Raw genomic sequence first — 162500 nt, 5'->3', positions numbered from 1 at the left:
CTGCGGATGGCGTCCATGACCAGCGGCGTGGCGCTGTCCGCAACATCAACCGCGACATCGTTCAGTGCCAGCGCCAGCCTGTCCCGAACCGCGCGAGTCCGCAGGATCGAGGCCAGGACGGCGCCGCCCCTGCTGCCCGACGGATCGGGCGGGACGATCCGGGTGAGTTGGTCGTCGTAGAACCCCCCCGGCTCGGTCAGCCGGGCAAATGCCCGTTCGGTGGATAATTGAAGCAGATGGCGAACCGCGTCCTCAACGGTATACCGCCCGACAGGTGTAGCGCACGCCGCAAGCGGCAGAAGCGCTGCCGCCGTCAACAGGGTGCGCCGATCCACGTCGACCATCTTCGTTGCCATGCCGGACCCTTTCCTCTTTCCCCGGGCGGGATGCGCCAGTCAGGCTTGCCGGAAACTGAACATGGACGGGTAAATGCTAATGTCCAGTGGTCGATGACAGGCTGACGGCCGATGCGCGTCCCCAGCCTCCACCCAGGGCGCGGAACAGCCCCACCTGCGCAAAGGAGAGGGCGCGCACCGCTTCCGCCCTGTCCGCCTCCACGCCCGCCAGCGTCCGTTGCGCGTCGAGCACTGTCAGGAAGTCGATCCGGCCTTCCCGCTGCCGGGCCAGACTGATTCGCGTCGCGCGTTCCGCCTCGCTCCGCGCCTCATCGAGCGTTCGAACGCGGTCGATGGCGTTCGCATAGGCCGAAAGCGCGGTCTCGGTTTCTTCCAGAGCGTGCAGTACCGTGCCGTCAAAAGCGGCGAGTGACGCTGCGCTATCGGCCCGCGCGGTGCCGATGCGCGCCCGGATCGCCTCCTGATTGGGAAAAGCCCAGCTTATGAGCGGACCCAGCAGCCAGTTCAGCGGCCCGCCGCCGAACAGATTGCCGCCGCCCAAGGCCGTCGTGCCAATCGAGCCGCCAAGGGTGATGCGGGGATAGAGGTCTGCGGTGGCAACGCCGACACGCGCGGTGTCCGCCGACAGGCGGCGTTCGGCGGCGCGCACGTCCGGTCGGCGGGCGAGCAGAGCCTGCCCATCGCCGATCGGGATTGGCTGCGAAAGTTGCGGTGTGTGGACAGCGGATCGAACGGCATCGGGGATTTCCTGAGGCGTGCGACCGGTCAGCGTGGCCAGTCGGAACAGCGCGGCGTCCCTGTTCGCGCGCAGGGACGGCAGGATCGCGCGCTGCTGTTCGCGCAGGGAGGTGACGCGCACGATGTCGAGGCGATCCGACCGACCTGCATCGAACCGGGCGGCCGTGATGCGCACGGACTGGTCCAGCAGGTTCACCGTGCGCTCGGCGACCGCAAGCCGCTCCGCCGTGGCGGTCACGTCCAGATAGGCGCGCACCGTGTCGGCGATGACGGCAACGCGAACCGCATCGGCATCCGCCTGCTGCGCGGCGAGATCGCCACGAGCGGCTTCGACCCCGCGCCTGACTCGCCCGAACAGGTCGACCTCATAAGACAGGTCGAGCGCAGCGTCGAACACCCAGTTCTCGCGATCCGCGCCGGGGACAGACCGAGCCTGGGCGGTGCGATTATAGCTTTCCGACGCGGAAAGGCCGGTCTGCGGCAACTGTTCGGATCGTGCCCCGCGCAACGACGCGCGGGCGCGCTCGATCCGCGCCACCGCCACGCGGATGTCTGTGTTGGCGACAAGGGCATCGTTCACCAGTCCGTCGAGCAGCGGATCATCATAGAGGCTCCACCACCTGTCCTGCGCGGCAGCGGTGGAAACGGCGGCATTGTCGGACCCCAGAAACGCGCCCGCGGCGGCGGCTGGCGTCGAGGGAGGCTGGTAATCCGGCCCGGCCGTGCATGCGGTCAGCGCTGCGGCTGCCAACAGGGGCATCAGGAAAGAACGTAACATGATGGGAACCTCATTCAGCGGGCTGAAGCGCCGCGTTATCCGGGCCAGCACGGCGGCGGACGAAGCGGTCGCCCAGCGTGCGGCACACGACGTAGAAGGTGGGCGTGAAGAGCAGGCCGAACGCGGTCACGCCGGTCATGCCGAAGAAGACCGCGGTGCCCAGCGCCTGACGAAGTTCAGCACCCGCCCCGCTCGCGATCACCAGCGGCACCGCGCCGAGGATGAACGCGAAACTGGTCATCAGGATCGGCCGGAGCCGGGTCTGTGCCGCCTGCACCGCAGCCTCGACGGGCGAGAGACCCTGTTCTTCCTCCGCCTGCTTGGCGAATTCGACCACCAGAATCGCGTTCTTCGCGGCAAGTGCGATCAGCACGACGAGGCCGATCTGCGTCAGGATATTATTGTCCATGCCGCGCAAATTGACGCCCAGCATCGCCGCGAACAGGCACATGGGCACAATCAGGATGATCGAAAGCGGCAGCGTCAGGCTTTCATATTGCGCGGCCAGCACCAGAAACACGAAGAACACCGCCATGCCGAAGACCAGTCCGGCGGTATTGCCCGCGATCTTCTGCTGATAGGCGACGCCCGTCCATTCGCTGCCGTATCCGGAGGGCAACGCCTGCGCGAGCTTCTCCATTGTCGTCAGCGACTGGCCGGACGAATATCCCGCTCCCGTGTCGCCATCGATCTCGACAGCAGGCAACAGATTATAGCGCACGACCCGGTAGGGACCGGTTTTGTCCCGGAAGGTCGAGACGGAGCCGATCGGTACCATCTGCCCGCTATTGGACCGCGTCTTGAGATTGGCGATGTCGGCTACGGTCCCGCGGTGGTCGGCATCGGCCTGCGCCGTCACGCGATAGGTCCGGCCGAGCAGGTTGAAGTCGTTGACGAAGGACGAGCCGAGATAGACCTGCATCGCTTCAAAAATGCGTTCGGGTGGGACGCCCAGCAGGTCGGCCTTACGACGGTCCACATCAGCGTAGATGCGCGGCGTGCCGACATCGAAGAGCGTATAGACCATCGACAGGCTGGGTGACTGGTTCGCCTTTGCGATCAGATCCTGCGCCTGCCGGTTGAGTTCGGCATAGCCGCGATCTTCGCGATCCTCCAGCATCAGACGGTAGCCGCCAGCGGAACCGATGCCCTGGATGAGCGGCGGCGGGACCAGCAGGATGCGCGCCTTGTCGTAGCCCGCGACCGCCTTGTTCGCCTGCTCCATGATGCCCGCATAGGTGACGCCTTCCTTCTTCCTTTCGGCAAAGCTGTCGAACGGGAAGTAGATGGCGGCGCTGTTGGGCGCCTGAGTCTGCGAAGGGCCATGGAAACCGGCGAACATCACCGCGCCGCGCAGACCCTTGATCGGCAGGATCTTCTCCGCCACCTCCCGCGTCACCTTGTCCGTGCGCTCAAGGCTCGCGCCTGAAGGCAACTGGACAACCGCCAGGAAATAGCCCTGATCCTGCGCCGGGATGAACCCTCCGGGTGTGACCCAGAACAGCGCGACCGTCGCGGCGATCAGGCCGCCATAGGTGAGCAGCATTTTCTTAGGCCGCGCCACGAGGAAGCGCGTCAGCCGGCCATAGCCCACGCTCATCCGGTCGAAGCCGCGATTAAAGACATCGACGGCCAGGCCAAGCTTTTGCCGCCACAGCGGGTCGCCGCTGCGGTCGCGCGGACCGTGTCTGGCCTTGAGCAACAGGGCAGTTGCCGCTGGCGACAGCGTCAGCGACAGGATCAGGGAAATGATCGTCGCGGTCGAAATGGTGACGGCGAACTGCTGATAGAATGCACCGGAAATACCGGTGATGAAGAGCGTCGGGACGAACACGGCGCACAGCACCAGCACGATCGCGACCAACGCCGTCGACACCTCATCCATGGATGTGCGCGCCGCTTCCAATGGGGTCATGCCGCGCCCGATATTGCGCTCGACATTTTCCACCACGACGATCGCGTCATCGACGACGATGCCGATCGCAAGCACGAGGCCGAAGAGCGACAGATTATTCAGCGAATAGCCCAATCCGGCCAATATCGTCGCCGTGCCGATCAACGACACGGGAATGGCGATGATCGGAATGATCGCGGCGCGCCAGTTCTGAAGGAAGACGAGGATGACGAGGACAACGAGCAGGACAGCTTCGATCAGCGTCCGATACACCGCGTCGATCGACTGGCTGATGAACTCGGTGGGGTTGTAGATGACGCTATATTCAAGCCCGCTGGGGAAACGCCGCGACAGGCTGTCCATCTCCGCCCTGACCTTCTCCGCCGCGTCGAGCGCGTTGGAGCCGGGGCGCTGCATCACAGCGATGACGACGGTCGGCTTGTTCGACAGATAGGTGTTGATGCCATAATCCTGCGCGCCCAGTTCCACCCGCGCGACGTCCGCAACCCGCACCTGATGTCCGTCCGCATCGGAGCGGATCACAATATTGGCGAACTGCTGCGGTTCGGTCAGCCGCCCCTGCATCTCGACACCGAGCTGGAAGGCTTCGCCCCGGTCATAGGGCGGCTGGCCGATGGAGCCTGCGGACACCTGAACATTCTGCGCGCGGAGCGCCTGCACGATCTCGCCCGCCGTCAGGTCGAGCGCTGCGGCGCGATCCGGGTCGATCCCGATGCGCATCGCATAGTCGCGCGACCCGAACAGTTGCACGTCGCCCACGCCGTCCAGCCGCGCCAGCCGGTCGCGCACCTGCGTCAGCGCGTAGTTGGAAAGATAATTGCGGTCGAACTTCCCGTCCGGCGACTGGAGATTGACGACCATCAGGAATTCGGGCGTCGTCTTGCGCGTCACCACGCCAAGGCGCTGCACTTCTTCCGGCAGGCGGGGGATGGCGACCGCGACACGATTTTGCACCAGCACCTGCGCCGCGTCGAGGTCCGTGCCGATCTTGAAGGTGACGGTGATCGTCACCTTGCCGTCGCCCGTCGACTGGCTGCTCTGATAGAGCATGTCGTCGACGCCGTTGATCTCCTGCTCGATGGGCGCGGCAACCGTGGAGGCCACCGTTTCAGCAGACGCGCCGGGATATTGCGCCGTGACCGTAACCGTAGGCGGGACAATGTCGGGATATTGGGAAACCGGCAGGCCCATGAAGGCGAGCGCGCCCACAACGGTAATCACGACGGCGATGACCGCCGCAAAGATCGGCCGGTCGATGAAGAAACGGGAAAAGCGCATCGGATCGTCCTTTGCGAATGCGCGACAGGGAAGCCGTGCGATCCGGCAAAGCCGGATCGCGGGCGCAAGATGGGCGAGAAGCGGGGTGGGCCGTCGCTTTAAGGTGAGAAGGTGGCCTGAGCCGCAGCCGGTTCGATTCTGTCCACAGGGCTGATCCGCGCGGGGGTGGGCCGGATGGCGGCGCGCTTCACAGCAACCTTGGCGCCGGGCATCGCTGCCTGAATATTGGAGACGATTACCCGGTCAGCAGGATCGAGACCGCCGCGCACAATGCGAAGACCGTCCACGATCGGCCCCAGCTCGACCGGCTTTACCCGAACGCTGTTGTCCGCCTGAACCACCAGCACCGTCTTGCGCGCCTGATCGGACTGGATCGCTTCATCGGGCACAAGCAGCGCATTCACCTTGCCACCGTTGGCAAGACGCATGTTGCCGAACAGTCCCGGCGTCAGGAAATTCTGCGGATTGGAAAACACAGCGCGCGCGCGAATGGTGCCCGACCGGGTATCGAGGCCATTGTCCGTAAAGTCCAGCCGCCCCTTCCACCGATAATCCGCTTCATCCTGTAGCCGCACTTCCACGGTGCCGTCATTATGCCGATCGCGGCGGGATTTGAGATACAGCGCTTCGGATGCATCGAAGGTGAAATAGATCGGATCGAGCCTGTTCACCGTCGTCAGCAGGGTCGCATTGCTGCCATCGCCGCCCGAAACGAGGTTGCCGATGTCGATGCGACGGTCCGACACACGGCCGGATATGGGCGCGCGAACCTGCGTGAATTCCAGATCTAGCGCACGCTGCCGTTCGCGCGCCTGCGCCGCCGCGAGAGCGGCCTGCGCGGCCTGAAAGCGAGACCGCAGCGCATCCACTTCGCTTGCTGAAACGGCCTCATCGCCGTTCAGCCGCTGGACGCGCGCATAGTCGTTCTGCGCCAGCAGCAGGGCGCTGCGGGCGGAGGCACTGTTGGCCCTCGCTTCGGCCAGCGCCGCGCGGAAGGGACGCTGGTCGATGGTAAAAAGCAACTGCCCCTGCCGGACAAAATCGCCGTCGTGAAAATGAACAGCCGTAACCGCACCGGATATGCGCGGCCTGATGTCCACCGTCTGGCTGGGCGCGAAGCGGCCGACATACTCATCCCACTGCGTCACTGCGCGCGCCAGCGGAGTCGATATGCCCACCGTCGCCAGCGGGACAGCGGATGCCTGCGCCTCTGGCTGACCGGCATATTTCCACATGGCTCCGCTGGCCGCCAGCACAGCGACCGCTCCCCACAACAGGGGGCGGAGGCGCCGCCGCGACGAGCGCGACTTCGGCTCGGAGAGGGCGACGGCGTCACCCTCGATGCGCGTAATCATGTTCATGCATATTTTCCCATGGTGGCGTGGCGGGCTGCGGTCACCGCAGACAGCAGGGTTTCAAGCTGTCCCTCGCTGAAACCGGCCTTCAGAAATGCGTCGATGGCGGAAGGCCGGACAGCGAAACCCTCGTGCCACGCCTCCACCGCCAGCCTGCGCAGGGCTTCCAGCTTGCCGTCGGCCAGTCGGAAATGCGGCTGCGGTCCGAAAATCAGGGTTTTGAGGCGGGACCAGCGCCCCGGCTCCCGCAACGACGCACGGCCATCGGTCTGCGCAAGGCGCACAATCTGCCATTCGGCCGCGGAAAAGCCCTGGACTGTTTCGCGAAAACGCTCCCGGATGACAGACAACAAGGCTCCATCCCCCGCCGCCGGCAGCGGCTGGGCAAAGTCGATATAAGCCATCGGCTCAGTTCCCTTTTTCTCGCGCAGCGCCTCGGTTCCGCGCCTTTCATCAGGCGCAGGCGATCATGTCCGACCCGCGAAGCAAGACTGCGATAATGACGGTGGCGGTTCCAGAACCGCCCGGTTCAGGATGTTGCGATCCATGCCAAAAGCATGAAGCCCCCTTTCCGGCGCTGCTTCCATTTCATTTCATACTCATCGGTATATAATCGCGGACCAGCCTTGGTCAACCACTTTCTGTACCGCTCAGTAGATTTTTATTTCCGCAGGCGGAAAGGCGAAGCCGCTACTTGGTGGGCCATATCGCGAGAGTGGTCTCGACGATCTGCTCGAGTTGCGCGCGGGTCGTTCCGGCACTGGCCTGAACACCCATGCCCTGCATCACCGCCGAGAGGTAGCTGGCGAGCGCTGCCGGCTCGACTCCGGGCGGCAGTTCGCCTTCTTGCGCCGCTCTCTCCAGCCGTTCGATCAGCGCGCGGTCGGATGAGGCACGGCGCGCCAAAACATCGGCCTTGATCGAGTCCGCTTGCGTAGTACAGGCGACCATGCTGATGACGCCGAGGCAGGCGCGCGGGTCGTCGCCGCCGGTCTGGATGTCGAGCGTTCCGCGCAACAGGCGTTCCGCGACGCCCCGCACCGTCGGCTCCTGCAAGGCCGAACGCATGTAGCAGAGCTTGTCGCGCTCGTAGAGGTCGAGAGCCTTTTGAAACAGGGCTTCCTTGTTGCCGAAGCACGCGTAAAGGCTGGGCTTGGTGATGCCCATAGCCTGCGTCAGTTCGGTGAGCGATGCGCCCTCATAGCCCTTTTCCCAGAAGACCGTGAGCGCGGCCGACAGCGCCTCGTCGGGATCGAATTCCCGAGGACGTCCTCTCGCCACCGTGTCTGCTGCGCTTTTCATACCGGTCGGTATATAGGCGTGCGGCGGCGATTGTCCAGTCGTTGCGCCTGCGGATGATGGCGCCGGGGGATGCGGCCGCCAGCGCGGCGGACCCGACGATGTAACGCATCGTTACGGCCGCAGGGACGGGCTGGTCCGCCGAACGGCTGAAGCGAAAAAGAATCTGGCGGAACTCAACCCATGTGAATCCATAAGAACTTCATATCGCTATCATGGATTGCGGGGGGCTTAACCGGGAACGTCCATGTTAAGCCAAATCGCACCGGACGAGGATCTCGTCTTTTTCAGGCCGCACGAATATCTGGCAAGGGAAAATGAGCCGCCCGCCGGCCTTTATCAGATGCTGGAAGGCTGGGCATGCCGATACAGGCTGCTGCCGGACGGGCGGCGGCAGATCACCGCGCTGTATCTCCCCGGCGACTATTGCGAACCGCAATGGGCGCTGGGCCGAGGGCCAACGCAGCCTGTCGTCGCGCTCACCAACGTTCGTGCCTATCGAAGCGCCTGTCGCGTGCCCTCCGGCGGATCAGGGGATGCGCAGCAGGGATTCTGGAAAAACCTCGTGGACGGTTCGGAACGACAGGCGGGCTGGCTGGTCACTCTGGGGCGGCGCAGTGCGCCCGAGCGGCTGGCGCACCTGCTGCTCGAACTGTTCGAGCGGATGCGGCGCGCGGGGCTTGCCTATGGCCAGCAATGCGCGTTGCCACTGACGCAGATGGATATTGCGGACCTGACCGGCCTGACGCCGGTCCACGTCAACCGCACGCTTCAGACGATGCGGAATGCGGGCCTTGTCGAACTGCAATCCAGATGGCTGCGCATCCCCGATCTTGCGGCGCTACGCGAAGCAGCCGCGATGGCGCCGCAGGATGCGGTCGCCTGACGCCCGGCCAGTCAGCGGCGCCGGGGCGATCCCGGACCAGTGCAACTTCACGGCCTGACCGCATAGAGGCCATGGTGCGACAGGGCATAAAGCGTGCGCCCGTCCTTGCCGCCGAAAAGTAGCTGAAGCGGCCGTTCGGGCACGTCGATCCGACCGAGCGGCTTTCCATCGCGGGCGTAGACGAAGATCTGCCCGTTCGCGACATAGACCCTCCCCTGTGGGTCGCTGGCGACGCTCTCGCCACCCCGTTCGGCGAACAGGCGCAGATCGCTGATCGCGCCGCCCTGTCCCACCGCGCCGCTGTAGGTGCGGTTTTCCGAACCGTTGGTGATGTAGACCCGCTCCCCAACCTTGGCCTGCACGAAGCCGTATGTGTCGAGCGCGTCCGAGAAGCGCAGGCCGCGGTGATCCGCCGGACCCTGCGCGAAGGTGCGATAGGCGGGGAGCGCCAGACTGCCGTCGGGCGACACATATTCGTGAAGCTTCGGTTTGGCCATGTCACGCACGAACATGTCGGCGAGCGTGGGAAACTCATAGGTCTTGGGGTCGATCTGGTCCCTGAACTCGCCGTTGATCCACCAGTTGACCGGCAGCGCCAGCGTCGCGTTCTTCGCCGGGGTCGCGGGAATGACCGCAATCTGGCTGTCGGGCGAGTCAGGCTTCACGCTGTAGACCGTGCCGTTGCGTCCATAAGACGATAGAACAAGCAGGTCGCCCGAACCATCGACGGCAAGATTGACGGGATCGAGCATGGCATCGCGGACCATCTCCAGCCGCCCGTCATCCGACCAGCGCCAGATGCGCTGGAAGAAGCGGTCGATGAAATAGAGCCTGCCCTGCGCATCGACAGCGCCGCCCCCGGCCGAATGAAAACCGTCCGCCAGTTGCTCGACTTTGCTGCCTTGGAAGGTCGAGGGGCTGACAGGATCGGGCTTTGCCGGGATGTCGAGCACGGCAAACTCACGTTCGCGCACGTCGATGCCGTGGGTCACGTCGCGGACCGCATTTTCGAACGGGAATTTGGTGAGCCGCAGGAAAGTCGCGCAGCCATTTTCATCGCAGGTGCCAAGCCCGCTTTCGCCGTTCACATGGACGTTGCGGAAGCGAATGTCGTGCGAATTGTAGAGCGTCACGGCAGCCGGTGCGGCCTTGCGCGTTCGCGTGACGCGATAGCCGTGGAAATTCGCGACGAGGATATTGCGCGAGTTGCGGATTTCCAGAGCGACGGCATCGCCGCTCTCGCCTGCCTCGCCCTCTGTCTGGGGGGCGAGCAATTCCCAATTCGCAACGCGGTTGAGTGCATATTCGGAACGGACATGATGCTCGACCGATGCCTGAATGATCCGGCCCGGCGTCTCCGTGTCCGACACATAAATGCCGGGGTGGCCGAACGTGCTGGGGCTCCAGACATTGGCGAATGTGCCGCCGCCCCCATCCGTGACCCAGAGGCTCGCATATTGCCCGGCCCAGCGGCGCGCGGCGTCCGGGTCACCCGTGGCGTTATTATTATAGGGGACGATGCGCGTGCCGTCGAACCGGTCGGTGCCGTGCCCGCCCTGAAACTTCACATCGTTCACCATTGAGGCCGCGCCCGCCTTCCACAGCAGTGCCGTGGCGCGCGGATTGGTGCCGTTGGTGTCGAGACCGATGCCTGCGACAATGGCGTCCCCGCCCTTTGCGCTTTCGACGAGCGCCTTGGGCGCGCCCACCCCTTGCCAGGCGGGCGCGCCATCAGGCAGCACGATCTGCGTCAGGCTGGGGTGCAGTCCCAGCAGCACCGTATCGGCGCGCAGACGCAGCGTGTCGCTGACGCGATAGAAACCGGCGGGCAGATAGACGACGCGGTGCGTGTCGATCGCCTTCTGGAGGATGGTGGTGTCGTCCGTGCTGTCATCGCCCTTCGCGCCGAGCGCCTTCACGCTGACCCAGTCGGATACGGGCGGGAGCGGGCGGATGGCAGGGGCGGATGGCGCAGGCAATGAGGAGATCGCCGCTGCCTGATAATCGGTGCGATACTCGCCCATGCGGCCCAGGCCCGGCAGGGTCAGGCCATGGGTGAACGCGGAAACTCGGTAGCTTGCGCCCTTGCCCGCGACCGCTTTGCCGCTGTCACGGAAGCGGGCGAAGACGGGCATGTTGACCGCGACGACATTCTGAAAGCCCACCTGCGTGTAGACATTCTTCTCGTTGGAGATGATGACGCCCGCCTTCGACACATTTTCGAAGCGCAGATCCTGCCCCCAGAGCCAGTCGCCATAGCCGCGGTCGATCTCGATACCCACCGGGACGTTGCGGAAGGCGACGTTCACCATAGTGAGACCCGCTTCATGCTCGCGGATCGCCGCGTCGCGCTGCCCCTCGAAGGTAGAATCGACCAGCGCAAAACCCCAGGCCGGAGATGGCTTTTCGGCGAGAATGCCATAGCGACCCCCTCTGAAATGCAGGTCTTCCGCTTCGTTAGCGACATGATAGAGGCCCGCCAGCGCCGTCCCGAGATCGAAATCGACATGGCTGACGAAACTGTGCTGCGCGGAATGGAACCGGATGGCGGTGGCGGCGGGATTGCCGTCCAGTATGCGGAAGTCGATGTTGCCGAGCGCCGAATAGAAGGTGCCCGGATTGGCATCGGCAATGGCTTTGTTGAAGGGCACGCTGCCCGCTGGCGGGAAAGCCGCGGGCGGACTGTCCTTGTCGGTCTGACGCGCGCTGCCGGTGAACATCAGCATGTGCGCGACGCCCTTCTGGAAGCCGGGCGTGCTTCTGCCCAGCAGGATCACGGGACGCTGCGCGCCGACGCCGAAAATGCGGACGCCCGGCCACAGAAAAAGGGTGCGGGTGATGCGGTAGGTGCCCTGCGGAAGGAAGACGATGCCGCCCCCGCCGCGCTCCGCCGCCTTGTCCAGCGCCTGCTGGATCGCCGTGCTGTCGTCCGCGCGCCCGTCGCCTGCGCCCCGGACCGTTACCGCGCGGGGATCGGGCGGGGCGGTGGTATAGACCGACGGCGATGCCAGCGCCTGCTGCCCCACGACACCGGCGAGGATGAACAGGGCGAGGACGCGGATCAGTCGGCCAACCATCAATTGGAACTCCGGCACGAATAAATGTCCCGGCCTTTTACAGCCGGGACGAGGTTGGGGAGGAAGATATGTTCTGCGCCTTTTTTAGAAGTTCAGACGAGCACCGATGCGGTAGATCCGGCCCAGCGTGTCATAGAGCGCCGGGTTGATGTCGAGACCGGTGTTGGTCTGCGGCGAGGCCACAGGGTCCTTGTCGAACAGATTGTCCACCTTGCCGTAGATCGAGATATTGTCGCCGAACTTGAAGCTGGCGCCCAGATCCACGTAGAACGCGCCCTTCATCTTGTTGTAGCTGACAGTCTGGTGATTGCCGGTTGAGGCAGGGCAGCCGGTCTGGCAGACGACATAATTGTTGTTAAACACGCCGTCGCTGATCCAGCGTTCCTGCACAGTGAAACTGAACTTGCCACTGTCGTAGGTCTGGATCGCCAGCCATTTCCAGTCAGGCGTCGCGCCAGTGTTTGCACCGGCATTGTCGATGTCCGCGACTCCCGCAATGCCCGCCTTGACAATGAACTTGCGGACATGGGTGCCGAGCGCCCGAACGGTGAAGCTGCCGGGCAGGCCGAGCGGCTGCTGCCACTGATAGCTTGCTTCGATGTCGAAACCGCTGGTCTTCCACGACGCGAGGTTGAACGGCTGGACGTTGATGTAGTTTAACTGCTGGTTCTGGTTGTCGAGGCTGAAGCCACCGCAGAAGGCCTGGTTGCCCTCGAAGCAGAACCGCACGATCTGGTCGGCTGACAGGGTGGAAACCACGCCCTTCAGCTTGATGTCATAATAGTCGAACGACAGGCTGAGGCCGGGCGCCCAGGATGGCCGCGACAGCACAATGCCCAATTCGGTGTTACGCGCGATTTCAGGACGCAGGTTGGGGTTGCCGACCGTGTTCTGGAAAGCGGAAACGCCGCCGATTGCCGGACCGCCCGGAAAACGGGGGAAGGGGTTGGTGAAGTTGGGCAGCGTGGTCACGGTCGGCGCTGCGAACAGTTCCGACAGGTTGGGCGCGCGCACGTCACGTGAGGTCACGCCGCGCAGGCGCACGCCCTCGATTGGCGTGTCCCAGGTCGCGCCGATCTTCCAGGCCCACACCGTCCCCGACGTGCTGTAATGCGTTCCGCGACCCGCCGCGTTGAGGTTCGCGCGGCCCATCGCATCGCTGTTGATGAGCGGAATGTCGACTTCGAGGAAGCCTTCATACACCTCGTATTTGCCGCGGCCATTCTTGTAGTTGCCCGCAGCCCAGTTGCTGCCGAGCTGCGAATTGAGCAGCGGATCGGCAGGATAGTCCGCGCTGTTGGGGCTAAGCGCCGACACGCCCGCGCCGTAGGGATCGGCGTTCACCCGATAGAATTCGCGCCGGTATTCGCCGCCGAACGCCACCGACACGGGACCGGCCCAGTTCTCGAAAGGATTGCCCGAGAAGTTGGCGCTGGCGACGTCCTGCGTCAGCTTGGTGTGCTGGAACGGGCCGTTGTCATGCGGCGCGACATAAGCGAGCGCCGAAGCGGACGGCGCAAAGTTGCCGAAAACATTGATCGGGACGCAGCCATTGGCGCGCGCCACGGGATCGCGGCACACGACCGCCCCGTTCAGCGTGATCGCATCGCTCGCAGCCAGATATCGGTTGCCGAGCACAATATCGCGCACCTTGATGTCGGAAATGGTGATGCCATGCTCATAATAGGCGTCATAATTCCAGTCGGTTCCGGCCGCGCCAAACGATCCTTTCAGACCGCCGACAAAGCGATACTGCTTGCGGTCGGTATAGACCTGCGGATCGGGGAAGGATGCGTTGCTCGACCCGAAGTTGAACTCGGTGATGCCGGCCGTCGCGCAGCGATCCTTGATCAACTGCGGCAGAAAGGCGTTGGAGCACTGCACGACCATATTGGGGCGGTTATAGCCGGGGCTGGGCTGGTTATGAGTCTTTACCTCGGCGACATTGACCGTGACATAGGCTTCGTTGTTATCGGCAAAGTCGTAGCCAATGCGACCGTAACCGTTCACGCGCTCAAGCGAAGACTTGAGCGATGCGCCTGATCCCGGCGCGCCCGAAAGATCGCCACCGACGCAGAAGCTGTTGCCCGGATAGCAATTGCTGACGCGGCCAGTGCCCAGCGGCTGACCGTTGGAGCCATACCGGAAATTATAGGGTGTGCCGTTGGCGTCGAACGCAATGCCCTGCAACGGACCGTTATTGATGAGGCCGTAGCGCGCATATTGATAGGGCTGCGCATAGTCGGAATAAACCAGTTGCGGCGACCCGTTGTTGGCCTGTCCCGTGTTCAACAGCGTGGTTGCGCGATACCAGTTGCGGCTGCCCGCAAGGTCGGTGCCGAAGTCGCCCGGCCCGACGCCGCCTTCATGGTCATATTCGCCGCTCAGCACAACGTGCAGGCGGTCGTCCGCGAAGGACTTGCCCCATGCGGCCTGGGCGAGACCGGTTTCATCGTCGCCATATTTGGTGATGCTGCCAAGGATGTTGGCCTTGAAACCGGTGAAACGGGTGTCGGTGATGAAGTTGACGACGCCGCCCACCGCGTCCGACCCGTAGGAGGCGGACGCGCCGCCGGTCACGACATCGACGCGCTTCACAAGAAGCTGCGGGAACATCGAAATGTCAGGCACGCCAGTCACGTTGGCGGCAACCACCCGCTGCCCGTCGAGCAGGGTCAGGGTGCGGATCGCGCCGAGACCGCGCAGTGAGAAGGAACTGAGACCCTGCTGACCGCTGGAGGTGGAGAAGGTGCCGGTCGCGGCGCCGGTCGAACCCTGAAGGGAGGGAAGCTGGGCAATGGTGTTGAAGATATTGGGCTGCGCGTTGTTCGCAATCTGCTCCTCACCGATCACCTGCGTCGGCGTCGGCGCGTTGAAGCCGCTGGTGGTGATGCGCGAACCCGTCACGACGATGTTGGCGTCGTCCTGCTGCTGCGGCGCGGTTTCCTGCGCGTGCGCGGCGCCGGTCAGCGCAACCGCCATCACGGCCGCAAGGCTCACGCCGGTCAGATGGGTGGAAATTTTCACTTTCATCGGTCCTTCCCCTTTTGTTGGGCGACCCCTCCCAGAGTCGCCTCGGCCATGACGGCCGTTATTGTCTGACTATCCCCTGCCCTTCTGCGCCGCACTTAAGACATAGGTCGTAGATGCATGGCGCGGCAGGATTTTCACGGTTTCGTAGCGTAAAGCGCGTGATGCGTCAGAATGAACAGCGTCCGCCCGTCCGGGCCGCCGAACAGGATCTGCAAGGGACGGTCAGGCACGTCGATCCGGCCCGCCGCGCTGCCATCGGGATTGTAGATGAAAATCTGGCCGTTCGCGACATAGACCCGCCCGCGTCCGTCCACCGCGACGCTTTCTCCGCCGCGGTTGGCGAAGGGCTTGAGGTCGGTGAGCGCCCCGCCCGCGCCGACCACGCCGCTATAGGTCATGTTTTCCGATCCGTTAGTGACGAAGACGCGTTCGCCCGGCTTGCCGCTGACGAAGCCGTTGGCGTTGAGGCTGTCCGACCAGCGCCAGCCGGTGTGGTCCACCGGTCCTTGCTGCCAGGTGCGGAAGGCGGGCAGGGACAGGCTGCCATCGGGCGACACATATTCGCGGGCCTTGGGCGCACCGGCATCGCGCCTGAACATGTCCGCGAGCGTGGTGAACTCGTAAGTCCTGAAGTCGAGCTGGTCCTTGAACTCGCCATTGTTCCACCAGTTGACCGGCAGCAGCGTGCGCGCGCTGCCGCCCGCCCGCACAGGGGTAGGCTCAATCAGCGTCATCGCGTCCTTGGGACCATTAGGGTCGAAGACATAGACACCGCCCTTGGCGCCCAGCGACGAAAGAACCATCACGCTGCCCGATGCGTCGATGGCAAGATTGACGGGGTCGAGCGCATGGTCGCGCACAATCTCCAGCCCCTTGCCCTCGCTCCACCGGTGAATCCGCTGGAAGCGGCGGTCGATGAAATAGAGCGCGCCATTCGCATCGGTGGCAGCGCCCGAGATGGACCAGAAGCCGTCCTCCAGCTTCTCGACCTTCGGTCCGCCGGGAGCCGTGGCAGGGATCTTGCGGTCGGCAGCGCCAATGTCGAGTTTTGCAAATTCGCGTTCGCGCACGACCAGCTTGCGCGACACATCCTCAATCGCATTGTCGAAGGGATATTTGCTCGCGCGAAGAAAGGTGCCGCAGCCTTCGTCGTCGCAGGTCGCAAAGCCGCTCTCGGCATTCACATGGACGTTGCGGAAACGGATGTCGCTGGAATTGGTGATCTTCACCGCGCTCTTTTCGGGCGCATAGGTTCGGGTGACGCGATAGCCATGATAGTTGGCAAAGAGCAGGTTCTTCGAATTGCGGATGTCGAGCGAGATGGCGTCAGGGCCATCGCCCACTTCCTGCTCCGTTTGCGGCGCGAGGAACTCCCAGTTCTGGACATTGTCGAGAACGAACTCGTTGCGGGCATGATGTTCGACCGACACTTCGTAGATATGGCCCGGCGTCGACGTATCGGTGATGTAGAAGCCCGCCTGCGCGAAGCTGTTGGGACTCCATACGTCGGCGAAGGTGCCACCGCCCCCGTCCGTCACCCAGATGCTGGGATATTGCGCATCGAGCCGTGCGTCGGTGACAGGATCGCCCGTGTGCACCGACAGCGTCCCCAGCATCTTGCCGTCGGCGGTGGGTGTGCCGCCGCCGCCCATGATCTTCACGTCCTCGACGAGGCTTTGCTCGCCGGAACGCCACAGCAAGGCGGAGGCGCGCGGGTTGACGCGGCCGGTGAAGAGGCCGAGGCCCGAGAGGATATTGTCACCGCCCTTCGGGCTTTCGAGGATCGGCAGCACCGGTCCCAGACCTGCATGGGCGGGATTATTGTCCGGAACATATAGCTGCGTAATCGCCGGATGCAGGCCGATGAGGATGCTGTCGGGGCGCAGCGTCAGGCGGTTCGTGACCTTGTAGAAGCCGGTCGGGAAGTAGAGAATCCTGTTGCTGTCGATCGCCTTCTGGATAGCGGCGGTGTCATCGACCTTGCCGTCGCCCACGACGCCAAGGCTGCGGACATTGACCCAATCCGCCATCGTCGGCAGGTCGCGGATGGCGGGCGCGCGCGGCGCCGGCATGGCGGACAGCGCTTCTATCTTCGCTTCGGTTTCATAGTCGCCCATGCGGCCCAGTTCGGGCACCGTCAGGCCATAGGAGAAGGATGAAACCTTGTAGCTCTTGCCCTTCCCCGCGACCGTCCGGCCGCTGTCGCGGAAGCGCGCGAAGACCGGGCTGTTCGACGCCAGCGCATTTTCAAAGCCAACCTGCGTGAAGACATTCTTCTCGTTCGAGACGATGACGGCGGCCTTCGACACATTTTCGAAGCGCACATCCTTGCCCCAGAGGCTGTCGCCGTACCCGCGGTCGATCTCGATCCCCACGGGCGTATTGCGGATCGCGACGTTGACGAGCGTCAGGTCGACTTCATGCTCGCGGATGGCGGCGTCACGCTGCCCGTCGAAGCTGGAGTCGAGCAGGGTGAACTGCCAGGCGGGCGAGGTCTTTTCGGTGACGATACCATAGCGGCCGCCATGGAAGTGCACATTCTCGATGACGTTGCCCGCCTGATAGACGCCCGCAAAGGCAGTGCCGAGCCGAAAGTCCATGTGGCTGAGGAAGGCATGTTGCGCCATGCGGAACCGGACGCCCGCCGCCGCCGGATTGCCGGCGCCGATCTCGATATCGATATTGCTCATCGACGAGTAGAATGTGCCCGAATTGGCGTCGCGCACCACCTTGTCGCGCGGCACTACCGTCGGAACCGGGACAGGCACGTCGCCCACGCGATACTGATCGCCGCCGCCAAAGACGACCATCGTCGAAACGCCCTGCTGGAAGCCGGGCGTATTGGGCGCGAGGAACAGGACGGGACGGGTCGGCCCCACCCCATAGACGCGGACACCCGGTGGCACGACCAGCGTGCGGGCGATGCGGTAGGTGCCGGAGGGCAGGAAGACGATGCCATGCCCGGTGCTGTCGCGCGCCTTGTCGAGCGCCTGCTGGATCGCGGCGCTGTCGTCCGTGCGGCCATCGCCCTTAGCCCTGACAGTGACCGCGCGCGGCTCGTCCGGCACGACCGGGAAGACCGACACGTTTGCAGCGTGAGCGGATGCAGGCGCCGCCAGCGCGGTTGCCGTCAGCAGCGCCGCCATCATGAAGCGATTGACCATGAAAACCTCTCGACCCTCTTTTCCTTGCTGCCCAAGGCTAGGCGTCGCCCCATTTCCTGACACTTGCGACAAAGGTCGTAGTTTTCCGCGCCCTGCCGCTCCCTTTATAGACAGGCGTCACCGGCCGCCGCTTGCGCTGCCGTAGCCAAGGACGCCGATTTGCCCGCCTCCCCCTCTTCCTCGCCGCTGGCCATCATCGTGATGGGGGTGAGCGGCTGCGGTAAATCGACGCTGGGGGCGCTACTGGCCGATGCGCTGGATTGTCCGTTTCTGGAGGGCGACAGCTTCCATTCGGCGCAGGCGGTTGAAAAAATGCGCAGTGGCCAGCCGCTGTCCGACGAGGATCGCTGGCCGTGGCTGGAGCGGCTGGGGCATGCAACTGCGACAGCGATGTGGACAGGTGGCGCGGCAGTTGCGGCCTGTTCCGCTCTGCGCCGCTGCTATCGCGATCAACTGCGGGAAGCGATCGGCGGACAGGTGCGGTTCGTCCTGCTCGACCATGATCGCGATGCCCTGCTGGAGCGGGTGAGCGGCCGTCCGGGCCATTATATGCCTGCCAGCCTCCTCGACAGCCAGTTGGCGACGCTCGAATGGCCCGGCGAGGACGAAGAGGTTATGATCCTGCGCACCGATGCCGCGCCCGAAGAGCTGCGGGACGCGGCGCTGCGCTGGCTGCGCTGACCCGCCGCCTCAGGGCATCAACCGGCGGCGGCCTTCCCACAGATGCCAGCGCATCGCGAGCGCCGCGCCTTCGGGGTCCTGCGCACGGATAGCGCCGACCACCAGTTCATGCTCGCGCAGCATCGTCGCGATGACTTCGGGCGGCCGCGAACGGGAGATGTCGACGCCCGCGCGCATGATCTTCTCAACATCCGGAAACAAGGCCTCGAATGCGATGAGGAAGGCAGGATTGCCCGTCGCAGCCGCGATGCGGCGGTGGAGATCCATGTCCTCGGCATGGGCGGGCGCGCTGGACAGCAGCGCCTCGCGCAACCGGTCCATCCCGTCGTCAATGTCCGCCATTTCCTGCGCCGTGCGCCGCGTGGCGGCCAGACGCGCCGCCTCCGCTTCCAGCACGAAGCGGACTTCGTAACTGCCGAGCGTAGTGGGCAGTTCGGGCGTCGGCACGAACAGCGACAGCCGGTTGGAAGGGCGGCTCTTGACGAAGGAGCCCGATCCACGCCGCGCTTCTGTGATGCCGTCGGAGGCCAGACGCATCAGCGCCTCGCGCACCACTGCGCGGGATATGCCGAACATTTCGGCGAGGCGGGATTCGGACGGCAGCCGCGCGCCCACCTCCATGTCCTGCGTCGTGATGATGTCGACGATGGATACATAGGCGTGGTCGGAAAGCCGCACCTGACTCATGGCCGCACCTGTGTTGACTGCATTGCCCCGGTTCCCCCTCAAAAGATACTGCTCGCCAGCAGCACGAGGAGCAACCCCACCACCGCGACCACAGTTTCCATGATCGACCATGTCTTGAAGGTGCCCGGCATATCCGTGCCGAGATAGCTCTTCACCAGCCAGAAGCCGGGATCGTTGACATGGCTGAAGAACAGCGATCCCGCGCCGATCGCCAGCACCATCCATTCCGGCTCGACACCCGATGCCGCGACCAGTCCCTGCATCACGCCCGCCGTGGTAATGGTGGCGACGGTGGCGGAGCCGGTGGCGAGGCGGATGCAGACCGACACGCCCCATGCCAGCAGCAGCGGCGACACCGCGCCGCCCGCAGACAGGCGCACCAGCATATCGGACAGCCCGGCCGTCACGAGCACCTGCTTCAGCGCGCCCCCCGCGCCGATGGCGAGGATGATGCCGCCCGCGGGCGTCATCGCCTCGGTCCAGATCGCGCTCTGGATCGTGCGGTCGGCGATGCGCCGGCCGAACAGCAGCGGCAGCGCGACCAGCACCGCGACCAGCAGCGCGACGACAGGATCGCTGACATATTCCAGCCAGAGAAACGGCGCGGCGACGGCAGGCGGCAGCATCGCCACCGCCTGCCCGGCCGCGATCAGGACGACGGGGAGGAGAACCGCCGTCAGCGCGCGGCCGACCGAAGGGGTCGCCACGTCGACCTTGACCGGATCGAGCAGCGGAGGGCTGAGTTTCACACCGGGCGCAGTGAAGCGCGCGAGCAGCGGCCCCGCGATGATCGCCGTCGGGATACCGACGAGGAGGCCGTAAAGCAGCGTCCGGCCGAGGCTCGCGCCCAACGCGTCGACCGCGAGCAGCGGTCCGGGATGCGGCGGCACGAGCGCGTGGACGACCGACAGGCCCGCGAGCGCGGGCAGCATCAGCCGCAGCTTGGCCGTGTCGTCATTCTGCCCCTGCGGCAGGGCGGCGGCGGCGGATGCGACGATCGGCAGCAACAGCACAAGCCCGGTTTCGAAGAACAGCGGCAGGCCGATCAGCAGGGCGGTGAAGAGGCTGGCCCAGGGAGCGCCTCTGACTCCAGAAATGCGCAGCGCACCGCGCGCAAGGCCGCCCGCGCCATCCGACAGTTGCAGCATCGCGCCAAGCCCGAGGCCCAGCGCGACGACAAGACCGGTGCCGCCAAGGATCGCGCCAGCGCCCTTTTCGACCGCTTTGGCGGTTTCCTCCATCGGCAGGCCAGCCAGCAGTCCGACAGTGAAAGCGCCGCAGAGCAGGCCGACAAAGGGATGCAGACGGCCGCGAATGATGAGGAAGATGGAAAGCGCGATGCCCGCCACCGCCGCCAGCACGAGGCGATAGTCGGCGGGGGTCACAGGCCGGACTTCCCAAACGCTGCGCGATGCGCCGATGTTAACGTCATCGTTCTTCCTCCCCCTTTTGCGTTACAACCCAACCGAATCGTGGTTATGTCCGGTTGACCTGTTAGACAGGTTATAGTTGCATTTTCGCCTCTATCCAGAGTTTTTGGGCCTTGGTGCATTTTTTTGCTTGAACCTGTCTGACTGCATCCCGTATCGTTATCGCTACCGAATCCTGGAGCGGCAAACGCGGCTGGGGATTGGCCAATCAGGGAGAGGACAATGCACGCCGCCATGGATTTGCACGCTATTCTCGATCGCGATGACGGGGTTGCGCCACGCCCTCAACTGACGCCGACGCAGATGAAGGTGCTGCGCTGCGTGCATTCTGGTCTGCTCAACAAGCAGATCGCCTATGAACTCGGAATGGCCGAAGCCACGGTCAAGGTTCACATGACCGCGCTGATGCGCAAGCTCAACGTCCGAAACCGGACGCAGGCGGCGATAGCGGCGCGCAATCTGGGCTGGCTGCGCCCTGCCATGGGCCACGCGCTGGAAGGCTGAAAAGGACGGAACCGGTCCGTTCAGGCCTGCCGCAGGGCGCGGGCAGGCCGGATCGAGAGCAGTGGCAGCGACCCGGCAAGACCGATGCCGAGCGTCATCACAGCACCGCCAGCCAGCGTTGCAAGCACAACGCCCCAGTCGGGCGACCAGCCGAATTCGAATATCTGCACGATGACGAACCATGCCGCCGCGCTGCCCAGAGCCAGCGCCACTGCGGCAAGGATGGCTGCCAGCAATCCATATTCCAGCGCCTGTCCGCCGAGCAGTTGCGCACGGGTCGCGCCCAGCGTCTTGAGGATGACGCTGTCATAGGCACGCGCCTGCCGTGCGGCGGCAATCGCGCCGACCAGCACGGCGATACCCGCAAGGATCGCGACCGAGGCGGCAACGAGGATCGCCCGCGACATCTGCGTCAGGATGGTGCCGACCTGGTCGATGACGTCACCCACGGCGATCACCGACACGCCCGGCAACGCGGCAAGCAACGCGCGGGTAACGGCAGTGTTGCGACGCGCATCCATGGTGATCGTGGCAGCAAGGCTGTGCGGGGCCGCTTCCAGCGTCGACGGCGGGAAGACAAGGACATAATTGAATCCCATCGTATCCCAGTTGACCCGGCGCAGCGAAGCGATGCGCGCTTCGATCTCCCGCCCCAGGATCGAGACGGTGAGCGTGTCGCCCACGCCGATGCCGAGCGTTTCGGCGGCCTTCGCGTCGAACGATACGAGCGGCGGGCCGCGATAGCCCGGCGGCCACCATTGCCCGGCGAGGAGGTCGCTGCCTTCGGGCAGGGTAGCGCTGTAGGTGACGCCGCGCTCGCCGCGCAGGAACCATGCGCCTTCGGGCAGAGCGGGAAGGTCCGCTACACGCTGTCGGCCATAGGCGGTGATGGTGCCGCGCAGAACGGGCACGATGTTGAGCTGTGCCTCCGGCGCTTCGCGCGTGACGATGGATCGGAAGCGGTCCCGCTGGGGAGAGGGAATGTCGAGCACGATCTGCGCGGGCGCCTTTTTGGGCACGACATTGCGGATTTCGGCGTTGAGGCTTGTTTCGATCCCCGCCAGCGTCACGAAGAGCGTCAGCGCCAGACCCAGCGCCACGATCAGCGCAGCGGTCTGCGATCCGGGGCGATGGAGGTTGGCGATGGCGAGGCGCAGGAGCGGACGCCGCGTGGGCGGCAGACGCCGCGCAATCCACCGCACCAGCGCGCCCAGCCCGAACAGCAGAAGAAGGACGGCGGCTACCGCGCCCAGCACGGCGGCTGCGAACAGCGGCTCGGCAGCGGTCGCCAGCGCCAGCGCGAGGAGCGCCGCGATGAGGATCGCCATCGCCAGCATGGAGCGGCGATCAAGCGCCGGCCGGCTTTCGACCGGGCCGCGAAAGAGGGCGGCGGCAGGCTGGACCCGCGCCAGCGCCAGGGGCGGAACGGTGAAGAGGATCGCGATCAGAACACCGTAGGCCGCGCTGGTGACGAGCGGGACCGTGTGGAGGTGGAAGCCGGGCTGCACCGGTAGCGCGTCGCCCGCCAGCGCCACGACCAGAGGCGGAAGCGCAGCCCCCACCAGCAGTCCCGCCGCCACGCCGAGCAAGGCGACCGCGCCCACCTGCATCCGGTAGATGCGCGCAATGTCCGCGGCAGTCGCCCCCAGCACCTTGAGCGTCGCGATGCCGGCGCGTTTCCCGCCGAGATAGGAGGCGACGCCATTGCTGACGCCGATCCCGGCGATCACCAGCGCGGCAAGCCCGATAAGCGAGAGAAACTGGCCCATCCGTTCGATGAACCGACTCGCGCCCGGCGCTGCCGTCATGCGGTCCTTGAAGGTCCACCCCTCGCCCGCCCGCGCTTTCTCCCAATCCTTGCGGACCGTCGCTGCATCGTAGCGCGGATCGAGGCGAATGCGGTATTTGCTGGAATAGAGGCTGCCCGGCTGGACCAGACCGGTTCGCCGCAGCCCGTCGAGCGATACGATGGCAACCGGTCCGAGCGTGAAGCCTTCGCCCAGCCGGTCCGGCTCGTCGGCGATCACCCCGGTGACCCGAAAATCGACGCTGCCATACTGCAGTCGGTCGCCCGGGTTGATCGCGAGGCGCTCCGCGAGCGCCTCGCTGACGAGGATCTGGCTGTCCTCCAGCGGCCGATAGCGCCCCTCCTTCAATGCCATCGCGCCATAGAGCGGATAGGCGGCATCGACGCCCTTGAGTTCGGTCAGGATCGCAGGCGGCGCGGTAGCGCTTCCCTGCCCCACGCGCTGCGCCATGGCGCGCAGGCGGATGGTCTCGCTGAGCGTGCCGAGCTGACGAAAGGCTTCCCGGTCGCGCGGGCCGGCTTCCCGCTGGGTCATGCCGATTTCGATGTCGCCGCCCAGAATGACGCGCCCCCTGTCCGACAGCTCCTGCGTGATGGCGGCGGTCAGGCTGCCGATGGCGGCCAGAGCGGCGACGCCCAGGAACAGGCAGAGGAAGAGGAGGCGCAGGCCACGGAATCCCACATGCAGATCGCGCCGGGCGATGCGCCAGCCTGCGGCCCAGCCCAGCCCCTTCATGCGGCGCGATCCGCGACGATCTGTCCATCGCGCATCTCGATGATGCGGGCGCAGCGGGCGGCGAGCGCCGGATCATGAGTGATGACGATCAGGGTCGCGCCCGTGGCGGATCGCCGGTCGAACAGCAGGTCCATGATCGCCACGCCTGTCGCGGCATCCAGATTGCCGGTGGGTTCGTCGGCGAAGAGGAGGCCGGGGCGCGGCGCCATGGCGCGGGCGATGGCGACGCGCTGCTGCTCGCCGCCCGAAAGCTGCGCGGGATAATGGTCGAGGCGATGGCCGAGGCCGACCGCGCGCAATTCTTCCGCCGCAGCGGCGAACGGATCGGCCTGCCCCGCGAGTTCGAGTGGGACGGCGACATTTTCGAGCGCGGTCATGGTCGGCAGCAGGTGGAAGCTCTGGAGCACGATGCCGATCCGCCCCCGCCGCGCGCGCGCCAGTTCGTCCTCTCCCAGCGCACCGAAATCGACGCCGCCGACCTCGACGCTGCCCCCGCTGGCGCGCTCCAGCCCCGACAGGATCGCCATCAGCGAGCTTTTGCCCGAACCCGATGCACCCAGGATCGCAACGCTCTCGCCCTGCCCGACGGCAAGGTCGACGCCCTTGAGGATCGGCACCGGCGCATCGCGCGTTCCAAGCCGGAGAGTGACATTGCGCGCGCGGATCGCGATAGTGGCCGCGTCGACAGTCGAAATCATGGAAAAGGAGCGCTCCTTGGCGGGCAGGTTTTTGCAATATGGGGCGCTGACGCTGATTGTCCATCTGGCCGCAGCCTGTTCGGACAAAGCGCCGCCCCCTCCCCCGCCCGAACGGACCGTTGAAGCGAACCCGCCAGCCCGTCCGGACGCTCCGGCAGCGGACGCCAAACTGGTCCTCGCTTTCGGCGACAGCCTTTATGCGGGCTATAATCTCGATCAGGGCAAGGGGCTGGCGCCGATCCTCGAGCGCGCGCTGGTCCGGCGCGGCATCAAGGCGCGGGTGGTGAATGCGGGAGTGTCAGGCGATACCAGCGCGGCGGGGCGCGCGCGGCTGGCCTTCACGCTCGACGGACTGCCGCGCAAGCCCGACCTCATGCTGCTGGGTCTGGGCGGCAACGACATGCTGCGCGGCCTCGAACCGAAGGAGACGCGCGCCAATATGGAAGCGATCCTCACCGAGGCGCAAAAGCGCGGCATCTCCGTGGTGATGACCGGCATGATCGCGTCGCCCAATATGGGGCCGGACTATGCCGCTGCGTTCAACCCCATCTATCCCGAGCTTGCGCGCCGATATGGCGCGACGCTCTATCCGTTCATGCTGGATGGCGTGATCGGCAACCGGGCGCTGCTGCTGCCCGACGGCATCCATCCGAATGACGCAGGCGTCGAGAAGATCGTCGCGCGGCTGGAGCCTGTGGTCGAACGGGCGCTGAAACCCTGACCGGCGCTTATTCCTCCGGCCAGTAGAGACGCATCGGGTTGTCGACCAGCAACTTGCGCTGCAGCGCCTCTGTCGGGGCGATGCGCGGGATCATGTCGACCAGATGGCCGTCATCGGGAATGGCGTCCTGCATATTGGGGTGCGGCCAGTCGGTGCCCCAGAGGACGCGATCCTGATACTCCTCCACCAGCGGCACGACCGCTTCGGCAAAGGCGTTCCATGGATCACCCGTGGGGTCGAGCCGGTCGGGGCAGGTCGCCTTGAACCAGATGTCCGGCCGCGACTGGAGAAACGCACAGAAAGCCTTCATGTCGGCGCCGTCCGGTCCCTGCGTCACATCGGGGCGGCCCATATGGTCGATCACGAGCGGCACGGGAATCGCGTCCATGAAGGGGCGCAGTTCCTCCAAAATGTCCGCCTCGAAATAGATGACGACATGCCAGCCTTCGGGCAGCCGCCGCGCGACTTCGAGGAAGCGGTCCTTCGGCGCGTCATCGACGAGGCGCTTGAGGAAATTGAAGCGGATGCCGCGAATGCCGCCATCGTGGAGCGCGGCGAGATCCGTTTCGGAAATGGCGGGATCGACCACGGCGACGCCCCGCGCCCTGCCGTTCGAGCGGGCGATGGCGTTCAAGGTCGCGGCATTGTCCGTCCCGTGGCAGCTCGCCTGCACGATGACGTTGCGGGCAAAGCCGAGATGGTCCCTCAGCGCGAACAGCATGTCGGGACCGGCATCTTCGGGCAGATATTTGGCCTTCGCGCTGAAGGGGAAATCTGCCATCGGGCCGAAGACATGGCAATGGGCGTCGATTGCGCCTGCGGGCGGGGTGTAGCGCGGACGGGACGGCGCATCGTGCCAGCTTATGATCCGGTCGGTCATGCGAAAATCTCTCCGTCCATGAGTTTGCGCGCGGTACGCAGCATCGCCGCACTGGTGACGGCGCCGCTTTCGTCCAGTTCCATGACGCAGGTCGTCTCGCCGGTCGGATGTTCGACCGAAAGCGTCTTGCGGTTGCCGCCGGGAATCGCGGCGACTTCAGCCGCAGGCGATCCCTCGATGAGACAGGCGGTGGCCACGCTGACCGCGCCAAGCACGCCGATGGACGCATGGGCGCGGTGCGGGATGAAGCTGCGCACCGTCACTGCGCCGCCATGGCGGGGCGGGGCGACGAGCATCATCTTGGGGACAGATTTGTCCGTTACGTCGCCCAGGTTCATGCGTTCGCCCACGGCGAGCCGGATCGCCTCGATTCGCGCCTTGAGCGCGCTGTCCTTGTCGAGCGCGTCGCGATCCTCATAGCCGGTGACGCCGACATCCTGCGCCTTCAGGACGACGCAGGGCATGCCGTTGTCGATCAGTGTGACGCGCACGCCCTCCACTTCGTCACAGGCATTGCCCGTCGGCAGAAGCGCGCCGCAGGAGGAGCCGGCGGTATCGCGAAATTCCAGCGGAACGGGCGCGGCGGTGCCGGGCACGCCGTCAATCGCGGCGTCACCATCATAGTCGACCGATCCGCCGGGGGTCCGGACCGTCGCGATGGCGATCTGCCCCGTATTCTCCATGAAGATGGCGACGCGGGTCTCGTCCCCTGTGGTTTCGACCAGTCCGCGCTCGATGGCGAAGGGGCCGACGCCCGCGAGGATGTTCCCGCAATTCTGCGCGTCGGAAACGACCGCCTTGTCGACGAAGACCTGAAGGAAGAGGTAATCGACATCGACCCCTTCGCGTTCGGACCTGCGGACCACCGCCACCTTGCTGGTCAGCGGGTCCGCGCCGCCCATGCCGTCGATCTGGCGGGGGTCGGGCGATCCCATGATGCGCAGGAGAAAAGCGTCGCGCGCGGCGGTGTCGGCGGGCAGATCATGGGCGAGGAAATAGCCGCCCTTCGACGTGCCGCCGCGCATCCACATGACGCGGGCGCTGCGCTGGCTCTCAGACATATTTCAGGCCCATTTCGGCGAGGCGCGGGCGCATATCGTAGATGTCGAGGCCCAGTTCCCCGGCGGCAAGGCGAATGCGCTTGGCTTCCTCGGCCGCTTCGCGCGCCTGCGCCTTTTCCAGCACCGACACTGCATCGGCGCGGGGCACGATGCACACGCCGTCATCGTCGGCGATCACCACATCGCCCGGATGGACGAGCGCGTTGGCGCAGACCACAGGCACATTGACGCTGCCCAGCGTATTCTTGACCGTGCCCTGCGCGTGAATGGCCTTCGACCATACGGGGAAGTTCATCTGCTGGAGGTCGCGCACGTCGCGCACGCCCGCGTCGATCACGAGGCCGCGGCAGCCGCGTGCCTGCGCGGAGGTGGCCAGCAGGTCGCCGAAATAACCGTCCGTGCACGGGCTGGTCGGCGCGAGGAGGAGGATGTCGCCTTCGCGCAGTTGTTCGATGGCGACATGGACCATCCAGTTGTCGCCCGGCGGCGAAGAGATGGTGACGGCGCTCCCCGCAATCCGTGCGCCCGGATAGATGGGACGCATATAGGGGGCGAGCAGGCCGGTGCGGCCTTGCGCTTCATGGACGGTGGCGACCCCGCAGCGGGCGAGACCGTCGATGACGGACAGATCCGCCCGTTCGATATTCTGGACGACGACGCCGGACATGGCTCTTCTGGCTCCTGCTCCAATGACAAAGACGCCATGGACATGATCCCTTGCGCCCCGCCGCTCAAATCCGAACTGCCTGCGGCCCTATAAGCAATTACGAATTGTGAAGCGCGCCCGGACCCTCCGCCGCGGTGAAGCTGTCGACTGCGCGGCTCAGGCGGGCGATGGCGGCGGCTTCCAGATCGGGCGTGGCGCGGGGCAGGGGGATGGCGACGGCGAAAGCGCCCGCTATCTGCCCGTCGACCGCCACCGCCATGCCCAGACCGACAATGCCTGGCGTATATTCCCCGGCGGTGCGGCCCACGCCGCTTGCGCGGATAACCGAGAGTTGCGCGCGCAATGCCGCAGGATCGGTGATGCTCCGGTCAGTGAAAGGCTGGAGTGGGTTCGCGGTGAAATAGGCGTCCAGTTCCTCGTCCGTCATGGCGGCCAGCATCGCCTTGCCCGCCGCGAGGCAGTGCATCGGGCTTCGCGTGCCCACGCCGATCGAGTAGCGCAGCGACTGTTCGGCGGTTTCGGTAACGATAGCCTCCACCTCCCACCCGCGCCGCACGAAGAAGGATGCGGTTTCGTTCAGTTGCGCGCGCAGGGCGCGGACGAGCGGCTGGACCCGGTCCGCCAGCGACAGCGCGGCGCGCGGCTGGGCGAGGCGGGCCAAAGCGGGGCCGGGAAGGTAGCGGCGGCCCTCACGCGTCAGATAATGCCGCTCGACCAGTGTGGCGAGCAGGTAGGACAGGCTGCTGACAGGGATCGACAGTCCCGCCGCGATCTCCTGCGCCACGACGCCGGACGGGCAGGCGACGACATATTCGATGATGTCGATGGTGCGCATCGCCGATTTGACGGTCGATGGCGACTGGCTGGTCATGGCCCCCATTCCCTATTCAGAAAAGCAGGCTGCCCCGCCGCTCCGCGAACCGCCATCCCTCCCCGGTGAGGATGAAACGGTCGTGGAAGGAACCGACCTTAGGCGCGGGATCGCCGGTGAACAACAGCATTGCGCTCTCGCCCACCGCCTCAACGGGGCTGAGCACGTCTATGACGATGTTCGAGCAGACATGGCGCGTCGCGCGCGGCGGCCGGGCGAGGAAAGCGGCGAGGATGGCGTCGCGTCCTTCGATCCATTCGTCGGGCGCGGTGGGCCGGGCCATCCGCCCTTCCGGCGCGTAGAGCATCGCCACCTCATGCCACCGCGCCGCGTCGTTCCGATTGGCGTAGAGCGCAATGAGGCGGGCGCAATCCTGCTCGATGGCGCGGCGCTGGTCCGGGGTCATCGACTGCCTTTTGAGACAGCGATGTAGACAGCTAAACCGATATTGCATGAGGTGAGTCGGGTCATGGCCTGTCCGAATCCGTTCAAGAGTCGTTTCCGCATATATGAAATCATCATAATTACGAAGCGTCCTTTGCCATGGGCCATGCCATAAAAATTTGCTAACTGCGACACATGCAGGCCGACCAGTTCAACATCCGCTATCTCGCCGCGATGGCTGCCATTGTGGAGCATGGCAGCGTCAGCAAGGGCGCGCGCGCCGTCAACCTGACTCAGCCCGCGGTGACGCAGGGCATCGCCAAGCTGGAGCGTCAACTGGGCGTGGCGCTGTTCGACCGTGTGCCCGGCGGCATGGAGCCGACACCCGCGGCCCGGCTGTTCACTCCGCGCGCCGAGGTGGCGCTCCGCCTCATCGGCAGCAACCGCGTGACAGCCGCACAGGTGCGGGCCTTCGTGGCGCTCGCGCGGACGGGCAGCTATGCGGCGGCGGCGAGCCTGCTGGGCCTGTCCGAACCTTCGCTGCACCGGGCGGTCGCCGATCTGGGGCTGGCGCTCGGCATGCGGCTGAGCGAGCGGCGCGGGCGCGGCGTGGTGCTGACGCAGGGCGGCGCGGCCCTGTCGCGGCGCCTGCGGCTGGCGCTGGCGGAACTGCGGCAGGGGCTGGAGGAACTGGCCGCACTGCGCGGGCAGGAAAGCGGGCGGATCGTCGTCGGCGCAATGCCCCTCAGCCGGGCGCGGCTGCTGCCTGCCTCCATCGCCGCATTTCGACGCGCATACCCTCATATCGACATTTCCGTGATGGAAGGGTCGCATGCCGAACTGGTCGGGCCGCTGCGCGATGGCGACGTGGACTTCATGGTCGGCGCGCTGCGGGGCGAGGCCATCGGGCAGGAATTGACCGAGCAGCCCCTGTTCGAGGATCGCCCGACCATCTTCGCCCGGGCGGGCCATCCGCTGTCGCAGGGATGGACGGCGGACGATCTGCGCGCCTGCCCGTGGATATTGCCGCCCGAAGGGACGCCGTTGCGGCGGCTGTGGGAGGAAATGTTCGCGGCGCTCGGCGGCGCCCTGCCGCGCGTGCCCATCGAATGCGGATCGGTCATGACGGTGCGGCAGTTGCTGCTGGAAGGCGACTATCTCACTCTGCTCTCGGTCGACCAGTTGCAGGTCGAACTCGACGGCGGGGTGGTGGCGGACATCGGGCCTGCGCCGGGCGAAATCAGCCGGACCATCGGCATCACGACACGGGTCGACTGGCGGCCCACCCGGTCGCAGCAGCATTTCATGGCGATGGTCGGACAGGCGGCACGCGACCTCGCTTCGTAAAAATTTATGGGGCCGTTCGGGATTCGATTGGCCTGCGCGGCGGCCTTCCCGCATGTCTCCCGCCATGGAGCAGGACATCGGCCTCATCGGATTCGGCGAAGCTGGATCGACTTTCGCGCGGGCCGGAGACTGGCGTCGGCGCGCCTGTGCGTTCGACATTCTTCTGCCCGATGCCGCGATGCGCTCGGCAATGGACGAGGCAGGCGTGGCGCGCGCTGACGCTCTGACGGAGATCGCGCGCGCGCCGCTGATCCTGTCGCTGGTGACAGCCGATCAGGCGCTGATCGTCGCACGGCAAGCCGCGCGGCATCTTCGGCCCGGCACGCTTTATTGCGACGGCAACAGCGTTGCGCCGCAGACCAAGCAGGCCGCCGCGCAGGCCATCGAAGCGGCAGGCGGCCATTATGTCGACGTCGCGATCATGGCCCCCGTCGATCCTGCGCGGCTCACCGTCCCGCTGCTGCTGAGCGGCGCGCGGGCGGAAGCGGCGAAGGCGCGGCTCGGCGCATTGGGATTCGGCAACAGCCGCATCGTAGGAGACGCCGTTGGCCGCGCATCCTCCATCAAGATGATCCGGTCGGTGATGGTCAAGGGCGTGGAGGCGCTGACGGCAGAATGCGTCATCGCTGCGCGGCAGGCCGACGTGCTCGACGAAGTGCTCGCCTCGCTCGACGCCAGCGAGAAGGCGCGGCCGTGGCACGAGCGCGCCGACTATAATCTCGACCGGATGATGGTGCACGGCCTGCGCCGCGCGGCCGAGATGGAGGAAGCGGTGCGCACGCTCGATGGCCTCGGCACCGGCTCGGTCATGACGCGGGGCACGGTCGAGCGGCAGCGGGCGATCGGGGCCATGGGACACAGGACGCCGCCCGCCGGGCTGGCGGCAAAGCTCGCGGACATCGCGGGCGGCATGCGGGAACACGAAGGGGCGGAGCAGCCATGAGCCTGATTATAGATTGCCACGGCCATTATACGGTCCTGCCCAAGGGGCATGATGCGTGGCGCGAAGAGCAGAAGGCGGCATATAAGGCCGGCACCCCCTGCCCGCCCTATCCCGACATCAGCGACGACGAGATCCGCGAGACGATCGAGGCGAACCAGTTGCGCCTCATCAGGGAACGGGGCGCGGACCTCACCATCTTTTCCCCGCGCGCATCGACCATGGCGCCCCATGTCGGAGACGAGGGCGTGGCGAAGCAATGGGCGATGCGCTGCAACGACCTTATCGCACGGGTCGTCGTGATGTTCCCCGAAACTTTCGCTGGCGTGTGCATGCTGCCCCAGTCGCCCAAAGCGGACATGGCGAACAGCATCGCCGAGCTGGAGCGGTGCGTCACCGAGCTGGGCTTCATCGGCTGTAACCTCAATCCCGATCCGGGCGGCGGGCATTTCACCCATCCGCCGCTGACCGACCGTTACTGGTATCCCTTTTACGAGAAAATGGTCGAGCTGGACGTGCCGGCGATGATCCATGTGTCGGGAAGCTGCAATCCTGCGATGCACGCCACCGGCGGCTATTATATCGCGGCGGACACGGTCGCGTTCATGCAACTGCTCGAAGGCGACCTGTTCGGCGATTTTCCCACGCTACGCTTCATCATTCCGCATGGCGGCGGGGCGGTGCCCTATCATTGGGGGCGCTATCGCGGCCTTGCCGACATGCTGAAGAAGCCGAGCCTGGACCGGCATCTCATGAACAACATCTTCTTCGACACCTGCGTCTATCACCAGCCGGGCGTCGACCTGCTGGCGGACGTGATCGATAACAAGAACATATTGTTCGGATCGGAAATGGTCGGCGCGGTGCGGGGGATCGACCCCACCACCGGCCATTATTTCGACGACACCAAACGCTATGTCGACGCGCTGGAGATCAGCGACGCGGAACGGCACGCCATTTTCGAGGGCAACGCTCGCCGCGTCTTTCCGCGCCTCGACGCAAAACTGAAGGAGAGGGGACTGTGATTACCGAAGACCCCAGGCATCAGGACATTCACGAATATCTTGCCGAGTTCGAGGATATTCCCGGCACCCGCGTCTTTACCGCCAAGCGGGCGCGGCAGGGATACCATATCAACCAGTTCGCGATGAGCCTGATGAAGGCGGAGAATCGCGAGCGCTTCAAGGCGGACGAACGCGCCTACCTCGACGAATGGCCGCTCAGCGAAGAGCAGAAGCAGGCGGTGCTGGCGCGCGACTATAACAAATGCCTCGATCTGGGCGGCAATGTCTATTTTCTCTCGAAGCTGTTTTCGACCGACGGCATCCCCTTCGCCGAAGCGGTCAGCACCATGACCGACATGAGCTTTCCCGAATATCGCGAGATGATGATGAAGGGCGGCCGTTCGCCCGAGGGGCTTCGGTCCATCAAGGAGAAACGATGATGGCGCGGATCACCGCAGGCGTGGCGTCAAGCCATGTGCCGCTGCTGGGCGTGGCGAGCGACTTCGGCAAGGACCGGGACGACTATTTCGGCCCGATTTTCGCCGGATATGACTGGACCCGCGAATGGGAGAAGGCGGAAAAGCCCGATGTCGTGATCCTGGTCTATAACGACCATGCTTCGGCCTTCGACATGAAGATCATCCCGACCTTCGCGATTGGGTGCGGCGAGCGCTACAAGTCGGCGGACGAAGGCTGGGGACCGCGCGCGGTTCCGGACGTGGAGGGGCATCCCGACCTTGCCTGGCATATCGCGCAGAGCCTGATCCTAGACGAATTCGACATGACCATCATCAACGAGATGGATGTCGACCATGGCCTGACCGTGCCGCTCAGCATGATGTTCGGCAAGCCCGAGGCATGGCCGTGCAGGGTCGTGCCGCTCGCCGTCAATGTCGTCACCTATCCGCCGCCCTCGGGCAATCGCTGCTGGGCGCTGGGAGAGGCGATCCGCAAGGCGGTGGAGAGCTTCCCCGAGGATCTCAACGTGCAGGTGTGGGGCACCGGCGGCATGAGCCACCAGTTGCAGGGACCGCGCGCGGGCCTCATCAACCGGGAGTGGGACAACCGCTTCCTCGACGGACTGATCGGCGAGAGCGATCATCTGCGCCGCATCCCGCACATCGAATATCTGCGCGAGACGGGCAGCGAGGGCATCGAAATGGTGATGTGGCTCATCATGCGCGGCGCTTTGGGCAGGAAGACGCGGGCGCTGCACCGCCATTATCATGTGCCCTGTTCCAACACCGCCATCGGCCATCTCGTCCTGCGCCCCGACAATGGCGAGGGGCTGGACATGACCGGCAGCGGCGTGACTGCGGTCGCGGCGGAATAGAGCGAAATAAAGGAGCAGATTCATGCGTATTGCCCTGGCAGGCGCGGGCGCGTTCGGCGAAAAGCATCTCGACGGCCTCGAGAATATCGACGGCGTCACCGTCACCTCGATCGTTGGGCGCGAACTGGAACCGACGAAGAAGGTCGCCGAGAAATATGGCATCGGCCATGTGACGACCGACCTCGACGAAACGCTGGCCCGCGACGATGTCGACGCGGTGATCCTCTGCACGCCCACGCAGATGCACGCGGCGCAGGCCATCGCCTGCATGAACGCTGGCAAGCATGTCGAGGTGGAAATCCCCCTCGCCGATAGCTGGGCCGATGCGCAGGCGGTGCTGGCGAAGCAGAAGGAAACAGGCCTGACCTGCATGGTCGGCCATACCCGCCGCTTCAATCCCTCGCACCAGTTCGTCCACAACCGCATCGCGGCGGGCGAGTTCAACGTGCAGCAGATGGATGTGCAGACCTATTTCTTCCGCCGCAGGAACATCAATGCCAAGGGCGAACCGCGGAGCTGGACGGACCATCTCCTGTGGCATCATGCCGCGCACACCGTCGACCTCTTCGCCTATCAGGCCGGGAAGATCGTCGCCGCGCACGCGATGCAGGGGCCGATCCACCCGGAACTCGGCATCGCGATGGACATGTCGATCCAGTTGAAGAGCGAGACGGGCGCGATCTGCACCCTGTCGCTATCCTTCAACAATGACGGGCCGCTCGGCACATTCTTCCGCTATATCGGCGACAGCGCGACCTATATCGCGCGCTACGACGATCTGGTGAACGGCAAGGAAGAGCCGATCGACCTCACCGGCGTGGCGGTGTCGAACAACGGCATCGAATTGCAGGACCGCGAATTTGTGAGCGCCATCCGCGAAGGCCGTGAACCCAACAGCAGCGTCGCCAAGGTGTTCGACTGCTATCGCGTGCTGGGCGAACTGGAAACGCAGCTTATCTGATCTCTTCCCTTCGGGGTCGCAGGAGGGGCGTGGCCGTCGCAGACGGCTGCGCCCCTTTTTTCATGCCGACAATATGGGATGCGCCATACGCAGGTCGTCGAGCAGCGCTTCGATCAGCGCCACGTCGCGCACGCTGCCGGTCGGCGTCGCGTTCCAGTTGCAATGCGCATGGGTATCGCGGCTGTAGAGCCGCAGGTCGCCGATCGCCCTGCGCCAGTGATGCTTGCTCTTGCCATGGTCGCGCAGCAGCCGCGCGACGAGCAGGTCGGTCATCCGGTCACGCGTCATCGTCGTCCCTTGCCGACCAGTGGCCCGGCAGGTCAAGATAGGCCTCCAGCTCGCGCCAGTGCCGGTCCCAACCCGGCCCGCGCCGTTCGGGCGGAACTTCGCGCTCCACCATGCGCCGGGCGCGCGCGACGACATTGTCGGACGGCGAGTTCAGACGCCCGAGAATGCGGCGGATGGGCGAATCTTCGCTCATGGCGCGGCGGACACGCGGGCGCGGCGGAAAGCGGTGGGCGGCTGCCCCACATGGCGGGCGAAGAAGCGCGAGAAATAGGCCGGGTCGTCGAACCCCACCGCATAGGCGATCTGCGCCACCGACATTTCGGAATAGAGGAGCAGGCGGCGCGCTTCGAGCAGAGCGCGGTCGTCCAGCATCTGTGCGGGGGAACTGCCTGCAACGCGCGCGCAGGCCTGCCGCAGCGCAGTGGGGCTGGCGCCGAGCGCGCGCGCCAGACTGTTCACCGGCTCACGCGCGCGGAAATGCTCTTCGATCCGCTCACGCAGGCGGGCGACGAGAACCGCCTGCCGCGCCGATCCGCGTGGGGGCGCGGTGGCGAGAGAAGCGTGGCGCAGCGCCAGCACCATGAGCGAAAGCCACGCCGCCTCCACCGCCGCGCGCTGGCCGGGACCGGCCCAGCCCAGCTCGCGCGCCATGGCGAGGATCAGAGCCTCGGCCTGTTCGCGATCCTCAGCGGGGATGGGAACGGCGCGGGCCTGCGCGAACAGGGGCGCGAGATCGGCATCCCGGCTGGTCAGATGGCGCAGATATGGCTCGGCGATGGTGGCGACATGGCCGCGCGATTCCCGGTGCCAGTCGAAACCGTGGACGATGCCCGCCGGAATCAGCAGCAGGCAAGGCGCGTCGAACCGCACCTGCGCGGCTTCGGCCTGCATCGCGCCGCCGCCCTCCGCGATCAGGATGATGTGGTTAAGATCGCGATGCACATGCGGGCGGATCGTCCATTCGCTCGGGCGCGAGCGGTCGTCGAGGCTTTCGACATGGACGAAGCCTTCGGCCACGCCGCGCTGCGGTTCGCCGTAGAGATAGAAGCTGGGGACGGGCGTTGCGGGCATGATGGATCGTCCATCCATGCACCCGCGCGGCTTCTGCGGCAAGTCAGGCGGGACGCGGCCTCAGCATCAAAAGCAGCAGCGCCCCGATCAGCGAGCCGAACGCCATGCCGATGGCGACGACCGAAAGGCCGAAGCCCAGCGAAAAGAGCAGCCCTGCGACGATGGGTCCGAGCGCCGCGCCCCCGCGCCCGACGCCGATGACGATGCCGGTCCCTCCCGCGCGCACCGACGGCGGGAAGGACTGGGCGACGAGGGCGTAGATGCCGACGACCGCCGCGTTGGTGCAGAAGCCCGCCGCCGCGGCGACGAGCGCGAGACCCGAGAGCGTCGTCTGCGCCTGACCGAACAGCGTCACCGTCACCGTGGATGCGACCATGGCTCCGATCACCAGCGCCCGCACCGGCATCCGCCAGCTCAGCGCGCTCAGCAGCAGAGCGCCGAGCAGCCCGCCGACATTGGCCCAGACAAGGACGCCGCCCGCCTGCGAGGGCGCAAAGCCCATGTCGACCACGATCTTGGGCACCCATTTGATGATGAAGTAGAAGGTCATGATGTGGCAGAAATAGGCGATGGTCAGCAGCACCGTCGTCCGCGCGAGATCGGGCGCGAACAGTGCGGACAGCGACGGTTGCGGGGCCACCGGATCGGCAGGCGGCAGCGCGTCGGCGGGAGCCTTCCCCATACGCTCAAGGATGCGATTGATCCGGGGCAGCGCATCGGGCGGTCGTTTCGTCAGCAGGAAGCCGATGGATTCGGGCAGCAGCCACAGCGCCAGCGGCAGGACCAGCCCGGTGACGATCGCGCCGAACAGGAAGACGTCGCGCCACCCTCCCGCGACCAGCAGGTGCGAGGCGACGGAGCCGCCCAGGATCGCGCCCGCCGGATAGCCCGCCGCCATGATCGCGACCGCAAGGCTGCGCGCGCGGGCGTTGGCCAGCTCCGCGACCATCGCGTTGGTGCAGGCGAGCATTCCGCCGATACCGATTCCGGTGAGCAGGCGGATGACGGAAAGCGACACGACGTCATGCGCCTGCGTCGCGGCGGCCATACCCGCTGCCATGATGGCGAGGCAGGCGATGATGGTGGGCCGCCGCCCGATCCGGTCCGCGACCGCGCCGAGCGCGACCGACCCGCCCGCCATGCCGATCAGTTCCATCGAAAGGACGAGGCCCAGCGCCTTGCGGTCGATGCCCCATTCCGCCGCGATGCCCGGCGAGGCGAAGCTGATCGCCAGAACGTCAAACCCGTCGAGCGCGTTCAGCAGCACGCAGAGCGCGATGGCCGCGATCTGGAGCCGCCCCATCGGCGCTTCGTCCCAGCGGCTCTTGATGTCGGTGCCTTGCTCCATCGCCCTCTCTCTTTTTTCTAGCCCACCTCGAAGATGTCGAGGCGGACATGATCCTTGTAACGCGCCGCGCTGCACAGGAATATCGTCTTGCCCAGCCATGCGTGCGGACCGTCTCCCGCCACCTCGAACCGCGGGGCTGCGCGGAAATAATAGAGCGCCGGATCGACTGCCTCGCCCGCCGCGATACGCGCCAGCACGGCGGCGGGGCCATGGCGATAACCGGGGTTGGTGATAGAGATGATCGTGCCGTCGCTCGCTTCGATGGCATAGCGGGCGAGGATGTCGGCGGTTCCGTCCGCCCGGATCGACTGCCAGTCCGCACCGCCGGGCAGTATCTTGCCGGTAAGGCGGGGGCCGTCGACCGTGCCGCCGGTGATGGGGATGATGCGCTTGCGCACGCCGTCCACCATGCCCAGTTCCCGCGGCGCGCCGATCAGCACGTGCAGCCGCATGGCGAAGGTGAGCGGTGGCACCGGGAGCGAGACAGGCTCTGCGGCATGGAGGCCGGTCGCGCCCGAAGCCAGCGCGATAGCGGGAACGGCTGTAATCACGCGCCGCCGGTCGAGATCCCTTCCCATATCCGCTCCCTCTTTTTATCGGGCTGCCGTCAGCATCAGCGCGTCGAGCGCGACAGCTCCCCTACCCTCGGGATAGACGATCACCGGATTGAGGTCGATCTCCCGAATGGACGGCTCGGCGAGCAGGACTCGGCCGAGGGTGGCGATGATCCGCGCCACCGCTTCCACATCGAGCGCCGGGGCGCCGCGAAACCCGCGCAGCAGCACCGCCTGCTTCAGCCTGTGGAGTTCCGCAACGATCTGCGGCAGCGGCAGGTCGGGGGTCAGCAGGCGGACGTCCTGAAGGATTTCCGCCGTCACGCCGCCGAAGCCCGCGAGAATGACCGGCCCCCAGTCGGGGTCGCTCTTCGCCCCGATGATGAGTTCGACGCCGCGCTCCCCCATGGCTTCGAGCAGGGCGCCGTCGAGACGGATGGATGCGTCATGGGCGGCGACATTGGCGAAGAGGCGATCCCAGCCCGCGCGCAGTTCGTCCGCGTCTCGCAGGTTCAGGATCACGCCGCCCGCATCGCTCTTGTGGCTCAAATCGGCGGACTGCGCTTTGAGAGCGACGGGGTAGCCCACCGCTTCGGCGGCGGCGAGGGCTTCGTCGATGCCGGTGCAGAATGCGCCCTTCGGGAACGGAATGCCGAGCGGGGCGAGGATCTGCTTGGCGCGATATTCCGGAACGACGCCGCCTTCGGACGGCAGGCCGGGAGCCGGGAGGGGCGCGGCGGCATCTTCGCTGAAATCGCGACGCGCATGATCGTTGAGGCGCTTGAGAGCGCGAAAGGCGCGTTCGGTCGAGGGGAAATAGGGAATGCCGCGCTGGCGCAATTGCGCCAGATCACTGTCCGACACCGGCGCACCTTCGTCGAGTCCTGCGAAGATCAGCGGCTTTGGAGGATGAAGATCGTCCACCGCGCGCAATATGGGGGGCAGCTTGATGCCGACCGTCACCGGATCGGTCTGGATGATGCCCGCGACGATCGCGCCGAAACGGTCGTCGCCAAACAGGGCGGCGAGCGTGCGATAATAGAGGTCTGGATCGACCAGCCCCTGCGCCGTCAGGTCGAGCGGATTGGAGACGCTGACGAAATCGGGCAGCGCCGCGCGCAGGGCAGGCGCGCTGGCGTCATCCACAGGCGGCAGGTCGAGATCGAGCGCTTCGCACAGGTCGAGCGTCAGCGCCTTGAACGCGCCGGACTCGCCGAGCACCGCGACGCCGCCTGCGGGGATGGCCGGGCAGCGCAGCGCGATCTCCGCAATGTCGCCCAGTTCCTCCAGCGTTTCGGCGAAAATGACGCCCGCCCGCTGCACCTTGGCGCGCATGAGCTGATAGTCGCCCGCCATCGCTCCGGTGTGCGTCGCGGCGGATTCGCGCGCGGCGCTCGACTTGCCGGGGTGGAGGAGGACGATGGTCTTGCCCGCTTCGCGCGCGCGGCGGGCGGCGGCAAGGAAGCGGGCGGGTTTGCGAAACTGCTCGACGATCATGGCTATGACGCGGGTGGAGGCGTCCGCGATCAGATAATCGACATAATCCTCGACCCCGCTCGCCGCTTCATTGCCGGTGGAGACGGAGAAAGAGAGGCCAAGGTCTCGGCTGGCGAGCGTGGTCGAAAGGACGCAGGCCATCGCGCCGCTCTGCGACACGATGCCGATGCCCTTGCGGTTGCCGAGCGGCCTCGCGTCGGTTTCCACGAAGGTCAGCGGCACGCGGTCGATGAAGTTCGTCATGCCAAGGCAATTCGGCCCTTCGACCACCATGTTCGCCCGACCGGCGATGCGTGCGATCTCCCGCTGCTCGGCCAGACCCTCCTCGCCCCCTTCGGCGAACCCGGCGGAGAAGATGACCGCCGCTCCGACGCCGCGCTCCGCCAGCGCCCTGACCGCATCGAGCACTGCGACGCGCGGAATGGCGAGCACGGCGGCATCGACGCCCTGGGGCAGCGATTCGACCGAAGGGAGGCAGCGTCGCCCGCCAATCTCCGCCCGCTTGGGGTTGATGAGGTGAATGTCACCTGCAAAACCGTTGCGCAACAGATTGGCGAGCACCGACGCGCCCAGCGCACCGGGCTTGTCGGACGCGCCGACGATGACGACCGAGCGGGGCCGCAGCAGGCGGTCGAGCGGCAGGGCGGCGGCGGCGTCCGCCGGGGGCGGGGTCAGGGTCTCGACGGTCATGCCTGTGTCCGTTTCCCGATCAGGCGCGCTGCTTCGACTTGTCGTAGGCGCCCAGCCCCGGCTTGTAGCTTTTGTCGTCGATGAACTGCTTGATACCTTCCTTGCGGCCTTCATTATCGAAGCTGTTGGCCGCTTCCTGCGCGCGGATCAGATAATCCTCGGCATTGTCGTAGGTCATTTCCCGCACCCGGCGGATCGCGTCCTTGGTCGCCTTGAGCGCCACAGGGTTCTTGGCAAGCAGCGTCCGCGCGACCTCGGCGACCCGGTCCTTGAGCTGCGCCAGCGGCAGCGCCTCGTTGACGAAGCCCCATTCGACCGCCGTGCGCCCGTCGATATTCTCACCCATCAGCGCATGATACATGGCGCGGCGGAAGCTGGTGAGTTCGGTCGCGACCTTGGCCGCGCCGCCGCCGGGCAGGATGCCCCAGTTGATTTCGGACAGGCCGAACTGCGCCTCTTCCGCCGCGAAGGCGAGGTCGCAGGCGAAAAGCGGACCGTAGCCGCCGCCGAAGCACCAGCCGTTGACCATGGCAATGGTCGGCTTCTGATACCAGCGCAGCCGCCGCCACCAGCCATAGCTTTCCCGCTGCGCGCCGCGCGTGCCTTTCAGGCCCAGCGCCTCGGTCTCGCGGAAATATTCCTTGAGGTCCATGCCCGCCGACCAGGCGGTGCCTTCTCCGGTCAGAACCAGCACGCCCACATCGTCGCGATATTCAAGATCGTCGAGCACGCGCATCATCTGGCGGTTGAGGCGGGGCGACATGCAGTTGCGCTTGTCTGCGCGGTTGAAGCTGACCCACGCAACGCCGTTCTCGACGGTGAAGGCGACGGTTTCGAGTTCGGCCTGATCGACCCCCTCGAGATGCAGGATGTTGGTCATGAAAACCTCCGGAAGATGGATTAGATGGGATAATGGCCGGGCTGCGTCTCGATGGTGATCCAGCGCAGTTCGGTGAAGCTGTCGATGCCCGCTCTGCCGCCGAACTTGCCGTAGCCCGAAGCCTTGACGCCGCCGAAGGGCATCTGCGCCTCGTCATGGACGGTGGGGCCGTTGACGTGGCAGATGCCCGACTGGATCTGCCGCGCAACGCGCAGGCCGCGCGCGGTGTCGCGGGTGAAGACCGATGCGGAAAGGCCATATTCGGTGTCGTTGGCCAGCGCGATGGCATGGGCTTCGTCGCGGGCGCGAACGATGCCGACGACCGGGCCGAAGCTCTCGTCGCGGAACAGTTTCATGTCGGGCGTCACCCTGTCGATGACATGGGCGGGCATGAGGACGCCGTCCGCTTCGCCGCCGTTGAGCTGGGTCGCGCCGGATGCCAGCGCATCCTCGATCAGCGAGCGGACATGGGCGACGGTCCCGGCGTCCACCACCGCGCCCAGCGGCGTCTTGCCCTCGCGCGGGTCGCCGACCGGCATGGTGGCGACCTTCGCCCTGAACTTTTCCGCAAAGGCGTCGGCGACAGCATCGACCACGATGATCCGCTCGGTCGACATGCAGATCTGCCCCTGATTCATGAAAGCGCCGAAAGCGGCGGCCTTCACCGCTTCGTCGAGGTCTGCGTCCTCCAGCACGATGAGCGGCGCCTTGCCGCCCAGTTCCAGCAGCACCGGCTTGAGATTGTCGGCGCAGCGCCGCGCGATGATCCGGCCCACGGCGGTCGAACCGGTGAAGTTGACGCGGCGCACCGCGGGATGGTCGATCATCGCGCCCACGACATCGCCTGCATCTTCGGGCGCGTTGGTGACGAGGTTGACGATGCCGCCGCCAAGGCCTGCTTCGACGAACGCCTCGATGATGAGGCCATGGGTGCGTGGGCATTGTTCGGACGCCTTGAGCACCACCGTGTTGCCGCAGGCGAGCGGCACGGCGATGGCGCGGGTGGCAAGGATGATGGGCGCGTTCCATGGCGCCATCGACAGCACGACACCGGCAGGCTCGCGGATCGCCATCGCGATGCAGCCGGGCTTGTCCGACGGGATCACCTCTCCGCTGATCTGCGTGGTGAGGCAGGCGGCTTCGCGCACCATCGAAACGGCAAGCATCAGATTGAACCGCGCCCAGCCCTCGGTCGCTCCGATCTCCCCCATCATGGCGTCAACGAAGTTGCCGGCTCTGGCGTCGAGCGCGTCGGCCGCCTTCATCAGCGCCGCGCGGCGGGCATTGGGACCAAGCGCGGACCATGCGGGGAAGGCGGCCTGCGCCGCATTCACGGCGGCAACGGCATCGTCTGCGCTCGCTGCGGCAGCGCGCGTGGCGATTTCGCCGGTGACGGGATTGCGGCGCTCGAAAGTGCGGGACGCGGCGCGGGATTCGCCGCCGATCACGAGCGCCATATCGGTTTCAGGCATATCCGACTCCTCATTATTGCTATGAGAGATAACAACGTTGATTGCTATAGACAATAGCATTATTGCGAACGCATGGATGCATCGCTCTCGCTCGACAGCCCGCTCTCCGACACGGTCGCGCCGCGCCTCGGCTATATGCTGCGGCGCGCGTCGGCGGTGATGATGGCGGGGCTGGGCGCGGCTCTGGCGGACATGGCCCTGCGCCCGGTCGAAGGGACGATCCTCATTCTGGTGGGCGAAAATCCCGGCTGCATCCAGAGCGACATCGGGCGGACGCTGGGCATCAAGCGGGCCAATATGGCGCCGCTGGTGGCAGGCCTTGCCGCGCGGGGGCTGTTGAGCAAGACGCCGGTCGACGGCCGTTCGCTCGCGCTGACCCTTACATCCGAGGGAGACGCCGCGCGCAGGCAGGTGGAATCGATCATGGACGCGCATGAGGCACGGTTTGAGGCTCTGCTGAACGAAACGGACATGGCCGCTTTGCGCGACGCGCTGCGGATCATCGCGCAACAGGGGGAGTCCGCCCCGGATTAAGCGCCTTTCGCGATACGCGCCGCGCTCAACCCTTGGATTGGGCGGGCGAATGTGGAAGAGCGGCGGGCGCAATGCCTTGGACGACGCGCGACAGGAGCCTGCCTTGCCGACCCGCCCGATGATCCGCCTCCGCCACATCCTGATGGCGCTGGCCCTGACGGTGGCGGGCCGCCCGCTCTACGCCGCCGATCCTGCCCCGTTCGAACTGGCGGGACCGACGCTGCGCATCATAGTGACGCGAGGCGAGCGGACGCTGCCCATCGGCGAGGTGCCGAGCCTTGCCGAAGGCGACCGGCTCAGCATCGCGGCGCAACTGCCGCCCGATCAGGGCGCGCGCTTCATCCTGGTGTCGGCCTTCCTGCGCGGCGCGACCAATCCGCCGCCGAAAGACTGGATCGCCTTTGCCGAAACGTGGGCGAAGAAGGACAGGAAGCGCTCGCTTGAGCTGGCGGTCCCCAAAGGCGCGCGGCAGATGGTGCTGTTCCTCGTGCCCGACACGGGCGGCGCGGAGGGGTCGTTGCAGGACGCGGTGCGCGGCAAGCCCGGCGAGTTCGTCCGCGCGACGCAGGATCTCAATCAGGCCTCGCTCGACCGGTCGCGGCTCGATGCCTTCATGGGCGCGATCAAGGCGCAGGAAAACAGCCATCCCGAATTTCTCCGCACGCTCGCCCCGCCGCTCGCGCGCAGCCTGTCGATGAAGCTCAATGAGGAATGCCTGTCGCGCGTGATCGAGATGCAGGCCGCCTGCCTGCTCGACAATCGCGATTCGCTGGTGTTGGCCGATGTCCACACCAGTTCCATGGCGGAAACGCTGACGGGCGCGCCGACCGACCTCGCCCTGCAACTGAGCGCCACGCGCGAGGCGGGCTATGGCTATTACAGCCCCTATATCGCTGTGGTGCGCGACGTGGCGAAGATCTTCGGCGCGTTCAGCAATCCGTCCTTCGACTATCTGCCGACGCTGACCGTGCGGAAAGGACCGGACATGGCGCTGCTGCTGAACAGCGCGCCGTCCTTCGCCAAGCCCAAGTCGGTCATGGTGGTGGCGATGCCTTCCATCGAGGCGGACTCCCCTCCCCGGCTGCGCAGCGGCGCGGGCGGGCCGATCTGCCTTGCGCGGGCTGGCGGGCTGCTGCCGGTCGAGGGCGCGCCGCTGATCTATTCCACCGGTTATGCGCGCGATATGATGTTGACGGTAAAGGCGTCCTCGGGCGAGAGCATTGAGGTGCCGGTCGTCGCGCGCGCGGACCGGGGCGGCTATGTGCTGGGTCCGCAGGAGTGGCCCACATCCTTTCAGGGCACGATGGATGGACATCTCCATGGCCTGTGGGGCTTCGACCGTTTCGAAGGGCCGGACTTCACCGTGCAGTTGCCCGATGCGCAGGGCTGGCGGATCGAGGGGGATGCGGCTGCGCTCGTGGTAGGGCGCGACAATGGGCTGACGCTGAAGGGCGGCGCGCCTGCCTGCGTCGAGAGCGTGACGCTGCGGCAGGGCAAGGATGCGCCGATGGGCGTCGCATACAAGGTGGCAGGCCGCGATGCGCTGACGCTCACCCTGCCGCTCGCCGACCGCAAGCCCGGAACGCTGAGCATCGAGGTCAGATATGCCGGAATGGCGGAGCCTTCGGTGCTGACGCTGCGCAGCTATGCGCAGGCGAGCCGGCTCGACGCGCTCCAGCTTCACGCGGGCGACCGATCGGCGGTGCTGAGCGGACAGCGGCTGGACGAGGTGCAGGGCGTGGAAGCGGCGGGCCTGACCATGCGGCCAGACGGGCTGACGCGCGAGGGAAGCGTGGACCGGCTGCGCCTGCTGGCGGACGGCGAAGGCGGTGCGTTGCAGGAGGGACAGGAGGGCGTGGCGCGGGTGAAGCTGCGCGACGGGCGGACGGTCAGCCTGCCCTTCGACGTGGGAGCGCCGCGCCCCCAGCTTGCGCTGCTGTCGAAAAGCATCACGCCGCCTGCCGTGACCGGCGGCATCGTTCCGGACCTCAGCGGAGACGATCTGCTGCCCGATCAGGGCCGCATCATCTTTTCGGTCAAGGCGCAGGGCGCGACCCGCTTCGCCGCCAGCGACAGCCTGGAAGTGACGGGCGCCGAGGACGGAGCGCCGGTGATCCGACTGACGATGGGCGACCCCGTTCGGCTGGAAGGGCCGCAGGTCATGGTCGCGACATTGGACCCGAAAGCCGCAGCGCCCAATTTGTTCGGCCCGCTGCGCTTCCGCCTGCGGCAGGGCGAGGTGGCGAGCGACTGGCAGCCGCTGGTGACGCTGGCGCGGTTGCCGCGCATAGAGAGTGTTGCGTGCGACGGCGGACAGGGTTGCACGCTGCGCGGGCGCGACCTGTTCCTGATCGACGCGGTCGGGGCGACGCCTACGCTGGATGGCGCGGCGCAGGTCGCGCACGGCTATACCGGCGCAACGCTCAGGACACCGCCACCGCAGGGGGGCAAGCTCTATCTGCGGCTGCGCGACGCGCCCGGCCATGTGCTGAGCATTCCGGCCGCCTGATCGTCCATGACAGTTGGCGGATCGCATCGCCATTCCCCGGCTGCTGGATAGATAAAGCCGTTCGATCATCCAAATTTAAGGTTGGCGCAGCCATGGCTCGCCGGCAGGAGCGATGGCAGCTTCTCCCCTGAAATCAGTTTGGGAGAGATGCCGTGAAAACCCAGGTCGCGATCATCGGCGCAGGCCCAGCCGGGCTGCTGCTCGGCCATCTGCTGCGCGCGGAAGGGATCGACGCGGTCGTGGTCGAGCGCGCTTCGCCCGATTATGTGCTGGGCCGTATCCGCGCGGGCGTGCTGGAACGCACCACGACCGACCTTATGGACCGGCTGGGCCTTGGCGCGCGGATGCAGGCCGAAGGGCTGCCGCATGACGGTTTTCACCTCGCCGATGGCGAACGGCTGATCCGCATCGACATCGCCGCGCTCACCGGCAGGCAGGTGATGGTCTATGGCCAGACCGAAATCACCCGCGACCTGATGGCTGCCGCGCCCGAGCGGGGGCTGGAAGTGATCTACGACGCCGCCGATGTGGCGCTGCATGACGTGGACCGCGATGCGCCGTGGCTGAGCTTTACGAAAGACGGGTCCGAACATCGCATCGACGCTGCGTTCATCTGTGGGTGCGACGGGTTCCACGGTCCGTCGCGCAAGGCGATTCCCGCTTCGGTCGCGACCGCCTACGAGAAAATCTATCCGTTCGGCTGGCTCGGCATCCTCGCCGATGTGCCGCCGTGCAACCATGAACTCATCTACGCCAATCACGAGCGCGGCTTCGCGCTGGCGTCGATGCGGTCGGAAACGCGCAGCCGCTATTATATTCAGGTGCCGCTCGACGAGAAGATCGAGGAATGGCCCGACGACCGGCTGTGGGACGAGCTGGCCGTGCGGCTGGGGCCGGAAGCGGCGGCGCACATCACGCGCGGCCCGGCGATTGAAAAGTCCATCGCTCCGCTGCGCTCCTTCGTGTTCGAGCCGATGCGGCACGGGCGGCTGTTCCTTGCCGGGGACAGCGCCCATATCGTGCCCCCCACGGGCGCCAAAGGCCTCAACCTCGCCGCGTCGGACGTGCATTATCTGTCGGAGGCGCTGAGCGCCTTCTTCCAGCGGAATGACAATGACGCGGTGGCCCGCTATTCCGGCAGGGCGCTGGCGCGCATCTGGAAATCCGAACGCTTTTCGTGGCAGTTGACGAAGCTGATGCACCGCTTCCCCGACAGCGATGCGTTTGATCGCCGGATGCAGGTCGCCGACCTCGACTATATCGCATCGTCGGTCGCGGCGCAGACGACGATCGCGGAAAATTATGTAGGATTGCCGCTCTAGCCATGACCAGCCTCCCCACCCGCGCTATTGGCCCCTTCACCGTGTCGGCCATCGGCCTCGGGTGCATGAACCTGTCCCACGCCTATCTGCCGCGCCCGGATGCGGCGCAGGCGGAGGCGCTGCTGCGTCACGCGCTGGACGCGGGCGTGACCTTCTTCGACACCGCCGCGCTCTACGGCTTCGGCGCGAACGAGGAACTGCTGGGCCGCACGCTGATGGACCGGCGTCAGGATTTCACGCTGGCGAGTAAATGCGTGCTGGCCGAAATCGACGGCAGGCGTGGCCTCGACGGATCGCCGCAGGCCATCGCCCGCGTGCTGGAGGATTCGCTGCGGCGGCTGCGGGTCGACCATATCGACCTTTATTATCTCCACCGGCTCGACCGGAACGTGCCCATCGAGGAGTCGGTGGGCGCGCTTGTCCGGGCGAAGGAAGCCGGCAAGATCGGCGCCATCGGCCTGTCCGAAATGTCCGCCGCGACGCTGCGCCGCGCCCATGCAGTGCATCCGGTCGCGGCGATGCAGACCGAATATTCGCCCTGGGTGCGCAACCCGGAAGTCGCGGTGCTCGACGCCTGCGCCGATCTTGGCGTCGCGTTCGTGGCCTTCTCGCCGCTGGGGCGCGGGCTGCTGGCGGGCAATTCCCATGCGGCTGCGCTGATGCCGGGCGATCTTCGCGCCGGGATGCCGCGCTTTCAGGAACCCAATCTCGCCGCCAATCTCATACTCGTGGAAAAGCTGCGGACGCTTGCCGATCAGGCCGGGTGCACGCCCGCGCAGCTTTGCCTTGGCTGGCTGCTGGCGAAGGGGCCGCATGTCGTGCCCATCCCCGGCACGACCAGCATCGCCCATCTCGACGAGGATCTGGCGGCGCTGTCGCGCGACTGGCCCGACGATCTGATCGCGGCAGTGGACGCGCTCTTCCCCTTCACCGCGCCGTCGGGACCGCGCTACCCCCGCGACGCGCAGGCGCAGGTCGATACCGAGACATGGGAGGGCGAGCCGCTCGCCTGACCGGGCGAGCGGGCGTTCCCGTCAGAAGCCCATCATCCTGCGGTTGAGTTCCCGGTCGGCGCTGCCGCTGGCGAAATCGTCGAAGGCATGTTCGGTCACTTCGATGATGTGCCGCGCGATGAAGGGCGCGCCTTCCGCCGCGCCCGCTTCGGGATGCTTGAGCGCGCATTCCCATTCCAGCACGGCCCATCCGGCAAAGTCATATTGCGCCATCTTTGAAAAGATCGCGGGGAAATCGACCTGCCCGTCGCCCAGCGAACGGAAGCGGCCGGGGCGGTCCACCCACGACTGATAGCCGCCATAGACGCCCGCGCGCCCGGTCGGCCTGAACTCCGCATCCTTCACATGGAAGCATTTTATCCGGTCGTGATAGATGTCGATGAAATCGAGATAATCGAGCTGTTGCAGCACGAAATGGCTGGGATCGTAGAGGATGTTGGCGCGCGCATGGCCACCCACGCGGTCAAGGAACATCTCGAAGGTGATGCCGTCATGCAGGTCTTCGCCCGGATGCAGTTCGAAGGCGGCATCGACCCCATTTTCCTCGAAACAGTCGAGGATCGGGGTCCAGCGGCGCGCCAGTTCCTCGAAGGCATCTTCTATCAGACCGGCGGGACGCTGCGGCCAGGGATAGACATAGGGCCACGCCAGCGCGCCGGAAAAAGTCGCATGGGCGGTGAGGCCGAGGCGGCGGCTGGCGACAGCGGCCATCCTGACCTGCTCCACCGCCCATTGCTGCCGCGCCGCGGGATTGCCCCGCACATGGGGCGCGGCGAAAGCGTCGAACTGCGCGTCATAGGCGGGATGGACCGCGACCAACTGCCCCTGAAGATGGGTCGATAATTCGGTGATCGACAGGCCGTGAGCGGCGACGACGCCCTTCACCTCGTCGCAATAATCCTGACTTTCGGCGGCTTTGGCGAGATCGAACAGCCGCGCATCCCAGCTCGGGATCTGGATGCCCCTGTAGCCGAGGCCCGCCACCCAGCGTGCGATCGCATCAAGGCTGTTGAACGGAGCGGCGTCGCCTGCGAACTGCGCGAGGAAGATAGCCGGGCCTTTGATCGTCTTCATGTCACTCTCCGGGAATGAGGAGCGGTGTCCAGCCCGCGCCGCTTCTGCTGGCTTCGACCGCCGTGGCGATGAACGCCATCGAACGGACGCCATCGTCGATGCCGGGCAGCAGCGGAGCCGCCTCGCCGCGCAGCAGCTTTGCGAAATCGGCGTAGAGGTTGGCGAAGGCTTCCAGATAGCCTTCGGGATGGCCACCGGGCGTGCGGCTTGCCGCCTGGGCGTCCGGTCCCAGCGTGGCGTCGCCCGCCTTCACGATCTCCGTGCGCCCGTCGCCATGATGCAGCACGAAGCTGTTGGGCGATTCCTGCCGCCAGTCGATGCCGCCTCGTTCGCCATAGACACGCAGTCGCAGACCGTTGCGCTCGCCCACCGAAATCTGCGACGCCATCAGCACGCCGCGCGCGCCATTGTCGAACCGCAGCAGCACGGTGCAGTCATCGTCGAGCAGACGGCCCGGCACGACCGCCGCCAGATCGGCCAGCAATTCGGTGACGGTGAGGCCGGTGACGAACTCAGCGAGATGGAAGGCGTGAACTCCGATGTCCCCGATGCAGCCGCCAAGGCCGGAACGCGCGGGGTCGACACGCCATTCCGCCTGCTTGCCGGTGGCTTCCGCCGCCAGCCAGCCCTGCGGATATTCGACGACGACCTTGCGGACCGTGCCGAGCGCCCCGGCGGCGATCCGGGCGCGCGCCTCCCGCACCAGCGGATAGCCCGAATAGGTGTAGGTCAGCGCATAGGGTTTGCCCGCCGCCCGCACGATGCGGCGCAGTTCCAGCGCCTCGTTGAGCGTCGCAGTCGCCGGCTTGTCGCTGATGACCGGAAGGCCCGCCTTCAACGCCGCGCGCGCTGCGGGAAGGTGGAGATGGTTGGGCGTGACGATCGCCAGAAAATCGACCCCGTCCGGGCGCTGCGTTTCTGCGGCGATAAGAGCATTCAGATCGGAATAGGCCCGCGCCGCGTCGATCCGATACCGCTCTCCCGCCTCCTTCGAACGCGCCGCATCGCTGCTGAACGCGCCCGCGGCGAGGGCGATCCGCCCGTCCAGTTCGGCGGCGATGCGGTGGACGGGACCGATGAACGCACCGGGGCCGCCGCCTACCATCGCCATCTTCAACTTTGTCATGCGAATGCTCCAACGACCCTCTGATCGACCGCACCGAACATGCCGCCTTCCGCTTCGAGCCTGACGCGGTCACCGAAGCGCATGAACGGAGTCTGCGGCGCGCCGCTGTCGATCATCTCGATGGCGCGGCGTTCGGAAATGCAGGCCGATCCGGCGCGCACATAATCGGCGTTGGACACGGTGCCCGATCCGATGATCGTCCCCGCGACGAGGTCGCGGGAGCGCGCGGCATGGGCGACAAGCTCATGGAAACCGAAAGCCATTTCGCCGCCCTGCGGATGGCCGAACCACTGACCGTTGAGCGCGACTTGCATGGGCAGGTGGACACGGCCGTCCTTCCATGCCTCGCCCAGTTCGTCCGGCGTGAGCGCGAAGGGCGCGGCGGCGCAGGCGGGCTTGGCCTGCACCCAGCCGAAGCCGGTCTTCATCTCGATGGGCGCGATGGCGCGCAGCGACCAGTCATTGATGAGGATGACGAGCCTGATGTGCGCCATGGCGTCGTCGGGCGTTGTGCCCATCGGCACGGCATCGGTGATGACGCCATATTCGCCCTCGAAGTCGATGCCGTCCGCCTCGCTGGGCAGCGGCACATCCGCATGCCCCGGCAGGAAGCGGTCCGACAGACCCTGATACATGAGCGGGCGATCCGTTTCGATGGGCGGCAGGTTAAATGCCTGCTGCATCAGCACGCCATGCTGGGGGAAAACCGACCCGTCGAGCCATTGCCATGCGCGCGGCAGCGGCGCGAGCAGGCGCTGATGGTCGAGCGCCTCGCCTTCGCCCTCCTCCAGCCGCGCCGCCAACGCCCTAAGCCTTGGCTCAACCTGTTCCCAGTGCTCAATCGCCTGCTGCATCGTTGCGCCCGCATGGAGGCAGCGCCGGGCATCGCGCGACACGGCTATCAGGGCGCCATCGGCTGTCCCGTTGTCGATGGTGGCAAGGCGCATGGGATCAGTCCTCGAAAATGGCGACGGCGCGGGTCCAGCCTGCCGACGCGCCCTTGATCTTGTGCGGGAAGCAACTGACGGTGAAGCCGTTGCCGGGCAGGCTTTCCAGATTGTGCAGCTTTTCCAGATGGCAATAGCCGATGTCGCGGCCTGCCTTATGCCCTTCCCAGATCAGCGAAGTGTCGCCCGTTTCCTTCACCTTCCGCGCCGTGTGCGCGAAGGGCGCGTCCCAGCTCCATGCGTCGGTGCCGGTGACGCGCACGCCCCGGCTTGTCAGATAGATGGTCGCCTCATAGCCCATGCCGCAACCCACATTGACATAGTCGGGCCGCCCCAGCGCCATGCCCGCCGCCGTGTTCACCAGCACGATGTCGAGCGGCTGGAGGTCATGGCCGATGCGCGCAAGCTCGTTCTCCACATCCTGCGCGGTCACGACATAGCCATCGGCGAAATGCCGGAAGTCGAGCTTCACGCCGGGCCGGAAGCACCAGTCGAGCGGCACCTCGTCGATGGTGATCGAGCGCTCGCCGCCATTCATGGTGGGGTGAAAATGATAGGGCGCGTCCAGATGTGTGCCGCTGTGGGTGGTGAGCTTCACCCATTCCGATGCCGCGAATCCGGCTTCATCCGGGGTGTCCTTCGCCGTCACGCCGGGAAAGAATATGTCCAGCTCGGGCGCTGTGTCCATATGCGTCTGGTAAATGATTTCCGGCTTCAGGAAGGGAGGATCGCTCACCACGTCATTGCAGAGCGTGATCGACAGATCGACGAAACGGCGGGTCATGGACGCAACTCCGGCACGGAATAAAAGCCCGCCGGTCTGTCGCGCCAGGAGAGGAAGGCGCGGCGGACCGGCGGCATGACAGGCGGGCGAGCCTGTGTTTCGGAAAGAGGGATCACCGCAGCATCACCCCGTGGTTCCGCCCAATGTTTGGGCGAACCAGTCGGCGAGGAGGTCGCGGCCGTAGGCCATGTTGTCGGCGCCGACATGTTCGACACCGCCTTCGCGGGGGGTGAAGATCATCTTCTCGCGGCGGGGGGAGTTGATGAGCTGGTCGTAGAGATCGTCGGCGTAGGACGGGCTGATCTGCCGGTCGCTGGCGCCATGGGTGACGAGGAAGGGCACCTTGATCCGGTCCATATGACCGTTGAGGTTCATGGCCTCCGACCTGGCGAGGAAGTCGTCCTGATCCTTTGCGCCGAAGGCCCAGTGGACATGCGCCCAGTAATGCGGGACCGGGTTCTCGCCCTCGCGCGCCATGCGCCTGTCCTGCACCTCGCGCCAGTTGTGGTTCGCGCCCCACACCGCGCCGCTGGCGAAGCGCGGCTCATAGGCGACCGCGCGCGGCGCGAAATGGCCGCCGAGCGATATGCCGGTCATGCCGATGGCCCCGGGGTTCACGTCGCTCTGCTGCTCCAGCCAGTCCACCGCCTTGCTCGCCCAGCTTTCGCTGTGCGGATCGACGGGGAGGTTCTGGAGCCGCAGCGCTTCGCCGGAGCCCGGCTGGTCGACGCACAGGGTGGAGATGCCCCGCCGCGCCAGTTCGACCGGAAGGCCCGTCCAGTAGAGCAGTTCCTTGCAGCTATCGAGACCGTTGCAGAAGACGACGACAGGCTTTTTCCCTTCGCCCGGCGCGCGGGTGAACAGCGCGGGCATGGTGCCGGTATCGAGCGGGATCTCGACCCGCTCGCGATTGATCCGCCCGAGCTTCGTCGAACGGTCGAAGGCAGCGCGCGCCTTCGCATAGGTTTCCGCGCGGCCCGGCGCGCCATGGCCCTGCATCCGTTCGGCAACGAAGAGGTAGAGCGATGCGCGCTCCAGCTTGTTCGAGGCGGAGTAGGCGCGGCCCCTGCCCTCATCCTCGGCGGCAAGGTCCAGCAGCCTGTCGCCCATGCCCGCCCATGCCTTCATGAACATGGGCGTGCCCGCGTCCGCGCCGCTGGCGGCGGCGTCGAGGATCGGCTGGCACATGTCGACGATCTCGCCGATGCGCCCGCCGCTCTCCAGCGCGATCGCGACCGAGAGGTTCCAGATATAGTTGGGGAAGGGTTCGTAGAGCGCCACGGGGCTTACACCTCCCCGCCCGTGAACAGGCCGCTGTCGGCCTCCGGATGCGGCATGGTTTGCGGTCCGCCAACGCCGATGCCCCACTGGTCCATCACTTTGGGGCCGGGCACATGGACCTTCGCCTCATGGGCCTCGAAGTCCACTTCCTCCAGTTCCGAGGTATATTCGACCGCAAAGCCTGCGGGCGTGGTGAAATAGCTGAAGGTGTTGTTGCCCGCCGTGTGCCGCCCCGGACCCCAGCGCAGGTCGGTGCCCTTCTGCTTCAGGCGGTTGATGCCCACCATCATGTCGTCGACCGAGAGCATGTCATAGGCGACATGGTTGAGGCAGGGCGGTCCCGGCAGCACGGCGATGCGGTGATGCGCCGCGTTGCAGCGCAGGAAGCCCATGAAGTCGCCCAGCCAGTCCGAAACCTTAAAGCCCAGCACGTCGCAGAACCACTGCACCAGCGCCTTGTGGTCGGGCGAATGCAGCACGATGTGGCTGATCTTCTGCGGCACGCCTTCCCAGCGCTCCAGCGTCCGTGGCACGCGGACATGCACGTCGCTCGACACTTCGAAGGGCAGACCGTCGGGCGAGAAGAAGCGGAAGCCATAGCCGCCCCCCAGCGTGTCGAGATCCCTGGGCGCAAAGATGATGCGGCATCCCGACGCCGCCACCTGTCCGTGAAGCGCATCGACATCGGCCCGGCTGTCCGCCGCCAGCGCGATCACATCAACCCGCTTCTCGTCCGCCTGCCGCAGCCGGACCACATAGCCCTCCGCTCCGCCATCGGCCGCGAAATACACCATCCCGTCCCCAGAACCCGCCTCCACCAGCTTCCACTGGTCATTATAGAAAGCCCGCTCCGCCTCCACATCCGGCAACCCATAACCCACATAACGTATTTCCGTGACACGGCTCATGCGATCGGCTCCAGCGCAGGAAGGGAAAGGTCGAAGGCGATGTCGCGGGCGGATCGGCCCGCGAACAGGCCCGGATTTTCAATATCCACCCAGCCGTCCCGCCATGATTGCAGGCGGCGGCGGGCGATGGGTATGAGGATGTCGCGCCGCTCGCCCGGCGCGAGATGGGCCTTGGCGAAGCCGCACAGCGCCAGCTCGGGCGCGCGGCGGTAGATCTGGATCACGTCGCTGCCGGCGCGGTCGGACCGGTTTTCGACCGTGGCGCGCACGACCAGCCCGCCATCGTCGCCCAGCTCGACGCGAGCGGCCAGCAGCGCGATGTCGGCATAGCCCGATCCTTCGCCCAGCGTGTGCCGGGGATCGGCCATGCCGCGATAGCCGATCCGCGTGCCTTCGGCATAAGCGAGATCGCCGTTCGCGTCGGGGGTGAGGGAGAATGCGGGATAGTCGCTTTCCTCGCGCGCAATGGCGACGGGCATACGACCGCCCGGTTCGCGGTCGCCCGCCAGCACCTGAGCGATAGCCTCACCGAAGCCCTCGCCCGGATACCATGCGATCAGCAGCGCGGCGGCCCGGTCTTCCCAGCGGGTATCGAAAGCGTGGCCGACATTCGCCACGACCGCCGTCCGGGGATTGGCCGCCGTGACCGCTTCGATCAGCGCGATCTGCTCGGCGGGGAGATGCGTGTCCCCTCGGTCCTTGCTCTCGACGCTGGCGTCGGAGGTTTCGCCGACCATCAGGATCACCGCGTCCGCCTGCCCTGCGAGCGCCACCGCGCGGGCCAGCATCGCTTCGGGCGTGTCGGGGCGGCGGATGCCATACCAGAGGCCGTGAACGCGCGCGGGATCATAGGTGAACTCGACCTCGACCGCCGCTTCCTGACCGGCTCGCAGCGCAAGCGAAACGCTGCGCGCGTCTCCGCTCTTGAGCTTGCCCATGACATCGGAGGACGGGATCGGCTCCTGCTGCGCCAGCACCTCGGCGCCATCGACGCGCATGACGACAGGGCCGGTCGCGCCGAGATAGAAAATATGATCGCCATCCTGTTCGGCGCGGAAGATGCCGCGCGCAACGATGCGCGCAGGCTGGCCGAGCATCGCGACATCGTCATGCACGCCCGCGAACCAGACCAGCGAATTGGTGTCCCGCGTTTCGCTGGCGATCAGGCGCGCGTCAGCCTGCTGACCGTCATAATAGTCGATGGTCATGCCGCTTGCGAAGCCGTCGCCAAGGTCGCGACAGGGCGTCACCGGCATGGAGGGCAGGCGCGGCTGGGGATCGACACCGGGTTCATAATCGACACGCGCATGATCCGCGAAGCGCGCCATGATCGCTTCGAGCGGGCGCGCGGCTTGGGGGGACACGGCGATTTTGGCGAAGGTGCCGCCCTGATAGCAGGGCGCTGCGGCGTTCGGCCCGATGATGGCGATATGCCTGTCGCGTCCGGGAACAAGGGGAAGCAGGCCGCCTTCGTTGCGCAGCATGACGAATCCTGCCGCCGCCGCCTCAACCAGCAGATTGTCGGCGTCCCTGCCCACGATGGGCGCAGTCTTGTCCTGCCTGAAGCGCAGGGCAGCCCGCGTCACCCGCGCGGCGGCGTCCCTGATCCGGCCGGTATCGAGGTCTCCCTTTGCCAGCGCCTCATTCGCCCTGAAGCCGAGGAAGCGCGCCGGGCCGGGCATTTCGAGATCCAGCCCAGCATGCAGCGTCGCCGCGGTCGAATGCGTGCCGAACCAGTCGCTCATGATGAGGCCGGGATAGGCCCACTCACCCTTGACGATGGTGGTGAGGACGTGATGCTGCTCCGCGCACCAGTCGCCATTCACCCGGTTATAGGCCGCCAGCATGCCGCCCGCCCCCGCCTGCGCACACAGTTCGAAGGGCAGCAGATAGACTTCGCGCAGCGTGCGTTCGTCCACCACGGCATTCATCCGGTCGCGGTCTGTTTCGCTGTCGTTGCAGACCAGATGCTTGACCACCGACGCGGTGCCGGTCGATTGCAGGCCGGTCGTCCAGGCCGCGCCCAGCACACCGGCCAGCACCGGCTCTTCGGAGAAATATTCGAAGGCCCGCCCGGCGAGCGGGCTGCGGGCGAGGTTGACGTTGGGCGCGAGCACCATGTCCACGCCCATGCGGATCGCCTCGCCGCCCACCAGCGCGCCGACCCGCGCATTGAGTTCGACGTCCCAGCTTGCGCCCAGCGCAGTGGGACAGGGCGTCAGCAGAGCGATGTCGCGCTCGTCCACGCGGCCGCTGGCGATGCCCATGGGACCGTCCGCCATGGAGAGGGCGGGGATGCCCGCCTTCTCATAGCCGACCGTCGACCACATGGCCGCGCCCGCCGTCATCGCGAGCTGTTCTTCCAGGGTCAGTGTGTCGGTCATATAATCGTCTCCATGGCGAAGGCCATGATCTGCCGCGCCTGCGCATGGATCGCTCCGGCGATGGCTTCGTCGATGATGGCCCCGTCCGGGCCGAAGGGGCGCTGCTCGACGGAATTGACGGCGATGCCGACCGGCGTCGGCCACCCACGCATCGCATGGACGACATCGCGCAGGGCGGACAGCGTGGTCCCGCATGCCTGCCATCCCGCGGCGGTGACGACCAGCCCGACCGGCCGTCCGTCGAAATAGACGCGCGCGTCGCCGCGCAGATCCTCCAGCAGGTCCACCGCATTTTTGACGAGGCCCGAATAGCCGCCATGATAGCCCGGACTGCCGATCACGATGCCGTCGCAGGCGCGGATCGCCTCGACAAGCGCACGCTCTTCGTTGGTGCGGTCGGGATGTTCGGGATTGAAGTGGGGCAGGCGCGCCAGCGCGGGTCCATCGAACATCGCGGTTTCCGCGCCCATGGCGGCGCACTGCGCCAGCACGGCGCGCACGAGCCGCTCGCTCGACGACGCCTGCCGGAATGTTCCGCCCAGGCCCACGATCCGCTTGGGACGATCAGGCATTTGTCACTCCTTGTTGATGCGCGGCCTTCTGATGGACCGCGCACCGGTCGACGGCATCACGCCGGTTCGCGCACCTTGAACGCAGGCATCACTTTCTCGGACAGCAGTTGCAGCGTCTGGTTGCCGAGCCGCAGCCTTTCCTCGCTCAGCGGCCCGGTGGTGGTGCCGCACAGGATGTTGCCGATGCCCAGTTCCTCATAGGGTTTCAGATGCTCGATCACCGTTTCGGGCGAGCCGTAGAGGCACCAGGTGCCGATCCAGTCCTCGGTCAGCGCGTTGGGCGTCCGGTCGGTCTTCCTGTTGGCGCTGTCGGATTCGGCGCGGGCGTTGAATTCCGCCTCGCGCTCGATGGCGTCCTGATAGGAGCGCAGGATGACTTCCAGCTCCTCGCGCGCCTGCTCGTCGGTTTCGGCGACATGGACGCACTGGTAGGTGTGCGTCGTCCAGTCGAGCGCCCTTGCGACGACCTCCGGCGCGTGGCCCGCTCCTTCCAGCATATCACGGTAAATGCCAAAATATTTGGCGACATGCTTCATCGGTTCGGTGCCGCCGATCTGCGGCGGGGTGAAGGCGGGAATGAAGGCGGGCCAGCCATTTTCGGCGGCGCGGCGCGCGCTCGTTTCCTTCATGGCGACGGGCATCAGCGGCGCGTGACCCTTGGTATATTGCGCCGGTGCGATGCGCTGGAGCACGCGGCCCTTGTGCGGCCCGTTGTCGATCTCGATCGCGGGATCTTCCATGCCCTTGGCCCAGAGCCGTTCGGCAAGCGCCAGATTGGCGTCCGACACCGCGCCCGCATCCTTGTAGTTGACGCCGAAGCCGATCATCTCCTCGGGCGTCGTGCCGCTGCCGACGCCGACCATCAGCTTGCCGTCGGTCAACTGGTCGAGGATGTTGATGCGCTCGACGAAGCGGACGGGGTGGTGCAGCGGCACGGACACGACCGAAAAGCCGAAATGCATGCGCGGCAGCTTCGCCGCCAGATAGGATGCGAACATGAAGCTGTCGGACGCAATCGGCATATAGCCGTTGAAATGATGGTCCGGCATGAAGATCGCGTCGAAGCCCAGCGCCTCCGCCTTCGTCGCATGGTCGGTCAGATCGCGGATCAGTTGGCGATCTTCCTCGGGTGCCATCGACCGGGCGTTCAGAAACACGGAAAAGCGCATTATCCCCTCCAGCGGCGCAAATAGTTGGCGCTCATATGACGGCCGGTTTACATTGGCTGCCGATGCCGTCAGAATAGCTATAAATTAGAACCAATGTTATTATTACTGATAGGGCCATCATGGCGGCGATGTCAACCACGAAAGCGAAGTCTGATTCTATTTCCGCTGCGACCGAAGCGTCGCGCGTGCCTCAACAGGGGCGGAGCCGCGCTTCCTACGAACGGATGCTGACTGCCGCCGAAAAGCTGATGGTGAAGCGCGGTAACGACGACTTCACGCTGACCGAGGTGGCCAAGGCGGGGAAGGTTTCCATCGGTTCCATCTATCTGCGCTTCGACAGCAAGGACGATCTGATCCGCGCCGTCCATGGCCGCGTGCTGACCCAGATCGGCGAGGAACAGGACGCGATGATGCAGCAGATCCGTCAGAATGCGTCCACGCTCGACGAGTTCGCGCGGCAGTTCGTGGAAGCTTATGCCGAACTGCTCAAGCGCTTCAGCCCGGTGCTGCGCCCCATCATGTTCCGCGCCATCTACGATCAGTCGATGTCGGCGCTGGGCAAGAATTCCGCCGAAAATCTGGTGCGGGAGGCAGAAGCGCAGATGATGCGTTTCGCCGATGAATTCGGCCGGCCGGATCATGAGCGGCTGGTCGGCAACGTGTTCCGCATGATCTATTACACGCTCGCCCGCTTCCTCGGTCTCGGCTCCTCGCCCGAAGCCGCCAATCAGGGCAATTGGGAAGAGCTGAAGGAAGATCTCGCGATCATGTGCCCCGCCTTCCTGCGCGCGAAAGGCTGACCCTCACGCGGTGGCGAGCCGCAGCCCCGCACCGTAGAATCGCACCACGCCGGGGCCGTCCGCAAGAATGCAGAGCTGGACGCCGAAGCGCACGGCGACAGGCGCAACGGCCAGATCGGTGCGCAGCCGCGCATGGTCCGGATAATAATGCCGCCACTGTTCCGGCGGGTCGAACGGCTCGGGCACGCCCGCGATCGGAACGCCGGGTTCGCACAGATGCTGCCGTTCCAGTCCGCCATGATGGACACAGGCCCAGGTCAGCGTCGCACCCTCGCCGGTTTCCCACAGAAGCGAGGCTCCATCCACCACGCGCCCCGCCGGAAGCTGGAACGGGAAGTGGAACCAGACCTGCCGCCCGGACCGGATGCGAAAGCTGGAACAGAAACCGCGATGGAAGCCGCTGTCGGACGACCATGGCCTGTCGTCGACCGGCTCCATCCACTCCGCGCCGCGCTCCTGCACCACCACGGCGGCGGGCGCGAGCCAGACTTCCTCGCTCATCGTGCCGGAATCAGGCGATTGGCGCGCAGCCATGTCATGAACTGGCCAATCCACCCGTCACTCGTCGTTCCGGGACGGCCGAGACCGAAACCATGGCCGCCGTCCTGATAGAGATGAAATTCGACGGGCCGCTTCGCCCTGATCCACGCATCGACCAAGCCAAAGCCCTGCGACGCGAAGAAATGATCGTCGCTGGCCAGCACCGCGAACATGGGCGGCGCGTCCGCCGGAACGTCGCGTGCGGTAAGACGCCCGTAGATCGGCGCGATGAAGGCGGGCCGCTCCCCCGGACGGGCTGCAAGGCTGGCGCCGATCGTGGTGAACGCGCCTGCGGAAAAGCCCATCATGCCGATGCGGGCCGGATCGACCTTCCATAGTTTCGCGCGCGTGCGCACCAGCGACAGCGCGGCCAGACCATCCTGAATGGCGAAGTCCGGCGTGTCGGCGGGCGGCTTCACGGTGGAAGGCCTGCCGCTACGCGTGGCCGTCATGCCGTCTGTGAAATCCCTGAAATCGGCGGGTGTCGGGACGAGCCGATATTTGAGCACGAACGCAGCGACGCCGTGGCCGGCCAGCCATTGCGCGACGCGCGTTCCCTCGACCTCCATGGCGAGGCCTAGAAAGCCGCCACCGGGCGCGACGATGACGGCAGTGCCCGTCGCCTTCCGACTGGCGGGCAGATAGGGCGTCAGCGTCGCACGGGAGACGTTGCGGACGTTGACCGCGCCGTCCATGCGGAACCAGTGTTCGGGCGGCACATCGGGCGCCTGCGGACCGGTGTCGAGCGGGATCGCGTCTGTCTGCGCCGGCTGGGCCATGGCTTCGAAGCGAAAGGCGGGTTGCGCCTGCGCTCCGGCAGCACAGGCGCAGAGTGTGCCGGCGATCAACAGCGAATAGGCGGCCTGCCGCATCCCTTGCTCCCATATGATAGTTTTGCGCGCGCCCGATCCGGTGCCGGTCGCGCCGCTTCTATTGTAGATATGAGGAGGGGTGCGGCGGCCCCCGGCCCGCACCCCTCCCGATCAGGCGGCGAGTTGCAGTTCGCGCCCGGTCTTCGTGGTGGGGACGAAGGGCAGGTAGGACACCCGCATCCGCACCGCGATGTCGACCCTGTGCGCGCCGGGCGTCAGGCCGCCGGGGCGCCGCACCATGACCTTCGCCTTTTCGCCGAAGTTCCAGCGATCGTCATAGACGGTCTCCATCTCGTCCAGCGTCCAGCTCCGCCCCCGCACGGAAAAGCGGATGTCCTCGCGCGCCACCGGCTCGCCGTCGATGGTGAGGCCGATATCCTCGATCATCGAAAGGCCAAGGCCGCGATAATAAGGGAGACGGGCGAGCAGGGAAAAACCGGTCACTTCGCCATCTTCGACGACATTCTCGAAACCCTCGTCGCACAGCATCATCTTGTCGAACATGTCTCGTATCTCCTCAGGCGGCGAGCGCGGTGGGGGTGGGTTCGCCGATCAGGCCTTTGAGCATTGCCTGCTGGCGGCGAACCTGTTCGACCGAATCGACCTCCTGCGCGTCCTCGATCCAGCGGTTCCCCTCATATTCGGAGCAGATATAGCCCTTGTAACCGCCCTGCTTCAGCACCCGGACGATCTCGTCATAGGGAATGGACGGCTCGACCAGATTTTCATCCATCTGGTAGAATTTGCCATGGATATTGTGGATGCGGTGCATGTAATCGAGCATCCGTTTGGGTTCGAACGCGGCATTGTGGCGCAGCGTTTCCGCCATGCCCAGCGCCGGGCCTTCGCCGCCCATCTCGCGCACGTTCAGGATCACATATTCGGAAAGAACACGGTCTTCATAAGCCTTCTCGATATAGTCGGCGATGTTCCGCGGCACGCCGTTGCGAATGAAGCGCTCCTTCCAAACCGGCGGAAATTTGAACAGGAACATGCCCATGTCGGGCAGGAACCCGAGCGCGTCGGAGCCGGATTTTTCAAAGGCTTCGGCGTGGCGGATGATCCAGGGATGGTCGAAATGCAGCGGGGCGTGCACCTCGATCAGGATCTTGAGGCCTTTTTCCTCCGCATAGGGCGCGGCGGCCACCAGCACTTCGGGCGCGATCGAAACCAGAGCGCGCACATATTTCACGCCGAGCCGCGACGCGAAATCCAGATCCTTCCTCACGCTGGCGACCTGCTCCTCAAGCGACATCATCCTGCCCTTGTAGCGTTTATAGTCGAGCATGAAGTCGTGGCAGACGGGGGTCGCGCCATATTTCCCGATGAGCGCGTGCCATTCCTCGATTTTCGCCTCGTCGACCGTGGCTTCGGGCCAGCCCCAGAAGGTCTGCTCCCCAATGACCTCGATGCCCAGAGCGCCCATGTCGGCGCACGTCCTGAAGCAATCCTCAAGGGTCATCTTTCCCTGAAAGGTTTCGTGCTGGAAACTGTAGAGGCTGACGCCCCGCTTGATATCGCTTGTCATGATTTACTCCGCAGGAGCGATGGAAGGAGCCGGGGCGCGCGGTTCGCGCATGAGGCCGATGATGATGATGGCGGCGACGATCCCTGCCAGACCCGCCGCAAGGAACGCGCCCTGCATGGTGCCGACGATGGTTTCGGCCTGATGCACCAGCCAGGGGCTGGAAAACTGGCCGAAGAAGAAGCAGGCGGTCCACACGCCCATGCCGCGGCCGCGATGTTCGAACGGCAGCATGCTCTGCGCCCACAGGATGATGGTGGCGACAGCCATGCCCGCGCCCGTCTGCTGCACGATCAGCGCTGCCGTCAGCCAGCGCCAGTCCGGCGCAAGGCCGATCCCGGCAAGGCCGATGCCCAGCAGGCCGAAGAAGGTCGCGAGCTTCGTCCTGTGCGACATGCCGCCCATCAGGCGGAAGATCAGCGCGCCGAGCATCACGAACAGGCTGGGAATGGCGGTAAGCTGGCCGATGCGGGCGGAGTCCATAACACCGACCTCACGCCAGGCGAGCGAGCCGCTGATGATGAAGACATAATAGAGCGCTGAAGCGACCAGCGTCGTGCCGCCGATCAGGACGATGGACGCAATCGGGAAGGGCGTGCGCGCCGCCGTCTCCTTCTGCGCGATCTGCGCGATGGTGGCGCCGTCGGCGCGGCGCGGCTCGAACAGCCACAGGATCATCGCGACGAAGATCGGGAAGGCGACGGCGTAGACGAGGAAGATGCCGTTCCACCGCACCGCCGACGCCGCGCCCGACATCAGGATGACGCCCGAGGCGAGAAACGGGCCGCACACGCCCTGAAGGAACAGCCAGTCCTTGCGACCCCAGTCGTCCCAATAATCGGCGATCAGCGTGTTGACGATGGTCAGGATCGCAGCCTCCGCCACGCCCAGCAGCAGGCGGCAGGCGATAAGGGCGTTGAGGCTGTCGAGGAAGAAGGGCGAGGTGCCGACAATGCCATAGAGCAGGGTCGCGCCGATCAGCAGAGGGCGGCGACCGAAACGGTCGACGAAGAAACCGGCGAACGGCGCGATCAGCGCGATGGTAAGGCCCGGCGCGGACACCATCATCGGCACCTTCCAGCGTGCGTCGGGATCGGCGGCGAAATGGTCGATGATGGCCGGAATCGCGGGAAACATCGACACGATCGCGAAGATCGGCAGGAAGCCTGCGAACACGATGGTCGCGCCCTGCGGCACCATTGTCAGGCGGCGAAAGAAATCGACGATGGAACGCACTGCGCCTTGGCTCCTCTGGGCCGGACGACTCGTGCGCCGTCTCTAATTAGAACTATCATTCGTCTATTGGTTGGCGACAGGGCTGTCAAGCGTCCGCGTCCCCGGCCTTGACGGCGGGGCCGGCCCCCGGTATCGGACTAGAATAATGGTTCTATAAATGAGAGAGAAGATGCGGGAAGAGGGGAAGGGCAGCGCACGGATCAGCGGCGCGCCGCAACAAAGCGCTCTGGAATCCGCCGCTCTGCTCAGTCCGAAGCAACGCAGCCTCGCGCTCGCCATCGTCGCGACGGCCATGGTTCTCGACCTTGTCGACATGACGATCATCAACGTCGCCGTCCCGACCCTGCAGGCGCAGCTCGGCGCGAGCGACGCGGAGGTGCAGTGGATGGTCGCGGGCTATTCGACCATCTTTTCCCTGCTGCTGATCACCGGCGGGCGGCTGGGCGACATTGCCGGATACCGTCGCGCCTTCCTCATCGGGGTCGCCGGTTTCACGCTCACCTCCCTGTTCTGCGGCATCGCGCAGACGCCGGGTCAGCTTGTGGCCGGGCGCCTGCTTCAGGGTGCTGCGGCGGCGATCATGCTGCCGCAGGTCATGTCGCTCACCCAGATCATGTATCCACCTCATGAGCGGGTTTCGGCGCTCGCATTGTTCGGGATATTGGGCGGTCTGGCGGCGGTTCTGGGTCCGGTCATCGGCGGGTTCCTGCTGAGCGCCAACCTTTTCGGTCTCGGCTGGCGGCCGATCTTCCTCGTCAATCTGCCCATCGGCATCGCCGCGCTGATCCTCGCGGCGCGCATCCTGCCTTCCGGCAAATCGGCGCGCAGCCCGCGCCTCGATGTGGTCGGAACGGGGCTGGTTCTGGCGCTGCTCTTCGCCCTCATCTTTCCGCTGATCCAGGGCCGCGATTATGGCTGGCCGCTGTGGGGCTTCGTGCTGATGGGGTCCGCCATTCCGGTCGCGCTCATCCTGATGCGCTACAGCCGGACGCGGATGGCGCGGGACGGATCGGCGCTGATCGTGCCCGAACTGTTCCGCGCGCGCGGCTTCTCCTTCGGTCTGCTGACCACGCTCCTGTTCCAGACGGCGACCGGCGGCCTCATGTTCACGCTGACGCTGGCGATGCAGCGCGGGCTGGGCTTTAGCGCCGCGCAGGTGGGCATTGCGCATGTGCCCTATGCCTTCGGCGCGTCCTTTGCGATCGGCATGCTGTCGCGCAAGGCTCTGCCCCGCTATGGACCCGTCATCATAAGCTGGGGCGCGATGCTGATGGTCGCGGGCCTTGCCGCCCTGACGTGGCTCTTCCACGCACCGGACCTGATCGCGCAGGCGCCGCCGCTGCTGGCGCTGCCATTGTTGTCGATGGGCCTTGGCATGGGACTGACCGGCGGTCCGTTGCCGCCCTGCACCCTATCGGAAGTGGACGTGGACCATGCCGGAGCGGCGTCCGGCACGCTCAAGGCGACGCAGCAGCTTGGCGCGGCAGTCGGAACCGCCGCGATCGGCACGCTCTTCTTCCTCGTTCAGCCTGAAAAGGATATGGCCAGCGCCGACGCCATAGACGCATTCACCATGTCGGCGGGCGTGATCGGCGTCATCCTAGCGCTGACGGCGCTGCTGGCGCTTTTCATTCCCCGCCAGCTTCAGATTCGTGGCAAGACGGCTTCCGCCTGAGCGAACCGCTTGCGGCAGGCTCATGCATGCGATAATGAAATAGAATTATAGTTCATTTCAAGACCGGTTTCGACCGGTCGGGGAGAGGAAATGGCGGAAAGCCAGACAGGCGATGCGGCAAGGGCCGCGACAGGTGCGGTGGATCGGCGGCAGGTCGTCGGCGGCGCGGCGATATTGGGTGTGCTCGTCGGGCTGCCCCTCTACGCCTGGCAGCAGGTTCGTGACGGCGCGGATGGCGGGGCGAGCGATTCGGAGAAGCTTCTCCTTGCCCGTCTGTCCGATCTCGTCATCCCGACGACCGATACGCCCGGTGCCGTCGCCGTCGGCGTCCCCGCCTTCGTTGAACTCGCTTTGCTCCACGGTCTCGACGAGACCGCGCCCCCGGTCTCCGGCACAGTCCGGATGGCGGGCTATCGCGGCGGCTTTTCGGTGCTGGAGCAGGTGGCGCGCGACCTCAATAGGCAAGCGGCGGGCGATTTCCTCAGCCTCAGGCCCGACCGTCAGCATGCGGTGCTCGCGGCCTACGATGCGGACGCATTTGGCGGCGAGCGGCAAGATCATCCGTGGAAGAAGCTCAAGGCGCTGATTCTCACCGGCTATTACACCTCCGAAGTCGGGGCGAGCCGCGAACTGCAATATGAACTGGTGCCGGGCCGCTGGGAGCCGGACCTTCCCCTCCCCCCCAATAATCGCTCCTGGTCGAGCGACTGGACAGCGGTGGATTTCGGATGAGCATGGATTTCGACGCGATCGTGGTGGGTTCGGGCATCACCGGCGGGTGGGCTGCGAAGGAACTCACGGAAAAAGGCCTCAAGGTGCTGATGATCGAGCGGGGACGCATGATCGAACATGGCACCGACTATGTCACGGAAACCAAGGCGCCGTGGGAAATGGAGTTTCGGGGCGAAGGCGATGCCGAACTCTATGCCCGCGAATATCCAGTGCAGCGGCTGAACCGCCATTTCACCGAATTTACCCAGAATCACTTCGTCAACGACAAGGACAATCCTTACGCCGTGGCGGAGGGCACGCAGTTCAACTGGTGGCGCAGCTACCAGATGGGCGGACGGTCGCTGACCTGGGGGCGGCAGAGCTACCGCTGGTCGGACTATGATTTCGGCGCAAACAAGGCGGACGGCTATGGCACCGACTGGCCGATCCGCTACGCCGATGTCGCGCCATGGTACGACCATGTGGAGGATTTCATCGGCGTATCGGGCGCTGCGGAGGGGCTGCCCTCGCTGCCCGATGGCAAATTCCTGCCCCCCATGGCTCTCAATGTCGTGGAACAGCATGTGCGCAAGGCCATCGCGCAGAAATGGCCCGACCGCTGCCTGACGGTAGGCCGCACGGCCAATCTGACGGCGCCGAAGGAAGGCCGCGCGCCCTGCCAGTATCGCTCCATCTGCGCGCGCGGCTGTTCCTATGGCGCCTATTTCAGCACGCAAAGCTCCACCCTGCCCGCCGCGCAGAAGACTGGGCGGTTGACCGTCATCACCGACTCGCTGGTCGAGGCGGTGGACTATGATCCGGTTAGCAAAAAGGCGTCGGGCGTCCGCGTGCTCAACGTGAAGACCGGGGCGCGGACCCGCTATGGCGCGCGGATCGTTTTCCTCAATGCCGGGGCGTTCAACAGCGTGCACATCCTGCTGCGCTCGCGCTCGGAATCGTTTCAGAACGGCCTTGCCAACAGCAGCGGCGTGCTCGGCACGCACATCATGGATCACGCCTCGACCCTGTCCACCATGGCGATCATGCCGGGGTTCGACGATCGCACCACCTTCGGCAACCGGCCCACAGGCGTGGTCATTCCCCGTTTCCGCAACCTCGACCGCAAGGACGGCGACTTCACGCGCGGCTACAGCTTTCAGGGCGGCGCGCTTCAGAGCGGCTGGACCGCTGCAAAGCGCTCGGCGGGTATCGGCAAGGATTTCAAGGAACAGACGCACAAGGTCGGCCCGTGGCGCATGGTGTTCGTCGGTTTCGCCGAAAGCCTGCCCCGCGTCACCAACCGGCTGACGCTCGATCCGTCCAAACTCGATCCGCAGGGGCTGCCCATGCTCAATATCCATTTCGAGCATGGCGACAATGAACGCCGTGCGCTGACCGACGCGAAGAAGGAAGCGGCGGCGATGATGGAGGCTGCGGGCGGCCATGTCATCATGGGCTTCGATGAGCCGGGCATCGGCGGATCGGCGATTCACGAGATGGGCGGCGCGCGCATGGGCCACGATCCCCAATCTTCCGTGCTCAACCGCTGGAGCCAGGCGCATGACGTGCCCAACCTGTTCGTCACCGACGGCGCACAGATGAGCTCGTCCGCCTGCCAGAATCCGTCGCTCACCTATATGGCGCTCACCGCGCGCGCCTGCGACCATGCGGTGTCGCTGATGAAGGAGGGCGCGCTTTGAAGGCGGTATGGGCTGTGCCCGGCGTGGCGCTGCTGGCCCTCGCCGCGCCGCTCGCCGCCAGAACGATCGACAATCGGGGCATCGTGCGCGATTTCGTCGAGCGCTTCTACGACAGGCGCGACGTGGCGGGATCTTTCGCCGCGCATGTCGCGCCCGATTATATCCAGCACAATCCCGGCCTGCCCGATGGCGCTTCCGCCGCCGTCGAGGCGCTCGCCCCGATGTTCGCGGCGCCCGGCTCCCGCTTCGACGTGAAGCATGTGCTGGTCGACGGCGATCTGGCGCTGGTGCATCTGTTCGGTCAGGGCAAGCCCGGCACGAGCGGCGCGGCGGTGGCCGACATCTACCGGCTGAAGGACGGCAGGATCGTCGAGCATTGGGACGTGATCCAGCCTGCCGCGCCGGGCAGCGATCCGCTGGCGATGGCGGCGCACCCGCGCGGACCGGGCGACACCGCACGCAATCGCAGGGCGTTCACCGCCTTCATCGACCTGCTCTTCGCGAGAGGCGATGTCGCCGCCGCCTATGATCGCTTCGTCGCGCCCGATCTGATCCAGCATAACAGCCGCATGGGGCAGGGGCGGGCCGATGCCGTGGCGGGGATCACAGCCCTGCGCGCGGCGCCCGGCGCTGCATTTGAAGTGCAGCGCATCCTGGTCGACGGCGCCTTCGCCGCGGTCCATTATCGCGGCAGACTGTCCACTGAGGACAGGGGGGCCGCCATCGTCGAGATTTTTCGCTTCGACGACCGGGGCATGATCGTCGAACATTGGGACATGTTCCAGCCGCTGCCGGAAACGTCGCGCAACGCGCACCCGATGTTCTGATCCTCAGCCCTTATCGTTCGCCGATTTCCCGGCGGATGCGCTCATGCTTGCCGTCCATCGGCCAGAAGGCGATCACCGCGATCTGCACCAGCATGATGCCGACGGGCCAGCCATAATAGGACCAGCGGATCGCCGCTCGCGCGCCGTCCGACACGGCCTTGGGATCATAGCCGGCCATCCCCAGAACATAGGCGATGATCGCCGTGCCTACCGCCATGCCGATCTTTGTCGACAGGCTGATGCCCGACGACAGCAGCCCTTCGTTGCGCAGGCCGAAGATCCGCTCGTGATAATCGACCGCATCCGCCGCCATGGTGAAGATCGCCGTCATCGTCAGGCTGACCAGTATCGCCGCGATCAGGAAAACGCCGAGGAACAGCCCATGCTGCTCCTCGATAAACGGCAGCACGCCGTGCAGCGCGATGGCGGCGGCGAGCGCGGCGATGCAGCCCTTGCGGATGCCCGTCCGCCGGAAGATCATCGGCGCGATGAAGGCGCTCAGCAGCAGCGTGCCCGACACCGCCGGCAGCAGGATGCCGATCATCCACGGCGCTCTCATGACCTCAATGGCGAAAAAGGCCGTGACGGAGATCACGCAGCCGAACCGCAGGAAATTGAGCGTGCAGAACAGGAAAGTGACGAGCCACGCGCGGTTGCGCAGCATCTTGCCGATCTGCGGCCCGACCGCCTCGCCGCGCGGCGCTTCGTCATGATAGCGTTCCCTGCAACTGGCGAACAGGTTGAGCAGCGCCGCCACGGTCAGGATCGCGAAGACGCCCGCGACCAGTGCGAAGCCCAGCCGCTCATTACCGCGACCCAACAGGCCGACGAGTGGCATGGTCGCCGCGGTTGCCAGAATGACCGACACCGACGTGCCGATGGCCCGCGCGCTGCCCAGTTGCATCCGGCTGCCATGATCGCGCGTCATCATCGGCATCAGCGCCGAAAAGGGCACCGCAAGGAAGGAATAGAGGATGCCGAGCAGCGAAAAGGTCACATAGGCATAGGCGAGCTTCGCCCCCGTCGATCCCTCGATCGTCGTGAAGGTCAGCACCAGCAGGGCGGAAAAGGGGATCGCGGTGAACAGGAAATAGGGCCGGGTCCGGCCCCAGCGTGTCCGCGTCCGGTCCACCAGCAACCCGACGCCCAGATCGACGCCCGCGTCGAACAGCCGCGACAGCAGGAACAGCGTGCCTACGGCAGCGGCGGGCAGCAACGCGACATTGGTGTAGAAATAGAGGAGGAACGCGCCGACGACATTCCAGCTCAGCCCGCAGGCGAAATCGCCGATGCCGTAGCTAACCTTTTCCCAGGGCCGCAGCCGGTCGGCTCCGGCGCCGGGCGGAAAGGCTCCATCATGGTCGACGGCGACGGCTGCGGTCGTCATTGCGCTTTCCCTCCTTCACCCGGCACCGATGGCTGCGGAAACTGACAGGGCGGTCCCGCCGGTGTGGCCGGAACCGCCCTGCCTTATCTGGTCATGCCCGCCGCAACCGGCGGACATGCATTGTCAGAAATCGACCGACAGGCGCACACCATAGGTCCGGGGCGTGCCGAACTGGAAGTTGAAGATGTCGTCCGGTCCCGCCGCCGTATAACCGGCGTAGGTGAGCGGCCGGACATTCTCCAGATTGCGGACGAACGCCTGCACGCCGAACTTGTCACTTTCAGGCCGCCATTCGAGGCTGAAGTCCGACTGGGTATAGGCTTCCTGACGCGAGTCGCGGAAGTTGAAGAAGGTCATGTAATAGTCGCTCTTGAACCGCGTGGAGGCATTGGCGGTCAGATTACCCGCCGAACCCAGACGGAAGATGTGCTGATATTCAAGGCCGATGACGAATTTGGGCGTCTGCGGCAGGCGGTTGCCCGCCAGACTCGGGTTGTCGATCGCCAGCAGCGTGGTCTGGTTCGGGACGGCCGGATTCAGCACCGCATAGGACGCCGTGAACTCGTCATATTTTGCGCTCAAATAATTGAACGTGCCGGCGAAGCGGTCGTTGCGCGACAGGTTGACGACAGCTTCAGCCTCGACGCCCCAGATCGTCGCCTTGCCCGAATTGAAGGTCTGGGCGCCCAGAGCCGAATCCAGCAGCACGTCGTTCTGCAGATCCTTATAGTCGTAATAGAATCCGGTGACGTTGAACTGGTTGCGCGACCCCGGACCGAAGTTGAGCTTCACGCCGCCTTCGTAGGCGGTGTTGGTTTCGGGCTTGAACACGCCCACCGCGTCGAAACCGCCGGCCTTGTAGCCCGACGACACCTTCGCATAGATCAGCATGTCGCGGTTGGGCTTGTAGTTGAGGCCTGCCAGATAGTTCACCCGGTCGCCGCTGTAGCGCAGGTTGAGCGGATTGGCGGCCGGCCCCGGAATTTCGACCAGGCCCGAATTGAACTGGAAGCCGTAATTATTATAGACCGCGTGCCGCTTGTCCTTGGTGTAGCGCGCGCCGCCGACCGCCGTGAACTCGTCGGTAATGGGCACTTCGACCTGACCGAAGACCGACCAGCTCTCACTGGTGGTGGGGCGGCGGAAATAGTTGATGTAGCTGCCGACATTCCCGACCGGCGGACCGACGAACGGGTTGTAGAGGCCGGTGTTCGTGTTCTGCTTTTCCTTGAAGTAGAAAGCGCCGGTCTGCCACTGGATGCCGTTCATGTCGCCATTCAGGCGGATTTCGTGGCTCTGCGTCTTCACGCTCGAACCCCAGTTGCGGAAGAAATAGGCGGGCGGCAGACCGAGGCTGCCGTCATTATGGGTCGAACGATAGCCGCCGGTGTAGGTCAGTGTCGCCGCGCCGAAATCATAGGCGATGCGGCCACGAACGGCGTCCGACTGAAGGTTGAAGATGCCCGTGCCGGTCAGTGCTGCGTCATAGGTGTGGCGGTTGATACCCGGCAGGAAATGCGTGTTCTGCGGAATGCACTGCACGCCCGGCGTGTTGGGACCGACCTCGATGAAGCCGTTGAGCTGGCAATTGGCGCCCGGCCCGTTGGCGGGCAGATTGAGGTTCACCGATGCCTGCGTGGCAGGCACGATTTCCTGTTCGATATGCTCATAGGCGGCATCGACGACAAGGCCGTCGACCGGCTTCAGGCGAATCGATGCGCGGCCGCCCCATGTATGGTCGTCGCCGCTGCGCCGTCCGGGGACGGCTTTGAAATAGGGCAGGCTCAGATAGGGGCCGTTATGCTTGTTATAGCCCTTGTGGTCCGAAAAGATGCCGGACACGCGAATGCCGCCAATGTCGCCGAGCGGAACGGTCACGCCGCCGTCCAGGATCACCTGATTATAATTGCCATAGGTCGCCGACGCATTGACCGCAAATTCGTCACCGGGCTTGCGGGCGATGAAGTTGACAGCGCCGCCGGTCGAGTTGCGCCCGTAGAGCGTGCCCTGAGGGCCGCGCAGCACCTCGACGCGCTCGATGTCGAAGATCGCGGCGTTCAGCACGGTGGGGCGGTTGATATATTCGCCGTCGATGTTGACGGCAATCGACTGGTCCTGACTTTCGCCGTTGCTCAGCGTGCCTACACCGCGCACGGTGACGCGGGTCGCGGTGGTGTCGCTCGTGATCTGGAGCGAGGGAGAGATTTTCTCGATCGACGCGACGCTGGTGACGCCCGCGGCGGCGAGCTGCTCAGCGGAGATCACGGCAATCGCGATGGGCACGTCCTGCACGGACTGCTGACGATTCTGCGCCGTGACGATGATGTCGGCGGAAGCATCGTCGCCCGCCGCAGCAGGCGCGGCCTGCTGGGCATGGGCGGAGCCGGCCAGCGCGACGAGCGCCGCTCCGGCCATGAGTGCTGACATGCGGTTGAGATACATCATATTTCCTCCCCTTCGCGGCTTATCGGGTAGCCATTGAGAATTGCAATGATGGTTTTAATAACGCTTTGTCGCAACGTCAAGCCATATACGAATGCTAATTATAGTTTTGAGAAATGCCGCCGTGAACCCAGCCGCCCTCGCCTACGACCATAGCGGCCTTTGCCGGGGCGCGGCCAGCGATTAGGATTTCGCATACCGGCCCGCGACGCTGCGGCCAGCATCGGAAAGGCCCGTCATGCGCATCATCGCCGCCCTCGCAGCCGCGCTCCTTTTCTGCCCGCCGGGAATCGCGCAGACGGCTCTCCCCCGCATCGAAAGCCGCGACGGCCGCCATGCGCTGATGGTCGACGGCGCGCCTTTCCTGATTCTTGGCGGACAGGCGAACAACAGCAGCAACTATGCGCGCCCCCTGAAGCAGGTCTGGCCCGTGCTCGACCGCATCGGCGCGAACACGCTCGAAATGCCGGTCGCATGGGAACAGGTGGAACCGCGCGAGGGACAGTTCGATTTTTCCTTCGTCCAGACCCTGCTCGATGAGGCGCAGGCGCATGACAGGCGCATCGTGCTTCTGTGGTTCGGAGCCTACAAGAATACCGGCCTGTCCTACACGCCCGGCTGGGTGAAGCTCGACAACCGGCGCTTTCCCCGCATGAAGAAGCCGGACGGCAGCGATCATGACGTGCTCTCGCCCCATGGCGCAGCGACTCTGGCGGCGGACAGGCGCGCCTTCGTGGCGCTGATGACCTATGTGCGCGACCATGATCCGACGCACCGCATCATCATGGTGCAGCCGGAGAATGAGACCGGCAGCTATAGCAACCCGCGCGACTACAGCCCGGAGGCGCAGCGGCTCTTCGACGGCCCCGTTCCCGCCGCCCTGACCCGCGCTCTGGGCAAGGCAGCGGGCAACTGGCGCGCGGTCTTCGGCGATCGGGCCGACCGCGCGTTCAATACATGGCACACCGCCCGCTATGTCGAGGCGCTGGCGGCGGCGGGCAAGGCGGTCAAACCGCTTCCCATGTATGTCAACGCCGCGCTCGCCTCCGATCCGTTCGCCGTTCCCGACCCTGTGAAAATCTCCAGCGGCGGCCCGCAGGGCGATGTCATCGCGATCTGGAAGGCGGCGGCTCCCTCGGTGGATGTCGAGGCTCCCGACATTTACGATCGCGCCAGCCGCAATGTGATGAAGCATCTCGACCTCTACACGCGTCCCGACAATGCGCTGCTGATTCCGGAAATCGGCAATGCGCGGGAATATGCCCGCTATTTCTGGGCCGCGCTGGGGAAGGGAGCGATCGGCTTTTCTCCCTTCGGCATGGACGACACGGGCTATTTCAACCATCCGCTCGGCGCGAAGACGTTGGACGACGCGACGCTCGACGCCTTCGCCGTCAAATATCGCTTCGTCGGACAGGCCATGCGCGCCTGGGCGAAGATCGCCTTCACGCACCCGACATGGGGCGTCGCAAAGCCCGATGACGGCGCGCCGGTCGTCACGACCATGGGCGAGTGGACCATCACCGCGAGCTTTGGCGAATGGCAGTTCGGCCGGCGCGAATGGTTCGCCGAAGCGGGCCGCCCCGCCATCGACAGCGAGCCGGTCGGCGGCGGCATCGTCGCGCAGCTTGGCGATGATGAATTTCTCGTCGCGGGGGATCATGTCCGCATGACCTTCGCCCCGCGCGCGGGCGGTAAGCCCAACGGTCTCGTCGTGCGCGTGGAAGAAGGTCATTTCGAAGGCGAGCGCTGGATATTCGACCGCGTCTGGAATGGCGACCAGACCGACTATGGCCTCAACTTCACCGACAGGCCGGTGTGGCTCAGGGTGGCGATGGGCCATTATCGCTGACGCCCGCGCATCCGTACCGCCCCGTATCATTTTACCGAAACCCCAGAATCCATCTTTTCTCCCGACGTCGCTGTGATAATTTATCGGTAAGGAGAGAGTGGAGAGAACCATGCTGTTACTGGCACGGTGTCTGGACTGGCTGTGCGCGATGCTTGCGTCGGGCGTCGAGAATGAGACGCGCGTCAATACGCTGATTTGCCCGCTGGCCCGGCACGATCGTCGTAAGGCCGCCCCGTCGCGTCAGGACTGATCGGCAAGCGCTCAGGCGGCCGTCACGCCCTGATCCGCAGCGTCGCTACCGCCGCCACCAGCAGCGTCGCCGCCGCAAAGGCCATGGTCCAGATCGGGTCGCCCGGAAAGAACGCCTTCAGGATCGACCCCATCGCCGTCGCGACCAGCAGTTGCGGCAGCACCACGAAGATGTTGAACACCCCCATATAGACGCCGAGTTTCTCCGCCGGCAGGTTCGACGCCAGGATGGCATAGGGCATGGCGAGGATGGACGCCCAGGCGATCCCGATACCCACTTCGCTCACCAGCAGCATCTGCGGATCGCGCAGGAAAAGGAAGCTCGCAAAGCCCAGCGCGCCCAGCGTCAGGCACAGGGCGTGGGTGCGGCCCTTGCCGATCCGCCGCGCCACCCATGGCAGGATCGTCAGTGCCGCCACCGCCGCCACGCCATTATAGACTGAAAACAGCACGCCGACCCAGTTGCCGCCCTCCTGATAGGCTGCGCTCGCCGGATCGGCGGACCCGAACATATATTGCGCGACTACCGGCGTCGTGTGAATCCACATGATGAACAGCGCCGACCAACTAAAGAACTGCACGAGCGCCAGCCGCCGCATCACCGGCGGCATTCCGGCCATGTCGGCGACGATCTGCGCCAGCATGGTCCCGCTCCGCCCGCGGCGCGCCAGCAGGATCGCGGCCAGCGTCGCTGCGCCATATCCTGTCAGCAGCGCAGCGAGCAGATAGACTTCCTTCTCCATGCCCCACGCAGGAACGAGCAGCGCGGCGACCGTGCCCGCCCCCATCCACAGGAAGCAGGGCCAAAGGCTACGCGCGCCAAGGTCCGGCCCGGCATGGTCGCTCCGCGTCTCCTGCGCAAAGCCGCGCATTTCCTCGGGGGTGAACTCGCGCGTCGTCGCCACCGTCCACAGCACCGCGCCCAGCAGCGCCGCGCCTCCCGCCCAGAAACTGTAGCGCACCGTATCGGGCAGGTCGCCTGCCGCCGCGAGGTTCGACACCCCGGCCCGGTCGAGCAGCCAGGGAAACAGCGACCCGATCACCGCGCCCGCGCCGATGAAGGCGGTCTGAACGCCATAGCCCAGCGTATGCTGGTCCTTGCGCAGCATATCGCCCACGAACGCGCGGAACGGTTCCATCGACACGTTGAGGCTGGCGTCCAGCATCCAGAGCAGCAGTGCGGCGGCCAGCAGGCTGTGGCTGTATGGCATGCCCGTCAGCGCAAGGCAGGACAGGACCGCCCCGGCAAGGAAATAGGGCCGCCGCCGCCCCCATCGCCCCAGCCATGTCCGATCCGACAGATGGCCGATCACCGGCTGCACCAGCAGGCCCGTCAGCGGCGCGGCGATCCACAGCACCGACAGATCGTCGATGCTGGACCCGAGCGACTGGAAGACGCGGCTCATATTCGCATTCTGCAATGCAAAGCCGATCTGGATGCCGAAGAAGCCGAAACTGATATTCCACAATCCGGCAAAGCCCTGCCGTGGCTTTTCCATACATCCCTCCCGCGCGGTCCTTTGCGCCGCCGCGCCCTTTCCGCTTGCACGATCCCTGCCGGGGGACAAGCCATGCATACGAATACGCAGGCGGGCCCATCCCTATCGCCGTCTCATCCGGCAATCCGCCCGCAGCACGGGCCGAACCCGATGGAAACGAAGCCGTCCGCGCGCGCGCGTGCGGATAATGTCACTTCGTCGCCATCTTCCAGGAACGACCGCGTCTCCCCGCCGGGCAGCGTGACCGGCGTCTTCCCGCCCCGGCTCATTTCGATCAGGCTGCCGCAGCTTTCCTGCGTCTCCCCGGAAATCGTGCCCGTTCCCAACAGGTCGCCGGGCTGGAGATTGCAGCCGTTGGAACTGTGATGCGTCACCATCTGCGCCGGGGTCCAGTACATCGACGTCGCCGATCCCTGACTGATCCGGTGCGCCGCCATCCCCCGCTCCCGCATCGCGCGGGAGGAAAGATGCACCTCCAGCTCGACGTTGAGCGCGCCTGCCGCCTGATCGGCGTCGCTCCACAGATAATCGAGCGGACGCGGATCGCCCGCCGCGCGCGCCGCCTGCGCGACCCGAAAGGGTGCCAGCGCTTCCGCGGTGACGACCCATGGCGAGATGGTGGAATGGAAGCTCTTGGACAGGAACGGGCCGAGCGGCTGATATTCCCATGCCTGTATGTCCCGCGCCGACCAGTCGTTGAGCAGGCAATAGCCCGCGATATGATCGCCCGCAGCGTCAATCTGGACCGGTTCGCCCGGCGCATTGCCCGGCCCGATCCACACCCCCATTTCCAGCTCGAAATCGAGGCGGCGGGTCGGGGCAAAGACCGGTGCGTCCGCGTCAGGCGGTTTGATCTGCCCCTTTGGCCGCCGCACCGGCTCGCCCGACATGCGGACCGACGACGCCCGGCCATGATAGCCGATCGGCACCCACCGATAATTGGGCAGCAGCGGACTGTCGGGACGGAACATCGCCCCGATATTCCGCGCATGATGGATGCCGACATAGAAGTCGCTATAATCGCCGATCCGTGTGGGCATATGCAGGGTGCAGCCCGCCGCATCATGCAGATGTGGCGCCACGGCGTCACGAAACGCCGTGACGCTCAGCAGTTCCGAAATCCGCCGCCGCAGCGCCCTTCGCGCGATAGCGGGCAGGGCGAACAGCGCGTTGAGACTGTCCGCCTGCACCACGGCGGCCACTTCGGCGGGAAGGAGTCCCGCTACGCCCCGCAGATCGAGAATGGCGTCGCCAATCGCCACGCCGGGCCGCCTGTCCCCCCCTGAGGGCGAGAAGATGCCGAAGGGAAGGTTCTGGACCGGAAAGTCGGGATGACCCCGCGCACTCTCCACCCAGCTTGTCAGCGCGGGGTTGTGGGTTTCGTCGATCATCGGGGCAGTTCCGCCTTCGCAAATCCGTTCCACACGCTGTCATAATCGTCCTGCGCCCGCGCCATGGCATAGTCGGTCAGCCGGTATGGCCAGCAGCTTTCGACCATGAACGCCATGGTTCCGTCGATCCTGTGCGGCTTGAGGTCGGCGCGGCTCGCCGCCTCCCAGCTCGCCCGATCCGGCCCATGCCCGGCCATCAGATTGTGCAGGCTGAGACCGCCGGGGACGAACCCTTCCGCCTTCGCGTCATAAGCGCCATGGATCAGGCCCATCGCCTCGCTCATGACGTTGCGGTGGAACCAGGGCGGGCGGAACGTGTCCTCCGCCACCATCCAGCGCGGCGGAAAGATCACGAAATCGGCATTGGCGCGGCCGAGGCTTTCAGACGGCGACGTCAGCACGGTGAAGATCGACGGATCGGGATGATCGTAACTGACGCTGTTCATGGTGTTGAACCGCGCCAGATCGTAACGATAGGGTGCCAGATTGCCGTGCCACGCCACCACGTCGAGCGGGGAATGGTCCAGCGTCACCTGCCACAGCCGGCCAAGGAATTTCTGCACGACCTGCGTTGGCGCATCGCGATCCTCGAACCAGGCGACGGGCGTCTCGAAATCGCGCGCATTGGCCAGCCCGTTGGAGCCAATGGGGCCAAGGTCGGGCAGGCGGAACAGCGCGCCATGATTTTCCGCGACATAGCCCTTCGCCCCGCCCTCCGGCAGCATGACGCGAAACCGCACACCGCGCGGCACCACGGCGATATGGCCGGGCGGCACGTCCAGCCTGCCCATTTCCGTCGCCAGCAGGATGCTGCCCTGCTGCGGCACGAACAGCAGCTCGCCGTCCGCGTTGCAGAAGACGCGATCCACCATGTCGCGGTCGGCCGCATAGACATGGACGGCAACGCCCTCCATCCGCTCGGCCGATCCATTGCCCATCATGGTGCGCATCGAATCGAGCCAGTCTGTCCCCGTCGCGCTGTCCTCGACCGGCCCCCACCGCATCCGGTTCGGCGGCAGGGGAGCGTCCGACATGCCGCCCCCGAACAGAGGGTTGCCCGCATAATGCTCGAAGCGGCCATGCTGCGCGGCGGGGCGCATCCGGTAGAGCCAGCTCCGGCGGTTTTCGTGGCGCGGCGCGGTAAAGGCCGTGCCCGATAGCTGTTCGGCGTAAAGGCCGAAGGGGGGCCGCTGCGGCGAATTGCGGCCGACCGGCAGGGCGCCGTCCATCGCCTCGGTCGAAAAATGCCCGCCAAAGCCCGTCAGATAAGAGAGTGCGTCCATCACCCCTCCCTCCATCTAGTTACATCTGAAACTGTCTCCCTTCATGCGCCTTGCCGCAGATAGTGTCAAATGATACGGTTCCCCATGCGCCGCGATGGGCTGATCCTCGACCGTTTCCTGCCCTACCGGCTGTCCTACACGGCTGGGTTGCTCAGCGAACTGATCGCGAAAGCCTATCGCGCCCATTTCGACCTTTCGATCGCGGAATGGCGCGTGCTGGCGCATGTCGCGGAACGCCCCGGCATATCGCAGCAGGACATTGGCGACCGCACCCGGATGGACAAGGTCATGGTCAGCCGCGCGGCCAAGTCGCTCCATGCCAAAGGGTTGCTGGAGCGGGCGGCGAGCGGGACGGATCGCCGCGCGCTCATCCTGCGCCTGTCCCCCTCCGGCAAAGCCCTGTTCGACCGCATCGCGCCCAAGGCGCTGGAACTGGAAGCGGGTATCGCCGCGGCGCTGTCGGCGTCGGAAATCAGGGAACTGCACGACATGCTGGCCCGCATCGACGCGGCGGCGGCCGCCCGGCTCGATGGAAAGCGCGTCTGACCGCCGCCCCGCCCATCGCGCCGCCCGACCGGAAGCTCAGCTTTCTGGCGCAGTTACCGGATCGACCGCCCCTCTGACCAGCGCATCGAGACTCGATCCGTCGATGCCCAGATCCTTCATCAGCCCGTCGATCACCGGCGCCTGCGCGCGATAGCGGAGCGCTGCGGATACCGCCGCATTGGCCAGATTCTGTTCGCCTCCGGCCATCACGACCGCGCCGTCGCCCTGTCCGCCGGTCAGTCCGCCGGTCAGGCCGTCCACCTGCACGATCTTGATCGAATCGATCGCCTCCATGGGCTTTGCCGCCTCGCGCACCAGATCGGGCAGAACCTTGAGCAGGGCGAGCTTGGTCTGGAGCGACATCTGGTCGGACGACAGGATGTTCGCCGCTTCGTTGACCGCCCGCTGACCCGCGGCTTCCACCTCGAACCGCACCCGGTCCGCTTCCGCACGCAGCTTGGCCGCTTCTGCTTCACCTTCCGCCGCAAGCCGCATCGCCTCGGCGCGGTCGGCTGCGGCCTGTTTCTCCGCCTCGGCCTCCACCTTCACCTGAATGGCGGAGCGTTCCGCCTCGCGCTGCGCGTCGATCAGTTCGATGCGCTTGGTGCGCTCGGCGATTTCGGTCTGGCGCGATGTCTGGACCTGTTCTTCGGCCGCGACCGCCTTGGCGCGCGCTTCGTCGGCCTGCGCCTTGGCCTGGCTTTCCTCGCGGCTCTTGTTCTGCACCGCGATCTGCTGTTCCTGCCGGGCGAGTTCCAGCGCCTGCTCCTGGGCGATCCGCGCCTGCTCCACCGCGCGATCCGCTTCGATCTGCTGGCTGTCGACCTGCTTCTTGGCCTCGATCCGCGCCTGATCGGCCTCCTGGCTGCGCAGCGACTGTTCGCGCGCGACCTCGGCGGCCTGCGCCGCGCGGCGCATCTCGACCTCGCGCTCCTGCTCCAGCCGCGCGAATTCCGTGTCGCGCGCGATCAGCAGCGACTGGCGCTCCGCCTCCAGATTCTTGGTCTCGATCTGGACGCGCGTTTCCTGCTCGATGTCGTTGCGCGACTTCTTGCGCAGTTCGATCTGCTCGGTCAGCTTGGTCAGACCCTCCGCGTCGAAGGCGTTGTTGGCGTTGAAATGCTCGATCGACGTTTGGTCCAGCCCGGTCAGGGACACGCTTTCCAGCTCCAGCCCGTTCATCGCCAGATCGACCGAGGACACCTGCTGCACCTTCTGCACGAAGTCGCTGCGCTGTTCGTGCAACTGGTTCATCGTCATGCCCGCCGCCACCGAACGCAGCGCGTCGACGAACTTGCCCTCGACCAGTTCCTTCAGCATCTCCGGATTCATCGTGCGCGCGCCCAGTGTCTGCGCCGCTATCGCAATCGACTGCGCGTCGGGCTTCACCCGCACGTAGAACTCGGCCTTCACGTCGATCCGCAGCCGGTCGAGCGTAATCAGCGCGTCGTTATTCTTGCGCTCCACCGCCAGCCGCACCGTGTTCATGTTGACCGGCATCGTCTCGTGAAAGATCGGCAGCACCAGCGCGCCGCCGTTCATCACGACCTTCTCGCCGCCAAGGCCGGTGCGCACGAACCCGATTTCCTTGGACGCGCGCCGGTACAGCCGCGCCAGCACGATCCCGAGCACGACGAGGAGGAGAAGCCCTGTTCCGGCAATGGCCAGATAGGGCGTGATCGAAAAGCTCTGCTGCACGGCGGGCAAGTTCATGAAACGCTCCTACAGGCGGGGGAGATGGTGGTCGCCATATGAAATGGCGCGAAACAGGTGGTCGTCACGCCGGACGAGGAGAACCGCTTCTCCTTCGTTCAGCGTCTGGCCGGGATTGTCCGGCTCGACCATGACATAATGGGTCTGGCCAAAGCCGTCCTCGACCCGCGCTCTTGCCGGAAAGCCGCTGCGCGCCTGCCCGGTGACGATGCGGGCGACCGCGCCGATCAGCGCGTCGAGCGGGACCGCGCTACTCTGGTCGCGCGGGAGAAGAGGGGCCAGCAGCCGGGCGGAAAGACCGGTCAGGGGAAAGGACGCCGCCGCCGCTGCAGGAGCGGCGATCCACGGCGACGCCATCGTCCCCGCCAGATCGAGCATCAGATGCTGGCCGATCAGCCCGATCATGCCGAACAGGGCCAGAAAAATCGCGAGCAGCATCAGCAATGGCAGGCGCCCGACGCCCAGCCAGCCGAGCAGATCGGCTTCGCCACCGAAATCCGCATCGAAATCGCCCGCGATGCCGATGGCCTGCACCAGGCCGATCAGCAACATCAGCATAATCGCCGAAACGAAGACGATATTCTCGCTCGCGAGCAGAAACGCCGCCACCCCTATTCCCCTGATTCGCGACCATGGTAACGGGTTGGACTGGAAGGGAAAGGTTAAAGCGAGCCTGCCGGATCGGGACGTAAAATACGCGTTACACCTGTCTACATCGGTGTCGCGATAACGATCATGCCTTCATGTCGATCGTGGCGATCACTCCGCGCTCCTCGCCGTTGCGCAGGCGGACCGACGCCTCGAAACTCATCGCCAGCGCGCGTGCGATGGTGAGGCCGATGCCGGTGCCGTGGCGCCCGCCCGGCTGCCCTTCGGCGCCGCGGGTGAAGGGTTCGAACATCTGTTCGATCTGGTCGGGGGGAACGCCCGGTCCTTCGTCCCGCACATGAATCATCAGGCGGCCCGCCGTGCGCGTGCAGCTTATCTCCGCCGATCCGCCATATTTGACGGCATTGTCGACCAGATTGCCGATGCAGCGCATCAGCGCATTGGGCTTGACCCGCACCGTTCCGCCGCATCCGCTGGCGAAACGGACCGGCTGGTCGAGATCCTGCGCGTCCTCCGCCATGCTGACGAGCAGCGAGTCAATGTCGATCACCGACCAGTCTTCCCGCGATTCCGTGCTGCTGGCGAGGTCCAGCCCCTCGCGCACCAGCGTCAGCATCGCCTGATGATCGGCCAGCAGCCGCTCGCGCAGTTCGGCATTGTCCACCAGCTCCAGCCGCAGCCGCAGCCGCGTCAGCGGTGTCTGGAGATCGTGGCTGATCGCGGCCAGCAACTGCGTCCGCTCGGCAAAACCGGCGCGGGCGCGCCGCTGCATCAGGTTGAAGGTGGAAAGCGCTGCGCGCACCTCTTCCGGTCCCTTTTCCGGTATTTCCTCGGGGTCGAGCGAGAGGGAGAAAGCCTCCGCCGCCCGCTCCAGCCGGCGCAAAGGGCGCGCCACGGATCGCGCGACGAGGATGGCGAGGCCCGCCGACGCCGCAATGATGACGATGAGGTAGAGCGGATTGAAGACGGTGCTCGGCGGCTTGGCGATGCGCGGGAAGGTCAGCGCCATGGCGCGATGCTCCCCCCGCCGGTCGACATAGCGCACCACCCAGCAATCGGGCCGTGGCGCATCGACCAGTCCCGCCGCCAGTTCCTTGCGCCGGTCTGGAAAGCACAGCCCCATCGGCACCTGCGCCGCTTCGGGCTGCGACTGCGGCCCCAGCCTCTCGCGCAGCGCCTGCTCCAGATCGACGTCGGGTTCGCTCAGCGAAACGCCCTCGGGCGCAGGGTAGGCGCCGATGATGTTGTGATCCGCCATCATCCGTTCCACGCGAACGGGATCGCGCAGCATCCGCGCGGCGATGTCGGTGGCGCTGGCCAGCACGCGCTGCCGCCGCACCCGCGCGAAATCATGCTGGCGGGTCTGCTCCGCCACCAGCAGGGCGACGATGGCCGCGACGGACATGCCCAGCGTCAGCGTGACGAAAATCTGTCCCGCCATCGTGCCGAAAAAGGCGCGCGCGCGGCCCAGCAGCGCGATCATGCGTAATCGACTTCGCATGCAAGGACATAGCCTTCGCCGCGCACCGTCAGGATCAGCTCGTCTCCACCCTTGATCCCCGCCAGCTTCTGCCGCAACCGGCTGACCTGAAGGTCGATGGACCGGTCGAAGGCCGCCGTCGCGCGCCGTTCGGGCAACAGGATTTCGCGGGCAAGGACCGTGTTCGGCTCGTCGATGAAGCGGCTGAGCAGGCGAAATTCGGCCGACGACAGCATGACCAGCCGGTCATCGGGAGCCACCAGCCGCCGCTGCTGAAGGTCGAGCCGCCACGGCCCCACATGCGCGTAGCGCGCCGCCGGTCGCGGGCCGCTCTCGCCCCTGCCCCGGCGCAGCAGGTTGCGGATGCGCACCAGCAGCTCGCGCGGCTCGAACGGCTTGGTCAGATAATCGTCCGCCCCCAGTTCCAGGCCCAGCACCCGGTCGACCGCGCTGCCCCGCGCCGTCACCATGATGATCTGCACATGCGATCCTTCGGCCCGCAATTCGCGGCACAGCGACAGGCCGTCGCCATCGGGCAGATTGAGGTCGAGCACGATGAGGTCGATAGGCTCATCCTGCAACGCGCGGCGAAGCTCGCCCAGATTGGCGGCGCTCAGCAGGCGATAATTTTCCTGCTGCAACTGGCCCACGATGAGGCTGCGGATGTCGGCGTCATCATCGACGACCATGACGGTCGCCCTGCCGCCGGGGCCGGAGTCTGACATACGTCTCATCTACCGCCGATCCGCCATCGAGTCTGTCCCGGCAGGCACGATGTTACAGTATGATACAAAGCGATACCCGCCGACAGAGCTTCACGACAATCCGACGACAAGTCGCACTTTCCTGTAACAGGCAAAAGCGGAAAGGAACATGGCTGTCGGTTGCTCCCGCCGACGCCAGCCGGAGCGCTCGCGCGCGTTCGCCGCCCGGACCCCTTCCCCCCTTCCATGCCGGGGGCGGATGCGGCGCGAGGCTCCCGCTGGTTATGCCGACACCCTGCATAGAGACATGCCCGTGCCATCCATGCTTTCGTCCCTGCGCGTTGCCCCCCTTGCCCTCAGCATCCTGATCGCCGGGTGCGGCGCCAAGAAGCCGCCGCAGAAGGGGCCGGTCGAAGTGGGCGTGGTGACGCTGACAGCGCAGGACGCGACGGTCTCCACCGAACTGCCCGGCCGCACGGTTTCCACCATGATGTCCGAAGTGCGCCCGCAGGTCGCCGGTCTCATCCAGAAACGGCTGTTCACCGAAGGCGCGATGGTGACGGCGGGACAGCCGCTCTACCGGATCGACCCCCGCCTCTATCGCGCGTCGCGCGACGAAGCGCAGGCCACGCTCGCCAGCGCGCAGGCCACGCTGGTGGCGGCGCAGGCCAAGGCGCGGCGCTATCAGCTTCTCGGCCAGACCGAAGCGGTGAGCGCGCAGGATCGCGATGACGTCACCGCCGCCGCCCGTCAGGCGCAGGCGTCGGTTCAGCAGGCGCGCGCCAGCCTCCAGACCAGCAGCGTCAACCTCGAATTCACGCTGGTCCGCGCGCCCATCAGCGGGCGGATCGGCCGCACGCTCTTCACGCCGGGCGCGCTGGTGACGGCCAGCCAGACCAGCCCGCTGACCACGATCCAGCAGCTTGACCCCATCTATGTCGACGTCACTCAGTCGAGCGCGCAACTCCTTCAGCTTCGCCGCTCTCTCGCGTCGGGCCAGACGCTGCCGGCAAGCGCGACTATCCGGCTGAAACTGGACGACGGCACCGAATATCCGCTTCCCGGCCGGATCGAATTTGCCGAACCGATTGTCGATGTAAACAGCGGCACAGTGACGCTGCGCGCACAGTTCCCCAATCCGGACGGCCTGCTGCTGCCCGGCATGTTCGTCCGCGTCGTTGCGCCTCAGGCGATCGTGCCGCGCGCGATCCTCGCCCCGCAACAGGGCATCAGCCGCGATCCCAAGGGCAACGCCACCGCGCTGGTCGTCAACCGGGCGAACAAGGTCGAGCGGCGGACCGTCACGGCGGGTCAGGCAATGGGCGACAAATGGCTCATCACCTCCGGTCTCAAGGCGGGCGACCGCCTGATCGTCGAGGGCACCGACAAGGTGAAGCCGAACGATGCGGTAAAGCCCGTCGCCGTCGCGGCAGCGAAGTAGGAGCGGGAACGTGCTCAGCCGCTTTTTCATCGAACGGCCGATCTTCGCCTGGGTTATCGCCATCGGCATCATGCTGGCGGGCCTCGGCTCGATGCTCTCGCTGCCCATCGCGCAATATCCCGACATCGCGCCGCCCGGAGTAGGCATCAGCGCGACCTATCCCGGCGCGTCCGCCGAAACCGTCGAAACCGCCGTCACCCAGATCATCGAGCAGCAGCTCACCGGTCTCGACGGCCTCATGTATTTCTCGTCTTCCTCCTCGGCGAACGGGCGCGCGCAGATCAGCGTCACCTTCCAGAAGGGCACCAACCCCGACACCGCGCAGGTGCAGGTGCAGAACCGCGTGCAGCAGGCGCTGAGCCGCCTGCCCAATCCGGTGCAGCAGCAGGGGCTGACCGTCACCAAGCAGCAGACCGACTTCCTGATGCTGGTCGGCCTGTATGACGAAACCGATACGGCGAGCCAGGCGGACATTTCCGACTTCCTCGTCAACAATATGCAGGACCCCATCGCCCGCATCGACGGCATCGGCGCGACGCAGATTTTCGGGTCGCAATATGCGATGCGCATCTGGCTCAACCCCTACAGGCTGGCGGCGGTCAAGCTGATGCCATCGGACGTCGAAAGCGCGATCCGGGCGCAGAATGTGGAAGTGTCCGCCGGGCAAATCGGCGCCGATCCCGCGCCCGAAGGGCAGCAGATCAACGCGACCGTGACGGCGCGGTCGCGGCTCCAGACGCCGGACCAGTTCCGCAACATCATCGTCAAGACGCAGAGCGACGGGTCGATCGTCCACCTGTCCGATGTGGCGCGCGTGGAACTGGGCAATGAAAGCTATTCGACCAACGCGCGGCTGAACGGCCATCCCGCCTCCGGCATCGCGCTCCAGCTCGCGCCCGGCGCCGACGCGCTCAAGACCGCCGAACTCGTGAAGGCCAAGGTGCAGGAGCTGTCGGGCAACCTTCCGCACGGCTACAAGGTGGTCTTCCCGCGCGACACCACCCCCTTCATCAAGCTGTCGGTCGACGAAGTGATCCAGACGCTGATCGAGGCGGTCGCGCTCGTCGTCGTGGTGATGTTCGTCTTCCTGCAAAGCTGGCGCGCCACGCTCGTGCCGGCCATCGCCGTGCCGGTGGTGCTGCTGGGCACCTTCGGCATCCTCGCGCTCTTCGGCTATTCGATCAACACGCTGACGCTGTTCGGCATGGTGCTCTCCATCGGCCTGCTCGTCGATGACGCCATCGTCGTCGTGGAAAATGTCGAGCGCCTCATGGAGCAGGAGGGACTGTCCCCGCGCGATGCAACGATCAAGTCGATGGGGGAGATCGGGAGCGCGCTCGTCGGCATCGCGCTGGTCCTGTCCGCCGTGCTGCTGCCCATGGCCTTTTTCGGCGGGTCCACCGGCGTCATCTATCGCCAGTTCTCCATCACTATCGTATCTTCCATGCTGCTGTCCGTGCTGGTGGCGCTGATCCTTTCGCCCGCCCTGTGCGCGACGCTGCTGAGGCCCATCGACCATCACAAGCGTGACAGGGGCTGGGCAGGCAAATTCAACCGCTGGTTCGACCGCCTGACTGGCGGCTATATCCGCCGCACCGAACGGGTGATGACCCGCCGCAAGCTGTTCTGGGGTCTCTACGTCGTCGTGCTTGCCCTCCTGATCCTGATCTTCACCCGCCTGCCCACCAGCTTCCTGCCGGTCGAGGATCAGGGGCAGGTGATGGCGCAGGTGACGCTCCCCGCGGGCGCCAAGTCCAGCCGCACTGCCGCGGCGGTCGAGCGCGTGCAGAATTATTTCCTGAACGATGAAAAGGACAATGTCGCCTTCGCCTTCATCATGACCGGCTTCAGCTTTCAGGGGCAGGGCGAGAATGTGGCGCAGGGCTTCATCAACCTTGCGCCATGGGAAGACCGAAAGGGCGCAGCGAACACCGCCGGAGCCATCGCCGGACGCGCCAGCAAGCAACTGGCCGCGATCCGCGACGCGAAGGTGCTGGCCATGACGCCGCCCGCCATTCGCGGCCTTGGCCAGTCGAACGGCTTCACCTTTGAACTGCTGAACAGCGGCGGCCTCAGCCGCGCGCGTTTCCTCGAACTGCGCGACCGGTTGATCGCGGCGGCGCAGAAAGACCCCGCGCTCGCGGGCGTGCGCGCGGCGACGCTGGAGGATACGCCGCAATTGCGCGTCGACGTCGACTCCGAAAAGCTCGCCGTGCTGGGGCTGACGCAGGCCGATGTCGACGACGTGCTAAGTTCCGCCTGGGGCAGCACCTATATCAACGATTTCGTCGACCGGGGCCGGGTGAAACGCGTCTACATGCAGGCCGACGCGCCTTACCGCGCGCTTCCGACCGATCTCGACAACTGGATGGTGCGGTCGAACAGCACCGGGGAAATGGTGCCCTTTTCCGCCTTTGCGACGACGCACTGGACCATGGGGCCGACCACGGTCGCGCGCTTCAACGGCCTGTCGTCCTTCGAACTTCAGGGGCAGGCGGCAGAAGGTGCAAGCTCGGGTGAAGCGATGGAGCGGATGGTCGCATTGCAGAAGCAGTTGCCCGCCGGCACCAGCTATGCTTGGAGCGGCCTTTCCTATCAGGAACAGCTTTCGGGCGGACAGGCGCCGCTGCTCTACGGCCTGTCGGTGCTGGTCGTTTTCCTGTGCCTCGCCGCACTCTATGAAAGCTGGTCGATCCCGCTCGCCGTACTGCTTGTCATACCGCTCGGCCTGATCGGCGCTGTCATCGCGGTGTGGGCGAGGGGGCTGGAAAACAACATCTTCTTTCAGGTCGGCCTGCTGACCACCATGGGCCTTGCCGCGAAGAACGCCATCCTGATCGTGGAATTTGCCGAACTTGCGCATTATGAAGGCAAAAATGCGTGGGACGCGGCGCTGGAAGCAGCCCGGCTGCGCTTCCGGCCGATCCTGATGACATCGCTGGCGTTCATCGCGGGCTGTATCCCGCTCGCCATCGCATCGGGCGCGGGGGCGCAGAGCCGCATCGCCATCGGCACGGCGGTGATCGGCGGGATGACGACCGCGACCGTCCTCGCCATCTTCTTCGTGCCGCTCTTCTTCCTGACGATTGCGCGCCTGTTCGGCAGCGACAGGCCGAAGGACGAACCGGAAGCGCCCCTGCCGCAGACGGGAGTGCCTGCATGATCCGCGCACGTCTTGCCCCCCTGTCACTGGCGCTGCTGGCGGGGTGCAACATGGCCTCGCCCTATGTTCGTCCGACGCCTCCCGTCCCGGCCGCACTGCCGGTCGGCGAATCCTATGCGCCGCAGACCGACGCGAAAGCGGGCCTGCCCTGGACGCAGCTCGTGCAGGACGCCCGCCTCACCGCGATCATCCAGCGCGCGCTGTCCGGAAACCGCGATCTGCGCGCCGCACTCGCCAATGTGGAGGCCGCCCGCGCCCAATATCGCATCCAGCGCGCGGCCCAGCTTCCGACGATCACCGCCGATACCTCGGCCAGCTTCGCCCGCCGCAACGACAGCCGACAGAATAGCTACAGCGCCGACGTGGGCTTCAGCGCGTTCGAGATCGACCTGTTCGGCCGCCTGCGCAACCTGAGCGAAGCCGCTCTCCAGTCCTATCTGGCGACGGAGGAAGGCGCGCGCGCCACCCGCATCGCGCTGATCGCCGAAACGGCAACGGCCTACGCCACCCTCGCCGCCGATCAGGACCAGCTCGCCCTTTCCCGCCAGACGCAGGCGAGCGCGCAGCGCACGCTCGATCTCGTGCGCTCGCTCAATGCAGCAGGCCTTGCAGGCAAGCTCGACGTGCGGCAGGCGGAAACCACGGTGGAACAGGCGGCGTCCGATGTCGCCGCCACGATCACGCAGGTCGCGCAGGATCGCAATGCGCTCGACCTGCTCGCGGGCGCGCCGGTTGAGGACGCCCTTCTCCCGGATTCGCTCGACGCACTGACGCGCACCATCGCGAAGGTGCCTGCCGGCGTCTCCTCGGACGTTCTGCTCCAGCGCCCGGACGTGCTTCAGGCCGAGCATCAGTTGCAGGCCGCCAATGCGGATGTCGGCGCGGCGCGCGCCGCTTTCTTCCCCCGCATCAGCCTGACGTCCGCCATCGGCGTCGCCAGTTCGGCGCTGTCCTCGCTGTTCAGCGGCGGCGCATTCAGTTGGTCCGCCGCGCCTTCGGCCAGCCTGCCGATCTTCGGCGGCCCCAATCGGGGCAACCTCGCCTACAGCAAGGCGCAGCGCGACCTTTATCTCGCGCAATATGAAAAGGCGGTGCAGACCGCGTTTCAGGAAGTCGCCGACGCCCTCGCCCGCGAAGGCACGATCGACGCGCAGCAGGCCGCGCAGCGCCGTCTCGTGGCCGCGAGCCGACAGGCCTATGAGCTTGCCGATCAACGCTACCGCGCGGGGATCGACACATTCCTGACAGCCCTGACCAGCCAGAGGTCGCTCTACAATGCCCAGCAGTCGGCGATCGCCACCGACCTGCAACTGGTCAGTAACCGCATCCGCCTCTATCGCGTGATCGGCACGGATCAGTAGGGCGCGCCTAAAGCGGCAGCGCGGTCGTATATTTGGTCATCGACAGCGCGAAGTGCGATGCTGCCCCGGCGACCGATGGATGCCCCAGCAGGATCTGCATGAGGAAGCGGTTATAATCCTCCACATCCGCCACCACCACGCGGATCAGATAGTCCCACTCCCCCGACATGGAGAAACACTCCACAATTTCGGGCCGTCCGTCGACAAACTGCTCGAACGCGCTGCGCGCCTCGCGGGCGTGGCTGCGCATGCGGATGTTGCAAAGCACATTGACGCCCCGGCCCACTCTGTCCGGATCGACCAGCCGGACGGTGCGCGTCAGCAGGCCCGCCTGCTCCAGCGCCTTGATCCGCCGCCAGCAGGATGCGCTCGACGCACCCACCCGCTCCGCCAGCTCCTGATGGCTCAGCGCGGCATCCTGCTGCAAGGCGGACAGGATGCGGCGGTCGACCGCGTCTATCTGTCGATCCTGTTTCATCATTCTCCGCTTTTTGCCCGCTTCATTTCATCAATAGCAAAATGTCTGTCGACTATGAAACGGTTTTGCCGCGATCCTGTGCCATATTCTTCCAATGGCCCAACCTGCTTCCTCTCCGCCTGAAGGCGCTGCCGCTGACTGGACCATTTCGCAGGACTGGTCCGCCTATACGGCGGCGGAGCATGCGCTGTGGGACCGGCTGTTCGCGCGTCAGGCCGCGCTGCTCCCCGGCCGCGTCGCGCCCCAGTTTCTCGAAGGGCTGGATATATTGCGGATGGACAGGCCCGGCATCCCCGATTTCGGGCGCCTGTCCGAGCGGCTGATGCAGCGCACCGGCTGGCAGGTCGTCGCCGTTCCCGGCCTCGTTCCCGACCGCCTGTTCTTCGAACATCTCGCCAACCGCCGCTTCGTCGCGGGCCGCTTCATTCGGCGACCCGACCAGATCGACTATCTTCAGGAACCGGACGTCTTCCACGATGTGTTCGGCCATGTCCCCCTGCTCGCCGACCCGGTCTTTGCCGACTATATGCAGGCTTATGGGCAGGGCGGGCTGCGCGCCGATGCGCTGGGCGCGATCGACCGGCTGGCGCGGCTTTACTGGTATACGGTGGAATTCGGGCTGGTCCGCGATGGCGGCGGCCTCAAGCTCTATGGCGCGGGCATCGTATCATCCCACGCCGAATCGCTCTTCGCGCTCGAAGACCCGTCGCCCAACCGCATCGGTTTCGACCTCCGGCGTGTCATGCGCACCCGCTATCGCATCGACGATTATCAGCAGACCTATTTCGTCATCGACAGTTTCGACGATCTGCTGCGCGCCACGGTCGAGACCGACTTCGCGCCGCTCTATGCCGCGCTGGAGCAGCGATCCGATCTCGACATCGACACCGTCCTGCCCACCGATCGCATCATCACGCGCGGGACGCAGGCCCATGCCCGCTCAAGGAAAGAAGAAGAGGATCGCCCATGACCGCCCCCGAAAATCCGCTCGGCCTCAACGGCTTCGAGTTTGTCGAATTCACCTCACCCGATCCCGAAGCCATGGCCGCGCAGTTTCTGGCGCTCGGCTTCGTGCCCACCCACCGCCATCCGCGCAAGAACATCACCCGCTACAAGCAGGGCCGCATCAACCTGATGCTCAATCGCGACGATGCCGGGCGCGTGGCGGAGTTTCGCGGCGTCCACGGCCCTTCGGCCAGCGCCATGGCGTTCCGCGTGGCCGATCCCACCGCCGCGATGGAATGGGCGCTCGCCCATGGCGCCCAGCGCACGCAGGAGGACGATACCGTCATTCATGGCATCGGCGGTTCCTACCTCTATTTCATGCAGGACGGCGTCGATCCCTATGCCGACTGGGCCGAATTTTCCGGCTGGCGCGAGGAGGAGGCGCGCAACAGCGTCGGCCTCGACCTGCTGGATCACCTGACGCACAATGTCCGCCGCGGCCAGATGCGCGTCTGGAGCGAATTCTACCGCACGCTCTTCAATTTCGAGGAGCAGAAATTCTTCGACATCAAGGGGAAGGCCACCGGCCTCACCAGTCAGGCGATGATCGCGCCCGACCGCGCGATCCGCATCCCCCTGAACGAAAGCCAGGACGACAGGAGTCAGATCGAGGAGTTCATCCGCGACTATCGTGGCGAGGGTATCCAGCATCTCGCGATGACGACCGACAATATCTACGAAACGGTCGAGAAACTGCGCGCGCGCGGCGTGCGGCTGCAGGACACGGTCGAAACCTATTACGAGCTGGTCGACCAGCGCGTGCCCGGCCATGGCGAGGATCTGGAGCGCCTCAGAAAGAACCGCATCCTCATCGACGGCGATGTCGAAAGCGAGGGCATCCTGCTTCAGATCTTCACCGAAAACATGTTCGGCCCGATCTTCTTCGAGATCATCCAGCGCAAGGGCAATGAGGGCTTTGGCAACGGCAATTTCCAGGCGCTGTTCGAAAGCATCGAACTCGACCAGATCCGCCGCGGCGTGGTCAGCGTAGACGCCTGAAAACAAAGGAACAGCCGGGCGCTGAAACCGCGCCCGGCTGTTGCCATCGCTGTCGCTTTATGCGGTCTTACTTCATCGTCGGAATGACGAAGCTCTGGTCGATCACCGCGCCGCCGCTCGGCCAGCGCTGCGTGATCTTCTTGGTGCGGGTGTAGAAGCGCACGCCGTCCAGACCATATTGGTCGAGATCGCCGAAGCCCGAACGCTTCCAGCCGCCAAAGCTGTGATAGGCGACCGGCACCGGGATCGGCACGTTGATGCCGACCATGCCCACCTCGACCTCGGCAGCGAAGCGGCGCGCATAGTCGCCGTTGCGCGTGAAGATGGCGACGCCGTTGCCATATTGATGCTTCGAGGGATAGCTCAGCGCCTCCTCGAAGGTTTCGGCGCGCAGGATCTGGAGCACCGGGCCGAAAATCTCGTCCTGATAGCTCTTCATCTGCGGCGTCACCCGGTCGATCAGGGTGGGGGCGAGATAGAAGCCTTCCTCATAGCCCTGAAGGCTGAAACCGCGCCCGTCTACGACGATTTCCGCGCCCTCGTCCGCAGCCATCTGGATATAGCTTTCGACACGCGCCTTGTGCTGACCGGTGACGAGCGGGCCATATTGCGCCTGCGGATCGCTGGGGATGCCGGGGCGCAGAGTCTCGATGGCCGCGACCAGCTTTTCGCGGAACGCCTGCGCCGTCGCTTCGCCGACCGGCGTCACCACCGGCAGCGCCATGCAGCGTTCGCCTGCCGAACCGAAGGCCGCGCCCACGATGTCGGCAACCGCCTGATCCATGTCGGCGTCGGGCAGGATGATGCCGTGATTCTTAGCGCCGCCCATGCACTGCGCCCGCTTGCCGTTCGCGGCGGCGCGCTGATAGACATAGTTGGCGATGTCGGACGATCCGACGAAGCTCACCGCCTTGATGTCGGGATGGTCGAGGATCGCGTCCACCATTTCCTTGTCGCCGTGCACGACGTTCAGGATGCCCTTGGGCAGGCCCGCTTCGAGCGCCAGTTGCGCGAGGCGCACCGGCACCGAGGGGTCACGCTCGGAGGGCTTGAGGATGAAGGCGTTGCCGCAGGCGATCGCCATCGCGCTCATCCACAGCGGGATCATCGCGGGGAAGTTGAACGGGGTGATGCCCGCCACGATGCCCAGCGGCTGACGCATCGAATAGACGTCGATGCCCGGCCCTGCGCCCTGCGTATATTCGCCCTTCAGCAGGTGCGGGATGCCGCAGGCGAACTCGACGACTTCCAGACCGCGCTGGATGTCGCCCTTGGCGTCGGCGATCACCTTGCCATGTTCGGCGGACAGCATGGCCGCCATCTCGTCCATGTTCGCTTCGATCAGTTCCTTGAAGCGGAACATCACGCGGGCGCGGCGCTGCGGATTGGTGGCCGCCCAGTCGGGCTGCGCCGCGCGGGCGGAATCGATGGCTTTCTGAAGATGGGCGGCGTTCGCCAGCTCCACCTGCGCCTGCACCGCGCCGGTCGACGGGTCGAGCACGTCCACCAGTCGGGCGCCCGCCATGGGGGCATCCTGTCCGTCAATGAAATGTGTGATTGCGCGCACGGGTCATCCTTTCCTAAGCATGAGCTTTGAACGCGTTATAGACAGGCCAGCTTTGCAGGGATAGGCACAGGGGTGCACATCAGCTTTGCAGATATACCGATGCTCCAGTCCGCCGACCTCATGCTGTTCCTCTCCATCCTGCGCGAAGGCAATATGGTCGCGGCGGGCAAACGGGCGGGCATCGACCACAGCACCGTCGCCCGCCGCCTCACCGCACTGGAGCGCGAACTGGGCGCGCGCCTGTTCGACCGCTCGTCCCGCGGCGTGTCGCCCACCCCTGCCGCCTTCGCGCTTCAGCGCCATGCCGAGCGGATCGAGAGCGAGCTGCTCGCCGCCTCCGCCAGCGTGGCCGCGCGCGACGACGTGGTGGAGGGCGTCGTCCGCCTTGCCACCACAGAGATGTTCGGCGCCTATCTGGTCGCCCCGCATATCGAGACGCTGCAGCGGCGGCATCCCGGCCTCACCCTCGAACTGGCGACCGAGAGCCGCTCCACCAGCCTTGCCAGACGTGAAGCCGACATCGCCGTGATGCTGAGCATGCCCCCGCGCGGACGGCTGGTCGGGCGCAAGCTCACCGACTATCGGCTGGGCCTCTATGCGTCGAGCGACTATCTCGAACGGGAAGGCACGCCCGGCAGTCTGGACGACCTCCACCGCCATCATTTTGTATCCTATATCGAGGAACTGGCCGGCTTCCGGGAAATGATCGCGCTGGATCAGTTGCTGCCCGGCGCGCCGGTCCGGTTCAGGTCCACCTCCGCGGCGGCGCAGCAGGCGGCCGTTGCGGCCGGTATGGGCATCGGGATGCTGCACCTGTTCGCCGCCGGGCAGGATGAGCGGCTGGTGCGGCTTTTGCCCGACGAAGTGGAAGTGCTGCGCAGCTATTGGGTGGTAATGCACGCCGATCTGCAAAAGCTGCCCCGCATCCGTGCCACCATTTCCTTCCTGGAAGAAGCGATTGCGGCTGCTAAGGCGCGATCGGCCGGTATCTGACGCCCGTCAGCCGTGGCGAAAGACGGCCGCGATCTGCGCGGCGACCTGCGCGGGCGTCAGCCGCCCCGGCCGATACCAGTCGCTTACGCCATTGAGCTGCGACAGCAGCAGGTTGCGATAGATCGACCGATCCATCTGCGGGGGCAGAGGCAACAGATCGACCAGCGCGCGAAATAGCTGCTCGAACCGGTCGCGCCGGGCCACAAGCTCGGCCCGGACCGCAGGCGGCACTTCGCGAAAGTCGTTCATCATCGGCATGGTGAGCGAATCGGGCGCAAGCTGGATGTCGAGCAGCATCGCGCAGGCCGCTTCCAGCTTCGCCCAGGGATCGCTTTGCGCCTCCACCGCCTGTGCGATCCGCTCCTCGGCCGCGTCGAGCGCCGCATTGTGCAGCTCGACGAACAGCGCATCCTTGGACTTGATGTGATGGTAGAGCGAACCGCCAAGGACGCCCGCAGCCACGCCGATGTCCCGCATCGACGTGCCGCGATAGCCCTTGCGGGCGAAAAGCTGCGCCGCGATCTCCAATATCTCGCGGCGGCGGCTCGGCCGCCCGGCGTCCGCCATCAGAAGGCGTCGGCGGACAGCGCCATGACGGACGCTTCGCCCGCGCCGATCGCGTCGGCAAGGCCGTGCGCCTGCGGCAGGACATGCCGGGCGTAAAAGCCCGCAATGTCGCGCTTCGCCCGATGCAGCGGGCTGTCGTCCTGACCCGCCGCTACTGCCATGCGCGTCCACATCCAGCCCAGTGAGACCAGCGCGAAGAGGCGCAGATAATCGACCGCCGCCGCTCCGGCGCGGTCGGCCTCGGCGCCGCGCAAGGCTTGCGTCGCGGTGCGCAGCAGCGCCAGCGCGCCAAGCGTGCGCTCCGCAATGACGAGACCGCCCGCCCCGTCCAGATCGGCAGCGATCATGGCGAGGAAGTCATCGACCACCGCCCCGCCGCCAAGGCCCAGCTTGCGCCCGACAAGGTCCATCGCCTGCACGCCGTTGGTGCCTTCGTAAATCTGGGCGATGCGCGCGTCGCGGACATATTGCTCCATGCCCCATTCGCGGATGTAGCCATGGCCGCCGAACACCTGCTGCGCCTGCACCGCGCCTTCGAAGCCCATATCGGTGAAGGCGGCCTTCACCACCGGAGTCAGCAGCGCCACCAGCGCATCGGCCTTCGCCCGTTCGGCTGCATCGGGATGATGGCGCGAGCGGTCCAGTTGCAGCGCCACCCACCCGGCGAGAGCGCGCCCGCCCTCGACGAAGGCGCGAACGTTCAGGAGCATCCGGCGGACATCGGCATGCTCGATGATCGCCACCGGGCTGCGCGCGCCATCGGCGCTGCGGCCCTGCAACCGGTCTTTGGCGTAGGCCGCCGCCTGCTGATAGGCGCCGCCCGCGATGCCCAGACCCTGAATGCCGACCATCAGCCGTTCCGCATTCATCATCGTGAACATGGCGGCCAGGCCGCGATGCGGTTCGCCCACCAGCCAGCCGACCGCTTCGTCATAGTTCATGACGCAGGTCGGCTGGGCATGGATGCCCATCTTCTTTTCCAGCGCGCCCACCGACATGCCGTTGCGGCGGGTGAAGCCCCCGGCATCGTCGGGCAGGAATTTGGGGACGAGGAACAGGCTGATCCCCTTGACGCCAGCGGGCGCATCGGGAAGCCGGGCGAGAACCAAATGGACGATGTTGCCGCCGAAATCATGGTCGCCCGACGAAATGAAGATCTTGGTGCCCGTCACCGCGTAGCTGCCGTCGCCCAGCGGCGCGGCCTTGGTCTTGAGAAGCGCAAGGTCGGTGCCCGCACCGCTTTCGGTCAGCGCCATGGCGCCCGTCCATTCGCCGCTCACCAGCGGACGCAGCCAGGTCGCCTTGAGTTCCTCACTCGCATGGGCGGCAATCGCCTCGCATGCGCCGCGCGTCAGGCCGGGAAAAAGGCCGAAGGACAGGTTCGTCGCCGACATCATCTCATCCAGCCAGAGCTGCAGGACGAAGGGCAGCCCCTGCCCGCCATGCTCTTCCTCGGCAGATAGGGCCGCCCAGCCCGCCGCCGCGAAATCGCGCCACGCTTCGGCGAAACCGGACGGCGTGACGACGCCATCGGCGGTGAGGCGGCTTCCCTGCTCGTCGCCTTCGCGGTTGAGGGGCAGCAGACGGTCTGCGCACATGCGCCCGGCCTCTTCGAGGACGGCGGCGGCAAGGTCGCTGTCCACGTCTTTGCCAAGATCGCGCATCGCCTCGTCAAAGCCGAGGACGTGCGTCAGCAGGAAACGATAGTCGTCGATCGGGGGTGTGTAGGTGAACATGGCCTCTCCTGTCGGCCATCCACTATACCAAACACCTGTTACAGTCAACGGCGACACCGACCGACCTCTCGGTCGCTTCTCCCCCGGCGGCCCTCCCCGAAATGTATCGCTACCAGTATGAATTACACTCCTGTTGACAAACCTCCTTCGATCATGGGAAAGAAATGACTGGTAGCGTTATCAGTCTGACTCGCCGGAATGCCGGGAGCGTCGAAAGAGGAGGGGTTTATGCGAAAGTGCAATCTTACCATGCGTGCGGTTCTCATGACGGCGACGGCCCTTGTGTCGGCGGCCGCGCTTCCCGGCGCGCAGGCGCAGACCGGGGGGCAGGCCGCTCAGGTCGCGCCGCAGGATGAAGCGGGCGTCAACGACATCGTCGTGACCGGCTATCGCGCGTCGCTGCAGAATTCGACGAACTCCAAGCGCGTATCGGTCGGTTTCACCGACTCCATTTTCGCGCAGGACATCGGCAAGTTTCCCGACACCAACATCGCAGAATCGTTCAACCGCATTCCGGGCATCACCATCAGCCGCGACGTGACCGGCGAAGGCGTCAACGTCGCGATTCGCGGGCTTGGGTCCAATTTCACCAATGTCACGCTGAACGGCGCGCCCATCGCGGTTTCCTCTTCGGGCGCGACCGACGCCCAGGGCACGGACCGGTCGGTCGACCTCAGCTTCTTCCCGACCGATCTCTTCACCAAGCTGACGGTCAACAAAAGCTACACCGCAAACCTGCTGGAAGGCGGCGCGGCGGGCAATATCGACATGCGCTCGGCCCGCCCGTTCGACCGCGCGGGCACCCGCTTCACCTATAATATCCAGGGCACGAAGCAGAGCGGCGTCGACAAGGTCGGCGCGCGCGGGTCCGCGATCTTCAGCACCACCAACGACACGATGGGCATCCTGGTCGGCGTGTCGGGCCAGCGGCTCTACACCGATACGCGCGGGTTCGAGACCATCGGCTACACCAATCCCGCCCTGACGGCGGCGCAGTGTGGCGCGGGCAATGTCTGCAACACGACGGGCGGCGGCAACTGGACGATTCCGGCAGCCGTGCCAGCAGGCGCCGGCGGCGGCACGGTGGCGGGCCAGACCATCGACCGGGCCTGGCTGCTCGCCAACAATCCGGGCGCGACCATCCAGCAGATCGACAACGGCCTGCTGCCGCGCCTCGGCCGCTTTTCCGCGCAATATGGCCGCCGCGACCGTATCAACGCCATCGCCAGCGCCGAATGGCGTCCCAGCGATGCGATGCATTTCTATGTCGACGGTCTCTATGGCTATAAGAAGAACGATCTGACGCGCGAGAATATCGCGTGGATCGTCCGCAACAGTCAGGTCATCCCGACGAACACCACCTATGACCGCGACGATTGCAGCACCGGCTGTCTGGTGCAGAGCGGCACTTACGCCAACTCGCAATTCTTCCTCGAATATCGTCCGCTGACGGAAACGACGCGTCTCTACAGCATCAATCCGGGGCTGGACTGGGAACTGGCCGACCGGCTGAAGCTGTCGGTGCAGGCCAATTATACGCGCAGCACTTTCCACCGCGAGGTGCCGACCGCGGGGCCGGTGACGGCGCTGGGTCAGGGCGTAACGGTGAACTACACCGCCAATCCCAATGGCGCGCCGACGATCGACGCCAATGTCGACCTTAACGATCCCGCCAACTTCGTGTGGAACGGCGGCCGCGTGAACATGCAGGACGAACGCCGCCTCAACAAGACGAAGGGCGCGCGCGGCGCCCTCACCTGGGGCGACGAGAATTTCAGCCTTCAGGCCGGCGCGAACTATGACGACATCAGCCGCCGCATCCGGGGCTATGACAACAGCCAAGCGTGGCAGAATGCGGTGTGCGGCGGCAACCCCAACGTGTTCCTGCCCGGTCCCAACGGCCAGCCGCCCTGCCTTGGCGCAGCTGCGGTCGCGCCGGGCACGCCGGGTTATCCGACCTATCCGGGTTACGGCACCGGCTATACCGCAGGCCAGACGACGCCGATCACCTATGGCGGATCGCTGATCCCGGCGGGGCAGCTTCCCAACTTCCTGATGCCCGGCCGCGCGGGCTTCGTTACGATCGACTGGAACAAGTTCAAGCAGGCGTCCAATTATGACAGCTTCCATGACAACACGCCGGAATCGGGCGGCTCCAACACCGGGGCGAGCGGCGGCCTGATTCGCGAAAAGTCGTGGGCGGCCTATCTGATGGCGACCGGCAAGCAGCAGATCGGCGACAACGACCTGCGCTTCAACATCGGCGCGCGCTATGTGAAGACCGACCAGACGATCGAGGGCCGGGTTTCCATCGCCGATCCGCGCAATACGCTGGCGAACGGAACCCAGATTCCGGACGGGTCGCGCTATCCCAATGTCGTGACGCTGGTGCGGACGTCGAACAGCTATGACAAGTGGCTGCCCGCCGCGACGCTCGCCTATGATCTCGGCGACCTGGCGGTGATCCGCGCGGCCTATTCCAAGACGATGACCCGGCCCGATCCGGCGGCGCAGTTGCCGGGCGTGGGCTTCGGCGATCCGTCTGCGGCCACCGCGACCATCGGCAACCCGGCGCTCAATCCCTATTTCTCGAACAATCTGGACTTCGGCGTCGAACTCTACACCGGGCGCGAAGGGCTGGTTTCGGTCAACGCCTTCCGCAAGTCGCTGACGGGCTTCACCACCAACCAGATCACGACCCAGCCTTTCTCGTTCCTGGCGCAATATGGGATCACCTACGACTCGCTCAATCCGACGCAGCGCGATGCGATCAACCTGCGCGGCGGACCCAATGCCGCCACGGTGCAGATCCAGTCGCAGGTCAATGTTCCCAACAAGCTGATCGTCAACGGGCTTGAATTTCAGTGGGTTCAGCCGCTCGATTTCCTGACCGAGCGCTTCCTCGGCATCAAGGGCTTCGGCTTCAACGCAAACGCCACGCTGGTCGATCAGCGCAGCGACGGCGCGGCGGTGGCCTTCGGCGTGTCGCCCTTCACCTATAATGTGATCGGCTATTACGAGAATGGCGGCGTCAACCTGCGCGTGTCGACCACCTTCCGGGAAGGATCGCAGGTGAGCGGCGCGAACCAGAACGGCATTCCCACCGCCGCCCTCTACAGCGACGATTATCAGCAGTGGGATTTCTCCTCCAGCTTCGACCTTGAAAAGCTGTTTGGGTGGACCGGCGCGCCACAGTTGACGGTCGATATCCAGAATTTCGGCAACGCCAAGCTGCGCCAGTATTTCCAGTATGAGGGCGCGACCTTCACCCAGTATAAGCCGGGCGTGCAGTATCTGGTCGGCGTTCGCGGCACCTTCTAAAGCGAAAAGGCCGGCTGACGCGAAAAGGCCGGGCGGCCCCTTTGAGGGTCGCCCGGCCTTTATTTTTCAACAGGATGAAAGCGTCAGACGCGTTCCCAGATTGCGGCGATCCCCTGACCGCCGCCGATGCACATGGTGGTCAGGCCATAGCGGCCGCCGGTGCGTTGCAGTTCATAGGCGAGCTTGGTCGTGATGATCGCGCCCGTCGCGCCAACCGGGTGGCCCAGCGAGATGCCGCTACCGTTGGGATTGACCTTCGCCGGATCGAACGCCAGCTCGCGCGCCACCGCACAGGCCTGCGCCGCGAAGGCTTCGTTCGATTCGATCACGTCGAGGTCCGCCACCGAAAGTCCCGCCCGCTCCAGCGCGTTGCGCGTCGCCGGGACCGGGCCGATCCCCATATAGGCGGGATCGACGCCCGCATGGCCATAGGCCACCAGCCGCGCGAGGGGCTTGAGGTTGTGGGCCTTCACCGCCGCCTCGCTCGCCAGCACGACCGCCGCCGCGCCGTCATTGATGCCCGATGCATTGCCCGCCGTCACCGTGCCGTCCTTCTGGAACACGGGCCTGAGGCCGGCGAAATCCTCCGGCGCGGCATTCATGCGCACATATTCGTCGGTGTCGAAGGCGACGGGCTTGCGCTTCACCATGACCTCGACGGGCGCGATCTGATCGCTGAACCGGCCCTGCGCAATGGCATTGGCGGCGCGCGTCTGGCTTTCATAGGCGAGCGCGTCCTGATCCTCGCGCGAAATGCCGTAGCGGGCCGCGACATTTTCCGCCGTCACGCCCATATGATAGGTATGGAAGGGATCGCTGAGCGCGCCGGTCAGGCCGTCCTGAAGCGCCGCGTCGCCCATCTTCTGTCCCCAGCGGGCGGCGGGAAGATAGTAAGGCGCGCGGCTCATGATCTCCGCCCCGGCGCCCAGCGCAATGTCGCAATCGCCCATCTTGATGGACTGCGCCGCGCTGATGATCGCCTGAAGCCCCGATCCGCACAGGCGGTTGACCGTCATCGCCGGGACTTCCTGAGGGATGCCCGCGTTTATCGCCGCGATCCGGGCGGCATAGGCGTCGCGCGGTTCGCAGGGGATCACCATCCCCAGAACGACGTTGCCGATCTGCGCCGCCTCAATTCCGGCGCGTGCGATGGCGGCCTTCGCCACCAGCGCGGCAAGTTCGCCCGGCTTCTGGTCCTTCAGCGAACCGCCGAAGCTGCCGATCGCGGTGCGGGCAGCCGATACGAGGAAAACGTCCATAGTCACACTCCTCCCGTTTCGGCTGCCTTTACGCGGATCGGCGCGTCGATCAACCAGCGCTTATGACAGCATCTCGATCATCAGGCCGAAGTCGCGCTGCGCCTCACCCCTGTTCGCGAGCATCTGGTAGAGCGCCTCGGCGGCATTGCCCATCGGCACCGACGCGCTGACGCTGGCGGCGGCCTGCGTCGCGAGCTTGAGATCCTTGAGCATCAGGCCCACCGCGAAACCGCCCTGATAGCCGTTGTCCGCAGGCGTCTGCGGTCCGACGCCGGGGACCGGGCAATAGCTGGTCATCGACCAGCTCTGGCCCGACGACACGCTGGAGATGTCGTAGAAGGTCTGCGGATCGAGGCCGAGCTTCTGCGCCATGGCGAAGGTTTCGCATGTCGCGACCATCGTCGATCCCAGCAGCATGTTGTTGCAGATCTTGGCCGCCTGCCCGTTACCGGGACCGCCCGCGTGGATCACCGCCTTGCCCATGGCCGACAGGATCGGCTTTGCCGCCGCGAAGCCCGCATCCGATCCGCCCACCATGAAGGTGAGCGTGCCGCCGTTGGCCGCCGCGATGCCGCCCGAAACGGGCGCGTCCACCATGGTGAAGCCCGCCGCCTGCGCCGCTTCGGCCACGCGGCGCGCGGTGGCGACGTCGATGGTCGAGCAGTCGAGCAGCAGCGCGCCGGGCTTGGCCGCGCCGAACACCTGACCGGTATAGACCGCCTCGACATGGGTGCCGGCGGGCAGCATGGTGACGATGGCGTCGGCTCCGGCGGCGGCGTCGGCGGCGCTCGCCGCGCGGACCGCGCCATGGCTCTCCGCCTTCGCGAGCGCGTCTTCCGACAGGTCGAACGCGCGCACGGCATAGCCGTTCTTCAGGAGATTGGCGGCCATGCCGCCGCCCATATTGCCCAAGCCGATAAAGGCTATCGTCTGCGTCATCTGTGGCATCCTTTCCGCTTAACTTCGCATATTTCCCGCAAGTTTTGACATTTTGTTGCGCGGGGCTGATCCTATCGGAAAGCGGAAGCCCCCAACATGCACCGGCCCGTCGCCATAGGACAGGCTCAGCCGCCTTCCGCCGTGCCCCCGATCGGCGTCCATCCCCGCTCGGGCGGCAGCGGGGCGAAGATCGCGTCGATCATCGCGTCGCTCACTTCCTCCAGCGTCGCCGGGTTCCAGCGCGGCGCATTGTCCTTGTCGAAGATCACGGCGCGCACGCCCTCGACGAAATCGGGGCGGCGGATGATCGCGCAGGCGAGGCCATATTCCATCGCCATATTGTCGGCGAAATCCGTCTTCGCCGCGCCTTCGACCAACTGGCGCAGCGCGACCTTGACCGTCTGGGGCGATTTGGTGGCGAGCACGGCCAGTTGCTTGCCCGCCCATTCGCCGCCGTCCGCCTTCAGCGCGGCGACGATCTCCTCGGCGCGGTCGGACGCGAAGAGGCGGTCGATGTCGGCGCGGGCGGCCTCCAGCTTCGACGGCGGGGGCGTTTCCGCATTTTCCGCCAGAATGTCGGCAAGGCCGGTCGGATCGACGAGGATGCGCGCTTTCACCGCATCCAGCTTGTCCGACGCCATATAGTGAGTCGCGATGCCGATGGCCGCGCAGTCCGCCCCGTCGATCCGAGCGCCCGTCGCCGCCAGCCATGCGCCGACGCGGCCGGGCAGGCGCGAGAGGAACCAGCCGCCGCCCACGTCCGGGAAAAGGCCGATGCCGGTTTCGGGCATGGCGAAGGTCGTCCGCTCGGTCGCGACGCGATAGCGCGCCGGGAGCGACAGGCCGACGCCGCCGCCCATGACGATGCCGTCGATGAAGGCGACGATGGGCTTTTCGTAGATGAACAGCAGATGGTTCATGCGATATTCGACGTGGAAGAAGCGCTCCGCCTCGACGCAGTCGGCCTTCGCGCTGTTGGCGATGAGGGCGATGTCGCCGCCCGCGCAGAAGCCGCGCGACAATTTGGGGTCGCCGTCCGGCGCGGGGGCATGGTCGATCATTACCGCGACGACACGGTCGTCCCCGGCCCATGCGAGCAGCGCGCCGTTGATCGCTTCGCACATGTCCGGCGTCAGCGCGTGGATCGCCTTCGGCCGGTTCAGCCGGATGCGGCCGACGCCGCCCTCGACGAAGGTCAAAACCTGATCGGTCATTGGCGCAGCATGTCCCGTGCGACGATCATCCGCATGACCTGATTGGTGCCTTCGAGGATCGAATGGACGCGCAGGTCGCGCCAGAAGCGCTCGATCGGATAGTCCATGAGATAGCCGTAGCCGCCATGGAGCTGCAGCGCGCGGTCGACCACCGACGATCCGGTGTCGGTTGCCAGCCGCTTGGCCATGGCGGCGAAGCGGGTCTTGTCGGGCGCGTTTTCCGTGACCTTGACGGCAGCGGCGTAGAGCAGCGTGCGCGCCGCCTGAAGCTCCGTCTCCATGTCGGCCAGCGTGAACTGCGTGTTCTGGAAATCGGCGATGGACTGGCCGAACTGCTTGCGGTCCTTGGTATAGGTCAACGCTTCGTCGATGCAGCGCTGCGCACCGCCGAGCGAGCAGGCGCCGATGTTGAGGCGGCCGCCGTCCAGCCCCATCATCGCGATGCGGAAGCCTTCGCCTTCGCCGCCGACGAGATTTTCGACCGGCACGCGCACACCGTCGAAATTGACCTGTGCGGTGGGCTGCGAATGCCAGCCGAGCTTGCGTTCGTTCGCGCCGAAGCTGACGCCCGGCATGTCCTTTTCGATGACGAGGCAACTGATGCCCTTCGGCCCCTCGTCCCCGGTGCGGACCATCACGACATAGATTTCATTCTCGCCGCCGCCCGAGATGAACTGCTTGGAGCCGGTGACGACATAATGGTCGCCGTCGCGCACCGCGCGGGTCTTGAGCGCGGCGGCGTCCGACCCCGATCCCGCTTCGGTCAGGCAATAGCTGCCGATGCGGTCCATCGGCACCATCGAAGGCAGATATTTGTCCTTCACCGCCTGACCGCCGAACCGGTCGATCATCCATGCGGCCATATTATGAATGGAGATGAAGGCGCTGGTCGAGGGACAGCCATAGGCCATCGCCTCCATGATGAGCGCCGCTTCCAGCCGGCCGAGGCCGATGCCGCCCGATTCCTCCGACACATAGATGCCGCCGAACCCCAGCTCCGCGGCGGCGCGGATCGTGTCGCGCGGGAAGATATGCTTTTCGTCCCATTCGGCGGCGTGGGGGGTGATGGCGTCGGCGGTGAAGCGCTGCGCCATTTCCTGAATCGCGCGCTGATCGTCGGTAAGGTCGAACTGGTTTGTCATCATTTTCCGTTTCGATGGGGGGCAGGCGTGCGCGCCTTGTGCCCTTCTATCGCAAGCCGCCTCCATGGACCATTGCGATTATGCATTCAATCGCCCATTAGGGCAAAGTTGATCTGCAAAAATGCAGAGGTTACGATGTTCGACTGGGACGATCTGCGCATATTCCTGGCGGTGGCGCGGATGAAAAGGGTGGCCCCGGCGGCGCGGGCGCTGGGGATGGACGCGACCACGGTGGGGCGCAGGCTGGCGCGCCTGTCGGCAGCGCTGGACGCGGACCTGTTCGAGCAGGTGGGCGCGGACCGCATCCTGACGCAGCGCGGAGCGGCGCTGCTGCGTCATGCCGAAAGCGTCGAGGGCGCGGCGCTGGCGGCAGTGGCGGACATCAAGGGCGAACGCCACAGCCTGAGCGGTCTCGTCCGCCTGTCGGTCGCCGAAGGGTTCGGCACCGCCATCCTCGCGCCCGGCATCCCCGCCTTCCACCAGCGGCATCCCGACATCGACATCGACGTGGTGGCGACATCGGGCTTCCTCAATCCTTCCAAGCGCGAGGCCGACATGGCGGTGATGCTGGCGCGGCCGCAGCGCGCGCATCTGCTGGTCGAAAAGCTCGCAGACTATGGCCTGCACCTCTATGCGTCGGCCGCCTATCTGGGCCGCTATGGCGCGCCGCGCGGGCGGTCGGACCTTAGCGACCATGTGCTGATCGGCTATGTGCCCGACCATCTCTTCTCGCCCGAACTCGACTATCTCGACGAAGTGCAGGTCGGCGCGGCGGCGCGGCTGCGGTCGAGCAGCATCGGCATCCAGCGCCGGATGGTGCAGGAAGGGGCGGGCATCGGCATCCTGCCCGATTTCTTCGCCGCGGACGATCCCACGCTGGTCAAGATACTGGGCGAGGAGGTGGAGATCCGCCGCAGCTTCTGGCTGGTGACGCACAGCGACATGGCGCGGCTGGCGCGGATCGAGGCGGTCGCCGACCTTATCCGCGCGCAGGTGCGCCGGACGGCGGAGCGCGGCCTGATGACCGGCTGACGCTCATTCCGCGTCGGGCTGGTTTTCCGGCGCGGCCCGGCGGAAAGCGTCGAGGGCGAGGCAGGCGCGCTCGACCTCCAGGATGCGCGGCCACACCAGTTCCACGCCGAAGCGGCGGGCATTGCCAAGCTGCGGCACGAGACAGAGGTCCGCCAGCGTGACCCGGTCGCCGAAGCAATAGGGTCCGGACTGGCGCCCGATCAGCGCCTCGAACGCGTCCAGCCCTTCGCCGATGACGCGCGCGGCCCATGCCGTCGCCTGATCCTGCGTCAGCCCGACCTCGCGCAGATGTTTGAGCACCCTGAGATTCTGGACCGGATGCACGTCGCAGGCGATGAGCTGCGCGGCGGCGCGCACCTTCGCGCGGGCGAGCGGGGTTGCGGGCAGCAGCGGCGGATCGGGGAAAAGCTCGTCCAGATATTCGCAGATGGCGAGGCTCTGCGTCAGCACGTCGCCCTCCGCCTCCAGCGCGGGCACGAAGCCCTGCGGATTGAGCGCCAGGAAACCGGGTTCGCGCTGCTCCCCCTTGCGCAGATGATGGAAGACATCGGCATAGGGGACGCCCTTGAGATTGAGGGCGATGCGCACGCGATAGGACGCGCCGGAGCGAAAATAGCCATGCAGGGTGAAGTCGGTCATGGGGAGGGGTCCGTGAGGCGGAAGTGGCTTGTCGTTGTCCACATTCTTCCTTATCCTGAGGACATGAACAAGCCTCTCACGCTCAATGTCCGGGTCAGCGGTGCGCTGGGCGAGTTCGTTGCCGCCAATGTCGGCGAAACGGGCGCTTATGAGAATGTGAGCGAATATGTCCGCGACCTCATCCGCCGCGACATGGTGCGGGTGGAAAGCGAGCGGCTCGCCCTGCTGAAGGCCGAATTGCAGCAGGCCTTCGCCGCGCCGGACAGCGATTTCATGTCGCTCGATGCGGCAAGCCTGTTCGCGCGCCACTGAGCGATGGCCGTGTTCCGGGTGGCGCGGATCGCCGGGCTGCGGATCGACGAAATCTATCTCTACAGCCGGGATCGCTGGGGTGACGAGCAGGCGCGCGACTATGTGACCGGCCTGTTCGACTTCTTCGAGGATATTGCGGCGCGGCGGGTTTCGTGGCGCCCCGTTCCAGCCGATCTGGGAATCACCGGTTTTCACGCGCGCTATCGCCGCCATTATGTCTACTGGCGTGTGCTGGACGACGGCGCGGTCGGCATTGTCACGGTGTTGCACGAGCGCATGCACCGGATGGCCCGGTTCCGCGACGACCTGATCGAACCCTAAACGCCCGTGCTGCCGCGCACGACGAGGCGGGCGGGCAGGGTGCCGGGCGGGGGCGGGCGGTCCTCGATCTGGGCGACGAGCGTATCGACCAGCAACTGCCCCGCGCCCTTCATATCCTGCATGACGGTGGTGAGCGGCGGGCTGGTGAGGCTGGCGGCGGGGATGTCGTCGAAGCCGACGATGGCGACATCGCCCGGCACCGACAGACCCGCCTGCGCCAGCGCGCGCATCGCGCCGATGGCGATGAGGTCGCTCGCGGCGAAGATCGCATCGAAGGGCGCGCCCCGCCCGATCAGCGTGCGCGCCGCCGCCTGCCCCGCTTCCTCGGAGGTCAGCGCGTCGATCTGCAACACCGGTTCGGGCGTCAGACCCTGCGCACGCATCGCGTCGCACAGGCCCGCATAACGATCGGCAAATTCGGGATAATGTCCGTCGGCATGGCCGAGGAAGGCGATGCGACGCCGCCCGACGCTCAGCAGATGCGCCCCCGCCATGCGGCCCGCGCCCCGGTTGTCGGACCCGACCGTGGGGCCGATCGTGTCCGCGCCCACCGATCCCCAGCGCACGAAATGCGTGCCCGCGCCAACCAGTTGCTCCAGCCGCCGGGCATAGAGCGTATAGTCGCCATAGCCCAGCAGGATGAGGCCGTCGGCGCGGTGGCTGTCCTGATAGCGGACGTGCCAGTCATCCTCCATCTTCTGAAAAGAAATGAGCAGGTCGAGTCCCCGCGCCCCGCATTGCCGGGTGATCGACCCCAGCATGGCGAGGAAGAAGGGGTTGATGTTCGATTCGTCGGGTGTGCGGTCCTCGAAGAAGAGGAGCGCGATGGTGTTGGCGCGCTGCGAACGGAGCGAGGACGCGTTCTTGTCCACCGAATAGTTGAGTTCGCGCGCGATCGCTTCGATCCGCTGGCGGGTGGCGAGACTGACCGAGCGCGATCCGCGCAGCGCCCGGCTGACGGTGGGTTGGGACACGCCCGCGAGATAGGCGATGTCGAAGCTCGTCGGCTTGCTGCTGCGCTGGCGGCCCATCTGTCTCTCCCGCGCGTGTTGACGTGCGCGGTGCATCCTAGGGACTGCCGAAAATCAAGGCAATCGGGCCTTTCGGGACAGGTGCGATCGTGGCCGCGCGGCCACGATCCGGGGCGCTGCATATTATGCGTATACGTATGCCTTATGGCCGGAGCGCCTGACGGGGGCGTAAGGGAGGCCCAACGCACGGGACAGCGGCGCTCCACGGCCACGCCTGCGGATCAGGGATTATCGCGCACCGGACGGCGGCTCAAACGTCCGCCGGTGCTATGGGGAGAGGACAAGTGGCCAATCAGTTCGACCGCGCCCGTATGCTGGGCGCTTCCATCCTTGCCATCGTCGCAGCGACGGGCGCGACGCCCGCGCTGGCGCAGGATGCCGCGCCTCAGGCCGATGCCGCGCCGCAGGACGACCCCGCCAGCACCATCGTCGTCACCGGCTTCCGCGCGGCGCTTCAAAATGCGGTGAACGTCAAGAAGAACGCGCAGACCGTGGTGGAATCGGTGTCGGCGGAGGACATCGGCAAGCTGCCCGACGCGTCCATCGGCGAATCCATCGCCCGCCTGCCCGGCCTGACATCGCAGCGCCTGTTCGGCCGCGCCAATTCCATCGCGATCCGCGGCGCAAGCGCGGACCTGTCCTCGACGACGCTGAACGGCCGCCCGCAGACATCGACGGGCGAGCAGCGCAATGTCGAATTCGACCAGTATCCCGCCGAAGTCGTCAGCCGCGTCGACGTGTTCAAGACGCCGCAGGCCAACCTCATCCATCAGGGGCTGGTCGGCACCGTCGACATCCGCACCATCCGCCCGCTCGATTATGGCAAGCGGCTGGTCGCGGTCGGCGCGCGCGGCGTCTATGCCGATCTGGGCAAGGTCAACGCCGACAGCAAGGACAAGGGATACCGGCTGACCGGCACCTATGTCGACCAGTTCGCCGGGGACCGCATCGGCGTCGCGCTCTCGGTCGCCTATAGCGACGAACCCTATCAGTCGAAGGAGTTCGAGGCGTGGGGCTATGCCGACACGCCCGCGGGCGAGAAGGTCATCGGCGGCATCAAGCCGTTCGGCGTATCGACGCAGCTCAAGCGCCTCGGCATCCAGGGCAGTGTGCAGATGCGCGCGACCGACACGCTGATGCTGACCTTCGACGGTTTCTACGGCGATTTTTCGGACAAGCAGATCAAGCGCGGCGTCGAATTCCCGCTTTACTGGAGCGCGGCGCAGCTCGTGCCCGGCAGCACCACCAAACAGGGCAATTTCATCGACAGCGGCACCTTCACCAATGTCGAAGCGGTGGTGAACAACCATGGCTATGAGCGCAAGTCGACGATCTTCTCCGGCGGGTTCAACGCGAAGTATACCGGCGACGACGGCTGGTCGGCGATGTTCGACTTCGGCTATTCGCGCACCGACCGGTCGGAACTGTCGCTCGAAACCAACGCGGGCACCGGCCCCGGTGCGGGTGTCGGCGCGGTCGATACGCTCGATTTCACCAGCGGCAAGACCGGAACGCGCTTTACCTCCAGCCTGCTCGACTATGCCAACCCCGGCCTGATGGTGCTGACCGATCCGCTCGGCTGGGGCGGCGGCGCGCCGCTCGGCCATCAGGAAGGCTATTATAACGACCGCATCATCGACGATGAGGTCAAAAGCTATCAGGTCGAGTTCGGCAAGGAGATCGAGGGCGGCTTCCTGTCGAAGATCAGCGCGGGCCTGGGCTATACCGACCGCACAAAATCGAAGACGCCGGACGAATATTTCCTGAACCTCGCGGGCGGCGCGCGATCGCTGGTCCTGCCCGATCAATATCGTCTGGCAGCGACCGACCTATCCTTCATCGGCGTCGGCCCGATCCTGTCCTACGATCCGTTCAAGCTGCTGAATGACGGCGTCTATGTAAAGACGCTCAACCCCAGCAAGGACGTGCCCGCCAAGGCCTATTCGGTGACGGAGCGGGTCATGTCGCTCTACCTGATGGCGGACATCAAATCGACGGTCGGATCGGCGGACCTGACCGGCAATTTCGGCGTGCTGGCGCAGAACACCGAACAGAAGTCGCGCGGCTTCGTCAATCTGGCGGCGGCATCGCTGGTGCCCACGACGCGGGGCGCGACCTATTGGGACGTGCTGCCGTCCGCCAACCTTTCGCTGCGCTTCCCCAGCGATTTCGTGATCCGGCTCGCCGCCGCCCGCGAGATCCAGCGGCCCCGGTTCGAGGATATGAAGGTCAGCCTCGATTATGGCTATAACACCGCCAGCGGGATCATCACCGGCACCGGCGGCACCCCGACGCTGCGCCCCTATCGCGCCTGGGCGGCGGACTTTAATATCGAGAAATATTTCGGGACGAAGGGCTATATCGGCCTCCAGACCTTCTACAAGAAGCTCGACAGCTACGTCTATCGCGACACCGCCGCGTTCGATTATACCGGCCTGCCGGTCGTGCTGCCGCCCGGCGCGACCAACCTGCAAGGCACGATCACGCGCCCGGTCAACGGCAAGGGCGGCAAGCTCTACGGCTTCGAAATCGCGGGCACGGTGCCCTTCGACGTGGTGACGCCCGCGCTCGACGGCTTCGGCCTCACCGGTGGCCTTGGCTATACCAAGACCAGCATCCGCCCCGGTCCCAATGCCGATGCCGAAGACCTGCCCGACTATTCGCGCTGGGTGGCGAACGGCACGCTCTTCTTCGAGAAATGGGGCTTTTCGGCGCGCGGTTCGGTCCGCTACCGTTCTTCCTTCGTCGGCCAGTTCATCGGCTTTGGCGGCGAGCGCGAACTGCGCCGGGCCTTGAGCGAAACCATCGTCGATGCGCAGATCGGCTATGATTTCCAGAAGGGCAGCGCATTGGAAGGCGTTTCGCTGTTCCTGCAGGGACAGAATCTGACCGACGAGCCGTTCGTGTCGGTGGACACGGACTCGAAAGCGCAGGTGCGCAATTACCAGAGCTATGGCCGCCGCTTCATGGCGGGCTTCAACTACCGCTTCTGATGTGTAGCATGTCCTCGCGGCATTATGCCGCGGGGGCACAACCACCCTGCCGGAGGGAATTTCCATGGGTCGCACGGCCATGAGCTTGCGCGCGGGCGTCGCCGCGATGATCGCCGCCCTCGCCCCTCCGGCGGCGGCGGATACGCTGGCGGACGTGCGGGCGCGCACGGCGGAGCAGGAGATCGTCTATTTCGTCCTGCCCGACCGCTTCGCCAATGGCGACCCCAGGAACGACCGGGGCGGCCTGAAAGGCGACCGCCTCGCCACCGGCTACGATCCCACATCCCGCGCATTCTACCATGGCGGCGACCTCAAGGGGCTGACCGGGAAGCTCGACTATATCAAAGGGCTGGGCGCGACCGCGATCTGGCTCGGCCCGATCTTCAAAAACAAGCCCGTGCAGGGCGCGAAGGGCCAGGAAAGCGCGGGCTATCACGGCTACTGGATCACCGATTTCACGACCGTCGATCCGCATTTCGGCACCGACGCCGATTTCCGCGCGCTGGTCGATGCCGCCCATGCCCGCGGCATGAAGGTCTATATGGACATCATCGTCAACCATACGGCGGACGTGATCCAGTATCGGGAAAGCCCGACTAGCGCCGCCCCCTATCGCAGCAGGGCGGACTATCCCTTTTCCCGCAGGGGTGGCGTGGACGGCGCACCGATCAACGCGGGCTTTACGGGCGATGCCGACGCCAGCGCCGCCAACTGGGCAAGGCTGACCGATCCCGCCTTCGCCTATACGCCTGTGGTGCCAAAGGGCGAGGAAAGGGTCAAAGTCCCCGCTTGGCTCAACGATCCCGTCTATTACCACAATCGCGGCGATACCGACTGGAAGGGCGAGAGCGCGCAATATGGCGATTTCGTCGGCCTCGACGATCTGGCAACGGAGAACCCGCGCGTGGTCGCCGGCTTTATCGACATCTACAAGGGCTGGATCGACCGGTTCGGCATCGACGGATACCGCATCGACACCGCGCGCCATGTGAACCCGGAATTCTGGCGCGCCTTCATCCCGGCGATCCGCGCCCATGCAGTGGCGAAGGGCATTCCGAATTTCCACATCTTCGGCGAAGTCGCGACCGACGAATATGACCCGGCGCTGCTGGCGAGCTGGACGCGCAACGCGGCTTTCCCGGCCGTGCTCGACTTCGCCTTCATGCGCGCGGCGGTGGACGCGGCGAGCGGGAAGACGGGCACGCAGATGCTCGCCCGCATGGTCGAGGACGACGCGCTCTACGAAGGGGGGAAGGCGGCGGCGCTGCAACTGCCGACCTTCCTCGGCAATCACGATGCGGGCCGTTTCGGCTGGTTCCTGCGGCGGCAAAATCCCGGCATGAGCGACGCCGAAGCGCTGGCGCGCGACATGCTGGGCCATGCGATGCTGCTGACGCTGCGCGGCGTGCCGACACTCTATTATGGCGACGAACAGGGCTTTGCCGGCAAGGGCAACGACCAGCAGGCGCGGCAGGACATGTTCGCGTCAAAGGTCGCGGAATATAATGACGACACGCTGATCGGCACGACCGCGACCACCGCGCGCGACAGTTTCGATGCGGCCCATCCGCTCTACCGCGCCATCGCCAGGCTGGCGCAGATCCGGCGCAACACGCCCGCCTTGTCGCGCGGCGCGACTATTCTGCGTGCGAGTTCGGACCAGCCCGGCCTCTTCGCCGTATCGCGGATCGACCCGGATACGGGGCGCGAAGTCGTCGTCGCGTTCAACACATCGGCCGCCGCGCTGTCGGGCCATATCGCGGTCGATCCGGCGAGCGGCGGGTTCACCGCCCTCGCCGGACCCTGCCCCGCCGCCCCGCTTGCGCCCGGCAGCATTACCCTTACCCTTCCCGCTTTCGGCTATGCCGTCTGCGCCGCCAAGGATTGACCCCAGACCATGACGCTTCCCGTTCAAGCCGATCTGCCCTGGTGGAAGGGCGCGGTCATCTACCAGATCTACCCGCGCAGCTTCAGCGACAGCAACGGCGACGGCATCGGCGACCTCAACGGCATTACGCAGCGGCTGGACCATGTGGCGAAGCTGGGCGCGGACGCGATCTGGATCTCGCCCTTCTTCACGTCTCCGATGCGCGATTTCGGATACGACATCGCCGATTATTGCGATGTCGATCCGATCTTCGGCACGCTCGCCGATTTCGACGCGCTGGTCGCGCGGGCGCATGCGCTGGGCCTCAAGGTCACGATCGACCAGGTTTATGCCCACACGTCCGACCTGCACGACTGGTTCGCGAAGAGCCGCGCCAGCCGCAGCGGCGACAGGGCCGACTGGTATGTCTGGGCGGACCCCAAGGCGGACGGCACCCCGCCGAACAACTGGCAGTCGGTGTTCGGCGGCCCGGCCTGGACATGGGACGCGCGGCGCGGGCAATATTATATGCACCAGTTCCTGAGCAGCCAGCCACAGCTTAATGTGCACAACCCGTTGGTGCAGGACGCGCTGCTGGGGGCGATGCGTTTCTGGCTGGACCGGGGCGTGGACGGATTCCGGCTCGACGCGCTCAACCATTCGATGCACGACCCGGAACTGCGCGACAATCCGCCCGCGCCGGATGACGGCACGCTGCGCACCCGGCCCTTCGATTTCCAGATCAAGAAATATAGCCAGAGCCACGCAGGCGTCGCCGATTTCGTCGCGCGCATCCGCCGCCTGTGCGACGAATATGGCGCGATCTTCACGGTGGCGGAGGTGGGCGGCGCGCTCGCCGAGGCGGAGATGAAAGCCTATACGGCGGGCGAAACGCACCTCAACAGCGCCTATGGCTTCAACTTCCTCTATGCCGATGCGCTGACCCCCGCGCTGGTCAAGGATACGGTCGAACGCTGGCCCGACGATCCGGGCATGGGCTGGCCGAGCTGGGCGTTCGAGAATCACGATGCGCCCCGCGCCCTGTCCCGCTGGTGCGCGCCGCAGGACCGCGCCGCCTTCGGGCGGATGAAGGCGATGCTGCTGGTCGCGCTGCGCGGCAACGCCATCCTCTATCAGGGCGAGGAACTGGGGATCACGCAGGTCGATATTCCCTTCGACAAGCTGCAAGACCCCGAAGCCATCGCCAACTGGCCGCTGACCCTGTCGCGCGACGGCGCGCGCACGCCGCTGCCATGGGAAGCGGACGCAGCGCATGCGGGCTTTTCGAGCGCGGAGCCATGGCTGCCGGTCGGCGAGGAAAACCGCGCCCGCGCCGTCGACACGCAGGAGGCCGATGCGGGATCGCTGCTGCACCATAGCCGCGCGATGCTGGCGCTGCGCAAGGCGCATCCGGCGCTCAAGACCGGCAGCCTCGACATCGTGATCGCGGACGACCGGCGCCTGCTGTTTCGCCGCCGCGCGAACGGCCAGTCGCTGCTGTGCCTGTTCAACCTGTCGCCGGAGGCGGCGGAATGGCCGCAGGAGATCGCCGCGACCAACCGCCTGCTCGCCGCCGTCAATGGTGCGGCACCGGGCGCTCTGCCCGCCTACGGCGCGCTGATGATCGAGGAATGACGACGATGTTCAAGGCCGCTCTGGCGATCCCCCTGCTGCTCGCCGCCCCGGCGCTGGCGCAGGAGGCGCGCCCCGCCGTTACCGCGACCTCGCCCGACGGCAGCATCCTGCTGACCGTTTCGACCGACAATGACAGCCGCCCCGTCTGGTCTCTTTCCCGCAAGGGCAGGCTGCTGATCGCGCCGTCGAAGCTGGGCTTCATCCTGACCGACGGCCTCAACATGGTGCGCGGCTTTACCATCGCCGGGTCGGAGAAGGCGGCGGCGAAGGAGACGTGGGAGCAGCCCTGGGGCGAACGGCGCTTCGTCACCGACATTCACAACGAACTGCTGGTGCGCTTCAGGCAATCGGACGTGCAGGGCGCGCGGCTGATGAACGTCCGCTTCCGCCTGTTCGATGACGGCGTCGGCTTCCGCTACGAGCTGCCCGAGCAGCCGGGCATGAAGACGATGCGGATCGCCGACGAGACGACCGAGTTCGACATTGCGCCCAAGGGCACCGCATGGTGGATTCCGGGCGGCGAGTGGAACCGCTATGAGCAGGTCTATCAGGCGACCCCCATCGACGCTGTATCGACCGCGCATACGCCCATCACCATGCGGCTGGAGGACGGGACGCACCTCAGCTTCCACGAAGCCGCGCTGGTCGATTATTCGGCCTATTGGCTCAAGCGCGCATCGGGCCAGACGTTCCGCACCACCCTGTCGCCTTCGTCGCAGGGCGCGCGTGTGATCCGCGACCTGCCGTTCAACACGCCATGGCGCACGATCCGCATCGCCGACAGCGCGGCGGGGCTGGTCGAGAATGATCTGGAGCTGAACCTCAACGAACCCAACAGGCTGGGCGATGTGCGCTGGTTCAGGCCCGCCAAATATATCGGCATCTGGTGGGGCATGATCCGGGGCGACTGGACATGGGCGGAAGGGCCGAACCATGGCGCGACCACCGCGCGGACCAGGCGCTATATCGACTTTGCGGCGAAACACGGCTTTCGCGGCGTGCTGGTCGAGGGGTGGGACAAGGGCTGGAACGGCGAATGGTTCGGCCATGGCGACGAATTCAGCTTCACGCAGGCGACGGGCGATTTCGACCTGCCGGGCCTTGCCGCCTATGCGCGGAAAAAGGGCGTCCACCTGATCGGCCATCATGAGACGGGCGGCAATATCGCCAATTACGAGGCGCAACTGGATGACGCCATGAAGCTTTATGGCGGGCTGGGTGTCGATGTCGTCAAGACGGGCTATGTCGCCGACATGGGCGGCATCGTCGCGCCGGGCGATACGCCGGGCACGACCCGGATGGAATGGCATGACGGCCAGCGGCAGGTGCAGCATCATCTAAAGGTCGTGGAGACCGCCGCCAAATATCATGTCGCGGTCAACGCGCATGAGCCGGTCAAGGACACGGGCCTGCGCCGCACCTATCCCAACTGGGTGTCGCGCGAAGGGGCGCGGGGGATGGAATATAACGCCTGGGGGGCGTTCGCCAACGGGCCGGACCATGAACCGACGCTGGTCTACACCCGGATGCTGTCGGGGCCGATGGACTATACGCCGGGCGTCCTCAGCCTCGAAGGGGCGAAACATGTGCCGCTTGCGTCCACCCTGGCCAAGCAGCTCGGCCTCTATCTCGCCCTCTATTCGCCGATCCAGATGGCGGCGGACTTCATCGAAAATCTGGCGAAATATCCCAGGGAACTGGATTTCATCGCCAGGGTGCCCGCCGACTGGAGCGAGAGCCACCTGATCGCGGGCGAAGTGGGCGACTATGCGATCTTCGCGCGCAAGGACCGCAACAGTGCGGACTGGTATGTCGGCGGCGTCAACGACGCGACGGCGCGCACCGTGCCGCTCAGCTTCGATTTCCTCGAACCGGGCAAAAGCTACACCGCGACCATCTATAAGGATGGCGAGGGCGCGACCTACCTCACCGACGCGCGGCACCGGATTGCCTATGAAACGCGCACCGTCCGCAAGGGCGACCGCTACGACCTGTGGCTCGCGCCCGGCGGCGGCGCGGCGATGCGGCTGGTGCCCGCGAAATAACGGTTCCGGCCTTCAAGGCCGGTCTCCCCCGCCGCCGGGCCGGACTGCACGCCGGTCCGGCGGTTTTCCCCTCAGATGTCGGGCAGCTTCTGGGCGGCGAAGCCCCAGCCTTTCAGCGACGCAGCCCGCCCGATCAGCGCGTCGGCGTCGCCGATCGAAAAAGGATGCGCGTCCTTCATCCCGTCCAGTTCGTCCCAATCGAGCGGGATCGCGACCGGCGCGCCGGGGCGGGCGCGGGCGGAATAGGGCAGGACGGCGGTGCTGCCGCGCTGGTTGCGCAGCCAGTCGATGAAGATGCGGTCCCTGCGCTTCGCCTTGCTCATCGTTGCGACGAAGCGGTCCGGCTCGGCGGCGCTCAAGGCCTGTGCGAAGCGGGATGCGAAATCCTTGTGCGCGTCCCAGCCATGGCCCGGCGTCAGCGGCACGACGACATGCACGCCCTTCCCCCCTGACAGCATCGCGAAGGAAACGAGGCCGATGTCGGACAGGCGCGCGCGGATGTCCTGCGCGGCCGCCTTCACGCGGGCAAAGTCCATGCCTTCGTCGGGATCGAGGTCGAAGATCATGCGGTCGGGCCGCTCCACCGCGTCGGCGCGGCTGGCCCAGCCGTGAAATTCGATCGTCCCCATCTGCACGCAGGCGAGCAGCCCCTGTGCATCCTCGACATAGATATAATCCTCGCTGCCGCCGTCCTTCTCCCGGATCGGCACCTGATGCACCGCCTTGCCGAAAGAGCCGCTGTCATGCTTCTGGAAGAAGCATTTCTTCGCGCGCCCCTGCGGGCAGCGGACGAGGCTGACGGGTCGGTTGGCGGCGAAGGGGAGCATCAGCGGCGCGATGGCGGCATAATAGTCGGCCAGTTCGCCCTTGGTCTGGCCGCTTTCGGGGAAGATGACGCGGTCGCGGCTGCTGATCTTCATAAGTTCGCGCGGCGCGGGCGCGGCGGCTGGCTTTTCGGGCTTCACCTCCTTCGCCTTCCTGTCGCCGCGTAAGCCCAGGAAGCTGGCATGGCGCACGCGCCCTTCGGCGGTGAATTCGGCAAAGGCGATCTCGGCGACGAGCTGCGGTTTCAGCCAGGTTGCGCCGCGCGACTCTGTGCGGGGAACCTCGGCGGGGGCTTTGTCCGCTGCCAGCGGCTGCATCGCTTCGTCCAGTTGCGCCATCAGATCGGTGTCGAAGCCGGTGCCGACCTTGCCCTTGTAGACCAGCGCCTTGCCCTCATGCTGGGCGAGGAGGAGCGACCTGAACGGGCGGCCGCGCGCGGTGCTGGCGCTCCGGCCGATAATGACGAATTCCTGCCGCCGCGTGCATTTGACCTTGACCCAGCTCTTCGTCCGCCCGGCGCGATAGGGGGCGTCGATCCGCTTGGCGATGATCCCCTCCTGCCCCGCGCCGCAGAGCGAGCGGTAGAGTTTATCGCCCGCACCGATGACATGATCGGCGACCATCACCGGCGGGCTGGCGTCGCGCAGCAGCGCCTCCAGCCGTTCCTTGCGCTCGATCTGGGGGAGCTTCTTCATGTCCTTCCCCTCTAGCGAGAGCAGGTCGAAGGCGAAGAAATGGAAGGGCGTGTCCTCCCGCTGCGATCCGTGTCCGCGTTTCAGCACCTCCTGAAGCGCGGAGAAGCTGGGGTTGCCATCCGGCCCGAAAGCGACGATCTCTCCGTCGATCAGCGCGGGCGGCAGGTCGAGCGCGGCGATGGCACGGACCAGCGGCCCGAACTTGTCGGTCCAGTCGAGCCCGTTGCGGGTGGAGACGCGCACCTTGTCCCCCGCCACTGCGACAATGGCGCGATAGCCGTCATACTTGATCTCGTGCATCCACTCGTTCCCGGCGGGCACGGCATCGACCAGGGTCGCGAGTTGGGGGGCGGAGAAAGCCGGGAGCCTGCCGCCGCCCGCACGGCGGGGCTTCGCGACTTTGGCATTATGGTCGCGCGCCGCCTGCATTTTTTCGCCGAACGCCTTGCCCTTCGCGCCTTTGAGCGATTGCGCCGCATCCTTGTCCGCCGCGATTTCCGCCATCGACCGGCCCGTGAGCACGCTGGTGAGACCGCGCTCGACCAGCACATCGCCCTCCCCCGCTTCCGCGTCGCTAACCTTGCGCAGCAACCAGTTGTCGCGCTTCTCGCCCGGCCGCCGCTTCATGCGGACCAGCAGCCATTCGCCCTTCATCCGCTCCCCGTCGAGCGTGAAGTGGAGATGCCCGTCCTCAAGGTCACCGGCGCTCTTGCCTTCGATGGGCGCCCATGTGCCGCGGTCCCACAGCATCACCGTGCCGCCGCCATATTCGCCCTTGGGAATGATCCCCTCGAAATCGCCGTAGCTTAACGGATGATCCTCGGTCTGGACGGCGAGACGCTTGTCGTCGGGGTCAATGCTCGGGCCTTTGGTCACAGCCCAGCTTTTCAGCACCCCGTTCACCTCCAGCCGGAAATCCCAGTGCAGGCGCGTCGCGTCATGCTTCTGCACCACGAAGCTGTTGCCGCCGGTCTTCGCGACCTTGCCCTCCGGCTCGCGAGTCTTCTGAAAGTCGCGCCTGGCGTTATAGGCGGAGAGCGGATCGCGGGCGGCCATGGCGGCGGATCAGGAGATGTTGCGCTTTGCCGGAGCGCGCGATCCGGACGCGGCCTTGGCGGATGCCTTCTTCGCGGGCGCTTTCTTGGCGGGGGCGGCCCTGCCCCCCTCTCCCACCGATTTCTTGAGCGCCGCCATCAGGTCGATGACGTTGCCGCCCTTCGCCGACGGTTCCTCGACATCCTCGATGATGCGCTTGCCCTTCGCTTTCTTCTTTTTTTCGATCAGGCGCTGGAGCGCGTCGACATAGCGGTCGTGAAACTCTTCGGGGTGAAAAGGCGCGGTCTTCTTGTCGATGATCGCGGTGGCGAGGTCGAGCAGGTCGGGATCGGCCTTCCGGTCGGGGATCGACCCGAAATATTTCTGCGCCCTGGTGACTTCGTCGGCATAGCGCAGCACTTCGAGGATCAGCCCCTTGCCGCAGGGTTTCAGCGACACGAGCTGCTCCCGCCCCCGCACCGAAAGCTGGCCAAGGCCCACCTTTTTCGTCGTGCGCAGCGCATCGCGCAGCACGGCATAGGCTTCCTCGGCCAGATCATCGGCAGGGAGGACGAAATAGGGCTTTTCATAATAGAGCACGTCGATGGCGTCGGCGTCGACGAACTGGACGAGGTCGAGCGTCTTGCGGCTCTCGATTTTCACCGCCTCGATCTCTTCGTCCTCCAGCAGGACGTAATTGCCCTTTGAAATCTCGAAGCCCTTGAGAATTTCGTCGCGGTCGACCGGACCGACGCCGGGCGCGACCTTTTCGTACCGGATGCGCTTGCCGGTCGGCTCGTGGATCTGGTGGAAGGAAATCGCCGCGCCGGACCGGGTCGCGGGATAGATTTCCACGGGAATCGAGACCAGCGCCAGTCTGATCTGACCCTGCCAATATGCGCGTGCCGCCATGCCGTGAACCTCCGACCCGGTTCAGCGCGCCGCCCGCGCGGAAGTTCCGTTACGGAAGCGATTCGGGCGCCGGGCGGCGGGGTTGCGCCGGATCGTGGCCGTCATGCGCCTGACACGCGGATCGTCGATTGCGTCGATCAGTCAGAGCGATATTCTCGGTTTTACGGTCCCCGACAGAGCGGCCTAGAACATCGCCACGAACCCGTTGAGGAGAGAGTGCCATGGACGCCAAGACCACCGATCCGCTGGGCGGTTGCCCGATGAAGGAAAAGGGCGCGCTGCGCAGCCTGCTGGGCCGCACCAACCGCGACTGGTGGCCCAACCAGCTTTCGCTCGACATCCTTCAGCAGAACGGCCTGTCGGGCGACCCGATGGGCGAGGATTTCGATTATGCCGCCGAGTTCAAATCGCTCGATCTCGCAGCGGTGAAGGCGGACCTCACTGCGCTGATGACCGACAGCCAGCCATGGTGGCCGGCGGATTACGGCCATTACGGTCCCTTCTTCATCCGCATGGCGTGGCATTCGGCGGGCACTTACCGCACAGGTGACGGGCGCGGCGGAGCATCCTCCGGTTCGCAGCGCTTCGCCCCGCTCAATAGCTGGCCGGACAACGGCAATCTCGACAAGGCGCGCCGCCTGCTCTGGCCGATCAAGCAGAAATATGGCCGCAAGCTGAGCTGGGCCGACCTCATGATTCTGGCGGGCAATGTCGCCATTGAGTCGATGGGTGGGCCGGTGTTCGGCTTCGGCGGCGGGCGCAGGGACGTGTTCGAGCCGGAAAAGGACATTTACTGGGGCACCGAGGAACAGTGGGTCGGACAGGAAGGCAGCCTCACCCGCATCGACGAGAGCGAGGGCCGCGCGCTCGAAAGCCCGCTCGCCGCGATCCAGATGGGCCTCATCTACGTCAATCCAGAGGGACCGGGCGGCAATCCCGACGCGCTCCAGTCCGCGCGCGACATCCGCGAAACCTTCGCGCGCATGGGGATGAACGACGAGGAAACCGTCGCGCTGACGGCGGGCGGCCACACCTTCGGCAAAGCGCATGGCGCGGGCGACGCAAGCCTTGTCGGCGCGGAGCCGGAGGGCGCGGACATCGCGCAGCAGGGCTTCGGATGGCAGAGCGGCCATGAAAGCGGCATGGGCGATCACACGATCACCAGCGGCATCGAAGGATCGTGGACCCCTACCCCGATCACCTGGGACATGAGCTATTTCGACATGCTGCTCGACCATGAATATGAGCTGGTGCGCAGCCCGGCGGGCGCGAAGCAGTGGCAGCCGGTCGGCAACCCCGAAGAAACGCTCGCGCCCAAGGCGCATACGCCCGGCGTCAGGGTGCCGACGATGATGACCACCGCCGACATGGCGATGAAGGTGGACCCGAAATATCGCGCCGTCATGGAGAAATTCCGGGCGGACCCGGCTTATTTCGCCGACGCCTTCGCCCGTGCGTGGTTCAAGCTGTGCCATCGCGACATGGGGCCGAAGGCGCGCTATCTGGGGCCGGACGTTCCGGCCGAAGACCTGATCTGGCAGGACCCGCTGCCCGCGCCCGTCCACCCGAAGCTGGGCGACGCGGACGTGGCGGCGCTCAGGGCGAAGATCGCGGCGGCGGGCCTGTCGGTGCAGGATCTGGTCAAGACCGCGTGGGCCAGCGCCGCCACCTACCGCCGGTCGGACCATCGCGGCGGCGCCAACGGCGCGCGCATCCGCCTTGCGCCGCAGAAGGACTGGGCCGTCAACGAACCGGCGGAACTGGCGCGCGTGCTTGCGGTCTATGAAGGCATCGCGAAGGAGGCGGGCAATGTCTCGGTCGCCGACCTCATCGTGCTGGGCGGCAGCGTCGGCATCGAACAGGCGGCGAAGGCGGCGGGCCATGATGTGACCGTGCCCTTCACGCCGGGCCGCGTCGATGCGACCGCCGATCAGACCGATGCGGAAGGCTTCGACGTGCTGGAACCCAAGGCGGACGGTTTCCGCAATTATCTGGGCGTGCGCTTCAATGTGCCGACCGAGGAGCTGCTGGTCGACCGGGCGCAGCTTCTGGGCCTTTCCGCGCCGGAGATGACGGTGCTGGTCGGCGGGCTGCGCGTGCTGGGCGCGAACCATGGCGGGTCCGGCCATGGCGTGTTCACGACCCGCGTCGGGCAGCTTTCCAACGACTTCTTTGTCAACCTGCTCGACATGAACACCGCGTGGAGGCAGGTGGACGATGAGGGCGACGAGACCTTCGTCGGCTCCGACCGGGGCAGCGGGCAGCAACGCTGGACCGCGACGCGCACCGACCTCGCCTTCGGTTCCAATTCGCAGTTGCGGGCGCTGTCCGAAGTCTATGCCTCGGCGGACGCGGGCGACAAGTTCGTCGGCGACTTCGTGGCGGCATGGGTCAAGGTGATGAACGCCGACCGCTTCGACCTGACCGCCTGACGGAGCGGCCCTCAAAAAAGCCCGCCGCATCTCGGAACGCGGCGGGCTTTTCCATTTTCTCGAACGTTGGAAACGATTTTATACCGATACCATCCTGTCATGGAGTCGATCTAGAAGAAAGCCACGCCGGACGCAGCCGGTGACGATCTCTCGAAAGGACCGAGCCATGACGAATTTCGTGACCACCAGCGACGGCGTCGACATATTCTACAAGGACTGGGGCGCAAAGGATGCGCAGCCCATCATGTTCCACCATGGCTGGCCGCTGTCGGCGGACGACTGGGACATCCAGATGCTGTTCTTCCTTTCGAAGGGCTATCGCGTCATCGCCCATGACCGGCGCGGCCATGGCCGTTCGGCGCAGGTCGATACCGGGCACGACATGGCGCATTACGCCGCCGACGCCGCCGCGGTCGCCGACCATCTCGACCTGCGCAACGCCATCCATATCGGCCATTCGACCGGCGGCGGCGAAGTCGCGGCCTATGTCGCGCGGCACGGCATCCCCGCCGGGCGTGTCGCCAAGGCCGTGCTGGTGAGCGCCGTCCCGCCGATCATGCTGAAGACGGACCGCTATCCCGGCGGCCTGCCGATGGATGTGTTCGACGGCCTGCGCGCGGGCCTTGCCGCCAATCGCGCGCAATTCTTCCGCGACGTGGCGGCCGGTCCCTTCTACGGCTTCAACCGCGAAGGCGCGGACGTGAAGCCCGCCGTGATCGACAATTGGTGGCGGCAGGGCATGATGGGCAGCGCGCTCGCCCATTATGAGGGGATCAAGGCTTTCTCCGAAACCGACCAGACCGACGATCTGAAAGCGATCACCGTCCCGACGCTGGTGCTGCATGGCGACGACGATCAGGTCGTGCCCTACAGAAATGCAGGCGTGCTTCAGGCGGAAATCCTCCCCAACGCCGAACTCAAAATCTATGAGGGCTTTTCGCACGGGATGCTGACGGTGAACGCCGATGTGCTGAACGCCGACATCCTCGCCTTCATCCGGAAATAGGCCGAAGCGGGGCGGGCCGGTGAGGCTCGCCCCTTTCTACACGTCCCCCATCCCGTCCAGCTCCCGGTCGTCGCGGGCCAGCGCGACGAACTGGTCGAGCAGCCAGCTTGCCGCCGGTCCCGGCGGCGTGTCGCGCCGCCAGATCCCTGAAAAGCGGTAGGTGCCGCCCGGCTGATCGGGCATGGCGAGCCGCACCAGCGTGCCCGAGACCAGATCGCCCTCGATCATCGGCAGCGGCATGTTGCCCCACCCCACCCCTTCGCGCAGCAGCGCGTGCTTGGCGCTCAGGTCCGCGAGCCGCCATGTCTTCGGGCTGACGACCGAAAAGTCCCGCCCTTCGGTGAAATGCGACCGGTCGCTCAGCACCAGTTGCACATGCTCGCGCGCCGCGCCCGGCGCGATCTCGGTCATGCGGCCGAGCGGATGGTCGGGCGCGGCGACCGGCACCATCGGCACCGATCCCGCCGCAATACCCTCGATCCCCGCAACCCCGGCGGAAAGCGGGCCGGAAATGCCGACGACCGCCGTGCGGTCCAGCACCATCGCGACGATCGACCCCAGCGCTTCGGCATGAAGCCGCAACTGCACCGTGGGAAATTCCCATGCGAAGGCGCGCAGCACCTTGCCCAGCCGGTCGGCGGGCAGCATCACGTCGACCGCCAGATTGACCTCCGCCTCCAGCCCGTCGAGCAGCCCCTTCACCTTGGCGCGCAGGCCGTCGATGCCGTCGGCGATGCTGCGCACCTCTGCCAGCAGCGCGCGCCCCGCGACGGTCAGTTGCGGCTTCTTCGTTCCTTCCCGGTCGAACAGCGGCAGGCCAAGCTGCGCCTCCAGATTGGCGATGCCATAGCTGATGACCGATACGGCGCGATTGAGCCTGCGCCCCGCCGCCGCGAAACCGCCGGTATCGACGATGGCGAGGAAGATGCGGAGCTGGTCGAAGGTCGGCGTGCCGGGATTGTTCACTTTTCCATTTCCTCGAACAATATCGCCGGATTTATCCATCTGAACGGGAAAGAGGGCAAGCGCTAACAAGGTGCCAACGAAGCGAGGCATCCCGCCTCCCTATCCAAGGAGACCCATCATGATCGACCTTCGTCCCTTCGACAGCCTTGGCGGCGACAACCATGGCTGGCTCGACGCCAAGCATCATTTTTCCTTCGCGGGCTATCACGATCCGGCGCGGATGCACTGGGGCAATCTGCGCGTGTGGAACGACGACACGATCCAGCCCAAGACCGGCTTTCCGCCGCATCCGCACCGCGACATGGAAATCATCACCTATGTCCGCGAAGGCGCGATCACGCATGAGGACAGCCTGGGCAACAAGGGCCGCACCGAGGCCGGCGACGTTCAGGTGATGAGCGCGGGCACCGGAATCCGTCACTCCGAATATAATCAGGAGGACGAGGTGACGAAGATCTTCCAGATCTGGATCGTCCCCACCCGGCAGGGCGAAGCGCCCGGCTGGGGTGCGCGGCCCTTCCCCAGGGGCGAGCGCGCAGGGCAGTTCGTGACGCTGGCGTCGGGCTATGACGGCGACGGCGACGCGCTGCCGATCCGCACCGATGCGAAGGTGGTGGCGGCGACGCTCCGCGCCGGGGAAAGCGCCGACTATCCCATCGGCCGCGACCGCAAGGCCTATCTGGTCCCCGCGACCGGCGCGATCGCAATCGACGATGTGCGCGTCAACGCCCGCGACGGCGCCGCGATCAGCGACATGGACGTGATCCATGTGACCGCCATCGAGGACAGCGAGATCGTGCTGGTCGACGCGGCCTGATAGAAAAGGGGCGGCCCCGCAGTGACGCGGGGCCGCCTTTTCGCGTCTTCAGCGCGGCGCCATGCGGATCGCACCGTCGAGGCGGATCACCTCGCCGTTCAGCATCGGATTGCGCACGATGCTTTCGACCAGTTGCGCATATTCGGACGGGCGGCCGAGGCGGCTGGGATGCGGCACCTGCGCGCCCAGCGCCTCCTGCAGATGCTGCGGAAAGGCTTCCATCATCGGCGTCAGGAAGATGCCGGGCGCGATGGTCATGACGCGGATCTTGTGGGCGGCAAGGTCGCGCGCGACCGGCAGCGTCATGCCCACCACACCGCCCTTGGACGCGGCATAGGCGGCCTGCCCGATCTGCCCGTCATAGGCGGCGACCGACGCTGTATTGACGATGACGCCACGCTCCCCGTCCACTTCCTCCAGCGCGGCGGCGCGGGCGGCGAATTTGGCGATCATGTTGAACGTGCCGACAAGATTGATCGAGATGGTCCGCGCGAAACTGTCGAGCGGATGCGGCGCGAACTCCTTGCCCACCGTCTTCGCCGCGGGCGCGACACCCGCGCAGTTGACGAGGATGCGCGCCGGGCCGTTGGCCGCTTCCGCCGCGTCGAGGCCCGCTGCCACGCTGGCGTCGTCGGCGACGTTGACAGCGATGTAGACGCCTCCGATCGCATCCGCCGCCGCGCGCCCCGCTTCCTCGTTGAGGTCGAAGATCGCGACCTTCGCGCCCTTTTCGGCCAGCATCGTCGCGGTCGCCCGGCCAAGGCCCGATGCGCCGCCGGTGACGACGGCGGAAAGATTTTCGATGTCCACGTCGCTGTCTCCTTAAACCAGTTCGATGGCCATGGCGGTCGCTTCGCCGCCGCCGATGCAGAGGCTGGCGACGCCGCGCTTGCCCCCGCGCGTCTCCAGTGCCGCGATCAGCGTCGCAAGGATGCGCGCGCCCGACGCGCCGATGGGATGACCGAGCGCGGTCGCGCCGCCATTGACGTTGATCCTGTCGTCGGGGATGCCCAGTTCCTTGGCCGCGATCATCGCCACCACGGCAAAGGCTTCGTTGACCTCGAACAGATCGACGTCGCCGACCGCCCAGCCGGCCTTCTCCAGCAGCTTGCGCATCGCGGGAACCGGCGCGGTGGTGAACTTCGACGGCTCATGCGCATGCGCGGCGGTAGCGACCACGCGGGCGACGGCCTTCATGCCCAGCTTTTCCGCGACGCTCGCGCGCGTCATCACCAGCGCCGCCGCGCCGTCCGATATGGAGGAGGCGTTGGCGGCGGTGATGGTGCCGTCCTTCGCGAAGGCGGGTTTGAGCGATGGGATCTTCTCCGGCTTCGCCTTGCCCGGCTGCTCGTCGGTGTCGACCAGCGTATCGCCGCCCCGGCCCTTCACCGTCACCGGCGTGATTTCCTTCGCAAACGCCCCGCTGCCGATGGCGGCATTGGCGCGTTCGAGCGAGCGGATAGCGTAGGCGTCCTGCTGTTCGCGCGTGAACTGATAATCGCGCACCGCTTCCTCGGCGAAGACGCCCATCGCCTTGCCGGGTTCATAGGCGTCCTCCAGCCCGTCCATCATCATCGTGTCGACGATGCGGTCATGGCCGATGCGCGCGCCGCCGCGATGCTTGGGCAGGGCATAGGGCGCGTTGGTCATGCTTTCCATGCCGCCCGCGATCACCACGTCGGCGGTCCCGGCGGCCAGCGCCTCATACGCCATGATCGCCGCCTGCATGCCCGATCCGCACATCTTGTTGACGGTCGTTGCTTCCGTGTTGAGGCCGAGGCCCGCGCCCAGCGCCGCCTGCCGCGCGGGCGCCTGCCCGAGGCCGGCGGGCAGCACGCAACCCATATAGATGCGGTCGACCGCGTCGGCGGCAACGCCCGCCCGCTCGACCGCAGCCTTCACCGCCGCCGCGCCGAGATCGGTCGCCTTGAGGCCCGCCAGCGCGCCCTGAAATCCGCCCATCGGCGTGCGCGCATAGCTGGCGATGATGATCGGATCGTCGGTCATGTCCTTGTCTCTCCTTGCGGCGGAACGCCGCCTGTCCTGCGCGCGATGTATGCGCGATGCGGGCCGCGCTCAAGATGTTTGGACAGCATTCTTGTCCAATCGTGCGGTCAGCAGCGTTTCGATCCGCTGCATCAGCGGCGCGGGCGCGTCCCGCAACGCGCCCGCCTGCGCACCGAACAGCCAGCCCAGGGTGCGGGTCGCATCGAACCCGGTGAGGCGCGGGCGTGCGACGCCGGGGAAGCGGTAGCTGGCGGGCATGACCGTCAGGCCAAGGCCAGCCGCGACCATCTGCAACACCCGTTCGTCATTGGTGGAGCGCAGGGCGAAGGGCGGGCGGACGCCGCGCTCGGTAAAATAGCGGCTGGTCGCGGCCAGCGCCTCGCAATGGCGGCGCACGATCATCGTCTCGCTCGCGACATCCTCCGCCTGGACGCTGCGCCGTTCGCCAAGCCGATGGGTTGCGCCGATGGCGATGGCATAGGTTTCGGTCGCGACCGCCCGTTCGGCAAAGCGGCCGCCCGCCCCCTCCACGAGCGAAAGCGCCGCGTCGATCCGCCCGCGCGCCAGCCGCCCCGCCAGATCCTGCGCCGATCCGTACAGAATCTCGATCCGCCCGCTTTCATCGGGATCGCGGTCGGCGACCGCCTGCGCGACGATGTCGCCGGGAATGCTGTGCAGGATGCCGATGCGCAAGGTCGCGCCCGCTTCCCCCGTCTCCGCCGCGACGGCGCTCTGGGCGAGGTTGAACTCCGCCTCGATCCGCCGGGCGTGGCCGAGCAGCCGCGATCCGGCGGGCGTCAGTTCGGTGCGCTGGCCCGCGCGCAGGAACAGCGGCGCGCCCAGCGACCGCTCCAGCTTGGCGATGCCGACCGACAGCGTGGGTTGCGACACGTTGCAGGCGGCGGCGGCGCGGTTGAAGCTGCCATGATCGACCACGGCGAGGAAATAGCGCAGCAGATAGCGTTCCATCATAGACTGCATCTATACCCTGAACGAGAAAAGTTTCAATTTTCATAGAGAGCCATGATTGATAGGCTGCGCGTCATAAGGAGAGTGTGCATGGCTGAGTTCGATTTCGCGCTGGGTGAGACGGCGGACATGATCCGGCAAAGCACCGCGCGTTTCGCCACGGACAGGATCGCCCCCCTCGCCGCGGAGATCGACGCGAAGGACTGGTTCCCGCGTGAGGAACTGTGGCCCGCCATGGGTGAACTCGGCCTCCACGGCATCACGGTCGAGGAACAGTGGGGCGGGCTTGGCCTCGGCTATCTGGAACATGTCGTGGCGCAGGAGGAAGTCGCCCGCGCGTCCGCCTCCATCGGCCTCAGCTACGGCGCGCACTCCAACCTCTGCGTCAACCAGATCCGCCGCTGGGGCAATGAGGCGCAGAAGGCGAAATATCTGCCCAAGCTCATTTCCGGGGAGCATGTGGGGTCGCTCGCCATGTCGGAAGCGGGCGCGGGGTCGGACGTCATCTCGATGAAGCTGCGCGCGGAAAAGCGCGGCGACCGCTATATCCTCAATGGCACGAAGTTCTGGATCACCAACGCCCCTTATGCCGACACGCTGGTCGTCTATGCCAAGACGGGAGAGGGGTCGAAGGGCGTCACGACCTTCCTGATCGAAAAGGACATGAAGGGTTTTTCCATCGGGCAGAAGATCGACAAGATGGGGATGCGCGGCTCCCCCACCGCCGAACTGGTGTTCGACGATTGCGAGGTGCCGGAGGAGAATATCATGGGGCCGCTGAATGGCGGCGCGGGCGTGCTGATGAGCGGCCTCGACTATGAGCGCACGGTGCTTTCGGGCATCCAGCTCGGCATCATGCAGGCGTGCCTCGACACGGTGCTGCCCTATGTCCGGGAGCGCAAGCAGTTCGGCAAGCCTATCGGCGCGTTCCAGTTGATGCAGGCCAAGGTCGCCGACATGTATGTCGCGCTCAATTCGGCCCGCGCCTACGTTTATGCCGTGGCGAAGGCGTGCGATGCGGGCCGCACCACCCGCTTCGACGCGGCGGGCGCGATCCTGCTGGCGAGCGAGAATGCGATGAAGGTCGCGCTCGAAGCGGTGCAGGCGCTGGGCGGCGCGGGCTACACGAAGGACTGGCCGGTGGAACGCTTCATGCGCGACGCCAAGCTGCTCGACATCGGGGCGGGCACCAACGAGATCCGCCGCATGCTGATCGGCCGGGAACTGATCGGAGGCGGGGCATGAGGGCGATTCAGTTCCTCCCCGAGCTTTGCTCGGGGAGGGGGACCTCCGCGAAGCGGTGGTGGAGGGGGTGCGCCCCATCGAGAGGACGCTGCCCCTCCGTCAGCCCTGCGGGCTGCCACCTCCCCGAGACAAGCCCGGGGAGGAACTGATATGAGCGGGCCGGTCCTCGACACGACACTCTCGCGCGACAGCGAGACGTTCCGCGCCAACGCGGCGCATAATCGCGCTCTGGCCGACGACCTGCGCGCCAAGGTCGCCGCCGCCGCGCGCGGTGGGTCGGACAGCGCGCGGGAGAAGCATGTCGCGCGTGGCAAGCTGCTGCCCCGCGACCGCGTCGAACGGCTGCTCGATCCGGGCAGCCCCTTCCTCGAAATCGGGCAGCTCGCCGCCAACGGCCTCTATGGAGACGAAGTGCCGGGCGCGGGCATCGTCGCGGGCATCGGCCGGGTGTCGGGCCGTCAGGTGATGATCGCCTGCAACGACGCCACGGTGAAGGGCGGCACTTACTTCCCGATGACGGTGAAGAAGCATCTGCGCGCGCAGGAGATCGCGCTCGAAAACCGGCTGCCCTGCATCTACCTCGTCGACTCGGGCGGCGCGAACCTGCCCAATCAGGCGGAGGTCTTCCCCGACCGCGACCATTTCGGCCGCATCTTCTACAATCAGGCGCAGATGAGCGCGCGCGGCATTCCCCAGATCGCCTGCGTCATGGGAAGCTGCACCGCGGGCGGCGCCTACGTCCCCGCCATGTCGGACGAAAGCGTCATCGTCCGCAATCAGGGCACGATCTTCCTCGCCGGCCCGCCGCTGGTGCAGGCAGCGACGGGCGAGGTCATCAGCGCGGAGGATCTGGGCGGCGGCGACCTGCATGGCCGCAAGTCCGGCGTGGTCGATCATGTCGCCGGGAATGACGATCATGCGCTGACCATCGTGCGCGACATCGTCTCGACGCTTCATCCCGACCGGACGCCCGACCTCAACCTGCGCGATCCCCGCCCGCCGGTCCATGACGCCAGTGACCTCTACGGCATCGTGCCGCAGGACGTCCGCGCCCCCTATGACGTGCGCGAAGTCATCGCCCGCATCGTCGACGGCAGCGAATTTCACGAGTTCAAGGCGCTCTACGGCACCACGCTGGTCTGCGGCTTCGCCCATATCTGGGGCATGCCGGTCGCGATCCTCGCCAATAACGGCGTCCTCTTTAGCGAAAGCGCGGTCAAGGGCGCGCATTTCATCGAACTCGCCTGCCAGCGGCGCGTGCCTTTGCTGTTCCTCCAGAACATCTCCGGCTTCATGGTCGGCGGCAAATATGAGGCGGAGGGCATCGCCAAGAACGGCGCGAAGCTCGTCACCGCCGTCGCCACGGCGCAGGTCCCCAAGATCACCGTGCTGATCGGCGGCAGCTTCGGCGCGGGCAATTACGGCATGTGCGGCAGAGCCTATGGCCCGCGCTTCCTCTTCACCTGGCCCAACAGCCGCATTTCGGTGATGGGCGGCGAACAGGCGGCGAGCGTGCTCGCGACCGTCAACCGCGACGCGGCGAACTGGACGCCCGAGCAAGCCGAAGCCTTCAAGGCGCCGGTCCGCCAGCGCTTCGAGGAGGAAGGCAGCCCCTATTATGCCACCGCGCGGCTATGGGACGATGGCGTCATCGACCCCGCCCAGACCCGCGACGTCCTCGGCCTCGCCTTCGCCGCCACGCTGAACGCGCCGATAGAAGACCGCGCGCAGTTCGGCATATTCCGGATGTGATGGAGGCAGGCGCGCCCCTGTCATTCCTCCCCCAGCTTGTCTGGGGGAGGGGGACCGCCCGGCGCAGCCGGGTGGTGGAGGGGCAATCGCGCCACCGCCCGCACCACGATGAAGCGCACGACGCCATCGAGATCGTTCAGCACATCGCGCGCCGGAATGCGCAGGGTCACGATGTCATGCGCCGCGAACCAGTCGTCCCGCGCCGCGTCCTTTTCGGGCCGGTCTCCCCGCTCATGCGCAGCGCCGTCAATCTCGACCGCGAGCAGGACGTCGCCGCAATAGAAATCGAGAATGAAGACGCCGCTTGGATGCTGGCGTCGGAACTTGAGGCCGTCAGGACGGCTCCGCAACGCCTGCCACAGCAGCACTTCCGGCAAGCTCATCGCGCGCCGCAGCGCCCGCGCCCTGCCGACGCTTCCCCGTGCTTTGGGCGCTCTGTCCCTGAGCATGGCAACACCCCCTCCACCATGCTTCGCATGGTCCCCCTCCCCGAGACAAGCTCGGGGAGGAATGATCGGAGCCAGCCATGATCGCCTCCCTCCTCATCGCCAATCGGGGCGAGATCGCCTGCCGCATCATCCGCACCGCGCGGACGCTGGGCGTTCGCACCGTCGCCGTCTATTCCGATGCCGACGCGGACGCGCTCCATGTCCGCTCCGCTGACGAAGCCGTGCATATCGGCCCCTCCCCTGCCCGCGAATCCTACCTTGTCGGCGAAAAGATCATCGCCGCTGCAAAAGCGACCGGCGCGCAGGCGATCCATCCCGGTTACGGCTTCCTCTCCGAAAATGCCGATTTCGCGCAGGCGGTGATCGACGCAGGCCTCATCTGGGTCGGCCCGCGCCCCGACAGCATCCGCGCCATGGGCCTGAAGGACGCTGCCAAAAAGCTGATGCAGGACGCCGGTGTCCCGACCACGCCCGGCTATCTGGGCGAGGACCAGAGCGAGGGCCGCCTGAAGGCGGAAGCCGACGCCATCGGCTATCCCGTGCTTATCAAGGCGGTCGCGGGCGGCGGCGGCAAGGGGATGCGCAAGGTCGACGCAGCGGAAGACTTCGCCGAAGCGCTCGCCTCCTGCCGGCGCGAGGCGGCGGCGAGCTTCGGCAACGACGCCGTGCTGCTCGAAAAATACATCACGAACCCGCGCCATATCGAGGTGCAGGTCTTCGGCGATACGCACGGCCATGTCGTCCACCTGTTCGAACGCGACTGTTCGCTCCAGCGCCGCCACCAGAAGGTGATCGAGGAAGCCCCCGCCCCCGGCATGGACGAAGCGACGCGCGCGGCGGTCTGCACTGCGGCGGTCAACGCGGCGAAGGCGGTGGACTATGTCGGCGCGGGCACGATCGAGTTCATCGCCGATGGATCGGACGGCCTGCGCGCCGACCGCATCTGGTTCATGGAAATGAACACGCGGCTTCAGGTCGAACATCCGGTGACGGAGGAAATTACCGGCGTCGATCTGGTCGAATGGCAATTGCGCGTCGCGTCCGGCGAACCGCTGCCGAAGACGCAGGACCAACTGTCGATCAACGGTCACGCGATGGAAGCGCGCCTCTACGCCGAAGATCCGGCCAAGGGCTTTCTGCCGAGCATCGGGCGGCTGGACACCTTCAATCTGGAGAGCGACGCGCCGGGCCTGCGCATCGACACGGGCGTCGAGCGGGGAGCGGAGATTTCGCCCTTCTACGATCCGATGATCGCCAAGGTGATCGCCCATGGCGCAAACCGTGACGAAGCGCGGGAGCGGCTGGCGGCGGCGCTGGCGGGCAGCGCGGTCTGGCCGCTCAAGACCAATGCGGGCTTTCTGGTGAAGGCACTGCGCCACGCCGACTTCGCCGCCGCGCGGCTCGACACCGGGCTGATCGCGCGGGAGGGCGACGCGCTCCTGCCACCCGCCCGCCCCACCGAGGAAGCGCTGGCGGACGGGGCGGCGGCGCTGACGGGAGGCGGCGGGCTGGCGGGTTTTCGCCTCAACGCACCCGCCCGCACCGAAGCCATGTTTCTGCTCGACCGGGAGGCGGTGAACTTGCGCTTCGATCCGCGCGAGGGGGCGGACGCACCGTCATCCGATGTGCTGATCGCGGAGGACGGGCAGGTCTGGCGGCTCGGCCCATGGCGCGCAGGGGGAAGCGGCGGGGCGGATGCCTCCGACGGCGCGATCCTCTCGCCTATGCCGGGACGGATCATCGCGGTGGGGGTCGCCGAGGGCGAGCGCGTGACGAAGGGGCAGAAGCTCCTCACCCTTGAAGCCATGAAGATGGAGCACAGCCTCGTCGCGCCCTTCGACGGCACCGTGGCGGAACTCAATGCGGCGGAAGGCGGGCAGGTCAGCGAAGGCGCGCTGCTGGCGAAGATCGAGAAGGACGGATAGCCTTGTCCTATGGGAGTGCGGCGACGCTATGATCGGCCTGCCGCCCGAGGGATATAGGAACGAAAATGTCGCGTCCCGGACATGAAATGTCAAAACTTGCGGGAAATATGCGAAGTTAAGAGGGATCGAGGCGTGGCAGGCAAATATTTCGACCAGTGGCAGATCGGCGAAACCATCGCCCACGACATCCGCCGCACCGTGACGGAAACGGACAATCTCCTCTTCTCGACGATGACGCACAATCCCCAGCCGCTGCACCTCGACGCCGAAGCGGCGAAGGCGAGCGAGTTCGGGCAGATCCTCGTCAACGGCACCTTCACCTTCGCGCTGATGGTGGGGCTGTCGGTCGGCGATACGACGCTCGGCACGCTGGTGGCAAACCTCGGCTATGACAGGCTCGTCATGCCCAGCCCCGTCTTCATCGGCGACACGCTGCGCTGCGAAACGGATGTGACGGACCTGAAAGCCAGCAGGTCGCGTCCCAATGCGGGCATCGTCACCTTCACCCATCGCCTGCTGAACCAGCGGGGCGAGATCGTCTGCCAGTGCCTGCGCATGGCGCTGCTCAAGCGGTCCGACGCATGAGCCTGCGCTCGCTGCTCTTCGTCCCCGCCGACCGGCCCGAGCGCTTCGCCAGGGCGGCGGCGAGCGGGGCGGACGCGCTCATCCTCGACCTGGAGGACAGCGTGACGCCCGAGCGCAAGGCGCCGGGCCGCGAGGCGGTCGCCGCATGGCTGGCGCAGCCGCGCGCGCTGCCCGCCTTCGTGCGCGTCAATCCGCTCGACAGCGGGCTGACGCAGGCCGATCTCGACGCGGTGCTGGCGGGGCGGCCCGACGGGCTGGTGCTGCCCAAGGCGGAGGGGGCGGAGAGCGTCCGGTCGCTGATCGCGATGACGGGAGGGACCGCGCCGCCGATCCTCCCCATCGCCACCGAAACCCCCGCCGCCATCTTTCAGCTCGGCAGCTACGGCGCGGTCGCGGCGCATCTGGCGGGCCTGACATGGGGGGCGGAGGATCTGCCCGCCGCCATCGGCGCGGCCACTTCGCGCGAGGAGGACGGGCGCTACACCCCGCCCTATGAGATGGTGCGCGGCCTGACCCTGTTCGGCGCGCATGCCGCGGGCGTCGAGGCGATCGAGACCGTGTTTCCCCGCATCGACGACGTGCAGGCGCTCGCTGCTTATGTCGCCCGGGCGCGGCGCGACGGCTTTACCGGCATGATGGCGATCCACCCGGCGCAGGTGGCGGTCATCAATGCGGGCTTCATGCCCGGCGAGGCGGACATCGCCCATGCCCGCGCGGTCGTCGACGCCTTCGCCGCAGCGCCCGGCGCAGGGGCGCTGCGCCTCGACGGCAAGATGATCGACCGCCCCCATCTGGTGCAGGCACAGCGGCTGCTGGCCCGCGCCGGCCTTCCGATCTAGCCGCCTTCTACGACCTTTCGCTCACTGGCGCCGCGGCGAATCGACCGCCAGACCATGCCGCTGGAACGGCAGGGAGACGGCCATGAAAGCGACGGAGTGGCGGACGGCGGTGGCGGGTCTTGCCCTGACGGCGGCAGGCTTCGCGCTGCCCGCATGGGCCGAACCGATGGCGCTGCTCGACCGCAACGGCAGCCGCGTCGCCATCGAACCCTATGCGCCCAACATCCTGCGCGTCACCATCGCGATGGACAAGGAGCTGGCGCAAGCGCCGCCGGGCGACGGCCCCATCGCCAAGGCTGACGCAAGCGGCTGGACCCATCGCAGCGGCGCGGAAGGCGACATCTTCACCTCCGCCGCCCTCTCCCTGACCGTGGACGCAAAGCCCTGGCCAAAGGCGCCGAGCCAGATGGAACGCTATTTCGTGTCCGCGCTGCCGCCGGTCAGCCTTTCGGTGCGCGATGCATCGGGCGCGCTGCTCACGCGGATGACCGGCTGGGAAATGGCGCCCGTCACGGTCAACGGCGAAAAGACCTTCAAGGTCGGCGCGACCTTCGATGCTCCGGCCGACGAGCATTATTACGGCCTCGGGCAAAATCAGGACGGCGTGCTCGACCTGAAGGGGCGGCAGATCGACTGCCAGCATCATTATGACGCGCCCGCGGGCGAGACGGTCTGCGTCCCCTTCATGGTCACGAACAGGGGCTATGGCATCGTCTGGGACAATCCGGCGCGCACTCTGGTGTGGCCCGGCCTCCATTCGACAACCCGCTGGCAGAGCCAGGTCGGCGAGCGTGTGTCCTTCTTCGTCATCGCGGGGAAAAGCGCCGACGAGCTTTACGCCGGCTACGCGAAGCTGACGGGCGAGACGCCGCTGCCGCCCAAGGCGGGCTTCGGCCTCATCCAGAGCAAGGCGCGCTACGAAAGCCAGCAGGAACTGCTCGGCATTGCGAACGGATACCGCCAGCGCAACCTGCCGCTCGACGTCATGGTGCTCGACTGGTTCTACTGGACCCGCATGGGCCAGATCGACATCGACCGCGCCTATTTCCCTGACCCCAGGGGCATGAACGATACTCTCAAGTCCATGGGAATGCGCTCGATCATCAGCGTCTGGCCCCGCTTCGAGCGGGAATCGCGCTATTTCGAGATGCTGTCGACCAAGGGCTGGCTGCTGCATGACAGGGACGGCCATCCGATCGACGGCCTCCCCATGCGCTACGACCGGGCGGGCGCGCTGCTGGACAGCACCGACCCCGATGCCCGCCAGTGGTTCTGGGGAACGGTGCGCGACAATATCCTCTCCCAGGGCTTCGACTGGCTGTGGCTGGACGAGACCGAGCCGGATCTGGTCCCCGACGGCTACTGGTATGCGCGCGGATCGGGCGACCGCTATCACAATCTCTACCCGCTGGTGCATACAGGCGGCGTGGCGGACGGATCGGCGCGCGACCGGCCCGATTTCCGCAACCTGATCCTCGCCCGCGCCGCCTATCTGGGATCGCAGCGGACCGGCAGCCTGTTCTGGTCGTCGGACGTCCATGCGACATGGGACGCGCTCAAACGGCAGGTGCCGACCGGCCTCAACTTCACCGCATCGGGCCTTGCCTATTGGGGCAGCGACATCGGCGGCTGGCAATGGCCCAAAGGTCCGAAGGCGGACCGGCCCGTGCTGGTCGACCCGGCGGGGGCGACCGCGATGGACGCCGATTATCCCGACTATCCCGAACTGTTCGTGCGCTGGTTCCAGTATAGCGTCTTCACGCCGACGCTGCGCATCCATGGCCAGCGTCCGGGCACCGCGCTCTGGGAATATGGAACGGCGGCCGAGCCGATCCTCTCCGACTGGCTGCGGCTGCGCTACGCGCTGATGCCCTATCTCTATGCGCTGGGGCGGCACACCTATGAGAGCGGCGCACCCTTCATGCGCGCGCTGTTCATGGACTTCCCCGATGACAGGAAGGCGCTGACCGTCGGCGATCAATATATGTTCGGCCCCGCCTTCCTCGTCGCGCCCGTGACCGAGCAGGGGAAGACGAAGCGCACCGTCTACCTGCCCGCAGGCACCGCCTGGTATGATTACTGGACCGAACGGCGCTATGAAGGCGGGCAGAGCGTGGAGGTCGATGCGCCGATCACGCAGATGCCGCTGTTCGTGAAAGCCGGGTCCATCGTGCCGATGGGCGCGCCGGTGAAGAGCACGGCGGAAAAGCAGATGGTCGAGAGCATCCGCGTCTATCCGGGCGCCGACGCGCGCTTCACCCTCTATGACGACGATGGGACCACCAACGCCTATCGCAAGGGCGGGATGAAGGCGGACCTGCTATGGAATGACGCGACGCGCCAGTTGACCACGAAGGGCAGGCTGCCGACCGGACAGACGCTGACCGGCCTCGTCCGCGTGATCGGCCAGTGAGGGAGAAGGAAATGACCGGGATCAACCGCCGTGAGCTGGGAGTGGGACTGGGGCTGGGGCTGGGCGCGGCTGCATTGGGAACGGCGCTGGGCAGCGGCGCGGCGCAAGCGCAGGCGGCACCCGCCGGAACGCCGGACAGCCTGTCCTTCCCGCCCGGTTTCCTCTGGGGTTGCGCCACCGCCTCCTATCAGATCGAAGGCGCGGCGCGCGAGGACGGGCGCGGTCCGTCCGTCTGGGACGTGTTTTCCCATACGCCGGGCAGAGTCGCCAACGGCGACACCGGCGATGTCGCCTGCGACAGCTATCACCGCTATCCTGAGGACATCGCGCTGCTGAAGGCGCTGGGCGTCAAGGCCTATCGCTTCTCCATTGCCTGGCCGCGCATCTTTCCCGAAGGCCGGGGCAAGCCCAACCAGAAGGGCGTCGATTATTACAACCGCCTGATCGACGGCCTGCTCGCCGCCGGGATCGAGCCGCATGCGACGCTGTTCCACTGGGATCTGCCCGCCGCGCTGCCGGGCGGCTGGCAGAACCGGGACACGTCCTACGCTTTTGCCGACTATGCGGGCTATATGGCCGGGCGGCTGAGCGACCGGATGAAGCATTTCATGACGGTCAACGAACTGCTCTGCTTCACCGACCTCGGCTATCTGACCGGCGGCAAGGCTCCGGGCCTCAAACTGCTGCAGAAGGACGCCAATCAGGTGCGGCATCATGGCGTGCTCGCCCACGGCCTTGGCGTGCAGGCGATCCGGGCGAACGCGAAGGCCGGGACGCTGGTGGGTCTCGCCGAAAACCCGTCCATCTACGTCCCCGCCATCGAAACGCCCGAACATATCGAGGCGGCGAAGAAGGCGATGCGCGATCAGAACGCCATGTTCCTGACCGCCATCATGGAAGGACGCTATCTCGACAGCTACCTGAGCGCGCAGGGCAGCGACGCGCCGGTGGTGAAGGCGGGCGACATGGCGGCGATCGGCAGCCCGCTCGATTTCCTGTCGATCAACGTCTATACCGGCAAGATGGTGCGGGCGGACCCGGCCAGCCCCACCGGCTACGCCGTCCTGCCCATGACCGGCGAAGCGCCTCGTATGCCCTCCAGATGGCTCTATGTAACGCCCGAGGTGATCTACTGGGGACTGCGCGCGATCCATGAGCTGTGGAAGCCCAAAGCGCTCTATATTTCGGAGAATGGCTGTTCCGCCGACGACAAGGTAAGCGCCGACGGCAAGGTCTACGACACCGACCGCGTCATGTATCTGCGCAACTATGTCACCCATCTCCAGCGCGCCGCGCGCGAGGGGCTGCCGATCAGGGGCTATTTCCTCTGGAGCCTGATGGACAATTTCGAGTGGGAGGACGGCTATACCAAGCTGTTCGGCATCCACCATGTCGACTTCAAAACGCAGAAGCGCACGCCCAAATTGTCCGCCGACTGGTATCGCGAACTCATTCGAGTCAACAGACTGGTGTAAAATACAGGCCTGTCCCGCGCGCCCTTCCGTTTGCGGTAGGGTGCGGATATGACCGCCCCGATTCTGCCATCACGGAACCGGAGAGAATGAGCATGTCCTACGAAACCATCCTCGTCGAACAGCGGGACGCCGTCACGCTCATCACGCTCAACCGGCCGCAGGCGCTCAACGCGCTGAACAGCCAGGTGCTCAAGGATCTGACGCAGGCCTTCGCCGCCTATGACGCCGACCCGTCGCAGCGCTGCGCGGTGCTGACGGGCAGCGGGGAAAAGGCTTTCGCCGCCGGGGCCGACATCAAGGAAATGGTGGACAAGGACGCCGCCGACTTCTTCCTGGAGGATTTCTTTTCCGGCTGGCAGAGCGGCGTCGTGGGAACCCGCAAGCCGTGGATCGCGGCGGTCGCGGGCTTCGCGCTGGGCGGCGGGTGCGAACTGGCGATGATGGCGGACTTCATCATCGCGGCGGATACGGCCAAGTTCGGCCAGCCTGAAATCAAGCTGGGCGTCGCGCCCGGCATGGGCGGGTCGCAGCGCCTGACCCGCGCGGTGGGCAAGGCGAAGGCGATGGAAATGTGCCTCACCGGCCGGATGATGGACGCCACGGAAGCCGAGCGCGCCAGTCTGGTGTCCCGCGTCGTCCCCGCCGCCGATCTGGTCGAAGAAGCGTTGAAAGCGGCCGCGCTGATCGCGTCCATGCCGCCGATGGCGGCGATGGTGAACAAGGAAATGGTCAACCTCGCCTTCGAAACCGGCCTCGCCCAGTCGATCCAGATCGAACGCCGCCTGTTCCAGATTCTGGCCGCGACCGAGGACAAGAAGGAAGGCATGACCGCCTTCGTCGAAAAGCGTCCCGGCGTCTGGAAGGGGCGCTGACGCCCCCTCGTTCAACCGCCATCGTCGACGTGCCCGTAACGGCCGCCATTACAGGCGATCAGGGCGCGTCCTGTCCGCCCAGCCAGCGCAGAATGGCATCGCGATCGCCGTCGAGGCGCGGCGGCGCGCCCGCTTCCTGCGTCCCCGGCGCCATGCGGAACCCCGCGCCGGGCAGCGCGACGGGGCCGTCCACCGGAAGGCCTGCGCCATCCAGCGGCAACAGCGCGTCGGACCGGGCCAGCGCGGCGGCTTCATCCACACGCCGCACCATGCCGCAGGGAATGCCCGCTGCGCTCATCCCCGCTTCCCACTCGGCGGCGTCGCGCATGGCGATGACCGACGCCAGCTCCGCCTTCATCGCGTCGAAATTGGCGCGGCGCGCTTCCGGCGTCGCATAGAGCGGATCGGCAAGCCAGTCCTCCCGCCCGACGAAGCGCGCGAGCGCCGCAAACTGGTTGGGCTGCACCACGCCCAATGAAATCTGCCGTCCGTCGCGCGCGGTGAAGAGCGAGGCGGTCGGAAGGCCGCTGTAACCCGTATTGCCCATGCGCGACATGGCCTGCCCCGTGACGAGGAAGGGCGTCACCGCCGACGTCATGAAAGCAAGGCTGGCGTCGAACATCGACACGTCGATATAGGCGCCCGCCCCACCCTGCATCCGCCGGACGAGCGCCGACAATATGGCGAGCGCGGCGGTCTGTCCCGTCAGCGTATCGACAATGGGAAAGCCCACGCGCACCGGCGGATCGCCTTCCTCCCCGCTCAGCATCATCATGCCGCTGGTCGCCTGCACGATATTGTCGATCGCAGGCCAGTCGCGCTGCGGCCCGTCCTGCCCATAGCCCGATACCGAGCAGTAGATGATGTCGGGCCGCAGTTCCCGCACCGCCCCATAGCCCAGACCCAGCCGCGCGATCACGCCGGGGCGGAAATTTTCGAGCATCACGTCGCACCGCGCGACGATGGCCCGCGCAATCGCCAGATCGGCTTCGTCCTTGAGGTCGAGTGCGATGGATTTCTTCCCGGCATTGGCGGCAATGAAGGCGGGCGACAGGCCGTCGAACCGCCGGTCGGAGCCATAGCTGCGGAAACTGTCGCCCTTGGGCGGCTCGATCTTGATGACCTCCGCTCCCATCAGCCGCAGCAGGTGCGAGGCATAGGGACCGGCCATGACATGGCTGAAATCGGCGATGCGGATGCCCGCAAGCGGCTGGGTCATGGTGTCTCCGGAAATTGCTTGCGCACGACGGTCCAGGCCGGATCGACGCATAGGGTGCATGAAGGGCCGGCAAAGACGCGGCCTGCGCGCCGGTCTCGCCTCAGGCGCCAGTCGAGCCAGGCCACGGCAACGCGGGCATATTCGCCGCCGTGGGCCAGCGCGAAGGTGCCGCCATGGCCGGTGGCGATATTGCCGTAGAAGACCGGCACATGGTCGATCCGCGCCACATCGTCGCTGCCGTTGGGATAGGCGATGTCGGTGGGGCCGCCCAGAATATAGGCGATGGGCGTGTGCAGCTTTCTGAGGTCGTCCTTCGTGACGGAAACGCCGCTGCGGCCGCCGCCGGGACGATTATAGACGCCGCTGTTGAAGGCGACGACCGTGTCGATGCGCGGGTCGGCGCCCGCCGCGATGGCCTGCAGGCCGCCGCAGCTATGGCCCATCACCGCGATGCGGCCGGTATCGACCGCACCGGGATAGGCGCGCGCGGCCCAGTCGATCGCTCCGAGGAGCTGCGCCACCGATGTTTCGTCCGCTGTGGCGGCGGGGGGCGGACCCGCTGGCGCTTCGCCCGCCTCAGGCAGCGCGGCGAGCGGCGGCTTTTCCTCGCGCGGCGCGCCGTTCGCCACGACGATATAGCCGTGGCTCGCGATCTCCCGCAGGAAGTGGCTGGCGGACAGGCCATTGTCGCGGCACCCGCCATTGCCCCAGAGGACGAGCGGCAGCCGGGCCTTGGGAAGGCGCGCAGGCCGATAGACCGTATATCCCGGCACATCGGCAGGCGCTTGCGCGATGGCGGGCCAGCGTCCGGTTCCCTCGGCCGCACCAACGGTCCGGGCCGGGGGTGCGGTGGCCGCGCCCACCGCGAGGGATGCGGCGATCAGGGCGAGCCGCTTCATGCCTTGCCTCCCGCGCACGCAATCCGGTCGCGCCCCTGAACCGAGGCCCGCGCAGCACGGAACGCGCGGAGGCCGTCAATGCCAAAGCGTGAAAGGCGGCGGGCATTTTCTTCGGAATCGCGGAGGTAAAGCGCGTCGAAGCGCGCCTGCTCCGCCTGCGACACGCCATCGACGGTCACGCCCTGTGCGCGGGCTTCCTCCATGCCCTTTTCCAGCGCAGCGTGGATTTCCTTTTCCAGCGCCGCTTCCCAGACCGCCTGCGATTCGGTCAGGATCGCGCGCTCGGCGGCGGTGAGGCTGTTCCAGCGCGCCGCGCCCATTGCCCGCGCGGGATATGCGCCGCGCGGAATGGCGAGATTATTATAATGCCGCGCCACCTCCGCGAAATGGAGCGAACGGAACGTGTCGCCCGGCGCGATGACGCCGTCGATCACGCCCTTCGCCATCGCCGAATAGACATCCGCCATCGGCATGTTGACGGCATCGACGCCCAGCGATTCCAGCACGGTCAGCAGCTCGGTCGGCGCGCGCAGCCGCAGCCCCTTCAGGTCGGCGAGGCTGCGCACCCGCCGGTCGGTGGTCACGACGCCCGCCAGCGACCCGCCCTGAACGGCGAGCACCTTGAGGCCGTGCAGTTCCTTGCCCATTTCCGGGCTGGCCGCCGTGATGCAGCGATAGAGCGCCAGTTGCGAGGCGATGCTGTCCGCGCCGCTGTAGAAGCCGGTCTGGATGCGGATGAGGTGGGTTCCACCGCGCACATAGATGGGGGTGATGAGGCCCACATCCGCGACGCCGTGACGCAGTTCGTCCATCGACATGTCCGACGACAGGAGCGCGCCCGACCAGATCGGGCGGATGCGGATACGACCGCCCGAACGCTGCTCGACGAACTGCATCCACGCCTGGTCCGCCTTGCTGAACGGATGCGTGGGGCTGTAGGGCGTCGCATAGGTCAGCTCGGTCACGCCCGGCGGAAGCGGGCGCGCACAGGCGGCCAGCAGCAGCAGGGCCAGAAGCGCCAGCCTCTTCACGTCAGCCCCCGCGCCGCCAGAAAGTCAGCGACCATCGCAACCATCCGGTCATGGTCCCAGTTCTTCGCGTCCACCATGTCGGCGTCGATGGACAGCACCGGCACGCCCGCCGCCTCCAGCGACAGGGCGGTCAGCTTCGTGCCCGATTGCGACAGGCGATTGTCGGGCGGCAGCAGCACGACGCAGGCGTCGATCCCGCACCGCTCCGCCTCGCTCGTCATCCATCCGTTCATCCATGGGGGCAGGTGCAACACCTCGTTCATCGAACAGATGCGGCTGGCGAGTGCCTCCATCGGCGCGCCCTGCACTTCCCGGATATATTGCGGTCCGGCAAAGGGCATATACATGGACCAGACGAACACCGCGCCCAGCCTTTCCTCCAGCGCCTGATAGAAGCCGGGGTCGTGCCAGACGCCGGCGCCGATCCACATGAGACGCAGTTTCTCCTTCTCCGCCGCGCCCGCGCCGGTCGCGACGCGCTCCATCACCTCGTCGCGGAAGCGCTTCGCGTGCGCCACCGCCCAGTCCGAGCCGCGATGCCATTGCGGGATCATGGTGTTGGGCATCTGCTCGGCGATGGAGACGGGGCAGGGACGCGCCCTGCCGATGGCCTGCGCCGCTTCCCAGATATAGTTTTCCTGCTCGTTGATCCGCTCCATCAGGTGATGCAGCTTCGCCTCGTCGAACTTTCTCCCCGTGCGGTTTTCCAGCAGGGCGATGAGGTCGCGCATTTCGTCCACCATCAGGGCGATGCGGTCCGGCTCGTAGACGGTGCGCCAGTCGGTGCGGCTATGTTCGAACCAGCGGGGGTCCTTATGCTCCCACGCCGGAGCTTCCATCGGAAAGAACTCCGTCCCCAGCGCCTGCGCCCACTGGCCGAACACATGCTGGATGCAGTCGCAGGTCAGCCGCGCGACCAGCACCGTGGGCGTGGGCAGGCCGCCCCAGGGCGCGGTCTTCGGATCATTCGCCAATGTGCAGGCGAGACCCAGCGAGCAGTATTTGCAGCCATTTTCCGGGTAACCGTGCTTCGCCATCACCTCGAAATAACGGTTCGAAAGCTGCTTGGCGGAGATATAGGCAGACCACCACTGGTTGGTGATGATCGGAATGTCCATCACGTGAAATATCTCGTGCGGGGTATCCGCCTGCACGATGGCGAAAGGCTCGCCCTCATCCACCACCCGGCGCCTGAGGTCCGCGCCGAACTGCTTCTGATAGGCCGATGCGGCGGCGGTGCAGGCCAGATGTTTCTGGGAGCGCTGGCCGGTCGGCTGGGCGGCGATGCTGTCGTTCATTCGAAAACTCCTGCCGCGGCGAGGGTGGCGATGCGGGAGTCGGACAGGCCGCACAGATCGCGCGCGATCTCCTGCACATGCTCGCCCATGCGGGGCGCGCGGAACGGCTGGAAAGCGTCGTGCGAGAAGCGGATCGGCGTCGCGATGTGGCCGAAGGGGCCGAGGATCGGGTGGTCGAGCGTCACCAGCGCACCGCGCCCCGCAAGCTGGGGATCGCGGTCGATCATGTCCTCGCTGTCCTGCACCACGCCGCATGCGATGCCCGCTGCCTGTAGCTCCGCCGCGATGGCATGATCCTCCCTCGCCGCCGTCCACGCGGCGATATCGGGACCGGTGATGGCTTCCAGCCGCGCCCGATCGTCCCGCCCGGACAGGCTGATCGCGACCCAGCGATCCTCGCCCGCCGCCGGAAACACATCCTGAAAGAAGATGCCCGGATCGGCATTGCCCATCCGCCGCGGCCGCTCCCCGCGGCGCGCGGCCGCCAGCGTATCGCGCATCTGCTGGACGCAGATTTCATACATGGACGCGTCGATATGGCAGCCGCGCCCGGTTTCCCGCCGGCTCTGGAGCGCCGCCGCGACCGCCCCCGCCATAACGAAGGGCACGATCACGTCGCCATAGGGCACCGCGCCGGGAATCACGGGATCGCCATCGGCATAGCCGGTGAGGAAAGTCCGCCCCGACAGCGCGCCGCCGGTCCCGTCGACGCCCCATTCCTGCGCCAGCGGCCCGGTCTGGCCGAAGACGCTGCCCGAGACCATGACGATGCCGGGATTGCGCGCCGCGAGCACGTCATAGTCGAGGCCCAGCTTCTTCATCGTGCCGGGCGAGAAATTCTCCACCACCACATCCGCCCAGTCGATCAGCGGGTCGATCAGTTCACGCGCCTCGGGCTTCTTCATGTTGAGCGACAGGCTGCGTTTCGAACTGTTCAGATGCGCGAACCAGGGCTTGTCATCCCAGTTGCCGGGCCTGGACGCTGCGACCTGCACGTCGAGGCGGGCGAGGTCCGGGCGCGTGCGGCTCTCGATCTTCACGATTTCAGCGCCCAGATCGCCCAGCGTCTTGGTCGTGATCGAACCCACCAGCGCCCAGGCAAAATCGAGCACCCTGACGCCCGACAGCGGGCCGGGCCGCTCGCCGGTATGCACGGCGGGCGCGGTAACGGCACTGCCCTCGCGCATCGTCGCGAACCGTTCCGGCAGACCCGAGGCCGTGTCGAAGAAGCCGCGCGCATGAAGATGCGGGTCGGCCAGAACGTCCACCGGTTCATTGGCGACGCAGGCGTTGATGCCGCGCCGCAGTCCCTCCGTCGCGATCTCCGCCTTGGTGCGCGATGCGAAAAAGGCCGCGATGGCCGCTTCCCAGATCGCGCGCGTCTCCGCCGGGAGCGTGGAGCGATTATATTGAAGCCAGTCGGTCCCCCGGAGCGGATTGGGCATATCGGCTTCGTCCATCCAGTCGGACAGCGCCTGATTGGCGGGTGCGCCCAGCCTTCCGGTCATCAGCGAATGGAAGCACCAGCCATCGGCAAGCCTCCAGATCGCCCGCACCGTGGCCTTGCCATAGGCGAGCGCGCCGCCCACGCGGCTCAGCTTTCGCCTGTCGAACTGCCAGCAGAGGATGCCGTTGAAGTTGCGGCTGAACGCGACCTGCTGAACCGACACATCGACATGCTGGCCGCGCCCGTGCGTCCCGCGCGCATAATGCGCCGCCATCGCGCCGCTCGCCGCGACCATGTCGGCATGGAAGATACAGGCGTCGCCCGCTTCCTTGACCGGCGGCCGGTCCGGCTCCCCCGTCACGCGCAGCGCGCCACCCATGGCCGACGCGACGAACTCGCCACCCTTCCAGTCCGATCGCGGCCCGCCCGACCCGAAGGTCGTGACCGATACATGCACGGCGGTGTCGGGAATGGCGACGCTGCCCAGCCCCTCCAGACCGATATCGTCGATGACGAAGGAAGCGCCTTCTACCCGCCCGCCCAGCTCCGCGCCGAGCGAGGCGAGGTAGCGCGCCAGCGGCCGATCCGCCATGCCGCCCAAGGTGGCGACGCGATGACCCTTGAGCGGCATCATGCCGCCAGTCCCTTCAGGAATGCTGCAATCTCCTCTGCCTCGCCGCCATTTGCCCGCCAGTCCCGCCGTGTCAGAACCAGCGCCGGGATGTGCGCCGCATCCAGCGCGGCGCGCTGGGGGGGAAGATCCCAGAGCCGGGCTTCATCCTCTTCGGCAAGCCACAGGATCACCGCCCGTGCATTCTGACGCCGCGCCTCTTCCATCAGCACCGCTGCGCCATCGGCGAAAGCGCGGCTGCCCTGTGCGTGTCTGTGCCGCTGCGCCGCCACTGCGGCGAAGGGATCGCCGCCCTCCGCCACCGGCGGACCGAGCGCTTCCCAGATGGCGCCGAGCGTCGGCCCGGCCGCGCGCCAGCCCGTTGCCTCCACCATGGCGTGAAGCCGCCTGTCAGGCGGCGGGGTTCCGGCGATCAGGCATGAGGGACCGGCATTCGCGCCCCCTTCATCGGCCTGCCGCCGGGCGTTGGTAGCGATGATCGCACGCGCCAGTTGGCTTTCGTCCACTTCCAGCCGCACGGCGAGCTTTCGCACCGCCGCTTCGACATGCCGCGCGCTGCTGGCCCGCGCGATGGTGGCGGCGTCGAAGATCAGCGGCTCCGGCCCCCTGATCTCGCCCTGCCGCCGCAATTCGCACAGATAATAATAGAGCCGCTGCGCCGCATCGTCCGCACGGGAGAAAAGGATGGCGTCATGACCGTCCAGCACGCCGTCCGCCCAGTCCTGAAGGATGGAGCGCGACCAGAGCGGAAACTTGCTTTCCAGCCACCGGTCCGCCGCCGGCATGGCCCGGTCGATATTCCAGCCGAGCGCACCGGCGCAGCGGCCGGACGCCGTCAGGAGGTCGTGGGGCAAATCCGGTCCGACATAGGCAATGAGGGGGGCGATCAAGGTCATTGTCCGAAAATGGAGGGCAGCCACAGCGCCATCGCCGGAAACAGGATGAGCAGCAGCAGGTGAATGAGGTCGCTCGCCAGAAACGGCAGCACGCCCCGGAAAATGCGATTGAGCGGCACGTCCTTCGCCACGCCCTGAATGACGTAGAGGTTCATGCCGAGCGGCGGGTGGACGAAGCCGATCTCCATCGCACGGGTGACGAAGATGCCGAACCAGATGGGCGACATGCCGACATTCTGCACGATGGGCAGCAGGATCGGCGTGGTCAGCAGCATGAGCGCAAGTCCGTCGAGCACCGATCCCAGCAGCAGCAGCAGCCCGGCGACCACCAGCAGCGTCGGGATCGTCCCCATGTCCATCGCCGTCACGGCATTGCCCACCGCATCGGTGAGACCGGTGACGCTGATGAAGACGGAGAAGATGATTGCGCCGATGATGACGAGGAAGATGAGGCCGCTGGTCCGTAGCGTTTCCGAAAAGGCGCGGAACAGCACTTCGCGGTTGAGCCGTCCGCGCCACGCAGTGATGAGCAGCGCGCCCGCCGTGCCGATGGAGGAAGCCTCCGACGGGCTGAACCAGCCGAGCACGATGCCGCCCAGCACCACCGCCAGCAACAGCAGCATGTCCGCGATCCGCAGCAGCGCCCTGCCCCGCTCCGCCCAGCTCGCCCGCTCGCCGACCGGCGCGATGGACGGGCGCCAGCGGACCAGCAGCCAGACGACGAAGCAGTAGAACAGCATCTGCGAGATGCCGGGGATCAGCGTCGCGGTGAAGAGCTTGCCGATCGACTGTTCGGCAATGATGCCATAGACGATGAGAGCGCCCGATGGCGGCAGCATCTGCCCCAGCGTGCCGCCCGCCGCGACCGTGCCCGTGGCCAGCGCATCGGAATAGCCCCGCTGGCGCATTTCGGGCAGCGCGACGAGGCCGATGGTCGCCGCCGTCGCAAGGCTCGACCCGTTGATCGACCCGAAACCCGCGCAGCCGCCGATGGACGCATAGGCGAGGCCACCGCGCCGGTGGCCAATCATCTTGGCGGCGGCGTCGAACAGGTCGCGGCTGGCATTGGCGGAAAAGAAGAGATGCGCCATCAGCATGAAAAGCGGCAATGTGCCCAGTTCATAGCGCGTCAGTGTCTCCACCACGACGACGCCCGCCTTGACCAGCGCCGCTTCCGCTCCCAGCGCGACCACCAGCCCGCCGATGCCGACAAGGCCGAGCGACACGCCGATCGGCACCCCGAAGAGCAGCATCGCGAAAAGAAGGAGGAGGCCGATCAGTCCCGTTTCCGGCGTCGCAAAGATCATTTCTCGCGCCGCTCCACCATCTGCCGCGCCAGCAGCAGGATCACGACGATCAGCGCCGCGTTCAGGAAAGCGCGCATCCATCGCCACGGCACATCGAGCAGTTCGCTAACCTCCTGCTCGCCCCAAAGGTCCATCGCCAGCCACAGCGACCCGGTCAGCAGCATGGCGTAGAACAGAATCGAGAGCGCGGTGCACAACCGCTCGGCCCCCACTCGCCGCATGCCAGTCAGGCGGTCGAGGATCAGGTGAACGCGCGCATGGTTGCGCGCCAGCGTCGCCGCGACCAGCGCCAGCGATCCGGCAACCAGAACCGCCACCTGCACCAGCTCGATGGCGCCCTTGAGCGGCAAGCCGGTGTGCCGCCCGATCACCGCAAGCACGTTGAGGGAGGCGGCGGCGATCAGCGCGACGCCACCGGTCCAGACCATCGCCATCCGCGCCGCGTTCATGGCAAGGCCTCCATTATGCGGCCATCGGGCGCGATCCGGATCGGCGGCAGGCCCGCCTCTATGGTTATCTTTTCGACATAGGCTCTGATCTCCGCCGCACGCGCGCCGGACGCCAGCACGGGTCGCCCCGGCGCTTCGACATGCACGGGGATGATCCCCGCCGCCGTCGAGCCGTCCGCGCCGATCTCCAACGTGCCGAGGAAAGCGTTGACCGCTTCGGGATGGAAGGGCGCAAGCGTGTAGGCCGGGTCCGGCTCAAATCCGAACATCGCCTTGCGCCGCTCCGCCCATTGCGCGCGCGCCGGATGATCCTGTGCGGGACTGAGGGCGCGGGTAACGACGCAGCCATTGCCGAGGCCATGGAAGATCGGCTTTCCGCGGTAAAACTCGATCCCGCGGACGATATGCGAATGATGGCCGATGACGGCATCCGCCCCCGCCTCGATTGCTGCATGGCTCAACCCCCGCTCATAGGGGGCAAGCCGCGCTGGCGTGTGGACGATCCCCTTGTGCAGCGCGACGAGCACGATATCCGCCTGCGCGCGGGCCGCAGCGATGTCCTGCTCCAGCGTCGCGACAGCGTCCGACGTCAGCACGGTCAGCTTTGCGGCCGGAGCGATGGGTGTACCGTCTTCCGTCTCGATCCGCAGATAGGCGCATCCCGCCCGTTCGGCGCTGGCCCAGCCGGCTTCCGGACCGACGCAATTATAGCTCAGCAGCGCCACCGTCGCGTCACCGACGACGACGATGGCCGGACGGCGGGCTTCGTTCAGATCGAGGCCCGCGCCACAGCATGCGACGCCCTGCGCCGCGAGGCCCGCGACCGTGTCGGCGATCCCTTCCGCGCCGCAATCCGCGATATGATTGCCGGCAAGGCTCAGCAGTCCAAAGCCCGCCTGCGCAATCGCCGCCAGATTTTCCGGCGGCGCGCCGGGCGCGGGCACATCGCCCTTCAGTTCCGCGCCCCGGTCGGTATGCGGCACCTCCAGATGGCCGATGGCCAGATCGGCCCCGCGCAGGGCAGGCGCGATCCCGCTCAGCCACCAGTCGCCGTCCGGCTCATCCAGAACCAGATCGCCTGCCAGCACGATCGAGATCGCATCCTTTCCCACGCTCTCTTGCCGCTCCGATCAGAAGGACTTGCGGACGCTGATCGCGAACAGGCGCCCGACCGGGTCGCTCGCCGTCGCGTCATAGCCGCCGCTGCCGTTGCCGCTGGGCGCGAGATTGACATAGGGCGGGTCGGTATCAAAGAGGTTGCGGACCTCCAGCCCGACCGTCAGCCCCTTGGCGAAGAAACCGCTTTCCCGCGGATCGCCGATCCGCCAGTTGAACGTCAGATCGACGGGCGTGTAGCTCTTCACCGACTGGTTGGGCGTCGCCAGATTGTTGCGATAGCCGCCCACATGCGTGACCAGCACGCGGGTGGAGAAGGGACCATGATCCCATGTCACGCTGGCGCGGCCCTTGAACTTGAGCGGATTGAAGATGACGTTGCGCCGGTCCACCAGCGGAGCGGTCGGCGTCACCGCGACATTATATTTGGTGAGATATGTGCCAGACAGGTTTACCGTCAGATTGTCATTGGCCCCCAGTTCGCCGTTCCACGTTCCCGTAAAGTCGATGCCCCGCGTGATCGACACGCCGAGGTTCTGGCTGCGCCCGTCGACGAACAGGGTGACGTTGGCGGGATTGCCGCCGGGGAAGGAACCACCCGCCAGCGCGACGCCCTGGGCCAGCAGTTCCTGCACCCGCGCCGCCGCCGCTGCATCGCGCAGGATGATGTTGGTGCCGGCATATTGCGCTTCGTTGCCCAGGATCGTCAGGTTGGACAGGTTGGCGAGCACCTGATTTTCATATTTGACGTCCCAGTAGGTGACGCCGAAGCGCAGGTTGGGCAGCGGCTCGAAATCCGCGCCGACCGACCAGGTGGACGCCGTTTCGGGTTTGAGGTCGAGGTTCGGGCCGGACAGCGCATAGCCCTGAAGCGGCGCGCCGCCCGCCGGGTTCTGGTAGCTCTGGCCGAAGATGTTGTTCGAGTTGCCGTAAATCTCCGGGATGGTCGGCGCGCGGAAGGACGTGCCGTAGCTGGCGCGCAGCTTCAGCCAGCGGACCGGTTCCCAGTTGATGCCGAATTTGGGATTGGTGGTGCTGCCGACATCGCTATATTTGTCGTGCCGGACCGCTGCGTTGAGTTCCAGCCGCTCGAAGCCCGGCGTCGCATTGCTCGCGCCAAACACCGGCACGAAAAGCTCGGCGTAGAGGCTGTCGACCTTGCGGCCGAAATGGCGGAAGGTAATGGGCGTGGTCGGCCCGCCCCGCGCGGAACCGAGCGCGACGGTGAAATCCTGCCGCTCATAGCCCGCCGCGACCTTCACGTCGCCGCCGGGCAGCGAGAAGAGGGGTCCGTTGAGCCGCGCTTCATAGGTTTTGAGGCGTCCGTTGGTGGGCGCGAGGAAGATCTGGTTGGCGATCAGCGCCTTTACCGCATCGCTGGTGCGGCCAAGGCCGTAGGGATCGAACGCCGTTGCCGGATCGCTGCTGGCGAGCGCGGCGTTCAGCGCCGCATTGTTGATCCCGTAATAGGAACCCGAAAAATCCTTGGTCTTGCCATAGCCGTAGAGCGTTTCAAACTCCCAGTCATGCGGGAGCTTGACGCGCAGGCCCGGCGTGATCTGCCAGCTTTCGGCCGAACCATAGCTGTCGTTGGTCGGCACATCGTCGCGGAAATTATAGTCGAGCGTGTAGCTGGTGCCGGCAAAGCCCGCCGGTCGCACGAAGAAGGCGTTGGTCTGCGGCACCGTGAGCCGCGCGTTGGAGTAAGCGGATTTGCGGTAGAATTTCCGCTTCGAATAAAATCCGTCGTAGAAGACGCTCAGCCAGTCGTTGAATTCGAACCGGCCGGTGCTGTTGACCGAGTTATAGGTCTGTTCCGGCGCGAGATCCTGATTGTCGAGTTCGTCGCACTTGTTGAGCGTTCCCGCGACCAGCGACCCGGCCGTCCCCTGCGTGACTCCGGCCGCCGGAATGGCGTAGGTCGTGCCGTTGGCGTTGATGTTGCCGGGCGCGCAGCGGGCGATGCGATAATCGCCGCCGCCGAACCGCGTCTGGTCGTTGGTGAAGAAGCTGCGATCGTCGCCACTCAGGTTCGACCGCTCGACATGTTCGTAGGCGACCATGATCTGCCCACGATCGAACACCTTGCCCAGCGCCGCGCCGACGGAGGTTTCGTGGAAGTCGCCGCGCGATGCGATACCCGACCGGGCGAAGAACTCGCCGCCGTCGAGCGAGCGGCGCGGGATAAGGTTGACGACGCCCGCCACCGCATCCGATCCGTAGATGGCGGAAGCGCCGTCCGCGACCACCTCGACCCGCTCAACGCCCAGCGACGGCAGCACCGATGGGTCGATCGAGCGGCTGTTGTTGGTGACGCGGTGGCCGTCGACCAGCACCAGCGTGGCATAGGGTCCGATGCCGCGAAGGTTGACCGAGTTGCCATAAGTGATGTTGCCGCTGCCGCCCGACTGTCCGCGCGAATTTTCCGATACGCCGAGATCGAAGACCTGCGGGATTTCCTTGATCATGCGGTCGACGGTCACGGCGCTGGACGCTTCCATTTCCGCCCGCCCGAGGGTGGTGACGGTCGATCCGACCGGCGCTGCACCGCGTACGCGGCTGCCGGTAACGATGATGTCGGGGGCTGCCGGTTCGTCGAGCTGCGGCTCCTGCGCCGCCGCCATGACGGGCAGCATCAGCGCGGCCCAGCCCACGCTCATCTTCAATACGGCCCGCAGGCGCAGCGGGGTCTTGTCCTTGCCTTCCATGCTTACCTCCCTTTTTGGCCCTGTCGGCCGTTCTTTATTCCGTGCCGGTCACTGTCCGTCCGCGACCGGCAGATCGACGAAGGACGATCCGCCCCGCTCGACGCTGATCTGCGGCGGGGGCGTCTGCTGGATGTCCTTAAGATTGCGCTGGCGCGGGTCGGCTCCGGCGATGGTCACGCGCAGCCGCGCGCCTGTCGGCACAATCCGCGAAACGGGGGTCAGGTCGATGGCGAGGTCCGCCGCCTGCCCCACGGGTAACGGCGCGACATCGGCCTTCAGCCCGCTATGCCATGGCTGGCCCATCGTCCTGTAGGGCGCGGTTGCGGCCTTGCGATGCGACAGGGCCAGCCGACCGAAGGCGACCACTTCGGCCTTTCCGTCCGCGCCGACCTGATCGAGATAGACGAAGATATTGGCGTCGGGCTTGTCGGCGCGCACGCGCAGATGCACGACCGGATAGCCGATGAGCTTCATCGGCTTGCCAAGCGGCGTGCTGGTGTAGCTCAGCCCCTTGTCATCCATCGGCTGCGCCCAGAAGGCGAAATAGTCGGCGCCCGGAAGGTCGTAGCGGACGGTGAAGCGGTCCTGTCCCGTCCGGCCCTTCGCCGCGCTCATCGTGCCGTCATTGACCGAACGGGCGGTTCCGCTGCGGCCATCGCTGAAATACCAGCGCTGCGCAGTCGCGCCTTCGCCCGGAAGGCGGGCGGAACGGGCATAGCCGCCCTTCCCGTCCAGCCCTTCGACCCAGTAGGTAGCGCGGGGCGCCTTTTCGATGCCGTTGTCCGCGCCTTTGAGATAATGGTCGAAATAGCGGACCACTTCGCCTGTGAAATCGAAACCGGGCGGGGGCAGGCAATGGCTGCCGGGACCGGCGAGAAATTTGGAACCGCTCAGATTGGCGGCGCTCAGGATCGACTGGGCAGTGGGTTCGTCCTGCCAGTTGCTCCAGAAATAGGTTGCGATCCCTGCCTTCCGGATGGCGTCAAGATAGCGGTAGACTCCGACTTCCTCCCAGAAAGCGTTGCCGGTGTAGCGGGAGACGCTGTCGCGATAGGGCATGCCATACCACAGCGCCGCCATGGGCGTGTTCCCGGCATGCTGGGCCACGGCCTTTCCGAGTTGCGCTCCGTCGCGGTCCTCATCGACCGGTATGCTCGCCAGATCGTCGCTGAGCGGCTCGTCGGGCCGGGTGTTGAACTGCGCCGTGATGCCCCCGCGGCGGACGAAGGCATATTTGTCCAAGTCCGAAGCCCCGACGAATACTGCCTTGAGCGAGGGCGGAGCCGTGGTTGCAGTATGAAAGGTCGTGCCGCCCAGATAGGAGCAGCCGATCATCCCCACCTTGCCGCTGCTGAAAGACTGGCGTGCGAGCCATTCGACGAGGTCGTGGCCGTCCTGCGCCTCGGTCCGGTCCTGAAAGCCGCGACGGCTGCCAAAGGACGCGCCCTTGCCCCGAATGTCGGCGACCGCCACGACATAACCGGCCCTGATGAGCGAACGCAGCGCCATCCGGTCGTTGAGCGCGACTTCCTGCACCGCGCCATCCTTGTCGCGGAAGCGGGCGCGATAGGGCGTGAAGACGAAGATGACGGGCATCTTGCTCTCCACCCGCTTGCCGTCGACCGCAGGAAGGTAGAGATTGACGGCCAGTTTCGTGCCGTCCCGGACAGGCACGTAAAGCGACTGCCGCTGAACGTCGGGATACTCCGAGCCATGGCCGGCCGTGGCGATCGCCGCCGCCGTCAACGCTCCCCATATCCGGGCTGCCCGCATCATCCACTCCATTATTGTCGACAATTTCATCCGCCTTTTGTCAGACAGATGCAAAGCAAAATTGGCTGACGATATTGTTGACAATTTCGTCAAACTCTCGAATATCGGCGGCATGATAGAGCAGGGAGACAAACGCGCGCCGTCCGGCATGGAGATTGCGGACTGGGTGCGCGAGCGCATCCGCACCGGGCGCTTCGTGCCGGGCCAGCGGCTGGTGGAAGTGGACATCATCCGCGCGATGGGCGCGAGCCGGTCAAAGGTGCGTGAGGCGCTTCAGCGGCTGGAAGGCGAGGGACTTGTCCAGATCGAGGAGTTTCGCGGGGCGTCGGTCAAGAGCACGGGTCTGGAGGAAGTGGCGCAGATCTACCGCGCGCGGGTCGCGCTGGAAGGAATTTGCGCTGCCGATTTCGCCCGGCATGCGACGGACGAGCAGAAGCAGGCGCTCTGCGCCTTGCAGACGGAGCTGGACCAGTGCGTCGACGAGCGTGCGCCGGATCGGTTCGGGCGGCTCAACCTGGAGTGGCACCGCCGGATCGTGGAAGGGTCGGGCAATGTCGTGATCGCCGAACTGCTCAAGCGTCTCAATGTCCCGATCCATCGCCTGCTGTTCGAGAGCTTTTACGACGAAGCGCGATTGCGGGCGGCAAACGCCGACCATCGGGACATGCTGAAACTGCTGCTGGCGGGCGAGGCGGACGCGGCGGAGGCCGCGATGCGGCGGCATATCGGCGCGGGCTTCGAGACTTTGTCCAAGATCGAAAGCGAATTTTACCGGTAGGCGGGCGTCACCGCATCAATGCGTCAGCGGCTCGGTCAGCCGCCCGCTCCGCTCCAGCTTGCCCCAGCCGACCACCCATCCGGCGATGGCGGACGCGATGGCGCGCAGGACGACCCAGTACATGATCTGGCGGTAGACGAGCCGCTGCGCGACCAGCAGATGCGCCGGGTAGCGGACGCGGTGGCCGTCCAGCCGATAGGCGATCCAGCCGCACAATATGTCGACCGCGGTGAAGGCGAGCCAGTAGAGGCCCATAGCGCCCACATCGCCCGCCGTCTGCGCCCAGCCATGCTGGATTACGCGCACGGTGGTGCTGACGACGGAAAGCAGCAGCGCAAGGTCGATCAGCGGCGAAATCGCAGCGAAGACGATCTGGAACAGCCACGCCTGCGGCAGGCCGATCAGGCCCAGACCCGATGGCTTGCCCGTCCGCAGCACGGCGCGATGCTTCCACAGGCATTGCAGTGTGCCGAACGCCCAGCGATAGCGCTGCCGGGCGAGCGCCCTGAAGCTTTCCGGCGCTTCGGTCCAGGCGGTTGCGCGCGGATCGTAGATCACGCGCCAGCCCGCGCGCTGGATCGCGATGGTCAGATCCTGATCCTCCGCCAGCGTATCTTCGGGGTAGCCGCCCACCGCGTCCAGCGCCTGCCGCCGCCATGCGCCGACCGCGCCGGGCACCACGGTGATCGCGTCGAAGCCCGCCAGCGCGCGCCGCTCCAGATTCTGCGCGGTGATATATTCCACCGCCTGCCAGCGGGTGACGAGGTTGATGCGGTTGCCGACGCGCGCGTCTCCGGCGACCGCGCCGATGGCCGGGTCTGCGAACCAGCGCGCAAGGCGGCGGATGGTGAGCGGCTCGAACTGGGTGTCGGCATCGAGCGCGATCACGATCTCTCCGCTCGCACGGAGCAACGCCCGGTTCAGCGCCGCCGCCTTGCCGCCATTCTGGAGCGTCAGAAGGGTGACGCGCGGATCGCCGCCGAACCGTTCCGCGACGATGGCGCTGGTCGCGTCCTTCGATCCATCGTCGGCGACGATCACTTCCAGTGCGGGATAATCGCTCGCGAGCACGCGCGCGACCGAAGCCGCGATCACCCGCTCTTCATTATAGGCCGGGATGATGACCGACACAGTAGGGGTATGGACGGGGGGATCGGCGCGCCGCCGGCGCGTCTGCACCCAGGCCAGCGCCGCCATCACTACCGCGCGCGCCATGCCGAGCGTGATCGCCACGTAGAAGAGCCATGTCATCACGAGCGACAGCGCCGCCAGCAGGACGAAGATGGCGACATCGGTGCGCACGGCCCACAGATCGGCGCTGCTCACCTTGGGCATGGCCTGCGCCGCCGGAATGCCCGCCAGTTGCGAAGCAGTGACGAAGCGATAGCCTTCGCCTTTCAGGATGCGGATGATGCGGGGCAGCGCGACCACGGTCTGCGCCCGGTCGCCGCCGCCATCGTGCAGCAGGATGACGTTCGCCGAACTGTCCGGCGTCCATGAATGCACCTGATCGACCACCTGCCGCACGATGGCGTCGACGCCGGGACGCTGCCAGTCATTGGGATCGACGTGCAGCCCCACCACCGTATACCCGGCATGCTGTGCCTCCACCGCGGGCAGAAGCTCGTCGGTGGTGGTAGGTTCCGCATCGCCGAAATAGGGCGCGCGGAACAGGGTCATGCGCCGTCCGGTATAGGCCTCGACCAGGCGCTGGGTGGTGTTGAGTTCCAGCCGGGTCTGGTGCGGGCCGATGGTCGCCAGATTGGGATGGGTATAGCTGTGATTGCCGATCTCGCTGCCGTCGGCGACAATGCGGTTCAGCAGTTCGGGATGCTCCAGCGCATTTTCCCCGATCACGAAGAAGGTCGCGGGCACATGCGCGCCTTCCAGTATGTCGAGGATCTTCGGCGTCCAGTCGGCATCGGGGCCATCGTCGAACGTCAGCGACAGGAGCTTCGGATTCGCCCCCCCGACACGCTGAACCACATAGGGCATGGGCAGGCGGCGATAATGTTCCTGATGGATCAGCCCCTGCGTATCGAAGCCGACGGTCCGTCTGCCATCGGTCGGCGTGGAGGTGACCCGCAGGATTTCGCCCGAACCCTCGACATCGGTGCTGACCACCGCGCGCGGCGTCGAAAGATCGGGCAGGCCGCCCCTGCGAAAGGCAGCAAGATCGTTCCAGAAGCCCGAATCCTCGGTGCCGAGCCGCCATAGCGCCACGTCGCCGATGCCGAGACGCCTGAGCGCCTGCATCTCGTTCCAGTTGGTCGCGGCATCCATCATCCATACGGCGTGATGTTTGCCCGCCTCGTCATAAGCGAAGCCCGCATTGCCGCTCGCCGGATCGAACATCACCGGCGTCTGACTGTCATGCGCGGCCAGCCATGCTTCCTCGATCGACAGCGCGTCGGTCCCGTCCCCATGCCAGTCATAGGCATAGCTGCCGAGCGCCACGACCAGCTTGCTGCGGGGCACGATCCGCTGCGCGCTTTCCACTTCGCGCACGAACCAGTCCTGCGCGGCGATGGGACCGGCCGTGCCGCCCTCCCAATGCTGATCATAGGCCATGAAGATGAGCTTGTCGGCGACCCGGCTGAGCGCCGCCAGCGGCCAGCCTTCGTCTTCGGCAGGCGCGGTCACGGCCAGAAGCGTGCCCTTGGGCATCGCCCCGTGAAGCGCGCGCAGGAAACGGACATAGTCGCGCATCGCGCCGGGCGGCAGCGCTTCGATGTCCATCACCAGACCGGCGGCATGGCTGGCCCGCGCCTGGGCGGACAATTTGTCCACCATGGCGCGCCGCTGCGCCGGATCGTGAAAGAGTGACGCCGCCCCGGCCGAATCCCACCTGTCCTCCAGCAGATTCTGCACCATGGGCAGCACCAGCGGACGGTGGCGCATCTGCGCCATCAGATGATCGAGCCGGGGATCGCGCGACACGGTGACGGTGTGGCGCGGCCCCGACACATTGATGGAGGCCGGCACGATCCAGTCGAGCGCGCCCACATGCCGCACCAGCGTATTGAGGCCGCCTTCGTCGCCGGGAACATAGAAGCCGATGCTGAGCGGTGCGCTCGTCGAAGAGGCATGGCGCGCTGGCAGCCAGCTCAGGAGCCGGCGGTGCAGCGTCGGCAGGAATTTGGCGGCATGCGCCCTGGGCAATGGCAGTTCAAGATCGCGTTCGCGGGGCACGAAGATGAGCGTCGTCGCGAAGGCCAGCGCCCCAACCAGGATGATGCTGAGCAGGAGCGCAACGATCCGCTTCGACCAGCGGCTCCGCTGGCCTGTCGGATCGAAGAACACAGGAGCACGCATCGAACAGTCTCACCACCCATTTTTGCAGGGGCCGCTCTACCCCCTGCAATATGAGCAGCCGCTGGGGCCGAACTAAATTATTGGTAATGTAAGGCGGGGCGTGAGGCCTTCCGCGACGCCCTCAGGCGCGGACATGGTTCCAGACATGGGATATGACCACCGATCCCTCCCCCACCGACGATGCGACGCGCTTGACCGACCCGGCCCGCACATCGCCCACCGCGTAGATGCCGGGGCAGGATGTGGCATAGGGAGATGTCGCGCCTGCGGCGTCGCCCGTCTTCACGAAACCGCAGCCGTCGAGGCTCACCAGCTCGGACAGCCAGCCCGTATTGGGCGCCGCGCCGACCATCACGAACAGGGCGCATGCGGGCAACCGCCGCTCACCCTGCGCGTCGCGAACGGTGATCGCATCCATCTTCCCCTCGCCATGGACGGCGACGACGCGGCTGCCATATTCGATGGAGATGGCGGGATCGGCCTCCAGTCGGCTCGAAAGATAATCGGACATGGAAGCCGCGAGCGTATCGCCGCGCACCAGCAGACTGACATGACTGGCTGCGCGGCTCAGGAACATTGCGGCCTGCCCGGCGGAGTTGCCGCCGCCGATCACGAAGGAATGTGCCCCGCGACAGAAGCGCGCTTCATTTTCCGTCGCGGCATAATAGACGCCATTGCCTTCGAATTGGGAAAGGCCTTCGATCGGAAGGCGTCGATACTGCACGCCTGTGGCGACGACGATCGCCCTCGCCCGGACGCGCTGGCCATTGTCGAATGTCGCACAGAAGTCGCCACCCTCCAGCTTGTCGAGCCTTTCGACCCGGCGGGGAATGGCGAAACGGGTGCCGAACTTCATCGCCTGGACTTCGCCGCGCCAGACCAGATCTGCGCCGGAGATGCCGGTCGGGAAGCCCATATAATTTTCGATCCGGCTCGACGTGCCCGCCTGCCCGCCCACGGCCATGTCCTCCACCACCAGAGCGCGCAGTCCCTCCGCCCCGGCATAGACGCCTGCCGCGACGCCCGCAGGACCGCCGCCGACGATGACGACATCGAAATGCTCGTCATCGACAAGCGTTCGGTTGAGGCCGAGCAATTGCGCGACGCTATCGGGCGTGGGGTTGGTCAGGACATTGTCCTTGCCGAATATGACCGCCGGAATATCCGCAGAAATCGCGCAGCTGGTCGCGACCGACAGGGCTTCGGGCGTGCCTTGCCCGTAGGATGTGTAAGGAATGCGGTTGCGGCTCGCAAATTGCGCGATCTGGCGGATTTTCGGTTCCGCTTCCTCGCCGATGAGGACGAGCGATCCGTCGCCCGTGTCCAGTTGCCGGCGGCGCCGAGCGGCAAGAACCGTGATGACGATGTCCGACATTTCGGGGATGTTGGCCATCAGGCGCAGCATTTCGGGGCGCGGCACCTCGATCACCTGCGTGTCGCGAACGGCACGCAGCGGCAATGACCAGCTTCCGCCGTCGAGGAAGCTGATTTCGCCCATGAACTGAGTCGGGCCGATTGTAGACGCGACATATCGTTGATCGGTGAAGGGATTGACGACCTCGACTTCGCCGTCCAGCACATAGTGGAACCGGTCGACCGGATCGCCGGGACCGGCGATCATCGTGCCCGCCGCATAATGCACCACCGATCCTGCCGCCCGCAGAGCCTCCACATGGTCGGCGGCGAGAGGCACGCGTTGCATTTCGCGAAGGTCTCGCCCGATGGTTTCCATGGGATTTTGCCTTTGGTGTGTGTGGTGCTGTGAGTGGGTATAGCTCGAGTGTTGTTGTTTATGCCAGCGGTGGTGGCGTGGGCATTTTGCCGGGGGGCTAACGCAAAAAAGCCCTGCCTGTGGGGGCGGGGCTTTTTTGTGATGTGGGATGTTGGTTGCGGGAGCAGGATTTGAACCTGCGACCTTCAGGTTATGAGCCTGACGAGACGGCAGCATAAAGGACAGTCCGGGGGACTGTTCGACTGCTGCTGTGGGCTGCGGGGTATCGTAGGCGAGCGACCTTTTGGTTGCGGGAGCAGGATTTGAACCTGCGACCTTCAGGTTATGAGCCTGACGAGCTACCGGGCTGCTCCATCCCGCGCCAGAGGCGCGACCGGAGGTCGCTGAACAGAGTGAATGGGTTTTGCGTATTTTCAAAAAGCGCGAGCTTCAATGCCTGGCGACGCCCTACTCTTCCGGGGCTTGAGCCACAGTACCATCGGCGCAGTCAGGTTTCACGGCCGAGTTCGGGATGGGATCGGGTGGGTCACTGACGCTATGGTCACCAAGCAATGGAGCTGGCGCTTTTTGGGTTTAATCGATGTCCGTGCACAGGATGTGATTGATATCTGGCTTTGCTTGTGACCGCCATATGACGACAGATCAGAGCTGTCGTTGATGGTGGGACTCTTAAGCGCGATCAGAGCCATTAGGACCGGTTAGCTTCACATGTTACCACGCTTCCACATCCGGCCTATCAAGGTCGTGGTCTACGACCGCTCGAAGAAATCTTATCTTGAGGGAGGCTTCCCGCTTAGATGCTTTCAGCGGTTATCCCGTCCATACATAGCTACCCAGCTGCGCTCCTGGCGGAACGACTGGTACACCAGAGGTATGTTCAACCCGGTCCTCTCGTACTAGGGTCAACTCCTCTCAAATTTCGACGCCCACGGCAGATAGGGACCAAACTGTCTCGCGACGTTCTGAACCCAGCTCACGTACCACTTTAATTGGCGAACAGCCAAACCCTTGGGACCTGCTCCAGCCCCAGGATGTGATGAGCCGACATCGAGGTGCCAAACGATTCCGTCGATATGAGCTCTTGGGAATCATCAGCCTGTTATCCCCGGCGTACCTTTTATCCGTTGAGCGATGGCCCTTCCACGAGGGACCACCGGATCACTATGACCGACTTTCGTCTCTGCTCGACTTGTCAGTCTCGCAGTCAGGCGGGCTTATGCCATTGCACTCTAACAGACGGTTTCCAACCGTCCTGAGCCCACCATCGCGCGCCTCCGTTACTCTTTAGGAGGCGACCGCCCCAGTCAAACTACCCGCCACAGAGGGTCCCTGCACCGGATAACGGTGCGAGGTTAGACATCAGAAAACAACAGGGTGGTATTTCACCTATGGCTCCACGACAACTGGCGTCATCGCTTCAAAGCCTCCCACCTATGCTACACAGTTCTTTCCTAATGCCACTCTGAAGCTGCAGTAAAGGTGCACGGGGTCTTTCCGTCTAACCGCGGGTACTCCGCATCTTCACGGAGAATTCAATTTCGCTGAGCATATCCTGGAGACAGTGGGGAAGTCGTTACGCCATTCGTGCAGGTCGGAACTTACCCGACAAGGAATTTCGCTACCTTAGGACCGTTATAGTTACGGCCGCCGTTTACCTGGGCTTCAATTCAGAGCTTGCACTCCTCCTCTTAACCTTCAGGCACCGGGCAGGCGTCAGGCCCTATACGTCGTCTTGAAGCCGACTTAGCAGAGCCCTGTGTTTTTGCTAAACAGTCGCTACCCCCTGGCCTGTGCCCCCCATCAGAGCTTGCGCTTAGATGGGGCCTCCTTCTTCCGAAGGTACGGAGGCAATTTGCCGAGTTCCTTCAGGATACTTCTCTCAAACGCCTTGGTATACTCTACCATTCCACCTGTGTCGGTTTAGGGTACGGTCTTAAACGGTGGGGCTATTTCCTGGGACAGCTTCCCTGCCCGGACCAATCCAATAAGGCCGAACAAGTTACGCCATCCGTCACACACCACCAGGCCCACGAATATTAACGTGGTTCCCATCGACTACCCCCTTCGGGCTCGTCTTAGGGGCCGGCTTACCCTGCTCAGATTAGCTTTAAGCAGGAACCCTTGGAATTTCGGCGACAGTGCATCTCACACTGTTAATCGCTACTCATGTCTGCATTCGCACTTCCGATACCTCCACGACCCATTACCAGATCGCTTCAACGGCCTACGGAACGCTCCGCTACCGCTCAGTCAAAGACTGAACCCTAAGCTTCGGTGCACGTCTTGAGCCCCGTTACATCTTCGCCGCAGGATCTCTTATTTAGACCAGTGAGCTGTTACGCTTTCTTTAAAGGATGGCTGCTTCTAAGCCAACCTCCTGGTTGTTTTGGAAATCCCACATGCTTTCCCACTTAGACGTGACTTGGGGACCTTAGCTGTAGGTTAGGGCTGTTTCCCTTTTGACGACGGACCTTAGCACCCGCCGTCTGTCTGCCGGACTAGACTCGTTGGTATTCGGAGTTTGGTTAGTATTGGTAGATCTCGCGACCCCCGCAACCATCCAGTGC

The 162500-nt window shown here is 65.9% G+C and carries 127 protein-coding genes, 1 tRNA gene and 2 rRNA genes (2 of these 130 running past the window's edge); 48 read left to right on the top strand and 82 right to left on the bottom strand.

Features of this window, described 5'->3' with window-relative positions:
- From SAMIE_RS17200 to SAMIE_RS17175, 6 genes are all read right to left on the bottom strand, one after another.
- On the bottom strand, nt 1–356 hold the 5' portion of the coding sequence (locus tag SAMIE_RS17200; protein WP_066702035.1) for a DUF4197 domain-containing protein. Its footprint begins 322 nt before the window's first position; only the first 356 of its 678 coding nucleotides appear in the window; it begins with the start codon at nt 354–356; its stop codon lies beyond the left edge, outside the window.
- A 76-nt stretch (nt 357–432) separates the two neighbouring features.
- Nucleotides 433–1872 (bottom strand): efflux transporter outer membrane subunit, encoded by a 1440-nt coding sequence (locus SAMIE_RS17195; protein WP_066702039.1) that lies wholly within the window; start codon nt 1870–1872, stop codon nt 433–435.
- Nucleotides 1873–1882: 10 nt separating this feature from the next.
- Nucleotides 1883–5065: an efflux RND transporter permease subunit gene (locus SAMIE_RS17190; protein ID WP_066702041.1), complete on the bottom strand. Its 3183-nt coding sequence runs from the start codon at nt 5063–5065 to the stop codon at nt 1883–1885.
- Nucleotides 5066–5163: 98 nt separating this feature from the next.
- A complete protein-coding gene (locus SAMIE_RS17185) occupies nt 5164–6426 on the bottom strand; it encodes an efflux RND transporter periplasmic adaptor subunit (protein ID WP_066702043.1) in 1263 nt (420 codons plus the stop codon).
- Entirely contained in the window at nt 6423–6824 is a 402-nt protein-coding gene (locus SAMIE_RS17180; RefSeq protein ID WP_066702045.1) for a hypothetical protein, read from the bottom strand. The genes SAMIE_RS17185 and SAMIE_RS17180 overlap by 4 nt, the downstream gene beginning before the upstream one ends.
- A gap of 286 nt (nt 6825–7110) precedes the next feature.
- Complete coding sequence (locus SAMIE_RS17175) at nt 7111–7722, bottom strand: TetR/AcrR family transcriptional regulator (protein WP_066702047.1); 612 nt, start codon at nt 7720–7722, stop codon at nt 7111–7113.
- 244 nt (nt 7723–7966) lie between these two features.
- On the opposite strand from SAMIE_RS17175, the gene SAMIE_RS17170 reads away from it, so the two are divergent.
- Nucleotides 7967–8605, top strand: coding sequence for a Crp/Fnr family transcriptional regulator (locus SAMIE_RS17170; protein WP_066702049.1), 639 nt, complete (start codon nt 7967–7969; stop codon nt 8603–8605).
- A 47-nt stretch (nt 8606–8652) separates the two neighbouring features.
- On the opposite strand, the gene SAMIE_RS17165 is transcribed toward SAMIE_RS17170, so the two are convergent.
- The 3 genes from SAMIE_RS17165 to SAMIE_RS17155 all read right to left on the bottom strand — a co-directional run bounded on the left by SAMIE_RS17165 (nt 8653) and on the right by SAMIE_RS17155 (nt 17879).
- Entirely contained in the window at nt 8653–11682 is a 3030-nt protein-coding gene (locus tag SAMIE_RS17165; RefSeq protein WP_066702051.1) for a glycosyl hydrolase family 28-related protein, read from the bottom strand.
- An 84-nt stretch (nt 11683–11766) separates the two neighbouring features.
- A complete protein-coding gene (locus tag SAMIE_RS17160) occupies nt 11767–14715 on the bottom strand; it encodes a TonB-dependent receptor plug domain-containing protein (RefSeq protein WP_066702056.1) in 2949 nt (982 codons plus the stop codon).
- A gap of 134 nt (nt 14716–14849) precedes the next feature.
- Entirely contained in the window at nt 14850–17879 is a 3030-nt protein-coding gene (locus SAMIE_RS17155) for a glycosyl hydrolase family 28-related protein (RefSeq protein ID WP_066702058.1), read from the bottom strand.
- 159 nt (nt 17880–18038) lie between these two features.
- On the opposite strand from SAMIE_RS17155, the gene SAMIE_RS17150 reads away from it, so the two are divergent.
- Nucleotides 18039–18560, top strand: coding sequence for a gluconokinase (locus tag SAMIE_RS17150; RefSeq protein WP_408641246.1), 522 nt, complete (start codon nt 18039–18041; stop codon nt 18558–18560).
- 9 nt (nt 18561–18569) lie between these two features.
- On the opposite strand, the gene SAMIE_RS17145 is transcribed toward SAMIE_RS17150, so the two are convergent.
- Entirely contained in the window at nt 18570–19247 is a 678-nt protein-coding gene (locus SAMIE_RS17145; protein WP_066702060.1) for a FadR/GntR family transcriptional regulator, read from the bottom strand.
- A 38-nt stretch (nt 19248–19285) separates the two neighbouring features.
- Entirely contained in the window at nt 19286–20632 is a 1347-nt protein-coding gene (locus tag SAMIE_RS17140; protein ID WP_066702067.1) for a GntT/GntP/DsdX family permease, read from the bottom strand.
- 279 nt (nt 20633–20911) lie between these two features.
- On the opposite strand from SAMIE_RS17140, the gene SAMIE_RS17135 reads away from it, so the two are divergent.
- Complete coding sequence (locus SAMIE_RS17135; RefSeq protein ID WP_066702077.1) at nt 20912–21181, top strand: response regulator transcription factor; 270 nt, start codon at nt 20912–20914, stop codon at nt 21179–21181.
- A 20-nt stretch (nt 21182–21201) separates the two neighbouring features.
- Here SAMIE_RS17135 and SAMIE_RS17130 read toward each other — a convergent pair whose 3' ends face one another.
- Together SAMIE_RS17130 and SAMIE_RS17125 are read right to left on the bottom strand one after the other, a co-directional pair.
- Nucleotides 21202–23724, bottom strand: coding sequence for an ABC transporter permease (locus SAMIE_RS17130; protein ID WP_066702079.1), 2523 nt, complete (start codon nt 23722–23724; stop codon nt 21202–21204).
- Nucleotides 23721–24422: an ABC transporter ATP-binding protein gene (locus SAMIE_RS17125; RefSeq protein ID WP_066702081.1), complete on the bottom strand. Its 702-nt coding sequence runs from the start codon at nt 24420–24422 to the stop codon at nt 23721–23723. Before SAMIE_RS17125 ends, SAMIE_RS17130 begins: the two co-directional genes overlap by 4 nt.
- Here SAMIE_RS17125 and SAMIE_RS17120 point away from each other — a divergent pair.
- Nucleotides 24421–25143, top strand: a complete 723-nt coding sequence (locus tag SAMIE_RS17120; RefSeq protein ID WP_066702084.1) for an arylesterase — start codon at nt 24421–24423, stop codon at nt 25141–25143. The two genes, SAMIE_RS17125 and SAMIE_RS17120, sit on opposite strands and share 2 nt — an antisense overlap.
- 7 nt (nt 25144–25150) lie before the next feature.
- Here the strand turns inward: SAMIE_RS17120 and SAMIE_RS17115 are convergent, their stop codons facing one another.
- The 5 genes from SAMIE_RS17115 to SAMIE_RS17095 form a co-directional block, all read right to left on the bottom strand.
- Nucleotides 25151–26023 carry an amidohydrolase family protein gene (locus SAMIE_RS17115; RefSeq protein ID WP_066702086.1) on the bottom strand — a complete coding sequence of 291 codons (873 nt, stop codon included), beginning with the start codon at nt 26021–26023 and terminating at the stop codon, nt 25151–25153.
- Nucleotides 26020–27084 carry a 4-oxalomesaconate tautomerase gene (locus tag SAMIE_RS17110; RefSeq protein ID WP_066702088.1) on the bottom strand — a complete coding sequence of 355 codons (1065 nt, stop codon included), beginning with the start codon at nt 27082–27084 and terminating at the stop codon, nt 26020–26022. Before SAMIE_RS17110 ends, SAMIE_RS17115 begins: the two co-directional genes overlap by 4 nt.
- Nucleotides 27077–27751 carry a 4-carboxy-4-hydroxy-2-oxoadipate aldolase/oxaloacetate decarboxylase gene (ligK, locus tag SAMIE_RS17105; RefSeq protein WP_066702090.1) on the bottom strand — a complete coding sequence of 225 codons (675 nt, stop codon included), beginning with the start codon at nt 27749–27751 and terminating at the stop codon, nt 27077–27079. The genes SAMIE_RS17110 and ligK overlap by 8 nt, the downstream gene beginning before the upstream one ends.
- A 97-nt stretch (nt 27752–27848) precedes the next feature.
- Nucleotides 27849–28622, bottom strand: a complete 774-nt coding sequence (locus SAMIE_RS17100) for an IclR family transcriptional regulator (RefSeq protein ID WP_066702098.1) — start codon at nt 28620–28622, stop codon at nt 27849–27851.
- Nucleotides 28623–28638: 16 nt separating this feature from the next.
- Nucleotides 28639–29028, bottom strand: coding sequence for a nuclear transport factor 2 family protein (locus SAMIE_RS17095; RefSeq protein WP_083952575.1), 390 nt, complete (start codon nt 29026–29028; stop codon nt 28639–28641).
- Nucleotides 29029–29201: 173 nt separating this feature from the next.
- Here SAMIE_RS17095 and SAMIE_RS17090 point away from each other — a divergent pair, with 173 nt between their 5' ends.
- The 6 genes from SAMIE_RS17090 to SAMIE_RS17065 all read left to right on the top strand — a co-directional run bounded on the left by SAMIE_RS17090 (nt 29202) and on the right by SAMIE_RS17065 (nt 34591).
- Nucleotides 29202–30353, top strand: coding sequence for a LysR substrate-binding domain-containing protein (locus SAMIE_RS17090; RefSeq protein ID WP_066702103.1), 1152 nt, complete (start codon nt 29202–29204; stop codon nt 30351–30353).
- A 64-nt stretch (nt 30354–30417) separates the two neighbouring features.
- Nucleotides 30418–31296: an NAD(P)-dependent oxidoreductase gene (locus tag SAMIE_RS17085; RefSeq protein WP_066702184.1), complete on the top strand. Its 879-nt coding sequence runs from the start codon at nt 30418–30420 to the stop codon at nt 31294–31296.
- The gene (locus SAMIE_RS17080) at nt 31293–32318 is read left to right on the top strand and encodes an amidohydrolase family protein (RefSeq protein ID WP_066702110.1); all 1026 of its coding nucleotides are present in this window, start codon (nt 31293–31295) and stop codon (nt 32316–32318) included. Before SAMIE_RS17085 ends, SAMIE_RS17080 begins: the two co-directional genes overlap by 4 nt.
- Entirely contained in the window at nt 32315–32737 is a 423-nt protein-coding gene (ligA, locus tag SAMIE_RS17075) for a protocatechuate 4,5-dioxygenase subunit alpha (protein WP_066702114.1), read from the top strand. Before SAMIE_RS17080 ends, ligA begins: the two co-directional genes overlap by 4 nt.
- On the top strand, nt 32737–33630 hold the full coding sequence (locus SAMIE_RS17070; protein ID WP_066702187.1) for a class III extradiol dioxygenase subunit beta: 894 nt from the start codon (nt 32737–32739) through the stop codon (nt 33628–33630). Before ligA ends, SAMIE_RS17070 begins: the two co-directional genes overlap by 1 nt.
- Before the next feature lie 22 nt (nt 33631–33652).
- Nucleotides 33653–34591, top strand: a complete 939-nt coding sequence (locus SAMIE_RS17065) for a Gfo/Idh/MocA family oxidoreductase (protein ID WP_066702117.1) — start codon at nt 33653–33655, stop codon at nt 34589–34591.
- Nucleotides 34592–34651: 60 nt separating this feature from the next.
- On the opposite strand, the gene SAMIE_RS17060 is transcribed toward SAMIE_RS17065, so the two are convergent.
- From SAMIE_RS17060 to SAMIE_RS17025, 8 genes are read right to left on the bottom strand one after another with little or no spacing between them, the layout of a single operon-like run.
- On the bottom strand, nt 34652–34879 hold the full coding sequence (locus SAMIE_RS17060; RefSeq protein WP_066702120.1) for a hypothetical protein: 228 nt from the start codon (nt 34877–34879) through the stop codon (nt 34652–34654).
- A complete protein-coding gene (locus SAMIE_RS17055) occupies nt 34869–35072 on the bottom strand; it encodes a hypothetical protein (protein ID WP_066702123.1) in 204 nt (67 codons plus the stop codon). Before SAMIE_RS17055 ends, SAMIE_RS17060 begins: the two co-directional genes overlap by 11 nt.
- Nucleotides 35069–35950, bottom strand: coding sequence for a helix-turn-helix domain-containing protein (locus tag SAMIE_RS17050; protein WP_066702126.1), 882 nt, complete (start codon nt 35948–35950; stop codon nt 35069–35071). Before SAMIE_RS17050 ends, SAMIE_RS17055 begins: the two co-directional genes overlap by 4 nt.
- Before the next feature lie 43 nt (nt 35951–35993).
- Nucleotides 35994–37298, bottom strand: a complete 1305-nt coding sequence (locus tag SAMIE_RS17045) for an MFS transporter (protein WP_066702129.1) — start codon at nt 37296–37298, stop codon at nt 35994–35996.
- 17 nt (nt 37299–37315) lie between these two features.
- Nucleotides 37316–37876: a DUF3237 domain-containing protein gene (locus tag SAMIE_RS17040; RefSeq protein WP_066702135.1), complete on the bottom strand. Its 561-nt coding sequence runs from the start codon at nt 37874–37876 to the stop codon at nt 37316–37318.
- Nucleotides 37877–37891: 15 nt separating this feature from the next.
- Nucleotides 37892–40039: an acetate--CoA ligase family protein gene (locus SAMIE_RS17035; RefSeq protein ID WP_066702147.1), complete on the bottom strand. Its 2148-nt coding sequence runs from the start codon at nt 40037–40039 to the stop codon at nt 37892–37894.
- 19 nt (nt 40040–40058) lie between these two features.
- A complete protein-coding gene (locus SAMIE_RS17030; RefSeq protein ID WP_066702150.1) occupies nt 40059–40919 on the bottom strand; it encodes a p-hydroxycinnamoyl CoA hydratase/lyase in 861 nt (286 codons plus the stop codon).
- 20 nt (nt 40920–40939) lie between these two features.
- Entirely contained in the window at nt 40940–42391 is a 1452-nt protein-coding gene (locus tag SAMIE_RS17025) for an aldehyde dehydrogenase (protein WP_197724643.1), read from the bottom strand.
- Nucleotides 42392–42463: 72 nt separating this feature from the next.
- Between SAMIE_RS17025 and SAMIE_RS17020 the strand changes: the two genes are divergently transcribed.
- The 4 genes from SAMIE_RS17020 to SAMIE_RS17005 all read left to right on the top strand — a co-directional run bounded on the left by SAMIE_RS17020 (nt 42464) and on the right by SAMIE_RS17005 (nt 47769).
- Entirely contained in the window at nt 42464–42925 is a 462-nt protein-coding gene (locus tag SAMIE_RS17020; protein WP_066702152.1) for a MarR family winged helix-turn-helix transcriptional regulator, read from the top strand.
- Nucleotides 42926–42974: 49 nt separating this feature from the next.
- The gene (locus SAMIE_RS17015; RefSeq protein WP_066702155.1) at nt 42975–45434 is read left to right on the top strand and encodes a hypothetical protein; all 2460 of its coding nucleotides are present in this window, start codon (nt 42975–42977) and stop codon (nt 45432–45434) included.
- A 152-nt stretch (nt 45435–45586) separates the two neighbouring features.
- On the top strand, nt 45587–46756 hold the full coding sequence (gene pobA / locus SAMIE_RS17010) for a 4-hydroxybenzoate 3-monooxygenase (RefSeq protein ID WP_066702158.1): 1170 nt from the start codon (nt 45587–45589) through the stop codon (nt 46754–46756).
- A 2-nt stretch (nt 46757–46758) separates the two neighbouring features.
- Nucleotides 46759–47769, top strand: a complete 1011-nt coding sequence (locus tag SAMIE_RS17005) for an aldo/keto reductase (RefSeq protein ID WP_066702162.1) — start codon at nt 46759–46761, stop codon at nt 47767–47769.
- Between the two features lie 21 nt (nt 47770–47790).
- Here the strand turns inward: SAMIE_RS17005 and SAMIE_RS17000 are convergent, their stop codons facing one another.
- From SAMIE_RS17000 to SAMIE_RS16960, 9 genes are all read right to left on the bottom strand, one after another.
- On the bottom strand, nt 47791–48843 hold the full coding sequence (locus tag SAMIE_RS17000) for a sugar phosphate isomerase/epimerase family protein (RefSeq protein ID WP_066702165.1): 1053 nt from the start codon (nt 48841–48843) through the stop codon (nt 47791–47793).
- Between the two features lies 1 nt (nt 48844).
- On the bottom strand, nt 48845–49969 hold the full coding sequence (locus tag SAMIE_RS16995) for a Gfo/Idh/MocA family protein (protein ID WP_066702171.1): 1125 nt from the start codon (nt 49967–49969) through the stop codon (nt 48845–48847).
- Nucleotides 49966–50916 carry a fumarylacetoacetate hydrolase family protein gene (locus SAMIE_RS16990; RefSeq protein WP_066702174.1) on the bottom strand — a complete coding sequence of 317 codons (951 nt, stop codon included), beginning with the start codon at nt 50914–50916 and terminating at the stop codon, nt 49966–49968. Before SAMIE_RS16990 ends, SAMIE_RS16995 begins: the two co-directional genes overlap by 4 nt.
- 4 nt (nt 50917–50920) lie before the next feature.
- Complete coding sequence (locus SAMIE_RS16985; RefSeq protein WP_066702176.1) at nt 50921–51700, bottom strand: cyclase family protein; 780 nt, start codon at nt 51698–51700, stop codon at nt 50921–50923.
- 123 nt (nt 51701–51823) lie between these two features.
- On the bottom strand, nt 51824–52981 hold the full coding sequence (locus SAMIE_RS16980) for an alpha/beta hydrolase family protein (RefSeq protein ID WP_066704340.1): 1158 nt from the start codon (nt 52979–52981) through the stop codon (nt 51824–51826).
- Between the two features lie 5 nt (nt 52982–52986).
- Nucleotides 52987–53889 carry a VOC family protein gene (locus tag SAMIE_RS16975; protein ID WP_066704338.1) on the bottom strand — a complete coding sequence of 301 codons (903 nt, stop codon included), beginning with the start codon at nt 53887–53889 and terminating at the stop codon, nt 52987–52989.
- A complete protein-coding gene (locus SAMIE_RS16970; RefSeq protein WP_066700699.1) occupies nt 53886–56273 on the bottom strand; it encodes a glycoside hydrolase family 3 C-terminal domain-containing protein in 2388 nt (795 codons plus the stop codon). The genes SAMIE_RS16975 and SAMIE_RS16970 overlap by 4 nt, the downstream gene beginning before the upstream one ends.
- On the bottom strand, nt 56270–56845 hold the full coding sequence (locus tag SAMIE_RS16965) for an NADPH-dependent FMN reductase (RefSeq protein WP_066700698.1): 576 nt from the start codon (nt 56843–56845) through the stop codon (nt 56270–56272). Before SAMIE_RS16965 ends, SAMIE_RS16970 begins: the two co-directional genes overlap by 4 nt.
- 56 nt (nt 56846–56901) lie before the next feature.
- On the bottom strand, nt 56902–58014 hold the full coding sequence (locus tag SAMIE_RS16960; RefSeq protein ID WP_066700697.1) for an LLM class flavin-dependent oxidoreductase: 1113 nt from the start codon (nt 58012–58014) through the stop codon (nt 56902–56904).
- A gap of 119 nt (nt 58015–58133) precedes the next feature.
- Here SAMIE_RS16960 and SAMIE_RS16955 point away from each other — a divergent pair, with 119 nt between their 5' ends.
- The gene (locus SAMIE_RS16955; RefSeq protein ID WP_232037290.1) at nt 58134–58814 is read left to right on the top strand and encodes a TetR/AcrR family transcriptional regulator; all 681 of its coding nucleotides are present in this window, start codon (nt 58134–58136) and stop codon (nt 58812–58814) included.
- Nucleotides 58815–58817: 3 nt separating this feature from the next.
- Here SAMIE_RS16955 and SAMIE_RS16950 read toward each other — a convergent pair whose 3' ends face one another.
- From SAMIE_RS16950 to SAMIE_RS16930, 5 genes are all read right to left on the bottom strand, one after another.
- A complete protein-coding gene (locus SAMIE_RS16950) occupies nt 58818–59315 on the bottom strand; it encodes a hypothetical protein (protein WP_232037289.1) in 498 nt (165 codons plus the stop codon).
- Nucleotides 59312–60226, bottom strand: coding sequence for an alpha/beta hydrolase (locus SAMIE_RS16945; protein ID WP_066700695.1), 915 nt, complete (start codon nt 60224–60226; stop codon nt 59312–59314). Before SAMIE_RS16945 ends, SAMIE_RS16950 begins: the two co-directional genes overlap by 4 nt.
- A gap of 111 nt (nt 60227–60337) precedes the next feature.
- On the bottom strand, nt 60338–60730 hold the full coding sequence (locus SAMIE_RS16940) for a C-glycoside deglycosidase beta subunit domain-containing protein (RefSeq protein ID WP_066700694.1): 393 nt from the start codon (nt 60728–60730) through the stop codon (nt 60338–60340).
- A 13-nt stretch (nt 60731–60743) separates the two neighbouring features.
- Entirely contained in the window at nt 60744–61754 is a 1011-nt protein-coding gene (locus SAMIE_RS16935) for a sugar phosphate isomerase/epimerase family protein (RefSeq protein ID WP_066700693.1), read from the bottom strand.
- Between the two features lie 3 nt (nt 61755–61757).
- The gene (locus SAMIE_RS16930; RefSeq protein ID WP_066700692.1) at nt 61758–62987 is read right to left on the bottom strand and encodes an MFS transporter; all 1230 of its coding nucleotides are present in this window, start codon (nt 62985–62987) and stop codon (nt 61758–61760) included.
- 169 nt (nt 62988–63156) lie between these two features.
- On the opposite strand from SAMIE_RS16930, the gene SAMIE_RS16925 reads away from it, so the two are divergent.
- The 4 genes from SAMIE_RS16925 (at nt 63157) to SAMIE_RS16910 (ending at nt 67900) form a co-directional block, all read left to right on the top strand.
- On the top strand, nt 63157–64662 hold the full coding sequence (locus SAMIE_RS16925; RefSeq protein ID WP_066700691.1) for an MFS transporter: 1506 nt from the start codon (nt 63157–63159) through the stop codon (nt 64660–64662).
- Nucleotides 64663–64752: 90 nt separating this feature from the next.
- Nucleotides 64753–65394, top strand: a complete 642-nt coding sequence (locus SAMIE_RS16920; protein WP_066700690.1) for a gluconate 2-dehydrogenase subunit 3 family protein — start codon at nt 64753–64755, stop codon at nt 65392–65394.
- Nucleotides 65391–67073 (top strand): GMC oxidoreductase, encoded by a 1683-nt coding sequence (locus SAMIE_RS16915; protein WP_066700689.1) that lies wholly within the window; start codon nt 65391–65393, stop codon nt 67071–67073. Before SAMIE_RS16920 ends, SAMIE_RS16915 begins: the two co-directional genes overlap by 4 nt.
- On the top strand, nt 67070–67900 hold the full coding sequence (locus SAMIE_RS16910; protein WP_066700688.1) for a nuclear transport factor 2 family protein: 831 nt from the start codon (nt 67070–67072) through the stop codon (nt 67898–67900). The genes SAMIE_RS16915 and SAMIE_RS16910 overlap by 4 nt, the downstream gene beginning before the upstream one ends.
- 10 nt (nt 67901–67910) lie before the next feature.
- On the opposite strand, the gene SAMIE_RS16905 is transcribed toward SAMIE_RS16910, so the two are convergent.
- Nucleotides 67911–69287: an MFS transporter gene (locus tag SAMIE_RS16905; RefSeq protein ID WP_066700687.1), complete on the bottom strand. Its 1377-nt coding sequence runs from the start codon at nt 69285–69287 to the stop codon at nt 67911–67913.
- A 123-nt stretch (nt 69288–69410) separates the two neighbouring features.
- Nucleotides 69411–71732, bottom strand: a complete 2322-nt coding sequence (locus SAMIE_RS16900) for a TonB-dependent receptor (protein ID WP_066700686.1) — start codon at nt 71730–71732, stop codon at nt 69411–69413.
- Between the two features lie 235 nt (nt 71733–71967).
- Here SAMIE_RS16900 and SAMIE_RS16895 point away from each other — a divergent pair, with 235 nt between their 5' ends.
- Nucleotides 71968–73581 (top strand): DUF5597 domain-containing protein, encoded by a 1614-nt coding sequence (locus tag SAMIE_RS16895; protein ID WP_066700685.1) that lies wholly within the window; start codon nt 71968–71970, stop codon nt 73579–73581.
- Nucleotides 73582–73690: 109 nt separating this feature from the next.
- Nucleotides 73691–73831, top strand: a complete 141-nt coding sequence (locus tag SAMIE_RS23455) for a hypothetical protein (protein ID WP_162849080.1) — start codon at nt 73691–73693, stop codon at nt 73829–73831.
- A gap of 22 nt (nt 73832–73853) precedes the next feature.
- On the opposite strand, the gene SAMIE_RS16890 is transcribed toward SAMIE_RS23455, so the two are convergent.
- The 3 genes from SAMIE_RS16890 to hmgA all read right to left on the bottom strand — a co-directional run bounded on the left by SAMIE_RS16890 (nt 73854) and on the right by hmgA (nt 78003).
- Nucleotides 73854–75329, bottom strand: a complete 1476-nt coding sequence (locus tag SAMIE_RS16890) for an MFS transporter (RefSeq protein WP_066700684.1) — start codon at nt 75327–75329, stop codon at nt 73854–73856.
- Nucleotides 75330–75442: 113 nt separating this feature from the next.
- A complete protein-coding gene (fahA, locus tag SAMIE_RS16885) occupies nt 75443–76720 on the bottom strand; it encodes a fumarylacetoacetase (protein ID WP_066700683.1) in 1278 nt (425 codons plus the stop codon).
- Entirely contained in the window at nt 76717–78003 is a 1287-nt protein-coding gene (hmgA, locus tag SAMIE_RS16880) for a homogentisate 1,2-dioxygenase (protein WP_066700682.1), read from the bottom strand. Before hmgA ends, fahA begins: the two co-directional genes overlap by 4 nt.
- Nucleotides 78004–78072: 69 nt before the next feature.
- Between hmgA and SAMIE_RS16875 the strand changes: the two genes are divergently transcribed.
- The gene (locus SAMIE_RS16875) at nt 78073–78549 is read left to right on the top strand and encodes a MarR family winged helix-turn-helix transcriptional regulator (RefSeq protein WP_126516883.1); all 477 of its coding nucleotides are present in this window, start codon (nt 78073–78075) and stop codon (nt 78547–78549) included.
- Between the two features lie 36 nt (nt 78550–78585).
- On the opposite strand, the gene SAMIE_RS16870 is transcribed toward SAMIE_RS16875, so the two are convergent.
- The 4 genes from SAMIE_RS16870 to SAMIE_RS16855 all read right to left on the bottom strand — a co-directional run bounded on the left by SAMIE_RS16870 (nt 78586) and on the right by SAMIE_RS16855 (nt 83076).
- Nucleotides 78586–80262 carry a flotillin family protein gene (locus SAMIE_RS16870; protein ID WP_066700680.1) on the bottom strand — a complete coding sequence of 559 codons (1677 nt, stop codon included), beginning with the start codon at nt 80260–80262 and terminating at the stop codon, nt 78586–78588.
- 9 nt (nt 80263–80271) lie between these two features.
- Complete coding sequence (locus SAMIE_RS16865; protein WP_066700679.1) at nt 80272–80871, bottom strand: YqiJ family protein; 600 nt, start codon at nt 80869–80871, stop codon at nt 80272–80274.
- Nucleotides 80872–80995: 124 nt separating this feature from the next.
- The gene (locus tag SAMIE_RS16860) at nt 80996–82354 is read right to left on the bottom strand and encodes an ATP-binding protein (protein WP_066700678.1); all 1359 of its coding nucleotides are present in this window, start codon (nt 82352–82354) and stop codon (nt 80996–80998) included.
- Nucleotides 82351–83076: a response regulator gene (locus SAMIE_RS16855; RefSeq protein ID WP_066700677.1), complete on the bottom strand. Its 726-nt coding sequence runs from the start codon at nt 83074–83076 to the stop codon at nt 82351–82353. Before SAMIE_RS16855 ends, SAMIE_RS16860 begins: the two co-directional genes overlap by 4 nt.
- A gap of 301 nt (nt 83077–83377) precedes the next feature.
- On the opposite strand from SAMIE_RS16855, the gene SAMIE_RS16850 reads away from it, so the two are divergent.
- The 3 genes from SAMIE_RS16850 to SAMIE_RS16840 are packed head-to-tail and all read left to right on the top strand — an operon-like array spanning nt 83378 to nt 89020.
- Nucleotides 83378–84496, top strand: a complete 1119-nt coding sequence (locus SAMIE_RS16850; protein ID WP_408641245.1) for an efflux RND transporter periplasmic adaptor subunit — start codon at nt 83378–83380, stop codon at nt 84494–84496.
- A gap of 10 nt (nt 84497–84506) precedes the next feature.
- Nucleotides 84507–87659: an efflux RND transporter permease subunit gene (locus SAMIE_RS16845; protein WP_066700675.1), complete on the top strand. Its 3153-nt coding sequence runs from the start codon at nt 84507–84509 to the stop codon at nt 87657–87659.
- Nucleotides 87656–89020 (top strand): efflux transporter outer membrane subunit, encoded by a 1365-nt coding sequence (locus SAMIE_RS16840; RefSeq protein WP_066700674.1) that lies wholly within the window; start codon nt 87656–87658, stop codon nt 89018–89020. Before SAMIE_RS16845 ends, SAMIE_RS16840 begins: the two co-directional genes overlap by 4 nt.
- Before the next feature lie 7 nt (nt 89021–89027).
- Here SAMIE_RS16840 and SAMIE_RS16835 read toward each other — a convergent pair whose 3' ends face one another.
- Complete coding sequence (locus tag SAMIE_RS16835) at nt 89028–89498, bottom strand: Lrp/AsnC family transcriptional regulator (protein WP_066700705.1); 471 nt, start codon at nt 89496–89498, stop codon at nt 89028–89030.
- 94 nt (nt 89499–89592) lie between these two features.
- On the opposite strand from SAMIE_RS16835, the gene phhA reads away from it, so the two are divergent.
- Together phhA and hppD are read left to right on the top strand one after the other, a co-directional pair.
- A complete protein-coding gene (phhA, locus tag SAMIE_RS16830) occupies nt 89593–90468 on the top strand; it encodes a phenylalanine 4-monooxygenase (RefSeq protein WP_066700673.1) in 876 nt (291 codons plus the stop codon).
- Nucleotides 90465–91502 (top strand): 4-hydroxyphenylpyruvate dioxygenase, encoded by a 1038-nt coding sequence (hppD, locus tag SAMIE_RS16825; protein WP_066700672.1) that lies wholly within the window; start codon nt 90465–90467, stop codon nt 91500–91502. Before phhA ends, hppD begins: the two co-directional genes overlap by 4 nt.
- Nucleotides 91503–91569: 67 nt before the next feature.
- On the opposite strand, the gene SAMIE_RS16820 is transcribed toward hppD, so the two are convergent.
- The gene (locus SAMIE_RS16820; protein WP_066700671.1) at nt 91570–93069 is read right to left on the bottom strand and encodes a CoA-acylating methylmalonate-semialdehyde dehydrogenase; all 1500 of its coding nucleotides are present in this window, start codon (nt 93067–93069) and stop codon (nt 91570–91572) included.
- A gap of 99 nt (nt 93070–93168) precedes the next feature.
- Here SAMIE_RS16820 and SAMIE_RS16815 point away from each other — a divergent pair, with 99 nt between their 5' ends.
- The gene (locus tag SAMIE_RS16815; RefSeq protein WP_066700670.1) at nt 93169–94062 is read left to right on the top strand and encodes a LysR family transcriptional regulator; all 894 of its coding nucleotides are present in this window, start codon (nt 93169–93171) and stop codon (nt 94060–94062) included.
- Between the two features lie 6 nt (nt 94063–94068).
- Here the strand turns inward: SAMIE_RS16815 and SAMIE_RS16810 are convergent, their stop codons facing one another.
- Entirely contained in the window at nt 94069–94629 is a 561-nt protein-coding gene (locus SAMIE_RS16810; RefSeq protein ID WP_066700669.1) for a TetR/AcrR family transcriptional regulator, read from the bottom strand.
- Nucleotides 94629–96365 carry an acyl-CoA dehydrogenase C-terminal domain-containing protein gene (locus SAMIE_RS16805; protein ID WP_066700668.1) on the bottom strand — a complete coding sequence of 579 codons (1737 nt, stop codon included), beginning with the start codon at nt 96363–96365 and terminating at the stop codon, nt 94629–94631. Before SAMIE_RS16805 ends, SAMIE_RS16810 begins: the two co-directional genes overlap by 1 nt.
- Before the next feature lie 264 nt (nt 96366–96629).
- Between SAMIE_RS16805 and SAMIE_RS16800 the strand changes: the two genes are divergently transcribed.
- Nucleotides 96630–99686: a TonB-dependent receptor gene (locus SAMIE_RS16800; protein ID WP_232037287.1), complete on the top strand. Its 3057-nt coding sequence runs from the start codon at nt 96630–96632 to the stop codon at nt 99684–99686.
- Between the two features lie 83 nt (nt 99687–99769).
- Here SAMIE_RS16800 and bktB read toward each other — a convergent pair whose 3' ends face one another.
- The 4 genes from bktB to SAMIE_RS16780 form a co-directional block, all read right to left on the bottom strand.
- A complete protein-coding gene (gene bktB, locus SAMIE_RS16795) occupies nt 99770–100945 on the bottom strand; it encodes a beta-ketothiolase BktB (protein WP_066700666.1) in 1176 nt (391 codons plus the stop codon).
- 60 nt (nt 100946–101005) lie between these two features.
- Nucleotides 101006–101884 carry a 3-hydroxyisobutyrate dehydrogenase gene (gene mmsB / locus SAMIE_RS16790; RefSeq protein ID WP_066700665.1) on the bottom strand — a complete coding sequence of 293 codons (879 nt, stop codon included), beginning with the start codon at nt 101882–101884 and terminating at the stop codon, nt 101006–101008.
- A 125-nt stretch (nt 101885–102009) separates the two neighbouring features.
- On the bottom strand, nt 102010–103098 hold the full coding sequence (locus SAMIE_RS16785; RefSeq protein WP_066700664.1) for an enoyl-CoA hydratase/isomerase family protein: 1089 nt from the start codon (nt 103096–103098) through the stop codon (nt 102010–102012).
- Complete coding sequence (locus SAMIE_RS16780; RefSeq protein WP_066700704.1) at nt 103095–104240, bottom strand: acyl-CoA dehydrogenase family protein; 1146 nt, start codon at nt 104238–104240, stop codon at nt 103095–103097. Before SAMIE_RS16780 ends, SAMIE_RS16785 begins: the two co-directional genes overlap by 4 nt.
- Nucleotides 104241–104375: 135 nt before the next feature.
- On the opposite strand from SAMIE_RS16780, the gene SAMIE_RS16775 reads away from it, so the two are divergent.
- Entirely contained in the window at nt 104376–105272 is an 897-nt protein-coding gene (locus SAMIE_RS16775) for a LysR family transcriptional regulator (protein ID WP_066700663.1), read from the top strand.
- Nucleotides 105273–105275: 3 nt separating this feature from the next.
- On the opposite strand, the gene maiA is transcribed toward SAMIE_RS16775, so the two are convergent.
- Nucleotides 105276–105911, bottom strand: coding sequence for a maleylacetoacetate isomerase (gene maiA / locus SAMIE_RS16770; RefSeq protein ID WP_066700662.1), 636 nt, complete (start codon nt 105909–105911; stop codon nt 105276–105278).
- A gap of 63 nt (nt 105912–105974) precedes the next feature.
- Here maiA and SAMIE_RS16765 point away from each other — a divergent pair, with 63 nt between their 5' ends.
- Together SAMIE_RS16765 and SAMIE_RS16760 are read left to right on the top strand one after the other, a co-directional pair.
- Nucleotides 105975–106223: a ribbon-helix-helix domain-containing protein gene (locus SAMIE_RS16765; RefSeq protein WP_066700661.1), complete on the top strand. Its 249-nt coding sequence runs from the start codon at nt 105975–105977 to the stop codon at nt 106221–106223.
- Between the two features lie 3 nt (nt 106224–106226).
- Nucleotides 106227–106544, top strand: coding sequence for a type II toxin-antitoxin system RelE/ParE family toxin (locus SAMIE_RS16760; RefSeq protein WP_066700660.1), 318 nt, complete (start codon nt 106227–106229; stop codon nt 106542–106544).
- Here the strand turns inward: SAMIE_RS16760 and SAMIE_RS16755 are convergent.
- Nucleotides 106541–107575, bottom strand: coding sequence for a LacI family DNA-binding transcriptional regulator (locus SAMIE_RS16755; RefSeq protein WP_066700659.1), 1035 nt, complete (start codon nt 107573–107575; stop codon nt 106541–106543). The genes SAMIE_RS16760 and SAMIE_RS16755 overlap by 4 nt on opposite strands.
- Before the next feature lie 311 nt (nt 107576–107886).
- On the opposite strand from SAMIE_RS16755, the gene SAMIE_RS16750 reads away from it, so the two are divergent.
- From SAMIE_RS16750 to SAMIE_RS16735, 4 genes are all read left to right on the top strand, one after another.
- The gene (locus SAMIE_RS16750; protein WP_066700703.1) at nt 107887–110568 is read left to right on the top strand and encodes a TonB-dependent receptor; all 2682 of its coding nucleotides are present in this window, start codon (nt 107887–107889) and stop codon (nt 110566–110568) included.
- Between the two features lie 64 nt (nt 110569–110632).
- Nucleotides 110633–112456 carry an alpha-amylase family glycosyl hydrolase gene (locus SAMIE_RS16745; protein WP_066700658.1) on the top strand — a complete coding sequence of 608 codons (1824 nt, stop codon included), beginning with the start codon at nt 110633–110635 and terminating at the stop codon, nt 112454–112456.
- Nucleotides 112457–112465: 9 nt separating this feature from the next.
- Nucleotides 112466–114070, top strand: a complete 1605-nt coding sequence (locus tag SAMIE_RS16740) for an alpha-amylase family glycosyl hydrolase (protein ID WP_066700657.1) — start codon at nt 112466–112468, stop codon at nt 114068–114070.
- A complete protein-coding gene (locus SAMIE_RS16735) occupies nt 114067–116115 on the top strand; it encodes a glycoside hydrolase family 97 protein (protein WP_066700656.1) in 2049 nt (682 codons plus the stop codon). Before SAMIE_RS16740 ends, SAMIE_RS16735 begins: the two co-directional genes overlap by 4 nt.
- A gap of 71 nt (nt 116116–116186) precedes the next feature.
- Here the strand turns inward: SAMIE_RS16735 and ligD are convergent, their stop codons facing one another.
- Together ligD and ku are read right to left on the bottom strand one after the other, a co-directional pair.
- Complete coding sequence (ligD, locus tag SAMIE_RS16730) at nt 116187–118691, bottom strand: DNA ligase D (protein ID WP_066700655.1); 2505 nt, start codon at nt 118689–118691, stop codon at nt 116187–116189.
- A gap of 9 nt (nt 118692–118700) precedes the next feature.
- Complete coding sequence (gene ku, locus SAMIE_RS16725; RefSeq protein WP_066700654.1) at nt 118701–119582, bottom strand: non-homologous end joining protein Ku; 882 nt, start codon at nt 119580–119582, stop codon at nt 118701–118703.
- Nucleotides 119583–119803: 221 nt separating this feature from the next.
- Here ku and katG point away from each other — a divergent pair, with 221 nt between their 5' ends.
- A complete protein-coding gene (gene katG / locus SAMIE_RS16720) occupies nt 119804–122014 on the top strand; it encodes a catalase/peroxidase HPI (RefSeq protein ID WP_066700653.1) in 2211 nt (736 codons plus the stop codon).
- 166 nt (nt 122015–122180) lie between these two features.
- Complete coding sequence (locus tag SAMIE_RS16715; protein ID WP_066700652.1) at nt 122181–123020, top strand: alpha/beta fold hydrolase; 840 nt, start codon at nt 122181–122183, stop codon at nt 123018–123020.
- A 36-nt stretch (nt 123021–123056) separates the two neighbouring features.
- Here SAMIE_RS16715 and SAMIE_RS16710 read toward each other — a convergent pair whose 3' ends face one another.
- The gene (locus SAMIE_RS16710) at nt 123057–123986 is read right to left on the bottom strand and encodes a LysR family transcriptional regulator (RefSeq protein ID WP_066700651.1); all 930 of its coding nucleotides are present in this window, start codon (nt 123984–123986) and stop codon (nt 123057–123059) included.
- Between the two features lie 118 nt (nt 123987–124104).
- Here SAMIE_RS16710 and SAMIE_RS16705 point away from each other — a divergent pair, with 118 nt between their 5' ends.
- Nucleotides 124105–124803 carry a pirin family protein gene (locus tag SAMIE_RS16705; protein ID WP_066700650.1) on the top strand — a complete coding sequence of 233 codons (699 nt, stop codon included), beginning with the start codon at nt 124105–124107 and terminating at the stop codon, nt 124801–124803.
- Between the two features lie 48 nt (nt 124804–124851).
- Here the strand turns inward: SAMIE_RS16705 and SAMIE_RS16700 are convergent, their stop codons facing one another.
- The 3 genes from SAMIE_RS16700 to SAMIE_RS16690 form a co-directional block, all read right to left on the bottom strand.
- The gene (locus tag SAMIE_RS16700) at nt 124852–125613 is read right to left on the bottom strand and encodes an SDR family NAD(P)-dependent oxidoreductase (RefSeq protein WP_066700649.1); all 762 of its coding nucleotides are present in this window, start codon (nt 125611–125613) and stop codon (nt 124852–124854) included.
- Between the two features lie 12 nt (nt 125614–125625).
- Nucleotides 125626–126810 (bottom strand): acetyl-CoA C-acyltransferase, encoded by a 1185-nt coding sequence (locus SAMIE_RS16695; RefSeq protein WP_066700648.1) that lies wholly within the window; start codon nt 126808–126810, stop codon nt 125626–125628.
- A gap of 69 nt (nt 126811–126879) precedes the next feature.
- Nucleotides 126880–127782: a LysR family transcriptional regulator gene (locus SAMIE_RS16690; RefSeq protein ID WP_066700647.1), complete on the bottom strand. Its 903-nt coding sequence runs from the start codon at nt 127780–127782 to the stop codon at nt 126880–126882.
- An 87-nt stretch (nt 127783–127869) separates the two neighbouring features.
- Here SAMIE_RS16690 and SAMIE_RS16685 point away from each other — a divergent pair, with 87 nt between their 5' ends.
- On the top strand, nt 127870–129024 hold the full coding sequence (locus SAMIE_RS16685) for an isovaleryl-CoA dehydrogenase (RefSeq protein WP_066700646.1): 1155 nt from the start codon (nt 127870–127872) through the stop codon (nt 129022–129024).
- Between the two features lie 150 nt (nt 129025–129174).
- Entirely contained in the window at nt 129175–130776 is a 1602-nt protein-coding gene (locus SAMIE_RS16680; protein ID WP_066700645.1) for a carboxyl transferase domain-containing protein, read from the top strand.
- Nucleotides 130777–130796: 20 nt separating this feature from the next.
- Here SAMIE_RS16680 and SAMIE_RS16675 read toward each other — a convergent pair whose 3' ends face one another.
- On the bottom strand, nt 130797–131225 hold the full coding sequence (locus SAMIE_RS16675; RefSeq protein ID WP_066700644.1) for an endonuclease domain-containing protein: 429 nt from the start codon (nt 131223–131225) through the stop codon (nt 130797–130799).
- 77 nt (nt 131226–131302) lie between these two features.
- On the opposite strand from SAMIE_RS16675, the gene SAMIE_RS16670 reads away from it, so the two are divergent.
- The 6 genes from SAMIE_RS16670 to SAMIE_RS16645 all read left to right on the top strand — a co-directional run bounded on the left by SAMIE_RS16670 (nt 131303) and on the right by SAMIE_RS16645 (nt 139334).
- A complete protein-coding gene (locus SAMIE_RS16670; RefSeq protein WP_066700643.1) occupies nt 131303–133150 on the top strand; it encodes an acetyl/propionyl/methylcrotonyl-CoA carboxylase subunit alpha in 1848 nt (615 codons plus the stop codon).
- A 132-nt stretch (nt 133151–133282) separates the two neighbouring features.
- On the top strand, nt 133283–133735 hold the full coding sequence (locus SAMIE_RS16665; protein ID WP_066700642.1) for a MaoC family dehydratase: 453 nt from the start codon (nt 133283–133285) through the stop codon (nt 133733–133735).
- Nucleotides 133732–134574, top strand: coding sequence for an HpcH/HpaI aldolase/citrate lyase family protein (locus SAMIE_RS16660; protein WP_066700641.1), 843 nt, complete (start codon nt 133732–133734; stop codon nt 134572–134574). Before SAMIE_RS16665 ends, SAMIE_RS16660 begins: the two co-directional genes overlap by 4 nt.
- Nucleotides 134575–134656: 82 nt before the next feature.
- Complete coding sequence (locus tag SAMIE_RS16655) at nt 134657–136987, top strand: glycoside hydrolase family 31 protein (protein ID WP_066700640.1); 2331 nt, start codon at nt 134657–134659, stop codon at nt 136985–136987.
- Between the two features lie 11 nt (nt 136988–136998).
- Complete coding sequence (locus SAMIE_RS16650; RefSeq protein ID WP_066700639.1) at nt 136999–138462, top strand: GH1 family beta-glucosidase; 1464 nt, start codon at nt 136999–137001, stop codon at nt 138460–138462.
- A 92-nt stretch (nt 138463–138554) separates the two neighbouring features.
- Nucleotides 138555–139334 (top strand): enoyl-CoA hydratase-related protein, encoded by a 780-nt coding sequence (locus SAMIE_RS16645; RefSeq protein ID WP_066700702.1) that lies wholly within the window; start codon nt 138555–138557, stop codon nt 139332–139334.
- 58 nt (nt 139335–139392) lie between these two features.
- Here SAMIE_RS16645 and SAMIE_RS16640 read toward each other — a convergent pair whose 3' ends face one another.
- The 11 genes from SAMIE_RS16640 to SAMIE_RS16590 are packed head-to-tail and all read right to left on the bottom strand — an operon-like array spanning nt 139393 to nt 154111.
- Nucleotides 139393–140553, bottom strand: a complete 1161-nt coding sequence (locus SAMIE_RS16640) for a CaiB/BaiF CoA transferase family protein (protein WP_066700638.1) — start codon at nt 140551–140553, stop codon at nt 139393–139395.
- Nucleotides 140550–141452, bottom strand: a complete 903-nt coding sequence (locus SAMIE_RS16635) for an alpha/beta hydrolase (protein WP_066700637.1) — start codon at nt 141450–141452, stop codon at nt 140550–140552. The genes SAMIE_RS16640 and SAMIE_RS16635 overlap by 4 nt, the downstream gene beginning before the upstream one ends.
- Nucleotides 141449–142483 carry a TRAP transporter substrate-binding protein DctP gene (gene dctP / locus SAMIE_RS16630; protein WP_066700636.1) on the bottom strand — a complete coding sequence of 345 codons (1035 nt, stop codon included), beginning with the start codon at nt 142481–142483 and terminating at the stop codon, nt 141449–141451. The genes SAMIE_RS16635 and dctP overlap by 4 nt, the downstream gene beginning before the upstream one ends.
- Nucleotides 142480–143781 carry a 2-hydroxyacyl-CoA dehydratase subunit D gene (locus tag SAMIE_RS16625; protein ID WP_066700635.1) on the bottom strand — a complete coding sequence of 434 codons (1302 nt, stop codon included), beginning with the start codon at nt 143779–143781 and terminating at the stop codon, nt 142480–142482. Before SAMIE_RS16625 ends, dctP begins: the two co-directional genes overlap by 4 nt.
- Nucleotides 143778–145862: a CaiB/BaiF CoA-transferase family protein gene (locus SAMIE_RS16620; protein WP_066700634.1), complete on the bottom strand. Its 2085-nt coding sequence runs from the start codon at nt 145860–145862 to the stop codon at nt 143778–143780. The genes SAMIE_RS16625 and SAMIE_RS16620 overlap by 4 nt, the downstream gene beginning before the upstream one ends.
- A complete protein-coding gene (locus SAMIE_RS16615) occupies nt 145859–146749 on the bottom strand; it encodes a hypothetical protein (RefSeq protein WP_232037286.1) in 891 nt (296 codons plus the stop codon). The genes SAMIE_RS16620 and SAMIE_RS16615 overlap by 4 nt, the downstream gene beginning before the upstream one ends.
- 2 nt (nt 146750–146751) lie before the next feature.
- A complete protein-coding gene (locus SAMIE_RS16610; protein WP_083952481.1) occupies nt 146752–148062 on the bottom strand; it encodes a TRAP transporter large permease in 1311 nt (436 codons plus the stop codon).
- Entirely contained in the window at nt 148059–148511 is a 453-nt protein-coding gene (locus tag SAMIE_RS16605) for a TRAP transporter small permease (protein ID WP_066700632.1), read from the bottom strand. The genes SAMIE_RS16610 and SAMIE_RS16605 overlap by 4 nt, the downstream gene beginning before the upstream one ends.
- Nucleotides 148508–149623 carry a CapA family protein gene (locus SAMIE_RS16600; RefSeq protein ID WP_197724642.1) on the bottom strand — a complete coding sequence of 372 codons (1116 nt, stop codon included), beginning with the start codon at nt 149621–149623 and terminating at the stop codon, nt 148508–148510. Before SAMIE_RS16600 ends, SAMIE_RS16605 begins: the two co-directional genes overlap by 4 nt.
- A gap of 18 nt (nt 149624–149641) precedes the next feature.
- The gene (locus SAMIE_RS16595) at nt 149642–152335 is read right to left on the bottom strand and encodes a TonB-dependent receptor domain-containing protein (RefSeq protein ID WP_066700631.1); all 2694 of its coding nucleotides are present in this window, start codon (nt 152333–152335) and stop codon (nt 149642–149644) included.
- A 48-nt stretch (nt 152336–152383) separates the two neighbouring features.
- Entirely contained in the window at nt 152384–154111 is a 1728-nt protein-coding gene (locus SAMIE_RS16590) for a CocE/NonD family hydrolase (RefSeq protein WP_066700630.1), read from the bottom strand.
- Between the two features lie 58 nt (nt 154112–154169).
- On the opposite strand from SAMIE_RS16590, the gene SAMIE_RS16585 reads away from it, so the two are divergent.
- Nucleotides 154170–154886, top strand: a complete 717-nt coding sequence (locus tag SAMIE_RS16585; RefSeq protein ID WP_232037285.1) for a GntR family transcriptional regulator — start codon at nt 154170–154172, stop codon at nt 154884–154886.
- 15 nt (nt 154887–154901) lie between these two features.
- Here the strand turns inward: SAMIE_RS16585 and SAMIE_RS16580 are convergent, their stop codons facing one another.
- The 5 genes from SAMIE_RS16580 to SAMIE_RS16560 all read right to left on the bottom strand — a co-directional run.
- Nucleotides 154902–158201: a glycosyltransferase gene (locus tag SAMIE_RS16580; RefSeq protein WP_066700628.1), complete on the bottom strand. Its 3300-nt coding sequence runs from the start codon at nt 158199–158201 to the stop codon at nt 154902–154904.
- A 121-nt stretch (nt 158202–158322) separates the two neighbouring features.
- Nucleotides 158323–159903: an FAD-dependent oxidoreductase gene (locus SAMIE_RS16575; protein WP_232037284.1), complete on the bottom strand. Its 1581-nt coding sequence runs from the start codon at nt 159901–159903 to the stop codon at nt 158323–158325.
- Between the two features lie 314 nt (nt 159904–160217).
- Nucleotides 160218–160294: transfer RNA gene (locus SAMIE_RS16570), tRNA-Met, on the bottom strand.
- A gap of 73 nt (nt 160295–160367) precedes the next feature.
- A 5S ribosomal RNA gene (gene rrf / locus SAMIE_RS16565) occupies nt 160368–160482 on the bottom strand.
- A gap of 120 nt (nt 160483–160602) precedes the next feature.
- Nucleotides 160603–162500 (bottom strand): 23S ribosomal RNA (locus SAMIE_RS16560) (it continues 899 nt past the right edge of the window).

It is taken from the genome of Sphingobium amiense, from assembly GCF_003967075.1.
Classification (GTDB): domain Bacteria; phylum Pseudomonadota; class Alphaproteobacteria; order Sphingomonadales; family Sphingomonadaceae; genus Sphingobium; species Sphingobium amiense.
This window is presented reverse-complemented; position numbering and strand designations above follow the sequence as displayed.

What these genes read in the sequence shown, in the direction of transcription:
- SAMIE_RS17195 (WP_066702039.1), bottom strand. Translation starts at nt 1,872, where the DNA reads ATGTTACGTTCTTTCCTGATGCCCCTGTTGGCAGCCGCAGCGCTGACC.
- SAMIE_RS17190 (WP_066702041.1), bottom strand. Translation starts at nt 5,065, where the DNA reads ATGCGCTTTTCCCGTTTCTTCATCGACCGGCCGATCTTTGCGGCGGTC.
- SAMIE_RS17185 (WP_066702043.1), bottom strand. Translation starts at nt 6,426, where the DNA reads ATGAACATGATTACGCGCATCGAGGGTGACGCCGTCGCCCTCTCCGAG.
- SAMIE_RS17180 (WP_066702045.1), bottom strand. Translation starts at nt 6,824, where the DNA reads ATGGCTTATATCGACTTTGCCCAGCCGCTGCCGGCGGCGGGGGATGGA.
- SAMIE_RS17175 (WP_066702047.1), bottom strand. Translation starts at nt 7,722, where the DNA reads ATGAAAAGCGCAGCAGACACGGTGGCGAGAGGACGTCCTCGGGAATTC.
- SAMIE_RS17170 (WP_066702049.1), top strand. Translation starts at nt 7,967, where the DNA reads ATGTTAAGCCAAATCGCACCGGACGAGGATCTCGTCTTTTTCAGGCCG.
- SAMIE_RS17165 (WP_066702051.1), bottom strand. Translation starts at nt 11,682, where the DNA reads ATGGTTGGCCGACTGATCCGCGTCCTCGCCCTGTTCATCCTCGCCGGT.
- SAMIE_RS17160 (WP_066702056.1), bottom strand. Translation starts at nt 14,715, where the DNA reads ATGAAAGTGAAAATTTCCACCCATCTGACCGGCGTGAGCCTTGCGGCC.
- SAMIE_RS17155 (WP_066702058.1), bottom strand. Translation starts at nt 17,879, where the DNA reads ATGGTCAATCGCTTCATGATGGCGGCGCTGCTGACGGCAACCGCGCTG.
- SAMIE_RS17145 (WP_066702060.1), bottom strand. Translation starts at nt 19,247, where the DNA reads ATGAGTCAGGTGCGGCTTTCCGACCACGCCTATGTATCCATCGTCGAC.
- SAMIE_RS17135 (WP_066702077.1), top strand. Translation starts at nt 20,912, where the DNA reads ATGGATTTGCACGCTATTCTCGATCGCGATGACGGGGTTGCGCCACGC.
- SAMIE_RS17130 (WP_066702079.1), bottom strand. Translation starts at nt 23,724, where the DNA reads ATGAAGGGGCTGGGCTGGGCCGCAGGCTGGCGCATCGCCCGGCGCGAT.
- SAMIE_RS17120 (WP_066702084.1), top strand. Translation starts at nt 24,421, where the DNA reads ATGGAAAAGGAGCGCTCCTTGGCGGGCAGGTTTTTGCAATATGGGGCG.
- SAMIE_RS17125 (WP_066702081.1), bottom strand. Translation starts at nt 24,422, where the DNA reads ATGATTTCGACTGTCGACGCGGCCACTATCGCGATCCGCGCGCGCAAT.
- SAMIE_RS17115 (WP_066702086.1), bottom strand. Translation starts at nt 26,023, where the DNA reads ATGACCGACCGGATCATAAGCTGGCACGATGCGCCGTCCCGTCCGCGC.
- SAMIE_RS17110 (WP_066702088.1), bottom strand. Translation starts at nt 27,084, where the DNA reads ATGTCTGAGAGCCAGCGCAGCGCCCGCGTCATGTGGATGCGCGGCGGC.
- ligK (WP_066702090.1), bottom strand. Translation starts at nt 27,751, where the DNA reads ATGTCCGGCGTCGTCGTCCAGAATATCGAACGGGCGGATCTGTCCGTC.
- SAMIE_RS17100 (WP_066702098.1), bottom strand. Translation starts at nt 28,622, where the DNA reads ATGACCAGCCAGTCGCCATCGACCGTCAAATCGGCGATGCGCACCATC.
- SAMIE_RS17095 (WP_083952575.1), bottom strand. Translation starts at nt 29,028, where the DNA reads ATGACCCCGGACCAGCGCCGCGCCATCGAGCAGGATTGCGCCCGCCTC.
- SAMIE_RS17090 (WP_066702103.1), top strand. Translation starts at nt 29,202, where the DNA reads ATGCAGGCCGACCAGTTCAACATCCGCTATCTCGCCGCGATGGCTGCC.
- SAMIE_RS17085 (WP_066702184.1), top strand. Translation starts at nt 30,418, where the DNA reads ATGGAGCAGGACATCGGCCTCATCGGATTCGGCGAAGCTGGATCGACT.
- SAMIE_RS17080 (WP_066702110.1), top strand. Translation starts at nt 31,293, where the DNA reads ATGAGCCTGATTATAGATTGCCACGGCCATTATACGGTCCTGCCCAAG.
- SAMIE_RS17070 (WP_066702187.1), top strand. Translation starts at nt 32,737, where the DNA reads ATGGCGCGGATCACCGCAGGCGTGGCGTCAAGCCATGTGCCGCTGCTG.
- SAMIE_RS17065 (WP_066702117.1), top strand. Translation starts at nt 33,653, where the DNA reads ATGCGTATTGCCCTGGCAGGCGCGGGCGCGTTCGGCGAAAAGCATCTC.
- SAMIE_RS17060 (WP_066702120.1), bottom strand. Translation starts at nt 34,879, where the DNA reads ATGACGCGTGACCGGATGACCGACCTGCTCGTCGCGCGGCTGCTGCGC.
- SAMIE_RS17055 (WP_066702123.1), bottom strand. Translation starts at nt 35,072, where the DNA reads ATGAGCGAAGATTCGCCCATCCGCCGCATTCTCGGGCGTCTGAACTCG.
- SAMIE_RS17050 (WP_066702126.1), bottom strand. Translation starts at nt 35,950, where the DNA reads ATGCCCGCAACGCCCGTCCCCAGCTTCTATCTCTACGGCGAACCGCAG.
- SAMIE_RS17045 (WP_066702129.1), bottom strand. Translation starts at nt 37,298, where the DNA reads ATGGAGCAAGGCACCGACATCAAGAGCCGCTGGGACGAAGCGCCGATG.
- SAMIE_RS17040 (WP_066702135.1), bottom strand. Translation starts at nt 37,876, where the DNA reads ATGGGAAGGGATCTCGACCGGCGGCGCGTGATTACAGCCGTTCCCGCT.
- SAMIE_RS17035 (WP_066702147.1), bottom strand. Translation starts at nt 40,039, where the DNA reads ATGACCGTCGAGACCCTGACCCCGCCCCCGGCGGACGCCGCCGCCGCC.
- SAMIE_RS17030 (WP_066702150.1), bottom strand. Translation starts at nt 40,919, where the DNA reads ATGACCAACATCCTGCATCTCGAGGGGGTCGATCAGGCCGAACTCGAA.
- SAMIE_RS17025 (WP_197724643.1), bottom strand. Translation starts at nt 42,391, where the DNA reads ATGCCTGAAACCGATATGGCGCTCGTGATCGGCGGCGAATCCCGCGCC.
- SAMIE_RS17020 (WP_066702152.1), top strand. Translation starts at nt 42,464, where the DNA reads ATGGATGCATCGCTCTCGCTCGACAGCCCGCTCTCCGACACGGTCGCG.
- SAMIE_RS17015 (WP_066702155.1), top strand. Translation starts at nt 42,975, where the DNA reads ATGTGGAAGAGCGGCGGGCGCAATGCCTTGGACGACGCGCGACAGGAG.
- SAMIE_RS17005 (WP_066702162.1), top strand. Translation starts at nt 46,759, where the DNA reads ATGACCAGCCTCCCCACCCGCGCTATTGGCCCCTTCACCGTGTCGGCC.
- SAMIE_RS17000 (WP_066702165.1), bottom strand. Translation starts at nt 48,843, where the DNA reads ATGAAGACGATCAAAGGCCCGGCTATCTTCCTCGCGCAGTTCGCAGGC.
- SAMIE_RS16995 (WP_066702171.1), bottom strand. Translation starts at nt 49,969, where the DNA reads ATGACAAAGTTGAAGATGGCGATGGTAGGCGGCGGCCCCGGTGCGTTC.
- SAMIE_RS16990 (WP_066702174.1), bottom strand. Translation starts at nt 50,916, where the DNA reads ATGCGCCTTGCCACCATCGACAACGGGACAGCCGATGGCGCCCTGATA.
- SAMIE_RS16985 (WP_066702176.1), bottom strand. Translation starts at nt 51,700, where the DNA reads ATGACCCGCCGTTTCGTCGATCTGTCGATCACGCTCTGCAATGACGTG.
- SAMIE_RS16975 (WP_066704338.1), bottom strand. Translation starts at nt 53,889, where the DNA reads ATGAGCCGTGTCACGGAAATACGTTATGTGGGTTATGGGTTGCCGGAT.
- SAMIE_RS16970 (WP_066700699.1), bottom strand. Translation starts at nt 56,273, where the DNA reads ATGACCGACACACTGACCCTGGAAGAACAGCTCGCGATGACGGCGGGC.
- SAMIE_RS16965 (WP_066700698.1), bottom strand. Translation starts at nt 56,845, where the DNA reads ATGCCTGATCGTCCCAAGCGGATCGTGGGCCTGGGCGGAACATTCCGG.
- SAMIE_RS16960 (WP_066700697.1), bottom strand. Translation starts at nt 58,014, where the DNA reads ATGCGCTTTTCCGTGTTTCTGAACGCCCGGTCGATGGCACCCGAGGAA.
- SAMIE_RS16955 (WP_232037290.1), top strand. Translation starts at nt 58,134, where the DNA reads ATGGCGGCGATGTCAACCACGAAAGCGAAGTCTGATTCTATTTCCGCT.
- SAMIE_RS16950 (WP_232037289.1), bottom strand. Translation starts at nt 59,315, where the DNA reads ATGAGCGAGGAAGTCTGGCTCGCGCCCGCCGCCGTGGTGGTGCAGGAG.
- SAMIE_RS16945 (WP_066700695.1), bottom strand. Translation starts at nt 60,226, where the DNA reads ATGCGGCAGGCCGCCTATTCGCTGTTGATCGCCGGCACACTCTGCGCC.
- SAMIE_RS16940 (WP_066700694.1), bottom strand. Translation starts at nt 60,730, where the DNA reads ATGTTCGACAAGATGATGCTGTGCGACGAGGGTTTCGAGAATGTCGTC.
- SAMIE_RS16935 (WP_066700693.1), bottom strand. Translation starts at nt 61,754, where the DNA reads ATGACAAGCGATATCAAGCGGGGCGTCAGCCTCTACAGTTTCCAGCAC.
- SAMIE_RS16925 (WP_066700691.1), top strand. Translation starts at nt 63,157, where the DNA reads ATGCGGGAAGAGGGGAAGGGCAGCGCACGGATCAGCGGCGCGCCGCAA.
- SAMIE_RS16920 (WP_066700690.1), top strand. Translation starts at nt 64,753, where the DNA reads ATGGCGGAAAGCCAGACAGGCGATGCGGCAAGGGCCGCGACAGGTGCG.
- SAMIE_RS16915 (WP_066700689.1), top strand. Translation starts at nt 65,391, where the DNA reads ATGAGCATGGATTTCGACGCGATCGTGGTGGGTTCGGGCATCACCGGC.
- SAMIE_RS16905 (WP_066700687.1), bottom strand. Translation starts at nt 69,287, where the DNA reads ATGACGACCGCAGCCGTCGCCGTCGACCATGATGGAGCCTTTCCGCCC.
- SAMIE_RS16900 (WP_066700686.1), bottom strand. Translation starts at nt 71,732, where the DNA reads ATGATGTATCTCAACCGCATGTCAGCACTCATGGCCGGAGCGGCGCTC.
- SAMIE_RS16895 (WP_066700685.1), top strand. Translation starts at nt 71,968, where the DNA reads ATGCGCATCATCGCCGCCCTCGCAGCCGCGCTCCTTTTCTGCCCGCCG.
- SAMIE_RS23455 (WP_162849080.1), top strand. Translation starts at nt 73,691, where the DNA reads ATGCTGTTACTGGCACGGTGTCTGGACTGGCTGTGCGCGATGCTTGCG.
- SAMIE_RS16890 (WP_066700684.1), bottom strand. Translation starts at nt 75,329, where the DNA reads ATGGAAAAGCCACGGCAGGGCTTTGCCGGATTGTGGAATATCAGTTTC.
- fahA (WP_066700683.1), bottom strand. Translation starts at nt 76,720, where the DNA reads ATGATCGACGAAACCCACAACCCCGCGCTGACAAGCTGGGTGGAGAGT.
- hmgA (WP_066700682.1), bottom strand. Translation starts at nt 78,003, where the DNA reads ATGGACGCACTCTCTTATCTGACGGGCTTTGGCGGGCATTTTTCGACC.
- SAMIE_RS16875 (WP_126516883.1), top strand. Translation starts at nt 78,073, where the DNA reads ATGATACGGTTCCCCATGCGCCGCGATGGGCTGATCCTCGACCGTTTC.
- SAMIE_RS16870 (WP_066700680.1), bottom strand. Translation starts at nt 80,262, where the DNA reads ATGAACTTGCCCGCCGTGCAGCAGAGCTTTTCGATCACGCCCTATCTG.
- SAMIE_RS16860 (WP_066700678.1), bottom strand. Translation starts at nt 82,354, where the DNA reads ATGATCGCGCTGCTGGGCCGCGCGCGCGCCTTTTTCGGCACGATGGCG.
- SAMIE_RS16855 (WP_066700677.1), bottom strand. Translation starts at nt 83,076, where the DNA reads ATGTCAGACTCCGGCCCCGGCGGCAGGGCGACCGTCATGGTCGTCGAT.
- SAMIE_RS16850 (WP_408641245.1), top strand. Translation starts at nt 83,378, where the DNA reads ATGCTTTCGTCCCTGCGCGTTGCCCCCCTTGCCCTCAGCATCCTGATC.
- SAMIE_RS16840 (WP_066700674.1), top strand. Translation starts at nt 87,656, where the DNA reads ATGATCCGCGCACGTCTTGCCCCCCTGTCACTGGCGCTGCTGGCGGGG.
- SAMIE_RS16835 (WP_066700705.1), bottom strand. Translation starts at nt 89,498, where the DNA reads ATGAAACAGGATCGACAGATAGACGCGGTCGACCGCCGCATCCTGTCC.
- phhA (WP_066700673.1), top strand. Translation starts at nt 89,593, where the DNA reads ATGGCCCAACCTGCTTCCTCTCCGCCTGAAGGCGCTGCCGCTGACTGG.
- hppD (WP_066700672.1), top strand. Translation starts at nt 90,465, where the DNA reads ATGACCGCCCCCGAAAATCCGCTCGGCCTCAACGGCTTCGAGTTTGTC.
- SAMIE_RS16815 (WP_066700670.1), top strand. Translation starts at nt 93,169, where the DNA reads ATGCTCCAGTCCGCCGACCTCATGCTGTTCCTCTCCATCCTGCGCGAA.
- SAMIE_RS16810 (WP_066700669.1), bottom strand. Translation starts at nt 94,629, where the DNA reads ATGGCGGACGCCGGGCGGCCGAGCCGCCGCCGCGAGATATTGGAGATC.
- SAMIE_RS16805 (WP_066700668.1), bottom strand. Translation starts at nt 96,365, where the DNA reads ATGTTCACCTACACACCCCCGATCGACGACTATCGTTTCCTGCTGACG.
- SAMIE_RS16800 (WP_232037287.1), top strand. Translation starts at nt 96,630, where the DNA reads ATGACGGCGACGGCCCTTGTGTCGGCGGCCGCGCTTCCCGGCGCGCAG.
- bktB (WP_066700666.1), bottom strand. Translation starts at nt 100,945, where the DNA reads ATGGACGTTTTCCTCGTATCGGCTGCCCGCACCGCGATCGGCAGCTTC.
- mmsB (WP_066700665.1), bottom strand. Translation starts at nt 101,884, where the DNA reads ATGACGCAGACGATAGCCTTTATCGGCTTGGGCAATATGGGCGGCGGC.
- SAMIE_RS16785 (WP_066700664.1), bottom strand. Translation starts at nt 103,098, where the DNA reads ATGACCGATCAGGTTTTGACCTTCGTCGAGGGCGGCGTCGGCCGCATC.
- SAMIE_RS16780 (WP_066700704.1), bottom strand. Translation starts at nt 104,240, where the DNA reads ATGACAAACCAGTTCGACCTTACCGACGATCAGCGCGCGATTCAGGAA.
- SAMIE_RS16775 (WP_066700663.1), top strand. Translation starts at nt 104,376, where the DNA reads ATGTTCGACTGGGACGATCTGCGCATATTCCTGGCGGTGGCGCGGATG.
- maiA (WP_066700662.1), bottom strand. Translation starts at nt 105,911, where the DNA reads ATGACCGACTTCACCCTGCATGGCTATTTTCGCTCCGGCGCGTCCTAT.
- SAMIE_RS16765 (WP_066700661.1), top strand. Translation starts at nt 105,975, where the DNA reads ATGAACAAGCCTCTCACGCTCAATGTCCGGGTCAGCGGTGCGCTGGGC.
- SAMIE_RS16760 (WP_066700660.1), top strand. Translation starts at nt 106,227, where the DNA reads ATGGCCGTGTTCCGGGTGGCGCGGATCGCCGGGCTGCGGATCGACGAA.
- SAMIE_RS16755 (WP_066700659.1), bottom strand. Translation starts at nt 107,575, where the DNA reads ATGGGCCGCCAGCGCAGCAGCAAGCCGACGAGCTTCGACATCGCCTAT.
- SAMIE_RS16750 (WP_066700703.1), top strand. Translation starts at nt 107,887, where the DNA reads ATGCTGGGCGCTTCCATCCTTGCCATCGTCGCAGCGACGGGCGCGACG.
- SAMIE_RS16745 (WP_066700658.1), top strand. Translation starts at nt 110,633, where the DNA reads ATGGGTCGCACGGCCATGAGCTTGCGCGCGGGCGTCGCCGCGATGATC.
- SAMIE_RS16740 (WP_066700657.1), top strand. Translation starts at nt 112,466, where the DNA reads ATGACGCTTCCCGTTCAAGCCGATCTGCCCTGGTGGAAGGGCGCGGTC.
- SAMIE_RS16735 (WP_066700656.1), top strand. Translation starts at nt 114,067, where the DNA reads ATGACGACGATGTTCAAGGCCGCTCTGGCGATCCCCCTGCTGCTCGCC.
- ligD (WP_066700655.1), bottom strand. Translation starts at nt 118,691, where the DNA reads ATGGCCGCCCGCGATCCGCTCTCCGCCTATAACGCCAGGCGCGACTTT.
- ku (WP_066700654.1), bottom strand. Translation starts at nt 119,582, where the DNA reads ATGGCGGCACGCGCATATTGGCAGGGTCAGATCAGACTGGCGCTGGTC.
- katG (WP_066700653.1), top strand. Translation starts at nt 119,804, where the DNA reads ATGGACGCCAAGACCACCGATCCGCTGGGCGGTTGCCCGATGAAGGAA.
- SAMIE_RS16715 (WP_066700652.1), top strand. Translation starts at nt 122,181, where the DNA reads ATGACGAATTTCGTGACCACCAGCGACGGCGTCGACATATTCTACAAG.
- SAMIE_RS16705 (WP_066700650.1), top strand. Translation starts at nt 124,105, where the DNA reads ATGATCGACCTTCGTCCCTTCGACAGCCTTGGCGGCGACAACCATGGC.
- SAMIE_RS16695 (WP_066700648.1), bottom strand. Translation starts at nt 126,810, where the DNA reads ATGACCGACGATCCGATCATCATCGCCAGCTATGCGCGCACGCCGATG.
- SAMIE_RS16690 (WP_066700647.1), bottom strand. Translation starts at nt 127,782, where the DNA reads ATGATGGAACGCTATCTGCTGCGCTATTTCCTCGCCGTGGTCGATCAT.
- SAMIE_RS16685 (WP_066700646.1), top strand. Translation starts at nt 127,870, where the DNA reads ATGGCTGAGTTCGATTTCGCGCTGGGTGAGACGGCGGACATGATCCGG.
- SAMIE_RS16680 (WP_066700645.1), top strand. Translation starts at nt 129,175, where the DNA reads ATGAGCGGGCCGGTCCTCGACACGACACTCTCGCGCGACAGCGAGACG.
- SAMIE_RS16675 (WP_066700644.1), bottom strand. Translation starts at nt 131,225, where the DNA reads ATGCTCAGGGACAGAGCGCCCAAAGCACGGGGAAGCGTCGGCAGGGCG.
- SAMIE_RS16670 (WP_066700643.1), top strand. Translation starts at nt 131,303, where the DNA reads ATGATCGCCTCCCTCCTCATCGCCAATCGGGGCGAGATCGCCTGCCGC.
- SAMIE_RS16660 (WP_066700641.1), top strand. Translation starts at nt 133,732, where the DNA reads ATGAGCCTGCGCTCGCTGCTCTTCGTCCCCGCCGACCGGCCCGAGCGC.
- SAMIE_RS16655 (WP_066700640.1), top strand. Translation starts at nt 134,657, where the DNA reads ATGAAAGCGACGGAGTGGCGGACGGCGGTGGCGGGTCTTGCCCTGACG.
- SAMIE_RS16650 (WP_066700639.1), top strand. Translation starts at nt 136,999, where the DNA reads ATGACCGGGATCAACCGCCGTGAGCTGGGAGTGGGACTGGGGCTGGGG.
- SAMIE_RS16645 (WP_066700702.1), top strand. Translation starts at nt 138,555, where the DNA reads ATGTCCTACGAAACCATCCTCGTCGAACAGCGGGACGCCGTCACGCTC.
- SAMIE_RS16640 (WP_066700638.1), bottom strand. Translation starts at nt 140,553, where the DNA reads ATGACCCAGCCGCTTGCGGGCATCCGCATCGCCGATTTCAGCCATGTC.
- SAMIE_RS16635 (WP_066700637.1), bottom strand. Translation starts at nt 141,452, where the DNA reads ATGAAGCGGCTCGCCCTGATCGCCGCATCCCTCGCGGTGGGCGCGGCC.
- SAMIE_RS16625 (WP_066700635.1), bottom strand. Translation starts at nt 143,781, where the DNA reads ATGAACGACAGCATCGCCGCCCAGCCGACCGGCCAGCGCTCCCAGAAA.
- SAMIE_RS16620 (WP_066700634.1), bottom strand. Translation starts at nt 145,862, where the DNA reads ATGATGCCGCTCAAGGGTCATCGCGTCGCCACCTTGGGCGGCATGGCG.
- SAMIE_RS16610 (WP_083952481.1), bottom strand. Translation starts at nt 148,062, where the DNA reads ATGATCTTTGCGACGCCGGAAACGGGACTGATCGGCCTCCTCCTTCTT.
- SAMIE_RS16605 (WP_066700632.1), bottom strand. Translation starts at nt 148,511, where the DNA reads ATGAACGCGGCGCGGATGGCGATGGTCTGGACCGGTGGCGTCGCGCTG.
- SAMIE_RS16595 (WP_066700631.1), bottom strand. Translation starts at nt 152,335, where the DNA reads ATGGAAGGCAAGGACAAGACCCCGCTGCGCCTGCGGGCCGTATTGAAG.
- SAMIE_RS16590 (WP_066700630.1), bottom strand. Translation starts at nt 154,111, where the DNA reads ATGATGCGGGCAGCCCGGATATGGGGAGCGTTGACGGCGGCGGCGATC.
- SAMIE_RS16580 (WP_066700628.1), bottom strand. Translation starts at nt 158,201, where the DNA reads ATGCGTGCTCCTGTGTTCTTCGATCCGACAGGCCAGCGGAGCCGCTGG.
- SAMIE_RS16575 (WP_232037284.1), bottom strand. Translation starts at nt 159,903, where the DNA reads ATGCAACGCGTGCCTCTCGCCGCCGACCATGTGGAGGCTCTGCGGGCG.